The sequence below is a fragment of the Bartonella sp. AR 15-3 genome, from assembly GCF_002022445.1.
Classification (GTDB): Bacteria; Pseudomonadota; Alphaproteobacteria; order Rhizobiales; family Rhizobiaceae; genus Bartonella.
This window is the reverse complement of sequence record NZ_MUYE01000001.1, coordinates 115,343-346,028: the sequence shown is the minus strand read 5'-3', so window position 1 is coordinate 346,028 and position 230,686 is coordinate 115,343. Positions and strand designations below refer to the sequence as shown.

At 35.6% G+C, this 230,686-nt stretch carries 148 protein-coding genes, 2 tRNA genes, 1 other RNA gene and 9 pseudogenes (2 of these 160 cut by a window edge); 61 read left to right on the top strand and 99 right to left on the bottom strand.

Translation table 11 applies throughout. The features are described from left to right. Positions 1–1,747 carry the 3' portion of an ATP-dependent helicase gene (locus BAR153v2_RS01340; protein WP_143245201.1) on the top strand. 599 nt of this gene lie to the left of the window's left edge, so the window shows 1,747 of its 2,346 coding nt (coding positions 600–2,346); the start codon falls outside the window, past its left edge; its stop codon occupies positions 1,745–1,747. Between the two features lie 419 nt (positions 1,748–2,166). Here BAR153v2_RS01340 and BAR153v2_RS01335 read toward each other — a convergent pair whose 3' ends face one another. After that, positions 2,167–2,640 carry a hypothetical protein gene (locus BAR153v2_RS01335; protein ID WP_078679983.1) on the bottom strand — a complete coding sequence of 158 codons (474 nt, stop codon included), beginning with the start codon at positions 2,638–2,640 and terminating at the stop codon, positions 2,167–2,169. Positions 2,641–2,762: 122 nt separating this feature from the next. Continuing rightward, a complete protein-coding gene (locus BAR153v2_RS07365; protein ID WP_198934312.1) occupies positions 2,763–3,617 on the bottom strand; it encodes a hypothetical protein in 855 nt (284 codons plus the stop codon). 466 nt (positions 3,618–4,083) lie between these two features. On the opposite strand from BAR153v2_RS07365, the gene BAR153v2_RS01325 reads away from it, so the two are divergent. From BAR153v2_RS01325 to BAR153v2_RS01315, 3 genes are read left to right on the top strand one after another with little or no spacing between them, the layout of a single operon-like run. Further along, the gene (locus tag BAR153v2_RS01325) at positions 4,084–4,683 is read left to right on the top strand and encodes an SCO family protein (protein WP_078679982.1); all 600 of its coding nucleotides are present in this window, start codon (positions 4,084–4,086) and stop codon (positions 4,681–4,683) included. A gap of 1 nt (position 4,684) precedes the next feature. Further along, complete coding sequence (locus BAR153v2_RS01320; RefSeq protein WP_078679981.1) at positions 4,685–5,554, top strand: 50S ribosomal protein L11 methyltransferase; 870 nt, start codon at positions 4,685–4,687, stop codon at positions 5,552–5,554. Between the two features lie 16 nt (positions 5,555–5,570). Continuing rightward, positions 5,571–7,397 carry an aminopeptidase P family protein gene (locus tag BAR153v2_RS01315; RefSeq protein ID WP_078679980.1) on the top strand — a complete coding sequence of 609 codons (1,827 nt, stop codon included), beginning with the start codon at positions 5,571–5,573 and terminating at the stop codon, positions 7,395–7,397. Between the two features lie 199 nt (positions 7,398–7,596). On the opposite strand, the gene BAR153v2_RS07445 is transcribed toward BAR153v2_RS01315, so the two are convergent. Next, on the bottom strand, positions 7,597–12,396 hold the full coding sequence (locus tag BAR153v2_RS07445; protein ID WP_244548605.1) for an autotransporter outer membrane beta-barrel domain-containing protein: 4,800 nt from the start codon (positions 12,394–12,396) through the stop codon (positions 7,597–7,599). 384 nt (positions 12,397–12,780) lie between these two features. On the opposite strand from BAR153v2_RS07445, the gene BAR153v2_RS01305 reads away from it, so the two are divergent. From BAR153v2_RS01305 to BAR153v2_RS01300, 3 genes are read left to right on the top strand one after another with little or no spacing between them, the layout of a single operon-like run. Then, the gene (locus BAR153v2_RS01305; RefSeq protein WP_078679979.1) at positions 12,781–14,937 is read left to right on the top strand and encodes a hypothetical protein; all 2,157 of its coding nucleotides are present in this window, start codon (positions 12,781–12,783) and stop codon (positions 14,935–14,937) included. A gap of 8 nt (positions 14,938–14,945) precedes the next feature. After that, positions 14,946–15,101, top strand: coding sequence for a hypothetical protein (locus BAR153v2_RS07330; RefSeq protein WP_158078271.1), 156 nt, complete (start codon positions 14,946–14,948; stop codon positions 15,099–15,101). Positions 15,102–15,109: 8 nt separating this feature from the next. Further along, entirely contained in the window at positions 15,110–16,819 is a 1,710-nt protein-coding gene (locus tag BAR153v2_RS01300) for an autotransporter outer membrane beta-barrel domain-containing protein (RefSeq protein ID WP_244548604.1), read from the top strand. 212 nt (positions 16,820–17,031) lie between these two features. On the opposite strand, the gene ligA is transcribed toward BAR153v2_RS01300, so the two are convergent. From ligA to BAR153v2_RS01195, 21 genes are all read right to left on the bottom strand, one after another. Continuing rightward, entirely contained in the window at positions 17,032–19,188 is a 2,157-nt protein-coding gene (gene ligA / locus BAR153v2_RS01295) for an NAD-dependent DNA ligase LigA (RefSeq protein ID WP_078679977.1), read from the bottom strand. Positions 19,189–19,294: 106 nt separating this feature from the next. Continuing rightward, on the bottom strand, positions 19,295–20,962 hold the full coding sequence (gene recN, locus BAR153v2_RS01290) for a DNA repair protein RecN (RefSeq protein WP_078679976.1): 1,668 nt from the start codon (positions 20,960–20,962) through the stop codon (positions 19,295–19,297). Between the two features lie 6 nt (positions 20,963–20,968). Further along, on the bottom strand, positions 20,969–21,862 hold the full coding sequence (locus BAR153v2_RS01285; protein ID WP_078679975.1) for an outer membrane protein assembly factor BamD: 894 nt from the start codon (positions 21,860–21,862) through the stop codon (positions 20,969–20,971). A gap of 162 nt (positions 21,863–22,024) precedes the next feature. Then, positions 22,025–22,894 carry a UDP-3-O-acyl-N-acetylglucosamine deacetylase gene (gene lpxC, locus BAR153v2_RS01280; protein ID WP_078679974.1) on the bottom strand — a complete coding sequence of 290 codons (870 nt, stop codon included), beginning with the start codon at positions 22,892–22,894 and terminating at the stop codon, positions 22,025–22,027. Between the two features lie 206 nt (positions 22,895–23,100). Further along, positions 23,101–24,846, bottom strand: a complete 1,746-nt coding sequence (gene ftsZ, locus BAR153v2_RS01275; RefSeq protein WP_078679973.1) for a cell division protein FtsZ — start codon at positions 24,844–24,846, stop codon at positions 23,101–23,103. A 65-nt stretch (positions 24,847–24,911) separates the two neighbouring features. Next, positions 24,912–26,207 carry a cell division protein FtsA gene (ftsA, locus tag BAR153v2_RS01270; RefSeq protein WP_078679972.1) on the bottom strand — a complete coding sequence of 432 codons (1,296 nt, stop codon included), beginning with the start codon at positions 26,205–26,207 and terminating at the stop codon, positions 24,912–24,914. Further along, on the bottom strand, positions 26,204–27,112 hold the full coding sequence (locus BAR153v2_RS01265; protein WP_078679971.1) for a cell division protein FtsQ/DivIB: 909 nt from the start codon (positions 27,110–27,112) through the stop codon (positions 26,204–26,206). Before BAR153v2_RS01265 ends, ftsA begins: the two co-directional genes overlap by 4 nt. Next, the gene (locus BAR153v2_RS01260) at positions 27,100–28,020 is read right to left on the bottom strand and encodes a D-alanine--D-alanine ligase (RefSeq protein WP_078679970.1); all 921 of its coding nucleotides are present in this window, start codon (positions 28,018–28,020) and stop codon (positions 27,100–27,102) included. The genes BAR153v2_RS01265 and BAR153v2_RS01260 overlap by 13 nt, the downstream gene beginning before the upstream one ends. A 226-nt stretch (positions 28,021–28,246) precedes the next feature. Continuing rightward, the gene (gene murB, locus BAR153v2_RS01255; protein ID WP_078679969.1) at positions 28,247–29,224 is read right to left on the bottom strand and encodes a UDP-N-acetylmuramate dehydrogenase; all 978 of its coding nucleotides are present in this window, start codon (positions 29,222–29,224) and stop codon (positions 28,247–28,249) included. After that, on the bottom strand, positions 29,202–30,629 hold the full coding sequence (gene murC / locus BAR153v2_RS01250; protein WP_078679968.1) for a UDP-N-acetylmuramate--L-alanine ligase: 1,428 nt from the start codon (positions 30,627–30,629) through the stop codon (positions 29,202–29,204). The genes murB and murC overlap by 23 nt, the downstream gene beginning before the upstream one ends. Further along, positions 30,613–31,749 (bottom strand): undecaprenyldiphospho-muramoylpentapeptide beta-N-acetylglucosaminyltransferase, encoded by a 1,137-nt coding sequence (gene murG / locus BAR153v2_RS01245; protein ID WP_078679967.1) that lies wholly within the window; start codon positions 31,747–31,749, stop codon positions 30,613–30,615. Before murG ends, murC begins: the two co-directional genes overlap by 17 nt. Then, positions 31,739–32,896 carry an FtsW/RodA/SpoVE family cell cycle protein gene (locus tag BAR153v2_RS01240; protein WP_078680915.1) on the bottom strand — a complete coding sequence of 386 codons (1,158 nt, stop codon included), beginning with the start codon at positions 32,894–32,896 and terminating at the stop codon, positions 31,739–31,741. The genes murG and BAR153v2_RS01240 overlap by 11 nt, the downstream gene beginning before the upstream one ends. Before the next feature lie 128 nt (positions 32,897–33,024). After that, positions 33,025–34,431, bottom strand: coding sequence for a UDP-N-acetylmuramoyl-L-alanine--D-glutamate ligase (gene murD / locus BAR153v2_RS01235; RefSeq protein WP_078679966.1), 1,407 nt, complete (start codon positions 34,429–34,431; stop codon positions 33,025–33,027). Positions 34,432–34,436: 5 nt separating this feature from the next. Then, positions 34,437–35,507 (bottom strand): phospho-N-acetylmuramoyl-pentapeptide-transferase, encoded by a 1,071-nt coding sequence (mraY, locus tag BAR153v2_RS01230; protein ID WP_078679965.1) that lies wholly within the window; start codon positions 35,505–35,507, stop codon positions 34,437–34,439. Between the two features lie 20 nt (positions 35,508–35,527). Next, on the bottom strand, positions 35,528–36,949 hold the full coding sequence (gene murF, locus BAR153v2_RS01225) for a UDP-N-acetylmuramoyl-tripeptide--D-alanyl-D-alanine ligase (RefSeq protein ID WP_078679964.1): 1,422 nt from the start codon (positions 36,947–36,949) through the stop codon (positions 35,528–35,530). Next, positions 36,946–38,400, bottom strand: a complete 1,455-nt coding sequence (locus BAR153v2_RS01220; protein WP_078679963.1) for a UDP-N-acetylmuramoyl-L-alanyl-D-glutamate--2,6-diaminopimelate ligase — start codon at positions 38,398–38,400, stop codon at positions 36,946–36,948. Before BAR153v2_RS01220 ends, murF begins: the two co-directional genes overlap by 4 nt. 19 nt (positions 38,401–38,419) lie before the next feature. Further along, positions 38,420–40,171 (bottom strand): penicillin-binding protein 2, encoded by a 1,752-nt coding sequence (locus BAR153v2_RS01215; RefSeq protein ID WP_078679962.1) that lies wholly within the window; start codon positions 40,169–40,171, stop codon positions 38,420–38,422. Next, positions 40,171–40,578 (bottom strand): hypothetical protein, encoded by a 408-nt coding sequence (locus BAR153v2_RS01210; RefSeq protein WP_078679961.1) that lies wholly within the window; start codon positions 40,576–40,578, stop codon positions 40,171–40,173. The genes BAR153v2_RS01215 and BAR153v2_RS01210 overlap by 1 nt, the downstream gene beginning before the upstream one ends. After that, positions 40,575–41,573, bottom strand: a complete 999-nt coding sequence (rsmH, locus tag BAR153v2_RS01205) for a 16S rRNA (cytosine(1402)-N(4))-methyltransferase RsmH (protein ID WP_078679960.1) — start codon at positions 41,571–41,573, stop codon at positions 40,575–40,577. The genes BAR153v2_RS01210 and rsmH overlap by 4 nt, the downstream gene beginning before the upstream one ends. A gap of 261 nt (positions 41,574–41,834) precedes the next feature. Further along, an RNA gene (gene rnpB / locus BAR153v2_RS01200) (RNase P RNA component class A) lies at positions 41,835–42,214 on the bottom strand. 96 nt (positions 42,215–42,310) lie between these two features. Then, on the bottom strand, positions 42,311–42,829 hold the full coding sequence (locus BAR153v2_RS01195; RefSeq protein ID WP_078679959.1) for a lytic transglycosylase domain-containing protein: 519 nt from the start codon (positions 42,827–42,829) through the stop codon (positions 42,311–42,313). Positions 42,830–43,394: 565 nt separating this feature from the next. On the opposite strand from BAR153v2_RS01195, the gene BAR153v2_RS01190 reads away from it, so the two are divergent. Both BAR153v2_RS01190 and BAR153v2_RS01185 read left to right on the top strand, forming a co-directional pair. After that, entirely contained in the window at positions 43,395–43,742 is a 348-nt protein-coding gene (locus BAR153v2_RS01190; RefSeq protein ID WP_078679958.1) for a hypothetical protein, read from the top strand. 1,148 nt (positions 43,743–44,890) lie between these two features. Then, positions 44,891–45,229 (top strand): DUF2293 domain-containing protein, encoded by a 339-nt coding sequence (locus BAR153v2_RS01185; protein WP_078679957.1) that lies wholly within the window; start codon positions 44,891–44,893, stop codon positions 45,227–45,229. Positions 45,230–45,251: 22 nt separating this feature from the next. Here BAR153v2_RS01185 and ettA read toward each other — a convergent pair whose 3' ends face one another. Beyond that, a complete protein-coding gene (gene ettA / locus BAR153v2_RS01180; RefSeq protein ID WP_078679956.1) occupies positions 45,252–46,901 on the bottom strand; it encodes an energy-dependent translational throttle protein EttA in 1,650 nt (549 codons plus the stop codon). Positions 46,902–47,055: 154 nt separating this feature from the next. Between ettA and BAR153v2_RS01175 the strand changes: the two genes are divergently transcribed. Both BAR153v2_RS01175 and pncA read left to right on the top strand, forming a co-directional pair. Continuing rightward, positions 47,056–47,598 carry a hypothetical protein gene (locus tag BAR153v2_RS01175; RefSeq protein ID WP_078679955.1) on the top strand — a complete coding sequence of 181 codons (543 nt, stop codon included), beginning with the start codon at positions 47,056–47,058 and terminating at the stop codon, positions 47,596–47,598. A gap of 37 nt (positions 47,599–47,635) precedes the next feature. Next, positions 47,636–48,244: a bifunctional nicotinamidase/pyrazinamidase gene (gene pncA, locus BAR153v2_RS01170; protein ID WP_078679954.1), complete on the top strand. Its 609-nt coding sequence runs from the start codon at positions 47,636–47,638 to the stop codon at positions 48,242–48,244. Between the two features lie 45 nt (positions 48,245–48,289). Here the strand turns inward: pncA and BAR153v2_RS01165 are convergent, their stop codons facing one another. Further along, a complete protein-coding gene (locus BAR153v2_RS01165; RefSeq protein ID WP_078679953.1) occupies positions 48,290–49,342 on the bottom strand; it encodes a DUF475 domain-containing protein in 1,053 nt (350 codons plus the stop codon). A gap of 367 nt (positions 49,343–49,709) precedes the next feature. Here BAR153v2_RS01165 and BAR153v2_RS01160 point away from each other — a divergent pair, with 367 nt between their 5' ends. Next, entirely contained in the window at positions 49,710–50,249 is a 540-nt protein-coding gene (locus BAR153v2_RS01160) for a helix-turn-helix domain-containing protein (protein ID WP_078679952.1), read from the top strand. A gap of 1,242 nt (positions 50,250–51,491) precedes the next feature. Here the strand turns inward: BAR153v2_RS01160 and BAR153v2_RS01155 are convergent. Further along, positions 51,492–54,437: an autotransporter outer membrane beta-barrel domain-containing protein gene (locus BAR153v2_RS01155; protein ID WP_078679951.1), complete on the bottom strand. Its 2,946-nt coding sequence runs from the start codon at positions 54,435–54,437 to the stop codon at positions 51,492–51,494. Between the two features lie 1,741 nt (positions 54,438–56,178). On the opposite strand from BAR153v2_RS01155, the gene BAR153v2_RS01150 reads away from it, so the two are divergent. Genes BAR153v2_RS01150 through BAR153v2_RS01140 form a run of 3 tightly spaced genes read left to right on the top strand, consistent with a single transcriptional unit; the run spans position 56,179 to position 58,950 of the window. After that, entirely contained in the window at positions 56,179–56,919 is a 741-nt protein-coding gene (locus BAR153v2_RS01150) for a creatininase family protein (protein ID WP_078679950.1), read from the top strand. Positions 56,920–56,933: 14 nt separating this feature from the next. Continuing rightward, positions 56,934–57,968 (top strand): GTP-binding protein, encoded by a 1,035-nt coding sequence (locus tag BAR153v2_RS01145; RefSeq protein ID WP_078680914.1) that lies wholly within the window; start codon positions 56,934–56,936, stop codon positions 57,966–57,968. A 10-nt stretch (positions 57,969–57,978) separates the two neighbouring features. Next, on the top strand, positions 57,979–58,950 hold the full coding sequence (locus BAR153v2_RS01140) for a WD40 repeat domain-containing protein (RefSeq protein WP_078680913.1): 972 nt from the start codon (positions 57,979–57,981) through the stop codon (positions 58,948–58,950). Positions 58,951–59,198: 248 nt separating this feature from the next. Here the strand turns inward: BAR153v2_RS01140 and BAR153v2_RS01135 are convergent, their stop codons facing one another. The 5 genes from BAR153v2_RS01135 to BAR153v2_RS01110 form a co-directional block, all read right to left on the bottom strand. After that, positions 59,199–60,059: a phytoene/squalene synthase family protein gene (locus BAR153v2_RS01135; RefSeq protein ID WP_078679949.1), complete on the bottom strand. Its 861-nt coding sequence runs from the start codon at positions 60,057–60,059 to the stop codon at positions 59,199–59,201. 391 nt (positions 60,060–60,450) lie between these two features. Beyond that, the gene (locus BAR153v2_RS01125) at positions 60,451–60,660 is read right to left on the bottom strand and encodes a hypothetical protein (protein ID WP_371325858.1); all 210 of its coding nucleotides are present in this window, start codon (positions 60,658–60,660) and stop codon (positions 60,451–60,453) included. Positions 60,661–60,929: 269 nt separating this feature from the next. Next, the gene (locus BAR153v2_RS01115; RefSeq protein WP_078679948.1) at positions 60,930–61,121 is read right to left on the bottom strand and encodes a hypothetical protein; all 192 of its coding nucleotides are present in this window, start codon (positions 61,119–61,121) and stop codon (positions 60,930–60,932) included. 277 nt (positions 61,122–61,398) lie between these two features. Continuing rightward, entirely contained in the window at positions 61,399–61,581 is a 183-nt protein-coding gene (locus BAR153v2_RS07325) for a hypothetical protein (RefSeq protein ID WP_158078270.1), read from the bottom strand. A gap of 389 nt (positions 61,582–61,970) precedes the next feature. Further along, on the bottom strand, positions 61,971–62,174 hold the full coding sequence (locus tag BAR153v2_RS01110) for a hypothetical protein (protein WP_078679947.1): 204 nt from the start codon (positions 62,172–62,174) through the stop codon (positions 61,971–61,973). A gap of 877 nt (positions 62,175–63,051) precedes the next feature. Between BAR153v2_RS01110 and BAR153v2_RS01105 the strand changes: the two genes are divergently transcribed. The 6 genes and pseudogenes from BAR153v2_RS01105 to BAR153v2_RS01080 all read left to right on the top strand — a co-directional run bounded on the left by BAR153v2_RS01105 (position 63,052) and on the right by BAR153v2_RS01080 (position 69,555). Further along, a complete protein-coding gene (locus tag BAR153v2_RS01105; protein ID WP_078679946.1) occupies positions 63,052–64,242 on the top strand; it encodes a multidrug effflux MFS transporter in 1,191 nt (396 codons plus the stop codon). A 51-nt stretch (positions 64,243–64,293) separates the two neighbouring features. Further along, positions 64,294–65,214, top strand: a pseudogene (locus BAR153v2_RS01100) (hypothetical protein); the annotation flags it as partial. Positions 65,215–65,440: 226 nt separating this feature from the next. Continuing rightward, a complete protein-coding gene (locus BAR153v2_RS01095; protein ID WP_339373798.1) occupies positions 65,441–65,932 on the top strand; it encodes a hypothetical protein in 492 nt (163 codons plus the stop codon). Then, positions 65,929–68,102, top strand: a pseudogene (locus BAR153v2_RS01090) (isocitrate/isopropylmalate family dehydrogenase). Before BAR153v2_RS01095 ends, BAR153v2_RS01090 begins: the two are co-directional and overlap by 4 nt. After that, positions 68,099–68,776, top strand: coding sequence for an RraA family protein (locus BAR153v2_RS01085; RefSeq protein ID WP_078679944.1), 678 nt, complete (start codon positions 68,099–68,101; stop codon positions 68,774–68,776). Before BAR153v2_RS01090 ends, BAR153v2_RS01085 begins: the two are co-directional and overlap by 4 nt. Further along, on the top strand, positions 68,773–69,555 hold the full coding sequence (locus tag BAR153v2_RS01080) for a DUF6282 family protein (protein WP_198934311.1): 783 nt from the start codon (positions 68,773–68,775) through the stop codon (positions 69,553–69,555). Before BAR153v2_RS01085 ends, BAR153v2_RS01080 begins: the two co-directional genes overlap by 4 nt. A gap of 264 nt (positions 69,556–69,819) precedes the next feature. Here BAR153v2_RS01080 and BAR153v2_RS07435 read toward each other — a convergent pair. From BAR153v2_RS07435 to BAR153v2_RS01050, 5 genes and pseudogenes are all read right to left on the bottom strand, one after another. Beyond that, positions 69,820–70,436 (bottom strand): annotated as a pseudogene (locus BAR153v2_RS07435) (phage terminase large subunit); the annotation flags it as partial. 86 nt (positions 70,437–70,522) lie between these two features. After that, positions 70,523–70,909, bottom strand: coding sequence for an Mth938-like domain-containing protein (locus tag BAR153v2_RS01070; RefSeq protein ID WP_078679943.1), 387 nt, complete (start codon positions 70,907–70,909; stop codon positions 70,523–70,525). Between the two features lie 447 nt (positions 70,910–71,356). Beyond that, positions 71,357–71,815, bottom strand: coding sequence for a preprotein translocase subunit YajC (gene yajC, locus BAR153v2_RS01065; RefSeq protein WP_078679942.1), 459 nt, complete (start codon positions 71,813–71,815; stop codon positions 71,357–71,359). A 1,550-nt stretch (positions 71,816–73,365) separates the two neighbouring features. Then, positions 73,366–74,559: a M23 family metallopeptidase gene (locus tag BAR153v2_RS01055; RefSeq protein ID WP_078679940.1), complete on the bottom strand. Its 1,194-nt coding sequence runs from the start codon at positions 74,557–74,559 to the stop codon at positions 73,366–73,368. 164 nt (positions 74,560–74,723) lie between these two features. Beyond that, entirely contained in the window at positions 74,724–75,383 is a 660-nt protein-coding gene (locus BAR153v2_RS01050) for a protein-L-isoaspartate(D-aspartate) O-methyltransferase (RefSeq protein ID WP_078679939.1), read from the bottom strand. A 1,507-nt stretch (positions 75,384–76,890) separates the two neighbouring features. Here BAR153v2_RS01050 and BAR153v2_RS01045 point away from each other — a divergent pair. Further along, positions 76,891–78,555, top strand: coding sequence for a BID domain-containing T4SS effector (locus BAR153v2_RS01045; RefSeq protein ID WP_078679938.1), 1,665 nt, complete (start codon positions 76,891–76,893; stop codon positions 78,553–78,555). A gap of 287 nt (positions 78,556–78,842) precedes the next feature. Next, the gene (locus tag BAR153v2_RS01040; protein ID WP_078679937.1) at positions 78,843–81,113 is read left to right on the top strand and encodes a BID domain-containing T4SS effector; all 2,271 of its coding nucleotides are present in this window, start codon (positions 78,843–78,845) and stop codon (positions 81,111–81,113) included. Between the two features lie 343 nt (positions 81,114–81,456). Here the strand turns inward: BAR153v2_RS01040 and serS are convergent, their stop codons facing one another. The 8 genes and pseudogenes from serS to BAR153v2_RS01000 all read right to left on the bottom strand — a co-directional run bounded on the left by serS (position 81,457) and on the right by BAR153v2_RS01000 (position 89,661). Beyond that, the gene (serS, locus tag BAR153v2_RS01035; RefSeq protein ID WP_078679936.1) at positions 81,457–82,734 is read right to left on the bottom strand and encodes a serine--tRNA ligase; all 1,278 of its coding nucleotides are present in this window, start codon (positions 82,732–82,734) and stop codon (positions 81,457–81,459) included. A 56-nt stretch (positions 82,735–82,790) separates the two neighbouring features. Further along, a complete protein-coding gene (tatC, locus tag BAR153v2_RS01030; RefSeq protein WP_371325857.1) occupies positions 82,791–83,570 on the bottom strand; it encodes a twin-arginine translocase subunit TatC in 780 nt (259 codons plus the stop codon). Further along, positions 83,560–84,009: a Sec-independent protein translocase protein TatB gene (tatB, locus tag BAR153v2_RS01025; RefSeq protein ID WP_078679934.1), complete on the bottom strand. Its 450-nt coding sequence runs from the start codon at positions 84,007–84,009 to the stop codon at positions 83,560–83,562. Before tatB ends, tatC begins: the two co-directional genes overlap by 11 nt. Positions 84,010–84,089: 80 nt before the next feature. Further along, complete coding sequence (gene tatA, locus BAR153v2_RS01020) at positions 84,090–84,386, bottom strand: twin-arginine translocase TatA/TatE family subunit (RefSeq protein ID WP_078679933.1); 297 nt, start codon at positions 84,384–84,386, stop codon at positions 84,090–84,092. 217 nt (positions 84,387–84,603) lie between these two features. Continuing rightward, entirely contained in the window at positions 84,604–85,635 is a 1,032-nt protein-coding gene (gene nagZ, locus BAR153v2_RS01015; RefSeq protein WP_078679932.1) for a beta-N-acetylhexosaminidase, read from the bottom strand. Positions 85,636–86,761: 1,126 nt separating this feature from the next. Continuing rightward, positions 86,762–87,669 (bottom strand): annotated as a pseudogene (locus BAR153v2_RS01010) (4-(cytidine 5'-diphospho)-2-C-methyl-D-erythritol kinase). Between the two features lie 251 nt (positions 87,670–87,920). After that, positions 87,921–88,769 carry a S49 family peptidase gene (locus tag BAR153v2_RS01005; protein WP_078679931.1) on the bottom strand — a complete coding sequence of 283 codons (849 nt, stop codon included), beginning with the start codon at positions 88,767–88,769 and terminating at the stop codon, positions 87,921–87,923. Between the two features lie 103 nt (positions 88,770–88,872). Beyond that, positions 88,873–89,661 carry a tRNA1(Val) (adenine(37)-N6)-methyltransferase gene (locus BAR153v2_RS01000; RefSeq protein ID WP_078679930.1) on the bottom strand — a complete coding sequence of 263 codons (789 nt, stop codon included), beginning with the start codon at positions 89,659–89,661 and terminating at the stop codon, positions 88,873–88,875. Positions 89,662–89,874: 213 nt separating this feature from the next. Here BAR153v2_RS01000 and BAR153v2_RS00995 point away from each other — a divergent pair, with 213 nt between their 5' ends. From BAR153v2_RS00995 to glyS, 4 genes are all read left to right on the top strand, one after another. Further along, positions 89,875–90,888, top strand: a complete 1,014-nt coding sequence (locus BAR153v2_RS00995; protein ID WP_078679929.1) for a polyprenyl synthetase family protein — start codon at positions 89,875–89,877, stop codon at positions 90,886–90,888. A gap of 98 nt (positions 90,889–90,986) precedes the next feature. Continuing rightward, positions 90,987–92,669 carry a tetratricopeptide repeat protein gene (locus BAR153v2_RS00990; protein ID WP_078679928.1) on the top strand — a complete coding sequence of 561 codons (1,683 nt, stop codon included), beginning with the start codon at positions 90,987–90,989 and terminating at the stop codon, positions 92,667–92,669. A gap of 107 nt (positions 92,670–92,776) precedes the next feature. Next, entirely contained in the window at positions 92,777–93,721 is a 945-nt protein-coding gene (locus BAR153v2_RS00985) for a glycine--tRNA ligase subunit alpha (protein ID WP_078679927.1), read from the top strand. Continuing rightward, positions 93,721–95,949, top strand: a complete 2,229-nt coding sequence (glyS, locus tag BAR153v2_RS00980; protein ID WP_078679926.1) for a glycine--tRNA ligase subunit beta — start codon at positions 93,721–93,723, stop codon at positions 95,947–95,949. Before BAR153v2_RS00985 ends, glyS begins: the two co-directional genes overlap by 1 nt. 229 nt (positions 95,950–96,178) lie before the next feature. On the opposite strand, the gene BAR153v2_RS00975 is transcribed toward glyS, so the two are convergent. After that, complete coding sequence (locus tag BAR153v2_RS00975) at positions 96,179–97,048, bottom strand: methyltransferase domain-containing protein (protein WP_078679925.1); 870 nt, start codon at positions 97,046–97,048, stop codon at positions 96,179–96,181. 209 nt (positions 97,049–97,257) lie between these two features. Between BAR153v2_RS00975 and BAR153v2_RS00970 the strand changes: the two genes are divergently transcribed. Both BAR153v2_RS00970 and grxC read left to right on the top strand, forming a co-directional pair. After that, complete coding sequence (locus BAR153v2_RS00970; RefSeq protein WP_078679924.1) at positions 97,258–98,025, top strand: ComF family protein; 768 nt, start codon at positions 97,258–97,260, stop codon at positions 98,023–98,025. Between the two features lie 44 nt (positions 98,026–98,069). After that, positions 98,070–98,327 (top strand): glutaredoxin 3, encoded by a 258-nt coding sequence (grxC, locus tag BAR153v2_RS00965; protein WP_078679923.1) that lies wholly within the window; start codon positions 98,070–98,072, stop codon positions 98,325–98,327. A 21-nt stretch (positions 98,328–98,348) separates the two neighbouring features. On the opposite strand, the gene ubiG is transcribed toward grxC, so the two are convergent. Next, positions 98,349–99,092: a bifunctional 2-polyprenyl-6-hydroxyphenol methylase/3-demethylubiquinol 3-O-methyltransferase UbiG gene (gene ubiG, locus BAR153v2_RS00960; protein WP_078679922.1), complete on the bottom strand. Its 744-nt coding sequence runs from the start codon at positions 99,090–99,092 to the stop codon at positions 98,349–98,351. 186 nt (positions 99,093–99,278) lie between these two features. Between ubiG and BAR153v2_RS00955 the strand changes: the two genes are divergently transcribed. Beyond that, the gene (locus tag BAR153v2_RS00955) at positions 99,279–100,532 is read left to right on the top strand and encodes an aspartate kinase (RefSeq protein WP_078679921.1); all 1,254 of its coding nucleotides are present in this window, start codon (positions 99,279–99,281) and stop codon (positions 100,530–100,532) included. A gap of 695 nt (positions 100,533–101,227) precedes the next feature. Here BAR153v2_RS00955 and nhaA read toward each other — a convergent pair. Together nhaA and BAR153v2_RS00945 are read right to left on the bottom strand one after the other, a co-directional pair. Next, positions 101,228–102,577, bottom strand: coding sequence for a Na+/H+ antiporter NhaA (nhaA, locus tag BAR153v2_RS00950; protein WP_078679920.1), 1,350 nt, complete (start codon positions 102,575–102,577; stop codon positions 101,228–101,230). Between the two features lie 149 nt (positions 102,578–102,726). After that, positions 102,727–104,430 carry a hypothetical protein gene (locus tag BAR153v2_RS00945; RefSeq protein WP_078679919.1) on the bottom strand — a complete coding sequence of 568 codons (1,704 nt, stop codon included), beginning with the start codon at positions 104,428–104,430 and terminating at the stop codon, positions 102,727–102,729. A 359-nt stretch (positions 104,431–104,789) separates the two neighbouring features. Between BAR153v2_RS00945 and BAR153v2_RS00940 the strand changes: the two genes are divergently transcribed. The 8 genes from BAR153v2_RS00940 (at position 104,790) to BAR153v2_RS00905 (ending at position 112,284) form a co-directional block, all read left to right on the top strand. Continuing rightward, positions 104,790–106,556, top strand: coding sequence for an SLC13 family permease (locus tag BAR153v2_RS00940; protein WP_078679918.1), 1,767 nt, complete (start codon positions 104,790–104,792; stop codon positions 106,554–106,556). Between the two features lie 583 nt (positions 106,557–107,139). Next, positions 107,140–107,811, top strand: a complete 672-nt coding sequence (locus BAR153v2_RS00935; RefSeq protein WP_078679917.1) for a tetratricopeptide repeat protein — start codon at positions 107,140–107,142, stop codon at positions 107,809–107,811. A gap of 4 nt (positions 107,812–107,815) precedes the next feature. Next, positions 107,816–109,249 carry a ribosome biogenesis GTPase Der gene (gene der / locus BAR153v2_RS00930; protein ID WP_078679916.1) on the top strand — a complete coding sequence of 478 codons (1,434 nt, stop codon included), beginning with the start codon at positions 107,816–107,818 and terminating at the stop codon, positions 109,247–109,249. 277 nt (positions 109,250–109,526) lie between these two features. After that, the gene (locus BAR153v2_RS00925) at positions 109,527–109,952 is read left to right on the top strand and encodes an AtpZ/AtpI family protein (protein ID WP_078679915.1); all 426 of its coding nucleotides are present in this window, start codon (positions 109,527–109,529) and stop codon (positions 109,950–109,952) included. A 2-nt stretch (positions 109,953–109,954) separates the two neighbouring features. Beyond that, on the top strand, positions 109,955–110,713 hold the full coding sequence (locus BAR153v2_RS00920) for a F0F1 ATP synthase subunit A (protein ID WP_078679914.1): 759 nt from the start codon (positions 109,955–109,957) through the stop codon (positions 110,711–110,713). A gap of 54 nt (positions 110,714–110,767) precedes the next feature. Beyond that, entirely contained in the window at positions 110,768–110,998 is a 231-nt protein-coding gene (locus BAR153v2_RS00915) for a F0F1 ATP synthase subunit C (RefSeq protein WP_006589457.1), read from the top strand. A gap of 147 nt (positions 110,999–111,145) precedes the next feature. Then, positions 111,146–111,778, top strand: coding sequence for a F0F1 ATP synthase subunit B (locus BAR153v2_RS00910; protein ID WP_078679913.1), 633 nt, complete (start codon positions 111,146–111,148; stop codon positions 111,776–111,778). Between the two features lie 11 nt (positions 111,779–111,789). Continuing rightward, positions 111,790–112,284: a F0F1 ATP synthase subunit B gene (locus BAR153v2_RS00905; protein ID WP_078679912.1), complete on the top strand. Its 495-nt coding sequence runs from the start codon at positions 111,790–111,792 to the stop codon at positions 112,282–112,284. A gap of 1,166 nt (positions 112,285–113,450) precedes the next feature. Here BAR153v2_RS00905 and BAR153v2_RS00900 read toward each other — a convergent pair. From BAR153v2_RS00900 to BAR153v2_RS00880, 4 genes and pseudogenes are all read right to left on the bottom strand, one after another. Then, the gene (locus BAR153v2_RS00900; RefSeq protein ID WP_078679911.1) at positions 113,451–114,806 is read right to left on the bottom strand and encodes an L-cystine transporter; all 1,356 of its coding nucleotides are present in this window, start codon (positions 114,804–114,806) and stop codon (positions 113,451–113,453) included. 405 nt (positions 114,807–115,211) lie between these two features. Next, positions 115,212–115,625 (bottom strand): 8-oxo-dGTP diphosphatase MutT, encoded by a 414-nt coding sequence (gene mutT / locus BAR153v2_RS00890; protein ID WP_078679909.1) that lies wholly within the window; start codon positions 115,623–115,625, stop codon positions 115,212–115,214. Positions 115,626–115,758: 133 nt separating this feature from the next. Continuing rightward, a pseudogene (argJ, locus tag BAR153v2_RS00885) lies at positions 115,759–116,996 on the bottom strand (bifunctional glutamate N-acetyltransferase/amino-acid acetyltransferase ArgJ). Between the two features lie 81 nt (positions 116,997–117,077). Continuing rightward, positions 117,078–118,031 (bottom strand): peptidylprolyl isomerase, encoded by a 954-nt coding sequence (locus BAR153v2_RS00880; protein ID WP_078679908.1) that lies wholly within the window; start codon positions 118,029–118,031, stop codon positions 117,078–117,080. Between the two features lie 415 nt (positions 118,032–118,446). Between BAR153v2_RS00880 and secA the strand changes: the two genes are divergently transcribed. The 4 genes from secA to prmC all read left to right on the top strand — a co-directional run bounded on the left by secA (position 118,447) and on the right by prmC (position 123,717). After that, positions 118,447–121,161 carry a preprotein translocase subunit SecA gene (gene secA, locus BAR153v2_RS00875; RefSeq protein ID WP_078679907.1) on the top strand — a complete coding sequence of 905 codons (2,715 nt, stop codon included), beginning with the start codon at positions 118,447–118,449 and terminating at the stop codon, positions 121,159–121,161. A 16-nt stretch (positions 121,162–121,177) separates the two neighbouring features. After that, on the top strand, positions 121,178–121,591 hold the full coding sequence (locus BAR153v2_RS00870; RefSeq protein ID WP_078679906.1) for a Fur family transcriptional regulator: 414 nt from the start codon (positions 121,178–121,180) through the stop codon (positions 121,589–121,591). Positions 121,592–121,774: 183 nt separating this feature from the next. Next, positions 121,775–122,854: a peptide chain release factor 1 gene (prfA, locus tag BAR153v2_RS00865; protein WP_078679905.1), complete on the top strand. Its 1,080-nt coding sequence runs from the start codon at positions 121,775–121,777 to the stop codon at positions 122,852–122,854. Then, on the top strand, positions 122,851–123,717 hold the full coding sequence (gene prmC / locus BAR153v2_RS00860; RefSeq protein ID WP_078679904.1) for a peptide chain release factor N(5)-glutamine methyltransferase: 867 nt from the start codon (positions 122,851–122,853) through the stop codon (positions 123,715–123,717). The genes prfA and prmC overlap by 4 nt, the downstream gene beginning before the upstream one ends. Here prmC and nrdF read toward each other — a convergent pair. From nrdF to nrdH, 4 genes are read right to left on the bottom strand one after another with little or no spacing between them, the layout of a single operon-like run. Next, positions 123,714–124,688 (bottom strand): class 1b ribonucleoside-diphosphate reductase subunit beta, encoded by a 975-nt coding sequence (nrdF, locus tag BAR153v2_RS00855; protein WP_078679903.1) that lies wholly within the window; start codon positions 124,686–124,688, stop codon positions 123,714–123,716. The two genes, prmC and nrdF, sit on opposite strands and share 4 nt — an antisense overlap. An 11-nt stretch (positions 124,689–124,699) precedes the next feature. After that, a complete protein-coding gene (nrdE, locus tag BAR153v2_RS00850; RefSeq protein WP_078679902.1) occupies positions 124,700–126,850 on the bottom strand; it encodes a class 1b ribonucleoside-diphosphate reductase subunit alpha in 2,151 nt (716 codons plus the stop codon). Then, positions 126,838–127,230 carry a class Ib ribonucleoside-diphosphate reductase assembly flavoprotein NrdI gene (gene nrdI, locus BAR153v2_RS00845; protein WP_078679901.1) on the bottom strand — a complete coding sequence of 131 codons (393 nt, stop codon included), beginning with the start codon at positions 127,228–127,230 and terminating at the stop codon, positions 126,838–126,840. The genes nrdE and nrdI overlap by 13 nt, the downstream gene beginning before the upstream one ends. Beyond that, positions 127,230–127,451, bottom strand: coding sequence for a glutaredoxin-like protein NrdH (gene nrdH, locus BAR153v2_RS00840; protein WP_078679900.1), 222 nt, complete (start codon positions 127,449–127,451; stop codon positions 127,230–127,232). The genes nrdI and nrdH overlap by 1 nt, the downstream gene beginning before the upstream one ends. Before the next feature lie 696 nt (positions 127,452–128,147). On the opposite strand from nrdH, the gene BAR153v2_RS00835 reads away from it, so the two are divergent. From BAR153v2_RS00835 to BAR153v2_RS00805, 7 genes are all read left to right on the top strand, one after another. Next, entirely contained in the window at positions 128,148–128,888 is a 741-nt protein-coding gene (locus tag BAR153v2_RS00835) for an ABC transporter ATP-binding protein (protein ID WP_078679899.1), read from the top strand. 15 nt (positions 128,889–128,903) lie between these two features. After that, positions 128,904–129,776, top strand: coding sequence for a metal ABC transporter permease (locus BAR153v2_RS00830; RefSeq protein ID WP_078679898.1), 873 nt, complete (start codon positions 128,904–128,906; stop codon positions 129,774–129,776). 9 nt (positions 129,777–129,785) lie between these two features. Further along, entirely contained in the window at positions 129,786–130,697 is a 912-nt protein-coding gene (locus tag BAR153v2_RS00825; RefSeq protein ID WP_078679897.1) for a metal ABC transporter solute-binding protein, Zn/Mn family, read from the top strand. 324 nt (positions 130,698–131,021) lie between these two features. Continuing rightward, a complete protein-coding gene (ugpB, locus tag BAR153v2_RS00820; protein WP_078679896.1) occupies positions 131,022–132,347 on the top strand; it encodes a sn-glycerol-3-phosphate ABC transporter substrate-binding protein UgpB in 1,326 nt (441 codons plus the stop codon). Positions 132,348–132,445: 98 nt separating this feature from the next. Then, positions 132,446–133,330 (top strand): sn-glycerol-3-phosphate ABC transporter permease UgpA, encoded by an 885-nt coding sequence (ugpA, locus tag BAR153v2_RS00815; protein ID WP_078679895.1) that lies wholly within the window; start codon positions 132,446–132,448, stop codon positions 133,328–133,330. Positions 133,331–133,340: 10 nt separating this feature from the next. Continuing rightward, on the top strand, positions 133,341–134,192 hold the full coding sequence (ugpE, locus tag BAR153v2_RS00810; protein ID WP_078679894.1) for a sn-glycerol-3-phosphate ABC transporter permease UgpE: 852 nt from the start codon (positions 133,341–133,343) through the stop codon (positions 134,190–134,192). Positions 134,193–134,194: 2 nt separating this feature from the next. Further along, positions 134,195–135,232, top strand: coding sequence for a sn-glycerol-3-phosphate import ATP-binding protein UgpC (locus tag BAR153v2_RS00805; RefSeq protein WP_078679893.1), 1,038 nt, complete (start codon positions 134,195–134,197; stop codon positions 135,230–135,232). A 57-nt stretch (positions 135,233–135,289) separates the two neighbouring features. Here BAR153v2_RS00805 and BAR153v2_RS00800 read toward each other — a convergent pair whose 3' ends face one another. The 3 genes from BAR153v2_RS00800 to BAR153v2_RS00790 all read right to left on the bottom strand — a co-directional run bounded on the left by BAR153v2_RS00800 (position 135,290) and on the right by BAR153v2_RS00790 (position 139,146). Then, on the bottom strand, positions 135,290–136,012 hold the full coding sequence (locus BAR153v2_RS00800; protein ID WP_078679892.1) for a glycerophosphodiester phosphodiesterase: 723 nt from the start codon (positions 136,010–136,012) through the stop codon (positions 135,290–135,292). 163 nt (positions 136,013–136,175) lie between these two features. Continuing rightward, the gene (gene guaA / locus BAR153v2_RS00795; protein ID WP_078679891.1) at positions 136,176–137,732 is read right to left on the bottom strand and encodes a glutamine-hydrolyzing GMP synthase; all 1,557 of its coding nucleotides are present in this window, start codon (positions 137,730–137,732) and stop codon (positions 136,176–136,178) included. 127 nt (positions 137,733–137,859) lie between these two features. Further along, positions 137,860–139,146 carry an RsmB/NOP family class I SAM-dependent RNA methyltransferase gene (locus tag BAR153v2_RS00790; RefSeq protein ID WP_078679890.1) on the bottom strand — a complete coding sequence of 429 codons (1,287 nt, stop codon included), beginning with the start codon at positions 139,144–139,146 and terminating at the stop codon, positions 137,860–137,862. A 241-nt stretch (positions 139,147–139,387) separates the two neighbouring features. On the opposite strand from BAR153v2_RS00790, the gene BAR153v2_RS00785 reads away from it, so the two are divergent. After that, the gene (locus BAR153v2_RS00785) at positions 139,388–140,254 is read left to right on the top strand and encodes a universal stress protein (protein WP_078679889.1); all 867 of its coding nucleotides are present in this window, start codon (positions 139,388–139,390) and stop codon (positions 140,252–140,254) included. 257 nt (positions 140,255–140,511) lie between these two features. Then, positions 140,512–140,661 carry a hypothetical protein gene (locus BAR153v2_RS07360; protein WP_198934310.1) on the top strand — a complete coding sequence of 50 codons (150 nt, stop codon included), beginning with the start codon at positions 140,512–140,514 and terminating at the stop codon, positions 140,659–140,661. 172 nt (positions 140,662–140,833) lie between these two features. Here the strand turns inward: BAR153v2_RS07360 and guaB are convergent, their stop codons facing one another. From guaB to BAR153v2_RS00770, 3 genes are all read right to left on the bottom strand, one after another. Then, entirely contained in the window at positions 140,834–142,336 is a 1,503-nt protein-coding gene (guaB, locus tag BAR153v2_RS00780) for an IMP dehydrogenase (RefSeq protein ID WP_078679888.1), read from the bottom strand. Between the two features lie 147 nt (positions 142,337–142,483). Beyond that, positions 142,484–144,055, bottom strand: coding sequence for a phospholipase D family protein (locus BAR153v2_RS00775; RefSeq protein WP_078679887.1), 1,572 nt, complete (start codon positions 144,053–144,055; stop codon positions 142,484–142,486). 260 nt (positions 144,056–144,315) lie between these two features. After that, positions 144,316–145,698, bottom strand: coding sequence for a sigma-54 dependent transcriptional regulator (locus BAR153v2_RS00770; protein WP_078679886.1), 1,383 nt, complete (start codon positions 145,696–145,698; stop codon positions 144,316–144,318). A 206-nt stretch (positions 145,699–145,904) separates the two neighbouring features. Here BAR153v2_RS00770 and BAR153v2_RS00765 point away from each other — a divergent pair, with 206 nt between their 5' ends. Beyond that, the gene (locus tag BAR153v2_RS00765; protein ID WP_078679885.1) at positions 145,905–146,279 is read left to right on the top strand and encodes a hypothetical protein; all 375 of its coding nucleotides are present in this window, start codon (positions 145,905–145,907) and stop codon (positions 146,277–146,279) included. 252 nt (positions 146,280–146,531) lie between these two features. On the opposite strand, the gene BAR153v2_RS00760 is transcribed toward BAR153v2_RS00765, so the two are convergent. Further along, positions 146,532–147,527, bottom strand: coding sequence for an SIS domain-containing protein (locus tag BAR153v2_RS00760; RefSeq protein ID WP_078679884.1), 996 nt, complete (start codon positions 147,525–147,527; stop codon positions 146,532–146,534). A gap of 39 nt (positions 147,528–147,566) precedes the next feature. Beyond that, positions 147,567–148,457 (bottom strand): UTP--glucose-1-phosphate uridylyltransferase GalU, encoded by an 891-nt coding sequence (gene galU, locus BAR153v2_RS00755; protein ID WP_078680912.1) that lies wholly within the window; start codon positions 148,455–148,457, stop codon positions 147,567–147,569. 262 nt (positions 148,458–148,719) lie between these two features. On the opposite strand from galU, the gene BAR153v2_RS00750 reads away from it, so the two are divergent. Then, positions 148,720–149,976, top strand: coding sequence for a lytic murein transglycosylase (locus BAR153v2_RS00750; protein WP_078679883.1), 1,257 nt, complete (start codon positions 148,720–148,722; stop codon positions 149,974–149,976). Between the two features lie 437 nt (positions 149,977–150,413). Here BAR153v2_RS00750 and BAR153v2_RS00745 read toward each other — a convergent pair whose 3' ends face one another. Continuing rightward, positions 150,414–152,432 (bottom strand): M3 family metallopeptidase, encoded by a 2,019-nt coding sequence (locus BAR153v2_RS00745; protein WP_078679882.1) that lies wholly within the window; start codon positions 152,430–152,432, stop codon positions 150,414–150,416. A gap of 334 nt (positions 152,433–152,766) precedes the next feature. On the opposite strand from BAR153v2_RS00745, the pseudogene mgtE reads away from it, so the two are divergent. The 3 genes and pseudogenes from mgtE to ppa all read left to right on the top strand — a co-directional run bounded on the left by mgtE (position 152,767) and on the right by ppa (position 156,736). Beyond that, positions 152,767–154,151: pseudogene (gene mgtE, locus BAR153v2_RS00740) on the top strand (magnesium transporter). 151 nt (positions 154,152–154,302) lie between these two features. Beyond that, complete coding sequence (typA, locus tag BAR153v2_RS00735) at positions 154,303–156,126, top strand: translational GTPase TypA (RefSeq protein ID WP_078679881.1); 1,824 nt, start codon at positions 154,303–154,305, stop codon at positions 156,124–156,126. Between the two features lie 67 nt (positions 156,127–156,193). Continuing rightward, positions 156,194–156,736: an inorganic diphosphatase gene (gene ppa, locus BAR153v2_RS00730; protein WP_078679880.1), complete on the top strand. Its 543-nt coding sequence runs from the start codon at positions 156,194–156,196 to the stop codon at positions 156,734–156,736. Between the two features lie 40 nt (positions 156,737–156,776). Here ppa and BAR153v2_RS00725 read toward each other — a convergent pair whose 3' ends face one another. The 21 genes and pseudogenes from BAR153v2_RS00725 to BAR153v2_RS00620 form a co-directional block, all read right to left on the bottom strand. Continuing rightward, positions 156,777–157,100, bottom strand: a complete 324-nt coding sequence (locus tag BAR153v2_RS00725) for a DUF167 family protein (RefSeq protein ID WP_078679879.1) — start codon at positions 157,098–157,100, stop codon at positions 156,777–156,779. Positions 157,101–157,129: 29 nt separating this feature from the next. Further along, a complete protein-coding gene (locus tag BAR153v2_RS00720; protein WP_078679878.1) occupies positions 157,130–157,423 on the bottom strand; it encodes a YggT family protein in 294 nt (97 codons plus the stop codon). A gap of 309 nt (positions 157,424–157,732) precedes the next feature. After that, entirely contained in the window at positions 157,733–158,290 is a 558-nt protein-coding gene (locus tag BAR153v2_RS00715) for an invasion associated locus B family protein (protein WP_078679877.1), read from the bottom strand. Positions 158,291–158,397: 107 nt separating this feature from the next. Continuing rightward, the gene (locus BAR153v2_RS00710; protein ID WP_078679876.1) at positions 158,398–158,919 is read right to left on the bottom strand and encodes an RNA pyrophosphohydrolase; all 522 of its coding nucleotides are present in this window, start codon (positions 158,917–158,919) and stop codon (positions 158,398–158,400) included. A 60-nt stretch (positions 158,920–158,979) separates the two neighbouring features. Further along, positions 158,980–160,290 carry a S41 family peptidase gene (locus BAR153v2_RS00705; protein WP_078679875.1) on the bottom strand — a complete coding sequence of 437 codons (1,311 nt, stop codon included), beginning with the start codon at positions 160,288–160,290 and terminating at the stop codon, positions 158,980–158,982. Continuing rightward, positions 160,280–161,566, bottom strand: a complete 1,287-nt coding sequence (locus tag BAR153v2_RS00700; RefSeq protein WP_078679874.1) for a murein hydrolase activator EnvC — start codon at positions 161,564–161,566, stop codon at positions 160,280–160,282. Before BAR153v2_RS00700 ends, BAR153v2_RS00705 begins: the two co-directional genes overlap by 11 nt. Positions 161,567–161,658: 92 nt before the next feature. Continuing rightward, positions 161,659–162,141, bottom strand: a complete 483-nt coding sequence (rlmH, locus tag BAR153v2_RS00695; protein WP_078679873.1) for a 23S rRNA (pseudouridine(1915)-N(3))-methyltransferase RlmH — start codon at positions 162,139–162,141, stop codon at positions 161,659–161,661. 1 nt (position 162,142) lies between these two features. Further along, positions 162,143–162,595, bottom strand: a complete 453-nt coding sequence (gene rsfS / locus BAR153v2_RS00690) for a ribosome silencing factor (protein ID WP_198934309.1) — start codon at positions 162,593–162,595, stop codon at positions 162,143–162,145. Positions 162,596–162,651: 56 nt separating this feature from the next. Continuing rightward, positions 162,652–163,278 (bottom strand): nicotinate-nucleotide adenylyltransferase, encoded by a 627-nt coding sequence (locus BAR153v2_RS00685; RefSeq protein WP_244548602.1) that lies wholly within the window; start codon positions 163,276–163,278, stop codon positions 162,652–162,654. Beyond that, positions 163,275–164,518, bottom strand: a pseudogene (locus BAR153v2_RS00680) (glutamate-5-semialdehyde dehydrogenase). Before BAR153v2_RS00680 ends, BAR153v2_RS00685 begins: the two are co-directional and overlap by 4 nt. Before the next feature lie 62 nt (positions 164,519–164,580). Continuing rightward, a pseudogene (gene proB / locus BAR153v2_RS00675) lies at positions 164,581–165,690 on the bottom strand (glutamate 5-kinase). A 15-nt stretch (positions 165,691–165,705) separates the two neighbouring features. Continuing rightward, positions 165,706–166,719: a GTPase ObgE gene (gene obgE / locus BAR153v2_RS00670; protein ID WP_078679872.1), complete on the bottom strand. Its 1,014-nt coding sequence runs from the start codon at positions 166,717–166,719 to the stop codon at positions 165,706–165,708. 176 nt (positions 166,720–166,895) lie between these two features. After that, a complete protein-coding gene (locus BAR153v2_RS00665; protein ID WP_078679871.1) occupies positions 166,896–167,618 on the bottom strand; it encodes an RlmE family RNA methyltransferase in 723 nt (240 codons plus the stop codon). An 844-nt stretch (positions 167,619–168,462) separates the two neighbouring features. Beyond that, the gene (locus BAR153v2_RS00660; RefSeq protein ID WP_078679870.1) at positions 168,463–169,035 is read right to left on the bottom strand and encodes an invasion associated locus B family protein; all 573 of its coding nucleotides are present in this window, start codon (positions 169,033–169,035) and stop codon (positions 168,463–168,465) included. Continuing rightward, complete coding sequence (locus BAR153v2_RS07320) at positions 169,035–174,986, bottom strand: YadA-like family protein (RefSeq protein WP_244548652.1); 5,952 nt, start codon at positions 174,984–174,986, stop codon at positions 169,035–169,037. The genes BAR153v2_RS00660 and BAR153v2_RS07320 overlap by 1 nt, the downstream gene beginning before the upstream one ends. 281 nt (positions 174,987–175,267) lie before the next feature. After that, positions 175,268–176,653: a hypothetical protein gene (locus tag BAR153v2_RS00650; RefSeq protein ID WP_244548651.1), complete on the bottom strand. Its 1,386-nt coding sequence runs from the start codon at positions 176,651–176,653 to the stop codon at positions 175,268–175,270. Between the two features lie 281 nt (positions 176,654–176,934). Continuing rightward, positions 176,935–179,874, bottom strand: coding sequence for a hypothetical protein (locus BAR153v2_RS00645; protein WP_078679868.1), 2,940 nt, complete (start codon positions 179,872–179,874; stop codon positions 176,935–176,937). A gap of 568 nt (positions 179,875–180,442) precedes the next feature. Next, the gene (locus tag BAR153v2_RS00640) at positions 180,443–183,775 is read right to left on the bottom strand and encodes a YadA-like family protein (RefSeq protein WP_078679867.1); all 3,333 of its coding nucleotides are present in this window, start codon (positions 183,773–183,775) and stop codon (positions 180,443–180,445) included. Between the two features lie 402 nt (positions 183,776–184,177). Next, positions 184,178–190,075, bottom strand: coding sequence for a YadA-like family protein (locus BAR153v2_RS07315; protein ID WP_158078268.1), 5,898 nt, complete (start codon positions 190,073–190,075; stop codon positions 184,178–184,180). 125 nt (positions 190,076–190,200) lie between these two features. Then, on the bottom strand, positions 190,201–197,250 hold the full coding sequence (locus tag BAR153v2_RS00630) for a hypothetical protein (RefSeq protein WP_158078267.1): 7,050 nt from the start codon (positions 197,248–197,250) through the stop codon (positions 190,201–190,203). A 1,875-nt stretch (positions 197,251–199,125) separates the two neighbouring features. Next, on the bottom strand, positions 199,126–205,275 hold the full coding sequence (locus BAR153v2_RS00620; protein WP_078679864.1) for a Vomp family autotransporter: 6,150 nt from the start codon (positions 205,273–205,275) through the stop codon (positions 199,126–199,128). A gap of 1,164 nt (positions 205,276–206,439) precedes the next feature. Here BAR153v2_RS00620 and BAR153v2_RS00615 point away from each other — a divergent pair. Next, positions 206,440–207,645, top strand: coding sequence for a YopJ/AvrA family T3SS effector serine/threonine acetyltransferase (locus BAR153v2_RS00615; RefSeq protein ID WP_078679863.1), 1,206 nt, complete (start codon positions 206,440–206,442; stop codon positions 207,643–207,645). A 507-nt stretch (positions 207,646–208,152) separates the two neighbouring features. Beyond that, the gene (locus BAR153v2_RS00610) at positions 208,153–208,995 is read left to right on the top strand and encodes a YopJ/AvrA family T3SS effector serine/threonine acetyltransferase (RefSeq protein WP_078679862.1); all 843 of its coding nucleotides are present in this window, start codon (positions 208,153–208,155) and stop codon (positions 208,993–208,995) included. Between the two features lie 264 nt (positions 208,996–209,259). Here BAR153v2_RS00610 and pgi read toward each other — a convergent pair whose 3' ends face one another. The 3 genes from pgi to BAR153v2_RS00595 all read right to left on the bottom strand — a co-directional run bounded on the left by pgi (position 209,260) and on the right by BAR153v2_RS00595 (position 215,404). Next, positions 209,260–210,924: a glucose-6-phosphate isomerase gene (pgi, locus tag BAR153v2_RS00605; RefSeq protein ID WP_078679861.1), complete on the bottom strand. Its 1,665-nt coding sequence runs from the start codon at positions 210,922–210,924 to the stop codon at positions 209,260–209,262. A gap of 199 nt (positions 210,925–211,123) precedes the next feature. Further along, positions 211,124–214,258, bottom strand: coding sequence for an efflux RND transporter permease subunit (locus tag BAR153v2_RS00600; protein WP_078679860.1), 3,135 nt, complete (start codon positions 214,256–214,258; stop codon positions 211,124–211,126). Between the two features lie 33 nt (positions 214,259–214,291). Then, positions 214,292–215,404: an efflux RND transporter periplasmic adaptor subunit gene (locus BAR153v2_RS00595; protein WP_078679859.1), complete on the bottom strand. Its 1,113-nt coding sequence runs from the start codon at positions 215,402–215,404 to the stop codon at positions 214,292–214,294. A gap of 370 nt (positions 215,405–215,774) precedes the next feature. Here BAR153v2_RS00595 and BAR153v2_RS00590 point away from each other — a divergent pair. Next, positions 215,775–215,851 (top strand) — tRNA-Arg (locus BAR153v2_RS00590). A 228-nt stretch (positions 215,852–216,079) separates the two neighbouring features. Here BAR153v2_RS00590 and BAR153v2_RS00585 read toward each other — a convergent pair. Further along, positions 216,080–217,729 carry a BID domain-containing T4SS effector gene (locus BAR153v2_RS00585; RefSeq protein ID WP_143245198.1) on the bottom strand — a complete coding sequence of 550 codons (1,650 nt, stop codon included), beginning with the start codon at positions 217,727–217,729 and terminating at the stop codon, positions 216,080–216,082. 1,604 nt (positions 217,730–219,333) lie between these two features. Between BAR153v2_RS00585 and rpsU the strand changes: the two genes are divergently transcribed. Then, positions 219,334–219,567 (top strand): 30S ribosomal protein S21, encoded by a 234-nt coding sequence (gene rpsU / locus BAR153v2_RS00580; protein WP_078679857.1) that lies wholly within the window; start codon positions 219,334–219,336, stop codon positions 219,565–219,567. Positions 219,568–219,929: 362 nt separating this feature from the next. On the opposite strand, the gene BAR153v2_RS00575 is transcribed toward rpsU, so the two are convergent. From BAR153v2_RS00575 to BAR153v2_RS00565, 3 genes are all read right to left on the bottom strand, one after another. After that, positions 219,930–221,303 (bottom strand): glutamate--cysteine ligase, encoded by a 1,374-nt coding sequence (locus BAR153v2_RS00575; RefSeq protein WP_078679856.1) that lies wholly within the window; start codon positions 221,301–221,303, stop codon positions 219,930–219,932. A 66-nt stretch (positions 221,304–221,369) separates the two neighbouring features. Next, entirely contained in the window at positions 221,370–222,113 is a 744-nt protein-coding gene (locus BAR153v2_RS00570) for a 16S rRNA (uracil(1498)-N(3))-methyltransferase (protein ID WP_078679855.1), read from the bottom strand. A 484-nt stretch (positions 222,114–222,597) separates the two neighbouring features. Beyond that, a complete protein-coding gene (locus BAR153v2_RS00565) occupies positions 222,598–224,478 on the bottom strand; it encodes an AsmA family protein (RefSeq protein WP_078679854.1) in 1,881 nt (626 codons plus the stop codon). 322 nt (positions 224,479–224,800) lie between these two features. Here BAR153v2_RS00565 and folD point away from each other — a divergent pair, with 322 nt between their 5' ends. Continuing rightward, positions 224,801–225,700, top strand: a complete 900-nt coding sequence (gene folD, locus BAR153v2_RS00560) for a bifunctional methylenetetrahydrofolate dehydrogenase/methenyltetrahydrofolate cyclohydrolase FolD (RefSeq protein WP_078679853.1) — start codon at positions 224,801–224,803, stop codon at positions 225,698–225,700. 338 nt (positions 225,701–226,038) lie between these two features. Here folD and pgl read toward each other — a convergent pair whose 3' ends face one another. From pgl to BAR153v2_RS00535, 5 genes and pseudogenes are all read right to left on the bottom strand, one after another. Then, positions 226,039–226,776 carry a 6-phosphogluconolactonase gene (pgl, locus tag BAR153v2_RS00555; RefSeq protein ID WP_078679852.1) on the bottom strand — a complete coding sequence of 246 codons (738 nt, stop codon included), beginning with the start codon at positions 226,774–226,776 and terminating at the stop codon, positions 226,039–226,041. Between the two features lie 578 nt (positions 226,777–227,354). After that, a pseudogene (locus BAR153v2_RS00550) lies at positions 227,355–228,637 on the bottom strand (NAD(P)/FAD-dependent oxidoreductase). Positions 228,638–228,648: 11 nt separating this feature from the next. Next, on the bottom strand, positions 228,649–230,076 hold the full coding sequence (locus tag BAR153v2_RS00545) for a glutamine synthetase family protein (RefSeq protein ID WP_078680907.1): 1,428 nt from the start codon (positions 230,074–230,076) through the stop codon (positions 228,649–228,651). A gap of 175 nt (positions 230,077–230,251) precedes the next feature. Next, a tRNA-His gene (locus tag BAR153v2_RS00540) sits at positions 230,252–230,328 on the bottom strand. 102 nt (positions 230,329–230,430) lie between these two features. Further along, a protein-coding gene (locus tag BAR153v2_RS00535) for a quinone-dependent dihydroorotate dehydrogenase (protein ID WP_078679851.1) crosses the window boundary here: on the bottom strand, positions 230,431–230,686 show its 3' portion. Its footprint extends 833 nt past the window's final position; 256 of the gene's 1,089 nt are visible here — the last part of the coding sequence; its start codon lies off the right edge, out of view; its stop codon occupies positions 230,431–230,433.

Sequence of the window (230,686 nt, the reverse complement as noted above, 5' to 3'; positions counted from 1 at the left end):
CTCTATTTCCATCTTTCAAAATAACCCAGATATTCTTCGCGAATATCATAATAAATTTCGCTATATTCTTGTAGATGAATATCAAGATACAAATACAGCACAATATCTCTGGCTCCGTCTTTTGGCTCAACGCCATGAAAAGCAAATTAACCTTTGTTGTGTAGGGGATGATGATCAATCTATTTACGGGTGGCGTGGTGCAAAAGTCGATAATATATTACGCTTTGAAAAAGATTTCTTTCCTGCAAAAATCATCCGTTTAGAACGGAATTATCGCTCTACATCACATATTTTAAAAACTGCTTCTCATTTAATTTCTCATAATCGAGATAGGCTTGGAAAAACGCTTTTTTCTGATCAGATAAATAGCGATGATGAAAAAGTAAAAATTCATGCTGCATGGGATTCTGCAGAAGAAGCTCGTGCTATTGGACAAGAAATTGAACAAGCACAACGGGCTGGTCATTCATTAAATCATATAGCTATATTGGTGCGAGCATCATTCCAAATGCGTGAATTTGAAGATCGCTTTGTCACACTTGGTCTCAATTATCGCGTTATTGGTGGTCCGCGCTTTTATGAACGAAGAGAAATACGTGATGCCTTGGCTTACTTACGTGTCGTTGTTCAACCAGCTGATGATCTAGCCTTTGAACGTATTATCAATATACCCAAACGCGGCCTAGGAGATGCAACACTTCATCATCTTTATAATAGCGCGCGTGCACGCTCTATTCCCCTCTTTGTTGCTGCAGCTGAAATAATTGCAACTGATGAGCTAAAACCTAAAATACGCAATGCTTTGCGAGATGTTGTAGAAAATTTCTACCGCTGGCAAAACATGTTACAACACACACCACATACAGAGCTTGCTGAAATAATCCTTGATGATTCAGGCTATACAGCAATGTGGCAAGAAGATCGTTCATCAGAAGCACCAATACGACTAGAAAATCTTAAAGAAATGATCCGTTCTATGGAACAATTTGAAAGTCTTCTCAGTTTTTTAGAGCATGTTTCACTAGTAATGGATTCTGAAAGCAATGAAAAAATGAATGCAGTTAATATCATGACTCTTCATTCTGCTAAAGGCCTTGAATTTGAAACTGTCTTTCTTCCTGGTTGGGAAGAAGGCCTCTTTCCTCATCAACGCTCATTAGATGAAGGTGGCCGTTCAGGATTAGAAGAAGAACGACGTCTTGCTTATGTAGGAATAACAAGAGCAAAAAAATACTTGCATATATGGTGTGTGTCCAATCGGCGAATTCATGGACTTTGGCAATCTACAATCCCTTCTCGTTTTCTCAATGAATTACCAGAAGAGCATATAAAAGTAACAGAAATTGAAACATCTTATGGTAGTTATAGCCAAGCATGCTTCAAAAATCAAAGTTCTTTTTATAATAATTATTCAACACCAAAATGGCAACGCGCTCAAAAAAATCAAACAGAAACAACACGCGATAATTGGAGGAAACAACCTATCGCTCATGTTGAACGAATTTGCCACGGTGATATCGATTTAAACCTTGGAATTACCCGACACCGCCAACAAAAAAATATTGAAGGAAATATCGTTGCAAAATCAGTCTCTGATAAATCCTCAGCTTTTTCTATAAATGATCGGATTTTTCATATAAAATTTGGTTATGGTCAAATTAAAGCAATAGATGGCAATAAATTAACTATCTTCTTCGATAAAGCCGGAGAAAAACGCGTTATTGATAATTTTGTAACAAAAGTTTAGTGTAATCTACTACAAGTTATCTTTCCAAATAGAAGCTTAACCTTCAAATCATTTAATCGTATTGCAGTTATAAGTTGTTGATTTATAAAGATAGCCTATCATTTTTTATGTTGATCAGAACAGAAAGATATTACATGCTCTTTGCTCATACCCATTGCTTAAATTGCAAATTAAGTAAAACAAAAAAATCTTTGTTTTCTCTTAAATAATTTCGGATGAAAATCACTGCTCAATCAGAGATAATATCCGTTCTTTTTTAAGAAGAAATTTTTGACTCAATTTCTCACTAATTTTTGGCATAAAAAAATCCGAAAAACCCCCTTACGCTTTGTAAAACTCTAGCACCTCATTTGTAAAGCGAAAAGCGCCTTAAATCATAACATTATTGCAAACTGTAGCTTTTAGCAGCTTTAATATTATCACAACCTCAGAAAGCTCCTTTTAAACTCAGTTTTACGAATTCTGATATCGCTACAAATTTTCCTTTCGTTAATTTGATCGTTATTAAAAATATCCATTTTATCTAGAATCTCAATATTACCAGATATTTCAACGTTCCCGTGAACTCGGGCTTCATCATAAACTTTGACATTGTCATAAATTTTGGCATTCGCGTAAATCTTAGAATTGCCCGTAATCTGAGCTTTACCATAAACGCATGCATTATCATAAACATTAGTATTACCAAAAATCATCGCATCACCAGAAATCCTAGCATTACCAGAAATCATAGCATTTTCAAAAACTTTAGCATTATCAAAAATCTGAACATGATTATAGATCTTAGCATTACCGAAAACCATAGCATTTCCAAAAACCTTAGTATCTCCATAAACCTTGGCATTACCTCTAACTAAAGCTGTACCGCCAATTACAGCATTATCCCAAATCACAGCATTACCACAAACCTCAGCATCATCACAAACTTCAGCAGTCTTTGTAACACTAGCATAATCAGCAACACAAGCAGAACCATGAATCTTAGCATTGCCATAAACGTAAGCCTTATCACGAACTAAGGCATCATCATAAATCTCAGCATTTCCGAAAATATTAGCATTATCGCAAATCCGAGCTTGACCATAAATTTTAGCACTATGAAAAATCTGACAATGACCACGAACTTCAGCATCCCATAAACCCTTACATCATTACAAACCTCAGCACTCTCTATAACCGCAGCATTACCATAAATCTTAGCATTACCAGAAATTGTAGCATCATCAACTAAAGCATTTTCATAAACTCTGGCACTACCATAAACTCTCGCCCCACCAGAAACCTCAGCATTATCATAAACCCAGGCATTATCATAAACCGAGGCATTATCATAAACCCAGGTATCATCATAAACCCAGGCATCACCATAAACCTTGGCATTACCACAAACCCTGGCATTATCATAAACCGAAGCATTATCATAAACCCTAGCATTACCATAAACCCTGGCATTACCATAAACCCCGGCATTACCATAAATATGAGCCTTGTCGTAAACCCAAGCAAAATCACCAACCCAACAATCGCCTTCATGGGATAGATTAGATTCATCCGCAATAAAACCACCCAGATCACCCGCTTTTACAGATCCAAAATCCCTAAGAGCTATAATGCGATAAAGTTCATAAGAATCGAATTCTAACGTCTCGTCTGTAAGCTCATACTTCCTAAGTTTATCATGATCTTTAGTCTGATCTTTGTCGTATACTCGAGCCTGAGCAGTAGCAATCTGAAGATTGCTTTCATCCGACAAATTCCTGGTATCTTTAATAAAATCATCCGAATTGATACGTTTAGAGAGCTTAAAAGTCTTAGTAAGACCAAGCTCTTTATTGTTCACTATTATGTTTTTATCTATTTTTTTAGACATCAAAAAATTCTTTACTTAATCTCTAAACTCTAAAAAATTTTATTATACACTTTATTTTTTACACAATTCTTATTCAAAGTGTCAAGATGTTCTTTACGTAGTATAAATTTTTCAAAACTAAGTTTTAAAAGACATTACTGGAATTTATGATGATGTTAAAGCTAGAGTAAAAAAGCTTAAAGAAAGAGTAAAATTTTATAAATATTTACTTTATTTATATATAAAATATTTCCTCATAAGTACATGATTTATTATCTATAATAACAAAAAAATTTTCTTAACACATATTCACTTTTTATATAAAAGTATACGAAATGATAGTATGCAATCTTTTATCTAGATAAAATAGCTTTTATAGTATTCTGCATACTCATCAACATACATGCTTTTTATCCAAAACGGTGATTGCAAAATTAAGTTATAAGCATTATAATCCTTGTATACTTGTATATAAGAGAGCTAATCTATGAAAAATGTAATACGCATACTGGGGCTAACAGTTGTATTTCTTGCTAGTGTTTTTATCTATGATGCGTTTAGAAATAAGCCTTTGGGTGAGAATTTTACACTCACTGCTTCTAATGGTAAAATTATCACTGAAGCTGATATCCGAAGCAAACCTGCAGTAATCTTTTTTGGCTATACTATGTGCCCTGATACTTGCCCTACTACGCTTATGGATCTTAGTCGGTGGCTTACAGCGATTGGTTCAGATGCTGACAAACTAGGTGTATGGTTTGTCACTGTTGACCCTGAGCGCGATACACCAGAGGTGCTTCGTGAGTATTTAAGCAATTTTACTGATAAAATTATTGGTATAAGTGGAGATCCTAACGCAGTTCATAAAATGGTTGCTTCTTTTAATATTGTTTCTGAAAAAGTAGTCGGAACAAATGATGATAATTATACCTATAATCATACAGCCGCAATTTTCTTGCTTAAAAAAGGTGGGAAGTTAGCTGGAATTATTCCATATAATGTTGAAGAAAACGAGAATAAATTAAAAGACAATATCGCTATTACACGGCTAAAAAAACTCGTTTCAAATTCCACTAATTTTAAATAGCATGTCACAACAAATTCGTCTGTATTGGACAGCTCCTAAAAATGAGGTAGAAAAATTTTATGCTCTTATGGAAATAGCCTTTGAGGAGGAAGGTTATCCTCTTGCTCTTACAGAAATAGATGACAAAAATGCTATTTATGAAATTTCACTCTATGTTGATCAAAAAAATCAGAAAAGTGCTTCTGAATGCTTTTCACGTATTCTTGCAATAGATCCAAATAAAATTAACATAGAAATCTTACCCAATATCGATTGGGTAAAACAAAGTCTTGCAGAGTTAAAACCGGTATGTGCTGGTCCTTTTTTTCTTCACGGTAGCCATGAACGAAAAAACATTCCACCTAATGTTTTGCCTATTGAAATTGAAGCTAATCAGGCTTTTGGTACAGGTCATCATGGAACAACATTTAGCTGTTTAGAAATGATTACCAAAGTAATACAAGATGAGAACCCGCAAAATGCTCTTGATCTCGGCACAGGTAGTGGAGTATTAGCTATTGGTATCGTGATGCTCAAACCTATTCCTGTGCTTGCAGCTGATATAGATCCAATAGCCGTTCAAGTTGCAAAACATAATATTAGATTTAATGGTGTGACAGAGCATGTTACAGCTGTTACAATTACGGATTTTCGCGATGATAAAGTCGCATCATGCGCTCCCTTTGATCTTATTGTTGCTAATATTCTTGCTAACCCTCTAATCGAGCTTGCACACGATATGGTGAAAGCATTGCAAAAAGGTGGATCTATTATACTATCTGGAATTCTTGAAGAACAGCGCGATGATGTTTTAAAAGCTTATATAAAACAAGGTTTAAAACATATTGAAACATATTTCCGACAAGAATGGGTTACTTTGCATCTGAAATAAAAGAAAAAACGTCTTTATGTACCAATCTTTTGAAACAATAACAAACCCTACTTATGCTGCAAAGCGTGTTGCAGCTCTGCGTAAAAAATTTGATCACTTTGGACTAGATGGCTTTCTAGTTCCGCATACAGATGAACACCAAGGAGAATATGTTCCTAAACATGCTCAACGTCTTAGCTGGCTAACTGGATTTACTGGATCATCTGGTATAGCATTAATTTTAAAAGATAAAGCTATTATATTTACTGACGGACGTTATAAACTTCAGGTTCGTCAGCAAACAGATTCTTGTATCTTTGATTATGAAGATTTAGCAATCTGCTCACCAGCACAATGGCTCGAAAAAAATAGACAAAAACTTTCAATTGGCTTTGATCCGTGGCTTCATACTATTAATGCTACAGCCATATTAAGACAAGCATTAGAATTGAAAATAGGTGGCAAACTTATAGAAAGTCAACCCAATCTTATTGATCTTATTTGGAATGATCAACCTAAATGCCCACAAACCCCTGTATCAATTCATCCTCTCAAATATGCAGGATGCAGCACGAATGAAAAGCTGTCACAAATTCGCAAAAATATAAAGCAATCTGGTGCAAATGCTTTTATTTTTACAGATCCATCTTCTATTGCATGGACATTCAATATACGTGGCAATGATATTTCTAATTCACCCTTTTCCCTTTGTTTTGCCATCATTTCAATTAAAGAAAAACCAAGCTTATTTATTGATAGTAAAAAAATTGGTAGTGAGCAAAGACAATATCTGAAATGTTATGCAAAACTATATAAACCAGAAGAATTTATTTCAAATATCAAAGATCATGTTCAACAAGGTACTGTTTTTGCTTTAGATCCATTTTTAACGTGCGAAAAGTTACGCACCGTTATTGAAAAAACAGGAGGATCTTTTATTACACTAACGGATCCTGTTGTCTTACCACGTGCCATTAAAAATACTACAGAGCTCAATGGCTCACGCAGAGCACATTTATGTGATGGTATAGCACTTACTCGTTTTTTGTCCTGGCTTGATAGACAAATACCAGGTACAATTAATGAAATTTCAGCTGCTAAAAAATTAGAAAAATTTCGGATCATAACTGCACAAGAAATGGGAATAAAACTTGAAGATCTTTCCTTTGATACGATTTCAGCAGCAGGTAAAAATGGTGCAATTATTCATTATCATGTAACCACTAAAACAAATAAACTACTTAATGAAGGTGAGCTTTATCTTGTCGATTCAGGTGGACAATACCGAGATGGTACAACAGATGTCACCCGTACGGTAGCAATTGGCAGTATTGGAGAAGAAGAAAAACGCTGCTTTACCCTTGTCCTCAAAGGCATGATTGCTCTTTCAAGTGCAAAATTTCCTAAAGGTACACGTGGGCAAGATATTGATGTTTTAGCACGCAGTGCTTTATGGAAAGCTGGTTTTGATTATGCACATGGGACTGGCCATGGAGTTGGTTCTTATCTCTCTGTTCACGAAGGACCACAAAATTTTTCACGCTATGGAAACCAAGAGCTTATTCCCGGTATGATTATCTCTAACGAACCTGGGTATTACCGTGAAAAAGCTTTTGGTATTCGTATTGAAAATTTGATGATTGTCAAACAAGCGCAAAAAATTACTAACGGCGATATAGATATGCTATCATTTGAAACACTTACAAAGTGCCCTATTGATCGCCAATTAATTCTGATAAAACTTTTAACAGTAGAAGAAAAACAGTGGCTTAACGATTATCATGCCTGTGTTTATCAAGTTAATGCACCATATCTCGATAAAGAAGATAAAAAATGGCTAAAAAAAGCTACAATGCCTCTTTGAATGTAAATGCACTCTTAAATTAAATATCCCCCAAAAAGCTTAAAGGAAGTTAACTTTCATTCTAGAGATAGAGTACAAAACACAATGAAATACTCTAATTTCTGGAAATCAGAGATAAAGCCCTATCAGCCGATTTTTATAGGTTTTTAACGAAACTGACAAACAGTTATTCAAAACAAAACAGACTAATCTTAAAGGACTAAAATTGATAACGTAATCCACTAGAAACACTAATTCCAGAAAAACCAGCTTTGGTTAACTTATGCTTGTATAACAAATCGCCATGCAGTGCTATAGTATCAGATAATTGGGCATGAACACCCATACCTGTTTCAACTGTAGAACCAAATGCACCTAACTGAAAAGCATCTTTAAAATATACTATCCGCTTATTTTCATAACTATGTGCAAGATGAAGTTTGCTATAAAAGGAAATGACACGTGCCTTTTCAGAAGAAGTAACAGCTTTTGTTAAAGAACCACCAACGCGTGCTATCAATTGATCATGCTTCCCTAGCTCAATATCAAACCGATCAATATCACGAGCTTTATCAAACATGATAGACTGATAAATAACTTGAAGCTGCGGCTCAATAATAAAACCATTATAGCCTGTGATAATAGCCTGACCTCCCATCAAAGAGGTACTCAAAAGTCTACCTTTTAATGCGGCTGTTTTACCTCGAGCAAGAGTTACAACATCGCCCTTTAAAAAATCGTAAGAGAAAAATCCATTCACATAAAAACCTGCATCATGCTGTAAATTAGCATAAAGCTTGCCTGACCATTTATTAAAAACACTCTTTTGACTTTGTTTAACGGCAAGAGGCTGAAGAGAGAGCCTACCATAAGTCCCCATCATTCCAAAAGACAAAGCACTCTGTTTATTCTCTAATGTCTTTAAGACAACACCTGCTGTCATACTGTTATAGTCCAGATCGGCTCCATAACCATGTTCAAGAACAGACAAATTTGAAGTATAGCGATGATTACTCCCATAACCGCGTATAAAAAAGCTTGTCTTTCTATTGTCATCAGCTTCATTAGGAGCATTTTGTATGATTTCCAAAAGTTCGTGTTGATTACTCATATCTACCACACCTGCATGAAATAAAGCATGAGGTAAGAGCAAATAACTTGGGAGTTGTGGCACAACTGCTGGCACTCTTGGACCTAGTTCTGGCGTTGACCCCGGTGATGCTAGTACTAGCTGCAGACGATAATCCCAAAAATTACTTCCATCATCATTAACTAACTTTTGTTCAGGATTAGCTTGACCACGAGAAGAACTTGGACCATAAGCAAAAAGACCATATTTATAAGGTGATCCCCCGAATGTAATATAATCACCATTCAGTTTGAAGGAATTTTCTTGTGCTGTACCGGAAACCTGAATAAGCGAAACACCCTGAGTATTCCCATTCTCCCCTATATCACCTTCTGAACCTCCATTTTGAGCAGTAACATAAACAGTGGTTGTACCGGACACATTGCCATGGATCAAAACTCTATCAGTTTTATGACTATCAAGCGAACCATCAAGGTTCAAACTTGTGTTTAAATGGATCTGCGCATCATTCGTAGCACTATAAACAACACCCGATCCTTTTCCAACATTAAGTATTTGATAAACAACATTTTTTGGTGTATCAAACTGAACAATACTATGATCCAGTTTTAAAGATGCTATAGACCATGCGATGGTATTCAAATACCTTTGATTTATAAAATTGTTATTTTTTCTTGTGGTCAAAATCCAGGTTGAATTATTTTTCAAGTCGAAATTCACTTTAGCTGTACCGGTAATGAGAGTACCCCCTTTGAGCTGAGAATTATTAGCGTTAATGTCTATAGTTCCACTATCAGCTTCTAATAAAGAATCACCGGAGAGTGTTGAATTATTTTTCAAGTCGAAATTCACTTTAGCTGTACCGGTAATGCGAGTCCCCCCTTTAAGACGAGAACTATCAGCGTTAATGTTTATAGTTCCACTATCAGCTTCTAATAAAAGATCATCGGAGAGTCCTGTTTGTTCTAATACAAGATTACCGAAGAGTGTTGAATTATTTTTCAAGTCGAAATTCACTTTAGCTGTACCGGTAATGCGAGTCCCCCCTTTAAGATGAGAATTATCAGCGTTAATGTTTATAGTTCCGCTATCAGCTTCTAATAAAAGATCACCGGAGAGTCCTGTTTGTTCTAATAAAAGATCACCAAAGAGTTTTGAATTATTTTTCAAGTCGAAATTCACTGTAGCTGGACCGGTAATGAGAGTACTCCCTTTGAGCTGAGAATTATCAGCGTTAATGTTTATAATTCCACTATCAGCTTCTAATAAAAGATCATCGGAGAGTTTTGAATTATTTTTCAAGTCGAAATTCACTGTAGCTGTACCGGTAATGAGAGTACTCCCTTTGAGCTGAGAATTATCAGCATTAATGTTTATAGTTCCACTATCAGCTTCTAATACAAGATTACCGAAGAGTTTTGAATTATTTTTCAAGTCGAAATTCACTGTAGCTGTATCGATAATGATAGTATCCCCTTGGAGCTGAGAATTATTAGCCTTAACGTCTATAGTTCCACCAGCAACTTCTAATAAAAAATCACCAGAGAGTTTTGAATTATTTTTCAAGTCGAAATTCACTGTAGCTGCACCGGTAATGATAGTATCCCCTTGGAGCTGAGAAGTATCAGCCTTAATGTCTATTGTTCCACCAGCAGCTTTTAATAAATGATTACCAGAGAGTTTTGAATTATTTTTCAAGTCGAAATTCACTGTAGCTGCACCGGTAATGATAGTATCCCCTTTGAGCTGAGAACTATCAGCCTTAATGTTTATAGTTCCACCAGCAGCTTTTAATAAAAGATCACCAGAGAGCATTGAATTATTTTTCAAGTCGAAATTCACTGTAGCTGGACCGGTAATGAGAGCACCCCCTTTGAGCTGAGAATTATTAGCGTTAATGTCTATAGTTCCACTATCAGCTTCTAATAAAAGATCACCGGAGAGTGTTGAATTATTTTTCAAGTCGAAATTCACTTTAGCTGCACCGGTAATGAGAGTATCCCCTTTGAGCTGAGAGCTATCAGCGTTAATGTCTATAGTTCCACTATCAGCTTCTAATAAAAAATCACCGGAGAGTGTTGAATTATTTTTCAAGTCGAAATTCACTTTAGCTGCACCGGTAATGAAAGTACCCCCTTTAAGATGAGAACTATCAGCGTTAATGTCTATAGTTCCACTATCAGCTTCTAATAAAAAATCACCGGAGAGTGTTGAATTATTTTTCAAGTCGAAATTCACTTTAGCTGCACCGGTAATGAGAGTATCCCCTTTGAGCTGAGAGCTATCAGCGTTAATGTCTATAGTTCCACTATCAGCTTCTAATAAAAAATCACCGGAGAGTGTTGAATTATTTTTCAAGTCGAAATTCACTTTAGCTGCACCGGTAATGAAAGTACCCCCTTTAAGATGAGAACTATCAGCGTTAATGTCTATAGTTCCACTATCAGCTTCTAATAAAAAATCACCGGAGAGTGTTGAATTATTTTTCAAGTCGAAATTCACTTTAGCTGCACCGGTAATGATAGTATCCCCTTTGAGCTGAGAGCTATCAGCGTTAATGTCTATAGTTCCACTATCAGCTTCTAATAAAAAATCACCGGAGAGTGTTGAATTATTTTTCAAGTCGAAATTCACTTTAGCTGCACCGGTAATGAAAGTACCCCCTTTGAGCTGAGAATTATTAGCGTTAATGTTTATAATTCCACTATCAGCGTCTAATAAAAGATCACCGGAGAGTTCTGTTTGGTCTGATAAATTAAAGATAAGCTTCTGATTAGCTTTATTATAAATAACCGTATGTTCAGGAACAGTAAAATTTGTCTTCTTTAAAGAAACCACTATATCACTTGTACTTTTTTCAGTAGCAGAAGATATTCCATATACACCATAAAATTGTTTACCATTTACTTTAATACTTACACCTTCAATATCTACTTTTGTTTGAAGAGCATCTTTTCCCTCTTGCTTATCATCTTCGCTCTTTTTAATGTCGAATATCAATCCATGTGCATTATTTAAAACAATATTTCCCGTCTTCATATCCAAACTACTCTTTGGGTACATATAAATGGCTGCATTATCAACAACTTCTGTGCTACTATCCTCACTAATTAACTGTTTCTGCCCTTGATTATTAATGTTAACTTTTTCTAAAGAAATATTTCCTCCCTCTATACGAACCGCACTACCTTGCGTAAAATCAATGCTTTTACCCTCCATTTGAATTATGGAATCTTTTTGGCTGAAAAGACCTATCCCATTATTGCCTACTCTAATATCCACATCAAGTAGCTCAATTGTAGCAGCTTCACCATCAGCGTAAACAGCAATCTGGCTCTTTTCAATTGTGCTATCTAACACGTTTATCGAACTATTTGTTGAAGCATAAAGACCTATTGTTAGGTTCTGTAAGGACAATTTATCAGCATTAACTGATCCAGTCTGAGCTAATTCATTGTTATTAGTAATAACTGTTGCATAGTTATCATCATCATCAACTGTTTCATATTCTCGGGCATAGACACCAATATATTTAACAGTCTTATCGCTCTCGTTTTGAGGACCTATAATCTTTACATTTTCTACATCAAGCCAACCAACAGCATAGATGCCAACTATTCCATGATCGTTCTGAGAGATAGCAGTAGAGATATTAGACATTTTCTTTTGTTTCCGTTGAGCGAGAGTGTCTATAGTATAGGTTGTATTTTTTAGCGCTCTTTCTTCTCCTTGTTTAGGATCAATTTGAGCAAACAACGTAATGAAAACATCTTCATACGCTCCTATATCTACTACTAAGTTTGGTCGCACTTTCCCACTTGTTGTTAGTTCACTATTTTGCTTGAGATTCGCGTTAGCTTTAGCTAGAATAGAATCAGCTGAAATGGAAATGAGAAAAAAGATTAAAACAAAGAGCGAATTCTTTAACATAAAAAACATAAAAAAAATATAAAGTTCAATAAATAAGTTGCCAATACAAAATGGCTAAATTAAGTCAAGAAAAAAATACACCACAATTTACTTAGAAAGATTGTATTTGCAATACTAATAGAATTTTTACACGTTTTCTTTTGCAGATTTGTACTTAACCTATATTTTGATTATACAATCGATACAAAATCAATTTTTTATAGCATAACATACAACAAGGGTATGATTATAAAATAAATCATAGAAAATTTACTAACTTACATTCTAAAAGAAATGATAATATTACGATATTTTTGTGTTGAACTTAATTTCGCCGTATTTTTTCAATGATAATAGCAATCTTATGTTATCTTTATGCAATCATGTTTTAAATATTGGATAAGAATGCTTATAATTATTTTTTCCCTCTTTTTTTTCATTTATAATCTTTTAACAAGCTCTATTTTATTTGCTACCGCTTGCGTTGAAGAGCCGCAAAGAAAAACAATAGAATTACCGGAAGGTAATTTTATTATAAAGACTTTTCAATATAAAAACAAAGAAAAAGAAAGCAAACAAAATACAACCTATACTATAGAATTACCGGAAGGTAATTTTGTTATAAAGGCTTTCCAAGATAAAGACAAAGGAAAAAAAAGCATACAAAATCCAACCTATACTATGGCGAATAATGCTAAACGGAAAAAAACGTTTTCAAACTCTTCTTGTAATGACTTGAAGAATAAAGACTATGGAGTAATTGGCATCTATGCGGTTGGTTGGCTTGATGCAAAAAATGTAACGATTAAAGGTCCCCAAAAAGAGAGCAATACGGCTGTTAAATATATTGGTGTCTATACCCGAGAAAATGAAACAGTTCAGAATGGATCAGTTGAGGATGAATCAGATGAAAATGCATCAGCTCTGAATGCATCAGTTCAGGCTGATAAATTGTCCTTACAGAACCTAACAATAGGTCTTTATGCTTCAAAAAATAGTTCGATAAACGTGTTAGAGGGTACAATTAAAGAGAGCCAGATTGCTGTTCACGCTGAGGGTGAAGCTGCTACAATTGAGCTATTTGATGTAGGTATTGAAGTAGGCAATAATGGGATAGGTCTTTTCAGCCAAAAAGATTCCATAATTCAAATGGAGGGTAAAAACATTGATTTTGCGCAAGGTAGTGCGGTTCGTATAGAGGGAGGAAATATTTCTTTAGAAAAAGTTAACATTAATAATCAAGGGCAGCAACAGTCAATGAGTGAGGATAGTAGCGCAGAAGCTATTTATAATGCAGCCATTTATATGTACCCAAAGAGTAGTTTGGATATGAAGGGGGGAAATATTGATCTAAATAATGCCCATGGATTGATATTCGACATTAAAAAGAGCGAAGATGATAAGCAAGAGGGAAAAGATGCTCTTCAAACAAAAGTAGATATTGAAGGTGTAAGTATTAAAGTAAATGGTAAACAATTTTATGGTGTATATGGAATATCTTCTGCTACTGAAAAAAGTACAAGTGATATAGTGGTTTCTTTAAAGAAGACAAATTTTACTGTTCCTGAACATACGGTTATTTATAATAAAGCTAATCAGAAGCTTATCTTTAATTTATCAGACCAAACAAAACTCTCCGGTGATCTTTTATTAGAAGCTGATAGTGGAACTATAGACATTAACGCTAATAATTCTCAGCTCAAAGGGGGTGCTCTCATTACCGGTCCAGCTACAGTGAATTTCGACTTGAAAAATAATTCAATGCTCTCTGGTGATCTTTTATTAAAAGCTGCTGGTGGAACTATAAACATTAAGGCTGATAGTTCTCAGCTCAAAGGGGATACTATCATTACCGGTGCAGCTACAGTGAATTTCGACTTGAAAAATAATTCAAAACTCTCTGGTAATCATTTATTAAAAGCTGCTGGTGGAACAATAGACATTAAGGCTGATACTTCTCAGCTCCAAGGGGATACTATCATTACCGGTGCAGCTACAGTGAATTTCGACTTGAAAAATAATTCAAAACTCTCTGGTGATTTTTTATTAGAAGTTGCTGGTGGAACTATAGACGTTAAGGCTAATAATTCTCAGCTCCAAGGGGATACTATCATTATCGATACAGCTACAGTGAATTTCGACTTGAAAAATAATTCAAAACTCTTCGGTAATCTTGTATTAGAAGCTGATAGTGGAACTATAAACATTAATGCTGATAATTCTCAGCTCAAAGGGAGTACTCTCATTACCGGTACAGCTACAGTGAATTTCGACTTGAAAAATAATTCAAAACTCTCCGATGATCTTTTATTAGAAGCTGATAGTGGAATTATAAACATTAACGCTGATAATTCTCAGCTCAAAGGGAGTACTCTCATTACCGGTCCAGCTACAGTGAATTTCGACTTGAAAAATAATTCAAAACTCTTTGGTGATCTTTTATTAGAACAAACAGGACTCTCCGGTGATCTTTTATTAGAAGCTGATAGCGGAACTATAAACATTAACGCTGATAATTCTCATCTTAAAGGGGGACTCGCATTACCGGTACAGCTAAAGTGAATTTCGACTTGAAAAATAATTCAACACTCTTCGGTAATCTTGTATTAGAACAAACAGGACTCTCCGATGATCTTTTATTAGAAGCTGATAGTGGAACTATAAACATTAACGCTGATAGTTCTCGTCTTAAAGGGGGACTCGCATTACCGGTACAGCTAAAGTGAATTTCGACTTGAAAAATAATTCAACACTCTCCGGTGATTCTTTATTAGAAGCTGATAGTGGAACTATAGACATTAACGCTAATAATTCTCAGCTCAAAGGGGGTACTCTCATTACCGGTACAGCTAAAGTGAATTTCGACTTGAAAAATAATTCAACCTGGATTTTGACCACAAGAAAAAATAACAATTTTATAAATCAAAGGTATTTGAATACCATCGCATGGTCTATAGCATCTTTAAAACTGGATCATAGTATTGTTCAGTTTGATACACCAAAAAATGTTGTTTATCAAATACTTAATGTTGGAAAAGGATCGGGTGTTGTTTATAGTGCTACGAATGATGCGCAGATCCATTTAAACACAAGTTTGAACCTTGATGGTTCGCTTGATAGTCATAAAACTGATAGAGTTTTGATCCATGGCAATGTGTCCGGTACAACCACTGTTTATGTTACTGCTCAAAATGGAGGTTCAGAAGGTGATATAGGGGAGAATGGGAATACTCAGGGTGTTTCGCTTATTCAGGTTTCCGGTACAGCACAAGAAAATTCCTTCAAACTGAATGGTGATTATATTACATTCGGGGGATCACCTTATAAATATGGTCTTTTTGCTTATGGTCCAAGTTCTTCTCGTGGTCAAGCTAATCCTGAACAAAAGTTAGTTAATGATGATGGAAGTAATTTTTGGGATTATCGTCTGCAGCTAGTACTAGCATCACCGGGGTCAACGCCAGAACTAGGTCCAAGAGTGCCAGCAGTTGTGCCACAACTCCCAAGTTATTTGCTCTTACCTCATGCTTTATTTCATGCAGGTGTGGTAGATATGAGTAATCAACACGAACTTTTGGAAATCATACAAAATGCTCCTAATGAAGCTGATGACAATAGAAAGACAAGCTTTTTTATACGCGGTTATGGGAGTAATCATCGCTATACTTCAAATTTGTCTGTTCTTGAACATGGTTATGGAGCCGATCTGGACTATAACAGTATGACAGCAGGTGTTGTCTTAAAGACATTAGAGAATAAACAGAGTGCTTTGTCTTTTGGAATGATGGGGACTTATGGTAGGCTCTCTCTTCAGCCTCTTGCCGTTAAACAAAGTCAAAAGAGTGTTTTTAATAAATGGTCAGGCAAGCTTTATGCTAATTTACAGCATGATGCAGGTTTTTATGTGAATGGATTTTTCTCTTACGATTTTTTAAAGGGCGATGTTGTAACTCTTGCTCGAGGTAAAACAGCCGCATTAAAAGGTAGACTTTTGAGTACCTCTTTGATGGGAGGTCAGGCTATTATCACAGGCTATAATGGTTTTATTATTGAGCCGCAGCTTCAAGTTATTTATCAGTCTATCATGTTTGATAAAGCTCGTGATATTGATCGGTTTGATATTGAGCTAGGGAAGCATGATCAATTGATAGCACGCGTTGGTGGTTCTTTAACAAAAGCTGTTACTTCTTCTGAAAAGGCACGTGTCATTTCCTTTTATAGCAAACTTCATCTTGCACATAGTTATGAAAATAAGCGGATAGTATATTTTAAAGATGCTTTTCAGTTAGGTGCATTTGGTTCTACAGTTGAAACAGGTATGGGTGTTCATGCCCAATTATCTGATACTATAGCACTGCATGGCGATTTGTTATACAAGCATAAGTTAACCAAAGCTGGTTTTTCTGGAATTAGTGTTTCTAGTGGATTACGTTATCAATTTTAGTCCTTTAAGATTAGTCTGTTTTGTTTTGAATAACTGTTTGTCAGTTTCGTTAAAAACCTATAAAAATTGATTGAATCAAGATTGATTTTTTATCGAAATGTATACAAAATATAAGTTAAGTACAGATTTGCAAAAAGAAACGTGTAAAAATTCTATTAGTATTAGAAATATACTATTTCTACAGAGGAATTTATTGCTTGAAATGAAAAACCCTAAATATAATGCCCATCAATTAACTTGAGCCAGCTTTTTTCATCCAGAACCTCAATACCTAATTGTTGTGCTTTAATTAGTTTCGATCCTGCTCCAGAGCCTGCGACAAGAAGATCAGTCTTTTTAGAAATAGAATTGGATGTTTTAGCACCTAACCGTTCTGCCAAAGACTTTGCTTCATCTCTCGACATATGTTGCAAAGTTCCCGTAAAAACAATAGTTTTTCCTACTACTGGCGAATAATCTATTGCCACAGGCATTTCATGAAGAGGAGTTACTTCTTTAAGCAAAGCCAATAAAACATTGCGGTTATGCACCTCTTGATAAAAATCAATAATTGCTTCACCAACACGAGAACCGATTCCCTCAATATTAGTTAATTCCATCCAAATCTCATTACCTTCAATGTTTTTACCACTCGGCATAATGGCTGACATTGCCGCAGTTTCAAAAGCAGCATAATTTTGGTAAGCACGAGCAAGACGCTGTGCATTAACCTCACCAATATGACGAATACCTAATGCAAATAAAAAACGACTTAAAGAAATTTTACGGCGAGCATTAATAGCATTATAAAGTTTACGAACTGAAACAACTCCAAAACCTTCCATATTTTCCAAACGTCTCAAAGAATTTTCTTGACGTCGTTGTAAAGTGAAAATATCCGCTGGAGAATGAATACAAAGCGTTTTATCTTGAATATGAAAGAAAAATTCCACTTGTTTTCTACCAAATCCTTCAATATCGAAAGCATTGCGCGAAACAAAATGACAAATACGCTCAATTGCTTGCGCTGAACAAATAAGCCCACCCGTACATCGACGAATCGCTTCACCCTCTTCACGAACAGCATGACTTCCACAAACAGGACACACGCGAGGAAAAATAAAAGTAGGAGTACCTTTTGGACGCTTTTCAACAAGAACATCAACAATCTGAGGAATCACATCGCCAGCACGTTGTATAATAACAGTATCACCCACACGAATATCACGTCCTTCACGAATTAACTCACCCTTATGACCGATTCCTTTAATATAGTCTTCATTGTGTAAACTTGCATTTGTAACGACAACCCCACCTACAGTAATAGGTGTAAGACGAGCAACAGGAGTTAATGCTCCAGTTCGACCTACCTGGATATCAATATCTTCTAAAAGTGCTATAGCTTTTTCTGCTGGAAATTTATGCGCAATTGCCCAACGTGGCGAACGAGAGACAAATCCCAAACGCGTTTGGAGCATTAAATCATTAACTTTATAAACAATTCCATCAATATCATAATTTAATGATTGACGACATTTTTCAATAGAATGATAATATGAAATAAGATCTTCTACTTTTTCAAAAACTTTTGTTAACGGATTAATAATAAAGCCATATTCTTTAAGCTTTTCCATCATTTCTATTTGGCTTTCAGCAGGCATTTCACTCACTTCACCCCAAGCATAAGCAAAAAATTTAAGATTTCTGCTAGCGGTTATCTGTGAATCAAGCTGACGTAAAGAACCAGCTGCTGCATTTCTAGGATTTGCGAAAGCTAACTTCCCTTCTTTCTGTTGGCTAATATTGAGTAGCTGGAAATCTTTCTGTCCCATATAAACTTCACCACGAACCTCAATAATATCAGGAAATTTACCCTGTAAAATCTGTGGAATATCAGCAATTGTTCGTGCATTTGTAGTGACATTTTCACCTATGTATCCATTTCCACGCGTTATAGCACATACAAGTTTTCCTGCCTCATAGCGTAAAGATAAAGATAAACCATCAATTTTAGGTTCAGCTGTCATTTCTATTATCTGTGTTTCTGGAAATCGTAAAAAACGACGAATACGCTCAATAAATTCACTAACATCTTTAAAATTAAATGCGTTATCCAAAGACAGCATTGGCTGTGCATGAATAGACTTTTCAAACTTTTCAGAAATAGGTGCACCAATTTTAGATGAAGGAGAATCCACACGAACTAATTCAGGAAAGAGAGCTTCAATTTCCTCATTACGACGACGGAGAGCGTCATATTCTGCGTCAGAAATTTCAGGCTGATCATCACGATGATAAAGCACATCATGACGTGCAATTTCTTTTGCCAACCATTCCAACTCACCTTCTGCCTCAAGAGCGGTTAAGTTTTTAATCACATTTTTGTCCATAAATTCTATTCCAAATCTTGAGTGATAACCATACACAAATCCCACTGATTATTATAAAGAGAATCTAAATGAACATATGTGTGTTAGTATTTTCATTACTTCTTAATTATGCCTGTGTTAAAAGCTTTTGAGCTGCTGCACGTGCTTCTTCAGTAACTTGTTCTCCTGCTAGCATGCGTGCAATTTCTTCTGCGCGTTCATGATTTTCTATTTTATTAATACTTGTAAAAAAGCATCCTGTATCAGCGCTTTCAACCTTTGAAATAAGAAAATGATTATGAGCTTTAGATGCTACCTGGGGTGCATGTGTGACAGCAAAAACTTGAATATTTTTTGATAAACGCAGCAACCGTTGTCCAATTGCAGCAGCAACAGCTCCACCAACACCTGTATCAATTTCATCAAACACCAATGTTGGTGCTGATCCACGATCAGCTAATACAACTTTCAATGCCAACAAAAAACGAGACAATTCACCACCAGAAGCCACACTTAATATCGGCCCTGCTCGTGTTCCAGGGCTTGTGCGCACCCAATATTCAACACGATCTATACCATCTGGGCTATACTTTTCAGCATCACTCTGCATTTCAACGATAAATTCTGCTTTCTCCAATTTCAAAGCTGGTAACTCATCCATAACACTTGCAGATAAACGACGCGCTACTTCTTGACGTTTTATCGAAAGCGCTTGTGCTAATATGTCATAATCTTTTTGCGCTTTTTGAGCCTCAGTCTCTAAATGAACTAATGTTGCTTGAGAAGAATCAAAATCAGCAATTTCAGCACACATTTTATCGCGTAATTGAGCAAGTTCATCTCCAGAAACATGGTATTTACGAGAAAAACCTCGAAGTGCAAAAAGACGCTCTTCTATTCGTTCCAATTCGTTAGTATCAAAATCCAATGCTTGCATTGCAGATTCAATACCATCACGCGCCGTTGCAAGTGCATGCAATGCATCGTCAATAGACTTCACTACAGGTGTAAGCAAAGCCTGTGCCTCAGGAATTTTCCTCTCCAAACGTCTTACCAAATTGGCAAGAACAGGGATTGGTGATTTCGAACCTCCTAAGAGATCATCAGCCTCTCTAATATCCGTTGCTATCTTTTCTAATTTAAGCATATCAGCACGGCGAAGAGATAAACTATCTTCTTCATCAACTTTGAAATCAAATTTATCAAGTTCTTCTACACTTGCACGAAGATAATCAACTTCACGTGCAGCATTCTCGACTTTAACACGTTGTTGTTGCACACGTTCTTTTAATGTATGCCATATACGATAGCATTCACGCAAATTTTCTACTTCACTTTCAAGACCACCAAAAGCGTCTAATAATTGACGATGTGTACCAATATCAACAAACGCACGATCATCATGTTGCCCATGAATTTCAACCAACATACGGCCAATACTGCGCATCAATGCAACGCTAATCACTTGATCATTCAGAAAACCGCGACTACGACCATCACTCGACTGTACACGCCTTAAAATGATATCACCATCATCATCCAAACCATTCTCATATATTAGCTGGCGCACAGGATGTGAAACAGGGACATTAAAAATAGCTGTTACTTGCCCCTGTGTCATACCATGACGCACAAGAGAAGAATCTCCACGTCCACCAAGAGCTAATGATAAAGAATCAAGTAGAATAGATTTCCCTGTTCCAGTTTCTCCAGTTAAAACTGACAAGCCTTTTGTAAAATGAATATCAAGTTTTTCTATCAAAACAATATTATGAATTGAAAGCTGCACCAGCATATGAAATCAATTCACCTTGCTCTTATTACCACTCAAAGCACGAGAAATCCAAGAAGCTTTATGCTCTTTAGGCGATATACTATTTTTTTGCAGTAAATCATAAGAAAATTTATACCATTTACTTTCTGGATAATTTCGCCCTAAAATGGCTGCTGCCGTCTGCGCTTCCATAGTTAAACCAAGAGCAAAATTAACTTCTGTCAATCGGAAAAGAGCTTCTTCAATTTGATTTGTATCTGGATACTCTTCAATCACAGTACGAAATCTTTTACTTGCTGCTAAATATTGCCGTCCTTCTTCATAATAACGACCAATCTGCATTTCTTTACCAGCTAATTGCTCTCGACCAAAACGTATTTTAGCCTTAGCATCGCTGACATACTCTGATTGTGGATAGCGCTCTATCAAAATCTGCATAGCAGCGATAGCACGCTTAGTATCCTGCTGATCACGTGTAACATCAGGAATTCGACGAAAAGAAGAGAGACCAATAATATAGTAAGCATAAGCAGAATCATCCGCTAGCGGATAAAGAGAAATATAATGCTGTGCCATACTAATTGCATCATCATACTTAGCCAAGCGATAATTTGTAAAAGCACCCATTATTAAGGATTTACGACCCCATTCAGTGTAAGCATATTGTTTTTCAATAACAGCAAACTTTTTTGCTGCTTCACTAAGCCGCCCCACATCAAGATTAGCAAGCGCTTGATTATATAAAACATCTGGCGGATCTATTTTTAAAACATGCACAGATGGATCGAGGATATTTTTTCCTTTACCTAAACAGCCCGCTAAAAAACACACTCCTCCTAAAAGAATCCCAATAAAGACTTTGCGTACAATGGTCAATTTTCTATGCGCTATATTCCCAATATACGTATCAGGTTTTTTCATAGTTTCTCAGCCTCCAGAAAATGTCATTTTATAGAAAAATACTCTTTCAATTTTATACCATATCACTTTTAAACCAACTACCAGAATTTATATACTCTAGCTCTATCATCCGCTTTTAAATTATATCAAACTAAAGTAAAGTTTTTAAATTTTATTTTTATTCTATTTAAACATTACTTTTTCGTAACACGATTCATCCTGTAAAACAGCCTTAACTAATTTTGAATTAAGCGCATGTCCACTACAATAAGAATGGAATAATCCAATAAAAGGCGCACCAAGTAAAGCAGTATCACCAATAGCGTCAAGCATTTTATGTCGAACAAATTCATTGTCAAAATAAGTGCCAGTTGGATTAATAATTTGATCATTAAGACCAATAATAAGAGAGTTTTCTAAAGAAGAGCCTATCCCTTTTCCAGAAGACCATAATTTTTCCACATCCTTAACAAAACCAAAAGTGCGCGCACGAGATAAATCATCTTTAAACCCTTGTGCAGTAAGATCAAAATTCAAGTGTTGTTTGCCAATAACAGGAGTAGGAAAAGAAATTGTAACATCAAAACGACACCCATTAAATGGCAAAAATTCAGCCATACCATTTGCTGTTTCAACACGTACTGGTTTTTTTATAACAAAATAAGATCGCAATGCTGTCTGCCGGATGATACCTACTTTTTCAAAACCTTGACAATACTTCCATGAAGCACCATCCAAAATAGGCACTTCATTACTTGACACCGTAATGATGAGATTATCGAGATTATAAGCAGCAATTGCTGCCATCAAATGCTCAATTGTCTCAACTCTTATATCTCCATGTCCAAGCACTGTTGATAATTCAGTTGCCCCGATTTGTGATGCATGCGCTGGAAATATTTGCTCTTTCCCATCTATGCCATAACGCTTAAAAACAATACCACACTCAATATCAGCTGGATCAATCTTCATGACAGATAAACGTCCGCTATGAACACCACGTCCCTCAAATATTAACATATCTTTAAGAGTCGATTGATATTTTTTCTCCAATTAATCATACCACTTCATTAATAGTCTTAATAACTTTTTGGAATCTTCATAAAATTATCAAAAATTATCTTTACAATAAATGATAAGCTCATCTAATAAATGAGTTTATTATTTTCTATAAAAACTCCATAAGTTTCACTATAATAAAGCTTCCATTGTATTATGAATAGAAATATAGAGCTTTCTTCTTTAAGTTTTTCTATACATTAATTTGCTTGACGACGCAAAAATGCTGGTATTTCCAATTCATCCTCTTCATTGGCACAAATGTTTTGATCTTGCGGTGCATGTTGCTGTAACTCGGTAGAGTGACGCGGCACATAAACAGAAATATCTTGAGACAATTCCTGAGAATTTGCACTAGAAATATGAAAATTTTTATCCGAAGAAGAATTGACAGCAGGCTCTAATCGAGCTTCTGGTTCAGCTTCTTCACGATACGTCAAACTTTGTTTCAAACGCTGCCAAAGATTACGTGGTCCTTGATCAATACTAGGAAAATTTGCACTTTGAGTACGAACAGAAGATGGAAAATCTTTTAACTCAGGCATACGCACTGGCATTGAATAAGGTTGCGTTTGCACTTGTTTTTTCTTCTGTTCTCCAATTCCAGTCTTGTCATCAAGAACATGTGCTGTTGCTTCCATACTCATTGCTTTAGCCATAGGCTGTTGAGAAACACAACCAACTTGCATGCGTAATGCATTTGATGTCTTTCCATGTACATTTTGCCCATAAGGAGCGGCATTTACAGTTCGCGAAGTATATGCATCTGCAGTCTGCACAAAAAATTGACTTTTTGGGCAAAATGGCTCTTCAATTGGCTGTTTCATTTCTACTTCTAGCGCTTCTATAACTTCCACCATTGCTTCAGAACGCAATGATGATGACTGAGAAGTAGTCTGCGTTACTCCACCATCATTTTTACGTATTGAAGCCGCAGGCCGATGAAATTTAGGATGTGAAGGCTGTATTACATCATTAATTTCACGATCAATACCAGTAGCAACCACCGATACACGAATAACACCCTCAAGCGACTCATCGTCAATGGCACCAAAGATAACATTTGCATCAGCATCAACTTCTTCCCTAATACGATTAGCCGCTTCATCCACCTCAAACAAGGTCATATCACGACCACCCGTAATGGAAATCAAAAGGCCGCGAGCTCCACGCATAGAAGTATCATCTAACAATGGATTTGCAATAGCAGCCTCAGCAGCAGCTAAAGCACGTCCATCACCAGACGCTTCTCCAGTTCCCATCATTGCACGACCCATTTCATGCATAACAGAACGAACATCTGCAAAATCAAGGTTAATCAGTCCCTCTTTAATCATCAAATCCGTAATAGAAGCAACACCAGAATAAAGAACTTGATCAGCCATAGCAAAGGCATCAGAAAATGTTGTTTTCTCGTTCGCAATACGAAAAAGATTTTGATTCGGAATAACAATTAAGGTATCAACCGATTTTTGTAACTCTTCTATGCCAGCTTCTGCTGTCTTCATCCGACGTGCACCTTCAAATTGGAAAGGTTTTGTCACAACACCAACAGTCAAAATACCTTTTTCACGCGCAGCATTAGCAACAACAGGTGCAGCTCCGGTTCCCGTACCGCCTCCCATACCCGCTGTAATAAAAACCATATGAGAATCTGCAAGATGATCGATAATTTCATCGATACATTCATCGGCAGCAGCCTGACCAACTTCTGGTAAAGCACCAGCACCTAAACCTTCTGTTACTGCTGCACCAAGTTGGATCACACGTTCAGCTTTTGACATAGCTAAAGCCTGTGCATCTGTATTAGCAACAACAAAGTCAACCCCCTGAAGGCCAGCATTTATCATATTATTCACGGCATTTCCGCCACCACCACCAACACCAAAAACGGTAATACGTGGCTTTAATTCCGCGATATCTGGCCGGTGCAGATTAATTGTCATGTTCTTTTCCTTCTCATAAAACACCGCAAGCCAAAGCGATGAAAATTAATACCCAAATAGACTTACTAAAAACTCTCACGCAACCACTGACCAACACGTTGAAAATATCCACCTGTGCCGGTTGATAACTGTCTCACTGTCGTGTGAATTATTTTTTCTTCAAAACCCGCTAGTTGCGGATAGATTAACAATCCAACAGCAGATGAAAACGCCGCTCCCTTTGCAAGAGCAGGAAGCCTAGAAACACCTAAAGGCCGCCCTATACGAACATTTCTTCCTAATATATTACGAGCCATCTCTGGCAACCCAGTTAACTGGCTTGCTCCTCCAGTTAAAATAATACGCTTACCAACAATATGACTGAAACCAGAACAATTCAAACAATCACGAATCATTTCTAATATTTCTTCAACACGCGCCCGAATGATACGACCAAGAACTGCACATGGATATTGAGTTTGCTCATTCCCAATTTCAGCGACATTAATCATACGATGAGAATCTGTACTTTCTGAAAGTGTTGAACCATATTTAACTTTTAAACGCTCTGCTTCTTCAATAGACATAGATAATCCCCGTGCAACGTCAAGAGTTATATGGTGCCCACCAATTGCAAGTGTACCTGCGTGAACAAACTTTCCTTCAGAAAATATTGAAAATGTTGTTGTTCCAGCACCAAAATCAATACATGCAGCTCCTAAACGCGCCTCATCATTAATCAAAACTGCGATACCACTCGCAAAAGGTGTTGCGACCATTGCTTCAACGCTTAAATGAGCACGATTAATACAAACTTCCAAATTACGTAAAGATGCTATTTCTGCTGTCACAACATGCGCATCCACCCCAAATAATTCACCTACCATTCCAACAGGATCAGAGATTCCTTTATCTCCATCCAATACATAAGATACTGGAACTGAATGCATAATATGCCGTTCAGCATCAAAAGCTTTACGCGAAACATTTGCCAATGCCATACGCATATCACGTGCAGTAACTTCACGCCCACCCAAATGTACTGTGCCTTTAACAAAAGCACTTTTTAATCGGTTTGAGGAAAAATTTACAATAACTGAATCCACCACCAAACCAGCCATTTTCTCTGCAGCATTAACAGCTAAACGTATTGATTGCTCTGCTGCAAGCATATCCATAACAATACCAGATTTAATTCCACACGAGCGCTGTACACCAAAACCCAAGACTTCCATAAAATGTGTACGACCATGTAAATGTTGCGGATACTTCAAAGGACGTAAACAAACAACAAGACAAACAACCTTACTTGAACCCACATCAAGAACTGTTAGAAAACGCGGTTTGCGCCCCCTCCCATGATGTGATTTCAAAAACATCATATACTCCTTTCTCTTAATTCTTTTAAAATACGCTCTTTTTCCATTACCGTAGCACGATGCCGTGCTAACACTTCGTCTGATAAAGCAATCGTTATTCGATCAGAAAGACGTAAATCAATGCTTAAAGCGTCGCGAGAAAAAAGATCTTTTGCCGTATTCGTCTCAATAAGAGCAACAAGCCTTTCAATAGCGCCTTGTTCAGGCAACATAATACGCACCCCATTTTCTAAAAAAACATCCCAACGCCGATCACCTACACGCACATAAGCACGAATACGATTACGAAATTGCGAATATGTTGATAAAGATTGAATAAACGACTTAGCTGCATTTTGTGCTCCCTGCCCAACAACAAGTGGTAAATTCTGAACTAAACCTGCCTGAAATGGTAAAATAATACTCCCTGTATCATCAATCACATCCATCACACCATCATGTTGCCAAATTGCATATGGTTCACGCTCTACTATTGAAATACATATTCGGTTAGGATAAATTTTCCGAATATCAGCTGATTGGACCCAAATCTGTTGTTCTAAAGTAGAACGGGCTTTATCCACATCAAAGCTAATAATTGATGGATAAACATCAAGCCCTAAAAGCTTTAAAACATATTGTTCCGTTATATTTTTATTGCCACTCATATCAACATGAGTAATCACAAAACCAAAATTCAATGCCACAAGCCTTATAATTTTGTTCATATGCCCGCTAAAAACAATTCCATAAAATAAGGAAAACAAGAAAAAAGAAAAAACGGCAAAAGAGCCAAAATAACGCGGCACATGAATATCAACAAATAAAAATTGCAATATAAATCGGAAAAAACGACGATAAAAACGTGGGAAAATTGGCACGGATAGCACCCTAAAAATTCCTACTTTACCAACATTTAACGCATACATGACGCGTCCTCCACTATCCATTTAACAATGTCGCTATAAGTACGACCACTTGCTTTTGCAATATCCGGCACAAGAGAGGTTGGCGTCATACCAGGCTGCGTATTAATTTCAAGCCAAATCAACTCTTCCGTTTCTTCATTAAAACGAAAATCAGAACGACTAATACCTCGACAACCTATCGCTTGATGTGCCGCTAAAGATATTCTTTGCACTTTTTGGTAAATATTTAATGAAAGTTGTGCAGGACAAATGTGAATAGAACCACCAGACTTGTATTTTGAGTCATAATTATAAAACTGGAAATGTTGATCAGGTATAATTTCACAGACATCTAGAACTTCATTACCTAAAACAGCGCAAGTAAGTTCCCGACCAGGAATATATTTTTCAACCATTACCTCATCTTCATGCATCCACTCAGAGCTTGCAATATTACGAGGTGGAAATGCTTCATCGCCATTCACAATAATAATGCCAAAGCTTGATCCCTCATGCACAGGTTTAATTACATAAGGTGGCTCCAAAGGATGTTTTGATCCAATTGCAAAACGGCTCATCGTATAAGAAGGAGCAATAGGAATACCAACACTAGCGGCAATAATTTTTGCCCGTCCTTTATCCATTGCTAATGCTGACGCCATCACTCCAGAATGCGTATAAGGAATTTTCAAGTATTCAAGAATGCCTTGAATACATCCATCTTCACCAAATGAGCCATGCAATGCATTAAAAACGATATGTGGTTGTAATTTCTCAAGAATAGAAGCAATACGGCTATCAACATCTACACGAGTTACATAATAGCCATGAGCTTCAAGAACATCAGCACAAGCAGAACCAGAAGATAAACTTACAGACCGTTCTGATGAAAGCCCTCCCATCAACACAGCTATATGCTTACCTTTCATAACAACTTATCCTTCTTTATATACTAAATACAGAATATATAAAAATAAAAAATACTATATATAGGAAAGAACTAGATTTATCTTTGCGAATCAATAACCTAGCATTTTCCCTAATGAATCAGACTCAAGAGCTTGATGCAAGAGCTTCTCTGTTAATTTATTGATTTTTAATAGAAATTTTTTCTTATCTCTTTGAAATGACTCAATTTTTTAATTATATAAAAAATCAATTATCCTGATTTAAAGAAGAGACTATACGACCTTGTTCAAATTGGCCAATACGTTGTATTTCCCACTGTAATAAATGCCCTGAATGAGCAAAAACACGAGCACGTACTGTTTCACCTAATTTTTCAAGATCATAACCTGTTGCTTGATCAATATTAATCATAAAATTACAGTGCATTTCACTCATTTGAGCACCACCAATCTTTAAGCCACGGCACCCTGCCTCATCAATAACACGCCACGCGAACGTCCCTACAGGATTACGAAAAGTGGATCCCCCTGTTTTTTCACGAATAGGTTGCACCTTTTGCCGATGAAGAGCAACTTCATCCATAGCCGTACGAATATAATTTCTATTCCCTTGCTCTCCTTCCAATAAGGCAGCAATAAAAACAAAATCATCGGGAACATCGCAACAACGATAAGAGTAATGTATATCCTTCACACTCAATATATGGCGTTGTCCTTTACGATCAAGCGCATAAACTTCAACAACACGCTCAGCAGTTTCAATACCATTAGCTCCAGCATTCATTTTTAATGCTCCTCCACAACAACCAGGAATACCATGATAAAAATGAAAACCAGAAAGCTCCGCTTCTAAAGCTGCTGCTGCCAAATGTTTACCTGCTACCGCAGCACCAACCAAGAAGCGCTTCGATGACACTTGCTTCAACTGCCCGAAACCTTTTGCTGAAAGGCGAATAACAACACCAGGGATACCCCCATCACGTACCAAAAGATTAGAGCCGATCCCCACAATCGTTACAGGAATGGATTCAGGCAAAGATTGAAAAAATAAAACTAAATCTGCTTCATCAGAAGGTTGATAAAAAATCTCAGCGAGTCCACCAGTGCGAAACCATGTCACCTTACGCATATCGACATTGGGTGTTAATTTGCCCTGTATACCACGTAACGCTGGCTGTAATTTCTTTAACAGGCCTTCACCATCAATTGGCTGAAAATTTATCATTGTTATCAAGTACCACTAATTGATTGGGCAATGCATAAGCCCATTGTGTGATGCTACCAGCACCCAGAAAAACCACATAATCACCAGATTTAGCTAATGTAGATACAATAGAAATAACATCTTCCAAAGTATTAATCAGACGCACATCACGGTGGCCAGCCATCTGAATATGCTCGACTAATTCTTTAGAACCAAAACCAGCTATTGGCTCTTCACCAGCTGCATAAACCGGTGTAATCATCACTGTATCAGCATCATTAAAACAAGTAGAAAAATCATCGAACAAATGATATAAGCGCGTATAACGATGTGGTTGTATAACCGCAATGATATTTCTTTTTGCGCTCTCACGTGCTGCATGCAAAACTGCTTTTATTTCGACTGGATGATGCCCATAATCATCAAATATCTCAACTCCATTCCAATTCCCTGTTTTCGTAAAACGCCGTTTTACACCCTCAAACTCTGCTAATCCCTTTTTTATAGCTTCAGGTGAAATGCCGAGTTCATGTGCAATAGCAATCGCTGCAGTAGCATTAGAAACATTATGCTTTCCCGACATCGGTAAAATCAAATTGTTAATTTCAATTTTTTCGTCTGTTTTTCGTGATCGAATAAGAATATCGAAACACGCTTTTTGGCCTTCCATCGAAAGATTAAGAAAACGGACATCTGCTTGTGGATTTGCACCATACGTAATCACCCAACGATCATGAATACGACTAGCTAACGTCTGAACTTCTGGATGATCAAGACACATAACGGCAAAACCATAAAAAGGCACATTTTCTACAAACTGCCGAAAAGCCTCACGTACGGCATTAAAATTGCCATAATGATCTAAATGCTCAACATCGATATTCGTAACAACAGCTATATCAGCCGGCAATTTTAAAAATGACCCATCACTTTCATCAGCTTCAACCACCATCCAATCCCCGTCTCCCATACGTGCATTGGTCCCGTAAGCATTGATAATACCACCATTAATGACTATCGGATCAAAACGACCTGCATCAAGAAGCGCAGCTACCATTGAGGTAGTCGTTGTTTTTCCATGCGTACCACCAATAGCGATTGTCCGACGAAAACGCATTAATTCAGCAAGCATTTCTGCACGCTTAACAACGGGTAAGTGCTTTTTTTGGGCAGCAATATATTCAGGATTTGTTTTCTTAATGGCAGTAGAAATAATAACAACTTCTGCTGCTCCTAAATTCTCAGCACGATGCCCTATACAAATATTAATTCCCTTATTCTGTAAGCGCTCAATATTTGCATTATAAGTTTGATCGGATCCTTGAACTTTATAACCAAGATTATGAAGAACTTCAGCAATCCCGCTCATACCTATACCTCCAATTCCCACAAAGTGAATAAGGCCAATATTAAGCGGCATTTTCATCGAAAAACTCCTTTTTAATATCTAATAATGATCGTTCTAGAATCAATGCCTCAACCATATTTGCCAAAATAACGGTTGCGTAAGGTTGCCCAACTTTTTTCACAGATCGCGCTTGTTTTTCCAATAAGTGTGGTTCACAACAGACTTTTGTCAAGAGAGAAGCAAGTATTTGCGTATCTAAATTTTTTTCTACTATAATCTGCGCGCCTCCTACTTTAGAAAGTTTAGACGCATTCTCTGCTTGATCGTGATCTAGAGCGTAAGGGTATGGAATAAATAAAGCTGGCCGACCAATTACAGCTATTTCGCAAACTGTTGAAGCACCAGCACGTGACATAATAAAGTGGGATTGAGCGATATGTTCAGCCATATTATCAAAAAAACGTGCAATTTCTGCCTGTACTCCCATATCATGATAAATTTTCATGAGATCTATGGTTTCATCATAAACCTGCTGAACAATGCGTAAACGTTTCCGTATATTTTGATCAAGTAAGGCAACTGCTCCGGGAACAACTTGTGAAAAAAAAGCTGCTCCTTGACTCCCACCAAAAACCAAAAAATGAAATGGTTGTTCGCCTGTAGAAGGACAATAAGGAATCTTTGCAGCTTGAAGAATAGCCTTACGAACAGGATTACCTGTCATGAATGTTTTATGAGCATAAACACTGTTCGCTGATAATAAACCACCGGCAATAGCATTGACCCTAGATGCCAATAATCTATTAGCACGTCCCATAACAGCATTTTGCTCATGAATAAATGTTTTATATCCTATTAAGGTAGCAACTAAAACTGGTGGAAAGGTAGGATAACCACCAAACCCACCGACAAGAACAGGCCGTAATTTACAAAAAAGCATCCATGACTGAAACATTCCCTTCAGCAAATACCAAAATGTTTTTATAAATCCAAAAGGACAACGTCTTATAAAAGTTGCTGATGAAATAATATGAACGTGTTCCTCATCAAAATGACTTACAAAACGCTTAGCTCTTTTATCTGTCATCAAATGAACATCATATCCACGCTCTCTCAGTTCAATAGCAAGCGCTTCAGCAGGAAAAAGATGCCCACCTGTACCACCAGCAGATAAAACAATAACTTTCTTATGTGTCATCAGCAGCATCCGGAACAGAAGTTGAAAGAAAAGTTGAAATACGCGCCTCTGGCCAACGGCGTGTCAAACTCAGTAAAATGCCTATCGAAATTGCAATTGCTACCATAGATGAACCACCATAAGAAATAAATGGCAGCGTCATACCCTTTGGAGGCATGAGATGAAGATTAACTGCCATATTAATAGCTGATTGAAAGCCAATGATCATTGCTATGCCAATAATACCAAAACGTGTGAATATATCACGAGTGTTTAATGCTATATAAAAAGAACGGATAACAATAAAACCAAAAAGTGCTGTAATCAATAAACAAAAAATGATACCATATTCTTCAGCTGCAACAGAAAATACAAAATCTGTATGGCTATCAGGAATAATACGTTTCACCGTACCCTCACCAGGACCTCGACCAAACCATCCACCATTTAAAATAGCCTCACGCCCTACATCAACCTGGAATGTATTACCTTCCCCTGTTAAAAAACCATTGATACGTTCACGTACATGATGAACAAAAAAATAAGCTAAAAAGCCTCCTAAAATACTTAAAATAAGAAATAAGAAAACGACGATAAGAGGCACACCTGCAATAAAAAATAAGCCACCCCATGTTGCACTTATTAAAAGTGTTTGACCAATATCTGGTTGCAAAACAAGAAGCGTACAACAAATCACATACAGTGCAATAACCAATATATAAATAAGGACACCTTTACGCTGTACCTGTTCCGAGAAAAGCCAAGCAGATATAATAATAAAAGCCGGTTTCATAAACTCTGATGCTTGTAACGAAACACCAAACACTGAAATCCAACGCCGCGCCCCTTTTAACTCAAGACCAAATAATAAAGTTGCAATCATAAGAACAAGCGCTGCAATAAATAATAGAATACATAAACGACGAATATTACGAGGCGAAAAAAAAGAAACAGCGATCACAGTCACAAATGCAAGAATACTAAAAATAATATGCCAGCGAACAAAATAAAAACTATCAGAAATCCCAATTTTTTTTGCAACAGGGGGACTAGCTGCAAAAGATAGCATGATACCAATTCCCATAAGGATCAAACAAGCAGTAAAGATAGAGCGATCAATTGTCCACCACCAATTAGAGAGTGAGCCTCGGTCTGCACGAGTTATCATCATTTTCACTGTACCTTTTATAATCGCATCTAAAACAAAATAACATGCTTTTCCTAGTATCTTTGATAAGCACTTTAAAGTTTAAATTACATTCACAAAGATTCTCGATTGCTATGTAAAATAACTTTTTACAATTTTTGCTTCTTTAACTGCATAACAAGAGAAACAAAAGTCTCCCCACGTACCTCATAATTCTTAAATTGATCATAACTTGCACAAGCTGGAGAAAACAAAATCACAGATTCTTGATTTATATCGTGGGTTGCATCATTAACTGCTTCGCGGACTGCATTTTCTAAAGTAAAACTCATCGAAAAAGGAAAAGCAGAGCCAATAATACGTGCAAAATTTTCTACCGCATTACCAATTAAATATGCTTTACGAATCTTATAAAAGAATCCTTTAAGAGCATCAATCCCACCTTCTTTTGCCTGCCCTCCAACAATCCAAAAAATATTATTAAAAGTAGCCAATGCAGGAACAGACGCTTCTGCATTAGTAGCCTTACTATCATTAATAAACAAAACAGATCCAATTCTACACACCTGCTGCATTCGATGTGCAAGCCCTAAATAGCTTGCTAAATGCTCTTCTATATTTAAGGTAGTAATTTTTAATATCTGCAAAGTTGCTAAAGCCATAAGAGCATTTTCCGCATTATGACTTCCACGTAACGAAGTTATATTTGCCAAATCTGCGAGCAAATGATATTGCCCATGCCGAATAGAAAAAAGCTTTGTCCCTTCTACATAAAAACCATTTTTAACAAAATGCTCTTTAGAAACCGGATCGATTTGATGACCTTCATCAAAAAGCTTTTGATATAAAGCACGGCAAACCAAACTATCAATTGAAATAAGAGCACGAGAAGCTCGAGAAATGACATATTCTTTGACCTGCACATAACGTTCAAAGCTACCATGACGATCGATATGATCGGGTGTTAAATTCAACAAAAGACCAACAGTTGGCTGAAGAGAAGGAGCTAATTCTATTTGAAATGATGAACATTCAATAACATAGATACGCTTTTTTACAAATGGCTTAAGCGTTAATATTGCTGTTCCAATATTCCCTCCCATTTGCACATCATAACCCATTTTTTCTAAAAGATGAGCAAGTAAAGTGGTAGTTGTTGATTTACCATTTGTACCTGTAATAGCAATAAATGGAATATCCTGGTCATCAAAACCATGTTGCTGTAAAAAAAGATTACGTGCACGAACAAATAGCTCAATATCACCGATAATTTCGATATTCTCTTGACGTGCTTTTTCAACAACCCAATGCGGTCTTGGATAAATTAAAGGCACCCCAGGAGCTAAAACCAACGCAACAAATTCTGACCAATCCTCATTATACAGATTCTTTGTGGGAATATTTTCTTTACAAGCAGCTTCCACACTAGAATAATTATCATCCCAAGCAACTACTTCTGTGCCACAAGAAATCAAAACTTTTGCTGTAGCTATTCCTGATTTTCCTAATCCAAATACAGCTACTTTTTGGCCTTTATAACACTCAACGGAAATCAAGATTGTCACCTCAATTTAAGTGTTGAAAGACCAATCAATGCTAAAACAATCGTAATAATCCAAAAACGTATCACAATCTGACTTTCTGTCCAACCTTTTTTCTCAAAATGGTGATGAATTGGTGCCATAAGGAACACACGCGTTTTCGTTAGTTTGAACCAACCCACTTGAATAATAACTGACATCGCTTCTAAAACAAAAAGTCCACCAATAACAGCTAAAACAATTTCATGCTTCGTTGCGACAGCAATAACGCCTAACAACCCTCCAAGAGCCAAAGAACCAGTATCTCCCATAAAAATAGCCGCTGGAGGTGCATTATACCATAAAAAGCCTAGTCCAGAACCAAAAACTGCTCCGAGTAAAACAGCTAGCTCACCTGTACCCGCTATATAATGAATTTGTAAATAATCAGCAAAATTTATATTCCCAGACAGATAAGCAATCAATGCAAAAGATAAAGAGACAATCATCACAGGCACAATAGCAAGCCCATCAAGACCATCGGTCAAATTAACAGCATTACCAGTACCTACAACAACACAGGCGGTAAAAGGAATAAAAAACCAACTTAAGTTAATAAAATAATCCTTTACAAAAGGTAAAGCTAATTTTGGTGAGCCAATTTCTAAAATAATAAAACAAGCAATGATAGCAATTACAAATTCCAAACTTAACCGCGCTTTTCCAGAGAAACCTTTATGCGTTTGCTTTGTCACCTTAAGATAATCATCATAAAAACCAATCATCCCAAAAGAAAGCATAACAAACAACGATACCCAAAAATAAATATTTAATAAATCACACCATAAAAATGCGGATACCATAATACCAATTAAAATCATTAATCCACCCATAGTAGGTGTTCCAGCTTTTTTAAAGTGAGTTTGAGGGCCATCAGTTCGAATTGGTTGTCCTTTTCCCTGCCGACTTTTAAGAAAAGCAATAATACTTGGACCAAACAAGAAAACAATCAAACCTGATGTTAAGATAGCTGCAACAGTTCGGAAAGTAATATACCGAAAAACATTAACACCTGGAATCCAATCATTCAGCAAGGAAAAAAATAGCATCATGGTGAAAAAACCTAATAAAATTATAAAGAAATTACTTTATAGCGACTAAGAATTTCATTCACAATATTTGATAAATAAATACGATGAGATGATTTAATCATAATAAGATCTCCATTTGAAATTTCTGAAAAAACAAGTGGAAAAATTTCTTCAATATCTTGAGCGTGATAAACAGTAATATGAGGAGAAAGATCACTAGCTAAAACTCTCATTTCTTTACCAACCAAAAAAACCAAATCAGCACCAGAAACACGTATGGGCTCCAACAAATCACGATGCAATTTTTCACTATGATCTCCTAATTCAAGCATATCACCCAAAATAGCAATTCTTCTACCGTCTACACCTATTGGTCCTGTTGCAAGAAGATCAAGAGCGGCCCGCATAGAAGCAGGATTAGCATTATAACTTTCATCGATTAAATGAAACACACCACCATTCGATAAGGACAGCTTATAAAGAGCTCCACGACCTTTTTGAAGAGAAAAACGACCCAGAGCAAGCACAACACGTGCCAAATTAGCACCAACCGCATCACAAGCTGCAAGAACACTTAAACCATTTTGCACCATATGTTGACCAGGTGCACCGATTTTAATCATTACATCTTTCTGACCAAGATGCACAATCATACAAGAGCAATTTTCTAAAAGACAAACCTCTTTCGCTTGATAATTAGCATAATTAGACTGGCCAAAACTCCGAATTTCGTTCACCCCACATTGTTTTGCTTTTTTAAGCAAATAAGAAAAAAAATGATCATCTGCGTTTAAAAGAGCTATACCGTTTTTGTCTAATCCTTCAAAAATTTCAGCCTTAGCATCTGCAATTTCTTCAAGATTTTTGAAAAATTCCATATGCCCAGCTGCAATACGAGTGACTAATACTACATGCGGACAAACCAACTTCACTAAAGGACGAATTTCATCTTTATGATTCATACCAATTTCAAAGATACCGTAATCACTATCTATAGGCATTCGTGCCAAAGTCAGTGGAACGCCCCAACAATTATTCAAAGAAGAAAGATTAGCATGAACCTTTCCTGCAGTTTCAAGTGCTTGTTTAAGAGCTTCTTTTGTTGTTGTTTTCCCTACAGAGCCTGTAATAGCTATAATTTTAGCTTTTGAACGTTTACGTGCTGCTTGCGCAAGTTTTTCTAATGCCTGAAAAACATCAGGAACAACAATTAATGGAGCTGTTGTTTTTTTCATTTCGTCTAAACGATTTTGTGCAACCACCAAAACTCCAGCACCTTGTGCATAGGCATGCGTAGCAAAATCATGACCATCAAGATGGCGCCCTTTAATACAGAAAAAAACATCACCTTCTACAAGAGTTCGACTATCAATAGAAATTCCAGAAAAAACTTCTGGTAAACATCCAACTGTAAAACCATCCATTGCAGAAATGAGTGCCTGTTTATCCCATAAAGCTATCATTTATCTCGTTCCTTTAAAGCAGCAATCACTTTCAAACGATCTGAAAAAGGGTATGTCTCTCGCCCTATTATTTGTCCATTTTCATGACCTTTTCCTGCAACAATTAATGTATCTCCAGCTTTCAGTAATCGCACCGCATAATCAATTGCTTTACCACGATCTGCTATTTCTATTGCTTCGGGCACTACCTGTAAAATATCTTTTCGAATTTTTTCTGGTGCTTCTGTACGAGGGTTATCGTCAGTTACAATCACAACATCAGCTTTATTTTCTGCAATCTTTCCCATCAAAGCTCTTTTTCCTCGATCGCGATCACCACCGCAACCAAAAACAAGAATTAAACGTCCTTGTGTAAAAGGACGAACAGAAAGCAATACCTGCTCTAAAGCTTCTGGCTTATGCGCATAATCAACGTAAACAGGTGCACCATCTTTTGTTTTTCCAACCAATTCTAAACGGCCAGGCGGCCCTTGTAATTTTTCAAGAGAGCGAAAAACCATATCTGGAGGTGCATTTGTCGCAATGGCTAAACCTGCAGCCATAAGTGCATTAGCCACTTGAAAGTCGCCAGAAAATGGCAAATCAAATGTATAAATATTATTTCCCATCCGGCATTCAACACGTTGTTTTAATCGTTGATGTTCAACACGATTAAGTGTGATGAATTTCCCTGTGCGCCCAATTGTCAAAACTTTCCGGTGAGCTTGTCTAACAATATCAATAACTTTTTGTGAATAAACATCATCTGCAAAAATAAGAGCAGGCGCATCTTGCGGTAAAATCGTATTAAATAATCTCATCTTAGCATGGAAATAATCCTCTATGCACCCGTGATAATCCATATGATCACGCCCTAAATTGGTAAAAGCAGCTGCTGCTAAATGTACTCCATCAATCCGACATTGATCAATTCCATGTGAAGAAGCTTCAAAGGCTGCATGTGTAACACCTTCATCATTAGCAATTTCATATAATAAACGCTGTAACATTACTGGATCGGGTGTAGTTAGAAAACCAATATCATGACGTTTAGGTGATACAACACCTACTGTTCCTATACTCGCAGCACAAAAACCAACATATTCCCAAATCTGCCGAATAAAAGACACAACCGATGTCTTACCGCTTGTACCTGTAACAGCAACCATTATTTCAGGTTGAGAATTATAAAAACGGGCAGCTGCTATAGCTAATCTATGACGTACCTCCGAAACATGAATAACGGGAATAGATAAATTCTCAAAAACAAAATTATTGTCTGTAATAATTACCCGTGCACCACGCTTTATGGCATCATTTACATACTCTCTACCATCTCTTTGATTTCCCTTAAGTGCCACAAAAACATAACCTGGCAACACTTGACGAGAATCAGCACTTATCCCTGTAATTTCAATTGAGGCAAGATAATCATCTTTAATACACTCTATAAATAATTCTCCAAGCAACATGGGGCTATTCACCTTTATATTAATTTTTCACTGCTGTTTTCGGTAACCTCACATTGCTCTTTGTGCCTCTAATTGGTTCATATTCTTTTTTAAGATCCGGTTCTATTCCAAGAAAAATAGCTGAACGGCGAATAATGTTAGCAAGCATTGGAGCTGCATTCATCGCTGCTGTTGCTGAATGTTTTCCATCTTCAGGCTTAGGTTCGTCAATAACTGTTAAGACAATATAAGAAGGACTATCTATAGGAAAAGCAGCTAAAAAGCTATTAAAGTTTTTTACTTTAGAATATTTTCCATTTTCAACTTTTTCAGATGTTCCTGTCTTACCACCAATGCGATAACCTATTACCTTTGCATTACGACCTGAACCAATATCACTATTTAACTTATAAAGATAACGCATATCTTGACTTGTTTGAGGATGGAGAATCTGTTTGGCATATTTCAAAGCCTCTTTTTTAGAACGTTTTAAAAATGTAGGATCAATTAACAAACCACTATTCATTAAAGCAGCAGCAGCTACTGCTGTTTGCAATGGCGTTGTTGCCATACCATGTCCAAAAGAAATCGTCATAGAATTGATGTCCTTCCAATAATGGGGATAAATCGGTTGAGCAACTTCAGGCAATTCCGTTGATACACGATCAAGTAAACCAAGTCGTTTTAAAAAATCGCGGTGTCCATCTACTCCTATTGCCAATGCCTCTTTAGCAGAACCAATATTAGAAGAATAAATAAAAACTTCCCACAACGTTAAAAGGCGATTTTTTCCATGAAAATCACGAATAAAATGATTACGACTTGCTTGAATTGGTTGGGAAGCATCAATAATACTGTTTAAATGGAAAAGCCCTGAATCAAGTGCCATTGCTGTGGTGAAACTTTTAATAATTGACCCCATTTCAAAAGTTCCGGCAGTCATCCGATTAAAGCGATCACTTTTAAGAGCATCAACAGGATTTGCAGGAGAAAAATCTGGTACTGATGCCAACGCTAAAACCTCACCTGTATAAATATTTAGAATAATAGCCCCCGCAGCAATTGCTTTATAACGTTTCATGGCTTCCATCAATTCATCATGTACAATTGCCTGAACCCGTATATCAATCGAAAGTTGCACTGGCTTCAATGATTCCTCAGTAGCAAGACCGGTAGCACGAAGAATACTCAATCCATTATCATCAATATATTTTTCCATGCCAGCTAGGCCTTGATTATCAACATTAACCATACCAAGAATATGTGAAGCTATAGATCCTCCTGGATAAAAACGACGTATTTCAGTACGAAAACCAATGCCTGGAATGCCAAGTTCCATAATTTGCGCCTTTTGCGTTGGGGTTAACCCACGTTGGATCCAAGAAAAACCAGAATTCCTTTTTAAACGTTTATGTACTTCCTGCCAATTCAGTTTTGGCAAAACTGTTGAGATTAATTCGATCGTCTCATCTACATCAATAATACGGCGTGGTTCAGCAAAAAGTGAATAAGTTGTAATATCTTTTGCTAATAAACGCCCATTACGATCAACAATATCAGGTCGAGAAGCCAGTTGCACTATCAACGGTCCTTTTGCTTCTTCAATTTGACCACCTTTAATTCCATAGGAAATAAGACATTTCCCTATAAGTCCGTAAAGAAAAAGGAAACACAATAAAGCAAAAATCAAGCGTGGACGATTAGAAAACGGCTGACGCATAGAAGGCGGTAAAAGTTTCAACTGATTATTTGAATAATTCTTCTTTTGTGAAGATAAGAACGATAATTCCATCAACGCTCACCTTTTTGAGCAAAACTATTTCCATTAACACTATGATTCTCAGAGAAAAAAACTTTATCATCATCTTCCAAAGTATTCTGCTTAATCAATTCTTCAATTTTATCCTGTAAACGCATTGGAATATCTTTTAATTTTACAACTTGACGTGGCTGTATGACCTCTAAACTCAGTTCTTTTTTGTAACGTTCTGCAAGTTTTTTCATTCGTGAAGGATCAATCATTACAGCCCATTCAGTATGAAGCAAATTAACCATATTTTTTTCTGCTGCAATTTCTCGCTCAATACGATGCACTTCACCAATCTGTTTTTGGACGTCATATTTTACCTTATAAGTAAGACCCGCTATACAAATCATAATCACCACTAAAATCACATCGAATGTGCGAAAAATTATCATTTCTTACTGCCTTCAAAATGAGCAATTTCTGCTAAACCAAATAATTTCATATCTGCTGCAATAGCAGCTTCCTGAGTCCGTACACCAATACGCAACCTTGCAGAACGTGCACGAGGATTTTTCTGTAACTCTTCTTGAGTTGCAGTTTTCACACCTTTATACAAAGGAATAAAGGTCGCTGGAACTGATTTTATTTCAGGAAGATAACGTGACCCCTTTTTATGACCCGAACGAGCAGATAAAAATTTTTTTACCATGCGATCTTCAAGAGAATGAAAGCTAACGACCGCCAAGCGTCCTCCTGCTTTTAAAACGCGCTCAACAGCGAATAAAGCACATGCAAGCTCGTTAAGCTCATTATTAACATAAATGCGCAATGCTTGAAATACACGTGTTGCAGGATGAATATGATTACCTGGTTTTCTTCCTATTAAAGCTTCAATAGCATGAGCAAGATCAATTGTGCGCAAAAAAGGGCGAATACAACGACGTTTCTCAATCATCCGCGCAATTCGAACTGCGTAACGCTCTTCTCCTAATGTTTTAAACAATTGCGCCAAATCATCCACCTTTAAATAATTAACAACATCAGCTGCTGTAAAACCAGTCTGCGCCATTCGCATATCTAACGGACCATCTTTTTGAAAAGAAAAACCACGTTCGGCTTCATCAAGTTGCATGGAAGAAACACCAATATCAAGAATAACTGCGTCTACTAGGCCTTCCACTATATGATCCAATTGTGAAAACTCTGCTTGAACTAAACGGAGACGTGGAAAAAATTGATCGACAAGTGCTTGTCCTTCACGAACTGCCTGAGGATCACGATCAAGCGCGATAACTTCTGCACCCGCGTTCAATAGGGCACGTGAATAACCCCCAGCACCAAAAGTGCCATCAATCACTTTCGCTCCAGCTAATGGTGCAAGCCCAGCTAATACTGACTGCAACAATACTGGAATATGGCGCTCGGTTCCACTATCCTGCCTTCTCAAAATGCCTCATCTCGATCTATGTTTTTCCAAATCCAGTAGCCATCGATCGCATATGGCATCATTATATGGCAAAACTTTAACTCTCATTTTTACTACAAAAAGAAAATCAAATTAAAGCTGAATCACTCTACACACTGACTTATTAATACTTAACAAAATATTATAATTTTTTAAAAAATGCTTTATTTTTGAGCATAAAAATTCCAAAAACAAAAATACGCACTTTTATCAAAATATATGTAATCTTTTTTATTATTATCAAATATCAGTCGGCCTATAAGCCGGGTTCTGTTAGTAAAGTTTACGCTTTACATGGCAGCCATTCATCTAGGACGAATGTTACCATCCGCCTCATGCAACCTACCCAAATGACTCGCCTGGAAATTGGCTGCAAGTCATACCTTGCGCATCATTTCTATTTGGTCTTGCTCCCGATGGGGTTTACCTTGCCACACTCATTACTGAGTGCGCGGTGGGCTCTTACCCCACCCTTTCACCCTTACCTATTTAAATAGGCGGTTTACTTTCTGTGGCACTCTCCCTAGGGTCACCCCCGCCGGGCGTTACCCGGCATCGCTTTTCCACGGAGCCCGGACTTTCCTCACCTATCACTTTATAGGCGCGACTGCCCAGCCGACTGACTTCTTATTTATACAATATTTTTCATAAAGTGAAAATAGCGACAAAAAGATATTTTATAAGTCTTGTCAAAATAAGTAAACCACTTACAAAGCACATTACTGTTTTAATGAAGCTAAATATGTTTTAACTTTTGAGCAATATCTTGCTGAAATAGAATTCATTTTTTTTGCAGAATGACCTGCATTATATTTAAGAACTGTACGACACGTATCTCCTCCACTTAGTTTATGTGCCCGCGCCAAATAACGCATACCATATTCAAGATTGATTGCAGGTTCATAAAGATCTTTTACAGGACCATTAAAACCCAACCATCGCGCAGTAGACGGTTTAATTTGCATCAACCCTATTTCACCAGAAGAGCCTTTTGTATGAGCATTATAATTGCTCTCAACATTGATAACAGCATGTGCCAAATTTATAGGAACTTTATGTTTAATCGCAATTTTTTGTATAAGATCCTCATAAGGACGAATAGGCACCTTAGAATTAAAAGAAGTAAATTCTGAATTCTTACCTGTATCTACAATACTAATCACTGCAAGAGCTATTTTGATATTTAACACAAAAAATACAGCAAATGCTGTATTTAAAAATATTTTTAAAAATTGCATTCTTTCTCTCTTCACTAATATATTCGTAATTCTCACTATAATGATTTTAAAAATATATTTTATTGAGAAAAAAAGCTAAAAAACGTCATAAAAATGAAAATATTAAGATAGTTTCAAAATATCTCTAATATTAGGGAAGAATTTTTTAAAATTTCTATTATATTTTTTTTGTTTTATACAGTAAAAAATATAATGTATTGATCATTGATATTTTGTGATAAGAAATTTTAATTTCAAAAAAAAATAGCACTGAGAAAATTCAATTATTTATAACACAAAATTATCAAAGTTCCATTAATATTAACTTCATAATTCCATTGTGATAATATAAACTGAAATTTTGCATTCAATAACAAATACTAACTAAAAACTAGTGCTCAAAAGATTACACATTGCAATCAACATTTTTAAATATACATTCATATAAAAATATAATTGAATTTTATTTTAAAAGAATAATATATGCTTTTTATATATTACTTTCAAAGTAGTAGACATAGAATTATAATTTAAAAATTATGTGATTTAGATGCAATCTTATATGTGACAATCTTAGGTTTTAAAAATGATCAAATCCCGTGGGTATAATATTATTCTGATTTTTCTATTTATCTTCGCAGCTAGTTTATTAGCTTATCACCTTGTACTTAATAGGGTGATTTTTTCTCACCAAATGAATACAAGAAAGGATATGCAGTTAGAAGAAGCAATATCTTTCCCAAATGTTACAATGCGTCTTTTCAAAATGAATGATCAAGAAAAACGAAAAATTGTTTATCAAGCGCGTAAAGACGCGGTTGCTTCTGCTCTTGTAAGTGGACAAAATAATGAACAAGCGCAAAAATTTGCTGAAATCGTGATCAGAACTGTAGCAGAAGAAATTTTACGTCCTCCTGTTGTAAATTCTTATTAATCATTTTTTGTATAATTTTGAGACAATTATATGTTTGCAAATGGCTTTAAATCTATTTTGCCATATTCTTCGCTAATTCTAAAAATCATAGTGTAACAGTGGACATATGTTAAGAAAGTACAACCAGGATACGACATGTACTAAATACTCAAAACTCATTTTTATAATCCTCTTCTTTTCTTTCTAAAAATGAAGTTGATTAGTCCCATTTTTACTCTGTTTATCGTTTAAAGTTTTCTATACAGATTGAATACTATGTTCTATAAACCGATATATTAAAAGAAAAAAAATCTATCCATTACCAAATATCAAAGTCTTATATCATTTCAACTTCCTCTATTTTTTTTGTGAAATTAAAGACCAACTTTGTAAGGACACTTTAATACGAGGCTATACCTGTTGCGCTTAATTAATGTGATTATCTTGTTATACTCACCAAAATTCTCAGATATTCTATCTCTTCTATGAAAAATAAAGTTTAGAACAACCCATATAATTAAAAAAAAAAACCGACTGAAGAATTCTTCAGTCGGGTCAGACAATCTAAGGAAGCCACGCGGGGGGGGGGGGAGGTTCCCTGACCGTCTGCTTGCATCACCCATTAAGGTGAATGACACAATGCTTTTTATATGAAATAAAATATTTCAAACGGCAAGAAATTCTTATAAAAAAACATTAAAAAGATTAAATTTCGCATGAAAATGAAAAAATTAAGGAAAAAAATATTCAAAAAATGATCCAATTTGGAGCAAATCTATTTAAAAATTTGTCATCAGATTCTCTCTAATCATCTTAATTTCTAATAAAATTTCACCAAAATCTTTTTATAATTTAAAATTGTTATCAACAACTTCTAAACCAGTAATAAGCTATAATGAAATACTGATCAATATACAGTTACTTCCTCTCTATTCCTATAGAATTATAAAATGCCAAATGCCTACAGATAAGCTTAACGATAAACACGCTATAAAATTATCTTTATTTCTATATAAAAATACATTTGATTATGTACTCTCTGTTCTTAAGTGCTTAATTACTGATACCATATCATAAATAAAATGTGGTAATAAAAACGCTAACTATTCAATGATCAATTACAAACATCACTTTTGTGTTATCAAACAAAATGAAAATAACAAAGTAATATGAAAACGAGACTTGTGATAATTCGTAGAAAACAGATAATTTCTAAAAAACTAATAACTCTTATCCCACAGGTTCCATACCGTGATAGTCAATGTATTTGTACTGCTGCCACACACGCCTCTATGAAATATCTTCCTCCTTCCATTGCAGTTTGGCTCGCAACAATTGCTCATATACGCCACCAACATACAGAATATGATAATTTACTTTGTGAGGGTTATGATCGAGATTCAGCACTCTTTTTTGTTTTTGATGCAATTAATAAAACACTTATTGAATGGGGCGCAAATCGCCTTTTGAAACGTGAAGAAACATGGACGACATCAACATCCACTTAATACCAATTCAAAAAAAATAATTTTAACGTGTAAGAGGTTTGTAACTGAAACGTCTAAAATTCATAGTATCCGCGCCAAGACGACTAACCTTATCTGCTTCGTATTCAGAAAAATTACCTTCAAACCACTCCACATGACCGTTCCCCTCAAAAGCCAAAATATGTGTTGCCAACCGATCAAGAAACATACGATCATGGGATATAATAACTGCACAACCAGCAAAACTCTCCAACGCATCTTCTAAGGCACCCAATGTTTCTGTATCGAGATCATTTGTTGGCTCATCAAGAAGAAGAACATTTCCTCCTTCTTTCAAAAGCTTAGCTAAATGCACACGATTGCGCTGCCCTCCTGACAATTGTGCTACTTTCTGCTGTTGATCTGCACCTTTAAAGTTAAAGGCACCACAATAAGCACGACTATTTACTTCATGTTTGCCCAACTTAATAATGTCATTTCCACCGGAAATTTCTTCCCAAACAGTTTTATAACCAGCCAATGCATCACGGTTTTGGTCAACATAACTCATCTGAACTGTTTCTCCAATACGGATCTGTCCTGAATCAAGTTTCTCTTGCCCAGTCAACATCTTAAATAAGGTCGATTTTCCCATACCATTAGGACCAATAACACCAACAATACCACCTGCAGGTAACTTGAAAGAAAGAGAATCAATCAATACACGATTACCATATGCTTTTGACAGATTATCAACTTCAATAACAACCTGTCCTAATCTTTCACCAATAGGAATAATAATCTGTGCCTCCCCAGAACGACGTTCATGCGCTGCCTGAACTAATGCATCATAAGCTTTAATACGCGCTTTCGATTTTGCCTGACGCGCTTTTGGGCTAGAAGCTATCCACTCTTTCTCGCGTGATAATGCACGTTGACGAGCAACTTCTTCGCGATTTTCTTGCAGTATACGTTTAGCTTTAGCATCCAAATAAGCAGAATAATTACCTTCATAAGGAATTCCTTTACCGCGATCTAACTCTAAAATCCAACCTGTTACATTATCGAGAAAATAACGATCATGGGTAATTAAAAGCACCGCGCCTGAATATTCACGTAAATGCCTTTCAAGCCAAGCGGTCGTTTCAGCATCTAAATGATTTGTTGGTTCATCTAAAAGCAATAAATCAGGCTTTGACAAAAGCAATCTACAAAGTGCAACACGCCGTTTCTCACCTCCTGAAAGTTTTGTCACATCCTCATCCCCTGACGGACAACCAAGAGCAACCATAGCCATTTCTGCTTGGCTTTCTAAATCCCACAGATTCTGACTATCAATAATATCCTGAAGTCGAGCGCCCTCATCAACAGTCTCATCACTATAATTCATCATCAGTTCATTATAACGATCTACAATTGCTTGCTTATCAGCAAGCCCTTCCATCACATTTCCACGAACATCTTTATTTGTATTGAGAACAGGTTCTTGCGGAAGATAGCCACAACGCGCTCCCTCAGCAAGCCATGCTTCTCCTGTATATTCTTTATCTAATCCAGCCATAATACGTAAAATGGTCGATTTACCTGCACCATTTGGACCTAAGATACCGATTTTTGCATCTGGATAAAAAGACAAATGGATATTATCCAAAATTTTCTTATTGCCATAAGTTTTATTAAGCCCAGCCATATGATAGATAAATTGACGTGCCATAAATTTCTCTTTATATCGTGCAATATTATTAAAAGTTGTATTATGAAGCTTTTATTAAATTTTGTAACTTGTAATATTTAATTTTTGGCCTGCTAACCCTTAGCTCTATATTGGTATATTTTTTCTGATCTCACAAGCCCTACTGCGACTCTAAATGCAAAAAAACATTCCCTTGAAGAGAAAAAATCAAATACTCTTAGCTATACCTGATATGTATTATCAAAAATCATTTCTTTTTTCTATACCAAATCTAAAATTATGTTTTTACCGTATCAAACCAATCTATCAATGCCATACAGAATGCAAAAATAAACCCATCCTTTATGCCCCTTCTTTCCTTATCCTATGGGCTGTAAAACATGCTGCAAAAAATCCTCATCTCTTTTCGGCGCTTTTGTGTCATAGACCAAAATGGTATTCACCTTTTCTTTTAATGTTCTACAAACTATGTTTAAAAAATGAACGCCGTCTCATAGGATCTGATGTTCAAAGCCCTATGATAACTAAGGCTCTGCGCAAACATATAGCAATTGTTGACTATCACTCTCTGCCCATTGGTAAATGGCTACAATTAATGAAAAATTATTATAATTACTGTAAAGATTTATCTATTCCTCTTTTTTGGTTTGACGATGATAAAATGAGTACTGATATTCATCAGATTATTTCAAAACTTCAAAATGAAACAGCACCTTAAAAAAGCAAACCATCCACCAGATTACTGGAATAAATTCATGAAAAAGCAAGCTTTAATCGTTATTGATGTTCAAAATGATTTCTTACCAGGTGGAGCACTTGCAATACCACAAAGCGATGCCATTCTCCCTGCTGTCAATAACCTTATAACTCGTTTTGATCATGTCATTTTAACCCAAGATTGGCACCCCAAAAACCATTGCAGCTTTGCGTCTTCTCATCTAGAGAAAGCTCTTTATGATAGTGTAAGTCTTGACTATGGTCTCCAAATACTTTGGCCTGATCATTGTGTACAAGGAACACAAGGAGCGGAATTTCATCCATCTCTCAAAATTGAAAAAGCACAGCTTATCCTTCGGAAAGGTTACAATAAAGAAATTGATAGTTATTCCGCCTTCTTTGAAAATGACCAGGAAACACCAACAGGTTTACATGGTTATCTTAAAGAACATGATTTTACAACATTAGTCATGTGTGGCTTAGCAACTGATTTCTGTGTTGGATTTTCTGCAATGCATGCTGTAAAATGTGGTTTTAAAGTTAGTGTTTTGTTGAACGCTTGTGCTGGCATTGATCTGAATGGATCACTTAATACGATGCTCAAAGCTATGAATGATGTTGGTATAGAATTATTGATGGTCTCCTAAATCCCTTTTCTAGCTGCTATGATAAAAACCATAAAGTCTTCATAATTATTGCAATGTAATCTGTTCATCTGAATGATTAGATTTAAAACGAATAGAAGAATAAAATGCCATTCCAATAATACATACACCAATGAATCCTGTTAATACTTCTGGAATCGACATAATAATTTCTATATACATAATCATGGCCAAAATTAAAATTGCATAAAAAGCGCCATGCTCTAAATAACGATAATGCAATAACGTTCCTGTTTCAAACAACATAATCGTCATAGCTCGCACGTAAAATGCACCAATACCAAGACCAATAGCAATAATAAAAAGATTATGAGAAAAAGCAAAAGCACCCACCACACCATCAAAAGAAAAACTAGCATCTAGAACTTCTAAATAAAGAAATGAGCCTGCTCCTCCTTTAGCAACTGCAATCAAAGTGTTTTTTTGAGAATCTAAAAGTGAACAAATCGCTTCGACAAGCAAAAACGTCACAAGCCCATACAGCATTGAGAATAAAACAGTTAACTTATTTTCTGCTACGATCTGTTCTGAAATAAATAACATAAGCATCAAAATAATTATAATATCAATCTGCACAAATGAACCAAGCTTTTGAGCTGGTTTTTCTATAAAAACAAGCCAATGTATTTTTTTTTCAGAATCAAAAAAATATTTTAAACCAACCATCATAAGGAAAGTAGCACCAAAAGCTGCAATACCTTTATGAGCATCCATTAAAATTGCAGCATATCGATGAGGATCCCATATTGCCAATTTAATTGCAGCAATTGGATTAATCCAAGCAGCAATAGCAACTACTAACAATGGAAAAATAATTCGCATGCCAAACACTGCAATCAAAACGCCCCATGTCAAAAAACGACGACGCCATAGCTGATTCATTTCTTTGAGAAAACGAACATTGATAATAGAATTATCAAAAGATAACGAAATCTCTAAAATTCCCAAAATACAGCAAATAAAAAAATATTTAAGAGAACCAACAATAGTTCCTGTTTCGAGCCAACCAATGAAAGCACCCAAAAGCATACCAATAACTGTGAAAAAAAAAGCCCACTTAAAATAACCTAATAGGGCCATGATTGTTCCTCAAAATCCATTTCTTCAACCTACATTTGTATAATCGAAGTATTGCGTCAATCAAACTATTGCATCCATTAAGACGCAAAATAAAATGCATAATGCATATAGGAAAAGTTATATGAAATCTTTTTTTAAAAAAACAAGAGAAAATTTGAAAAATTTATTTTTTTCAAGATAAATTATAGAATATCAATAAAAATATACAGTTTTTTTAAATTTTTACTAAAAAAATTAAAAAAATAAGAGGACTAAAATTATAAATGTTGACTACAAATATTATTATAAAGTAATGATATTCTAGTCCATTGTGTGCCTTTATGGACAAAAACCCACACCATAATGATTTATTTGAGGGAGATAATTCATGGCGCGTCCTGAAACAGAAGCGAAAACTATATTTGGAAAACGTTTACGTCATATACGTAGTGCCTTAGGTGACCCGCCACGTGAAACATTAGCCAAACAGTTTAATATGACAAAAAACTCTATCGCTTTTTATGAGCGTGGGGAAAGAGAGCCTAATCTCAGCGTATTACAAACATATCGTATGTTGTACGGAGTCAATATCAATTGGCTTTTAACTGGGCGAGGTAAAATGTTCGATACGGAATACACTAAAGGAGAATTTGACTGGGAATATTTTATTAAAAAGATTGAAGGGCTTGAGAATATCCTCTTAAATAGTGCACATAATGATGAACCGAATCAAGAGAAAATTGAAAGCTCTTATGAGAAGTTACAACAATACTTACTATCACAAGGTATCACTAACGGTCTAAATCCTAAAGCAGCACTTTCCCTTGTTGATATGAAAGCAAAGCTAGCTAACTCTTATGCTCTTAGTTTATTTATCGATTTACTTATCCGAAGCATAGCACAAAAAGAAACACTTTCTCAGCAATAGCTTTTATATGATAAGAATACCTACACTTGCCTCATTATCAGATAATAAGATATTTATAACCTTTATTATCTGGTAAAATTAGTTTATTTTATGGCATCTGTTGATAATTATGTAAAAAAATTACGTGTGATATCTCTATCAAAAAACTGCAACCTTAAATTTATTAGCATAGAAATAAAGAACTTTATCTTGTGTATTAGATTTGTACTATACTTTGATTTTGAAGAAGAGCATTAACTCCCTCTCACAATGGAGTGGAAACAAGTGCTCTTTTTTGTAATTACCAAAGCAGCACATATAGCAGCTAAACGAATACTTTCTGCAAAGAATACCTATGTTAAACCAAAAACCAAACTATCATTACAGCCATCATCAGCTGCAACAGTATCAACTGTTTTCACTTGAAAAAGAGGAAAAAATCGGCTCCTTTTTCCCATAAAAAATATCCCTAATCCATGCTCTAAAAATACTTTACCGGTAAATACGCTGCTTTTACATCCACCGAATAAATACTTGTTAATTTCTCGGTGTTCGTTTCATCAGATATAATAATGTCATAATATGAACTAAATGACAAAGTTTTTGAGGAAGTCATATCCAGGTACTAGATCTAATAATATAATACCACCAATATCACACCCAACTTAGCTGCAGCCAATTTATATATCCATTAGAATTTCTAGATATATTCTAACTTATAGCCATATTAGATTCCTCTGCAATAATAATTGTATTTTCTCCATTTTCGGATTAATATGCGAGCTTCTCAAATCAAGAGAAGTTTTTTCAAGGGTACTAATAATCAAATGTTCCCAGAATATCATTACCAATCCAGCCAGCAAGCCTGATGACAAAATCTAGTTTATTCACCATAACTGGTTTTAATTGGCTACCGCCCCTCCTACTCCCACAGAAAAATTTTTACATGAAGTTTCTCTCTCTTTAAGAGAAAAGCAGAAAACTAGCATATAATATAAATGTTAACACTGCTAAAACAGTAATAGAAGGTGTGGGCACATACAATTTTCTTTGCATTATTTTTCTAGGAAACTCTCTATTAGAAGCAATATGCACCACGACTTTAGCTCCAAATAGAACGACAAAAAGTAATAATAGGAATTTTAGCATAATTAGCTACTGAAATTAAACTACGCATAGGATCAGAATCTCTGTGAGTTCCGCTAAAAAACTTAACGAAATTGACAAACAGTCATTAAAACAAAACAGACTAATCTTGAAGGACTAAAATTGATAACGTAATCCACTAGAAACACTAATTCCAGAAAAACCAGCTTTGGTTAACTTATGCTTGTATAACAAATCGCCATGCAGTGCTATAGTGTCAGATAATTGGGCATGAACACCCATACCTGTTTCAACTGTAGAACCAAATGCACCTAACTGAAAAGCATCTTTAAAATATACTATCCGCTTATTTTCATAACTATGTGCAAGATGAAGTTTGCTATAAAAGGAAATGACACGTGCCTTTTCAGAAGAAGTAACAGCTTTTGTTAAAGAACCACCAACGCGTGCTATCAATTGATCATGCTTCCCTAGCTCAATATCAAACCGATCAATATCACGAGCTTTATCAAACATGATAGACTGATAAATAACTTGAAGCTGCGGCTCAATAATAAAACCATTATAGCCTGTGATAATAGCCTGACCTCCCATCAAAGAGGTACTCAAAAGTCTACCTTTTAATGCGGCTGTTTTACCTCGAGCAAGAGTTACAACATCGCCCTTTAAAAAATCGTAAGAGAAAAATCCATTCACATAAAAACCTGCATCATGCTGTAAATTAGCATAAAGCTTGCCTGACCATTTATTAAAAACACTCTTTTGACTTTGTTTAACGGCAAGAGGCTGAAGAGAGAGCCTACCATAAGTCCCCATCATTCCAAAAGACAAAGCACTCTGTTTATTCTCTAATGTCTTTAAGACAACACCTGCTGTCATACTGTTATAGTCCAGATCGGCTCCATAACCATGTTCAAGAACAGACAAATTTGAAGTATAGCGATGATTACTCCCATAACCGCGTATAAAAAAGCTTGTCTTTCTATTGTCATCAGCTTCATTAGGAGCATTTTGTATGATTTCCAAAAGTTCGTGTTGATTACTCATATCTACCACACCTGCATGAAATAAAGCATGAGGTAAGAGCAAATAACTTGGGAGTTGTGGCACAACTGCTGGCACTCTTGGACCTAGTTCTGGCGTTGATGGTGGTAATGGTTTTGGTTCTGGCGCTGGTGGCGCTGATGGTGGTAACGGTTTGGGTTCTGGTTCTGGCGCTGGTGGCAGCGATGGTGGTACTGGTGCTGGTGGCAGTGACGGTGGTAATGGCTTGGGTTCTGGAGAAATATATTCACTCTGCAGACGATAGTCCCAAAAATTACTTCCATCACCATTAACTAACTTTTGCTCAGGATTAGCCTGACCACGGGAAGAACTTGGACCATAAGCAAAAAGACCATATTTATAAGGTGAACCTTCGATTGTAATATAATCGCCATTCAGTTTGAAGGAATTTTCTTGTGCTGTACCGGAAACCTGAATAAGCGAAATACCCTGAGTATTCCCATTCTTCCCTATATCACCTTTCGAACCTCCATTTTGAGCAGTAACATAAACAGTGGTCGTACCAGATACATTGCCATGGATCAAAACTCTATCAGTTTTCCGACTATCAAGCGAACCATCAAGGTTCAAACTTGTGTTTAAATGGATCTGCGCATTATCCTTTGCAATATAAACATTTCTTCCTCCTCTTCCAATGTGAAGTGTTTGATAATTATAGGCTTCATTAGACTTTAATCTTTTAAAATGAATGGAACTGTTGTCAAGACCGAGTACTGAAATATACAAATTGTTTGTATCTAAATCTCGAGAATTTTTCTGTTTTCTTTGTGTCAAAAACCATATAGAATTACCGCTTAAATAGAGTTCGGCAGTAGAACTACCATCAACATAGCTACCCCCTGTCAGTAAAGAATTATCAGCTAAGACAAGTACAGAGGATCTCTTTTCAGCCATTAATAATTGATCAGCGCTAATAGAACTATTGAATAAGCTAATATTACCTCCTGCCGTACCGGCACTATAAATAGCTGGACCTCCTGCAACAGTCAGTTTCGTATTTTTAAAATTAACAAGTCGCGCCACAAATTTAATGTCTGCAATAATATCTAAATTTTTCTTGCTCTCTTCGACTACACCTATTGCATTATTTTCTGCCTCTATTATATCGTCTGCTGCATTCTCTCCTTTAAAATATATACCATAGAATTCATCCCCTTTTATCTCAATAGTTGTTCCTTCTATATTGGCTTTCGTTATGTCAATATTACTTTTATCGCTTTGTAAATTTTCATCCAATGGATTCAAAGAAATGGAATTAGAAGTAGCAACTGTATTGTCCATTAATAGGCCATGAGCACCAATAACATTAATATTTCCATTTCTAAAATCAAGATTACCACCATGATCTATGTAAAAAACAGCATAATTTTTTTGTTCTTTTGTCGCACCTATTCCGGTAATATATGTACCATTGAAAGTAACTTTCCCTGCCAGCGCCGCATAAACCGCATTACTGTTTGTAAAGTTAATTACCCCACCATTTTTAACTTCAACACTCGCTCCTCCCATACTGACAAGACTTGCTTTCCCCTCTTTCGTCTCAATCTTTGGATTGACTAAAATAACATTCGTTGGTCTCCCCAACGCCTGAACAGCTATGTTGCTTTCTTTAATTGTACCATTATACATTCCAATTATTCCATTGCTCACATTAAGAGCTACATGTGTATTACTCACAACCGACTGCGTTAAAACGACTTTTCCTTCTTTTAATACATCGACACCATATATAATATTATTTCTAATCTTCTTAGCCTTCTCAGGCATTTTATCTACACCACCAAGCGTTTCTACACCACCAAGCGTTATATTTACCCCCTTAATATCTACACCTTTTCCCTCTGCTATTATTGTCTGAAAATTCTTATTGTTGATTATTTTTTCCTCACCATTACTACATTTATAAATTGACGTAGGACTTATCTTATTTTCATCACACTCAGTTGATTGATTGGGTTTTGATTTCACATTATCTTGAAGAAAACAAAAAATAGCTGCCGTAAAGAGATATAAATAACTATTAAATACTTTGCTCATAATTCATTTCACACTTTCTCCCCTGCATTTAAATATGAAAAGCACCTACTTCAAATGAGAAATACAAAACTAAGTAAATCTTACACAATTTAATACATTCTGTGTTTTATGTAAAGATAAAAACAAATCTACAATCAAGCAAGATTGCACAAAAGATTTATCAGATAGGTAAATTAGAATTAATAAAACACTCCACCAAAGTTCTCTCCTCAGAGAAGCCTACTTTAGTAAATTTATGTGATATATCAGCTTACTATGAAACATTATATTGATAGATCATTGGATCAAATATCTAAAAATATTTCTATTATTGAAGCAAAACCTCTCAGCTAGAACGCACCTTAAAATGCACAACCCATCTTATTTCGTCACTATGTGCATAATGAAAATTTTCTATAAAAAGAAACAGCAGCACCTCTTTGATCATTGTGAAAACTTTTGTCAAACAGTAACAAAGAAGCCAATATAACCTACAACTGCGTTTCAAAAATAAAACCATCACAGATCATCATAAAATTTGTTCTCATTAAAGAAGCACTCACAAAGTTACCTTTTAATATTGCTTTTTATCACTCCTTTGGACTTCATATTCCTCTTAAACAAATCATAGGAAAAAGTTCATTCATATAAAAGTGCATGCTACAGGATGGCATACATTATTCCTGATCACTTTTAAAAGTACTGTTTTGGCTTTTTTCGTATCCTAAGATTAAAGAAGTAATTTGACACAAGCTCCCAGCCTCGCAAAGGATATGATATACAAATTATGTGTCACTCTCTCACGTATTTAATACAATATCTGTTATTATAGCATTACAGTTAGAAACAGCTTCACCCCCATATTCAGAGATAAGATAGATTTGAAGCATAGCAATACTTTCAACCATAACTAAATATGAAAAACTTGTCTTCTCATTTTCTCATAATTACTAGTAATATGTAGAAAAATATATTCACTCTGAAAAAGATAATTCCAAACATCCTTATTAGATCTATTTTCTCCTTTCTCATTATTTCCCAACAATCTTTGTGCACCTTCTGTTTATTTTAGATAAATTTTAAACTATAAGAATAAAGTGTATATTTATAAGATGTTTTCTTGTTACCAAAATCCATGTTGAGCTATTTTCAAATGAAATTTTATCGTAACTCTATTAAAAATAGCAGCACTTTTAAACGTAAATTAATCAACCTCAACTTTCACAATACAAATCTCGTCTTTTAACAAAAATTATCAGATAAAATTTTATTATTCAATCTCTTATATAGTTTCTCTCATCTTAATCATAAATTGTAAATATAAACAATAACCACATTATTCAATAACTGCAAAAATTATCTTTTAAATTAACCAATTCCACTTGTGTTTCATTCTACTTTTTTAGCTTTTCTATCTCGATTATAAAGCCATCCTCATTATTTAAACAAAAATAATCAACTTTTGTAAGATACAAAGAGACTTCTGTCTTTCAAATATATAAATACGCATTACTTTTAGAAGCACAATTATATCCAGAACATTTGATATTCATTAGAATTAATTACTCTAAAAAATAATGAACTCACCTAAATAATTCATAACACCACTTCAAATAAAGTTTTGATTCTACTTCATACATATTTTGATACAAAAAACACTCTATATTTGCGTTTCTTGTATATATGGACTAAAGTTGAAGAAAATTACTCACATCATATTGTATCATGTGAACCTATTTACTTCTTTTTTGGCAATGAGTTTATGGTATCCGATATCCCTACCCTCGCCCTTTTACCTCTGGGTGCACATGAGTATCATGGCAACCACCTTCCCTTTGAAACAGACTGGATTATCGCTGAATCTTTTGCAAAAGCACTTACCTTAGCAACAAAAGAGCAATTTCAAATTACACTCTTACCAGTTGAAAAAATTGGTTATTCAGTAGAACATATGGATGTTATTGGAACACAAACATTGACCTTTTCTAAGGCTATAAAACGCTGGATTCACATTGGTGAAAATTGTTATCATAAAGGCATCAGACGTTTTCTTATTCTCAATGCTCATGGAGGTAATGGGCCTTTAATGAATATCGTTATTACAGAATTAAGAAGACGTTTTGCAATGCTTGCAGTGGCTACAAGTTGGAGTCGTTTCGGTTTACCAGAAGGCTTAATGGAACCATCTCAGGCACATCTTGACATCCATGGTGGATTTATTGAAACCTCTTTAATGCTATATTTAGCGCCAGAAAAAGTACATATGGAGAAAACAGAAAATTTTTATAATAAGCAAGCTGAGATGATTCAAAATTATCGATATTTACGAGCCTATGGACCTCATTCTTTTGGATGGATGATGCATGATCTTAATGAGAAAGGAGCAGCCGGAAATGCAAGCCAAGCAACAGCACAAGCAGGCGAAGCAATCTTTTCCCATGTTCTCCGAGAGCTTCGCGCTTTACTTAATGATATCAAGAAATTTAAAATAGATTCATTATAATGAAAGATATAATTATGGAAACAATACACAATTCTCCCCTCAAAATTCCTGTTACAGTCCTAACAGGATATCTTGGAGTGGGAAAAACTACTCTTCTCAATCGTATTTTAAATGAAAATCATAACAAACGTTATGCAATTATTGTCAATGAATTTGGTGAGATTGGTATCGATAATGATCTGATTGTTGAATCAGAAGAAGAAATTTATGAAATGAATAATGGTTGTATTTGCTGTACAGTACGTGGCGATCTTATCCGCGTTTTGGAAAGTCTAATGCAACGTTCTAACCGATTTGATGCTATTATTATAGAAACAACAGGAATTGCTGACCCCACTCCAGTAGCACAAACTTTTTTTATGGACGATACTATACGTGAGAAAACAGCCCTTGACAGTGTTATTACATTAATTGATGCAAAACATCTACCTCTTCAACTGAAAGAAAGCCCTGAAGCAGAAGATCAAATCGCCTTCGCCGATATAATTTTGCTCAATAAAATCGATCTTGTTAGTGCAGAAGAACGAGCACATATTGAATCGCTGATTTATACCATTAATTCTAATGCCATTATTTATGCAACGGAACGTGCAAACATTCCTCTTAATAAAATTCTTGATCGTGGTTCATTTGACTTACAACGAGTTCTAGAAAATGATCCTCATTTTCTTAATCATAAAAATCCCGATCATGTATGCAGTCCCGAATGTAATCATGAACATCATCATAGGCACAACCATAAATCTCTTATGCATAATGTTACGATAACCTCTATAAGTTTAAAAACAGGTGCTCTTCAACAAGAAAAATTTTTCTCATGGCTTCAAAAAATTACCCAAGAACAAGGTCCTAATATTTTACGCTTAAAAGGTATTATCGCGTTTCATGGAGATGATAATCGTTACGTTATCCAAGGTATACATATGCTTCTTGAAGGACAGCATCAACGCCCGTGGCATCAAAATGAAAAACGTGAAAGCCGACTTGTTCTTATTGGTCGCTCTCTCGATGCTGAAAAATTAAAAATTGATTTTGAAAATTGCATATAAGCGTGTTAAAATGCCAAGTGTTATCCCTTATAATCTCAAAAGTTATTGTTTATCTTGTGGTTTTATTAAAGATAAACCAGCTTTTGTTTCGGTAGAAGGTTTGATTGTTTTTCTTCAACAAAATCCACAAATCATTGAAGTGCATAAAGGCATAATTTCAAGCCACTTTTCTCCTGATAAGACAGCTATTATAACAGGTGGAGAAGATGGGAAAGTATGTAAAACAACAGCAGATGGTCGCGTAGAAATATTAGGTATACAAAAAGGCAAATGGATAAACAGTGTTTCTTTTGGCCCACATAATGTATTTGCTTTTGCATCTTCCCGTCTCATGCTAGCTAATATTGGTAAAGGTTTACAAGAGTTTTACCACAAATACAGTGTAGAAGGTTTAGCTTTCGCTCCAAAGGGATTACGACTTGCAGTTGCCCACTATAATGGTGTTACTCTTCATTGGTTGTTGACTCAAACATTACCAACCACATTAGAATGGAAGGGAGCACACTGTGATGTTATTTTCTCACCAGATAATCATTATGTAATTTCTACAATGCAAGAGAATGCCTTACATGGTTGGCGTCTCGCAGACAAACAACATTTACGTATGAGTGGCTATCCAAGCAAAGTTAAAAGCTGGTCTTGGAGCACAAAAGGAAAATGGTTAGCAACCTCAGGTGCATCAGCTGCAATCATTTGGCCCTTTCATACAAAAGATGGTCCAATAGGTAAAGCACCACTAGAGCTTGGTATACGAGCAAATGAGCTTGTTAGTGTAGTTTCATGTCATCCAAGCAAAGAAATTGTAGCTATAGGCTTTAATGATGGAATAATTTCGTGTGTACATTTTAGTGATGGAAAAGAAATATTTCTCAAGCCCTGTAGCAAGAGCGCTATTTCAACGCTCAGTTGGGATAAAACAGGTCATTACCTTGCCTTTGGCAGTGAAAATGGTGAATGCGGCATCATAAATATGATCACTTAAAAATATAACAATAAATTATTCTTATGCTTTAAAATTGATCATGTTCTCCCTCGCAAATTTGCTCTAGCCAAGATCACTGTAATCAACTGATTACTGATACACCAAATTACTATCAAAGGCTATATTAGAAAATAATTGAATATAAACAAAAGCCCCTCTTCCATTATTAATATAATCATGAATCAGCGATATTCATATGAAATTAGCTATAAAATATACTTAAAATGCTAAATAGCTCAAAATTATTATTAAAATAATTGCGGAAAATTACCACTAATTGCTGTTTTTGTTATCAACCAATAGCGATGAAGCAATAATGAAGTTGCATTTTCTCGAAAAACTTTTGCTCCCAACTGTGCTATTTTTTGCAAAGATGCCGGCGTAACTGCCAGTGGAAGAAATGCTGGTTTAAGTGTTTTAGGCAAAATAACAGAATGCCCATAAAACTTAAGATAGTAATCTCGCGATAACGCCACCATAGCTTCAATGATCCGCTGTTTTTGTTCATCATTAATGCAATCAGAATCTAGCTCTTCCCGACTCATCCCCAAAACCTTTAGCATATCATTAGGAAAATAACATTGATATCGTGATTGCATCAATGGTAAAAGACGTAATATGCCACTTAATGCTTGGGCTATTCCCCCATATTTACAAGCATCTGTAAAATTTGGTGCCACATCAAAATCTAATATCTGACAAGACAGGTGCAATATTGTACTTGCTGTTTTACTACAATAAGTTTCAAAATCGTGAATAGTTATTATTGGATTATTGTAAAGATCAAAAATACGCGCATCACAATACTGTAAAAAAGCTGTTTTGGATAACTTAAACAAAGTAATTGTTTTTAATAAATCATTTAAAATCGGATTACTCTCAATATTTTGTCTTTCATCATTAGCAATAGAATCGCGCCACCAACGTAATCGTATCTCACCAATAAGAGGATCACGTACACTTTCGCGAATACGAGCAACCTCTGCATTAAAAGCGTAAAGAGCAGCTAATGCTCGGCGTTTTTGTTTGGGCGCAAATAAAACTGATATATAACGATCACGATCTGTATTACGTAAAATATCAAGACAATAAGGAAGAAAATTTGTCATTCTACTGCACCTATTAATATTTTTTTTGTAGTGATTAAGATATTGTTTTTATTATATTTTAAAGTTAGGAATTCTAAAATAAATATGAAGAAATAGGATTTCACACTTTCCTTTATCAGGCACTAAAAATCAAAACTTATCTTCAAGGTGATTTTTGGTTTATGTCAAGTATCAAAAAACTTAGATTTTTCCTTTTGTAATTCGATCTTTTGTACACCTCTCCACCCACATACATGAGCGCTTTGTTTGTTGTGCTTTAAGATTTGCCTTGCCAAAGTTGGACTGATAACTGTAATATCGTTTCTCTCCAAATATATTGGAGACTAACCAATACAAGAAGTGTATTCATTTATCGTGCACCGACTGAGCAAGATCAACACGCACATTGGCATCACTTTATCTTATTAACTTCATTTTCTATTTCCAGCTGTGTTATTGCTCTCTTGACAATGGTCTCTCTTTGTTTGTGCCGTTCAGTCTTCTTGCCAAAACGAAAAGCCTTAACTAAGGCTACAAAAAAAGCGATTAAAACGCCATCACCACCACAAAATATCTTTTTCCCCAAAAGATCATAAACGTTGCTCTCGCAAGCATTTCGCAATAAACACTAACCCTAGACAGGATGCAAAAACCATAATCGTTGCTAAAGCCCATTGCACAGAACCACTCCCTACTAACAATTTCCCCAAGCCCCGAAAAAGAGGCTATCATAGGAGCAAGCATTTCTGCTTTTAAAATTCCTGTGGAATGCAGCTGTCAACCCTTCTACTTCTTCAAATAATTAAAACAATTTTCAGTGATTTTTCGTATCATTGTTCAATTCCATTCTATAAATAAACTTTGATCAATACAGCACCATCTCCACCACCCTCAGTTACTGCCAAGAAAACTATTATTACCATGACAAAGTTCAGTATTTTCACCGTCAAATCCACCTTTTTGATAAGGTTGAATTGAGGCTTCACAAAAAGCTATCATAAATTGGTCAACTTTCGTTTCTCTGCCACCATGATCACCATCTAGCTGTTTCTCCTTTTCCAATTTGTACTGAATTCTTGCCAAGAAATTTTGCTCTTGTTCTTACGTATGTACAACAACCACCAATAGCCACCCTTGTCAACAGAACTGCTTAACCCCAGCATTAGCACTACCCCAACCCATATCTCAAGTTCTGTCTCATCAATGATCGTCTAGCCAAGGGAGATCATCACTTTCTGTCATAAAATTGCAATCGGTTTTCTCTTTTCATTACAATGATAGCTTCCATTACTGTCACTGTTGCTGTTTCTTCTATTTGCTTGAAACGAAGTGAGAAGATTAATAAGTACATTCTCTGTTTTTATACCATTAATCCAATCTTGTTGTTCAAAAGCTTGAATGAAATAAACTTTTTCTTGCACTTATCAGCTATCTTTTGCGTTTGCATCGTCGATGCCCTTTGTATATCATCAATTTTTGCAATCTGTATGTGCTCTTCAACCGTTAATATAAAATGCTTGTCTCCCTCTCGCATATTGTCCATATCAAAAGCATCTCGTATAACTTTTAGGAAACATAGACTTGGCTTTGATAGCATAAGAAACTTAGATAACGAAAAGTAATGTATGGTATTTTCAGATCGACAGATGAAAGAGGATAATGAACGCCCTTATTATCCATATGCCATTTTTTTAGAATTACTTTGAAAAGGTTCAACCATTGTAACTTCAACCTTTCTTCTTCGCTCAGGATTTTTTTGTAGGACCTTCAATCATGTTTTCTATAGAAAATGCGTTTGACTGCAAATTATCAGAATCATACGTAGAAAGCTTCATATCACCAATCTCTAAAAGACAGTTTTAGCCAACTAACTCCCGATAAGAGAGGCTCTTCACTCGGAAGTTCATTTGTTTTATATTATAAATTGTGGCTTTAATCTTTGTAAGCAAGTGCACCAATGTCTCTCTTGGCAACAGCATCATCTGTCTTTTTTCTTGAACCACTGTTGCAAAATATTCCACCGAATTCCCCACTGAAATAGGAGAAAAGCGCCTTACTGTTTAAAAGGCCTTTTTTGAATTCTTCTTTTGTTGCTGCTTCAATCATAAATGCGTGCGTATAATGGGGAGTAGGCATGACATTCAATTCCTTAATAAATCATTGATAAGATTCTGTGGAAGGGAGACCTTACAAGTGCAATTCATCGATAATTTTTTCAGAGTTTCTAGGAGTTCATCTGGCGCTTTTAAGACTCTATCAAAGCACTTAAAAGGTCATGCTGAACACCATTTTGATAAGATCAGTGCTCTTATTAATGATGCATAAATCATTCTATTACTGGTATAAACGTATCGGTATAAACGCGGATTTGCTCCGCTTCAGCAATATCATCATAGCATATGGATTATTAAGCACTCAAAAACTTCATGATTTTATGGCATAAATAACAGCTGCATTAATAGGCAATGTTTCTGTCTCACCTTTTGAAGAAAAACTGACCTTATACGTATGGGAATCAGATGAGTTCATCTTTCCCGCTTTATAGAGTTGCTTCTGTTAAAATTACAATTTTTATTTTTGGGCATTTTCTTGTTAACATATTTATAAAAAACACAGTATTTTTGCCTCACTCGATTATCCTTAGCTGTTCGCGCTAAAGTTCTCACTCCATCCACTAATATTCGCATGGGTAGTGCTTTCCTGTGCCTAATCAGATTTCGGTTCTGTTACTGTAACTGCCCTTCTTATTGCTATGAAAAATATTTTAATTTTACTGCTTCTCTTCTAGGACCTCTACTCTTGCTCATTTTAATTAAATGCTGATATGCAATTTTTTACAAATATAAAAACCTAAAGCTCTAAAAAAATCTATATTTGTAAAAAATTGTAGTAAAAAAATAGAAGCTTATAAAATATACACATATTTTTTTGATAAAATATACTAAATATTATAATTATACTTGCATAATGTCTTATTATATTTATTATACCTATCGGGTTAAGGGGAGGAGATATGTATTATAAGCCTACACCATTGTTTATGGTAATTATAATATGTTTATCAGTAGGTGGCTTAATTTCTACTGATATTTTCTTGCCAGCGCTTGGAGATATGCGTCAATACTACCAAGTCACAGAATCTCGAATTCAACATGCGGTGGCAATTTTTTTATCTGCATTAGCTGTTGGACAACTCATTTATGGACCTCTTAGTGATAATTTTGGACGTAAAAAAACACTTCTGTTTGGCTTGTTTTTATGGCTGTTTGCGACATTGGGTATAATTTATACAGTCAATATTCAAGCCTTTTTAGCACTACGCTTTTTACAAGGTCTTGGAGCCTGTGCAGGGATTGTTTTAAGTCGCGCTATTATTAACGATTTAATGGACAAAGAAACCGCAGGAAAGTTTTATTTAGTTATTTTCCCTTTTGTCGGAACATCACCAGCACTTGCACCATTAATTGGCCAGCTTTTATTACAATTTTTTAATTGGCAATCGATTTTTATCTTTTTAAGCCTTTTTATACTTTTATCCATTTTCCTCTGTTACTTTGTATTAATAGAAACTCTTCCTCTTACAAAACGTCAATCTTTTACTCCTGTGGGAATTATTAAGAGCAGCATGGGAGTCTTTAGAAATAAACAATTTATTTTTTACGCATTGATTCCATGTTTTGCATATGCAACCTACTTTGCTTATATCGTAGAATCTCCTTTTTTCCTTACAAACTTAGGTTTATCAACTTTACACATTGGTTATAGCTACATTGGCGTTTCTTTAACCTATATCTTGGGTAATTTGGTAGCACGAAGCTTTCTTAAGCGAGAATCTATGGAACGCACTATTCGGCGTGGATATGTTACTTTTGTTATAGGCGGTATATTATTTGCTGTACAAATGTATGTAAGTCCGTGGCCGCTTCTAACAAGTTTAATAGCCATTTCTATTCTTACTTTTGGCAATGGTTTTTTGTTGCCATTAGGAACAGCATTGGCCATTTCATCACATCCACAAGCTGCTGGAGCAGCATCTGGAGTTATGGGAGCATTACAATTAGGGAGTGCTGCATTGAGTGCAGTAATTATCGGAACAATATCTGGACATAATCCATGGGGTTTTGCCATTTTATTGGCTACATGCTGCATAGTGGGTTTTGTAATTTATAGTCGAAAAGCAAATTATTTTATAACTTTGAAGTAAATTATATAATCAATTAGGAGGGGAATTATGGTTTAAAATCTTGATGTTACTTTACGAGATGGTGGTTATAGAAATCAATTTTCTTTTTCACTAGATTATATCATTAACCATGTTAAAAATCTAACAGAAGCTCAAATTGAATATATTGAAATTGGTTATCGTAAGGGTGCATTTAAGCCTATAGATAACATAGGCCAAACAGGATTGTGCTCTAATGATTATATTCAAGCATTACGCAATGCTGTTCCTGATGCTAAACTTGTTATTATCGCACATCCACATAATATCAATCAATCAGATATTCTTGAGTTAAAGACTTTTGGAATTACACTTTTACGATTATGTCTAAATAAAAATGACATTGAGTCTACATTTGCACTTTGCCGCTATGCTCGTTCTTTAGGGATATCTACCAGTATCAATATTACGAGAGTGAGCGAAGTAGATGAAAACTATTTACGTAATATAGCAATAGCAGCGGTTAATTGTGGAGCGAACATTTTATATTTGGCTGATTCTAATGGAAGCCTCTTACCCGAGAATGTCACCCAACTCGTACAAAAAATAAAAGATATTTCACCTTTAGAGATTGGTTTTCATGCGCACGATAATTTAGGTATGGCTATGACAAATAGCATAACAGCTGTAGAAGCAGGCGCAAGTTTTATTGATAGTTCATTAATGGGAATGGGTAAAGGAGCAGGAAATCTCACTTTAGAGTTATGGTTAGCACTTTTAAATTTTCATAAAAAGGAAGCATATTATAATATAGGTAAAGTTTTGCAACAGACAGAAAATCTAAAAAGCTATTCCTTTTTTTCACCTGTATATCGAAGCACTGTTGATTTTCTTTTAGCCCTTAGTAATTTAAACTTTGAATACCAATCTTTGCTAGAGACTAAAATTCCTTTAGGTATAGAAGAGGCGCTGGTTACTATTCAAGCCTTAAAACAAAAAGCTCAGGAGATCTAAATAATATGAGCTTACATAGTGTTATTCTTGCGCCTGTAATGCCAGTCTGGGACAAAGGAACTTTTTGTTCTCCACTTAAAAACCTATTTTTAGAAAAAAATTTAAGGTTACGCTATTAGATACGTTATCTCTTTTTTCTAGTAGTTCTACGACAGTAGTTATTCCTTCACTTACAGCAGAATTCAAGGATCGTTTTCAGGAGCCTTTTATACTTGTAGGATTTGCTATGGCTGGGACATTAGTACAAATGTTAGCTGCACAACTTCCAAATATACAAGCTGTGCTCGCTGTGAGTGCACCTGGTTATCCAGATGCTCTTTTGCAAAAACGACTTGGATATATTCTTACTGTACTGGAAGATGGTGATTTATCAAAAGCTTTGGAAATATTAGATGCTCTTGTTCAGCCTGTTGGATCAATAAAAAAAAGAATTCAGATAGAAATTCCTGCTCACCAAAAAGACATAGCTATTGAACGTATGAAAAGAGGATTTCGACTCCTTTTAGAAATGGATGCAAGGCATGAAATTGTTAAATATGGTGGAAAGTTTTTATCTTTAGTTGGTGAGAAATCACAACTTGCAACCATAGATAACCAAACACGAAGTTACAACCTCAATCATAAATATAAGGTTATCCCTGGTGCTGGTATGCGTCCATGGGATGATAATTTTTTTGTGACACATACAATCGTTAATCAATGGATCAATAAATTATAAAAAAGAAAGTTCTTGTATTACCTGGTGATGGGGTAGGTGCAGAAGTCTGTGATGCTGCAATGATAATTTTAGAGCAACTTCAGCTACCGATCGAATTAACCTATGGAGATATTGGTTGGGAATGCTGGAAACAAGAAGGAGATCCTGTTCCGAAAACAACTTGGGAAAAAATTGCTGAAAGTGATGCTGTTTTACTTGGAGCCATCACTAGTAAAGGAAAAGAAGCCGCCTTAAAAGAGCTTGCACCGCATTTAAAAGAGAAAAAACCTGTATACGTTTCACCTGTTATTCAGCTTCGTCAAAAGTTAGGTCTTTTTGCGAATATACGTCCTGTAAGATATATTGTTGGTCCGAGAAAGCCTTTTCATTTTTGTGTTATTAGAGAGAATAGTGAAGGTCTTTATGCAGGATTAGATTTTCGCGGAATAACTCCTGAGAAAACTGCATGGTTAAAACATCCTAATTTAGAAAGATATAGTCTTGATGAAGCAGCATGGACGGTACGTCTACAAACACGTTTTGGTTTAGAGCGGCTGTTTAAATATGCTTTTTCTTATGCACGGAAACATGGTTTTAAGCGAGTTACTTTTGCTGATAAGCCAAATGTTATGCGAGAAAGTGGCCAATTTGCTCAGGAAATTTTTGAAAACATTGCTCAAAATTATCCAGAAATCGAAGCAGACATTTACAATGTTGATGCGGTTGCTTTATGGATTGTAACAAAACCAGAATATTTTGGTGTGATTGTTGCTGAAAATATGTTTGGCGATATTCTCTCCGATCTTGCTGCTGGAGTGATGGGGGATTAGGGCTTGCTCCTAGCGCAAATGTAGGCAATAAGACTGCTTATTTTGAACCTGTTCATGGAAGCGCTCCACGTATTGCTGGACAGAATAAAGCCAATCCTTCTGCCATGCTTTATACTACAGCTTTACTTTTGGACCATTTAGGCTTTCAAGAGGTAGCACAACAACTGTCTGAAAGCATTGATCAAGTTATTCGTGCTGGAAAAACCGTCACCTATGATTTGGGAGGTTTAGCTACTACTCATCAGATGGCTAAAGCTGTTCTTAATTCTCTTGTAAATCCTATTTCTGTTTGTCATGCAGCAATTATTACTGTTGGTGATGAACTCCTTTCAGGACAATATTTGAATACGAATTTGCAGGATTTGAGTCAAAGTTTGGAAAGAAAAAATATTCAAGTAACCCGTCATTTTGTTTGTGCTGATCAATTACAGCAAATAAGTGAAACTGTAATTTCTTGTCTTGGACAAGAAGATCTCATAATTATCAGTGGAGGACTGGGACCAACCTCTGATGATAAAACACGTGATGCCATTGCTCAAGCTGTGAAGAAACCTTTAGTTCATCATGAAAATGTTTGGCAAAAAATAAAAGGTCAACTGCAACAACTAGGTATTGCTCCAGATACTAATAATGCGCGTCAAGCTTTGTTTCCTGAAACGGCAAAAGTGCTTGATAATCCTACTGGAACAGCACCTGGTTTTTACCTTTCCTGTGATGGAAGTTCTCTTGTTGTTTTGCCTGGTCCACCTACACAAGCTCTTATGCTTTTAGAAGATTATTTAAAGCATAATGAGAAGGAGTATTCTCCTGTATCGCGTCCTCAATATGTGTGGACTTTGATTGGAATTGATGAAAGTACAATTGCGAATTGGGTTGATTGTCATTTCGTCAATGAACCATTTGAACGACATTTCTTATGGAAAAGTCCTTATGTTCTGGTACAATTAGTTGGTCAGTCCTCAGTTCCTTTAGCGCAACATTTAATTGAAAAATTTGAAAATCATTTTTGTTCATATCTGGTTGGCGCAGAGATAACTACTGCTCGTGAACAGTTAGCGATGCATGTCAAAGTTCATTGGTCAGCAAATGATCCACTACTTTTAAAATATTTTCAGTCCATAGAAAAGAGTACAAGCAATGTTCCACAGATTGAGGCTGAAGTTAACTTATCACCTTCCTTAGAAACATTAAAAAAGCAAAAGGAAAGCCTCGGACATGCTACAATGACTGTACGAATAAAAGGCTATGGCGATGATTGTATAACTTTTCCCTATACACGACCGCTTTTAGAGATGGTTTTACCGGAATACGCAGCTTGGTTAGTTTTAAAAAGATATTTGTACAAGGAGAATGATAAATGATTCCTAATGAGAATACAGAAATACTCAAAAAACGATTATTAGCATTAGATACAGCAGCTGTTTCTGATGCTCTAGATAGTTTATATTTACAAGCGGCTTTACCTCACATTAAACCACGCCTAAACAATATAAAAATAGCTGGACCTGTTTTTACAGTACAATATGAAAAATTTACACCTCAAAATCAGCAATTTGCGAATGCTGGTAATTATATTGATGATGTACCTGCAGGATCTATTATAGTGATTGATAACAATGGCCGATGTGATTGTACCAGTTGGGGAAATATTTTGACACATAAGGCACTACAACAAAAAATTGTAGGAACTATTATTCATGGTTCTGCTCGTGATATTGCTGAAATTAGAGCTCTACATTATCCTCTCTTTACAACAAACATTTATATGGTTTCTGGGAAAAATCGTACACGCGTACGAGCTGTGCAAGCGCCTTTAATAATTGAGGGAATAAAAATTATTCCCGGAGATTGGGTTTTTGCTGACGATAATGGTGTATTAATTCTTCCTAGTTCAAAGTTATCTGAAATTATTAAACGTGCTGAAAATGTTGATAAAACAGAAGCGCGTATTTTGGCTGCCCTCAAGGATGGAAAACGTCTTGAAAATATAAGGGTGCAAGAAGGCTATGAAGCACCTTGGAAGGAAAAATTGTGAGTGAATGTTTTACACAGTTCTGGCGGAAACAATTAAAATTTTTAGATATCCATTATCATGCACGTCCAGATTTATTTAATAGAACCTATTCTGCTTATGAAGCAGCACAAATTTATGCTAAACACAAAGGTGGAGTTATTTTAAAAAATCATTTAGGCAGTACAGCCGCACTTGCCACAGCTTTACAAGAACAAAATTTACCTGTTTTTGGCTCTATTGTTCTTAATTACGCCTCAGGTGATTTAAATATACTTTCGGTTAAACGTGCTTTAGCGCACTATAAGTTTGCTTCGCAACCCAAATTACTTGTACATTTGCCTACCATTGTGCCAACATCTCATCGTAGCCGGCTCAAACGAAATTTTTCTAATGATTATGCCGCTTTTCTTGCTCAACAACCAACAGCGATCACCTGTGATAAAGGGCACCTAAGATTAGAGATTTATGAGCTCATAGCTTTTGCTGCTGACAATGAGATTGTTCTCTCTTCAGGACATGCTTCTAAAGATGCAACTTTACGTTTATTAGATGCAGTAGCGAAAAAAGACAACTGTACGCTCCTTTTAAATCAACCAGCTAATCCGATGACAGGTTTTTCTGCTGCACAATTACAAGCATTGGGAGAACATGATTGGCTTTATATAGAACAATGCGCTCTCACTTTTTATTTAGGATACCAAACAAAAGAGGACATGCTTTACGTGTTATCTAAAATTAATAATGTGATTTACAGTTCAGATCTTGGACAATTGGGGGAACTGATATTCCAACATGGCTAAAAGACAGTGCAAATTGGTTTCAGGAAGCAAATCTCTCTCTTTCCAAAGTGCAAACAATAACGCTTGATAATCCTTTAAAAATGCTGTCACCAACTGGTTAGTGGATCAAATCTATACTTTATGAGATTTAATTTAATAATTATAAAAATTTCAAAAAGATTATAATAATACAAATTTACAAAATGATGAAATGTAGTAAACTATAGCTAACATTTCCCTTTGATAATAGGCTCCCTGAATGGCTTTCAAATAGCCATCTTCTCAAATATACTTATAAAGCTCACAACAATTCCTAAGATCATCAAGCCTTGTCCCAATTCAATATCTGCGAAACTTCGAATTGTCTGACCAATTGATTTCAACACACTTAATGGCTTTATTGTCTGAAAAGCAAAAGCGCCTTTCAATCGGTGCATTGTCTCTTAAGGAAGTCTATGCTACCCATAACGCTGCATGCCATCCCTCGCTTTTTTCACGTAAAGTCGGTATAAGGGTCTGCTCAGCCATCTCAGTTCACCGATTCTGCCTCATCAACCCAACAGAAAAAATTCGACCCATCGATTTGATACTGGCTATATTCTTCGGTCTAGTCCTGAGAACTGAAAAGACTACACGACTATCTTTTAAGCTAATCGGAGTCTCTCCAACCTTATAATAACCCTTTAAAAAAAATCATGGGCTTCAATAGCGCGCTTAATTTTCTTCAAAAAACTCTCAGCAAGTAAATTTTGAAATTGACGCGTACAAAGGATAGTGCCTGATATTACCCCATGCCAAATTGATAACCTTTTAAAGCAACCATCGAAGCAGAGGACTTGTCTTGCCAAACCCCCATCCACCCTATGCTGCTCTCACTAAAGCATCCTCTGAAGAATCAGCATAAGCTTTGGCACAATCTTAAATAGAATCAATAACCACACAATTCTCTCATTTTTTAATTAAAATATTGATTTTATTAAACAATATATCAATCTATCGCAAATAATAACGCAGCGACTGAACGATCTTCAGCCAATAAAACATTAAATGTACGTACCGCAGCTCCCGTACTCATTGTATCTGTCGAAATATGCTTTTCCCATAAAAGACACCGCAATTTTTCGGGTAAACTCAACAACTCAAGTCCAGTACCTATCAATAAAATCTCAATCTCATTTGCTTCTTCTAAAATACGAGAAATATTATCCTGTGTAGGAAGAGGCTCTGCCATGTCAATACCATAAATACCTGATGGTAAACAAATAATAGAACCTTTATGAGACATATCTGCGAAACGAAATCCCCCATTCCCATAAGCATCAATAGGTGCTCGTCCTGGAAAATGTGCTTCACGCATTTGAATTGCATATGACATCATAGGTATCCTTCATTTTTGGAAACCCAACTGCATTTTCTCTCCTAGATTAGCTAGATTAGCTAGATTAGCAAGATGAAATAATAAAAACTAACCAGCGCAGATTATAACACATTACCAAAGATGCGTAAAATCTTTAATAACAAAATTATCACAATAAAAAAGAGGACTGTTTCCTAAGCAGGATTGCAAATAATATAAAAAGTTTGCAATAAAATGTAAAGAATACCCATATCATAGACAGAGAAAATCATCCCAATCTGTTTTCTTCAAAAAACTTGATTATACACAGTAAGCACATTGAGTAATAAAATAATTTTTATAAAAATAAATAGAAATCCAATGCGGTTTATCAATTATCAAGCTACTTAATAAAATATAATGGCCCTTATACAAAAAGCCATTACGCATCCATAAAAGTAAAGCTTCAAATAATCGTATAAAAAACTATGTTTTGGGTTTATTTTTCTTTTGTACTAATTTTTTTACTTTAGTAGCAGAAACACTTTTCTTCATTTCAGCCTTATTTTCAGAAGTTTTGGCTGCTTTTATCTTAGCGCTAGATTTTGATTTTTCTTCCGATAATGGTTCGCCTTTAACGCGAACATCAGCCAATGTTGAACGAATAACACGAATACGTATATCTTCGCTAATTTCGACTTCTAACTCACCACTTTCATCATAAACTTTTGTAACCTTACCAAGAACACCTCCACCCGTGACGACTGTATCCCCACGACGCACAGCATTAAGCATTTCCTGCCTCTTTTTCATTTGCGCACGCTGTGGGCGAATGATCAAAAAATACATAATTGCAAAAATTAAAATGAAAGGGACAAAGGTAATAAATGATATTCCATTCGAAGTATCACTTATAGCCTGAGCGTAAGCGTTAGTAACCAACATTTCTATCTCCTATAGATTAAACTTCAAGTATCTCTCATTTTATTAAAATAAATTTTTGCCTCAGAAGAAGAATCCAACGAACAAAAATTTAAAAAACAGATTTTATTTCGTTTTTCTATATATCATGTAAATATCAGCTTTTCCCTAAATTCAGTAGCAAAATACTTAAGAACTTATTATTTCAAATACAGAAATCATTTCATTTTTTGTATATTTTTACTGACTTTTGCAGTTTTTTTAAATAGAGTTCTTTAAGAAACATGTACTATTAATTTGTGTTCTCCTTAAACATTCCAACTAGACATTAGGAAGAATACTATTCATTCTATTAAAGAGTACAGAATTTGTATTCTCTTAGATAACAAGATCCTTATTTATCTCCCCTTTCCTCCCCCCAAAAAAAAACCCGAAAGCAGGAACTTTCGAGAACTATAAACCAGAATTTTATAATACAAACAGTAATGTGAGATTTTTAGACACGATTTTTGAAACAGTGTCAATATAAAAATACTATATGTTGATACAATCTATATGAATCATCTACAATTAAAGGATACACAAATTGGTCATCAACAAAAGGAACGCCATCTATATGAAAATGAAATTAGTGTTACTTTCAAAAACAATAACAATAAGTACTCCCTTAGCTTTCGTTATGTGTAGTATTGGAATATGGGCTACTTTTTCAATTGTTTTCAATTGTTTTCTCTTGAAACAAGCATTTATTATTCATTTTTTCATCATCTCTTGTATCATCTCTTTTATTGTCATATTTTTAAAATCATGGTTCACAGCTTTTTTTATAATCGGAATAGTAAGCTGCGGAGGTGTACTTATGAGTCATTTATTCAACCAGTTGCTCCTACTGTGGTTCACAGTAGAACTTTTAATGCAATAGTTTTTCATACTTTTATGAAAATTGATAATTTAAAAAATATTTATGAAAGATCTCACAATTGCATAAAGTAAATTAGTATTTTTTTTTCAATTGTAAAACTCGAACAGAATATTATTAAATATCTTCGCCATTTATTTAAAACAGAATCAATTAGATTAAGCCTATCCTATCAACGGCCAGCAATAATAAAACAACTCGAAATGTCTCTCTTATCTCACTATTAAATGAATAATTACCCTCGACAACCGATACCACTTGACAATTGAAACGCTATTTAAGCTAATCATATAAGAACTTAGAGAATATTACAAGAAAACTTATATTTGGAACTAAAGCAGATGAATTCACATAATTTTGAATTATTTAAATTGATCTCTTTCCTATTCTAAAAGACGAAAATTTTTACGAACGCCTATCTTAAAACAGATAAGCTTTTTCCGACATGTCCCTACTGATCGCTTATGCGATCACTTCATAGCCTTTGCGAACGAAACCTATCCTGAATATTTCTTATACTCAAACGAAGAACTTCCTCATGATAATATATTAAGCCTTTTAAGAGTATTTGTCTGATGAGTAAAGTAGTATAGGGCCTTATATCTCTAATCTAAAAAATGGGGTTTTATAGCAAAAAGGTAAAACGACAACCAGTTTAATTTTCTAAATATTCAGCAGGATCAACAGGAAGAGAATTCTTACGTACTTCAAAATAAACACGCGGTGTTTTAGCATCCCCTGAAAAACCGGACTTTGCAATTTCATCACCACGCCGTACCTTTTGCCCTCTATTAACAATAAGCTTACTATTATGCCCATAAATAGTAATAATATTGTTTTCGTGTCGAATCATAACAACGTTACCAAGCTCCTTCAACCCATCACTTGCATAAATAACAACACCATTTTCTGCAGCTTTAACTGATGATCCTTCAGGAACCATGATATCTATTCCTCGATTAACTGCAGTTCCCTTTTTTTGGCCAAAGTGACTCAACAAGCGTCCTCGCACAGGCCACCGCATCTTAGAAATACCCGTCAATTGTGGAGTTGTAATATCATTTGGATCAATCATTTGATCTGATGAATCATTTATTGTTACTTGTGTAGGAGAACTTTTCTTAATGTTTAACGTATCATTTTTGACCTCAGGCACAGTCTTTACGGAATTCTGATGCCCAGATGTAGGAGCTTTGCTCTGTTGAACAGAGGATACAATCTTAGACTGAGATGAAGATACCTTTTTTGATGCATCTGCCATACTATTTTGAACATTTGAAGCCATCTTTGTACTTTGATCTGGAATAATCAACGACTGACCAATATAAATAGAATTACCGTTTATACCATTAGCTAGCCTTAACGTATCAACACTGACACCCAACTGTTGCGCAATACTTAATAATGTATCCCCACTCTGCACAATATAAGAATTCCTCTTAGAAACAGGAAAAGTATTCGCCTGTGAATGAGGAAGAGTTCCAAGACTTTTAGGCGGGACCCCCATAACCTGCCCATTAGAAAAAAACTGCTTGTTCTTATCAGGAGAAAAAACCTCCTCTTGTCTTGAAGAATTATTATATGGAGAATTGTAACCGGCTTCTGAAATATCACTCGCTTCTACAGGCGGCAATTCACTGCTTTGTATTTTAACATTTTGTGATAACATTCGCGGGTCATCAGCCATAGTTACGAATGTAGTTGACTGGGTAGGAGTGATATCATTATAAGGACCACTCGAAAAACGCTGCGTACTGGAACTACAGCCAGCAGCCATTAATGTCACCATCAAAAGAGCAACTTTCAGAGAAATGCACTTTAAAATGCTACTCAAAACCCTTAAATGCATAGTTTCGCTCACTAGCTAATATTAAATTATTCTATTAAAGCGTCCTAATCTTACCTAAGAGTTAAAATTTTTAAAATATCCATAAATACTCCTATAATAAAATCAAAATACATTTGTCATTATGTAGAATAGATAAAATATTTAGCAATATCTTAAATTCACAATTACAAAACTTCTGCAATATTTTCAATGAAGGGTTGATAACGCACTTGAAATATTTCTGAGCGTTCAAACTGACTACCAATCTTTGTATAACGCATCACTTTTTGTACCCCTTCATCTGGTCCAATAGCTTGAATGAGAATTCCATTTCCCGCTAGAAGTTCTAAGCATTCTTTCGGTTCATTAGGACATGATGGCCAAATGAGAATACGATCAAATGATCCAAAGCCTGTAATGCCTCGACTTCCATCGATCTGCCTTATAGTAATGTTCTCAATCCCTAAATGCTGAAACCTTTGTCGTGCTAAATCAATAAGTGTTTTATAACGATCAACTGTTGTTACACGATCACTAAGACAAGCCATAAGGGCAGTACAAAAACCAGAGCCTGTACCAATTTCTAAAACACGGTGTTTCTTTTTCAACGATAATGCGGAAAGAATCAAAAGCTGTTCCTCTAGACGCTCAATATATTCGCCACATTCAATCGGAATAATTTTATTATCATAAGCACTATTAAGCCAAGAAACAGAAACAAATTGCTGGCGTGGAACTTTCTCTAATGCTGCAAAAAAGTTTATATCATCAATGCCTCTACTGCGCATTTTCAACACAAGACTTGCTAGCTCTTCACGAAATCGTAAAATGCCTTTTTGCTCCATAGTATCATTTGATCTCCAATAAAATGGCTATCTTAATTGTATATACGAGTTCTCCCCTTATAAACAATTAAACCTTACATACAAATACCATTAATTCATTAACAAGTTCTCATAAATAAGAACACAATAAAATCAATTAACTGTTTGCTTTTATTTTTTAATTCTCTCTCAGAACCCATGCTCGTGCATACTTCAATTCCCGGTTTTTCTAAAGACTACCTAAGTATGAAAGGAACAAATAATGACGTAGATAGCACGATGTATATGAATATTCAATTAAGAGCAAAATAGCTCTCATTATAATGTACTCTTATATCATATATCATAACACTATAAAAATTACTAAAGCTGCAGTAATTTGGACATGTTGATATAAGTTAAGTAATTTGAATTTTTGAAGATTTCACCTTAATTAAGAACCAGGTTTATTAATCACAACAAAGAATACGATTTAGAAAAACACAAAATTTTATAAAAATTAAAATTTGTGTCTCTTCAAATTCCTCCTTTATTTATACATAAAGCATTTAGATCTTTTGATTTTATACAATGCCTCTATTACATATATATTAATCATAATAAGTTTAAACATATGCATACTTCCACTTTTTGAGAAGGTCATTAAGATAAAAATTTAATAAAACTTTCGAGATACATTCTCTTATTGCCTTCAAATTGGGCATGCTCATGATAAGAACATATTTTCAGAAATCTCAAAATAAATTACACAAACACCTTTTTACTCTAAAACATTATTGATTAAACTTCCTTTCATTTTACAAACAAAATGAACTTTATTAATTTTAAAAATAGTAAAAAAATGAAACAAAAAGCTAAAAAATACAAATCGCTTATAAAAAAAAATATTATAAACTGCAATTTAAAAACTCTTGTGAAGAGTTTTGATAATTAAAAAATTTTACTTCTTCTGTTAAATAATTTTAGCTCCATTTATAAATATCTCATACTGCAAATCCAGTTAATTTATAGAATATTCCTTCATGATATCAATAATTTCTAGGTATTCTTATAGTTTCAATATTTTACTTATCACCCTTAAAATAACATCCATGATGACAAAAAATTATTGGACAACACTAGATCAATCAACAAGAGATAAAGAATAATTTTTAAATAAAAACAATTTTATTACTTGACAATATTTCCTTTATGAATGAAAAAAACAAAATGCTCATTATTAAGTTTTCAGTTTTAAATTATAATAATGGTATAGTAGTAAAGTGTGTTTCTTATTTTAAAGAAAGTTGATTGAAAAATAAGGAAAGCTGTATGGAGATAACTTCAAATATTAGTTTTATTTCTATCATGTTGAAGGAAACACAAAAATATAATGCAGTAGTTATTTCAGCTACTTGGTACTCATATAATTAAAAAGGAGGATTCTTTGTTGGTAAAACGTTGAGATTTTGAAAGATACGCGAAGGGGGATTATCCACTCTACAAAGTGATTTAATATTTTTAAACGTAACATTGTAAAGGAATAATCATGTCGATAAGAGACTCTGAAGCTTTTAAAAAAGTAGAACAATCGCTACTGCAACAAAGTTCTAATTACACCTATGCTAATTCTGGTTCTGGAAATAGCAATACATTAAAAAATAAATTTGGGATACAAGATTATAAGAACTTTCAGATAAAGTGTGCTCATGCAGTGGCAAAAGAGATTGTTAATGTGTATCAAGAACCAGCGCCAGAAAAGTTTGACCACTCTTATCTAAAACAGCTTCACAAACGTTTGTTTAAAAAAGTATTTGACTGGGCTGGAGAAACGCGCGACGCTTCAGTTAAGATGTCAGATGGTACAATTGCTAACATGGTAACGACTAGTCAAAATCCTCTTTTTGCATCTAATAATGACATCAAAAAATGCTTAGAGGAGTTCAATGAAAAGCTTGCTCAAAGAAAGAAATCTCAAGATACTTTACAAGAGAAACCAGAGGAAAAACTTACTGATTCTCTAACAACCGTCTATGCATTACTTAACCATGCACGTCCTTTCGTAGATGGCAATGGGGTTACACAACGGTTATTTATGAATAAACTCTCTCAAGCTGAAGATCAAAAGCTTGATTTTTCAGTTGTGACACAAAAACGTATGGAAGATGCTATTGTTAATGCAGCAAATGACAATTTAGCGCCTATGAAACATCTGTTTGAAGATGCTTCTGATCCACAAAAAATTCAAACTTTGAAAACAGCTCTAACTGGAATGAATTCTGGAGATATAGAAGATCTTACACAGGGTATTGTTACAACACCAATCCCAGGGAAAGTCTATACAGGTGTTTATGAAAGTCGTCAATTGGACACTATTGTGATAAAAACGCAGAATTCTGTGATTGTATGCAATAAATATGATATTCCAAGAGAGGAATTCCAGAAATTAAGGTTAGGTGATACAGTCAGCTTTAAAGCTCTTAACAACCTTGACGATGTTCTGATCCCAGGACGAGAATTGTCTGATTTAACAAACTTTAAAGTTATGGAAAAGACTTTCTACACTCCTTCTGTTCAACAGCAAAGGAAAGAAGTTGAGCGTTTAGCAAGACTTGTATTTGGAAACCGTGAGACATTATCTAATTACCTAGAGCGAGTTCATGAGAATCCAAGTTCAGCAACAATGCTTGCTAATAGAATTGTATACGCCCATAAATCTATCTCTAAGCTTGCGGGTTTTGGAGCATATGGGATAAACAGTCCAAAACGTAACAGAGCTGAAAAAAATCTTATAGCCCTTAGCGAGGCAGTTAGAAAATATGGAGATTGCCTAAAATCTTCTAAGGAGGAAGTTCTTCAAGAGCATAGACAAGAACAATACCGCATTGCAAAAGATGTACATTTACCTAGCAAAGATTTGGCGCGTTTTCTTAATATGTCACCAGATGAGCGTGGAAAGCTTCCTATTACTGAAGCTGCTACTCTCAGCAAAGAAGCTGCCCAATTTTTAAAACAAATTTATTCTCGTCTTTCAGCAGATGAGCAAAAAATGGTTAATAATAATGATCATAAATCATTTGCTAAAAGTATTGGTATTCCAGAAAACAAAGCACAACAGGTTATGGAGACCGTTAAACAGGTTAAAGCTATACAAGAGCCGACTAATGTAATTAAACCTTTAATGAAGCATTCCCCAAACAAGCAATGGCTATAGCTAATTAGGGCTGTTGTAAGCTTTTCTTTAATATTTGGAGGGGTATTTAAAAAATAAGGAAACATTAATAAAAAGTACTTCATCAGTATAAATGTGATAAAAAGTGTTTTTATATGCAAAGTTATATATACTTTGTTGAATATGGATAGTTTATAAATATAAAATGGACAAATATTACGCATATAAAATCGCTAAAGTCTATGATAGGTGTTTATAAAAAGTATTAGTTTAAATATTGTAATATCAAATAATTATCATTAGTTTTCTAATTTTAGGATTTCGATATAATGACACTTGCAAATAAAACAGAAGGATTTGGGCATTTTTTAATTCCTCCAAAACAATTATCTATTTCTGTGCCCGATACATCACAGGACAAAAACATAGATGGTTATTTTTCTGCAAAGAAGAGAGCTGTAGTTAAAACTTTGTCAGCGATTGTGTTTAGAGACGGGAGGGCTTTAGATAGGGCAATAGATCGGGTTACTGAACATCCAGGTTCTGTGTATGCATTGGCCAAAATGATAACAGAAAAACCTGAAACTTTCGGTAAACTTGCAGGTTCTATTAAATTGGGACTAAGAACTCCGAGCCGTATACGAGCTGAAAAAAATATTCAAATCCTGGCTGATGAAATTGTAGAATATGCGCAGATGATAAACGCATTATCAAATAATTATTTTGAACCAATGCAACGCTCAACACAAGCAGTCGAAATGTTGAGTGACGATGTGCTGCATCTGCTTAATCTACCAAATGACATACGGCGACATACTTTAGAACAGCAGGATACTTCTAAAGTTCAGAAAGAACTTTCGTATTTTTTAGATGAGATGGCTTTTCGTCTTTCAGAAAACGAGAATGGAATGCTTAGAAGCAATAATTATAAAATGCTTGCTAAGAGCCTGGATATATCAAAACATAAAGCACAGGAAATCATAAATATTGTACGGCAAGTGGAAAGCCTGCAACTAGAGATTCAAGAGATTAACAAAAACAGATTTTCTCAAGAAAAACATGCAGAGGTCATCGAAAACGATCAGAATATTTATGAGTCATATGACCCTCAAACGCAGAGTTCTGAAAGTCTTCTTAATCCTTCAAAAGAAATAAATCCTACAAAAGTAATCGATTCTATCTATGATAATCCTTCAAAAGAAGTAGATCCTGTCTATGCAAATTATACCCCAAACAAAACTCAAACGCAGAATTCTAGAAGTTTTCTTAATTCTGCAAAAAAAGTAGATCCTGTCTATGACGATCCTTCAAAAGAAATAAATCCTACAAAAGTAATCGATTCTATCTATGATAATCCTTCAAAAGAAGTAGATCCTGTCTATGCAAATTATACCCCAAACAAAACTCAAACGCAGAATTCTAGAAGTTTTCTTAATTCTGCAAAAAAAATAGATCCTGTCTATGACGATCCTTCAAAAGAAATAAATCCTACAAAAGTAATCGATTCTATCTATGATAATCCTTCAAAAGAAGTAGATCCTGTCTATGCAAATTATACCCCAAACAAAACTCAAACGCAGAATTCTAGAAGTTTTCTTAATTCTGCAAAAAAAGTAGATCCTGTCTATGACGATCCTTCAAAAGAAATAAATCCTACAAAAGTAATCGATTCTATCTATGATAATCCTTCAAAAGAAGTAGATCCTGTCTATGCAAATTATACCCCAAACAAAACTCAAACGCAGAATTCTAGAAGTTTTCTTAATTCTGCAAAAAAAATAGATCCTGTCTATGACGATCCTTCAAAAGAAATAGATTCTGTCTATGCAAATTATATCCCAAACAAAACTCAAACGCAGAATTCTAGAAGTTTTCTTATTCCTCCACAAGAATTAGGTCCTCTAACTCAGAATGAAATTATTAATAAAATTTTTGATAATATTATTGTTCAAAGGCATATAGGAGAAATTAAGCATCTTTCAGGAATTGTATTTGGGAATAAAGAAGTATTTAACAGCGTTCTAACAAACATCATTGAGACAAAAAAACCAGAAGAAATCGGAGAAGGGTATATCAAAGTACTAGAAGTTGCTCCTAAAAACTTTGCTAAACTTGCTGGTATTAAAATGTGGGGGCTAAAAAATCCGAGATATAAACAAGCTAAAGAAAATGTCCCAGAACTCTGTAAAGCAATTAAAGATTATACAAATGTTGTAAAAAAATATAAGGAACAAATTCTTTCCCATCATAAAGAAGAACAAAAACGTGTCAAACAAGCGGTATTAATGCCTAATAATGAAATACAGCGTTTTTTAAATATGCCAAGTGATATGTTGGAAAATATTTTAATAAAGCAAAATATTTCTCAACTTCATAAAGAATTTTCTAATTTTTTAAATCAAGTTCATTCTCGTCTTACAGCACAAGAACGTAAAGCGATTAAGCGTAATGATTATCATACGCTCGCTCGCAATATTAAGGTACCAGAAGTTAAAGCACGTGAGATTATAAATGTCGTAAAAAAAGCACAAGAATGCCAACAAAAAATTAAAGATATAATATCTCAGAAACAGAAACAAATGATAGCTGTAGCTCATTAAAAACATAAACTTCTTCTTTTGATATTCACAGAGAAGAAGTATTTTTTAAAATATTATCTCACTCTAGAATTAGTGAGAAATGTTTTGTAACTCAAATTCTATTAATTGTGAATAATATATAGAAATATCATAAACGTGAAAAAAGGTTCTATTTGTATTTTCATTTTACATTTTTTGATATCTAGATAAATAGTTTCTTCTGATGCAGGAGAAGAAAATTTAAATAAGATAATACAACCCTATTTCAAGAATTGATGCGTGATAAAAAAGTAATAAATTATTGTTAAATTAATTAGTTATCATTCATAAATAGCAAATGAATATTAGATTCTTTTTTATAAAACTAAGTTGTAATACAACTCATACCTTGCATATAAGGCTGCAAAACATCCGGAATAATAATTGAACCATCTGCTTGCTGATAATTCTCAAGAATAGCTATAAGACAACGACCAATAGCTGTACCTGAGCCGTTTAAACTATGTACAAAGTGCAATGTTTTTTTATCTTCTAAACGATATCTAGCATTCATGCGTCGCCCTTGAAAATCACCGCAAACTGAACAACTCGAAATTTCACGATAACATTCTTGGCCTGGAAGCCATACTTCAATATCATAAGTCTTACGCGCTGTGAAACCCATATCACCAGTAGAAAGAACTACAGTACGAAAAGGTAAACCAAGGCGCTTCAAAACGTTTTCTGCGCATTCCGTCATACGTTCTAATTCATCTAAGGATTGTTCCTCTGTGGTAATCGATACCAATTCTACTTTTCTAAACTGGTGTTGACGTAACATACCACGTGTATCACGCCCTGCAGCCCCTGCCTCTGAACGAAAACAAGGAGTAAGAGACGTAAATCGCAAAGGTAATTCTGTAATATCAAGAATTTCACTGTTGACTAAATTAACTAAAGGTACCTCTGCTGTAGAAATAAGCCATCGGCCATCCGTCGTTTGAAAGAGATCTTCAGAAAACTTGGGTAATTGGGCTGCTCCATAAACAATCTCACTACGAACAAGAAAAGGAACTGAAATCTCTTGATAGCCATGCTCATCCACATGCATATCAAGCATAAATTGGCCTAAAGCACGTTCTAAACGTGCTAATGAACTTGAAAGAACTGTAAAACGTGAGCCTGATAATCGGCTAGCTCGTTCAAAATCCATCTGCTTAAGATTTTGACCAAGATCAAAATGTTGCTTTGGTAAAAAATCAAACGTTGGTGGTGTACCAAAATAGCGCACTACAATGTTATCCCTTTCATCTTTCCCTTCTGGAACGTCATCTAATGGAATATTAGGTATTGCTGAAAGCGCTTCTTCTAATCTATCTGTTAACCGCTTTTCTTCTAAAACAGCAGCGGAAAGAAAAACCTTTATTTCTTCAACCTCAGCCTTAACACGATTAGCAGTTTTTTGATCACCAGCAGTTAAAGCTTGCCTTATCTTTTCTGAGGCTGAATTGCGCAACTCTTGAGCTTGCTGTACTTTAGAAACATACAAGCGACGCTCAAGATCAAATTTGAGCAAATTTTTAGCTTGCGGTTCAAGGCCTCTCTTTGCAAGTGCTGTATCTAATTCCTCAGGATGATCACGGATCCATTTAATATCAAGCATTTAATCTCTCTTTTGCATTATATTTCCACTCATTCCCTACTGTAAAAATAAGTTCACTATGAAGATTTTTTGTTTTTTTCTATACAGCGTGCAATAAAAATTGAGATCTCATAAAGAAACACAGTTGGTAAAGCCACTGCAAACATAGTAAAAAAATCTGATGGTGTTACCATAGCAGCAACTATAAAAGAAATTAAAATAGCCCACTTTCGTTTGGATATTAATATATGGCTTGTCAATAATCCGACTCTCGTTAAAAGACTTATGATGAGAGGCAATTGAAAAATTAAACCAAAAATCAAAATAAAAGATATCATAAAATTTAAATAATCTGAGATACGAGCTATAAACTCTATCTTTAAACGAAAATCCGGCAAAGCCTGCTGAGAAAGACTAAACCACAACATTAGTGGAGCCAAGAGGCTATAAACAAATGTTCCTCCCACAATAAATAAAATTGGTGCACTAATAAGAAATGGTAAAAAAGCTCGACGCTCATTTTTATAAAGTCCTGGAGCTATAAAACTATAAAGCTGAAAAGCCGTATAAGGAAATGATAAAATAACTGCACCAAACGCAGCAAGTTTCATCTTCGTTAAAAAAGTCTCCCACACTTGTGTTGATTGAAGACGAATATTTCCAGGATAACCACCTGATATCTTTATCGCCCACTGATAAGGCCATATCAAAAAATTCAAAATATAATCTTTGATAAGAAAACACAGAATAAAAGCTATAAAAAACACAACCAGAGTTGCAATAATTCTCTGACGAAGCTCAATCAAATGCTCTAGAAGAGTGATTTTGACATCAACTCCATCTTTTTTAGAAATCACGATCATTTTCCTTATCTTTATTTTTAAAATCTTTATAGATAATTTTATGATTGTGAGAAGTAGACACAGTTAAATCTGGATTAACTTCATCTGTACTAAATTCAAAGACTTCTATATCTTTTTCTAATTTATGGAGTGTAGCATCGACATCAAAATTATCTGAAACATCCCCTCTTTTATTATATATTGAATCAAAAGATTTTTTAAACTTTTTTCTAGAGTTGGGACCGCTAGTGTTTGAGGTTATCTTTTTCAAATCATCTAACTCAGCTTGTTTTATTACATCATCAAAATGATGACGAAATTCATTAGCTGTTGAACGCATATATGCAATCGCTCTTGCTATAACTTTGAGCGTTTTAGGTAAATCTTTTGGTCCAACCACGATGATGAAAATAAGTAAGATAACAAGAAACTCTGATCCATCAATTCCAAACATCGCTTATACTCAACTTCTCCATTTAAAAGACTAAAAAACTATTGCTAAAATTATGATTTCGTCTTTAACCACTCTGCACATTATCCTCTCGTAACAGGATCCTTCCTCGCCTTAGTTGAAGAAGTCCTGCTCTTTGGCTCTACCACACGCTCTTCTGATAATGGTTGAGAATATTGAGCAACATCTATTGTTTTAGAATAATCAGCTACTTCAAGCTCATTTTCAGTACTTTCTTCTTCTTCTTTCATATTATTTTTAAAAGCTTTTATACCTTTAGCAACATCCCCCATTAATTCAGAAACTTTACCACGCCCAAAAAGCACAAGGATGATCAACAGAATTACAATCAAATGCGTTGGTGAAAAAATATTACCCATAACTTCATCTATGCCCTTAAGACTGATTTAATTCATTTACACTCATTTTTTTGAAGGAGGATGTATGTCATATAAATATTATTATATCCTTACGTTCTAATTAATATTATATTCTCTGCATAAATTAAAGGCAACAAAACGACCATTTTAAAATAACATTTTCAATCCTACATATCATATTATCATGGATAAAAATATTAAAATTCTCTTCTTCCATTCAAACAAGAGCTAAAAGACTTGAAAATTCTTCCCTTAAAGCATTTTCATTCGAATGATCGGGTGTTGTAACCTTAGAGCAAATATTATATACACGCTCCAATGCTTTTCCCTCCAAAAATGGAGCAGCATCAGCAACAATATGCATCTCTTGTGGCTTACCATGACAATGAAGAACGATATCACAACCTGCTGCAAAAATTTTACTTGTTAAATCTGAAAGATTTTTTGATAATGAGCTCTCTGAAAGAGCTTTCATTGACAAATCATCCGACATTAAAAGTCCATCAAAGCCTATTTTTTGACGGATAACATTTTCAATCACTTTGTTAGATAACGTTGCTGGTAATTTATCATCAATCGCTTCATAAACGATATGAGCGGTCATTGCAGCTGGTAAATCAGCCAAATTTTTAAATGGAATAAAATCACTCTGCTCCAAAATATCGAGTGACACATCTACACGTGCCAGCTCTAAATGCGTATCAGAAAATGCTCGCCCATGTCCAGGTATATGTTTTATCACTGGTAAAACGCCACCATCTAAAAGCCCTTGAGCGGCAGCACGTCCTAACGCAGCAACAGTTTGTGGATCTTGAGAATAAGCGCGCGTTCCAATCACATCATGAGCTCCTGCCACTGGCACATCTAAAACAGGAAGACAATTCGCGTTAATACCATATCTCATCAAATCAAAAGCATGAAGCCGCGACATAATCCACGCAGCACGAAGCCCTTTATCCTGATCTTTTCTATAAATTTCCCCCAAGATTTTAGCTGCTGGATAATCCGGCGCCAAAGGCGGGCGTAGACGCTGCACCTTCCCACCTTCTTGATCAATAAAAATAAAAACATCGTCGTGTTTACTGAATTTACGTAAAGAAGTAATAAGCGCTTTCAGATCATCTGCTGTTCCTATATTCCGAGCAAATAAAATAAAAGCCCAAGGCTTATGTTCAATAATAAATTCTTTTTCATAATCTTCTAAAAAAATACCAGAAATACCAGAAATTATAGCCTTTATCCCTGACATCGTAATAACACCTCCCCAATATTGATTGTCTAATATTTTTATAAAATTTCTATTTTAGCTAAAATAATTTCATACCCCATACAAATTTTTAAAAGCTATATCTTAATATCATAATACTATGCACAAAAAAGCTGCTGCTTAATATAAAATTACCCTTTAACAATAACTCATTTCCCATAAAAAACTATCATCTGTCAAATTGTAAATTAGAAATATTATAAAATAACAAAAATAATGGATAACAATTCACTAAATTTTATAAAATAAAAAGTACAAAATCATTAACTAATGAGCCGTCATAATGGTAAATATAATACTTGATCTCAAACTCATAAAGACTGCTTCAGATAAACTGATTAAAACCAATAGCATACTTCACCTAAAAATTTATTCAAACAAAATCCAACTCTGCCAGTTTATGTTTATACACTAAACTATTATGGAGTGCTATATTAGAAAATAATTGGACATAGCTACCTCAATTACTTTCATCACTGGAAGCAAATGTTCTCAATTTAAATTCTCCAATTGATATGCTTCAGCGATATAATCGCAAACCTTCTACCGTCATATATTCAAAATAATCTTCCTCAGTTGTAGCAAAGCCTATAATGTTAGATATAAATACATCATGCAGAAAAGATTCATAATATCCTATATAAATCAATTAGCTTTCTCATAACTTCAGTTAATAACAAATTATATGATTTGATAACGTGATTAACGATATTTGGATACCTCTAAATACTCGCATTTAAACTACACAAGTATGTACTATTTTGAAATGTACTTGCAAAAATGACGATATCAGCTTTAATTGTATAAAACAAATAAAAGCAATAAAGCTATTTCATACAATGAGACATAAATGTAAAGCCATGATAAGTTATGATCATTTCACTAAAGAGTTTTTCCTTTCTTGATAGTTCTATCTCGTTATCACTTTTCTTTTCTGGTATTTTACCATTCCGATAATAAGCTACTATCTTGATTATACTTTTTTAAAACTCCCACTATAAATAAGTATGTTACACTAAAATTATGCAGATCTAGATCAATAAGCACTTAGCTAAAACATTACTTCTATACCCATAACAAAAGATAAAAATTATTTTTCTGATTACTGTTATCGTGTACCTAAAGTCATGATAGGTCTCACAAACCAATCGGGATACACTGATTTAATAAGAAAAGCTGCTTTTTGCGCCGCTTTCCTATCTTTAAAAATCCCAAAACACGTTGCTCCTGAACCAGACATACGAGAAAAAAGAGCCCCACTTTTATCTAATGTATATAAAACTTCGGCTAACTGAGGAGCGACTTTTAATGCAGAAACAAAAAGATCATTACGTGTTTCCTGCAAAAATTCAACCAATGAAAAAACTGTTTTGAAGGCAGATGTATCAATTTGCAAACGAGAATAATTACACTTTTCTAAAGTTTTAAAAATAGTCTCTGTAGCAATATATTGACCATGATTCACCAACACCATTGCAAGAGAACATGCTTCTTTTACAGGTGTTATATCATCACCAATTCCTTTAACAAAAAGTGGCTGCTGATCCTCCAATGCGAACAAACACATTGGAACATCAGCTCCAAGGACTAAACTCATTTTAGCCAACTTTTTATAAGAACAATCAAGCTTCCATTGCCTGCGCAACACATATAATACACTCGCAGCATCACCTGATCCCCCCCGATACCTGATGCAATGGGTAATGTTTTAACAAGCCGCAAAAAACTAGGCTGAGCACTGTTAGGAAATTTCTTACGCATAAAATCACGAGCACGGACAACTAAATTCTCTGTGTCAGAAGCAATTCTATTAGCAAAAGGGCCCGTTACAATAAAGTGATCACTCTCAAAAGACGCATAAGTTAAACAATCGCCACTAAAACTAAAACAAACCAAACTTTCTAACAAATGATAGCCATCAGAACGCTGCCCTACAACATGCAAAGCTAAGTTCAACTTAATGGGAGTAAATACATAAGAACGCTTTTTAAGCAAAGCATGTACATTTGATATCATTGAACGGAATATTCATCTGTACAAAGACCTTTTACCAATGCTCCTTTTACACTTGCGTATAATGCAACTTTTGAGTGAAAAATATATCGATATACCCATTTAAAATGACATTTCAAGACACAACAACTATAAAGAGCTATGGCACACATCAAACTAAATAAAATAAAACTCACCATTATTAATTTTTTCTCCTATTAGCACTTCTAAATAACGATCAATCTTTTTAAACATTGAATGAAGCGCTATTTTCATTACAAACCATAACGTTGCCAAAGTACTCGCTCTTCTGCCGCCATCATAACACCATCAACTGCAGTATAAATGGTATCAGTAGAAATACCTAAATGCACTTTAGAAGACAACAAACTTTTGGGAGGAGAAATTAAGCGCAACTTTGCATTATTACCAAACCGTTTTTTAATAACAGAACGAACATCACCTAATTCATCAATTAAGCCAAGCTCAACACCTTTTTTTCCGCTCCAAAACATTCCTGTAAAAATATTTGGATCATCTGATAATTTTGACATGCGCCTTTCCTTGACCAAATCAATAAAAGTTTGATGAACTTCAAGCTGCAAAGATTTCAAATGATCAACATCTGTTTTCTTTTCTGGTTGAAATGGATCTAATGTAACCTTGTTTTTTCCTGCCGTATAAACACGACGCTCCACACCAATTTTCTTCAAAAGTTCAGGAAAACCAAAAGAAGCTGAAACAACACCAATAGAACCAACAATAGAGGAAGGATCAGCAAAAATTTCATCTCCAGCACAAGCAATCATATAACCACCCGATGCTGCTACGTCCTCAACAAATGTAAAAACCTGTTTGTTTTTTTCATTTGCTAAATCGCGAATACGCTGAAAAATAAGACGTGATTGAACAGGAGAACCACCAGGAGAATTGATAATTAAAGCAACCGCTGGTGCTTTTTTATAAGAAAAAGCCTTATCCAAAAGGCTCGCAGATCTTGCTAATGACAATGTACGTGACATCAACGAATTTGATGATATAATCGCTCCCTGAAGCCTTACAACAGGGATTTGAACCGTATTAGAACGAAAACAGCATGACATTAAATTCTTTATACAACCCATAAAAACAAAAGCTCCCTAAGTAATAAATCAAAAAAGCGAAACAATTCTTATATAAATAAAAATTCTCATCTAAATTTAAGAAATAAATTTTAAAACGCAAGTATTAAAAACTCTCCCACAAACTGATATATCCATTATTAATAGCATTAATCCGTGGTAAAAAAACATGACTATCACTCTCATGCGTAACTAATGGTGGTAATATGGACAAACCCGCTCTACTCCCCCGTTTTGCATAAAACAAAATACGAATCGCTGCTGTTTCAGCATGAGAATGCACAGGAATTATACATACATTACCAAAGCGTCCTTTTAAAGCATATAATATATCATTCAATGATCGCGGACGTGCAATTAATCCTAAATATCCACCGGGTTTAACAATTGCTGACGCGCACCGAAACCAATTTTCAAACATTGCTTCAGGCATAACATGTGCTTCTAACTTTTCCTCATCAGGTGTTTTACGGTCTGCTGAGCTATTAAAGGGAGGATTCATAATTGCAAAATCAAACGCATTATCCATCAGTCCTGCTTTCAAACGTTCTTTACCTTTTAAGGTAATATCTACTTTTAATAAACAAACTCTTCTAGCTAATTTCTCATTCTGTTTTAGCATAAGTGTTTTCTGAGCATAAGATATCATAAAAGGAGATCGTTCAACCAATGTAATATGAGCTTCAACGCAACGTGAAGCAACTGCTAATCCTGCAGCACCTGCACCTGCACCTAAATCAACAACCTTCCCTTTAAAACCACTAGGAACCAAACCAGCAAGTAACATAGCATCCATACCAGATCGATGACCCTGTAAGCGTGGTTGTACTAAATAAAACTTACCACGATGGAACCCATCTATTGTTTCATTACTATGATTTTTTACCCTACGCATCTAAAAGCTTAATATGACCCTGATAATTTTATTTATACTTTTAAAAGTGCTATTTAAACTATCCTATTTAAATTAATATGATTAATATAAAAAAAAATATTTTTTCAAAATTATTAAAACTTTTATTTCAAATCAGTACCAAAACTTGAGTAAAAACTCATCCCTCTTTATGCTATAAAGATATTTATCTGAAATATTTTAGGAGTGAACAAATTGGGTGCCACCACACAATTAAATCATAAAAAAAAACAAGACTCCCTCTATCCTCTTTTCAGTCTTACTAAAGAAGATATGAAGCGTGTAAATCAATTGATCATTTCTATGGCTAAATCGAACGTTACAATGATTCCTGAAATTTCTAATTATCTTATTTCATCGGGTGGTAAACGAATACGCCCAATGATTACCTTAGCCACCGCTCATATGTTTGAATATCAAGGTGATGAACACATAAAACTCGCAACAGCAGTTGAATTTATGCATACAGCAACTCTCTTACACGACGATGTTGTTGATGAAAGCGAATTACGACGGGGAAAATCTACAGCACGAATACTTTGGGGAAATCAAGCAAGTATTCTTGTTGGTGATTTTTTATTAGGACAGGCTTTTAAAATGATGGTAGATGTTGGCTCTCTGGAAGCTCTCTCTGTTTTATCAAATGCTGCTGCTATAATTGCTGAAGGAGAAGTTATGCAACTTTCCGCCGCAAAAAATATAGAAACAAACGTCTCAGATTATCTCAAAATTATAAAGGCAAAAACAGCTGCCCTTTTCTCAGCAGCTGCTGAAATAGGACCAATTATTGCTGGTTACGGACATGAAGAACGCTCTGCATTACATCAATACGGTTTATCATTAGGATTAGCTTTCCAATTGATTGATGATGTCCTTGATTATAGTAGCAATACTCAATATTTAGGCAAAAATATTGGTGATGACTTTCGAGAAGGAAAAATTACAATGCCTGTTATTCTGTCATATACACGCGGAAATGATACAGAAAAAACATTTTGGAAACAAGCTCTTGAAAATAACCATAACAACGATGAATCCTTAAAGCATGCGCAACATTTAATAGAAAAATACAATGGTCTAATCGATACAATAGAGCAAGCTCGAATTTATGGAAAACGTGCAATTGATGCTCTTTCTTCAATAAAGGAAAATCCTGCTAAAAATGCATTAATTGATATTATCGATTTTTGTATCGAACGCGTAAACTAATTCTTTGCAAGAATCACAATACAGTATTTTAGTACAACAATTAAACATAGTTTATAAACTATAAAAATAATTAATTATCTTTAAGAGGGATTAACTTTATGCGCAAGGCAACAGTACCGTATTTTTTTATTCTCATAGGAATCATACTGATGCCACTACCCACTTATAGTGCAGATGAAAAAATTAATCCAAGTTCATTTACAGGTGCTTATCTAGCAGGACGAATTGCAAATTATGAAAACAAAATGAATCTTGCTGTCCATTATTTTAAACACGCGCTTACTTATGAACCTAATAATCTTGAGGCACAAAAAGAAATTTTTCAAGTAATGCTTAGTGTAGGTGCGTTCACAGAAGCTGCTCAACAAGCAAAAAAAATAAAAGAAAAAGGTATTGTTACACCACTCATTTCATTAACATTATTAATAGAAAATCTTATCAAAAAAAATTACAAAGAAGCTCAACTGCTTCTACAAGCTAAAAAATCTTATCCTGATAATAATCCAATATTTCAGTTAACCAATGCTTGGGCTGAATTTGGATCTGGTAATCACACTAAAGCAATCACTAATCTTGAAAAGCATTTGGGACCCTCTTGGTATAATCTTTTTATACATTATCATCTTGCACTTATGAGTGATTTAGCAAAACATCCACAAGATGCAAAAAAATATTTTATTCAAGCATTCAATAATCAACAAGGAGCTATTACAGCTACTGATACCTATGAACGTATTATTATAGCCTATGCCTCATTCCAATTACGTCAAAATATGCGCAGCGATGCTATAAAAACTCTCCAATATGGAGAGAAAATATTATTAGGTTCCAAAACACTCCAAAATATCCGTCAAAAAGTTGAAAAAGGGGCCAATATAGAAAATCCTATTACAACACCTCAACAAGGAGTTGGTGAAGTATTATATAACTTTGGAACGACTCTTAATAAAAAAGGTTCAGAACGGATTGCACGTATTTTTCAACAATTCTCTTTAGCTCTGTATCCTAAAAATGAAGCAACGCTGTTTCAATTAGCAAAAATTTCTGCGAGATTAGGTGATTCTAATCAAGCCATTAAAATTTATCGTTCTTTACCACTTAACTCCCCTTATTATAGAGATGGGCAATTCCAACTTGCATTGACTCTTGCTGAAAACGGCGATCACGATGAAGCTATTAAATTATTAACGTTATTAGAGAAAAAATTTCCCAATGATCACCATATCTTTATTGCTCTGGCTGCTATTTATATGCAGGCAAATAACTTTCTTGAAGCGATCAAAATCATGGATCATGCTATCGCACAAATAACAGATTTTCAACGAGATAATTGGAAACTTTTTTATCAACGTGGAATTGCATTTAATTATTTAAACCAATGGCCAAAAGCTGAAACTGATTTTCGCAAAGCGCTTACATTTGTTCCTGATCAACCGCAAGTACTCAATTATTTAGCTTACTCCCTTATCAATCGTGATCAAAAACTCGAAGAATCATTAAATATGCTTAAAAAAGCTGTTATGTTACACTCTCAAAATAGTTATATTCTTGATTCTTTAGGATGGGCTTATTACAAACTGAAACAATATCCTCAAGCTGTTACAACATTAGAAGCCGCTGTCAAATTGCAACCTAGTGACCCAATACTTAATGATCACTTGGGTAATGCTTACTGGCGAGTTGGACGTAAACGTGAGGCAGTATTTCAATGGAACCATGCAATTGATGGAGAACCAGATAATCCGGAAAGAATTAAAGAAAAAATAAAGTTTGGTCTATAAAAATCTGGATACTTGACCATAACAATATGAAGCAATAAACAGTAATAAAGTTCAATTTTTTTGATCTTTAAATTATAAGTTATAAACATTAAAATGGTATTCAAAGAGTGAATCTACCTTCAAACTTAAATCCCAGGTATTCTTTTCAAGGACTTATTCTAAGTCTGCAAAATTACTGGGCTCAACATGGGTGTGCAATTCTACAACCTTATGATATGGAAGTAGGAGCTGGAACCTTTCATCCAGCTACAACGCTACGTTCATTAGGTCCACGTCCTTGGAAAGCAGCTTATGTCCAACCTACCCGACGTCCAACAGATGGCCGATATGGTACAAATCCTAATCGTCTGCAACACTATTACCAATTTCAAGTGCTCCTCAAACCCTCTCCTCCAAATTTACAAGAGCTTTACATCGGCTCTTTACAAACTATCGGTCTTGACACAAAACTTCATGACATACGCTTTGTTGAGGATGATTGGGAAAGCCCAACACTTGGCGCTTGGGGACTTGGATGGGAATGCTGGTGCGATGGAATGGAAGTTTCTCAATTCACTTATTTCCAACAAATATGTGGTATTGAATGTGCACCAGTCTCAGGGGAAATTACCTATGGCCTTGAGCGCTTAGCAATGTATATTCAAGATGTCAGTAATGTTTATGATCTTAACTTTAACGGCTTAGATGGTACAGACCGAATAAGTTATGGTGATATTTTTTTACAGGCAGAACAAGAATACTCATATTATAATTTTGAATTTGCTAATAGTAATCTTTTACTACAACATTTCATTGATGCAGAATGTGAATGTATTGCACTTCTCGACGCTGGAAAACCCGATAAAAAGAATAGTTCCCATTTATGTGTTTTTCCAGCTTATGATCAATGTATTAAAGCAAGCCATATCTTTAATCTCTTGCAAGCACGTGGCGTCATTTCGGTCACTGAACGACAAAATTATATTCTTCGTGTTCGTAATCTTGCCCGCCGCTGCGGTGAAGCCTTCTTATTAACTGAAGCTGGAAATATAGCCATAAACGGAGATGTATAATGCCTGATCTCCTACTTGAACTTTTCAGCGAAGAAATTCCTGCTAGCATGCAACGCAGAGCTGCTTCTGATCTTAAAAAATGTGTTATAAATAAACTTGTTAATGCAGGATTAACTTATAAAGTAGCCTGTGAATATTGGACGCCTCGTCGGTTAACATTAAACATACGTGGTCTTTCCAAAAGTTCGCCAAATGTTCATGAAGAACGTAAAGGACCTAATGTACAATCACCACAACAAATTATTGATGCTTTTTTACGCACTACAGGTCTAAATGACATTTCCAAATTACACATTGCGCATGATGACAAAAAGGGCGACTTTTATATTGCTAAAACAACCCAAAAAGGTCGTTTAGCTGAAGAAATTATCGCAGATATTCTACCAGATATTATTCGTAATTTTCCATGGAAAAAATCGATGCGTTGGGGGAAAGAATCAGCTAAAAGTGGCGCCTTAAAATGGATACGGTCTTTACAAAACATTCTGTGTGTTTTTGGATCAGCAATGGATGAAACACACGTTATTCCATTTACAGTTGGTTCCCTCAAAAGTAATAATTTAACTTATGGTCATCGTTTCTTAAGTAATGGAGAGCCTATCCAGATACGCCGTTTTGATGATTATGTCACACAACTTGAAAACCATAAAGTTATTTTGGATGCAGAGAGACGAAAAGATATTATTTTAGCAGATGCTCAAAATCTTTGCTTTGCAAACGGCTTGGAATTAATTGAAGATAAGGCTCTTTTGGAAGAAGTTGCAGGACTCGTTGAATGGCCTGTTGTCCTCATGGGTAATTTCGACAAAACTTTTCTCAATATTCCTCCAGAAATTATTCGCTTGACCATTCAAACGCATCAAAAATGCTTTGTAACACACAAACGAGGTGAAAAGGGCAAACTCTCTAATCACTTCATTCTTGTTGCTAATATCCTTGCCAGTGACAAAGGAATAGAAATCTCTAAGGGAAATAGTAAAGTTGTACACGCCCGTCTTTCTGATGCACTCTATTTTTGGCAAACAGATCAGTGTAATTTACCTAACATTACGCGTTTAGAATCTTCGGCTAAAAAACTCGATCTTGATTTAAATAAACCTCTCGACCAGCGAATAGCACACCTTGATTATTTGAATGTTACTTTCCATACTAAATTAGGAACACAAGGTGCAAGAGTAGAAAGAATTGCTACTTTAACACAAACAATCGCACCCTTAGCACAAGCAGATTCTATATTGGCTAAACGTGCAGCAGTATTAGCAAAAGCTGATTTACAAACGGGAATTGTTAGTGAATTTCCTGAATTACAAGGACTGATAGGAAGAAAGTACGCATTACTTCAAGGAGAAGATCCTCGTGTAGCTGAAGCCATTGAAGACCACTATAAACCTCTAGGCCCTAAAGATCGCATCCCATTTGAGCCTATTGCGATAACAGTCGCATTAGCTGATAAAATTGATACACTCATTGGCTTTTGGTTCATTAATGAAAAACCAACGAGCTCAAAAGATCCCTATGCATTAAGAAGAGCAGCTTTGGGAGTTATCAAGCTTATACTTTTAAATGATTGGAAAATAAACCTTATACCACTGCTTCATCAGGCAATGAATTGTTTATTACAACAAAAAATTAAGTATGCAACATCTGAAATAGAATCTGTACAACTTCAAAACATGTCTATAGAAAAAAAAGAAAATATCATATTAGACCTGTTAGCATTTTTTCATGAACGACTAAAAGGTTATCTTAAAGATGAGGGAGCGCGCCATGATATTATTGAAGCCGTTTTAACAAAAAGTGACGATGATATTTTATTCATTACGCGCCGAGTTGAAGCACTTACCTTTTTTATCAATACCCATGATGGAGATAGTCTTTTAATTGCAGTAAAACGCGCCATCAATATTCTTGAAAATGAAATCAAAAAAGGAACAGCAATAATAAACAAAGTCAAACCTGAGCTTTTTATTGAAACAGAAGAAAAACAGCTTTATCAAGCAACGATTGAAACAGAAAAAAAGATTGCTGATCATATTCATGTAACAGAATTATCATCTGTACTGAATAGTTTATCACTCCTCAAAAAGCCTATTAATGCATTCTTTGAAAAAGTATTTGTAAATGATGACAATATAAATATTAGGGCCAATCGTTTTGCTCTTCTTGAACGTATTCGCATAGTTACACAACGTGTTGCAGATTTCTCAAAATTACAGTCTAAAATCTAATGTACTTCTTGATAAAAAAATCATAATGCATGTCTTTTATTTTCAGTACTTTCTGCACAAAATATCTTAAGAGAAAAGCTATAAAATAATTGCTCAAACAATTTTATTCTTCCATTAATTCCTTTAGTAACATGTGAAGAAGTGGCTTTTTATTTTAAAATAAAAAATATTACTTTTGTAGCTTTAACTCAATATAACAAATGATGGATTACTTTTATATATTAGCATGTTATTTCTTTAAAAAATCTACAAGAGATATTTGAGCTGATCCTGGAGGTATTGGCTTTTGTTGTTTTGGGTCAGGAGCCCAACCGGAGAGCCAAAGAAAAGAGAAATGTGCACGAATACGACCGTCGGGATCACTGAATTTTTTCGCATAAATTTCATTAGCGAGAAAGAAAAATCGTTTAGATACAGGACGGCGAGAGCGGCTAATAAGTGCATTTTGCATTCCCATAGCTTTAAGATCATACATGAGATCAAACATCGTATTATAACGTATGGTGATATCTTCAACATCCACCACAGGCATAGCAAAACCGGCACGCTGTAAGAGAGCTCCTGCATCACGAATATCTGCAAAAGGATAAATTCTTGGACTAACACCACCGTAAATTTTATTTTCAGCTTGTAGCAAACTTTCACGCAATTCTTTTAAAGTACCGGCTCCAGCCATAACAGCAAGAAATAAACCGTCTGGTTTAAGAATATTTTTTATTTGACTAAGAACACCAGGAATATCATTAGTTAGCTGTAAAGAAAGAAGAGAAACAATAAGGTCACAATAATGTTGAGGTAAATCAAGCAACTCTCGATGGCGTAAATGAAATGGATTGTCATCATTTTGGTAAAGAATATTGGTTTCAACACGTTCTATAGAAGCAATTTTACCGGATCTTTTTAAAGTTTGCACCGCAAGACCTGTATGACCGTGTAAATCTAAAGCTAATGTAAAATTACGATTAACAGCATTGAGACGTTTGTAGAGATCATCAACAACATAAGAAAGTAAAAAATCACATCCTTTTTTTGCTCTTTTGAAAGCACGTTGACGAAATTGCTCAATACAACTGTAATCAAAAATCAAAGGATGAGACATATCTTATAGCACTATTAATTTACGAGATTATATGATTTATCATAGGATTATTTTACCTATTATGCTATATCAATTTTATAACATAAAAAGAAAAGAGAAACGGTTTTACAAAAGAAACAAGCAGTTGGAAAATTAAATTTAACTCTTTTGAAATATGATTTTTTTTAATTACTACAGAAAACTGATAACTTAGTTAAAATACTTTAAAGATATTTTTTACTATTGGTGATATATTGTATAAACTTATTGAGCACTTACTAAAAGTTTTATATCCGCCAATCTGTCATGGATGTAAAAGAATGACTTCCGCTTATGGAACAGTTTGTTCTGATTGTTGGAAAGATCTTCAATTTATCACAAAGCCTTATTGTCCCGTTATGGGCACTCCTTTTGCGTATGATATAGGAGAAAAATTTCTTAGCGGCGAAGCCATTCAGAATCCTCCCCCCTTTTCATTTTTACGCTCTGCTGTCGTTCATAAAGGTTTAGCACGAACTTTAGCAACACAATTGAAATATGGTGATCGTTTGGAATTAGCATCTTTTATGGCAAATTGGATGATGCTTGCTGGGCGTGAAATTATTAATGATTGTGATTTTATTATCCCTATTCCTTTACATTCTCGTCGTTTTTTTGCGAGACGTTATAACCAATCTGCTGAGCTAGCTCGTTATATTGCGGCAAAACAGAAAAAACCTTTTAAGCCTGGTTGGCTTGTGCGTTATCGGTACACACGTCCACAGGTTGGTTTATCTGCTAAAGAACGAAAAATGAATGTGCAGAATGCTTTTAAAGTGCCTAAGGAAGTTAAAAAACATCTCAAGGGACGCTCTATTTTGCTTATTGATGATGTTTTGACAACAGGTGTAACAGTTACTGCAGCAGCTAAAACACTAAAACATGCAGGTACACGACAGGTGAATGTATTGACATTTTCGCGTGTCTTAAAAGATAATTTTGCTTTGCCTTATTTTTAAAAATTTATTTAACATGTATTATACAAAAAGCATTGGAAAATATTATGAAAGAAATTACAATTTATACACGCCCTAATTGTCCATATTGTATAAAAGCGCGTACTTTACTTGATCAAAAAGGAGTGAAATACACTGATATTGATGCATCAACTTCTCTTCGCCAACAAATGGTGCAACGAGCAAATGGACGTAATACATTTCCGCAAATTTTTATAGGAGATTATCATGTTGGTGGATGCGATGATCTTTATGCTTTAGATACTGAAGGCACGCTTGATTCTCTGTTGAAAGATTTTCAATAACTATTTATTCTGATGTACTTATTAAAACCGTTTTACAAGAAGTATATAATTAACATCCATATCGCATGAGTAGTTCCAACTATCAGTTAATGGATTATAAGTAAGACCAAGTTCATCAATGATAACTAAAGAATTTGTGCGCAATAATTTTTTAAGTTCTTGAGGTTTTAAAAATTTTTTATAGTCATGTGTCCCTTTAGGAAGCCATTTTAAGATATATTCAGCACCTACAATGGCAAGCCCCCATGCTTTCCATGTACGGTTTAGTGTTGAAATAAACATGAGTCCTTGCGGTTTAATCATTTTAGCCGTAGCCTCTATAAAAAGATCAACATTCGCAACATGCTCAACAACCTCCATATTAAGGATTACATCAAATTGTTCACCTTTATTTACAAGGACTTCTGCAGTAGCTGTGCGATAATCAATTGAAAGACCACTTTGAATTGCATGAATTTTTGCGACCTCAATATTCATTTGTGCAGCATCAACTCCTATGACAGTGGCTCCAAGGCGTGCCATTGGCTCACATAATAAACCACCTCCACAGCCGATATCAAGAATTCTCAAACCCTCGAAAGGCGTCAGTGAAATGGGATCACGATCAAATGTCAAACAGATTTTTTCCTTAATATATGCAAGGCGTGTTGGATTAAAATTGTGAAGTGGTCGAAACTTTCCTTGTGGATCCCACCACTCAGCAGCAATACGCGAAAAATGATCAATTTCACTCTGATCAATCGTTGTACGCGTTCCATTTATCATATATCGCTCTCCTTTTATTTGGCTTATCAAATCATATGAATTCTTTCTAAAGCCAAGCACAAATTAACACAAACATATCAGACTTGTGAAAATAATAGATATTAGTTATGTGAAAATAGAAACTTGATACAGTATAAAGCTTTATTCTCATTGTTAATTAAAATAAAAATCATAAGAGTGTCATAAATAATGCGTCTTGTAATGAAATTTGGTGGAACATCTGTAGCAAACATTAAATGTATTCGTAATGTTGCACAGCACGTTAAAAGGGAAGTAGATATAGGTAATAAAGTTGCAGTGGTCGTATCAGCAATGGCTGGTACAACTAATCAACTTGTACAATGGGCGCATGATATTGCACCGTTGCATGATACTTATGAATATGATGTAATCGTTGCTTCCGGTGAACAGATAACAGCTGGTTTATTGGCTATTACACTTCAGTCAATGGGAGTAAATGCACGTTCATGGCTTGGTTGGCAAATTCCTATTCATACTGACAGTGCTCATAGTAGTGCGCGAATTACAGATATTGATGGATCCTTTTTGATACAGCGTTTTCAGGAAGGCGAGGTAGCCGTTATAGCTGGTTTTCAGGGTTTAGCTCCAGGTAATCGAATTTCTACTTTAGGGCGTGGCGGCTCAGATACAAGTGCTGTTGCAATGGCAGCAGCTTTAAAAGCTGATCGTTGTGATATTTACACAGATGTTGATGGTGTCTATACAACCGACCCACGTGTTGAACCTAAAGCGCGCCGTTTACCAAAAATAACTTTTGAAGAAATGCTTGAAATGGCCTCTCTTGGAGCAAAAGTTTTACAGGTTCGTTCTGTTGAACTAGCTATGGTTCATAAAGTTCGTATTTTTGTGCGCTCAAGTTTTGAGGATCCTAATCCTATTGGCAGCAATAATCCAATTACTCCCCTTGGAACACTTATTTGTAATGAGAATGAAATTATGGAACAACAAACTGTTACTGGTATTGCCTTTGCTAAAGACGAAGCACAAATTTCGTTACGCCGACTTGCAGATCGTCCAGGTGTTTCTGCAGCGATTTTTTGCCCTTTAGCCGAAGAGCATATTAATGTTGATATGATTGTGCAAAATACTTCTGAAGATGGTTCGAAAACTGATATGACTTTTACAATACCATCAGCAGATGTAGAGAGGGCAGTTATACTTCTTAAAAAAAATCGTAAAAAAATTGGATTTGATGTTATCCAATCTGAAAGTGACCTAGCAAAAATTTCTATTATTGGGATTGGAATGCGTAGCCACGCAGGCGTTGCGGCTACAGCATTTAAGGCTTTGGCAAAAAAAGGTATTAATATTCAGGCAATCACTACTTCAGAGATTAAGATTTCTATTCTAATTGATAGCGCTTACACTGAACTTGCGGTTAGAACATTACATAGTGTTTATAGCCTTGATAAAGAATAATTATCTTTTCTCTTAAAAATCTTCAGAATACGTATGAGCTCTCTGCTTAATATACGTATTATTCTCTTCTTAAGACACCATAGATATATTCGATAATCTCTTCATACGTAAAAAATAGCAAAAAACGATTGTGCTAAACTTAAATGTGAAAGCTTTACTCTCTATCCTTAATATAATATGCAATATCTAATTTGGAATCATAACATCAGCTTCATTTTGCTAGATTTTTCGAATATAAGCTACTGCATTAATATTTTTAGATTTGAATAGTTAAATTCAATATTATCAGTTCACAACAAAGTTTTCTTTCAAAAACAAATAAGAAAAAGTATAAGAAAAACAATTTTTAGCTCTGCAGAAAAACAAAAAACTATTGCCCCTTTACTTTTATACATTTTTACATTGAAAATGCATACTTCTAAATATGTATCTTGCAATACAATCGACGTATTGTTCACCAAATAAAGAAAAATGTAGCTATTGAATTTTATTCCTGTTATGTCTTATATACTTGGAATCTTTAAAGTTTATGCACTTTATAAGTTTAATTGTTATCCTATGCAGTCGGATTACACTCTCACCTGCGAAAGTTAAGTATTATGTTTTTTGGTATTATGAGTAAATTATATATAAATTAAATAAACCACCCTCTCCCTTTAAAGGATTTGGTTAAAATTTAATCATTATTTTCTTTATTAAAATTTATCATGTACTTTTTTATGTTTTTTGATATAAAAGAGACCATATACAAGGCCGATAAAAGCAGATAAACTAGACCCGCAAAGTACGCCAATTTTCGCAGAATCAAGTTGAACAACATCTTTAAAAGCAAGCATTGAAACAAAAATAGACATTGTAAAACCAATGCCTGCTAAAAATCCAATCAGTAAAATTCCTCCCCACGTCATGTTAGGTGGAAAACGACAAAGACCTGCTTTTACAGCGAGATAACTAGCAGTAATAATACCAAGTGGTTTACCAACAAATAATCCAATAATAATACCGAAAACAATGAAAAATGATTTATTAGAAGAAAGATCGAAATTTGCAAAGCTAACGCCAGCATTTGCAAAAGCAAAAACTGGCATTATACCGTATGCTACCCACGGATGTAATGCTTTTTGAACGCGAATTACAGGTGCAATTATATCACGTTGTCCTTTACGTACTTTTTTTAATGTGTGGTGTAGATCTTTAACAGTATTTTTTTCTTGAAGAGATTTTACCGCATTACTGAGCATTGTAAGTGGAGCTACAAGATGACGAGTAGGAAAAACTGGAGTCATCATGCCCAAAACTACACCAGAAAGTGATGGATGCACCCCTGTTACCATTAATCCCCACCAAATAATCGCACCTGGTACAATATAAAGCCATGCTGCTGCAAATCCAATCCACTGAAAAAATAAAACCAATGCAATACCTGCTAATGCAATAGCTAAACCACTAGGATCAAGGTCGGTCGAATAAAAAAAGGCAATGATTAAAACAGCAATGATATCATCAATAATAGCTAATGATAAAAGAATAATATGAAGATTAGAAGGTATGGCTTTTCCAAAAAGAGCAAGAACCCCTAAAGCAAACGCAATATCAGTAGCAGTTGGTACAGCCCAACCATAAGTGTGTCCACCATTTAAATTAAAGCTAAGATAAATAATCGCAGGGAAACAAACACCTCCTATTGCTGCAACAATTGGCAAAACTGCTTGTTTGAAATTTGCAAGAGCTCCTTCGTGAATTTCTCGCCGAATTTCCATTCCTGCTACAAGAAAAAATACAGTCATAAGAACATCATTAACCCAAAAATGCAGATCCCATGAAAGATTAAAATGGCCAAAATTAAAACCAAGGGATGTATGCCAAAATGCTTCATAAAGAGAAATATATTTAGAATTGGCAAAAATAAGAGCTGCAGTTGCCGCAACTAACAGAATAATACCACTAAGAGCTTCTATATGGAGAAAACCTTCAATAGCAGAAAGTGCTCGCTTAGTTACAATAGAAGCACGATTAGGTAAGCGATTTGATGATAAATTAGGCATAAAATAACTCCAAATATCAACAATTTTCTAATATATATTTTTGTTTATAGATTACTTCTATGATATTTCTGATAATATCATATAAAGATGAAAAGAAAAACGATAGCTTTTTAATTTAGAACTCAAAGATTTGAAACTAGTTACGTTTTTCAAAAAGACACTTTATTTTTGACGGTTAAACTCATTTTATTTAAAATATTTGATAAATCATTTTGCAAAATATTTTTAAGATCCCCAGTTGTAATACCTTTATTGTCTTTCGCCCTCATTTTAATTATTAATGTTTTTGGATTTTTAGCAAAATCCCCAAAAGATTTCGAAATATTTTCAGCTTCATCGTGATTTTTTAATAACATTTTCAAACTTTTGGTTACAATTAAATAAAAATAATCATAAAGCTCTTCTTTAAGATTATGGTCATAATTATCGCTGAAATTTTGTGCAAGATAAGAGAAAAACTTATCAATGAATCCAGCATCTTTATAATACAGATCAATTTCAGGTATGCTAAAATCTTGAGTAGAAAAAATCATCGCATCTTTTTGACCTGAAAAAAATGCTTTATCAATATTCATTATTTTTGCTGATATATTTCCAGAACCGATATCTTTTATATTAAAAGACATCGCATTTAGCAAAAGTGTACGCTTTTCTTCATTATATGCAACATCAATCCTTCCTGAAAGATTAAAATCTTCAATATTCATTTTTTTAAGAAAATCTAAATCATTTTTTTCCATTTTTTTAGATAAAATCGAAAGGCCATTGAGAGAAAGCAAAAGTTTTTGAGGTATGGATTGCTGCCATTGACTTGGTTTTAATTTAAATGAATCAAGTTTTATTTTAAGCTGTGGCATATCAACTGTTGCTTTATCCATGATAACATTAATAGAGGTTATTGCTGAAAAACTATTTAAGAGAGCTGCGTTCCATACTGCTTTTATATCTTCATGATTATTTGTCTTTTTTGCATTAAGGTAGGCTTTGATAAGTTGCTCAGGGGAATGAGTCATTGGTTTCATTTTCAAACAAGATGCTTTAAACTTGCCAAGAGAAAAAGAAGTATTTTTATTGTTTTCTCGAAAGCGATCGACCACCATATTATCCAACATAATTGACCCAACAACAGTCGTGCTTTTCTTCGTTTTACTTGTACCAAAAATAATAGAGTGAGCATAATCAACATTGATATTATAGGCTTTAATTGCATCACTTTTAACGATTAAATGTATTTTTTGAGTATCATTTGCAATCGTTGATACAAGATTAATGTTCGTTATTATATTGTCTATACCAATAGAACGGATGTGACCATTTTTAAAATCTGAAATCTGAAAGTTCTTTATGCTTATTTTTTCAGTTGATTTATTACCACCGTTTATGAAAAAAAATAGATCTGGTACAGAAATTGATGCAATATTAAGGCGCATAAGTTGTTGAAAAATAGGAGATTTAATTGTTATATCTTTTTCCTTTAAAGATACACTACTAATAAACATTTTTGGTATTTTTAAATGAATATTATCGTATTTTAAATCGATATTATAAAGTGTGAAACTTCCTGGAATGAAAGCAATAGGAGGACGAGCTGAAATAGCCCCAATTTTCAGTGATATACCTGTAGGAGTTGGTAAAATAATATTTTTTAAATTAACTTTTCCTACAATACTAAGCTCCGATGTCTCAGCATAGATAGAATGACGAACCATTTCTTTTTTTATAAAGCTATCTAGATAGGGTTTTATTATATAAAATCCCCCAACAAATATGATAGCCAAAATAAAGATAAACCCAATGATATACTTAAACCAATTCTTTTGATCACTTTGACATTGACTACTAACATTAGCCATTCTTTTTTCTTTCAGTTTTATCATTCATAATTAAATGTAGATAAATTCTCCTACAATTCATATATGCTATAATATCTATTACACAACTGTCTATTTTTATCACTTTTGCATGTAGAGTTATTATTTTACTTTTTTCAATAAATTTTTATTAACTATCACCAATTTTCTTTAATTTAATTTTTGCAAAACTATAATAATTAACAAGAAAATATATGCTAAATATTATCTTTTGAGCATTTTTATCACCCATTTAATTAATTACAGTCATGTTTGGTTTGATCTTGTTTCTAGTGATAGGAACAGTTAAAAACGATATGTGCATTTGTAATAATGCTAATTAACAGGGAAAGATGAATCTCATGACAGAAGATCAAATAATGGCTTTTTCTATCATTTGTCTCATGATGATTGTTTTCATTTGGGACCGATTTCGTTATGATATTGTTGCTGTTTGTACGTTATTAATTGCCTGCACAGTAGGCCTTGTCAGTCCAAAGGAAGCATTTAGCGGTTTTAGTAATGATATTGTCATTATTGTCGGTAGCGTATTTGCAGTTAGTGCAGCTGTATCACGCTCTGGTGTAATGGAATTAATTATTCAACATATATGGCCTGATGTGAAATCAATAAGGCTTCAGCTAGCTTTTTTAGTTCTCTCTGTCATGCTTTTATCAACATTTGTTAAAAACATTGGTGCTTTGGCTATTATGCTACCAATAGCTTTTCAGTTTGCTCGCCGTTCTCAGGTTACACCATCAGTATTTTTAATGCCAATGGCATTTGGTTCTTTATTGGGTGGTCTTATGACACAAATAGGCACCTCTCCTAATATTGTTGTTTCAGCTATGCAAGAACGTTTGACAGGAGCTCCTTTTACTATGTTTGATTTCATGCCAGTTGGCATAGCAGTTGCTATTTCTGGAGTATTATATTTAGTGTTTTTTTCCTGGCGTTTACCTATCCGTGCACATCCGAGTGTATCATTTGATGATGCTATTGATATTCGTAACTATATTTCAGAAGTACATATTCCAGCTTGTTCTCCGATTATTGGTAAAACTATTATTGATCTTGTTAAACCATCAAGTGGCGAAGTTATGGTTCTGCAAATTATTAGAAATAAAATGTTTATTTCTCCTTTGCCGGATTTTGTTTTTTCTGAAGGAGATATTGTTCTATTAGAAGGATCACATAAGGGTTTAGATATTGTCATTAATTCTTCCCGTTTGGAATTTTTTACTGGCCATGCTGTATCTACAAACGATAAAGACAGTGAAATTATTGAAGCAGTTATCTCACATGATTCACCTCTTATCGGCATCAGTGCTAAAAATTTTTCAATTTTTGAGCGTTATGATGTGAATATCCTTGCATTAAGCCGTCAGCATGAAAGGGTTCGGAGAAGACTCAATGATATCGTCTTCCACCTTGGAGATGTAATTGTTTTACGAGGGCAAGATGTAGTCATTCCAAATTTGTTACGGGAATTGAAATGCCTGCCATTAGCAAAGCGTAATATTATGTTTGGTAATTTACGGCATAGTCTTGCAGCTTTGTCTATTTTATTTATAGCAATTGCTTTGACCGCTTTTCAGATTATTCCAGTTGCGTTATCTTTTTTTGCAGCCGCTGTCGCAATGGTTATTTTTCGCGTTCTTCCAGCACGTAATTTATATCAAACTCTAGACGGTCAAATATTGGTATTATTAGCAGCTCTCATTCCAGTAAGTGAAACACTAGAAAAAACAGGATGCACAAATTTAATCGGTCATTGGCTGAGTCAATTGGCCGTATTTTTACCACCATCTGGAGCATTGGCGCTTATTTTAATTACAGCAATGTTAGTGACACCATTTTTGAATAATGCGGCAACAGTAATGGTAATAGCACCAATTGCATCAAGCTTTGCTCATTCTCTCCATTATAAACCTGAAGCTTTTCTAATGGCTGTCGCGATAGGAGCTGGATGTGATTTTCTCACACCTATTGGACATCAATGTAATATGTTAGTAATGGGTCCAGGTGGTTATCGTTTTAGTGATTATCCACGTTTTGGTATTCCATTAGCTATATTAATAGCAGTCGTTGCTGTTCCCATGTTAATGTGGGTCTGGCCATTACAATAGAATACTTTTTAGATAATAGATGCGCGTCGTAGAAAAAAGTTTAGATAAAAAAGTGAGATTGAATGATATTATTGAAATTGTATAAAATTATATGAAACTAAACATTCAGAAAATGATTATTTTTTTCTACATGCGACATGCTATATTGAGGTATTTATTTATCCTCTAGAAAAATACCTGTATACAATTTTTACAAGTAGTAAAAAATTGATAATAAGATTAACTTGCGCTGTACCTGTGATTCATGCATTATCGTTATATGAACTATTATAAAAAATAATAATAATTAAATAACCTGCACTATATTTGAATGAGTTATCAGTTGAGTGTAATGAACAGAGCCACTGAAAATAGTTTTTCATGCTTTTATAAAGGTCAAGCACACCAAAGCCGTAGTATGAAACGATAAATTTTACAGAAATCTTAAGTAGTATAATGATTTAAAAAAAATCCAATTGATAAGAACAGACACTCATTCTAATTTTGCCAATTGAAATTATAGAGTTTTTTTGTTGATTAGGATTACTAAATTTTATTTATTTTATATAAAAGCGCAGAATAATGTTTTTTCAAGGTAGACTATATGACACATGATAATTTTATTTATGAAGTTAATGAAGAACTCCGTCAAGAAAAATTCTATACTTTTTGGAAACGTTATGGTTCTTTTGTTATTGGTGCAGTTATTATTTTTGTTTTGATGATAATTATCTATCAAATTTATCAGCAGCAGCAGATAAATAAAGCCAATAATGTTGGTGATACATTTATAACAGGTCTTGATTTAGCTGATGCACATCATTTCGATGAAGCGATTAAGAAATTTAAAAGTGTTAAAAAATCTGATTTTGGTGGATATCCTTTTCTTGCAGATTTGCGTGAAGCCTCTTTGTGGACGGAACGCGGTGATACTGCTAAATCAGTAAAAATGTTTGATATGATTGCAGCGGATGAAAAAGCACCACAGATTTTGCGGAAAATTGCAAAAATTCGAGCAGCTTATATTTTAGTTGATATAGGAACATTTGATGATGTAATGCAGCGTGTTAAAGAAATGGCTAATGATATTGATCCTATGCGCATGTCTGCAAGAGAAGTCTTAGGCTTAGCCGCTTATAAAGCGGATAAAATGGAAAATGCAGTTTATTATTTCCAAAAAATTGTTGAAGAGAATGCTTTAGGATTTAAAATAACGGATCGAGCAAAAATTATGCTTGAGCTTATTCAAGCGAGTGGAAAGGTAAATAAGGAATAAACTGATGAGCCTTACCATTGCTATAGTTGGTCGGCCTAATGTTGGTAAATCGACACTATTTAATCGTTTGGTTGGGCAAAAGCTGGCTCTAGTTGATGATCAACCAGGTGTAACCCGTGATCGACGTATCCATTCAGCTAAGTTTCAAGATCTTCATTTTAATGTAATTGATACAGCAGGATTGGAAAAATCAGATAACCATACACTTGAAGGACGTATGCGTTCTCAGACAAAAATTGCCATTGCTGAAGCAGATCTTATTTTATTTGTGCTTGATGCTAAAAGTGGGATCACACCCAGTGATCTAGATTTTTCTTCACTCATTCGTAAATCAGGAAAACCAATCGTACTCGTTGCTAACAAATCTGAGTCAAAAGCAGCGATAGGAGGAGAATATGAAGCATGGTCATTGGGATTGGGTGAGCCTTGCTTAATATCTGCTGAACATGGTCAAGGTCTCTCAGACCTTCGTGATGCTATTGTAGCGGCTATTGGTACAGATAAAATTTTTAATCTGAGGAGAGAAAAAGAAAAGGTTTATACTGCTGCACAGGTTTCATCCATTAAAGATAATGTTGGTGACATAGCAGAAGAGGATTCTGTTTATGATGAAAAAAAAACCATTCGGATAGCAATTGTTGGTCGCCCAAATACAGGTAAATCAACACTTATCAATAGCATGTTAGGGCAAGATCGTTTACTGACAGGCTCTGAAGCTGGTATTACGCGCGATTCTGTTTCTGTAGATTGGGAATGGAATAATCGTCGTATTAAACTTTTTGATACTGCAGGCTTGCGTCGAAAATCAAAAGTTCAAGAAAAGTTAGAAAGACTTTCTGTTATGGATTCCTTACGTGCAATCCGTTTCGCTGAAGTCGTTGTCATTGTTTTTGATGCAACAGCATCTTTTGAAAAGCAAGATTTACAAATCGCTGATCTTGTGATTCGTGAAGGACGCGTTCCCATCATTGCTTTCAACAAATGGGATCTTATTGAAAACCATCATGAAACATTAACTACTTTATATGAAAAATGTACTCGCCTTCTTCCTCAGGTACGTGGCTTGAGAGCTATCCCTTTATCAGGTCAATATGGTCAAGGAATTAATAAATTAATGGAAAACATTACGATGATACATCGTGTATGGAACCGTCGTATCTCTACAGGAAAACTGAACCGCTGGCTTGAAACGATGCTTGTTAATTATCCACCACCTGCTGTTTCTGGACATCGACTTAAAATTAAATACATAACACAAGTTAAGACACGTCCTCCTGGATTTGTTATTTCTTGTTCACGATCAAAAGAAATGCCTCAATCATATTTGCGTTATCTTTCTAATGGACTGCGAGATAAATTTGACATGCAAGGTGTACCAATTCGTCTATCTCTGCGGACATCTGATAATCCTTTTGCAAAACGCATAAAAAAGAAGTAATTTTCTTTTACATATTGTTAAATTTTATAAAATTAAAAATCGACATTTAATTACTTATTATAGAATAACAAGTATTTGCAAATCTGTTAAAATTTAAGATATGATATTCTTTTTATTGGATTTTTACGCAATAAAATAAATTTTAGGCGTTTTTATTTATCTATAAAAATCTTTGTGGTAGAGTGCTTTTGAGGACTTGACGAATAAATCTGACAGCAATATGCTAAATAAAGCTTGATGGAGTATATTGTAACCTTTTTTGATTAAGGAGCCACTTATGGCGAAGGGCGATGAACCCGATATGCCACAAAAGGATGTTGAGAGATATAAAGACAAACAAGTATCTTCTCTTTATTCAGAGGATTTAGAATTTCGTAATCGGAATTTAGAATTAGCTTTAATCGGTAAAAAAGTGTTAAAGAAAGAGAAATCTGAAGGTGGAGGAAAAGAGCAACAAAAAAAAATGGCATATGCCGTTAAGTTGTCGAGTGAATTTCTGGCAAATATTATTGTAGGAGCTGTTTTAGGATTTGGGTTTGACAAATTAGTAGGTTCATTACCATGGGGATTAGTGTTTTTTCTTTTTCTTGGATTCGTTGCTGGTATATTAAATATTCTTCGATCTATGAAATATATTGCTCCCAGCCAATTAGAACGACGTAGTGCTTTGCAACAAAATAAAGAAGATAATAAAGAGGTTTAAAAGTGACATCGCGCGCTCCAGATCCTATCCATCAATTTGAGGTTTCACGATTGATTAATATTTCCATTGGAAATGTGGATTTGTCATTTACAAATGTGTCTTTTTTTATCGTTTTAACAGTTGTCCTCTCTTCAGTGTTTCTTTTCATTTCATCATCAAGTCGTCGGTTAGTTCCAACACGGATACAATCTGTTTCCGAAATGCTTTATGAGTTTGTAGCGTCAACTTTGCGAGAATCGTCTGGTACACAGGGAATGCAATTTTTTCCTTTAGTTTTTTCGTTATTCATTTTTGTTCTTGTTGCTAATTTTATTGGTTTGTTTCCTTATTTTTATACAATTACTTCCCAAATTGTGATTACTTTTTCATTAGCAATATTAGTAATTTTAACGGTAATTGGATATGGTTTTTATAAACATGGACTCAATTTTCTAAAGCTTTTCGTTCCCAGTGGCGTTCCTGTGATCATACTACCTTTGGTTACAATGATTGAGGTTATTTCTTTTTTATCTCGCCCTATTAGCCTTTCATTTCGCCTATTTGCTAATATGCTTGCAGGCCATATCACGCTTAAAGTATTTTCTGGCTTTATTGTTTCAATGATTGGGATTGGAATCATAGGTTTTGGCGGTGCAATCTTATCACTTGCCATGACTGTGGCAATTACGGCTCTTGAATTTTTGGTTGCTTTTCTTCAAGCTTATGTTTTTACAGTTCTAACTTGTATGTATATTAATGATGCGGTCCATCCAGAACATTAATAAAACCGGCGGATTTCCGTCAAATTATGCAATTTCGCTTTAAAGGAGAATGATATGGAATTAGTACTTGCAGCAAAATATATTGGAGCTGGTCTTGCTTGCTTTGGTATGGCTGGAACCGCACTAGGTCTTGGAAATATTTTTGGAAGCTATCTTTCTGGTGCATTAAGGAATCCATCAGCAGCAGATAGTCAATTTGGTCGTTTAGTATTTGGTTTTGCTGTTACAGAAGCTTTAGGTATTTTTTCATTGCTTATTGCCCTTTTACTTCTTTTTGCTGTCTAATTACTTTCAAAAAGCATGTCTGTTTTATAAATTGTTTGAGAACAGACATAGCTTTTTAGCTCTTAATAAAAAGAAAGTTATTACTTACCAAAAGCTTTGATTTAATGATTTAATAGAGATAGAGCGATTATTTCGAAGGAAAATGAAATGTTGATTTCCAGCGATGATGTAGAAGATACTAAAATGCCGGATCCTTTTAATGATCAGGCAGAATTTGATCATGATGATCCTAAAGTGCTAGAGTGTCATGATGATAAAACAGAGTTTAATAGTATTACAGAGCATGCGAGTCGTGTCTTTCCACCTTTTGATTCCTTGTATTTTGCTTCACATTTTCTTTGGTTGGCTATTTCTTTTGGATTTTTTTATCTCTTCGTTTCTCGTATAATCGTACCACGTATTGGTGGTGTTATTGAAACACGTCGAGATCGGATTGTATCCGATTTAGATCAGGCAATGCGTATAAAACAGGAAACAGATATTGTAATTGAAATTTACGAGAAGAAATTAGCAGAGGCTCGTTTAGAAGCAAAGAATATGATACAGGCAGCGAATAATGAAATTAAATTAAAGGCTGAGCTCCAGCGAAAAAAAATTGAAGCAGTTTTAGAGAAAAAACTAGAAGATGCTGAAGATAAAATAAAAAAGATTCAAGATAAAGCAATGCAGAATATTAATTTAATCGCAGAAGAAATTACTTTCGAAATTATTAAGAAGTTAATTGATGTTGATATTAGTAAAAAATCTATTAGTTCAGCTGTTAAAGCTGTAAGTCATTAAGGATTGCAAAAATGACTGATACGTTTTGGGCTTTTATTGGATTAGTTCTTTTTTTAGCTCTTTTAATCTATTTTGAAGTTCCCAATGTGATAATACGCAAACTCGATACACGTGCAAAACATATTAAAGATGAACTTAATGAAGCTCTTCATCTTCGTGAAGAGGCACAGAAAGTGCTTGCTGAATATCAGCGTAAACATTTAGAAATAGAAAAAGAAACACAAGAGATTATTGCTGATGCTAAATGTAAAGTTGAAGCTATTATCGCTGAAACTCGCATAAAAACAGAGGAATATATAAAGGATCGCAGTCGGTTAGCGGAACAAAAAATTGCTCAAGCCGAAGCTAATGTAGTTCGGATGGTTTCTTCATCTGCTATTGATTTAGCAATTTCGGCTGCAAATAGGCTTCTTACAAAAGAATTAGGTGCTGAGCAAGCTAATAGCTTGATTAAAAAGTCTCTTGTTCAAGAAACCCTAAAAAATGTAGAAACATATTTTAATTAATATGTTTTTATTAGCATTTTTTAAAAATATTGAGAGTGAATATTGTGTTTGCTGATTATGAAGATTTTTCTTAGCTTTTTAGCTACATTATTGATGTAAAATCTTTCTTATCATAAACAGAATTTTAAGAGAAAAATTGTTTGGCGAAGCATTGGATTGAGATAATAAAAGAAGCAATTGATCATTTGCATTTTACTTATTTTAATTTTATCACAAACTTTACAATATTAAGTAGTGATTAATATAGACCTTTCTTTATGACTTGAAATTGCTGATTAAAATAACGAAGAGCTTTAATTTGATTAATAATAAAGCTTTATTTGTCAGAAGTGAGATACAAAAGCTCAACGTTAAGGGTTTCTCTTTTGAGGAAAAGAAATACTCTTAGTTCAGAAAATAATATTAAGTTAGAGTTTTAATCATAGCCTTATAAAAAGGCATTTTATAATGCACGTAAACTGTGTGAGCATTGAGAGTAAAATCCGTTTATATATTAGGTAAAAATCGTTTTAATAATACTCTTTTATTAATAACAAAATTTTATAATCGCAATTAATTTTTATTAAAATAGAAACTACTATCTCACAATAGCTATCAAAGTAAGCAACTTTACCATAGCCTTATAATTTATTATAATAAGAAAAAATAGCAATGTTTCTTAGTTTACAGATTATGAATAATTTGATGAATTAAATATAAAGTTACCATATACAAAATAAAAAGATATATTATATATAAAAACTTGCAATCCAAAAGATGAATTTCTAGAAGAATTAAAATAATACTGATAATTATAAACTTTATTGTATCGAGCTTCTAAAAACTTCAAAGATATAAAAGAAAGTAAGTAATTTTAGTGAAGTAAAAAACTATCACACAAAGGCAATTGCTTAATCTATTATAAACTAGTATCTATGAAAATGCAGAAATTTTCAATAGTAAAGAAATTTCTAGGAGAACTAAAATTGATAAAAGGTTTTAGATGATAACATCTAAGGTTATAAAAACTCAAATTTACAGCGTAATTATATTTGTGATAATGCTTAAGTTTATGAGATATTATATTTTATGGAAAGAGGCTGTTTTATAAGGAAGTAAAATTATCAATAAGTAACAAAGATTATATCAATAATAAATATAAAAAGCCGATAATCTTAATATGAAAATCATTCTTCAAAAATGCTTTTATCCATTGTATGCAATATCTGGCTTGTCATAGTTCCAGCTAACATTGAACCATTTACGTTAAGAGCCGTACGCCCCATATCAATTAAAGGTTCAACAGAGATGAGTACAGCTACCAAAGTAACAGGAAGCCCCATAATGGGCAAAACAATTAACGCAGCAAAAATAGCTCCTCCTCCAACACCAGCAACACCAATAGAACTTAATGTTACAACACAAACAAGAGTGGCTATCCAGAGAGGATCGAGAGGATTAATGCCAACAGAAGGAGCTATCATAGTCGCAAGCATTGCTGGATAAAGGCCTGCACAACCATTTTGACCAATTGTTGCACCAAAAGAAGCCGCAAAACTTGCAATTGAATGCGGAACACCAATCCATTGAGTTTGTGCTTCGATATTTAAAGGAATACTAGCAGCACTTGAACGACTACTAAAAGCGAATGTTAAAACAGGAAAAACTTTTTTGAAAAAACGGAATGGATTAATACCTGAAATACCAAGTAATATGCCATGAACTCCAAACATAAGGCTAATACCAATATAAGAAACAACAATAAAAACCAGTAATTTTAAAATATCTGCAACATTTGAAGTTGCTCCCACCTTAGTCATTAGAGCAAAAATACCGTAAGGTGTTAAAGAAATTATAATACGCACTAATCGCATAATCCAAGACTGTATAATTTGAATCAATAAAAGCGCTTTCTCCCCTTTATCTGGTTCATCCTTTTTTAAAAGAATAACCGCAGCTCCTAAAAAAGCTGAAAAAATAACAACACTAATAATTGACGTAGCCTTTGTTCCTATTAACTCAGCGAATAAATTTTGAGGAATAAATGATAAAATCAACTTCGGTATACTGATATCTTCAAGCTGAGAAGTATGACTTGCAAGAATAGTAGATATATCTTCTCCTCCATGTACTAAACTACTTGCAGTAAGTCCAAAAAAATTAACCATAAAGATACCAATCAACGCAGAAAAAGATGTTGTCAAAAGGAGTATTGAAATTGTTATTATGCCAATTCTGCCAAAAGCATAAACAGAATGCAAATGTGCTACTGCCGAAACGATAGAGATAAAAACCAGTGGCATAACAATCATTTTTAATAACGATATATATCCATCACCAACAATATTAAACCATTCAACAGATTCTAATAGAATAGGATTGCCTTCCTTATAAATAATCTGCAAAATACTACCAAAAATTAAACCAACGATAAGACCTAGTATAACATGCAATGTAAAATTTTTTTTAATTTTCTTGTAACGAGTAAGACATAACAAAAAAATAACAAATAAAAATAAATTAATAAAAAAACTAAATATCATTATTTATTCCTATTATTATTTTTAAAAATTAAAAAATAACTCACAAATAAAATGTAAATATTATAATAATAAATATAAAAATTATTATTCTTTTATAAGATTTAATATAATCTAAAAATATTTTTTATCTATAAATAATTTATTTCTAACAATTATTTTATCTAAAATAAGGTGTCTCAATAAAAATAAATGTACACATAATAAATCTCGCATTCCAACAAAAAACAATGCACAACCAAATGTGCAACAACAATCAAGCAATTTATCTAAAAAAATAGTTAAATCTCTTCTGATTATCTCAAAAACCTTATTTTTAAAATACAGTTGCCTAAGATTCTTTAACCGAAAAATATTTAGTGAAAGAAATTTCCCATTGTTTATCAATATTTTCCCTTTATAAACATATTAAAGAAGAAGATTTTTTAGAACTTGAATCAACGCCTTATCAGCGTCAGGCATAGAATATTCATCAAGACTGCTAATAAAAACCCATTCTAAATTTTGTCCTTCTCGTCCTTCTGGAACCCCCTCATAACGGCGACAAATATATAACGGCATTAACAGATGAAAAGTTTCATAATTATGGCTTGCAAATGTTAAGGGTAATAAATTATTAGGTTGAACATAAATGCCAAGCTCTTCTGCTAACTCACGAATTAATGATACCTCTGGCGTTTCACCATTTTCAATCTTTCCACCAGGAAATTCCCATAAACCAGCGAATGATTTTCCTTGAGGCCGTTGTGCAAGTAAAACCCGATTATTCGGGTCTAATAAAGCGCATGCAACAACAAGAAGGAGTGAATTTTTTATATGCATACTAATGGCCCAAAAAGTAATAAGTGACTATCATTTTTTCTATTGTAAAGCCCTATACCAGAATAAACAACTAAATATCCAGTCTTTTTCAGAATTATATAAATACTAAATATTCAAGTTTATGTTTTATTAATCAACTTCTATAATCACTATTGACCGCGACGTATTCCTTCGTTAAATCACAAGACCAAACTGTTGCTTTCCCACTCCCAAGACCGATATCAACACAAATTGTAATATGTTGATTTTTCATATAAGCACTCACTGCTTCTTCGCTATAATGAGGGTCACGTTCACCATTAAAAGCCAAACAATGTTCACCAAACCAAATTTTTAATCGATCACGGTCTGCTTCAACACCTGCTTTACCAATCGCCATAACGACTCTCCCCCAATTAGCATCTTCGCCCGCAATAGCTGTTTTTACAAGTGGTGAGTTTGCAATTGATAGAGCAATAGTCTTAGCAGCACTATTTGTTGTCGCACCAATAACAGATACCTCAATTAAATGACAGGCTCCTTCACCATCACAAACAACTTGTAATGCAAGTTCATGCAAAAGCTCACGCAAGTGCTTTGCAAATGTCCAATAACGAGGATCTGTTTCACTTGTCAAACAAGGGAGATAGCCCTTCGCTTTTCCTGTTGCAAAGATCATTAATGTATCAGACGTCGAAGTATCACTATCAACAGTAATCGAATTGAAAGTTTCCTGAACAGCCTCTGATAACATTATCTGGAGTATATCTGAAGAAATCTCTGCATCACTTACCACAAAAGAAAGCATTGTTGCCATATCTGGCGCAATCATACCAGCGCCTTTTGCAATTCCATTAATAGTAACAAGCTCTCCCCAAAATCAAACTGACGCGTTGCAAGTTTTGGAAACGTATCGGTTGTCATAATAGCTTTTGCAGCTTCTAACCAGCATCCTTCCTTTGCTTTAGAAGCCATATCAGGTAAAAGATTTAAAATACAAGCCTCATCCATTGGTTCACCAATAACACCCGTAGAAGCTATAAAAATTTCATTTTCTCTCGCCTTTAAAACACTCGATGCAGAACGTACTATTGCATTTGTTGTCTGCTTACCTTTGTACCCTGTAAAAGCATTTGCATTTCCAGAATTAACAACAAGACCCCTAGCAACCCCATACAAAAGCGATTCACGACAATGATCTACAGCAGAAGACCTACACTTTGAACGTGTAAAAACACCTGCCACATTAGCTGGCTCATCAAACACAATAAAAAGAAGATCTGTACGACCTTTATATTTAATGCCAGCTTCAGCTGTGGCTATCCGCACACCAGATAATAGTGGGAGCTCTTGTATTTTTTTAGGTGACAAAGGCGATATCTTTACAGCCATTACATGCTTTTCCATAAATGTAATTGAATACAATCATAAAGGTGCTGGACATTGTAAAAATGACCCAACAGAAGAAAAAGGCTATTCTCCCCCCTCTAAATTGGATGCTTCACCTAGAAATGGTGCTTCATTTTCATTAAGGGATTGCATACGTTTTGCAATATTAGAATCAGGGTATTCTACATTGACCTTACTCCGTAAGTCAGTGATAAGTGTTTGATAACGTTCTCTTATAAGCTGTGTACGCAATACCTCTTTGACATCATCAAAGACAGGAGGTTGTTTCAAACGACGATCCTCTATCTTAATAACATGCCAACCAAATGGACTTTCAATAGGCTTTTTAGTGTATTCCCCTACTTTCAAATTAAACGCAGCTTCTTCAAATGATTTAACCATTTGACCACGACTAAAATAACCAAGATCTCCACCAACAGCAGAAGAACCATCTGTTGAGTCTTTTTTTGCAATTTCCTCAAACTTTTCACCTTTATTCAAACGCTTAATAATTTTTTCTGCTTCTTCTTTTGTCTTAACTAAAATATGGCGTGCTTTAATTTCATCTTCTTTAGGTAAAGCAGCAATTTCTTTATTATAAAGAGCTTTCACATCAGCATCTGCAATCTTGTCAACAACCATCTCTTTAAAATAAAGTTGCTGAAGAATATTATCGCGCATTATTGCCATACGTTTATCATAAGCTTCTGTCTTATCTACGCCTTTTTGCAGTGCTGCTTTAGCAAGTGCCTGCATATCCAAATAAGCTTTTAAGACCGTTACACGACGTTGTTCATCCGGAACACGAACTAAATTAGGATTTATTTCGAGTGCTAGCTCATCTAATTGCCCCGCTGTAATATTTTTCCCATCAATCACTGCTATTACATGAGAAAGAGAAACTGGTTTTTCAGTAATGTTCTCTAAAGTACTTAAATCATTTTTCGCAGTCTTTACACTTTCTTGGGCTATCACGCCCGTATGTACACTAACTAATAAAGTTGAGGCAAAACATAGTGCGCTAAAATTGAATTTCATAAATATACTCCCTTTTAAAATAATGCATTTTCAAATTTAAATTTTTTTACCATAGCACTTTAAAATCTAAACATAGATAAATTTGATAATTTTATTTCACAAAAACAAAAAATGATCCTTCTATTCTATTACACTTTATTCTAGATAATACAAAACATGATAATATAGAAAAATGTCACATTATACCCTAAATTACTTCATACCTTAATTATTCAAATAATATCACTAAAGTTGACATGATGCTTTTAGGCCCTTAATCTCTATTTTTAGAAAAAAATGAAAAAAACATTATATATTACTTAAAATAAAGCGCTGCATACACCTAATTATATCGAGCGTTTTGGGTAATGCAGGGCGATAGGTGCAATTTATAAACACCCATTGCGGTGATAACAAATGAAAGAAAGGACCAGAAATGGTCAATTTAGGTGCTCTTGCCCATAAATTTTTTGGTTCGGCTCATGAACGCCGCATAAAAGCACTTCGCCAAAAAACAATACAAATTAATGCCTTAGAAGAACAATTGCAGAAATTAAGCGATAAGCAATTACACAAAAAAACCGCCGAATTTCGTAAAAGATTAACTGAAGGAGCAACGGTTGATTCGCTATTACCAGAAGCATTTGCAACTGTTCGTGAAGCAGCAAAGCGTGTTTACGGTATGCGCCCCTTTGATGTACAGCTTATTGGTGGAATGGTTCTTCATAACCGAGGAATTGCTGAAATGCGTACTGGTGAAGGTAAAACATTAATGGCAACCTTACCAGTGTATCTTAATGCCTTAGAAGGAAAAGGGGTCCATGTTGTCACGGTTAATGATTATCTTGCCGGTCGTGATGCTGAAACAATGGGGAAAATCTACGATTTTTTAGGTATGACAACTGGTGTTATTCTCAACCATCTTGATAATGACTCTCGTCGAGCAGCTTATGCGTGTGATATTACTTATGCAACAAATAATGAATTAGGATTTGATTATCTTCGCGATAATATGGCTTTTGACCGTAGCCAAATGGTACAACGTGGCCATCATTATGCAATTATTGATGAAGTTGACTCAATTCTCATTGATGAAGCACGAACCCCGCTTGTTATTTCTGGTCCCTTAGAAGATCGTACTGATTTTTATAATCTTATTGATGCATTTATTGCTTTCCTAACACCAGAGGATTACGAAATAGATGAAAAACAAAAAACAACAACGTTTACTGAAATTGGTACTGAAAAAATTGAGGAAATACTTAAAAAAGCTGGGCATCTCAAAAATGAAAGCCTCTACGACATAGAAAATGTTACGATTGTCCACCATATTAATAACGCTCTAAAAGCGCATAAATTGTTTATTCGTGATAAAGATTATATTGTCCGCAATGGTGAGATCGTTATCATTGATGAATTTACTGGTCGTATGATGCCAGGGCGGCGTTATTCTGAAGGATTACATCAAGCATTAGAAGCCAAAGAACATGTCACTATTCAACCAGAAAACCAAACCTTAGCTTCTATTACTTTCCAAAATTATTTTCGTATGTATAAAAAATTATCTGGTATGACTGGAACAGCTATAACGGAAGCTGAAGAATTTAATAATACATATGATCTTGAGGTTGTTGAAGTCCCTACAAATTTACCCGTTCAACGCCGTGATGAAGATGATGAAATTTATCGAACAGCAGAAGAAAAATATCGAGCCATTGTTCGCGATATTCGTCAAGCTCATGAAAAAGGACAACCTATTCTGGTTGGAACTACTTCTATTGAAAAGTCGGAACAATTAGCAGAACGCTTACGGAAAGAAGGTATTACTGATTTTCAAGTTTTGAACGCTCGTTATCATGAACAGGAAGCACATATTATAGCGCAAGCAGGTGTTCCTAAAGCGTTGACTATTGCAACCAATATGGCAGGTCGTGGTACCGATATACAACTTGGTGGGAATGTTGAAATACGTATTCGGCAAGAATTGCAGAATATACCTGAAGGCCCAGAACGAACCGCTAAAATTGAAGAAATCAAAAAAGATGTTCAACAACTTAAAGAGAAAGCGTTAGCTGCTGGAGGTCTTTATGTTATCGCTACTGAACGCCACGAAAGTCGTCGAATTGATAATCAACTTCGCGGTCGTTCTGGTCGCCAAGGTGATCCTGGGCGTTCAAAATTTTTTCTTTCTCTTCAAGATGATCTCATGCGGATCTTCGGTTCTGACCGTATGGATAGTATGCTGCAAAAGCTTGGACTAAAAGAAGATGAAGCCATTATCCATCCATGGATTAATAAAGCTCTTGAGAAAGCTCAAAAAAAGGTTGAAGCACGAAACTTCGAAATTCGTAAAAATCTTTTAAAATATGACGATGTGATGAATAATCAACGCCAAGTTATTTTTGAGCAACGCATGGAAGTTATGAATGCAGAAAATTTAACTGAAATGACCGTTGAAATGCGTAATGAAGTCATTGAAGATCTAGTAGAAACTCACATTCCATATGGAACATACGCAGAAAAATGGAATGTGAAAGGTTTACAAAAGGAACTATATCAGGTTTTCAATTTAAACCTTCCAATAGAAAAATGGGCAAGTGAAGAAGGAATTGCAGAAGAACAAATTGTAGAACACATAACAAAGGCTGTTGAAAAATTTGAGAAGGAACGCTCTGAACGCTATAATCCGGAAATAGTCGCTTACTTTCGTAAAGCTATACTACTTGAAACAATTGATATGTTATGGCGTGAGCATTTAGTTCATTTAGATCATTTACGTTCCGTTGTTGGCTTCCGTGGTTATGCACAACGAGATCCTCTCAATGAGTATAAAACAGAATCATTCGAACTCTTTCAAACTATGCTTATCAATCTCCGTAAAAATTTTATTTCTAAATTCATGCATTTTGAAATTATTCAACAACCCGTAGAATCAAAAATATCGGAAAGATCTCGCTCCCAATATTCTTCCAGTACTCAGAGCGAAAAAAATAACACTACAGCATGGACGCAGATAAACGAAAATCGCTTAGTTAATCCCCAAAAACGCAATCCTAATGATCCAAAAACATGGGGGAAAATTGGACGAAATGAATCTTGTCCTTGTGGTTCAGGAAAAAAATATAAGCATTGCCATGGGTCCTTCACTTAAAAAATCGAAGAATTAAATGAATAAACAAGGTTATGAAAAAGAATTGCGAATTGCTGGTCTAAGAGTAACGCGTCAAAGACGTATCATTCTTGACGTTTTAGCCGATACAGATGACCATCCGAATGCATTTGAAATTTTTCAGCGTGTTCATAAAATAGACTCTAGTATTTCGCTATCAACTGTTTATCGCACAATGAAAACATTAGAAGAAAATGGAACTATTCATCGCCATGCCTTCAATGGGGGACCTTCTCGTTTTGAACAAGCAAAAAGCGAACATCACGATCATCTTATTGATATAGACACAGGAGAAGCCATTGAATTTCAATCTGCTATCATTGAAAAGTTACAAGAAGAAATTGCTCATTCTCTTGGCTATAATATTGTTCATCATCGCCTTGAAATTTACGGAAAAAAACGCACTTCCTAAAATAATAAGCCTATGTGTGTAATGAAAGAGACTACTTATGCACATCAAGTCTTTACATAAATTTATTCTAAATTGCTATAATTTGGTTGGCAAGAGTATTTTTCTTCTTTATTACCCCTTACAATAATATAATGGTATAATATTATCAACTTCTAACATTCAATGAATTAGGCTGATATTGCTATGGTTTCTTTGCCACAAGACCGCATGAAGCAGCTTGAAAAACGCTTCAAAATAATTGAAAGCCAAATGGCTGAGAATCCAAATGCGGAAACATATGTAAAATTAGCTTCCGAATACGCAGAATTACAGCCAATTATAGTTTCTATACGGGCATTAAATTCTCTCTGTAAAGAAATAACAGATATCGAAACTATAATAAGTGATACACAAACAGACACAGAAATGCGTAATTTGGCCCAAGAAGAGCTATCATCATTATATCAAAAAATTCAGGAACTTGAGCAAGAACTCCAAATTCTTCTTTTGCCCAAAGATATTGCTGATGAAAAAAGCGTTATTATTGAAATTCGAGCAGGAACGGGAGGATCAGAAGCAGCACTTTTTGCAGGAGACCTTTTCCGTATGTATGAACGTTATGCTAATACTCATAACTGGAAAGTTGAAGTCATTTCTTTGAGTGATGGTGAAGTTGGTGGATATAAAGAAATTATAGCAACCATTTCAGGAAAAGGTGTATTTTCTAAACTTAAGTTTGAATCAGGTGTCCATCGCGTACAACGCATCCCTGAAACAGAAACAGGAGGACGCATCCATACATCAGCCGCCACTGTTGCAGTTTTACCAGAGGCGGAAGAAATTGATATTGAAATTTGCCCAGAAGATATCCGCATTGATACAATGCGTGCATCTGGTGCAGGTGGGCAGCATGTCAATACAACCGATTCAGCTGTCCGTATTACGCATATACCAACAGGAATTATGGTTGTTCAAGCAGAAAAATCACAACATCAAAATCGCGCACGTGCACTCCAAATTTTACGTGCGCGTTTATTCGATATTGAACGACAAAAAGCAGAGAGTGAACGTTCAGCATCCCGTAAAACTCAAGTTGGCTCTGGTGATCGATCAGAACGTATTCGCACCTATAATTTTCCACAAGGACGTGTAACTGACCACCGTATTAATATGACTCTATATAAACTTGACCGTATCATGGAAGGAGATTTAAATGAGCTGATTAATGCACTCATTTCTGATCATCAGACAACACTCCTTACTGAAATGGATCATAGTAGATGAACGATCACTCGCTCAGAAAAACCATTCAAAAAACACAAAAAAAATTGCAATATCAAGGAATCTCTGAAGCCGATCTTAACGCAAAAATACTCGTTGAATGGGTAACAGGAACTACTGCATCTGATAGAATTCTGCAACCAAATATGTGTCTATCTTCTGAACAACTCGTACAATTAGAACAAGCTATAAATCGACGTATTGCAGGTGAACCTGTCTACCGTATTATCGGGACACGAGAATTTTACGGTATACCATTCACCTTGTCTAAAGATACGTTAGAACCACGTCCGGATACAGAAACAGTTGTTGACCTTGTTTTACCAATTCTTAAAACATATCTAGAGAAATCAGAACAAGCTACACTGCTTGATATGGGAACAGGAAGTGGAGCTATCGCCATAGCAATTCTCAAGCAAATTCCTCAAACCTATGCTGTAGCCGTTGATATTTCCGAAGATGCTTTAAAGACAGCTACGAAAAATGCACAACATGCGAATGTTGCCCACCGTTTTACACCTCTTCTCAGCAACTGGTTTGATTCCGTCAAGGGACAATTTGATCTCATTATTTCCAATCCCCCTTATATTCCAGAAAAAGAAATCAAGAACCTTGCAAAAGAAGTGCGCCAACACGACCCTTTGCGTGCCCTAATTGGTGGAAAAGATGGCCTTGATTTTTATCGAAAATTGGCCCATGAATCAGCAAATTATTTAAAAGAGAAGAGCTATATCGCTGTTGAAATTGGCTATTCTCAAGAAAAAGAAGTTTGTGATTTATTTAAAAAGAATGGATTTAAATGTTTAAAAATACGTGAAGATTTAAATAGAATACCTCGTGCGCTTCTCTTTTCCTTCACGCATTAAAACGCCCAATCCTCATCCACAGTTGCAACTGCTTTACCAATAACATAAGAAGAACCTGACCCTGAAAAGAAGTCATGATTTTCATCAGAATTCGGCGATAAAGCTGCTAAAATAGCAGGGTTAACACGGCACACTTCAGGTGGAAAAAGAGCTTCAAAACCTAAATTCATTAATGCTTTATTTGCATTATAATGAAGAAAAACCTTAACATCCTCTGTTAACCCAATAGCATCATAAAGATCTTCAGTATATTTACACTCAATATTATAAAGATCAAAAAGTATATTAAAAGCAAAATCTTTTATTTCTTGTTTTTTAGCTTCATGAAGCTTCGCAAAACCTAATTGAAATTTATAACCGATATAATAGCCGTGAACAGCCTCATCACGAATAATAAGCCGAATTAAATCAGCGGTATTAGTCAGCTTAGCACGACTTGACCAATACATGGGTAAATAAAAACCAGAGTAAAATAAAAAGCTCTCAAGCAAAGTCGAAGCAATTTTTTTCTTTAGCGGTTCATTCGCTTCATAATGCTCAAGTATTAATCTCGCTTTCTTTTGCAAATAGGTATTTTCTTCTGACCATCTAAATGCATCATCAACCTCCACTGTCGAACATAAAGTTGAGAAAATAGAGGAATAAGAACGTGCATGAACCGCCTCCATAAATGCAATATTGGTTAATACTGCTTCCTCATGTTCTGTTACAGCGTCGGCTATAAGGGAAATAGCTCCCACAGTATTCTGAACCGTATCAAGAAGAGTAAGACCTGTGAAAACACGAATTGTCAGTTTTCGCTCTTCCTCCGTCAAACTAGCCCATGAAGGAATATCATTAGATAATGGTACTTTCTCAGGCAACCAAAAATTACCAGTTAAACGATTCCAAACTTCAAGATCTTTTTCGTCATGGAGTCTATTCCAATTTATAGCGCAAACAACAGGATTTTTGGTTGTAATTTTGGTCATATAATCATCTCCTATAAACTACATGAAACACAACCATCGACTTCTGTTCCACTCAATGCCATCTGCCGTAACCGTACATAATAAATGCTCTTTATGCCTTTTTTCCAGGCATAAATTTGTGCACGATTAATATCACGTGTAGTTGCTGTATCGGGAAAAAACAAAGTTAACGAAAGACCCTGATCGACATGCTGCGTAGCAGCAGCATAAGTATCAATAATTTTTTCAGGCCCAATTTCATAAGCATCCTGATAAAACTCTAAATTTGTATTATCCATATAAGGAGCAGGATAATAAACACGTCCTATTTTTCCCTCTTTGCGAATTTCAATCTTCGAAGCAATTGGATGGATAGAAGAAGTTGCATAGTTAATATAGGAAATAGATCCTGTAGGTGGTACAGCCTGAAGATAGCGATTATAAAGCCCATATTGAGCAACTAATTGTTTAAGCTCTTGCCAATCTCTTTGGTTCGGAATAACGATATTATTACGTGTAAAAAGCTCTTGTACTAGTTCAAATTGTGGTTTCCATTCTTTCTCAATATACTTTGTAAAAAAATGTCCATCTGCATAAGCTGATTTTTCAAATCCTACGAACATTTTTTTACGTTCACGCGCAATTAAATTAGAAGCACGCAATGCATGATATGTAACTGTGTAAAAGTAGATATTGGTAAAATCAATTGCTTCCAGCGTTCCATAATAGATTTTTTCACGCGCTAGAAAACCATGCAAATTCATTTGTCCCAAACCAATCGCATGACTCTCAGCATTGCCTTTTGCAATAGAAGGCACACAAGCAATATTACTCATATCAGAAACAGCTGTTAGAGCACGCACAGCTATTTCCACTGTTCTCCCAAAGTTATCACTCTCCATCGCTTTTGCAATATTCATTGAGCCAAGATTACAAGATATATCATTGCCAACAGCACGATAAGTTAAATCTGTATCCAGTTCACTCGCTTCACTCACCTGCAAAATTTCTGTACACAAATTGCTCATACTAATACGGCCTGCTATTGGATTTGCCCGATTGACCGTATCTTCAAATAAAATATATGGATATCCTGATTCAAACTGAATTTCCGCTAATGTTTGGAAGAAAACCCGCGCACTTATTTTCTTTTTGCGTATCTTTGAATTATCAACAAAAGAGCGATAATGCTCTGTCAAAGAGATGTCACTAAAAGGTTTTCCTGTAACCCGCTCAATATCGTAAGATGAGAAAAGATACATATCCTCATTATTGCGAGCAAGCTCAAAAGTGATATCAGGAATAATAACACCAAGAGAAAGTGTTTTAATTCTGATTTTTTCGTCAGCATTTTCTCGTTTTGTATCCAAAAACTTCATAATATCTAAATGATGTGCGTGTAAATAAACAGCACCAGCACCTTGTCGCGCACCAAGTTGATTAGCATAAGAAAATACATCTTCTAACATTTTCATCACAGGTAAAACACCCGATGCTTGATTTTCTATTTTCTTAATTGGTGCCCCTGCTTCTCGTAAATTTGTCAAACAAAGTGCCACACCTCCACCGCGTTTCGAAAGTTGTAAAGCTGAATTAATGGAACGACCTATCGATTCCATATTGTCTTCAACGCGTAACAAAAAGCATGATACTAATTCACCTCTTTGCTTCTTGCCCGCATTCAAAAATGTTGGTGTTGCTGGTTGAAACCGTCCTGTAATAATTTCATCAACCAACCCCTCAGCAAGGCCTTTAATCCCTTGTGCTAAATATAAAGCAACAAGACAAACACGATCCTCATAACGCTCAAGATAGCGCTTACCATCAAAAGTCTTTAATGTATAACTTGTGTAATATTTGAACGCACCTAGAAAAGTAGGAAAACGAAATTTAAATGCATAAGCGCGTTTAAAAAGCTTTTTAATAAAAGAAAAATCATAAAGTTCAAATAATTCTCTCTCATAATAATTTTCTTCTACCAAGTAATCTATTTTCTCCTTTAAATTATGAAAAAAAACCGTATTCTGATTAACATGTTGGAGAAAATACTGTCGGGCAGCAAGTCTATCCATATCAAATTGAATATGACCATTCTCATCATAAAGATTAAGCATCGCATTGAGTGCATGATAATCTGTAATTTTATCTGACGTTTCCAGTTTTTTTACACTTATTGTTTCCAAAACTTTTCCAATCCCTTTTTAACACAAATAACGTCTTCCTCAGTTCCTCGAAGCTCAAAACGATAAAGGCAAGGTATACAACATTTCTCTGCAATTATCTTGCTCGCTAAATTATAATAACAACCGAAATTGCGATTTCCACCACCAATGACACCACGAACCAATTCACGGTTTTCCACTTCATTAAGAAAATGAATCACTGCTTTTGGCACAGCCAATCTACCTTTACCATCTGCATAAGTAGGCACAGCTAACACATACGGCTCATTAACTAATATTGATGGATTTTTTTTATCAATTTTAAAAAGTCGTTGATCAAGCTGAGACACAAAATATTCAGTATTACCCGTTGCACTCGAATAATAAACAATAAGCCCCATTAGCCACAAAGACCATTAATCATATCTGGTCTAAAACCCGACCAATGATTATCATCGCAAACTACTACAGGCACTTGACGATATCCTAAAGATTGAACAAAATTATACGCTTGTTCATCACGAGAAATATCAATAACGTTATAATCAACACCCTTAGCATCAAAAGCACGATAGGTAGCATCACATTGAACACAAGATGGTTTACTATAAATAGTGATCATTCTTTTCAACTTTCATAATTCAAAAAATAACTTAGAAACAAATTAATTATGATAATTTCACAACATTTACACAATAATTACATACTAAAACACTTAGTCATGTCTCAATTAAAATGACTTACAAGCTGACGAACATAGCTTTAAATCACTACATTCCCTTAAAATAGAACATAGTACAAACGAAGAAATGACTTACAGTCGTAATAACTGCTCTCCGTTATACAATAACTACCTACTAGCATTTTTTTGTTTCACTGTTTTTTAATCAAAAGCATCATAAAGCCAACTACCTTTGTGGCCTTTACAGCCACTTTGTTAGTGCCTTCATTTGTTTTCCACCACAAAAAACTTTAATACATAGACAATGAACAAAAAAACTCCCCTAAGGTGACATTTCAATTGAACCGCTACTCTAAAAAATATGGCACTTCACTATGAAATAATCTGATTTCGATAAAATGAACAATGTATTCACATTTAGCATTTATTTTGAATCACAGATCATTCTAATACTATATATAGTATACATAGACATGATTTCGTCAAGAGAAATTCAAAGCTATTTTAAATTTTCTACGATATTCCCATTGCCATGAAAAGTCTCCTAAAACAAAGGATATAATATAACATTTTATTGACATATGTAATTATATAACATAACATATTCGAAAATATTAAAAAAAGAATGGTATCAATATGAGCTTACAGTTCAATAATGTGGTATTAGGTTACACAAACAGAATTGTTATAAAAAAATTTTCAGCAAAACTGACAAAAAATTCATTAATTGCCATAACCGGTGATAACGGTTCTGGGAAATCTACACTTCTTAAAGCTATTGCTGGATTAATTAAACCTATCAGTGGTAAAATTACAAAACTAACGAAAAGCCGTATTGCTTACCTTGGCCAATACTGTGACATTGATCGAACATTCCCAGTTGATGTAGAAACACTCGTTAAAATGGGACTATGGTCTTTCTGTGGATTATGGAAAAGCCAACATTCCTACCAATATAAAATTAAAAATGCACTAGAAATAGTTGGACTTACAGCACTTGCTCACCGTTCACTTAACACACTATCAAATGGGCAATTACAACGTGCTCTTTTTGCACGTATTATTGTCCAAGATTCCGATATTATACTGCTTGATGAGCCTTTCAACGGTGTGGATCTTAAAACCCAAAAGGAACTCCTAAAACTGATTACTCATTGGCAACAAAAAGGTCGCACAATTCTTATAGCGCTGCACAATCCTCTTATTGTGCAAGAATATTTTCCACAAATGATTCATATCAATAAAAAACACGCTTTTTATGGAGAAACAACACACTTATTAAGTGCTAATAATCACCCTATCACGTCACCTCTCATATCCAATTTTTCCATATCAATTCACAAGAACGAGCCTTTTCTATCAAGTAATTTTATCTAAACTGGATTATCACACGTGTACGCATTTTTTATAGCGCCTTTTATTGATTTCCAATTTATGCGAAACGCTTTAATTGGTTCCGTTTTATTAACGATCAGCGCCTGCCCTATTGGGGTATTTTTAATGTTACGTGGTATGAGCTTAACAGGTGATGCAATATCACACGCTATTCTTCCTGGTGTCGCCGTTGCTTTTCTTTTCTGTGGTTTTTCTCCCATATTCATGGCTCTTGGTGGAGTTGGAGCTGGTATTATTGTCGCATTAGCAGCTACCTTAATTTCGCGAAATAGTTTTCAAAAAGAAGATGCCTCAATGACTGTCTTCTATCTTTTTGCATTAGCAACAGGTGTCACGATTATTTCTCTCAAAGGATCAACAATTGACTTATTGCATCTTTTATTCGGTTCAGTGCTTTCTATTAATACACAGGCCATTTGTCTAATTACTGTTATAATGCTCATAACAATAAGTAATCTGTGTATTTTTTGGCGAGCTCTTGTAGTAGAAAGTTTTGATTCGCTATTTTTAAAATCACTCTCCCCACTAGGAAAATATGTTCACATTTTATTACTTGGACTCATGGTATTAAACCTAGTTGGCGGTTTTCAATCATTAGGAACGCTTATGTCCATCGGCATTATGATGATTCCAGCCATCACTGCCCGTTTTTGGCTTTCGCGTTTGGGCCCTATCTGTGTATTATCAATTATTTTAGGAATAATTTCCAGTGTATTTGGTCTCCTGCTCTCCTTTCATACATCCTTACCCTCTGGTGCATCTATCATTATAGTTGCAGGATCTATCTATCTTCTTACCTGTCTTATAAGCCCACTTGGACTCATTGCAACTTGGTTCCCTCGCCTTTTTTATACATCCTTTCCATCATAAGAAAACAACATGCATAAATTTGCTAAACAATTTGTTCTACTGAACTCTCTTTTATTATCTCTCTTCCCACTTTCTGCCACTGCACATCAAAAAATTAATGTTGTCACAAGCTTTTCCATTCTTACAGACTTAATAAAAAATGTAGGAAGCCATCATATCTCGATCACTACTCTTGTTGGCCCCAATACAAGCATCCACAGTTACGAACCTACACCTCGTGATGCAAAAACTATTAAAAATGCTCATATTATTTTCATCAACGGTCTGTATTTAGAAGATTTCATAAATCGGCTTACGATAGCAACTGGAACAAAAGCGCTTCTTGTGGAAGTCAGTGCTAATATTCCCGCATTAGAAATTAAATACGAAAAAAGCAATAGGACACATCACCACGGCAATATTGATCCACATGCTTGGCAAGCTATTCCCAATGTTGAAACTTACGTCAAAAATATTGCCACCGCTCTTTGTAAAATCGATCAACAATCATGTGAAAATTATAATAAAAATGCTCAGACTTATATTCAAAAACTAAAAGCACTGCATACAACCATTACAACACGAATTTCTACTATCCCGAAAGATAAGCGAACCATTATTACATCTCATGATGCCTTTGGTTATTTTGCTCATGAATATGGACTCACCATCATTTCTCCCGAAAGCGCTTCAAAAGAAGCTACTGCAGCAGATGTTGCTAAACTTATTAAACAAATTAAAAAGAATAAAGTATCCGCATTATTTGTTGAAAATATCTCTAATCCTCGTCTTATAGAACAAATTTCAAAAGAAACAGGTTTAAAAATTGGTGGCATACTTTATTCCGATGCCTTATCTGAAAAAGGAGGCCCTGCCGCAACTTATCTTGATATGATGGAATACAATGTTAACACCATCATTAACGCTATAACCGAACGTTAAAACATGTAATATTATTGGAATGTAAACAATCAACCTAAAGGTTATATCATCTCATATAAGAATCCTTGACTGTTTAACTTTCTGATTATCTTTGTTCATTTTTTTTGGCATCATTACCATTTTATAATGCCGGCCATTACAATCACATCCAGACAATCACAAAAGTTAAAAACTGGTCAATTTACACAAATTCGTTTGACCTTTGCATGGTTCATGTTTAAATGAATTGGCATCTTTCTGAAAGAGAACCATCATGATATATTTATGAATTACATTAACAGTCCTGAGAAAATCGTGCTCCATTAATTCAAAAAAGGATGAATCATGAACCGTCTTTATCTTTCCTTAGCAGCATTTATGATTGCTATAACTGCGGCAACAACGGGTTTCACACAAACAAAAATCAGCTTTTGGCACTCTATGAGTGGCGATTTAGGAAAACAAACAGAAAATCTTATCAATGATTTTAATAAAAGCCAATCTGATTATAAAATTGTTCCTTCATTTCGCGGTGAGTATGAAGAAAGCATGATATCACTTATCGCAGCATTTCGAGGAAAACAACAACCAGTTCTCGCTCAAATTTACGAAATTGGCACAGGTACTATGATGGCTGCAAAAGGTGCAGTCTATCCACTTTACCAGCTCATGGCTGATACAAAGCAAGAGTTTGATACCTTAGACTATTTACCTGCTATTAGTAGCTATTATTCTGATGCCCAGGGACGTATGCTCTCTATGCCATTTAATGTTTCAGCACCAATTCTTTTTTATAATAAGGATATTTTTAAAAAAGCTGGGCTTAATCCGGAACAACCACCTAAAACATGGAAAGATATAGAAGATTTTTCGAAAAAAATTCTTGATAACAAAGCTGCGAATTGTGGTTTCACAATGACTTACGCTGCACAATGGATTGGCATAGAAAATTTTTCAGCATTTCATAACATTCCTGTAGGAACAAAAAGAAATGGTCTTGATGGACTTGATGCAGAACTAACATTGAACAGCCCGTTGCAAATACGCATGTGGACAGATCTGAAAAGATGGTCAGATAAAGGTATCTTTCGTTACGGTGGTCCAGCTGGTGCACTCGATTCAGTACCAATGTTTATGGCACAAAGCTGTGCAATTTTAATACAATCATCAGGATCACGCGGTGGAATTATTTCAGAGGCCCAATTTAATGTTGGATTTGGTATGCTTCCCTATTATGATGATGTAAAAAATGCACCACAAAACTCAATTATTGGTGGCGCCTCTATTTGGACTTTGAAAGGTCATACATCTAAAGAATATGCAGGTGCAGCAGCTTTCCTTAAATTTCTCTCGCAAACAAATAATCAAGTTAAGTGGCATCAAAAAACAGGATACCTTCCTCTCACAAAAGCTGCTTACGAATTAAGTAGAGACCAAAATTTTTATGATAAGAATCCAGGTGTAGATATTGCTATTCAACAAATCAATTTAAATCCACAAACAGAAAATTCAAAAGGGATAAGATTTGGTAGCTTACCACAAATTCGTTCGATTCTTGATCAAGAATTGGAGGCTGTTTTGAATGGTTCTAAATCACCAAAAGAGGGATTAGATGAAGTAGTTAAACGTGGTAATAAGCTTTTACGTGAATTTGAAAAAGCCAATCATTAATGTTTCATGATCATTATTCAAAGTTGAAAAGTTAGATCTTGAAAATTGGTATATTTCAATTCTCTTTTCCCGATGACTCTTATTAAAGAGCCCTGCACATGCAAGAAAAACACGCATATTTCAAAAATAGCCTACTTCCTTATTGGCTACTCTTTCCTCAACTTGCGATAACTTTTTTATTTTTTCTTTGGCCCGGCGCTCAAGCAATAAAATCATCCTTTGAGCGTGAAGACCCTTTTGGTTTTTCAACAACCTTTATTGGTTTTGAAAACTATATAACTGTCTTTTCTGACACCACTTATATACAATCACTGCTTACAACGATCATATTTTCTATTTCTATCACACTTGTTTCAATGACAATATCACTTCTTCTAGCTGTTTCCGTTGACCGTGTTATACATGCAAAAAAAGCTTATACTACGCTTTTACTTTGGCCATATGCTGTTGCTCCTGTATTAGCAGGTATATTATGGTTATTTATTTTTCATCCAACTATCGGAACTTTTCCTTTTTTCCTCAAAAAAATAGGTATTATATGGAACCATCGTATTAGCAGTGTTCAAGCTATAATTCTCATTGTAATTGCTGCTAGTTGGCAACAAATTTCCTATAATTTTCTCTTTTTTCTTGCTGGTCTTCAATCGATCCCTCACTCGCAAATAGAAGCAGCTGCTATTGATGGTGCCGGTCCTTTTAAACGATTTTGGACGATAATCTTTCCACAAATTTCACCAACAACTTTCTTTCTACTGATTATCAATGTCAATTATGTCATGTTTGATACATTTGGCATCATTGATAACGTGACTTCTGGAGGACCTGCACGAGCAACGAGCACAATTGTCTATAAAGTGTACGAAGATGGCTTTAAAAATCAAATGATTGGTGCATCAGCTGCGCAATCAACCATATTAATGCTGATGGTTATTATTTTAACATTAATCCAATTCCGCTGGATTGAACGTCGCGTCCAATATTAGGAGAGAAGTTATGGTTGAAAACCGTCCTTTTTTGAAATTTTTAACTCATTTCATTCTCATTATTGGTATTCTTATCATCTGTTTTCCAGTCTATATTGCCATTATTGCATCAACACATAATTCAGCAACATTTAATGCAGGAACGCTTCCTCTTTTACCAGGACAATACGGCTTAGAAAATTATAAAACAATCTTTGGCGATGGCCTTGCACAACTTGGTCTTCCACGTCTCTGGCCACTTTTAATGAACTCATTTATTATAGCTATTGGTATTAGTATTGGAAAAATTACTATTTCACTCTTTTCTGCTTATGCAATCGTCTATATGCGTTTTCCTTTTCGTAAAACTGCCTTTGCTCTTATCTTTATTACATTAATGCTTCCTATTGAAGTCCGTATTATTCCAACATATACAATAGTTGCACAATTAGGAATGATAAACACTTATAGTGGAATGATTATTCCATTAATTGCATCAGCAACCGCTACATTTTTATTTCGTCAATTTTTTCTCACTGTCCCTGATGAACTCTTAGAAGCTGCACGTGTCGATGGGGCAGGACCATTGAAATTTTTTAAGGATATTCTTCTTCCCCTTAGCAAAAGTAATATTGCGGCTTTATTTATTATTATGTTCATTTATGGATGGATACAATATCTCTGGCCACTTATTGTTACAACAGATCAAGACCATCAAACTATTCTTGTTATATTAAAACAACTCATTGTTGAATCACTGCAACATGATCCTCAATGGAATATTCTTATGGCAGTATCGGTTGTTGCTATGGCTCCACCTGTTTTAGTCGTTATCTTCATGCAACGGCTTTTTGTCAAAGGTCTCATTGAAACGGAGAAATAATTGTGGCTACAATTCAACTATTAAATATAATAAAACAGTATGACAATGATAGTCTGGTTATTAATAACTTGAATTTAACTGTTTTTGATAAAGAACTTCTCGTTCTTGTTGGTCCATCCGGATGTGGGAAATCAACCCTATTACGTATTATTGCTGGACTTGAACAAGTTACCTCTGGTGAGCTTTATATTGACAATGAGTTTATTAATAATCGTGAGCCAGCAAATCGTGACATTGCTATGGTTTTTCAAAACTATGCACTTTATCCGCATATGACTGTACGTGGAAACTTGGAATATGGTCTCAAAAATCGAAAAACGCCTAAAGAGGAAATGAATAAACGTATTGCCCATGCTGCAAAGCTTTTGGAAATAGAACCATTTCTTGATCGTAAACCACGGCAATTATCAGGAGGACAACGTCAACGTGTTGCAATGGGGCGTGTTATTGTTCGCCAACCACGTGTTTTTCTCTTTGACGAACCACTTTCAAATCTTGACGCGAAATTACGCGCCCAAATGTGCATTGAAATTAAAACACTCCAACGTTCATTAGGAACAACCAGTCTTTATGTTACACATGATCAATTAGAAGCCATGACATTAGCTGACCGAATAGTCGTCATGAATAAAGGATGTATTGAACAAATTGGAAAGCCAATGGAAATCTATGATTACCCAGCCACAACCTTTGTTGCTGGGTTCATTGGTTCTCCACCTATTAATTTTCTTGATCGTCAGATCTTAGAGCAATATTTAGGCTTCTCATTTTCTTTTAACAAAGAAACCGATATTTTAGCATTTAGGCCAGAAGCAACTTTGTTAGGTGAATATCCGGAAAAAGGACCCGTTTTTCATGCACATATCGAACTCATAAAACCTGTAGGCACAGGATGTCACGTTTTAACACGCTGGAACAATATTATCTTCACTGTTGAAATCAAAGAACGTCTCACAAATGATTATGGACAAAAAATAAGCTTCACCGTTCCTAATCAGAATTTTCACACTTTTAATAAACAAACAGGAAAACGCACATAATCAATCTAGAAAATTTTTTCTTCCAGATTACTTAATCAGTCATAAAAGCTCCTTTTTTTATTTTTGTGAACGTAATCGTAAAGCAAGATCAGGTTGGTCTGTTGTAATATAATCCACCGGCATATCAAACCAATGAGACAAACGGGACACCCCATTAACTGTCCATACACCTACAGTGAAGCCAAAATCAAGAGCAGATACAATAAAGTCTCGTGATACAATAGAGCTATCCAAACTTAGATCAGAATACCCTAATTTTTTCCACTCCGAAAAACAGCAAGACATATCGCCTTTAAAACTATCAATACATGGCCCAGATGGTATCCCTGCCTCAATAAAAGGACGAAGACTCGTAGCATCAAAACTAATTGCTGAAACTCGTTTTTCTAAGTTTCTACTTTTGATTAATTCAAGCGCTCTTTTGGATAAAAGAGTTTCACGCTCAATTTCACCACATGTTTTGATTTCAAGATGAAGCGCTACATTGGTTGGCACCAAAAGATCAAGCAATTCTTCTAATAAAGGAGGTGCTTCAGTACTCCCTTTCACATGGAGTTGCTGACGTGTTTCATTATCAACCTCATGAATATATCCTTTTTTTCCAACCAATTGTTCAAGGGAAAAATCATGAAATATAACAACTTCACCGCTTTTAAGAAGATGAATATCGCATTCAATTTCATCCACTCCCAATGCAATCGCATAACGAAATGCTGAAAGCGTATTTTCAGAATAAAGACTAGCTCCACCACGATGAGCAATAATTTTTTGTTTCAGCATATTTTCTAACTTCTCTTAATTGCAAACGATATTCGCTAAAACGCCATTAATGACAATTAAAAATCATTAATACAAAGCTTCTAACAATTTTCTTTTTTTACTTTCTAACTTTCTAAAATGTTCAATCCTAAAAATGCTATATCTTTACTATTCTTGATTTCAATCATTCCCACTCAATAGTACCAGGAGGTTTAGAAGTTATATCATAGACAATACGATTAATACCCTGAACTTCATTAATAATACGTGTTGATACTTTACTCAAAAATTCCATATCATACGGATAAAAATCAGCGGTCATACCGTCTATAGATGTTACAGCACGAAGAGCGCAGACAAACTCATAAGTGCGTGCATCACCCATTACACCAACAGTTTGAACAGGAAGAAGAACAGCAAAAGCTTGCCAAATTTTATTATAAAGGCCAGCTTTTCTGATTTCATCAAGATAAATAGCATCTGCCTCACGTAAAATTTCTAATTTTTCGCGTGTAATTGCACCCGGACATCGAATTGCCAAACCAGGTCCTGGAAAAGGATGACGCTCAATAAATTGTTCAGGTAAACCTAATTCTCGTCCTAAAGAACGAACATCATCCTTAAAAAGCTCACGCAATGGTTCTATAAGTTGCATTTTCATTCGTTCTGGTAGCCCGCCTACATTATGATGACTTTTAATCGTTATAGGTTCACCAATCGCTGAAACACTTTCAATCACATCTGGATAAAGTGTCCCTTGTGCTAAGAACTCCGCGCCTTCTATTTTTTTTGTTTCTTCTTCAAAAACTTCAATAAAAAGGCGACCAATTATCTTCCGCTTTTTTTCTGGATCGGTTTCGCCTTCAAGGGTATTGATAAACATATCAGCAGCATTAACATGAACCAGCTTTATATTATAATACTCTCGAAAAAGTGTAAGAACTTCTTCTGCCTCATTTTTACGCATCAACCCATGATCGACAAAAACACATGTTAGCTGATCGCCTATAGCTTCGTGAAGTAATATAGCTACAACAGATGAATCAACACCACCTGAAAGACCACAAACCACATGACTTTTTCCAACCTTTTTGCGTATTGCAGCAACTGCTTGTTCACGATAAGCAGCCATTGACCAATTATTTTTAAGACCAGAAATTTTATAAACAAAATTTTTTAAGAGTTTTGCTCCATCTGTTGTATGAACAACTTCAGGATGGAATTGTACCGCATAAAAACGACGTTTTTCGTCAGCAATAGCAGCATAAGGAGCTCCTTGTGATGTTCCAATAACATGAAAGCCTTCTGGCAAAGCAACCACACGATCACCATGGCTCATCCAAACTTGATGACATGACCCTTTCTTCCAAACACCATCAAAAAGAGCACTTTCTTCTTTTATATCTAACAAAGCGCGTCCAAATTCACGTTCATGTCCTGCTTCAACTTTTCCACCAAGCTGAACACACATAATTTGTTCGCCATAACAAATACCAAGAACCGGAATATCAGCGTTAAAAATCTCCATTGGAACACGTGGTGCATCGTCGTCAACAGCGGAATAAGGACTGCCTGATAAAATAACAGCCTGAGGCTTGATTCGCTTAAATTCTTCTAAAGCAGACTGGAAAGGAACAATTGTGGAATAAACGCCTATTTCTCGCACCCGTCGTGCAATGAGTTGCGTAACTTGTGAACCAAAATCAATGATAAGGATAGTATCTGAACGCAATGTGCTCATAGAAAACCAATCAATAATTATCTAAAATAAAAAACGTATTATTCAATCTTTCTCTTTTTACAAATTTATTGACATAAGAAAAAGGTTATTCCTAATACAAATGTGAAATAAAAAAACAAAATACGCATTAGAATTCCTTTTGTAAAATAGATAAAAAGAAACCATCTGTTTTAGTTGCTGCTGGTGATAAAGTCAGTCCATAATTTGAAAATGTTGGTTGCATAATTAGAGAGCTAAAATGTCGATGCCAAAGTTTCTGCATATTGATTGGAAAAAAATTAGAATGTTTCTGAAGAAACTGGGAAATTTGTTCTTCATTTTCATCATTAAAGAGAGAACAGGTGATATAAACTAAACGCCCTCCTGGCTTTATATAAATTAAGACTTCATTCAAAATAGCAAACTGTTCTTCCTGACGTTGTTTCACCTTTTGTAAGGTCAAACGCCATTTCGCATCTGGACGACGGCGCCATGTTCCTGTCCCACTACATGGAGTATCTAATAAAACGATATCTATTTGACCTATTAATGATTTTAATTCTTCTTTATTCACTCGTGGTTGTACATTATAAATACCAGCACGTTGCAATCGATTAAAAATAGGAGCTAAGCGAATCTTGTTTGCATCATAAGCATAAATCTGGCCTCGATTCTCCATACTGGCAGCTAAAGCTAATGTTTTTCCCCCAGCTCCCGCACAATAATCTAATAACTGCATACCTGCTTTTGCTTCTATAAGATAAGAAACAAGTTGAGACCCCAAATCCTGTATCTCAAAATATCCTTTTTGAAAAGCAGGTTCAGCCTGAACATTAGGATGGCGCTCAAATTTTTCAATCGGTTCAATCCTTAACGCTTGTTGAAACCATGAAAAAGACTTAACCTTTGTTTTTTCTAAGGCTTTAATCACCTTCTTAGGCGTTGCTTTTAAACTGTTCACACGTAAATCTAAAGGAGGACGTGTCGCTAAAGCAGCTGCTTCCTTAATCCAATTAGCTGTAAATAAAGGATATAAATGAGCTTGACACCATTGAGGAATATCAGCGCGAATATAGTCTGGTGCATTTACTAACTGACGTTGTTGCCATGCTTTCCTCTGTTGAGGTGCCAATAACTGCGGTGCATATCGATCTCCCTCTAAAATTTTATCAACTTGCTCAATTGTCACCATACCAGAATCGAACAAAGTACCAAAAACTACATCTCGAATATTGTTACTATCCATACGCCATTGCAATGAATAACGCCGTCTTAAAACATCATACACAATTGTCCCAATTGCTGCGCGATCACTTACCCCAGCAAAACGATGAGAAAGCCCCCAATCTTTTAATGCTTCACTGGCAGGACGATAACGCGTTTCTATTTCTTGTAGAATATCTATTGCAGCCTGCAACCGCCCACCCAATCGCATTTATTTCTCCTACTCAATTTCTAAAAATCTAAATGATTTAACTGAAAAATAAAATTATTGTACCGATTTTTAGCATTAACCTTAAAACAATCAAAAATGGATATTGAAAACCGAATAGTGCTAGTACTATGATCTAGAATATTTTATTCTAAAGTGAAAGAGGGGCAATCATCTTATAATTTATAAACCTTAATGAAGCTAATAAAATATTCTATAACATGAAAACATTGAGAAACTAGCAATGACAAAACCAATACTCGCTCTTATTGATACCTCAATATATGCAAATCCTGTATGTGATTTAGCATTATGGGCTGCTAAATCTATGCAAACAACAATTCGATTGTTGTATGTATTGGATAAATCGGAAGAAGAAATTCATTTACCAGATACACAACAAATGGATATTAACAATAATATCCTTGATCCATTGCCCCCAGCACAACAAGATCCTACTCTTGCTAAAGCACTTTTTGCTCAAAAAATCGGACAAACCGCTTTAGATGAAGCCAAAAATTATCTCAGCTCTCATAGTGAAATTGAAGTTGAAACACGCTTACGTCATGGAACTCTTCTAGATGCATTAAACACTTATAGCAATAAATCATCAATGATTGTGATAGGAAAACGTGGTGAGCAAACAGCCCTTGATAAAAAGCGATTAGGACTCAACTTTGAAAATGTCGTACGCTCTTCTGAGCTTCCAATTCTCGTTGCCTCCCGTAACTTCCAGCCTATTCAACGAATTCTAATAGCCTTTGATGGTGGTCCATTAATTATGAAAGCTATTGATTTTATTTGCACACAAGAATTTTTTAAAAACGTAACCTTTATATTAGGGATGGCAGAACAACAAATACAAATCATACAAAATAGCTTTGACGAAACCTTAGCACGGTTACAATCTGCAGGATTTAATGCCGAACCACTCAGAACAGAAATTAATTTTGAGCAAATGGTTCTTCATAATATAGAACCACTTAATCTTAATATGCTCATTATGGGCGCTTTCCATCGTTCTAAGGTGCATAATTTTTTATTTGGCTCTAAAAGTCAGGCTATTATCCACAACACCCCTATTCCAGTTATGATTATGAGAAAATTATAAATTATTATCAAATCAGTAAAAACAAACATTTATTGCCCCAATAAGTCACTATAAATATCCAAAATGATAACCTGCAGAATTTTATTTTTCTGTGAAAAATGAAAATACATCCGAAAACACTATACAGATTTACCTTTTCTCCTCAAAAAGCATAAGAGAACCTTTTAGAAAATTATTGGAACTACTCTTTAATATAACCGTTTGTCTTATACCGATATATCATTGGTATATGCCAAATAATTAAAAAGGAGAAAATAATGAAGACTTCTAGTCATGGAAAAATAACTGCATCCAAAAGCAGCCAAAATAAAATGCCCTCAAACAGTAGCAAGAAATCCGTCCAAAGTGGTATGGGGAACAATCGCCAATATGCATCAAAAACAGGACGGAAGAACGTAAAAAATTAATTTTATTTATATAACTTCTACGTAACTACAACTTCCAGAAAGAATTGGATGTTAATACTCCAATTCTTTCCTTTTATTAAGTCTAAAATAATTAAATAGGAAAACTATTTACGAAGTGATCAATACCTTAAAAATATTTCTTTCTAAAACTTCTTCATACTGATAGTCTTCCCTAGCAAATAGGACCACGATAATTCGGACTTTCACGCGTAATAGCAACATCATGTGTATGGCTCTCATAAAGACCAGCATTGGTAATACGTACGAAAGTTGCTTTTTCACGAAACTCAGCTAAATTTTTCGCTCCCACATATCCCATAGAAGCACGCAAACCACCCGCCAGTTGATGTAAAACCGACGCGATAGGGCCTTTATATGCAACTTGTCCCTCAACACCTTCAGGGACTAATTTGAGTGTATCTCGAACTTCAGCTTGAAAATAACGATCTGCTGATCCCCTCGCCATAGCACCAACTGACCCCATACCACGATAAGCTTTAAAGGATCTGCCCTGATAGAGATAAACTTCTCCTGGGCTTTCTTCTGTACCAGCGAGAAGAGAACCAATCATAGCAGCACAAGCACCACCTGCTAAAGCTTTAGCAAAATCACCGGAAGCCTTGATACCCCCATCAGCAATAATAGGAATACCTGCTTTATCAGCAATTTCTGCAGCTCCCATAACAGCTGCAAGCTGAGGAACACCAACACCTGCAACAATTCGCGTTGTACAAATAGAACCAGGGCCAATACCAACCTTTACCGCATCAGCACCACTATCAATCAAAGCTTGTGTTGCTTGAGGAGTCGCTACATTACCAGCAATGACAACCGTAGAAAGCGCCATTTTTTTAATACGTTCAACCATATCCAATACACGTTGAGAATGACCATGAGCCGTGTCAATTACTAATAGATCAACACCCGCATCAATTAATTGTTCAGCACGCTCGATTCCTTCATCCCCCACACTACTCGCGGCAGCAACACGCAAACGACCCTGAGAATCTTTTGCAGCATTCGGGTTTAATCGTGCCTTTTCAATATCTTTAACTGTCACCAAACCAACACAGCGACCTTGTTCATCTACAACAAGTAACTTTTCAATACGATGATGATGTAAAAGATATTTTGCTTCATCTAGTTGAACATTTTCACGCACTGTAATTAAATTTTCATGCGTCATTAATTCATAGATTTTTTGTTTTGGATCTGATGCAAAACGCACATCTCTATTAGTCAAAATGCCAACAAGTCGACCAGAAATTCGGCTTTTAGCACCACTTTCAACAACTGGAATCCCTGAAATACTATGAGAACGCATCAAATTCTTGGCTTCTTCAAGTGTTGCATCGGGACCAATTGTTACTGGATTAACAACCATACCGGATTCAAATTTCTTTACTTGACGTACTTCTTCAGCTTGCTCCGCAGGAGACATATTCCGATGAATAACACCAAGACCACCAGCTTGAGCCATAGCAATTGCTAAACGAGACTCTGTCACCGTATCCATTGCAGCAGAAAGAAGTGGTAAATTCAACTCAATATCTGCTGCAATACGGGTTTTAAGATCCACTTGGCTAGGCATAACGAGAGAATGGCCTGGCTGCAAAAGCACGTCATCAAAGGTTAGTGCCAATGCACCTGTGCTTGTTTCAATAATTTTTGCCATAGCCAAGTTCCTCTAATACTAAAACACTGCGACAGTTATAGGGACAGCTTTAATTCTCTTAAGCCGCGAGTTGGCAGTCAATTATGCCATGTGACCGATAAAATGAAAAGAGAAAATAAATATTTTTCTAAAATAGAACTTGTATATCTACAATTGCGATTCAATGGGCAACCAACTCATTATTTTTGCAAATGCACGACGCTTCAAATTACTTTCTGGTTCATAGTCAACACTGTGTTTTTTTTCATTTTCAATAAAATCCCAGTAAATACGATCATTATCACCAAGACGTAAACAATAACTCATTTCACCGGTCGTTTCCTCAGAAAAAAGTAAATCTAATCTTGCTGCAATTGGCGCGCATTCAAAAAGAATTCCCATTTCTGTATTCAATGAAACCGAACGAGGATCAAAATTTAAAGATCCAATAAAAGCAGTTTTACAATCAATTAAAAAAGCTTTCGTATGCAAACTCGCTTTATTAGATCTAAACAACTGCAATCGGTGAGCTCCTCCATCCGGTTTTAATTCATAGAGTTGAATACCACTTTTTAATAACATTTTACGATAAGGTGCATAACCTCCATGCACAATGGCCACATCAGTAGCTGCTAAAGAATTAGTAAGAATTTTGACATTAATACCTTTTGATACCAAATTGCGGAAGCTCTGTGTCCCTTCTTTACCCGGCACAAAATAAGGCGATGTAATCTGAACTGTTTTTTTTGCGCTATCAATAACCTGTGAAAGGGCTTCCATCAGCCAATTTGCTGTATGCTTCCGTAATGCCTTTTCTGGAGGATCTGAAAGAACATCGACTTTATCTGCTACAAATAATCGTTTACCTATTTGAATAAAATATTCAAAATTGATACGCTTATTGACATAAGTTAAGTAAACTTTGGCAACTTTTGAGTTACGGAATCTACGTAATTTAGCTTTCCAAATATCGAGATCTCTTGCTCTGTCAGGAACAACCAAAGTATGAATTGGTAAAACCACAGCACTATTCCAAAAGTTATCAAAGATCGTTTCTATTTTTTTAACTGACGGACCAATTAACATGAGATCTAAATCTCGAAAACTTGACTGTTTACTTGCACCCAAATAAGAATCTGCAAGATTTCGTCCTCCTACAAAAGCTACACGCCCATCAACAATAAAGGCTTTATTGTGCATTCTGCGCGTGACCATAATCGCCCGCAATATAATCTCTAAACCACGGCGTAAACCACCTTTACGTACGCGCCCTGGATTAAATACTCTCACCTCAATATGAGGATGTTTATCAAGTGCAACATAAGCCGGATCACGCCCCTGAGCATTAATATCATCCAAAAGAAGACGCACTCGTACACCACGATCAGCAGCCTCAACCACTTCGCTAAGCAACAAACGTCCCGTTAAATCATCATCCCAAATGTAATACATCAGATCAAGACTGCGTCCAGCTTGTGCTGCTCCTATCGCACGAACACAAAATGCATCTAAATTGCTTACAATAAGTGAAAGAGCATCTTTATCAATCCCCACCCCATTTGTTTCTTTTGCTAATCGGCTGACTATACGATCAATTTCAGTCTCACTTTTCTCAACACTTAGCGCATAAGAAGACTCTCCTCTGGCACTTCTAGCGAAGCAACCATAAGTATAAATTGCTAACATAGAAGCAATAATGAAAAGTGCCGTGAGGCCAAGAATAATGTTTAATAGAGTCAAAGAGATAAACTTTCTTTCTAAAAAATATCATATACCCAATAAATACGTAAAAAAACATTGGAATCAATGGCTCTGTTCATATTCAAAAATTCTGAGCAATCTTACCTATTATTGTTTGAATAATATTTTACATGAGCAAATTATTACAATAAATAACATTTCATTTTTATAGCTAAAGGACTTCTCTTTTTTGCTGATAAGGCAATCATACCTTTTTGAATTATTCTGTTTCGTAAATATAGATTTTTGTTAAAGATTTTTTACTGCTTTTGATTATTTATTGTATTCAATTCCTCTATTCTACGATAAAGAGTAGAACGCCCAATCTGAAGACGCCGCGCAATTTCACTCATACGTCCTTTATAATGTACAACTGCCTTTTCAATAATATCAAGCTCCATCTCAGAAAAAGTGCGTACATGCCCATCAACATTTAAAAATCGTATAAATTTGCTCTCATAGCGTTCTTGAATATCATTATCAGTTATCTTTGAAATACTCATATATGGATTTTTTATCAATTGCGGAAAATCTTGCACAGTTAATAATGGTCCTTCGCTCATCAAAACCGCACGGAATAGCAAATTTTCCAGTTCTCTATAATTACCAGGCCAATCATACTGCATAAACATAGAAATAACCGTTCCTGCTAAACCATGCACATGCGATTGCCCCGTTTCAGTAATAATATGATCAATTAAACACTGAGAAATTTCTGGAAGTTCACTCCTCAACTCTCGCAAAGCGGGGATATTAATATATAATTGGGAAATTTGTTTAAAAAAATTATGTGCAAAAAAACCTATCTGAACTAAATCTGCAAGACGCGATGTTGAAAGCGCAATAATACGAAAAGGTAGATTTTTATCTTTTGTTGTTTCTGCTCTCTCTTGAAGGTAATGCGCAAAACGTTTTTGCTGGGTCGGCTCCAATCGATCAATATCACATAAGCAAAGCGTCCCATGTTCAAGAGAAGAAACCAGCGGTAAAAACTCTTTAAACCAAAAACGACTCTCTTCCTCTGAATCAAAAACCGGTAAACATTGGAAGCGGACAAAAGCCCCCTTTGAAAAAAAACTTTCATCGTGGATAATGCGAGCTAATTTCTCATGACCAGTCCCTACTTCACCCTCTATCAAAAGATTTTGAAAAGAAGTTGCTGCACTTTTTGATTGTTCTAAAATGGCTTGCATTACGCTGCTTTTTTTATAAATATTAGAAAATTGTAAATGATTTTCTTTTTGTCTACGAATATATTGAATTTCATTTTCTAATGCGGAAATGAACGCAAGATTATTCAAAGTAACTCTTAACCGCAGTGGTGTAACTGGATAAATCCAATAATCAATAGCTCCAGCTTTTAAAGCTTTTTGAATCAACTCTTGATTATCTTGTTTTGCTATAATAATGACGCGAATAGAGATTCGGGCTGTTCTAATCATTTTAATTAGATCACTTACGCTTAAATCACTCATAGCAACATCAAGCAACACAAGCGTAATATTTTTACGCCTATATAAAAGATCAATTGTACGTAAGCTATTTTCTGCTTCAATAACGTGATAACCAAATCCTCGAAGCATAATAGAAAGCTCTGCACGCTTTCCGTGATCTTCGCCCGCAACAAGAATAGAACCAGCCATAACTTTAATAATCTCCTTTGAGACTACTAAATATATTTATAATAAGATTCATTATAAACCACACAATACATTTTACCTTTTATAACCGGCATGCTAATTTTATCAAACTATTCATTAAGCACAATGTTTAAAAGTCTTTTCAATTTTTTTCTTTTACTTTAAACCTGTCGTAAAAAGTAATAAAGAAAACATATAGAGTAAAAAACATGAAACACATTTGCTGTATTTTATACCTAACAATAACTGCTTTGATATTAGTTGCTTGTAATCATTCGCATAATCACAAGAATTTCTTATTTATCAACAATATGCCAACCGGAATCGATGGAGAATGGATCGACACAAACGGTATTATTTCTTCTTTTCATAGTGGTATTTTTGAAACACGAGCAGCAGATACAAGAGAAAAACTTTCAGAAGGTAGCTACCATTATCTCAATACTCACCACGTAGAAATTGAAATATATTCTCTTCTTCGTGGAACTGTTTCTAGAGCAAGTTGCACAATATCTAATGATACAATGCAACTCCTCTGTACATCAAATACTGGTTCACAATTCTTCCTCAAGCGCAAAACCTAAATAAAATTTAAAACTTTTTATAAGAATATAAAAAGCACTTCTCACAGGAAAAAATTCTTTCTTCCTGTGAGTAAATTATTAGATAAACATATTATGATATCTCTAAATCTCTAAGCTTATATTATGTCATAAGCTTTAAAAATAACCACCCACAAATAGATACCTCAAATCTTCTTCCTCTTAAAGATACTACTGCTATTGTTCCATCATTTTTTATTGATAAATAATATTGGATTCTCAGTATTCATTAACTCATGCCACACCAATACGCAAAAGATCATGAAAATGAACGATTCCAATAGGCTTTTTATTTTCAATCACGAAAAATGCTCCAATATGATGATCATTAATAAACGCTGTCGCGGTACCAACGAGTGTGTCTGGACCAACAGTCTTCGGATTTTTGGTCATTACCTCATCAACATTGAACTGTGACAAATCATTGTGAATATTTCGTGCAAGATCACCATCTGTTATAATCCCAATTAATTCGCCTCTTGAATTTACAACACCAACACAACCAAAATGTTTTTTAACCAAAATCTCCATAGCTGCTGTCATGGAGGCTCCCTGCATAACTAAAGGAACACGATCACCTTGATGCATAATATCACGCACGTATTTAAGATTTGCACCAAGAGACCCCCCAGGATGATAAATTTTGAAATCAGTTGCAGTAAAACCTCGCATTTCCAAAAGAGCAATAGCTAATGCATCCCCTATCACTAATTGCATAGTTGTTGAAGCTGTCGGAGCAAGCCCGTGAGGACAAGCCTCCTCTACTTTTGGCAATAATAATACAATATCAGCTTGCCGCCCTAATATAGAGTGCTCACCAGATGTTATTGCAATTAGTGGGATGTGAAAACGTGCAGTATGACTTATAATACCACTTAACTCTGTAGTTTCTCCAGACCATGATAAAGCAAGAACAACATCATCAGAACCAATCATACCAAGATCACCATGATTAGCTTCCGCAGCATGAATAAAAAAAGCAGGTGTTCCAGTTGAAGCTAAAGTCGCAGCAATTTTCGTGCCTATATGACCGCTCTTGCCAAGACCAGTAATTACCACGTGACCATTCGCATTACTAATAGCTTGGACAGCTGCTTTAAAAGAATCCGCAAGCTTCTCATGAAAGGCCTTTTCAAGAGCTTCGAGCCCTCGTTTTTCAATAGAAATAGTCTTAAGCGCTAAGATAACCGCATTTTGTAGATTTAACGTATGAAGAGACTCTATCGTCATAATTAAATTCGATAAATGAAATCACACTCAAAGTCTATATCATTTTGCAACGTTAATTTTTGCAAGTAAGTTTTTTAATGACGTAAAAAGTTGCTGATGCATATCGGTACGTGAGAGAGCAAATGCGACATTAGCTTCAATAAAGCCAATTTTAGATCCACAATCAAAAGTACATCCATCTAATTGAAAACCAAAAAAAGCCTGTTCATTTAAAAGTTGCACCATAGCATCTGTTAATTGAATCTCATTTCCTGTTCCTTGTTTTTGATCAGTTAAAATATCAAAAATCTCTGGCTGCAAAATATAACGCCCATTAATATACAAATTAGATGGAGCTTTTTCTATGGCTGGTTTTTCTACCATTTGTGTAATTTCAAAACCATTTGCAACCTGCTTTCCTTTTCCTACGATACCATATTTACATACTTCTTCATGATCACACTCTTGAACAGCAATAATATTACCTCCTCCTGTTTTTTCATAAAGATGCATCATCTCAGAAAGACAATTTTCTTTAGTTTGCATGAGCATATCAGGCAATAATAAAGCAAAAGGCTCTTTTCCAACGAGTTCACGCGCACACCAAACAGCATGTCCTAATCCTAAAGGTTGCTGTTGCCGAGTGAAAGAAGTCATTCCTGGCTGTAATTGCAAATTTTTTAAATGCTCTAGCTCCTCTGTTCTTTCACATGCAGCAAGAGTTGTATATAATTCAACCTGAGCATCAAAATAATCTTCAATAACTGCCTTATTACGCCCAGTAACAAAAATGAAATGCTCAATACCTGCTTCACGTGCCTCATCTACCACGTATTGAATAACAGGCTTATCAACAATAGTGAGCATTTCTTTAGGAACTGTTTTTGTTGCTGGAAGAAAACGAGTACCAAGACCTGCTACAGGAAATACTGCCTTACGGATTTTATGCACACTCATCTTCCTATTTAATTTACTGGATAACTCTATTTAATGTATGATTTTCTGACATAATATATTTTAACTACAAACAAATAAAGATGTTCTATTCTCTAGATTTTCATATAATAAACATATAAAGGACACAATAATTAATAAATTACTTTACTAAAATAATTAATTTGAATAATTTACTTAAGCTGATATATAATTCACTAAATACAAAAATAAAACGATTGCATACTCAAATACTGCATAGAAAGATAAAAATTAGCAAATGAAAATAACAAAATTTAATACATTATTTTCTTCAGGAAAAAACATAAATCGAGTATTCCTTCTCATTGGTTTAGTTTCTATCTTTACTATTCTTCCAATAGCTTTTTCCTCGCTCACATATGCTGATAGTCGTTTTCAACATTGGATTAATGAATTTAAAAAAACGGCTTTAGCTAACAATATTTCGCCATCCACCTTTGATATAGCTTTTAAAACAATTAATACAATTGACCGAGAAGTCTTAGAAAAAGCAGCATATCAACCAGAATTTGTTGATATGCCATGGGAATATTTTGACAATCGTATTCATGATGATGCAATTATAGAAGGAAAACAGCAAGCTAAAAAATGGCAACAGTGGTTACAAAAAATTGAAAAGCGTTTTGGTGTTAACCGTAATCTCCTCCTCGCTATTTGGTCTATGGAAAGCAACTATGGAAAAATTTTAACAAATAAAGGCGTAATGCGTGATACTATCCGTTCACTTGCTACTTTAGCTTATGCTGACCAAAAACGTCAAAAATATGCGCGCACGCAACTTATTGCAGCAATGAAAATTCTACAAAGTGGTGAAATTCACCGCTCTCAACTCGTGGGATCTTGGGCGGGAGCATTAGGACATACGCAATTTATTCCAAGCAGTTATCTCATCTATGCTATTGATATGGATGGAAATGGGCGCTCTGATATTTGGAATTCGATTCCCGATTCACTTGCCACTGCTGCTAACCTTCTTCATAGGAATGGTTGGCAATCTAATCTCACCTGGGGAATTGAAGTTAAATTACCAAATAACAAAAAATTACCTGAAAATTGGTTATCCTTTAAACAATGGAAAGAATTAGGTGTTCAACATGCACATAAAAAGCCTTTTCCTTCTTTATCTGAACAAGCAATATTAAAATTTCCTGATGGCCCAAAAGGGCCTGCGTTTCTGGTAACAAAAAATTTCTTTGTGATTAAACGTTATAATAATGCAGATCGTTATGCTTTCGCTGTTGGCCTTCTTGCTGACCGTATCGCTGGACACCCTAAATTATCCCAAGATTGGAATCGACCATTTAGACCTATTACTTTCAAAGAGCGTATAGAACTACAATCTCGCTTAGAAAAACTTGGAGACTATCAAGGAGAGATTGATGGTAAAATTGGTACGGCCTCTAAGAAAGCGATTAAAGCTTTTCAGTTACGTCATGGTTTAGAAGCAAATGGATATCCAAGCTACGAAACTCTTTCTCATATCAGAAAACAATAACCTTAAAGTACAACGCTCCTCTCATGTTCATTTGATTTATTCAATTATTTACTTTCTTATTGATTATATGACATCTTAAAAGATGATTTTCTTGTTTATAAAAAATCCCTAAAATAAATTAAAATAAAATTTTTACTTTATGAAAAACATCATGCAATTAGAAAAAAGTGCTATAATTGCCAACTATGCGTTTTAAAATAAGGATTTTGTTACATTATTTAAATACAACTATATCTCAAAAAAATTGTAGTAAAATTATTCAAGACTATAGAATTATCATTTAATGATGTCATAAGAAATACAAACTTTGGTTGAAGCTAAAATTAAAATAGGTAACGTACAAAATTTTAGTTCTAGCTTTCAAAAGTCATAGTATTTTATTGGTACCTTAATTTATCCTCAACCAAAATCAGTATATCCCACACCCTATTTTATCTTTACAGTCCACGTTTCTTTATCATTGCTTCTGGTGAAGGTAATCGCCCTCGAAAAGATTCATAGAGTTTCTCGGGATCATAGCTCCCTCCAGCAGAATAGATAAAACGCTTTAATAGACTAGCAAGTTCTGGATTAAAAACATCACCTGTTTCTTCAAAAGCTTGAAAGGCATCAGCATCCAGTACTTCTGACCACATATAAGAATAATAGCTAGCCGCATAACCATCACCTGAAAATATGTGTGCAAAATGCGGAGGACGATGACGCATAATAATTGCGTCAGGCATTCCTAGCTTTTCTAGTTCCTTACGTTCAAAAAGTGTTGGATCCACCATTTTTTCTTCTTGGTGGAAAGCCATGTCTACTAAAGCAGATGAAAGAAACTCAACAGCACTAAAACCAGAATTAAATGTATGTGCTGACAAAATTTTATCCAACAAAGTTTGCGGCAAAGGAACCCCTGTTTCCATATGCGTAGCATACGATTGTAATACTTCTGGTACAATTAGCCAATGCTCATAAAGTTGAGAGGGAAGCTCAACAAAATCACGCACAACTGATGTTCCTGCAACAGATGGCCATGTGACATCAGAAAGCAAACCGTGCAATGCATGCCCAAATTCATGGAAAAGTGTGCGTGCATCATCAAGCGATAAAAGAGAAAACTTCCCTTTAGAAGACTTGGCAAAATTGCATACATTATAAACGATAGGCTTTTGTCCTCCATTCAATTTATGCTGTGATTGTAATCTACTCATCCATGCTCCAGATCGTTTTGAAGAACGTGCAAAATAATCACCAATGAAATGCCCAAGTAAACTTCCATCAGATTTTTTGACTTCCCATAAGCGTGCATCAGGATGCCAAAGCGCAACAGTAGTTTTTTCTTCAAATGAAATTCCAAAAAGTTTTTTTGCAACAAAAAAAGCTGCTTCAATCATGCGATCAAGCTGCAAATAATATTTTACTTCTGTTTCATCAAACAAAAATTTCTCACTACGCAATTTTTCAGCATAATAGCGCCAATCCCAAGCTTTTAAGGGCTCATTATTTCCTTGATCTTTTGCAAAATTTTGTAATTCAGCTTGTTCAGCAGCAGCTTTAACCTTTGCACGCTCCCATACAGGGGTAAGCAAACTCATAACTGCATCAACATTTTTAGCCATAGTATTGTCAAGTTTTAAATCCGCAAAAGATTTATACCCTAACAATTTCGCTTTTTCACCCCGAAGTGCAATCATCTCAACAATAATTGCTTTATTATCATGAGTATTTTCACCCCGTTGGGACCAAGCTTGAAAAGCTGTTTCGCGCAAATCACGACGATGAGAGAATTTTAAAAAAGGTTCAATAATCGAGCGCATTAAAATTAATGCATATTGTCCATTACGACCTCTTTCACAAGAAATTTCCTCCATGGAAGCAATAAGATCATCTGGCAAACCAGATAAATCTGTTTTTTCTAAAAACAAAATCCACTCAGCCTCATCTTTTAAGATATGCTGACCAAAAGTAGCACCTAAAAAGGCAAGTCTTTCATCAATTTCAACAAGACGTTTTTTGCCTTTTTCATCAAGTTTTGCACCATTATTAACAAATTTCTTCCACCATAATTCAATCACACGTTTAGTTTCATGATCATACAAACCTTGCTGTGATTGTTTATAGAGCATATCCATTTTCGCAAATATTCGTGTATCCATCATAATTCTTGAAGAATAACGCGAAAGCTTGACAACAAATTCTTGTTCTAATTTTTGTATCAATTCATTACTGTGTGCAGTCGCACGCAAGAAAAATATTGAGCATACACGATCAAGGTTCTTGCCAACAAGCTCAAAAGGCTGCAAAAAATTCTCAAGTGTTGGTAGCTCTTCCAAAGCAGCAATAACTTCTATTTCCTCTTCAGCTTCTTTCAGTACATGTTCAAAAGCAGGTTGAAAATCATCATCATTTATTGAAGCAAAATCAGGAAGCCCTGAAAATCCCATCCAGTCGAATATTGCTGCTTGTGTCATAATATTATATTGCCTCTATTAATATTAATAAGTTTAAAACAAAATAATCACTTACATAATATAAGCCATTAATAACAACTTTATGTTTCAAAATAACCTCTTAAATTGAACTTTTTACATAAAAATAAATATTATTTTGTCATTACGGAATACACAAAAAAGACCCCTTTTGTTGGTCACTTTTGCTTATCATATGACATTGTTTGCAGTTTTTACGATCGCAATCTATTCTTGACTTTGCTTTGAATATTAACAATTGAAAAACTTGTATTCTAAGTTGTCTATAATTTTGATTTATTATATCTATAAACCTCTATTTTAGAAGGCACTTCACATGACTGAGACTGAAATTAAACCAACTACCAGCTACCTCAAAGATTTACCTTCTGAAGCTCTTGCTGAAGAATTAAAAAATCTTCATTTTGCTGACTCGATCGATATCATTAATGATCTTGATATTATGGAGCGGGTAACTATCCTCAATCTTTTACCTCTTGATTATGCCATTGAACTTTTCGATAAACCAGAACTTGAAAAACCAGCCGCTATCCTTGAGCTTTTACCTGTGAATCTTGCTGTTGAAATTCTTGACGGTATGTCTGCAGATGCTGCTGCAGATGTCTTCCAAGAAATGAATAAAGAGACACGTACACGACTTTATGCCTTACTAAAACCTTTAACCCGAACTGAACTCAAGAAACTTACCAGTTATCCAGATCATACAGCTGGTGCATTAATGACAACAGAGTTTATAGCAGTACCAGCAAATTGGACTGTAAAAAAAACTTTAGATCATATTCGTGATGTTGAAAGAACACGTGAGACCGTATACACAAGTTATGTCATTGATCCCAAAACAAGCACGCTTCTCAAAGCTGTTTCTCTCCGTAACCTTATTCTTGCCTCACCTGATGATAAAATTTTAAACGTCTCCACACATGATACACCTATCACGATATCACCCTTTATGCATCACGAAGATATTGCTCGCCTTTTCCAACGTCATGATCTTCTTTCTGTACCAGTTATTGATGACAGTAATCATGTTATTGGTATTGTAACAGTTGATGATGTGCTTGACTCTATGGTCGATGAAATGAATGAGGATGCCTATAAATTTGGGGACTGGAAGCTCTAGATAAACCATACATGCAAATAAATTTTTTGGGGATGATGAAAAAACGCGGTGGCTGGCTGGCTTTACTCTTTATAGGTGAAATGTTGACAGCAAGCGCCATGCAATATTTCGAAACAGAACTTGAAAAAGTAATTGCCCTTACATTATTCATCCCTCTTATTATGAGTTCAGGAGGAAACTCTGGTTCACAAGCAACATCTCTTATTATTCGCGCATTAGCCTTAAGGGAACTCACACTTAAAGACTGGTGGAAGGTCATCATTCGTGAAATCCCAACAGGCATATCTCTTGGTATTTTACTCGGAATCATCGGTATCACGCGGATTACTGTCTGGCAACAACTCGGAATTTATAATTATGGTGAATATTGGTTTTTTATTGCTATAACTGTAGGAGCAGCCTTAGTTGGAATTGTTACATTCGGTTCTTTAGCTGGATCTATGTTGCCCTTTATTCTTAAACGTTTAAAATTTGACCCAGCAAGTGCTTCAGCTCCCTTTGTAGCAACTTTAGTAGATGTCACGGGTATTATAATTTACTTTTCTGTTGCTTCCTTTATTCTATCTGGAATCTTACTTTAATGTGGTGTGTACTAAAATCTTTTCTGTCATTTTTTTATAAAAAATGTTCTTTCTCTTCCCAAAGTCTAAAAAAAGCTGTAAAAGATCTGAAACTGTAAAGAGAGACGCTTTACCTCAAAGAAAATTTCATTAAACGAAAAGAAGAAAATTTATGCAATTGCGTAATATTGCTATCATCGCCCACGTTGACCACGGTAAAACAACACTTGTAGACGAACTCCTCAAACAATCAGGAAATTTTCGTGATAACCAGCGCACAAGCGAGCGCATGATGGATTCAAATGATATCGAAAAAGAACGCGGTATTACAATTCTAGCAAAAGTGACATCTGTTGTTTGGAAAAATACCCGAATTAATATTGTTGACACTCCTGGTCATGCCGATTTTGGTGGTGAAGTAGAACGTATCCTCAATATGGTAGACGGAGCTATTGTTCTTGTTGATGCCGCTGAAGGCCCCATGCCACAAACCAAATTTGTTGTTGGAAAAGCATTAAAAGTAGGATTACGTCCTATTGTTGCAATCAATAAAATTGATCGACCTGATGCTCGTGCCGATGAAGTTGTCAATGAAGTTTTTGACCTTTTCGCAGCTCTTGATGCAACCGATGAACAACTAGATTTCCCTATTCTTTATGGATCAGGTCGTGATGGATGGATGGCTGAATCTCCTAAAGGCCCCAAAGATCAAGGACTAAATGCCTTGTTTGATCTTGTAACCCGTCATGTACCTACACCAACCATTGCTGAAGGACCATTCCGCATGATCGGTACTATCCTTGAAGCTGATCCTTTTTTAGGACGAATCATTACAGGGCGCATTCATTCAGGCTCAATTAAATCCAATCAAAATATTAAGGTTCTGGGGCAAGATGGAAAACTTTTAGAAACTGGGCGTATTTCAAAAATTTTAGCATTCCGTGGACTAGAACGACAGCCTATTGAAGAAAGTGCTGCTGGAGATATTATAGCGATTGCAGGGCTCCAAAAAGGAACTGTTGCTGATACCTTCTGTGATCTTTCCGTTAATGAATCTCTTATTGCTCAACCAATTGATCCTCCCACTGTTACTATGAGCTTTCTTGTAAATGATAGTCCTCTTGCTGGTACAGAAGGAGATAAGGTAACAAGTCGTGTGATCCGTGATCGTTTGTTAAAAGAGGCAGAAGGAAATGTAGCTCTTAAAATTGAGGAATCAGCTGATAAAGACTCCTTTTATGTTTCAGGACGAGGAGAATTACAGCTTGCAGTTCTTATTGAAAATATGCGTCGTGAAGGATTTGAACTAAGTGTTTCACGACCACGTGTAGTTATGCAAAAAGATGAAAATGGAGTAACTTTAGAACCAATTGAAGAAGTTGTGATCGATGTTGATGAAGAATATTCCGGAACTATTGTTCAAAAAATGTCAGAACGCAAAGGAGAAATGGTTGAATTGCGTCCATCAGGTGGAAATCGTGTACGTCTTGTGTTTTACGCACCAACTCGCGGACTTATTGGCTATCAATCTGAACTTTTAACAGATACACGTGGTACAGCAATTATGAACCGTCTTTTCCATGCCTACGAGCCTTATAAGGGAGAAATTAGTGGCCGTACCAATGGTGTAATGATTTCAAATGATAATGGTGAAGCCGTTGCCTATGCACTTTTCAATCTTGAAGATCGTGGCCCTATGATGATCAATGCTGGCGTTAAAGTTTACCAAGGTATGATTATTGGCATACACTCACGCGATAATGACTTAGAAGTAAATGTTTTAAAAGGAAAGAAGCTAACTAACATGCGTGCTTCTGGTAAAGATGAAGCCGTAAAATTAAGCCCTCCAATCAAAATGACCTTAGAACGCGCACTATCATGGATACAAGATGATGAGCTGGTAGAAGTGACACCTAAAAATATTCGTCTACGTAAACTCTATCTAGATCCAAATGAACGTAAACGTTTCGAAAAAACACGCTCGTCACTTGCCTGATAGATAGTCTCTTCATATCAATGTACTATTCTATTTGATTTTACTTAATCCTAGAAAGGGTAATTACATGAATATTAATGAAATACCTGTTGGCAAAAATCCACCAGAAGATATTAATGTTATCATTGAAGTTGCTGTTGAGAGTCAACCAATAAAATATGAAATGGATAAAAAATCTGGATTATTATTTGTTGACCGTTTCCTCCATACACCAATGGCTTATCCTGGAAATTATGGCTTCACCCCGCACACACTTTCAGAAGATGGTGATCCTATTGATGTTCTCATCAGTAACACCCGTCCTCTTATCCCAGGCTGTGTTATTAATGTATACCCAATCGGTGTTCTTATGATGGAAGATGACGGTGGTAAAGATGAAAAAATTGTTGCTATTCCTTCTGAAAAATTAACAAAACGTTACATTAATGTCCATAATTATACAGATCTTCCCGAAATCACATTAAAACAAATTGAGCATTTTTTTAAACATTACAAAGATCTTGAACCTGGAAAATGGGTTAAAATTGAAGGTTGGCGTAATAAAGATTATGCACATGAGTTGATTAAAAAAGCAATTGAGCGCAATAAACAGTATAATTGTTCGCTCTAAACAAAAATATAGCCTGCATCTTAACAGGCTATTATCTTTCTTATTTTTCTATAGGATCACAATCTCTAAACAATTGTAATATTTGCTCTATCTCTTTTATATATTTTGAAAAGTAAAGTTGTTTATAGTGTGATGTTGCGCCACTTCCAAGAGAAATGCAAGATGACGGAATCTTCCACTGTTTTGCCAAAAATTTAATTAATGCCTTATTTGCCTTTCCATTTTCAGGAATAGCACGCAAACGTATAATCAAATGCTGTTTCCCATCACCTCTATTTTCAACCTTTATTATACTATCAACTGAAGCTTTTGGGATCAAACGGACAAATAAAATCAAACGATGAGGATCAACTCGATAAAACATCTTATTCAGCTAAGAAAGTCTCTTCACTTTTATAAAAACATTCCCGCATAAGCACGCCACATAAAGATACGAATAAAATAAATAATCATAAAAACCACAATAGGTGAAATATCGATTGTCCCAAGATTGGGTAAAAAACGTCGAATATAGTACAAAATTGGTTCTGTTGTACGATATAGAAAGTCGCCTATCATAGCGACAAAAGCATTTCGGGTATTGATAATATTAAATGTATAAAGCCAAGAAAAAATAGCTTGAGCTACTAAAATAGCAATGTAAATACTAAAAGCCAGATCCAGTACACTAAGAAAAGCATAGATCATTCCTATTTCCTTTACCAATCAATAGAATGGAAGCTCACATAGAAAACTTTATAAACTCTTTTTTATAATAGTCTCACCAATTATTCTTCTTTTTCATCGCTAAGAGAACAAGATAAAAATTAACATTTTTGCATATACCATTATGTTGCAATATAATAAAATATTAAAATGAAGCAATAATACACCAAAATAAAAAAAAGAATTTACAGAAACTCTTCATCTTTCATATAATTAGCCAATGAGCTAATTTAATTTTTGTTTTCCTTACAAACTATTCTAAATGAAATCGGCCTTAAAGGCCGATTTTAATTACATTTGCAAAGCAATAAAACGGTTAAGTGCATCGCTAAAACCAGTTAATTGAACGAATAAATCATTCAGAGCTGGCTCTCCTGGAGTAGAAACTGTCATTGCTAAATTCAACTTTTTTCCTGAACGTAAAGCAGCCACATAACTTTTGTCAAAAGCTATTGGAACAATACAACCTGCTGGTATGCAGGTTCGAATGCTCGTTTCAATAACATTCCTCCCACCATCTACTTGTAAACGAATAGGTTTAGAAACTAAAATACCGAAAGGGACTGTCAAATTTCCTGACAAAGAACCATCGGAATTGGAAGAAATGTTCATAGCTAATATGACACGATTTTGATCATTAACTTCTTGGCGATACATAAAGCAAACTTTTTTTCCTTCTTGTAAATTACAGTTAACATTCCACAAACCGTAAGTTTCAGTTAAAGAAGAAGCACCGTTTGGCAATGAAGCTTCAGAAAGCTTTGTTGTGGCTGGTTTTGTACTCTGTGCAAATACAATAGAAACACTCAAGAGTGTAAAAGTTATAACGAAACTAAATATTTTTTTCATCTCACATCCTAATTTTAAACACGCAATAGAATCACTTCTATTATTTCTGATAAAGAGGTATAATACAAAGCCTCTTAAGAAAAAAATAGCTTTTACAATTATAAGAGTTATAAACACCTAAAACTATTTCGGAATTCTTTTACAATTTGTGTATAAACATGCTTTTTAAAAGAAACAACAATTGACGGAAGCTTTTCCAAATCAATCCATTTCCACTGATCAAACTCTGCCTTATTGCCATCAGGCGGTGGATTAATCTTAATTTCAGCAATCTCTCCCGTGAACTGAAAAGAAAACCATTTTTGCATTTGACCACGATATTTATTGCTTAAAACATGTCCAATAAGTTCTTTTGGAAAATCATACTCAAACCAATTTTGAGCTTCCTTAATCAACTTAACGGATTGGATACCTGTTTCTTCATAAAGCTCACGCCGTGCTGCATCTATCGGTTTTTCTCCCTGATTAATTCCTCCCTGTGGTAACTGCCAAAGTTTAGACATATCAACTTGTGCATAAGAGACTGTCATCAAACGGCGTCCAACCCAAACCTTACCTTCATGATTAAACACAAGAATTCCCGCACATTTTCGATAAGGGAGAGCTCTAAAATCAACAATTCTATCCACTTCATTATCCCTTAATAAAAGTACAGCTCATATAAAAACATGAGCTGTCCACCTTTCTTCTTATTTTAAAGTATCTTGACGGGGATCTGGTGGAAACGCCTTATGCGTTATTTCACCCCGTAAAAGCTTATAAGCTTCATTCAATTGCATATCATCTTTAGGATCTTTAGGAACAAAAGCAGCCGAGCCAGAGCCTTTTTCACTTTCTTGTTTTCCTTTGATATGTCCTCTTAACTCAGATTCACCAAGCGTTACATCATAGCCCTTATATTTTTCAGGCAATGGCTGTTCAACAATAATATCAGGTGTAATCCCGGTTCCTTGAATTGATGTACCTGCCGGTGTGTAATAAAGCGCTGTCGTTAAACGTAAAGCTCCATTTTCACCTAAAGGAATAATCGTTTGCACAGATCCCTTCCCAAAAGATTGTGTTCCCAAAATTGTAGCACGGCGATGATCTTGTAAAGCTCCTGCGACAATTTCAGAAGCACTTGCTGAACCACCATTAATAAGAACAATGAGAGGCTTTCCATTAAGCAAATCTCCTGGTCTAGCATCAAATCTCGTCACATCTTTTTTTCTGCGACCACGAATCGATACAATTTCACCTTTATTAAGAAAAGCACCTGAAATACTAACAGCCTGTTCTAAAAGCCCTCCAGGATTAAGGCGTAAATCAAGCACATATCCTTTCAAACGATCTTGAGAAATTTTGGATTGAATATCTTTAACTGCAGCTTGAAGATCACCAAAAGTTTGTTCAGAAAATTGAATAAGTCTTAAATAACCAATATCATTTTCAACACGATACTTAACCGCTTTCACTTTGATAATATTACGAATAACTTTGATCTCAAGTGGTTTATCAACACCAGAACGAATAATTGTTAGCGTAACCGGTGTACCAACAGCACCTCTCATCTGATTCACAGCTTCATTCAAAGATTGACCGTTCACCTGTTTACCATCAATCTTTGAAATAACATCTCCTGCTAAAATACCAGCTTTTGAAGCTGGTGTATCCTCCATTGGGGAAACAACCTTAAGGAAGTTCTTCTCCATAGTCACTTCAATACCAAGACCACCAAACTCTCCCTTAGTAGTAGCCCTCATGTCTTTGGCTGCTTCAGCATCCAGATAAGAGGAATGCGGATCAAGCGAAGAAAGCATTCCATTAATAGCATTTTCAACAAGTTTTTTATCATTTGGAACCGTAACATAGTGTGTCCGCACTCGTTCAAAGATATCACCGAATATAGCCAACTGTTTATAGGTATTACTATCATTATTCGCAGAAACAGATTGCACCATAATCATTGAACTGGCGCTGAGCAATATCACAGCAACCGAAAGAATAACTTTACGAATCATTTTTGTTCCTTTTTAATTGTTCAGTCTGCCACCAAGGATTTGGATTCACAGGTTTTCCATGCTTTCTAAACTCAATGTAAAGCATTGGAGTACTTTTGCCTATATCCAATGCAATAGTATTCGCAATAAATTCCGTTCCCATTGTACCAATAGGTTCACCTGAAAGAACAAACTGCCCCTGAATTACATTGATTTTAGCCATCCCGATAAGAGTAATATAATAACCATTTCCAACATTAAGAATAATTAATTGTCCATAAGAACGGAATGATCCAGCAAAAGCAACAAGAGCATCAGCGGGAGCGACAACTACAGCTTCTGGTTCTGTTGCAATAATTTCACCAAAACGTGCAACATGCGAACTATTATTAAAATGTTGAATTTTTTTTCCTGAAACAGGTAAAAGCAAATGACCCTTTTTATTTTGAAAATCCATCTGCTCTAATAATTGTAAACTCTTCCGTACATTTTCTGATGAAACGGAAGCAGACTGTGATTGATAATCAAGCTCTAAAATTAATTCTTCTAAAGATTGAGCTTTCTTACTAAGAGTAATATTTTTCTGTCGTAACACCATAAGCTCTTTTTCTGATCTTTTCTGTAATTTCGCTTTTTGATCTAATAAAAACTCTAAATATTTAAGCTGCTCTGCTTGATTCTGCATTTTAGCTTTTAAATCTGAGCATTCCGTAGCAATTACATGACTTAAATTGGTCAACTTTTTTAGGTTCTCTGTTAAAATCTGTGTTTTTTCTTGCATATCAGGGATGATGGCTCCTAATAAAATAGAGCTGCGTATGGAAGCAAGAACATCTTCAGGTCGCGCTATAAGAGCAGGAGGTGGTTTTAATTCTGTCTGCACTAAAACGGCTAATATCTCTGCAAACTCAGCCTGACGATTTTTTAAGTTGTGATACACTTGCATCTTCTGCTCTAAAAGTTGCTTAAGCTTTTCCTCCCTTTCAATAATATCATTTGCTACATTCCGCTCTACTTTAGCAACTTTTATAAGTTCATTAGTTAAAGTACGCTGATCTTTTTTTAAGCGATCAACTTGTTGTATCAACGAAGTAATATGCTGACGCGATACAGAAATATTATTGCGAATGTCTGTTAATATTTTTTGTACTAACCCGCGACTGTCTATATCTTCAGCATACAAAATAGATGTCCCGATATCCATGCTTAATATTAGCATCAGAAATATCATCCATTTTTTGCATAAATACTGCATCTTTATCTTTTCATGAAGAAACCTCTTCATTTGTCCAACCATCAAACTCAATTATATAAACTAATGATGCTTTAAATGCTGTCACCTAAAACAATGTTAATAAGTGCATGAATAGGTATAAAAAATATATACTTTTAAAGACGATGATAAGGGTGATGACTGATTATTGTTATGGCTCTATACAACTGTTCTGTGAGTAATACACGTGCGATCTGGTGCGGCCATGTCATAAAACCAAAAGATAAAAGAAAATCAGAGCGGTTTTTAACCTTTTCGCTATGTCCATCAGGTCCTCCTAAAGCAAATATCAAATCACGAGCACCCTCATCACGATAAAATGCTAATTTTTCAGCGAAAACAGATGATGACATCAACTCTCCACGCTCATCCAATACGATTAATCGGCATTTTTCAGGCAAATATTCAAAAAGTTTTTTTCCTTCTTCTTCTATACGTTGACAAACTGTATGAGCACGACTTTCTGATATTTCTTGCATTTTTCCAAAACGAAAACCTACAGCCTCAGCACTTTTAGAAAAACGATCCAAATAACGGTGAACTAATATCTGTTCAACACCTTGTTTCAAACGACCAACAGCAAAAATAGAAACTTGCATTTTAGTTATCTCCAACAAGAATTGCTTCAATATTCTCGAAACCTGAATCAAGCCATATTTTTTCTAAATTATAAAAGGTACGAATTTCCGGACGAAAAAGATGGATAATGATATCGCCTGCATCAATCAGCACCCAATCCCCTCCAGCCATTCCCTCTACCCTTGCTCTACCGTATCCACTTTCTTTCCAAACAGATAAAAGACGATCAGTGATAGCCGAAATATGACGCTGCGAACAACCAGAAGCAATAACCATATAATCAGCCAAAGAAGACCTTCCCTGCAGATCAATAGAAACAATATCTTCTGCTTTTATATCTTCTAAACTGCTAAGAATAATTTTAAGGCCATTTATAACTGATAAGCATTTTTCTGCTGCCAAAGGAGCAATAATATTACAACGTTTTTGTACAAATTTTTCCAGACTAATATCCTTTCTTATTATTGGAAGCATAAGAGTTGAGAGTAAGAAAAGTTACTCTAAAATAGTTGCAGAATTCTATAGAATCTTCAAGAAGAATCATCCTCTTGTAAACGAAGCTTTGTTGAAGACTGAAAAGATAAAGGTCCATGTAAATAAATCCAAGCAGGTGGTTCCATAAAAGGTAATAGTGTGCTTGCTCTTTCATCCACACGAGAATAACAATAAGTTCTAGCCATAGGAGAAGAAAGTGCTGACATACGTGCTAAAGGACGATCAATGATTGCAATGGGAATCATAGACACGATATCCCGCCACCTACACCAATAATGAAATGTTGCTAAATTATCTGCTCCCATAACCCACACAAAATGCACTCCTCTATGGCGGGTAAGGATATAAGAAATCGTATCAACAGATATTTTGCTCCCTATATTCTTCTCAAAACCTGTTACGCGAATCTTTGGATGATTAAGAAGTTCCAAGCTTAATTGCATTCTCTCACGCAAAGATAGCAATTGTAAACAATCTTTTAAAGGATTTCCTGGAGTTATCATCCACCATAATTGGTTAAGACGTAAACGCACAATTGCAGTCTTTGCAACAAGAAGATGACCCGCATGTGGTGGATTAAATGACCCACCAAAAAGGCCAATAACATTGGATTTTTCAACATGTGGTATACGATTTTCCCATGGATAAAAAAGTTGTTTCAAGGCCTAACCTGCCCATTTCCGCTAATGTAATATTGAAATGATGTCAATTGTTCAACTCCTATTGGTCTGCGCACATGCATTTTCCCTGTTGCAATACCAATTTCTGCTTCAAAACCAAATTTACCTACATCAGCAAATTGTGTTGATGCATTATGAAGTAAAATAGCTGTATCTAAACAATTAAAAAACATTTTAACCACCCCCATATTCTCACTAATAATTGCTTCAATACGTCCTGATGAATAACGCTAAATGTATACAATAGCTCCCTCAATACCATCAGCCATTTTAACAGATAAAATTGCATCAAGATATTCACAAGACCCATCTTCTTCACAAGCTAATCTATCTCCTTGCATAAACGATATGATATCTTCTATCATACGAATTTCATATCCCTTCTCCTGTAAAACAATGAGAACAGGAAGAATTTTTTTAATGCCTGACAGTTAATCAAAACTGTCTCCAAAGCTCCACATATACCTGTACGCCTTAATTTTGCATTTAATACAATTTCACGTGCCATATCTAAATCCGCTGTTTTATCAAAATAAATATAACAAAGACCCTCTAAATGTGCAAAAATAGGAACACGAGTACCGAATTGAATGCGTGCTACAAGATTTTTCCCACTACGGAGTATAATAACATCAATTGCACCATCCAAACTTTAAGCATTTCTCCAATAGCATCGCAATCTTTTGTTTCCACTATTTAAATAGAACTCCTAGGTAAGCCGGCTTGTTCCAATCCTTTCACTAATGCCGAATGAAGCGTAAGTACAAAATGACAACTATTTGAACCACTACGCAAAATTGCAGCATTTCCATCTTTCAAACACAAAGCACTTGCATCAATTATAACATTTGATCGGCGTTCATAAATAATACCAATGACACCAAATGCTGTTCACACACGACAAATATGAGAAGCCCATTTGCAGACGTCCATGCACTGATTACTTCTCTAACAGGATCGGGCAAGAAAGCAATCTAACAAACACTATCGATCATTGCATGTAAACGCACTTCATCCAACTTCAGCCGATCAACCATTGCGGATGTTAAATTATTCCGAGTAGCATTTTCTAATCTAAATCTTGACGATTAGTACATAAAATTTCAACCGACTGATTTTCTAGGTTCAGAGCGATCTTTTCCAAAGCACTTTTTCTTTGGTCAGCAGAAGCACTTGCAAATATCGAAGCAATATCACGTGCTTTCTGCCCTATAACTCTCATCTGCTCTGCTAAAGTCATATGATCACGCATTCACAAAAAAAAGAGAACTTTTATATTCAATCCTATAAGCAACCTAAAACTATATCATTGCAATGCATTACAACGAAACATACTTCATTCCCAAGAATATATTCTATTTCTTCGTTCTTATAACTTATAATAATTTTCGCTTCATCTGCTCCATAATTTATAAGACCACGAGCAATCTCAATTCCACTTTCATCAATAATCGCAATCGTATCTTCACGATCAAACATTCCCTCAACCGCAACAACTCTGGTAGAAAATAATGATTTTCCAGCCTCAAGTGCTTTAATGGCACCCTGATCAATAGCCAAAACACCAAATGGATCTAAATGACCAGAAATCCATGTTTCCCAGGCATTTACTAGCTTCTCATTTGTAGTAAAAAACTACTGCGTTTTCCTTTGTCAATTGCTACAAGAGGATCCATGCTTTTTCCTGAATAATAACCACTGTTGTTGGAACAGCAGTAGATATTTTCTCGGCCTCAAATGTAGTTTCATTGTTCCCCGTTAAAACTCTGAAGCAGCAACACTCGCCATTTTCTCAATATCACTTGTAATTGATGCAATAAAAGAAACAAGTTCAGCTCCTGGTTTCAAATGAGAAGAACACGTATAAAGACCATCAATATCTGAAAAGGATTAAAAGACCTGACCTCATCATCGTTGCAACACATGCTGCTAAACGATCATTATCACCATAACGAATTTCACTTTTTTGCTACGATATCATTTTCATTGATAACAAGTATGACCCAAAAACGTAAAAGCATATCAATAGTAGCACGTACATTAAGAAAACGCCGACGCTCTTCCATATCAGATAATGTCAGAAAATCTGACCTGTTTTCAATCCATGTCGGGCCAATTCATCACTATAAGCTTTAGCCAACTCAATTTAACCTAAAGCAGCACATGCCTGACTTTCTTCTAATTTAAAGAAAGACGAAGTGAGGTACGCCTAAAAACAGCACCAAAAGAAACCAATAGAACCTCAGCGCTCTTTTAGCATAGGACAACAGCATCATTAATTAAACTTTTAAGCCATTCAATACGTAAACCTGTTTGAGGATTTACTAAAAGCACAGAAGCAATATTAATCTCAATATGTTTATATTGCAAAAGTTTTTGCATTCTAATGGTCATTATCATGAATCCTATTTATGTTTCATAAACATTATTTTTTCGTTCTTTTTCAATGATATGTGCAATAGCACGCAACACATGATCTAAACCTTCATGACTAACCGCAGAAAACATCATAACCGATTTACCAGATGCTCTTTGCAATATTTCTTGTTTGACAGCACGTTCTCTAATGGAAAGAGTATCGATCTGACTTAAAGCTACAATTTCAGTTTTATCACTTAAATCATGTCCATATGCTTCGAGCTCATGACGGATAGTATAATAAGCTTTTGCTATATCTTCTTCTTGAGCAGAAACCAAATGAAGTAAAACACGGCAACGTTCTATATGCCCTAAAAAACGGTCACCGATTCCCACGCCTTCATGAGCTCCTTCAATCAAACCTGGAATATCGGCCAAAATAAATTCGCGGGCATCAATAGAAGCAACACCAAGATGAGGATACAAAGTAGTAAAAGGATAATCCGCAATTTTGGGCTTTGCAGCTGTTACTGCCGCTAAAAAAGTTGATTTGCCAGCATTTGGCAAACCAACAAGTCCTCCATCAGCAATCAATTTCAAACGTAGCCAAAGTGTACGCTCTTCTCCACTCAAGCCTGGATTTGCATGCCGAGGTGCTCGATTCGTAGAAGTTGTAAAATGAAGATTACCAAAACCACCATTGCCTCCTTTGGCAAGACGATAACGTTGACCAACTTCTATCAAATCACAAATCAATGTTTTATTATCTTCTTCAAAAATCTGTGTTCCAACCGGCACTTTAAGAATGATATCATCACCCTTTACACCTGTCATATTGCGCCCCTTACCATGCCCTCCTGTTTTTGCTCTAAAATGTTGCTGATAACGATAATCAATTAGTGTATTGAGTCCATCAACAACAAGAGCCCATACATCGCCCCCACGTCCTCCATTACCTCCATCTGGACCTCCAAATTCTATAAATTTTTCACGACGGAATGATACTGCTCCTGCTCCACCATTACCAGAACGAATATAGACTTTAGCCTGATCAAGAAATTTCATAAAAAAGCCCACTGAAAAATTAATTTACTCTACTTTCACAAAATACATTCATTTTATGTGTTGTACTTTTTATAAAAAAACATGCCAAAACTATGTATAATTATTATAAATTGGTTAAAAAGTATTTGTATTGCAAATAGAATAAAATAATTTTTGTTTTTTTATACACGAAAAGACTATTCTTGTGCGTTAATTCTGCCCTTAAATTCAAGAGCTAAAAGATAAAGCTCTACCGATTCTGCTCGACTTGCAGGAGGTTTGACATGATGAACTATTTTAAAATTCTGTTTCAACGTAGTGAGAAGAGTGTTTTCTGCTCCTCCCTGAAAAGCTTTTGCTAAAAAATGCCCTCCAGTTTTAAGAACAGAGAGGGCAAAATCAGCAGCCATTTCACATAAATACATTGTTCTCAAATGATCAGTTTTACGATGTCCTGTTGTTGGTGCTGCCATATCAGAAAGAACTATATCCGGTTGTGTTTCTAACGCATTCATTAATTTCTGTGGTGCATCTTCACATAAAAAATCCATTTTAAGCACTATCACACCAGGAAGCGGATCCATTGCTAAATAATCAATACCAACAACACTAGGCTTTTGATCTGTTGACGCAACTTTACGTGATACTACTTGACACCATCCTCCAGGAGCAGCTCCTAGATCAATGACTTTCTGACCTTTCTTGAAAATCTTATAACGTTCATCAATTTCAATCAGTTTGTAAGCAGAACGAGAACGATAACCATCCACTTTTGATTTATGGACATAAGGATCATTCAAATGTCTTTCTAGCCATCGCCGTGATGATGATTTAATAGTTCCTGCTTTCTTTTTTATACGCTGATATAGTGCTTTTGATCCTGAACCACCTCTACCACCTATCGATGTTGTTTTTTTCATAAGTTTATCATTTCCATATTCTGATAATTTCTAATACACCGCTTCCCACATCAAAAAACATAATTCCTTCCTAGTATCTAACTTAGCTAACGAACTATATTTTATAACGAAAAGATATATTTCTAGTTTGAAATTGATCTTATCTATAAGATACTGAATAAATAACTATTTTTATCTAAATAGCAAATTTTCATCGTAACTAAATAATAGCGATTAATCTGCTTTTGATTTAATTTTAACACTTCAATTGTAGCATTGCAGCTTTGATATTAAACACTACTCATTTTACTTCTCCTAGTTCACTCTTACAATCCGTAAATCAGAATGTTGAAATAAAAAGATGATAGCTATTTTTCTAATTAAAGCTGCGTAAAGAAAAACGTTACTTATTGGTGTTTTTGTACACCTTAAGCTATTTTATTGTACAATTTTTTATTACATTCGACTAGATAATTACCTGTAAATAAAACGAATAGTAGTATTATCCCTTACGCGATATCAATATTAATACAATTTAACTTACCACATACACATGATAAAAAATCGAAAGATATATTTATATGTTTTAATCATGTACAAAATTTATTAAATAAAGAAAATCTGTATTCTCACAACACACACTTTTCTAATAAAGATTTTTATAGCTGAAAACTTATATGGAAAATATACTATTTAACAAAAATTTATATTTCATTGAATATTTTATAAATATTTACTGAAGATAGCTTTTAATATACTATGTATTTTAATTGCAGATCAATATGTATTTGTCTTATTTTAATTTTAAAAAAGCAAATACCTTCCAAAATAAGCGATTTTTTCGTATAATTACTATTTGCATTTCCTATTTTTGTAAAGAAAACAATGCTTCACTTAAACCGTTAAATGGTGCAATAAAAGAGAATGTTTTTCCTTCTTTAAGGCTATAAGAAATACGTACATTCTTTTTTTTCTCTATTTGACTACTTAAAACCGGCCCCAAAGGCGATTGAGCCAAACAAACTTCTTCGCCACACTGCGTATAATGAACAAGAATAGGTTCTTTAATATTCTCCATAAATATTCGAATAGGAACATTTGTATCAGCATTTGGCAATGTTCGGAAGAGTATAGCTGGTTGACCATTTTTCGTAGAAACAAGAGACCAACTAAAAATTGTATTATCTTCTTTATCATGAATAGCTTGTGTTACATTACATATACCCTGTTTAAGTATTTTATTTTCATCACAAATCAAAGTCCAATTATAAAATTGCATAATAAGCCTTTGTGTTTCGCCAGGTTTACCACCAGGAACAGATAGTTGAGGTGGATGCACCGTATATATATTATCTTGCCCATGAGAAAAACTTTCACTTTTTCCTAATAAGATAAAGAGGAACAAAAGATTTGAAAAAATACTTTGATATTTCATCATTATTTTAATCTCACACTTATTCCTGCACCTATTCCCCAATGACCACCAGCAGTAGTGACAGATAGATTAGAACGAATGTTGCCGCTCTCAGATGTATAACCAGCACCAAAAGCAATAGCAGATTGACTACGCCACGAACCGCTACTAAACGCAACACTTAATGCACCAGGAGCATCTTCATAACGCAGGTTAGCGGCAGCTAAACCAATGGCTGCTGCTTGTCTTGCTTCGCTTTTGACACCTTCAATATTATAATTTAAGCTATCAAATTTCATATCAGTATAATCTTTAGCTTCTGAAACAGCTTGCTTCATCTGTTCATCTGTGTGCTTCTTAGCCTCATCAAGAACAATACCCATCTTTTCATACAATTGTCCACCATTGATAGCTTCTTTCGAATCTTTCTCAACTTTACCATCTCCAACATTATCAATGATCACAGGTGCACTTGCATCACCACCTGCTAAAGTGATTTTATTCGTTTTTTTGCCTTCAGAGTCTTTATCATATTGAACAGCACCCTCTGCCATTTGGCCAACCGAATTCTCAAAATCATCAACCTTGTCTTTAAGATTATTTACGTCGTTTTTAAGATCATCTACTTTGTTGTTCGTTTCCCAAAGCTGATTTCCAGTAACAACATCGCTAGAGCCTTTTGATATTTCGCCATCTTTAACGCCGGTAATCCTACTGCTGTCAGAATTTCCTTCTTTATCCTTTCGGCTTGCGTCATAAGCACCCTTACTTTGATTCCACTGCAAACCATTCTGTTCTATCTGTTCTGTTTGTTCTTTAACCTTGTTCAGACGATCGTTCAGATCTTCCATATTGTCATTAACACCACCAAAAGCACCAGCTACAGTATCATACTTATTATAGTTCTTTTGACCGCTTTTACTACCAGAATTGAGTTGAACAACTTCAAACTTTGGAGCAGTCCATCCGTTAGCTCCATATTTTGCTCCACCACCGAAATATTCTGCAAGCTTAGTATTGGTCTCATAAAGCTGGCTCCCAGTAACCGCTTCTGTCGAACCCTCTGCTATATCTCCATCAATAAGAAACTTAAGTTTGCTCTTAACTTTCTCTTTCCCCTTTTCACCATGAAGTGCAACAAATGCACCCTCCTCTTCGTCCCATAACAAACTATTTTGAAGATTTTCACTATTTTCACTCGTGTCATTTAGAAGCTGTGTCAATGTTCTATCAATTCCAGCAAATGTAGATCCTACAGTATTATAGAACTCACCCTGAACCTGATAAGTTGGCGCTGTCCCATGAAAAACATCTGCTCCGCCCCCTAAATATTGAGAAGCATTCTCAGCAATCTTTGATACATCTCCTTGAACTGCCGTCATACTTGTAGACAATTCATCAACACTCGCTGTAAATTTGCTATCAACCTCATAAAGTTGTTTCCCTGTAACTGCTTCATTAGAAGTTGCTGAAAGGGCTCCATCCTTCAAGCCGGAAAGGATCCGACCTTCTCCATCTTTGTTCGCTAGACTAATTTCCGTACCACCTACTTTCGCACCTATCGTGATACGACCATCACCATTTTCACTGGCCTCTTGTTGTACAAGGCTCTTACTTCCAACTCCTGAAAGTTCCTGATAAATATCCGATAGTGAACCATCAACACTTGCAAAGGCTTCTCCTACATTCCTGTAATCTTCACCCTGAACCTGATAAGTTGGCGCTGTCCCATGAAAAACATCTGCTCCGCCCCCTAAATATTGAGAAGCATTCTCAGCAATCTTTGATACATCTCCTTGAACTGCCGTCATACTTGTAGACAATTCATCAACACTCGCTGTAAATTTGCTATCAACCTCATAAAGTTGTTTCCCTGTAACTGCTTCATTAGAAGTTGCTGAAAGGGCTCCATCCTTCAAGCCGGAAAGGATCCGACCTTCTCCATCTTTGTTCGCTAGACTAATTTCCGTACCACCTACTTTCGCACCTATCGTGATACGACCATCACCATTTTCACTGGCCTCTTGTTGTACAAGGCTCTTACTTCCAACTCCTGAAAGTTCCTGATAAATATCCGATAGTGAACCATCAACACTTGCAAAGGCTTCTCCTACATTCCTGTAATCTTCACCCTGAACCTGATAAGTTGGCGCTGTCCCATGAAAAACATCTGCTCCGCCCCCTAAATATTGAGAAGCATTCTCAGCAATCTTTGATACATCTCCTTGAACTGCCGTCATACTTGTAGACAATTCATCAACACTCGCTGTAAATTTGCTATCAACCTCATAAAGTTGTTTCCCTGTAACTGCTTCATTAGAAGTTGCTGAAAGGGCTCCATCCTTCAAGCCGGAAAGGGTTCGACCTTCTCCATCTTTGTTCGTTAGACTAATTTCCGTACCACCTACTTGCGCACCTATCGTGATACGACCATCACCATTTTCACTGGCCTCTTGTTGTACAAGGCTCTTACTTCCAACCCCTGAAAGTTCCTGATAAATATCCGATAGTGAATCATCAACACCTGCAAAGGCTGATCCGACATTCTGGTAATCTTTACCCTGAACCTGATAAATTGGCGCTGTTCCTTCAAAAATATCTGCTCCGCCCCCTAAATATTGAGAAGCATTCTCAGCAATCTTTGATACATCTCCTTGAACTGCCGTCATACTTGTAGACAATTCATCAACACTCGCTGTAAATTTGCTATCAACCTCATAAAGTTGTTTCCCTGTAACTGCTTCATTAGAAGTTGCTGAAAGGGCTCCATCCTTCAAGCCGGAAAGGGTTCGACCTTCTCCATCTTTGTTCGCTAGACTAATTTCCGTACCACCTACTTGCGCACCTATCGTGATACGACCATCACCATTTTCACTGGCCTCTTGTTGTACAAGGCTCTTACTTCCAACCCCTGAAAGTTCCTGATAAATATCCGATAGTGAATCATCAACACCTGCAAAGGCTGATCCGACATTCTGGTAATCTTTACCCTGAACCTGATAAGTCGGGGCTGTCCTATCAAGAATATTTGCTCCGCCCCCTAAATATTTAGACGTATTCTTCGCAATCTTTGATACATCTCCTTGAACTGCCGTCATACTTGTTGACAAACCATCAACAGTCGTACTGATTTCTGTAACCGTATCCTTTGTCGCCTTAAGATCACTATCAACCTTGAACAACTGACTACCAGTAACTGCCTCCGTAGAACCTTCAGAAAGATCTCCATCAGCTAAACCAGAAAGAACACGCCTACTGCCATCTTTATTCAAAAGACTGACTTCTGTTCCACCAGTCTGCAAGCCTATCGTGATACGACCACTCTCATCTTCACTTTCCTCTTGCTGCACTATACCATTCTCAAAGACATTCTCAATATTCGTGAAGGAAGTACTCACATCCTTCAATGCATCTGCTACATTCTTATATTCTTGCTCTTGCGTAGAACCATCTTCTTGGACAACATTAAGTGTGAAAGTAGGATCAATCCAAACGCCTTCTTTATATTCTGCTCCCCCTCCTAAATATGACGCAACTTTACTATTCGTTTCATATAATTGGGAACCCGTAACCGCTTCTCTCGAACCCGTGACTATTTTGCCATCTGACAATCCAGAAAGGATCCGTCCATCACCATCTTTGTTCGAAATATTAATTTCTGTTCCTTCTGCTTTCGATCCTATCGTGATATGTCCTGTCCCTGTATCTTGCTGGACAAGACCGACACCTTCCGAACCTCCTTCCCCTGAAAGTTCTTTGTAAATATCTGTAAGGGCGGCATCAATTCCTACAAAGGCAGAGCCTACATCATTATGTTGCGATCCTTGAACTTTATACGTCGGAGCTTGTCCTTCAAGGATATTTGCTCCGCCCCCTAAATAACGAGAGCTATTCTCTGTTATCTTACTCACATTAGCTGTTACACCTTTAAGATCTCCTTCAACTTGTGTAACATGAGTTTTTACTTCTGTTAAACCACTCGACAAACCATCAACAGTCGTACTGATTTCTGTAACCGTATCCTTTGTCGCCTTAAGATCACTATCAACCTTGAACAACTGACTACCAGTAACTGCCTCCGTAGAACCTTCAGAAAGATCTCCATCAGCTAAACCAGAAAGAACACGCCTACTGCCATCTTTATTCAAAAGACTGACTTCTGTTCCACCAGTCTGCAAGCCTATCGTGATACGACCATCACCATTTTCACTGGCCTCTTGTTGTACAAGGCTCTTACTTCCAACTCCTGAAAGTTCCTGATAAATATCCGATAGTGAACCATCAACACTTGCAAAGGCTTCTCCTACATTCCTGTAATCTTCACCCTGAACCTGATAAATTGGCGCTGTTCCTTCAAAAACATCTGCTCCGCCCCCTAAATATTGGGAAGCATTCTCAGCAATCTTTGATACATCTCCTTGAACTGCCGTCATACTTGTAGACAATTCATCAACACTCGCTGTAAATTTGCTATCAACCTCATAAAGTTGTTTCCCTGTAACTGCTTCATTAGAAGTTGCTGAAAGGGCTCCATCCTTCAAGCCGGAAAGGATCCGACCTTCTCCATCTTTGTTCGCTAGACTAATTTCCGTACCACCTACTTTCGCACCTATCGTGATACGACCACTCTCATCTTCACTTTCCTCTTGTTGCACTATACCATTCTCAAAGACATTCTCAACATTCGTGAAGGAAGTACTCACATCCTTCAATGCATCTGCTACATTCTTATATTCTTTCTCTTGCGTAGAACCATCTTCTTGGACAACATTAAGTGTGAAAGTAGGATCAATCCATTGACCATCTTCATAGCGCGCACCACCGCCTAAATATTGAGCAATCTGGCTATTCGTGGTATAAAGCTGGTTGCCGGTAACTGCCTGATTAGAACCTCTTGAAACTATGCCATCCTTGATACCGGAAAGGACCCGACCTTCATCATCTTTATTCGAAAAATTGATTTCCGCACCAGCTACTTTCGACCCTACCGTAATGCGACCACTGCCATCTTCACTTGCTTCTTGTTCAACAAGACTACCCCCTGCTACACTCGCAATTTTCGAATAAATGTCAGTAATCGAACCATCAACACCTGTAAAAGCTGTTCCTACGTTCTGGTAATCTTTACCCTGAACCTGATAAGTCGGAGCTGTCCCATCAAGAACATTTGCTCCGCCCCCTAAATACTCAGAAGCATTCTTCGCAATCTTTGATACATCTCCTTGAACTGCCGTCATACTTGTTGACAAACCTTCAACTTTTCCGCTGGTTTCTGTAACCTTGCTCTCAACTTCATAAAGTTGTTTTCCTGTAACTGCTTCATTAGAAGTTGCTGAAAGGGCTCCATCCTTCAAGCCGGAAAGGGTTCGACCTTCTCCATCTTTGTTCGCTAGACTAATTTCCGTACCACCTACTTGCGACCCTATCGTGATGCGACCATTCCCATCTTCACTGGCCTCTTGTTGTACAAGGCTCTTACTTCCAACTCCTGAAAGTTCCTGATAAATATCCGATAGTGAATCATCAACACCTGCAAAGGCTGATCCGACATTCTGGTAATCTTTACCCTGAACCTGATAAGTCGGGGCTGTCCTATCAAGAATATTTGCTCCGCCTCCTAAATATTTAGACGTATTCTTCGCAATCTTTGATACATCTCCTTGAACTGCCGTCATACTTGTTGACAAACCATCAACAGTCGTACTGATTTCTGTAACCGTATCCTTTGTCGCCTTAAGATCACTATCAACCTTGAACAACTGACTACCAGTAACTGCCTCCGTAGAACCTTCAGAAAGATCTCCATCAGCTAAACCAGAAAGAACACGCCTACTGCCATCTTTATTCAAAAGACTGACTTCTGTTCCACCAGTCTGCAAGCCTATCGTGATACGACCACTCTCATCTTCACTTTCCTCTTGCTGCACTATACCATTCTCAAAAACGTTCTCAACATTCGTGAAGGAAGTACTCACATCCTTCAATGCATCTGCTACATTCTTATATTCTTTCTCTTGCGTAGAACCATCTTCTTGGACAACATTAAGTGTGAAAGTAGGATCAATCCATTGACCATCTTCATAGCGCGCACCACCACCTAAATATTGAGCAATCTGGCTATTCGTGGTATAAAGCTGGTTGCCGGTAACTGCCTGATTAGAACCTCTTGAAACTATGCCATCCTTGATACCGGAAAGGACCCGACCTTCATCATCTTTGTTCGAAAAATTGATTTCCGCACCAGCTACTTTCGACCCTACCGTAATGCGGCCACTGCCATCTTCACTTGCTTCTTGTTCAACAAGACTACCCCTGCTACACTCGCAATTTTCGAATAAATGTCAGTAATCGAACCATCAACACCTGTAAAAGCTGTTCCTACGTTCTGGTAATCTTTACCCTGAACCCTATAAGTCGGAGCTGTCCCATCAAGAATATTTGCTCCGCCCCCTAAATATTTAGACGTATTCTTCGCAATCTTTGATACATCTCCTTGAACTGCCGTCATACTTGTTGACAAACCATCAACAGTCGTACTGATTTCTGTAACCGTATCCTTTGTCGCCTTAAGATCACTATCAACCTTGAACAACTGACTACCAGTAACTGCCTCCGTAGAACCTTCAGAAAGATCTCCATCAGCTAAACCAGAAAGAACACGCCTACTGCCATCTTTATTCAAAAGACTGACTTCTGTTCCACCAGTCTGCAAGCCTATCGTGATACGACCACTCTCATCTTCACTTTCCTCTTGCTGCACTATACCATTCTCAAAAACGTTCTCAACATTCGTGAAGGAAGTACTCACATCCTTCAATGCATCTGCTACATTCTTATATTCTTTCTCTTGCGTAGAACCATCTTCTTGGACAACATTAAGTGTGAAAGTAGGATCAATCCATTGACCATCTTCATAGCGCGCACCACCACCTAAATATTGAGCAATCTGGCTATTCGTGGTATAAAGCTGGTTGCCGGTAACTGCCTGATTAGAACCTCTTGAAACTATGCCATCCTTGATACCGGAAAGGACCCGACCTTCATCATCTTTGTTCGAAAAATTGATTTCCGCACCAGCTACTTTCGACCCTACCGTAATGCGGCCACTGCCATCTTCACTTGCTTCTTGTTCAACAAGACTACCCCCTGCTACACTCGCAATTTTCGAATAAATGTCAGTAATCGAACCATCAACACCTGTAAAAGCTGTTCCTACGTTCTGGTAATCTTTACCCTGAACCCTATAAGTCGGAGCTGTCCCATCAAGAATATTTGCTCCGCCCCCTAAATATTTAGACGTATTCTTCGCAATCTTTGATACATCTCCTTGAACTGCCGTCATACTTGTTGACAAACCATCAACAGTCGTACTGATTTCTGTAACCGTATCCTTTGTCGCCTTAAGATCACTATCAACCTTGAACAACTGACTACCAGTAACTGCCTCCGTAGAACCTTCAGAAAGATCTCCATCAGCTAAACCAGAAAGAACACGCCTACTGCCATCTTTATTCAAAAGACTGACTTCTGTTCCACCAGTCTGCAAGCCTATCGTGATACGACCACTCTCATCTTCACTTTCCTCTTGCTGCACTATACCATTCTCAAAAACGTTCTCAACATTCGTGAAGGAAGTACTCACATCCTTCAATGCATCTGCTACATTCTTATATTCTTTCTCTTGCGTAGAACCATCTTCTTGGACAACATTAAGTGTGAAAGTAGGATCAATCCATTGACCATCTTCATAGCGCGCACCACCACCTAAATATTGAGCAATCTGGCTATTCGTGGTATAAAGCTGGTTGCCGGTAACTGCCTGATTAGAACCTCTTGAAACTATGCCATCCTTGATACCGGAAAGGACCCGACCTTCATCATCTTTGTTCGAAAAATTGATTTCCGCACCAGCTACTTTCGACCCTACCGTAATGCGGCCACTGCCATCTTCACTTGCTTCTTGTTCAACAAGACTACCCCTGCTACACTCGCAATTTTCGAATAAATGTCAGTAATCGAACCATCAACACCTGTAAAAGCTGTTCCTACGTTCTGGTAATCTTTACCCTGAACCCTATAAGTCGGAGCTGTCCCATCAAGAATATTTGCTCCGCCCCCTAAATATTTAGACGTATTCTTCGCAATCTTTGATACATCTCCTTGAACTGCCGTCATACTTGTTGACAAACCATCAACAGTCGTACTGATTTCTGTAACCGTATCCTTTGTCGCCTTAAGATCACTATCAACCTTGAACAACTGACTACCAGTAACTGCCTCCGTAGAACCTTCAGAAAGATCTCCATCAGCTAAACCAGAAAGAACACGCCTACTGCCATCTTTATTCAAAAGACTGACTTCTGTTCCACCAGTCTGCAAGCCTATCGTGATACGACCACTCTCATCTTCACTTTCCTCTTGCTGCACTATACCATTCTCAAAGACATTCTCAACATTCGTGAAGGAAGTACTCACATCCTTCAATGCATCTGCTACATTCTTATATTCTTTCTCTTGCGTAGAACCATCTTCTTGGACAACATTAAGTGTGAAAGTAGGATCAATCCATTGACCATCTTCATAGCGCGCACCACCGCCTAAATATTGAGCAATCTGGCTATTCGTGGTATAAAGCTGGTTGCCGGTAACCGCTGCATTAGAAGTTTCTGAGACTGCTCCGTCCTTCAAACCGGAAAGGATGCGCCCTTCTCCATCTTTATTCGCAAAATCGATTGCTGTACCACCTACTTGCGCACCTATTGTAATAATACCCGTCGCAGAATCTTGCTGGATCCAATTGTTCTTTTCTAATTCATTTTTAACTGCATTCAATTGAGAAAAATTGACTGCATCAGTATCTTCAGTCCCAGCTAAAACGCCTGAAATCTTCTTACCACCAGCCGCAATACCATTAGTTGTTATACTTGTACCGTCTTCAAGAGTTAAGCCATCTTTATTTAAAATTTGCCTTCCTAAAATTACACTATTAACTGAAATGTCCTGTGCAAGATCAAACGTTATACTTCTAGCGTTATCCCCTAAAATTGAAAGATTTTGATCTCCATTAATGAAACTAATTTTATTTCCCGCTCCAACATATAGATCCTCTCCACCGTTAACTGATAAACGCCAACCTTTCTTCACTAATTCTTCTACTACATTCAGCTGTTTTTTATTAACGGCGTCATCATCTAAAAAACCATCTGCTACTCCGAGAATTCTCCTATGACCGGCATTTATACCATTAGCAGCTGTAACACTTGGACCACCTTTAATACTTAAGCCAGTTTGATCTAAGGTATGCCCTGCTACTGTTAGCTTATCAACAGTGATACTCTTCGCAAGATCAAATGTTACTTTATTATCTTGATCCTTTGAAATTTTAAGGTTGTCAGTAGATGAAAAATCAACTGTGCTCCCTGGAGCAACATCTGTTGCATTTGTTCCGCCAATAGACAGCTGCCAACTTTTCGTTGCCAATTTTTCTACTTCATTCAACTGTTTTTTATTAACAGCATCACTATCCGCAACGCCATCAGCAACTCCTGTGATCTTTTTGCTAGCCACATCGATTCCAGAAACCGTTATGCTTGGACCATCTTTAAAAACTAAGCCAGTTTGATCTAAGGTATGCTCTGCTACTGTTAGCTTATCAACAGTGATACTCTTCGCAAGATCAAATGTTACTTTATTATCTTGATCCTTTGAAATTTCAAGGTTGCCAGTAGATGAAAAATCAACTGTGCTCCCTGAAGAAATATTTGCAGAACCTTGTCCATTAACACTTAAATTCCAACCTCCCCCAACTTTAGCTATCTCATCTCCTGTCCATTGTCTCAAAGCCTTTAACTGAGCAATATTCACGGCATCAGTATCTTCAGTACCAGCGGCTAAATTTATAATTTGTCGTGTTTTATTTCTCTCTGGGTGGCTTGAGTTATTTGTGCTGCCGCCAATACTGAACGCACCTGTATTACTGACCCATATCCTATCTTCATTTGTTGTTGCTTTCCCTGTGACAGGATCATAACCCGCAACACCGCCCGCAACATCAGCTAAAGCAAAAGTACCTAAAGCAACACCTCCCACAACTGTTACTTCTGTCCGTGCACCTATAGCTATTGCCCCGTTCTCGTGCGTGCGAGCGTTCGCACCTATAGAGATTGTAGCTGAACCTATTGCCACAGTGGACTTATCACCTATTGCAATGGCGATGCTTGCGTCTGGCTTCTCATTCTTCCTACCGTTAGCGTGAGCGCCATGACCTATAGCAATAGATCCTTCATCTTTAGCTACCGCATTGTCACCCCATTCCAAACCACTAGCTTTATTTCTTTTAAACGCATATGACGGCACAAAATTCAATACATCAGACATAGTATTATTTAATACATCAGACGTAGTATTTCTACCATCAACAGTCCAAATTGCAGGTCTCTCAAGCTGACAAGAGGCAAATTGTCTGCTGGCTATGAATTTTTCATTATTTCCTTCAGTAATAGTTCTTCCTGTATCTATTTTCTTCGAATCAAAAGTGTTAGAAACGACAATATCATCTACACCACAAAACTGATTACTCGAGAAATGAACACTTCCGTTACGACCTTCTGAACCTTCACGTAAAATATTTGAAGAAAGTACACCTGAACCATCAGTGCTTTTAGAGCTGTTAAGATCTTTTTGCCTCTGAATCGTTGTTTGTTGTTCTGTTGGAGAAAAAGTAGATGCAATGACAGGAGAAACACTCGATAAAAGCGCTGTCATAACAGTACCTAATGAAGCGGCCTTCAACAAAGGTGAAAAACCAGAAAAAGAATGCCCCCTTAAATCACCGCGTTTTAAGATAAGGTCTGATCTTTTCATAACAAATGCTCCAAAAATAAATTTTAGACATCAAAAAGACACATTTAGAAGTTATTAGATGTCTAGAGGTGGAAACTGCAATCTTTGTGGTCATCGTAAAAGTTCAAATTGAAGGAATGATCACTAAAAGATTATTTGGGTTAGAGTGTTTGAATTTTTTTATATTTGCCTTCATAAAGAGGTTATGTGTGTTCGTAGATAAATTTCATAAAAAAGGCGTATTTTAACTGTATTAGATAAGTCATAGAGTCGTTTTTATTAAGATTTTTTTGAACAGCAGGGTTTGTTAATGCTGTATTGTGGATTACAGTATTAGCGTAATGAATGGGAAATATGGTGGAATTGTAGTTTTTGTTTCTTACTTTATTGCAATAGGTTTTTTGTTTCCTCCTTGGTTAAAAACAAAATGGTTTATTCTGTATAAAGTATAAGAGTCGTATTATCAAGTTTATTTTTACATTTATGGCAAAATTTTGTTAATTTTGTGGGAAAAGTTAGGCATCTGATGAATTTTCGCTCTTGAATCTTTTAAAACAAGGGCGATTTTTATAGTAGTGCAAATTATTTTTTAATTCAGTGTGAGCTGTATTCCTGCGCCTATGCCCCAATGACCACCAGCAGTGGTGATAGATAGATTAGAACGAATGTTGCCGCTCTCAGATGTATAACCAGCACCAAAAGCAATAGCAGATTGACTGCGCCATGAACCACTACTAAATGCAATGCTGATTTTTCCAGGGGCTTCGTTATAACGAAGGTTGGCGACAGCTATACCGACAGCTGCTGCTTGCCGTGCTTCTTGTTTTACACCCTCGATATTATAATTTAGGCTATCAAATTTCATATCAGTATATTCTTTAGCTTCAGAAACAGCACTCTTTATCTTTTCATCTGTATACTTTTTTGCATCATCGAGAACAATTGTCATTTTCTCATATAACTGCCCGCCATTAATAGCTTCTTTCGAACCTTTTTCAACTTTACCATCTCCAACATTATCAATCACAACAGGAGCACTCGCATCACCACCTGCTAAAGTGATTTTATTCGTTTTCTTCCCATCTTCACCTTTATCATATTGAACAGCACCCTCTACACCAACTGAACCCTCAAAACCATCAATCTTGTCTTCAAGCTCCTTTACTCTGCTGTTCGTTTCCCAAAGCTGATTTCCAGTAACAACATCGCTAGAGCCTTCTGATATAGTGCCATCTTTAACGCCAGTAATTCTACTGCTGTCAGAATCTTTTCGTCTTGCGTCATAAGCACCCTTACTTTCATTCCACTGCAAACCATTCTGGTCTGCTTGATTCTCAACACCATCAATACGATTATTTAGGCTTTCCATACTTTTGTTAACAGCATCAAAAGCATCAGCTACAGTATCATACTTATTATAGTTCTTTTGACCGCTTTTACTACCAGAATTGAGTTGAACAACTTCAAACTTTGGAGCAGTCCATCCGTTAGCTCCATATTTTGCTCCACCACCGAAATATTCTGCAAGCTTAGTATTGGTCTCATAAAGCTGGCTGCCAGTAATTGCTTCATTAGAAGTTTCTGAAACTGCTCCGTCCTTCAAGCCGGAAAGGATCCGACCCTCATCACCTTTGTTCGCAAGATTGATTTCCGTACCACCTACTTTTGCACCTATCGTGATGCGGCCACTGCCATCTTCACTTGCTTCTTGTTCAAGAAGGCTATCCCCTGCTACACCCGCAATTTTCGAATAGATGTCAGTAATCGAACCATCAACACCTGTAAAAGCTGTTCCTACGTTCTGGTAATCTTTACCCTGAACCCTATAAGTCGGAGCTCTCCCATCAAGAATATTTGCTCCGCCCCCTAAATACTCAGAAGTATTCTTCGCAATCTTTGATACATCTCCTTGAACTGCCGTCATACCTGTTGACAAACCTTCAACTTTTCCGCTGGTTTCTGTAACCTTACTCTCAACCTCATACAGTTGTTTGCCTGTAACCGCTTCATTAGAAGTTTTTGAGACTGCTCCATCCTTCAAGCCGGAAAGGATGCGCCCTTCTCCATCTTTATTCGCAAAATCGATTGCTGTACCACCTACTTGCGCACCTATTGTAATAATACCCGTCGCAGAATCTTGCTGGATCCAATTGTTCTTTTCTAATTCATTTTTAACTGCATTCAATTGAGAAAAATTGACTGCATCAGTATCTTCAGTCCCAGCTAAAACGCCTGAAATCTTCTTACCACCAGCCGCAATACCATTAGTTGTTATACTTGTACCATCTGCAAGAGTTAAGCCATCTTTATTTAAAATTTGCCTTCCTAAAATTACACTATTAACTGAAATGTCCTGTGCAAGACCAAACTTTATATTTCCAGAGTCACCCCATAAAATTGAAAGATTTTGATCTTCAGCCAAGAAACCAACTTGATAGTCCGCTCCAATATATAGATCCTCTCCACCGTTAACTGATAAACGCCAACCTTTCTTCACTAATTCTTCTACTACATTCAGCTGTTTTTTATTAACGGCGTCATCATCTAAAAAACCATCTGCTACTCTTTGAATTTTCATACGACCGGCATCTATACCATTAGCAGCTGTAACACTTGGACCACCTTTAAGAGTTAAGCCAGTTTGATCTAAGGTATGCCCTGCTACTGTTAGCTTATCAACAGTGATACTCTTCGCAAGATCAAATGTTACTTTATTATCTTGATCCTTTGAAATTTCAAGGTTGCCAGTAGATGAAAAATCAACTGTGCTCCCTGAAGAAACATTTGTAGAATCTTTTCCATTAACACTTAAATTCCAATCTCCTCCAGCTTTAGCTATCTCATCTCCCGCCCATTTTCTTAAAGCCTTCAACTGAGCAACATTCACAGCATCAGTATCTTCAGTACCAGCAGCTAAATTTATAATCTGCCGTGATGTTTCCACACCTGCTGAGTTTCGTTTGCCAATACTCACCGCACTAGAATTACTAACCCAGGCCATATCTTTATCTGTTGTTGCTTTCCCTGTGATAGGATCATAACCCGCAACACCGCCCGCAACATCAGCTAAAGAATGACTACCTAAAGCAATACCTGTATCAACAATCACCTCTGAAAAGGCACCAAGAGCTAATCCAGCATTCTTTGTAGTCTTAGCGCTATAACCTATAGCAACTGCATCAAGATTCGATGCCATAGCTGTTGTACCTATAGCAATTGCGCGCTCACCTCTTGCCTCGGTGATGATATAACTTACGACACCCTGCATGGTGGTTTTAACATAACCACCCATTGCAATGGCGCCAGCACCGTTTACTGCAGCCCTATTGCCTATAGCAATAGCACTAGCGCCTCGGCCCTGCGTTTCGGAACCCCATAACAATTGGCCTTCAGCTTGGCCTTCCTTTCTATGATCACTTTTTAATGCGTATGACGGCATAAAATTCGACATATCAGACATACTATTTCTACCATCAACAGTCCAAATTGCAGCCCTCTCAAGCTGACAAGAAGCAAATTTTCTGCTGGCTATAAGCGCTTCATAATTCCCTTCAGTAATAGTTCTTCCTGTATCTATTTGCTTTGAATCAAAAGTGTTAGAAACGACAATATCATCTACGCCACAAAACTGATTACTTGAGAAATGAACACTTCTGTTACGGCCTTCTGAACCTTCACGTAAAATATTTGAAGAAAGTACACCTGAACCATCAGTGCTTTTAGAGCTGTTAAGATCTTTTTGCCTCTGAATCGTTGTTTGTTGCTCTGTTGGAGAAAAAGTAGATGCAATAACAAGTGAAACACTTAATAAGAGTGCTGTCATAACAGTACCTAATGAAACAGCCTTCAACAAAGGTAAAAAACCAGAAAAAGAATACCCCCTTAAATCACCGCGTTTTAAGATAAAATCTGATCTTTTCATAACAAATTCTCCAATAAAGATAAAAAATAAACTTTAGACATCAAAAAGACACATTCAAAGGTTATCAAGAAGCTAAGAAGTAAGTTATTAGTCGTTATAAGAATTCTTTAATTAATCGTGTTTTGTTTTTTTGTGTTGTAATTTTTTCTGTTGTACTGAGGTTAATGGTTTTTATAAATTTTTTAATGGGAGTGTATCCCATGAGAAGAGGGTTAATTTTATTTGATTAGGTTGTATTGTAGTTTTAAGATTTGCTTTGTTGGAATTAGATAGTTTTGTGAAATAGAGAATATAAATATCTTAATAAAGGGTGTTTTGCAATTGTTATTAGGATTCTTAAGATTTTATATTAATAAAGCACCAGTAAAAGTTTTTTTTAGTTAAGTATTATTTAGTAGGCAATTAGTTAAGAGTAAAGTGTATACCTCCACCTACTCCGAAGTGTTTGCCAGCGGTTGTTACAGAAATACTAGAGCGAATATCTCCGCTTTCGGATGTATAACCAGCACCAAAAGCAAAGGCAGATTGATTGCGCCATAAACCACTACTGATTGCAACACTTAGCTTTCCAGGTGTTTCGTTATAACGGAGGTTAGCGGCCGCTATACCGATAGCTGCTGCTTGCCGTGCTTCTTGTTTTACACCCTCGATATTATAATTTAGGCTATCAAATTTCATATCAGTATATTCTTTAGCTTCTGAAACAGCTTGCTTCATCTGTTCATCTGTATATTTTTTTGCATCATTGAGAACAATTGTCATTTTCTCATATAACTGCCCGCCATTAACAGCTTCTTTCGAACCTTTTTCAACTTTACCATCGCCAATATTATCAATCACAACAGGTTTATCTGCATCACCACCTGCTAAAGTGATTTTATTCGTTTTTTTGCCTTCAGAGTCTTTATCATATTGAACAGCACCCTCTGCCATTTGGCCAACCGAATTCTCAAAATCATCAACCTTGTCTTCAAGCGCCTTTACTTTGTTGTTCGTTTCCCAAAGCTGATTTCCAGTAACAACATCGCTAGAGCCTTTTGATATTTCGCCATCTTTAACGCCGGTAATCCTACTGCTGTCAGAATTTCCTTCTTTATCCTTTCGGCTTGCGTCATAAGCACCCTTACTTTGATTCCACTGCAAACCATTCTGTTCTATCTGTTCTGTTTGTTCTTTAACCTTGTTCAGACGATCGTTCAGATCTTCCATATTGTCATTAACACCACCAAAAGCACCAGCTACAGTATCATACTTATTATAGTTCTTTTGACCGCTTTTACTACCAGAATTGAGTTGAACAACTTCAAACTTTGGAGCAGTCCATCCGTTAGCTCCATATTTTGCTCCACCACCGAAATATTCTGCAAGCTTAGTATTGGTCTCATAAAGCTGGCTCCCAGTAACCGCTTCTGTCGAACCCTCTGCTATATCTCCATCAATAAGAAACTTAAGTTTGCTCTTAACTTTCTCTTTCCCCTTTTCACCATGAAGTGCAACAAATGCACCCTCCTCTTCGTCCCATAACAAACTATTTTGAAGATTTTCACTATTTTCACTCGTGTCATTTAGAAGCTGTGTCAATGTTCTATCAATTCCAGCAAATGTAGATCCTACAGTATTATAGAACTCACCCTGAACCTGATAAGTTGGCGCTGTCCCATGAAAAACATCTGCTCCGCCCCCTAAATATTGAGAAGCATTCTCAGCAATCTTTGATACATCTCCTTGAACTGCCGTCATACTTGTAGACAATTCATCAACACTCGCTGTAAATTTGCTATCAACCTCATAAAGTTGTTTCCCTGTAACTGCTTCATTAGAAGTTGCTGAAAGGGCTCCATCCTTCAAGCCGGAAAGGATCCGACCTTCTCCATCTTTGTTCGCTAGACTAATTTCCGTACCACCTACTTTCGCACCTATCGTGATACGACCATCACCATTTTCACTGGCCTCTTGTTGTACAAGGCTCTTACTTCCAACTCCTGAAAGTTCCTGATAAATATCCGATAGTGAACCATCAACACTTGCAAAGGCTTCTCCTACATTCCTGTAATCTTCACCCTGAACCTGATAAGTTGGCGCTGTCCCATGAAAAACATCTGCTCCGCCCCCTAAATATTGAGAAGCATTCTCAGCAATCTTTGATACATCTCCTTGAACTGCCGTCATACTTGTAGACAATTCATCAACACTCGCTGTAAATTTGCTATCAACCTCATAAAGTTGTTTCCCTGTAACTGCTTCATTAGAAGTTGCTGAAAGGGCTCCATCCTTCAAGCCGGAAAGGGTTCGACCTTCTCCATCTTTGTTCGCTAGACTAATTTCCGTACCACCTACTTGCGCACCTATCGTGATACGACCATCACCATTTTCACTGGCCTCTTGTTGTACAAGGCTCTTACTTCCAACCCCTGAAAGTTCCTGATAAATATCCGATAGTGAACCATCAACACTTGCAAAGGCTTCTCCTACATTCCTGTAATCTTCACCCTGAACCTGATAAATTGGCGCTGTTCCTTCAAAAATATCTGCTCCGCCCCCTAAATATTGAGAAGCATTCTCAGCAATCTTTGATACATCTCCTTGAACTGCCGTCATACTTGTAGACAATTCATCAACACTCGCTGTAAATTTGCTATCAACCTCATAAAGTTGTTTCCCTGTAACTGCTTCATTAGAAGTTGCTGAAAGGGCTCCATCCTTCAAGCCGGAAAGGGTTCGACCTTCTCCATCTTTGTTCGCTAGACTAATTTCCGTACCACCTACTTGCGCACCTATCGTGATACGACCATCACCATTTTCACTGGCCTCTTGTTGTACAAGGCTCTTACTTCCAACCCCTGAAAGTTCCTGATAAATATCCGATAGTGAACCATCAACACTTGCAAAGGCTTCTCCTACATTCCTGTAATCTTCACCCTGAACCTGATAAATTGGCGCTGTTCCTTCAAAAATATCTGCTCCGCCCCCTAAATATTGAGAAGCATTCTCAGCAATCTTTGATACATCTCCTTGAACTGCCGTCATACTTGTAGACAATTCATCAACACTCGCTGTAAATTTGCTATCAACCTCATAAAGTTGTTTCCCTGTAACTGCTTCATTAGAAGTTGCTGAAAGGGCTCCATCCTTCAAGCCGGAAAGGGTTCGACCTTCTCCATCTTTGTTCGTTAGACTAATTTCCGTACCACCTACTTGCGCACCTATCGTGATACGACCATCACCATTTTCACTGGCCTCTTGTTGTACAAGGCTCTTACTTCCAACCCCTGAAAGTTCCTGATAAATATCCGATAGTGAATCATCAACACCTGCAAAGGCTGATCCGACATTCTGGTAATCTTTACCCTGAACCTGATAAGTCGGGGCTGTTCCTTCAAAAATATCTGCTCCGCCCCCTAAATATTGAGAAGCATTCTCAGCAATCTTTGATACATCTCCTTGAACTGCCGTCATACTTGTAGATAATTCATCAACACTCGCTGTAAATTTGCTATCAACCTCATAAAGTTGTTTCCCTGTAACTGCTTCATTAGAAGTTGCTGAAAGGGCTCCATCCTTCAAGCCGGAAAGGATCCGACCTTCTCCATCTTTGTTCGCTAGACTAATTTCCGTACCACCTACTTGCGCACCTATCGTGATACGACCATCACCATTTTCACTGGCCTCTTGTTGTACAAGGCTCTTACTTCCAACCCCTGAAAGTTCTTGATAAATATCCGATAGTGAATCATCAACACCTGCAAAGGCTGATCCGACATTCTGGTAATCTTTACCCTGAACCTGATAAGTCGGGGCTGTCCTATCAAGAATATTTGCTCCGCCCCCTAAATATTTAGACGTATTCTTCGCAATCTTTGATACATCTCCTTGAACTGCCGTCATACTTGTTGACAAACCATCAACAGTCGTACTGATTTCTGTAACCGTATCCTTTGTCGCCTTAAGATCACTATCAACCTTGAACAACTGACTACCAGTAACTGCCTCCGTAGAACCTTCAGAAAGATCTCCATCAGCTAAACCAGAAAGAACACGCCTACTGCCATCTTTATTCAAAAGACTGACTTCTGTTCCACCAGTCTGCAAGCCTATCGTGATACGACCATCACCATTTTCACTGGCCTCTTGTTGTACAAGGCTCTTACTTCCAACTCCTGAAAGTTCCTGATAAATATCCGATAGTGAACCATCAACACTTGCAAAGGCTTCTCCTACATTCCTGTAATCTTCACCCTGAACCTGATAAATTGGCGCTGTTCCTTCAAAAACATCTGCTCCGCCCCCTAAATATTGAGAAGCATTCTCAGCAATCTTTGATACATTTCCTTGAACTGCCGTCATACTTGTTGACAAACCATCAACAGTCGTACTGATTTCTGTAACCGTATCCTTTGTCGCCTTAAGATCACTATCAACCTTGAACAACTGACTACCAGTAACTGCCTCCGTAGAACCTTCAGAAAGATCTCCATCAGCTAAACCAGAAAGAACACGCCTACTGCCATCTTTATTCAAAAGACTGACTTCTGTTCCACCAGTCTGCAAGCCTATCGTGATACGACCACTCTCATCTTCACTTTCCTCTTGCTGCACTATACCATTCTCAAAGACATTCTCAATATTCGTGAAGGAAGTACTCACATCCTTCAATGCATCTGCTACATTCTTATATTCTTGCTCTTGCGTAGAACCATCTTCTTGGACAACATTAAGTGTGAAAGTAGGATCAATCCAAACGCCTTCTTTATATTCTGCTCCCCCTCCTAAATATGACGCAACTTTACTATTCGTTTCATATAATTGGGAACCCGTAACCGCTTCTCTCGAACCCGTGACTATTTTGCCATCTGACAATCCAGAAAGGATCCGTCCATCACCATCTTTGTTCGAAATATTAATTTCTGTTCCTTCTGCTTTCGATCCTATCGTGATATGTCCTGTCCCTGTATCTTGCTGGACAAGACCGACACCTTCCGAACCTCCTTCCCCTGAAAGTTCTTTGTAAATATCTGTAAGGGCGGCATCAATTCCTACAAAGGCAGAGCCTACATCATTATGTTGCGATCCTTGAACTTTATACGTCGGAGCTTGTCCTTCAAGGATATTTGCTCCGCCCCCTAAATAACGAGAGCTATTCTCTGTTATCTTACTCACATTAGCTGTTACACCTTTAAGATCTCCTTCAACTTGTGTAACATGAGTTTTTACTTCTGTTAAACCACTCGACAAACCATCAACAGTCGTACTGATTTCTGTAACCGTATCCTTTGTCGCCTTAAGATCACTATCAACCTTGAACAACTGACTACCAGTAACTGCCTCCGTAGAACCTTCAGAAAGATCTCCATCAGCTAAACCAGAAAGAACACGCCTACTGCCATCTTTATTCAAAAGACTGACTTCTGTTCCACCAGTCTGCAAGCCTATCGTGATACGACCACTCTCATCTTCACTTTCCTCTTGCTGCACTATACCATTCTCAAAGACATTCTCAATATTCGTGAAGGAAGTACTCACATCCTTCAATGCATCTGCTACATTCTTATATTCTTGCTCTTGCGTAGAACCATCTTCTTGGACAACATTAAGTGTGAAAGTAGGATCAATCCAAACGCCTTCTTTATATTCTGCTCCCCCTCCTAAATATGACGCAACTTTACTATTCGTTTCATATAATTGGGAACCCGTAACCGCTTCTCTCGAACCCGTGACTATTTTGCCATCTGACAATCCAGAAAGGATCCGTCCATCACCATCTTTGTTCGAAATATTAATTTCTGTTCCTTCTGCTTTCGATCCTATCGTGATATGTCCTGTCCCTGTATCTTGCTGGACAAGACCGACACCTTCCGAACCTCCTTCCCCTGAAAGTTCTTTGTAAATATCTGTAAGGGCGGCATCAATTCCTACAAAGGCAGAGCCTACATCATTATGTTGCGATCCTTGAACTTTATACGTCGGAGCTTGTCCTTCAAGGATATTTGCTCCGCCCCCTAAATAACGAGAGCTATTCTCTGTTATCTTACTCACATTAGCTGTTACACCTTTAAGATCTCCTTCAACTTGTGTAACATGAGTTTTTACTTCTGTTAAACCACTCGACAAACCATCAACAGTCGTACTGATTTCTGTAACCGTATCCTTTGTCGCCTTAAGATCACTATCAACCTTGAACAACTGACTACCAGTAACTGCCTCCGTAGAACCTTCAGAAAGATCTCCATCAGCTAAACCAGAAAGAACACGCCTACTGCCATCTTTATTCAAAAGACTGACTTCTGTTCCACCAGTCTGCAAGCCTATCGTGATACGACCATCACCATTTTCACTGGCCTCTTGTTGTACAAGGCTCTTACTTCCAACTCCTGAAAGTTCCTGATAAATATCCGATAGTGAACCATCAACACTTGCAAAGGCTTCTCCTACATTCCTGTAATCTTCACCCTGAACCTGATAAATTGGCGCTGTTCCTTCAAAAACATCTGCTCCGCCCCTAAATATTGGGAAGCATTCTCAGCAATCTTTGATACATCTCCTTGAACTGCCGTCATACTTGTAGACAATTCATCAACACTCGCTGTAAATTTGCTATCAACCTCATAAAGTTGTTTCCCTGTAACTGCTTCATTAGAAGTTGCTGAAAGGGCTCCATCCTTCAAGCCGGAAAGGATCCGACCTTCTCCATCTTTGTTCGCTAGACTAATTTCCGTACCACCTACTTTCGCACCTATCGTGATACGACCACTCTCATCTTCACTTTCCTCTTGTTGCACTATACCATTCTCAAAGACATTCTCAACATTCGTGAAGGAAGTACTCACATCCTTCAATGCATCTGCTACATTCTTATATTCTTTCTCTTGCGTAGAACCATCTTCTTGGACAACATTAAGTGTGAAAGTAGGATCAATCCATTGACCATCTTCATAGCGCGCACCACCGCCTAAATATTGAGCAATCTGGCTATTCGTGGTATAAAGCTGGTTGCCGGTAACTGCCTGATTAGAACCTCTTGAAACTATGCCATCCTTGATACCGGAAAGGACCCGACCTTCATCATCTTTATTCGAAAAATTGATTTCCGCACCAGCTACTTTCGACCCTACCGTAATGCGACCACTGCCATCTTCACTTGCTTCTTGTTCAACAAGACTACCCCCTGCTACACTCGCAATTTTCGAATAAATGTCAGTAATCGAACCATCAACACCTGTAAAAGCTGTTCCTACGTTCTGGTAATCTTTACCCTGAACCTGATAAGTCGGAGCTGTCCCATCAAGAATATTTGCTCCGCCCCCTAAATATTCAGAAGCATTCTTCGCAATCTTTGATACATCTCCTTGAACTGTCGTCATACTTGTTGACAAATCTTCAACTTTTCCGCTGGTTTCTGTAACCTTGCTCTCAACTTCATAAAGTTGTTTTCCTGTAATCGCTTCATTAGAAGTTGCTGAAAGGGCTCCATCCTTCAAGCCGGAAAGGGTTCGACCTTCTCCATCTTTGTTCGCTAGACTAATTTCCGTACCACCTACTTGCGACCCTATCGTGATGCGACCATTCCCATCTTCACTGGCCTCTTGTTGTACAAGGCTCTTACTTCCAACTCCTGAAAGTTCCTGATAAATATCCGATAGTGAATCATCAACACCTGCAAAGGCTGATCCGACATTCTGGTAATCTTTACCCTGAACCTGATAAGTCGGGGCTGTCCTATCAAGAATATTTGCTCCGCCTCCTAAATATTTAGACGTATTCTTCGCAATCTTTGATACATCTCCTTGAACTGCCGTCATACTTGTTGACAAACCATCAACAGTCGTACTGATTTCTGTAACCGTATCCTTTGTCGCCTTAAGATCACTATCAACCTTGAACAACTGACTACCAGTAACTGCCTCCGTAGAACCTTCAGAAAGATCTCCATCAGCTAAACCAGAAAGAACACGCCTACTGCCATCTTTATTCAAAAGACTGACTTCTGTTCCACCAGTCTGCAAGCCTATCGTGATGCGGCCATCACCATTCTCACTTTCCTCTTGCTGCACTATACCATTCTCAAAGACATTCTCAATATTCGTGAAGGAAGTACTCACATCCTTCAATGCATCTGCTACATTCTTATATTCTTGCTCTTGCGTAGAACCATCTTCTTGGACAACATTAATCTTAAAGACAGGATCTGTCCAAACGCCTTCTTTATATTCTGCACCACCCCCTAAATATGACGCAACTTTACTGTTCGTTTCATATAATTGGGAACCCGTAACCGCTTCTCTCGAACCAGTGACTATTTTGCCATCCTTAAGACCAGAAAGAACCCGTCCATCACCCTCTTTGTTCGAAAAATTGACCTCTGTACCAGCTACTTTCGATCCTACCGTAATACGGTTACCTGCTTCTTCACCTGTTTCTTGATGAACAAGGCTGTCTCCAGCTACATTTGTAATCTTCGTGTAAAGATCCGTTATAGAACTATCAACACCCGCAAAGGCAGAACCTACATCATTATGCTGCGATCCTTGGACTTTATATGTCGGAGCTTGTCCTGCAAGGATATTCGCTCCGCCTCCTAAATATTCAGAAGCATTCTTCGCAATAGCCGATACATCTCCTTCAACTTGACTCACGTTAGTTTTTACTTCTGTTAAACTACTCGATAAACCATCAACAGTCGTATTGATTTCTGTAACCGTATCCTTTGTCGCCTTAAGATCGCTATCAACTTTGAAAAGCTGACCTCCAGTAACTGCCTCCGTAGAACCTTCGGAAAGAGCTCCATCCTTAATGCCAGAAAGAACACGCCTACTGCCATCTTTGTTCACAAGACTGATTTCCGTGCCACCTACTTTCGCACCTATCGTGATGCGGCCATCACCATTCTCACTTTCCTCTTGCTGCACTATACCATTCTCAAAGACATTCTCAATATTCGTGAAGGAAGTACTCACATCCTTCAATGCATCTGCTACATTCTTATATTCTTGCTCTTGCGTAGAACCATCTTCTTGGACAACATTAATCTTAAAGACAGGATCTGTCCAAACGCCTTCTTTATATTCTGCACCACCCCCTAAATATGACGCAACTTTACTGTTCGTTTCATATAATTGGGAACCCGTAACCGCTTCTCTCGAACCAGTGACTATTTTGCCATCCTTAAGACCAGAAAGAACCCGTCCATCACCCTCTTTGTTCGAAAAATTGACCTCTGTACCAGCTACTTTCGATCCTACCGTAATACGGTTACCTGCTTCTTCACCTGTTTCTTGATGAACAAGGCTGTCTCCAGCTACATTTGTAATCTTCGTGTAAAGATCCGTTATAGAACTATCAACACCCGCAAAGGCAGAACCTACATCATTATGCTGCGATCCTTGGACTTTATATGTCGGAGCTTGTCCTGCAAGGATATTCGCTCCGCCTCCTAAATATTCAGAAGCATTCTTCGCAATAGCCGATACATCTCCTTCAACTTGACTCACGTTAGTTTTTACTTCTGTTAAACTACTCGATAAACCATCAACAGTCGTATTGATTTCTGTAACCGTATCCTTTGTCGCCTTAAGATCGCTATCAACTTTGAAAAGCTGACCTCCAGTAACTGCCTCCGTAGAACCTTCGGAAAGAGCTCCATCCTTAATGCCAGAAAGAACACGCCTACTGCCATCTTTGTTCACAAGACTGATTTCCGTGCCACCTACTTTCGCACCTATCGTGATGCGGCCATCACCATTCTCACTTTCCTCTTGCTGCACTATACCATTCTCAAAGACATTCTCAATATTCGTGAAGGAAGTACTCACATCCTTCAATGCATCTGCTACATTCTTATATTCTTGCTCTTGCGTAGAACCATCTTCTTGGACAACATTAATCTTAAAGACAGGATCTGTCCAAACGCCTTCTTTATATTCTGCACCACCCCCTAAATATGACGCAACTTTACTGTTCGTTTCATATAATTGGGAACCCGTAACCGCTTCTCTCGAACCAGTGACTATTTTGCCATCCTTAAGACCAGAAAGAACCCGTCCATCACCCTCTTTGTTCGAAAAATTGACCTCTGTACCAGCTACTTTCGATCCTACCGTAATACGGTTACCTGCTTCTTCACCTGTTTCTTGATGAACAAGGCTGTCTCCAGCTACATTTGTAATCTTCGTGTAAAGATCCGTTATAGAACTATCAACACCCGCAAAGGCAGAACCTACATCATTATGCTGCGATCCTTGGACTTTATATGTCGGAGCTTGTCCTGCAAGGATATTCGCTCCGCCTCCTAAATATTCAGAAGCATTCTTCGCAATAGCCGATACATCTCCTTCAACTTGACTCACGTTAGTTTTTACTTCTGTTAAACTACTCGATAAACCATCAACAGTCGTATTGATTTCTGTAACCGTATCCTTTGTCGCCTTAAGATCGCTATCAACTTTGAAAAGCTGACCTCCAGTAACTGCCTCCGTAGAACCTTCGGAAAGAGCTCCATCCTTAATGCCAGAAAGAACACGCCTACTGCCATCTTTGTTCACAAGACTGATTTCCGTGCCACCTACTTTCGCACCTATCGTGATGCGGCCATCACCATTCTCACTTTCCTCTTGCTGAACTAAACCATTCTCAAAGACATTCTCAACATTCGTGAAGGAAGTACTTACATCCTTCAATGCATCTGCTACATTCTTATATTCTTGCTCTTGCGTAGAACCATCTTCTTGGACAACATTAATCTTAAAGACAGGATCTGTCCAAACGCCTTCTTTATATTCTGCACCACCTCCTAAATATGACGCAACTTTACTGTTCGTTTCATATAATTGAGAACCCGTAACCGCTTCTCTCGAACCCGTGACTATTTTGCCATCTGACAATCCAGAAAGGATCCGTCCATCACCCTCTTTGTTCGAAAAATTGACCTCTGTACCAGCTACTTTCGATCCTACCGTAATACGGTTACCTGCTTCTTCACCTGTTTCTTGATGAACAAGGCTGTCTCCAGCTACATTTGTAATCTTCGTGTAAAGATCTGTTATAGAACTATCAACATCCGCAAAGGCAGAACCTACATCATTATGCTGCGATCCTTGAACTTTATATGTCGGGGCCTCACCTCCAAGGATATTCGCTCCGCCTCCTAAATATTTAGAAGCATGCTTCGCAATCTTCGATACATCACCTTCAACTTGGCTCACGTTAGTTTTTACTTCTGTTAAACTACTCGATAAACCATCAACAGTCGTATTGATTTCTGTAACCGTATCCTTTGTCGCCTTAAGATCACTATCAACCTTGAACAACTGGCCTCCAGTCACTGCCTCCGTAGAACCCTTGGAAAGATTGCCATCCTTAAGACCAGAAAGAACACGCGTACCACCGTCTTTGTTCACAAGACTGATTTCCGTACCACCTACTTTCGCACCTATCGTGATATGACCTGTCTCTGTATCTTGCTGTACAAGTCCTATACCTCCAGACCCTTCTAAACCTGAAAGTTCTTGATAAATATTACTAAGAACCGCATCAACGCCTGCAAAGGCAGAACCTACATCATTATGTTTCGATCCTTGGACTTTATATGTCGGAGCTCCTCCTGTAGCTATATTCGTTCCTCCTCCAAAATAACGCGAACTATTCTCTGCTATCTTGCCTACATTAGCTGTAACACCTTTAAGATTACTCTCAACTTTTGTAACATTAGTTTTCACTTCTGTTAAACTACTCGACAAACCATTAACATTCGTAGTAATTTGTGAAACCGTATTCTTCGTTGCTTGAAGATCGCTATCAACTTTGAAAAGCTGACTACCAGTAACTGCCTCTGTAGAACCCTTGGAAAGATTGCCATCCTTAAGACCAGAAAGAACACGACTACTGCCCTCTTTGTTCAAAAAACTGACTGCTGTTCCACCTGTCTTTGATCCTATCGTGATACGATTATTGGTTTCTTGCTCAACAAGGTCACTTCCTGCTACATTTGCAATCTTGGTATAAAGATCTGTTATAGAACCATTAACTCCTGCAAAGGCAGAGCCTACATTATTATGAGACTTCCCTTGAACATTATAAGTCGGGGCTTTACCATTCAGAATATCTGCCTGACCTCCTAAATAACTCGAGCTATTCTTAGCAATCTTCGATATATTACCTTCAACCTTGTTCATATTAGTTTGAACTTCAGCTAAACTACTCGACAAATCATTAACATTTGTATTTATTATTGAAACCGTTTTCTTGGTTGCTTGAAGATCACTATCAACTTTGAAAAGCTGACCTCCTGTAATTGCTTCCGTAGAATCTTTTGAAAGTGTTCCATCTTTAATACCAGATAGTACCCTACCCTTACCGTTTTTGTTTAAAAAACTAACTTCCGTGCCAGCCACTTTCGAGCCTATCGTGATACGACCATTGTCACCTTCATCCCCTTCTTGTATAACAAAATTACTATTTTTTACTACTAATTCCCTTAATGCTTTCAGCTGCGCAACATTCACAGCATCAGTATCTTCAGTACCAGCCGCTAATCCAGTAATTATTCGTGTTTTTTCTTGCGAATCATCACCAATAGCAACTAAGCCAATGTTAGCTTTCCATATATGACTTAAAGTATCTGTTAAATATTGACCTGACAAAGGATCATAACCAGCAAAAACACGTCTATTCTTGGCAACACTATAAGCACCTAAAGCAACATTGCCTTTTCCTTCAGATTGAGCACGATAACCTATAGCAATCCCTTCCTGGTTGTGTGCGTCTGCATATGCACCTAAAGCAATCCCTCCATACTCTCCCGCTTTTGCCTCTCTACCTAAAGCAATAGCTTCTGTTTTCTTAGCTTTAGCAGCAATACCTACAGCAATCGAACCCACTCTATCATCCCATGCCGTATTTTGATTCCCGGCATCTGCTTGTAAACCTATAGAAATATTATGACTCTTCTCAAGCAACTTACCACTATTAACTCCCTCAGCGGCCTCATCGCGTGGAAATTTTCTCAACACATCGTTCAAAACAGATATCTCAGATACATCAAGTATTGTATTTTGACCATCAACAGTCCAAATAGCTCGTTGAGCTCCAAAACCATGAGAGCTACAATTATCAAATTTGTGATGCATAAGAAGATTTACATAATTTTCCTCATTAATTATCTTCCTTGAATCAGAAAAAGTAGAAATAAGGATATTGTCCACACCACAGTAATGATCACTCGTAAAAGCAGAACCAGGAGAATTTTTTGAAGCTTCATCAGGAGCTTTTAGGGGAATCATACCTGCACCCTTAGGGCTTTTTGAACTTTGTATTGTTGTTTGTTGCTCTGTTGGAGAAAAAGTAGATGCAATGACAGGAGAAACACTCGATAAAAGCGCTGTCATAACAGTACCTAATGAAGCAGCCTTCAACAAAGGTGAACGACAAGGAAAAGGATGATCATTTAAAGCATTTCCTTTTGAGATAATACGTGATCTTTTCATAAGAGATCCCCCCAATAAAAAATAAATTTTAGCCATTAAAAAGATGCATTTACGCGTTACTCAGTATCTTGAAGTAGAGTTTTTTCATCATAGAAAGTTTTAAGCTCAACGAAAAATTTACCTGAAATTGGTATAGTTTTCTTGTAAGAAGTATTTGTGCTTTTCTTATTTGTTTCCGTTGAATTATTATTCATAGTTTGCATCATTTTCCCCAATATTATGATACTAAAAAGCATATTTTCGCTGTAATCAAAGTGTAAGAAAAGATATCCTTTATTTGATATTAGAAAAAAATATAATAGAGATTGCTTTGTGTTCTTACGTGATGGTTATTGTGTAAGATTTTATAGCAATTGTTGCATTTTTTAGGTTTTCCCCTTTAAATGTAGATGTTGTATGTTTTATTTTGTTGAAAAAATCAAATAAAATATACAATTTAACGTTTTATTAATAGCTTTGTGTATGCTTTGTCTCTTTGGGTAAAACACAAAGAATGAAATTGCAAGGAGTATTTTTGTTTTTATTCAGTTTAATTTTTTATTTAAGTGCGAACTGAATGTTTCTTTCTACGCGCCAGTATTGTATGGAAGTGGTTAAGAGGTATTGGAATAGATGACCCATCTTCAGAGGTGTATAATGAGCACCGAAAGCAAATGCAAATTGGTTTCTTTATAGGTTATTGTTGGTTAGTGTACTTAATTTTCCGAGTGCATTCGTTATAATGAAAGTTAAGTGCTTACTATACCGATAGTGGCTACTTATCTTACTTCTTTATTGTAATTCAGGCTATCAAGTTTCATATCAGTATAATCTTCAGAAATATCATTTTGCATCATCAAAGATAACTTTCATTTTCTTATACAATTACCTGCCATTAATAGCTTTAATAGCTTTCTTCGAACTTTTTTCGACTTTATCATCGCTAATATTATCAATGACAACAGAAGCACTTGCATCATCACCTGCTAAATGATGTTATTGTTTTTTTCTATCTGCATCTTTATTATATTGAATCGTGCCATCTAACCTAGCTGAATTATCAACATCATTAAACTTGTTTTCAAAATCATTCATTTTTTGATTTTTTTCCAAAGCTGTTTTTCAGTAACCGCATCACTAGAGCTCTTTTTTATTTTACTATCTGCCACATCGTAATTTGTCCTTCTTTATCATTATGAAATTACGTTTATAGGCATCTGCATCCCATTCTAGACTATCCTGTTCTATTTACTTTTCGAAATTATCGAGACGATTATTTAAGTTTTCACATATTTATCAACATCATCATTTGCCAACATACTCCCAGCATGGCTCCACAAGAATTGTATTTTTCAAAATGAGTTACCTTAAAATATATCTGAGATACCAGTATTATCTAAAATAAAACTGTTTTTATAATAAAATATGAGTTCAATTTTAAATCTATATTGTTTTATTTAAGAAGCCTATTGCTTCTTAACTAAAATTAAAAATTATTAGATTATTTTTCGATATATAAAATACATAATCTATTAAAAAATACCGAATAATCTCTTACATTTTTAAATATAGTCTGCTTTATCTTTAATAACCCATAATGAGAAAACCAATATAGCTCATAGAAAGCAAAAAATAAACAGGGATCAATTAATTCGAAAAATACATCCCAACAAATTGGGGCATATATTTATTGTCAATAAAATTACAAAACCTCTATGAAATGATGAAATAGAAGACAATAATTATCTCCTGATCTATATCATAAACAGTCTGCTATTTATAAAAAACTTACGCCCTTCCCTCATTTTTGAAGAAAAGGCGTAAATCTGTCTTAATCTTAATGGATTTTATTAATATTGCTGAGGAACAATCGTACCATGCACCTTTATATTACTATTAACGCACCGGCAAGGTAAAGCTGAATCCTGCACCAACACCCCAATGACCTCCCGCACCTGTCACAGAAACATTAGAACGGATATTTCCATTTATAGATGTATAACCAGCACCAAAAGCAAAGGCAGATTGGCTACGCCATAAACCAGTGCCAAATGCAACACTTAATGCACCAGGAGTAGTATTATACCGCAAGTTAGAGACTGCTAAACCAATTGCTGCAGCTTGTCTTGCTTCTTTTCGTACTCCTTCAATGTTATAATTTAAGGCACCAAACTTCTTATCCGTATAATCTTTTGCCTTCTCTACCGCATCATCAATAGCATCTACAACAATATTCTTGACCTTTTCATCTGTATATTTTTTTGCATCATCAAGAACAATCTCCATTTGTTGCTTAGTATAATCATGTAGCTGACCACCATTTACTGCTTCTTTTGAACCTTTTTCAATCTTACCATCTGCAATATTGTCAATGACAACAGGCTGCCCAGCATCACCTCCTGCTAAAGTGATTTTATTGTTTTTTTTGCCATTTGCATCTTTATCATATTGAACAGTATTCTCAGCTATACCATTAATCGTGTTTGACATATTGTCTACTTTATTTTCAACATTAGTAACGCGCTCGTTGGTATCCCAAAGTTGCCCACCATTAACTGCCTCTTTTGAGTCTTTTTCAACTTTACCATTTGCAACACCAGTAATTTTACTATCCTTTCCTTCTCGGTTTGCATCATAAGCGCCTTTTTCTTCACTCCATTTTAAAGCATCTGAATTAGAGCCACCTTGTCCACTTTGATTTTCAATCTTCTTAATCCGATCATTTAAAATAGACATCCCTCCATTCACACCAGCAAAAGCACTAGCAACATCCTTATAGACCTTTTCAGAAGTAGAACCATTAGCACCAAACCGATAAATCTTAAAAATAGGGTCTCTCCACTCTCCATTTTCATATTGAGCACCGCCACCAAAATATGAAGCAAGCTTGTTACTCATCTGAAAAAGCTGACCACCATTTATTGCATCTGTCGAGTTCGCATCAATTTCTCCATCTAAAAGAAATGTCAGTCTGCTATCTTGTTTTTCTTGCCCTTTAGACCCATGAAGTGCAACAAAGGCTCTTTCTTCTTCACTCCATAACAAAGCATCATTAGAAATATTGGAAATCTTTTCATCAAAGTTGTTAACCAAATATTTTATGTGCGCATTCATATTTTTAATATTCACATCAAGTCCTGCAAAAGCTGAGCCAACATCGTTATAGTTCTCGCTTGTTACAATTCCTTCTGTTGTCACATGTGATAAAGTGTAGACTGGCCGCGTAAAGCTACCATTGTTGAAGTCTGTACCACCACCGAATATGTCTGCAATATCCTGAGATAATTCATAAATCTGTTTTCCATTAACAGCATCACTCGATTCATTAGAAATCTTACCATCTTTAAGATTACGAATGGCAACTGGTCCTTCATTATTATTCTGTCCACCCAAAGTAATCTTGTTATAATCAATGCTGCCATCTGACTTCTTATCATAAAAAACTGCAGCAGCACTAACAGACTCAAAATCTTGAGTAATATCTTTCAAACGTTTATCAAGTTGATCTTTGTTAACAGCTTCGTTGCCTTGTACCGCTGCTTTCACACCAGAAAGAGTTCTATCTTGCCCTGGACTATCTGAAATATTAATGGTAGTGCCGCCTTTTCCCTTACCGATAGTAATAACTTTTGTATCTATATTTTGCTGAACGAGACTATTTTCCGTTATATCCAATATTTGATTACGAATATCCTTAATAGAACCATCAACACCCTTAAAAGCTGAACCAACATCATTATACTTAGAGCCATTAATTGTATAAGTTGGTGCTTTACCACCTAAAACATCTGCACCACCACCTAAATAGTTCGATGTATAAACTGCGACCTTTGATAAATCACCTTGAAGATTCGTTATATCTGTCTCTGCTTTTTCTACACTATTATTGAGTTCAAAAACTTCTTGATTCGTTTCCCAAAGCTGTCCACCATTCACTGCATCGGTTGATTTTTCAAAAATAAGCCCGCTCGCAATACCAGTAATTTTTCGTTGTTTCTTTGTATTGTTTAGGACGCTAATTTCAGTACCATTCACATTCTTACCGATCGTAATAAGACCATTACTCCTTTCTTGTTGGACAAGACTATTTGCCGTTATATTGGATATTTTATTATTAATTTCCGTAAAAGTCGTATCAACACCTTCAAATGCCGAGCCAACATCATTATACCTAGAGCCATTAATTATATAAGTTGGTGCTTTACCATCCAAAACATTCGCACCACCACCAAAATACTCCGATGTATTTGTCGCAACTTTTGTTAAATCAGTTTGAATATTGCTTATATTTGCATCTATGCCATTAATTTCTTTATTCAATTCTACAATTCTGTCATTAGTCTCCCAAAGCTGAGAACCATTTATAGCCTCGGTTGATTCTTCAGCGATAGCTCCATCCGAAACACCAGAAATCTTCCTCTGTTGGTTTTTATTATTTACAATATGAATTGTACCACCACCGCTTTCCTTACCAATAGTAATAATACTGTTTTCTTCATCTTGTTGAACAAGATTATTTTCCTTCATATTTAATATCTCTTTACGAATCTCCGTAAAATTAAGATCCACACCCTCAAATGCTGAACCAACATTATTATACAGAGAGCCATTAATTATATAAGTTGGCGCTTTACCACTCAAAACATCTGCACCACCACCTAAATACTTTGATGTATTGCTTGCAACCTGCCAAAGCTGATAACCATTTATTGCATCCGTTGATTGATTAGAAACATCTCCATCCTCAACACCAGTAATGAGCCTCGATTCACCCTCACTGTTCGCAATATCAATTAGAGTACCACCTGTTTTTGCTCCAATAGTAATATTCCGAGCTAAATCTTGCTGAACAAGGCTATTCTCCGTTATAGTGGTGATTTTATTATTAATTTCCATAAAAGTCGTATCAACACCTTCAAACGCTGAGCCAACATCATTATATTTAGAGCCATTAATTGTGTAAGTTGGCGCTGTGCCATGCAAAACATTCGCACCGCCTCCAAAATACTTTGATGTATTGCTTGCAACCTGCCAAAGCTGATAGCCATTTATCGCATCCGTTGATTGATTAGAAATATCCCCATCCTCAATACCAGTAATGAGCCTCGATTCACCCTCACTGTTCGTAATATCAATTAGAGTACCAGCTGTTTTTGCTCCAATAGTAATATCCTGAGTTAAATCTTGCTGAACAAGGCTATTTTCCGTTATAGTGGTGATTTTATTATTAATTTCCGTAAAAGTCGTATCAACACCTTCAAACGCTGAACCAACATCATTATACTGAGAGCCATTAATTGTATAAGTTGGTGCTTTATCAAGCAAAACATCTGCACCTCCTCCAAAATACTTTGATGTATTATAATCCAATTCTTCAATAACTCGTTCAGTCTCCCAGAGCTGTCCACCATTCACGACCTCAGAGGATTCTTTGGTAATCGCTCCTCCTAAAACACCAACGATCCTCCGTCTTTTACCTACATTGTTATGAACATGTATTTCAATGCCTTCTGTTTCTGCTCCAATTGTAATAATATTATCCTGAGCCGCATCTTGCTGAACAAGGCTATTTTCCGTTATATTAGATATTTTATTATTAATTTCCGTAAAAGTCGTATCAACACCTTTAAATGCTGAGCCAACATCATTATACTGAGAGCCATTAATTGTATAAGTTGGCGCTGTACCAGCCAAAACATCCGCATCACCCCCTAAATACTTTGATGTATTGCTTGCAACCTGCCAAAGCTGACCACCATTTATTGCATCTGTCGAGTTCACATCAATTTCTCCATCTAAAAGAAATGTCAGTCTGCTATCTTGTTTTTCTTGCCCTTTAGACCCATGAAGTGCAACAAAGGCTCTTTCTTCTTCACTCCATAACAAAGCATCATTAGAAATATTGGAAATCTTTTCATCAAAGTTGTTAACCAAATATTTTATGTGCGCATTCATATTTTTAATATTCACATCAAGTCCTGCAAAAGCTGAGCCAACATCGTTATAGCTCTCGCTTGTTATACTTCCTTCTGTTGTCACATGCGATAAAGTATAGACTGGCCGCGTAAAGCTACCATTGTTGAAGTCTGTACCACCACCAAATATGTCCGCAATATCCTGAGATAATTCATAAATCTGTTTTCCATTAACAGCATCGCTCGATTCATTAGAAATCTTACCATCTTTAAGATTACGAATGGCAACTGGTCCTTCATTATTATTCTGTCCACCCAAAGTAATCTTGTTATAATCAATGCTGCCATCTGACTTCTTATCATAAAGAACTGCAGCAGCACTAACAGACTCAAAATCTTGAGTAATATCTTTCAAACGTTTATCAAGTTGATCTTTGTTAACAGCTTCGTTGCCTTGTACCGCTGCTTTCACACCAGAAAGAGTTCTATCTTGCCCTGGACTATCTGAAATATCAATAGTAGTGCCGCCTCTTCCCTTACCGATAGTAATAACTTTTGTATCTATATTTTGCTGAACAAGGCTATTTTCCGTTATAGTGGATATTTTATTATTAATTTCCGTAAAAGTCGTATCAACACCTTCAAACGCTGAGCCAACATCATTATATTTAGAGCCATTAATTGTGTAAGTTGGCGCTGTACCATCTAAAACATTCGCACCACCTCCAAAATACTTTGATGTATTTGTGGCAATTTTTGTTACATCAGTCTGAATCTTAGTTATATTTGTCTCTATACTATTAATCTCATTATCTAATTCTGAAATTTTTCCATTAGTCTCCCAAAGCTGAGCACCATTTACTGCCTCGGTTGATTCTTCAGTGACAGCTCCACCCGAAACACCAGAAATCTTCCGAGATTGCTTGTCATTGTTTACAATATCGATTGTATCTCCATTAACATCAGAACCAATAGTAATAACACCTGTGCCTCCATCTTGTTGAACAAGGTTATTACCCCCTGTAAGGATCATATCTCTTAATGCTTGTAACTGTGCAACATTCACTGCATCTGACAAATCAGTACCAGCCGCTACTCCCACAATCTGTCTAGTCACTCCATGCTGAGGATTACCAACACTGACTACACCTTTAGTACTTTTCCATACAAAATCATCTATTGTCGAGTTACCGTTAACTCTAGGATCATACCCAGCAATACCATAAGGAGTAACTGCAACAGAATTTCCTCCTAACGCAACACCATTTTCAACAGTCACCTGTGCACCGCTACCAATAGCAACCGAAGATCTTGTTCCAGCTACAGAATCATGCCCTATAGCAACTGCCCCTTCAACATATGCATGTGCTTTGTACCCTAAAGCAACACTATTTAAACCGTCTGCTTCTGTATGCGCATCAAGACCTACAGCAACACTATTTATACCTTCTGCATGTGCTTTTGTACCTAAAGCAACACTATTTAAACCTTCTGCCTTTGCAAGGGAACCAAATGCAGCTGCAGATTTACCTGTCGCTTCAGTTCCAACTCCCATAGCAACACTTGCCTCACCAGTTGCAAGAGAAGAAACGCCAAAAGCTTGTGCTCCACCAGCCTTCGCAGTCGCACCTGCACCAAATGCTGTAGAATAATTCCCCGATGCATAAGATCCACAACCAGTTGCAAAAGAATAAACACCAAAAGCTTCAGGCATAGCATTGGCAACGCCACCTGTCGCTATCCCCATATAACCAACATTACCTTCCGTTGCGCCTTCACCAGTCCAATTAACTTTTTTTGTTGAAGAGCCATAGGGATTCCGGCCAGAAAATGTTTCATTATTGATAAACCTTTCATATTGCTCTTCTGCCGTTATGGCCGTACCAGGTTTTTGAGTACCACCGCGACCAGCAACATTATCAACACCACAATAATCATCATCACCGTTTAAAACAATACTACCATGACTCCCATTTAGATAAACAGAATTGATGCCATTTGAACTTTGATTAGTCGCTCCTGTTATTGCAAGATTAGCCGAAAAAACAAGAGAGGTACTAGACAAAAGAACAGATAATACTGCTCCTAACGAAACTGTTTTAATGATATTTGGTGTTGAATTTTTTTTCATAATAAACCCCTCAATAAAAAACACATCCAATGCTAAAAACAAAGTCCAGCCTCACAAAAGAGCGAAAGAAACTCCTCCGCAAAAGCACTTTCGCGTATTAAAAAACTTATAAAAATCTGGAAGCTACCCCGCCAATGCCGAAACCTATTGTGGTATTATTCTAAAACGCTGAGTTTCACAAAAGATCTAAAATCTTTCAAAGTTTTAAAACAAATCAACAAAAAATTTGAAATCACTGTGTCCTCTCCATCAGAGAGCAATGCAATCCTTCCTTTGATAAAAATCATTTTTAATAAAGAACAATTTGTCCTTTAGATGGAGCACATAAATAAAATGGCAAGTATATAAATGAATAATTTTTAATGAATAATTTTTTTGATCCTAAAAAACGCATTTCATATCAATCATAAAAAAATACTTTAATAATGCGTCACACCTGCAAATTTGCAGTAATAGATTTTTGCATTTCAGCAAAGTTTTCTTTACTGAAAACCGCTACAGAAGAGAAAACAATCTACCTTAATCCCAATTGAAAAAAACAACGATCCAAAATAGGTGTATAATAATACTACCTCGCCTTTATTAGTTGTTTTGATAATTTGAATTTCTTTATCATCCAAACCAATCATAAAGCTTACACGAAGATTTTTATTCTATGTACATGTCGCTAGCAACACACGTATATGTCATCTTGATATTTTTTGTTGAAAAAAATTCTGTAAAATCCACTAACAAAAACGAATTGCTTTCTACAATTTATTTTAAAAAAGCTGTAGCTTTGACTAGAACATAAAAGAATTGAATTTGCTAAACAAATCCCCCAAAATAATGCTTCCTTGTGTTTTTTTAGCTTCCAATACCTGACCGACTTTTTTCTTAAATCCATGATATCAAGCAACAAAAATACACACGTCAACACCATAAACTATCTAGTTTCAGGGTTTTAAATATTCTATGCGTCTTAGAATAAACCAAAGAACACAGGAAATATAAAGCCTCAATTTAAAATAAAATAAGTTTTGCAGAATCTATAATAAAAGCAATTTAAACTTAAAATATAGCTTTACTTATTGCACTCTTCAAAACCCAAAAGAAACTCAATATCAACATCTTTTAGCCCCAAAAAACCGCTATCTTCTATTAATTATTATAAGGAGATTAATTATGCCTAGATCAAAAAATTTAACAGACCAAGACAGTGGTCCAATTCAAACCAGTAGTCCATTAAATAGTAGTGCAACATTAGAAGAGCTTCTAACCCATTTAGAGACTTTGGAGACGCAAATCAGTGATCCAAGCCAAACCAACGATCCAAGCCAAGCCAGCGGTCTCAACCAAGCCAGTGGTTTCAACCAAGCCAGTGGTCCAATTCAAACCAGTAGTCCATTAAATAGTAGTGCAACATTAGAAGAGCTTCTAACGCGTTTAGGACCTTTGAAGGCTCAAGCCAGCGGTCTCAACCAAGACAGTGGTCCAATTCAAACCAGTAGTCCATTAAATAGTAGTGCAACATTAGAAGAGCTTCTATCGCGTTTAGAGGCTAATGAAACAACAGAAAAACCAAGTATCTTATTCAGTAAGAAAGCATTACAAAATGTTATTTCAGATTTAGAAAATGACATTACTAATAGTAGTTTCGTCGATGCTAATTATGCACATATAGACCTTACAATAATGCCTCACTTAGTCGAGCAGGAAAATAATAAATGTCCAGGGATAAATCTTCAATTTATTACAGACCCTGAACAGCTTGTGAAATCAATACAAAAAGTAATTAATCAGGGAATTCCATCTTCTAGATTTCTAATTAGTCTAGAAGGTAATGACCCTCATTTTGCGATAATTGATCAACAAACCATTGCTAATAAAACATCCTTAATATTGTTTGAAACTACAAAATTCACGCACATGAATGCAGAAGTACTGGGAGTGACCGTGAAATCAGCCATTGAAGCTGCACAACTACCTTATTGTTATTTTTCCATGGCGGAAATTAATCTTCAAGCAAACTCCTCTGAAAGTGGAATTATAAGTTTACTTTTTGCCAAAAAACTTCACCTCGAAGCTAATAAATTAAAAGTAATGCACCAAGATAATATTAGTGGGATTTTATGTAAACGAGGAATTCCTTTACCTTATCATAAAGTGGATGAGTATCTTCCAGGCGCTTTTTATAAACATGCACAAACTGGAAAACGTATTAGTCAATATGTCGACAAAAATCGGCAGTATTTTACTAAAACAATTAACAACAAAGATGAAATTTTGCATCATAGATTAGATAAACACTCAGTGTTATTAGACAATAAGGTTGTATCTTGTTCATCACAAAAGAAAAGAATTGAGAAATATAAAGCTCTGGTCAGATAAATATAAAGCTCTGATTAAAGTATCTACTATACCGTAAATATCGTCTTACGTGGCATGATATAGGGTGTATTGAGTTTTGTTAATCAGAGGTATTTAATGCTCGATCAATCGATAAATAACACTAAGTACGAGACCTTAACAGGTGCTAATAAATTAGGTATAGCAACGAAATTGCTGCATAATTCTTTGGAAAGGTGAGAAACTTTTCACATTCTATTAGAAATACAGCTTTTTATAATCGATACTATTATTTTTCGATAATGCACAAAAAACGTTTGTAATTTATAAAACAGATATGCTCACCCTCTTAGTTATAATCACATTATCAAAATTATTAAGCTAAGCTGATAATTTTTTTAAATAATCAAACATTTAGTATCTAATTATTTTACAAAGCTGTCTGATTATAATTATTTAGCAATGATAAAGGGCCAAAAATGCCAACGATATTTGAGAGCTGGTCTAGTTTTTAAATTTCTTTACAATTTTTATAAAGAAAGCAGTTTAATGCGAAAATTATTGAATACAATAAAAAATGCTGTTGGTTTATCTCAGACAGAAGATCTAGAAAATATTATCACAAATTTAGAGAATGACATTGCTAATGGTGATTGGCTTAACACTACTTACACAGAAGGAGATTTTCAAATAATGCCTGCCTTGATAAAGCAGGCGAATAATAAATATCCAGAGATGCACCTTACATTGATTAAAGAGCCTAGAGATTTCGTCGCATCAATTTTAAAAAAAATTAAAAACGGAATTAAATCTTCTAGGTATATAATTAACGTAGGAGGAAATGATGATCTCGTTCATTTTGCAGTAGTAGATCACCAAACTATCGATAACAAAACATCCCTGATATTATTTGAACCTGCAAGATTCTCTCTTCCAATTCCAGCGATTCTAGGAGCAAAAATGCAAACGGTCATAGAAACTCGGTTACCTCACTGTTATTTTTCTTTAGCGGAAATGGATATTCAGCGAAGTATGTCTGAATGTGGAATTTTTTGTTTATTTCTCGCTAAAAAATTTTATCGCCATTCTGATAAATTAGAAAAATTACATAGAGATAATATTAAAGGTGATCAGTGGGATAGAATAGCCCATTTATCTCATGATTTGTTGGATACATATCTTCCAATCAACTTTTATAAACACACGCAAGGCGTGAGACGCCTTCAGGAATATATAGATAAAAATCCAGGATCTGAAGACAAAATCATTAACAAAAAAAATGAAACTATTTCTGATAGAGTAAACAAAAATATAGTTGTACTAAAGGGTAAATGTATATCTATCTCAGCACACAAAAAAAGAGTTACTGAATATAAATCTCTGATGAGATAATAATAATATTATTTGTAATGTTTGGTCACTATAAGTAAAATAGAAAATAAATTCATTAAGTTTATTCACCTTTGAATTTTTTTAAGATTTATTGTATGCGAACATCATAAATTAAAAAATAAGTATATTTTTCTAACTGTTTTTTATGAATCAATTTTATAAATTCTACATCATAAGAGTTGTCTAATATTATGTAGTTTGAGGTGATACTTCCATACATTCGATAATTGACCTCTCAAAAACTTTGAGATTACACACACATTATTAATCAAGTGCAGACGTTTTTTTTATACGCCTGTCTTGAATATGCGCTAATAATCCTAATGTTGAACTATCATGATTGCTATTTTCGTCTTTTCCACAAATCATTGGCAATAATTCATTTGCTAACTCTTTGCCAAATTCCACACCCCATTGGTCAAATGAATTAATATTCATTAAAATGCCTTCAACAAAAATACGATGCTCATAAAGCGCAATTAAACGACCAAGGGTAAAAGGCGTCAATAAATCTTGAAGCAAGATAACACTAGGCCGATTTCCTTTACAACTTTTATGAAGAGCTAAATCATCCACATCAGTATTATCAACTCTACGAATAGGATGTGATGCATATTCAATATTACGACCCTGCATCAAAGCTTCTGACTGTGCCAAACAATTAGCCACCAGCATATCATGCATATGATGTAAATTTGGCTCATGCCCTTTTACAAATAGAATAAATTCTACAGGAACAATATCTGTTCCTTGATGTAAGAACTGAAAAAAAGCATGTTGTCCATTTGTTCCTGAAGCACCCCAAACAATCGGCCCACTTGGAAAATTCATTGGTTTACCATCCCAAAAGACTTGCTTACCATTTGATTCCATATCAAGCTGCTGTAAATAAGCAGGCAAACGCTCCAAACGCTGCGAATAAGGAACAACAACACGTGATGTATAACCACAAATGACACGATGCCAGAAACCCAAAAGAGCAAATCGAATAGGAATATTTTGATGTAAAGATGCGCTCTTAAAATGTTGATCCATCTGCTGAGCACCTTTGAGAAATTGACGAAAATTCTGACCACCTATTGCCAACATAATAACAAGGCCAATTGCTGACCAAACTGAATAACGCCCCCCTATCCAATCCCAAAATCTAAAAATTTTTGATGGAGCTATTCCAAATTCTATCACTTTATCGACTGCACTTGATACAGCAACAAAATGTGTTTTTATTGCTTCCTCCCCTAAATGCGCGCGGATCCATTGACGTGCAACACGAGCATTAACCATTGTTTCAATTGTAGTAAAAGTTTTAGAGGCAATAACAAATAACGTTGTTTCTGGATTTAAATTAGCAAGAGTGTCAGAAATATGTGCACTATCAACGTTAGAAACAAAATGACAACGTGGGCCATCATGATATGGCTTCAAAGCACTAGTAACCATTGCAGGGCCAAGATCAGAGCCCCCAATACCGATATTCACAATATCAAGTATCTTCTCACCACTGCTTCCTTTATATCTTCCATCGCGGACTATTTCAGAAAATGTTTCCATATGGGAAAAAACAGCTTGAATATCTTGAACAATATTGCATCCATCTAACATAAAAATTTCATCGACAGAAAAACGCAATGCAACATGAAGAGCTGAACGTTTTTCAGTTTTATTAATAATTTCACCAGAAAACATTGCTTTACACCAGCCTAATACATCTGTTGCAACAGCAAGATTATCCAAAAGTCGCAATGTATTAAATGTTACACCGCATTTCGAAAAATCAAAAAGAAGATCATCAAGTTTTAAGGAAAAATGAGTAAAACGTTGTGCATCTTCTGCAAAATGTTGACGGATATCACAAACTCCATCTTTTATAAGATGCTGTTTTAGCGCCTTCAAAGTCTGTTTAAAAGCTTTTTCATTACGAATTATCAATTATATCTCCCTAACCATTGATAATAGAGTTTTTAATATTAATGATAACAAGGTAGAGAACTATTCAACTTATTTTAAAATCATTTTCATTGCTCACTTACAAAATAAAGCTATGCAAAAATAAAAAAGATAAAGTATTAAAGTGATATCTTTTAAATAAAAAAATTTGAAAATCTATTAACCTTTTATTTTTAAAAAGTCATTCAATATGGTTGAGCTCCCTTTTTAAACGCAGAGCTTCCTCTGCTTTTGGTTGTACAAAACGTCCCAATAAGAGATAAACAACTGGCGTCACAAAAAGAGTAAAAATCGTCGCTAGACCTAAACCGCCAACAATAACCCATCCTAAAGCTATACGTGCTTCTGCACCAGCACCTTTTGCTAAAACTAAAGGAATTCCTCCTAAGATAGCGCAAATCATTGTCATACAAACTGGACGAAGACGAATATTTGCCGCATCCTCTATAGCTTCACGCACGCTTTTACCCTGATCACGTAACTGGTCTGCAAATTCAACAATTAGAATACCGTTTTTTGCCATAACTCCAACCAATAAAATCAAACCGATTTGACTATAAATATTCAGACTAACACCGCTAAAAAGCATAGCAATTACAGCACAACCAAGTCCTAATGGTACAGTAGCTATTATAATAAAACCTGAAACAAAACTCTCAAACTGAGCGGCTAAAACCAATAGAATAATCACAAAGGCAATACCAAAAACAATCATAAAACCAGAAGATGTCTCACTAAGTGTAGCAGCTTCACCCAAAGGAATAATATAATTTCCTTCCACTAACAAAGGAGAAGTAATATCTTCTATAGTTTTATACGCATTTCCTAAAGAAAAACCTGGAGCAAGATTTGCACTCATAACAACCGCACTCATACGTTTTTCTCGCTTTAATTGCGGCGCAATAGCTTTTTCATGCAAATTTGCAATAACCGATAAAGGAACATATTTATCATCTGTAGTTTTAAAAAAAACATTCTCCAAATCAGATGGATTAGTAATGGGTTTCTTACGCGATGTTAGTTTAACATCGTAAGAGTGATCATCTACATAAATAGAACCAATTTTTCTTCCATCTAACATTGCTTGTAACGTATTACCTACGTTAGTGATATCAATACCTAAATCAGAAGCTTTTTCTCGATCAATTTCAATAAAAAATTGTGGTTGTGTTGCATCTACCGTAAGCCGTGGACGAATAAAGCGCGTATCAGATTGCAAAAGCTTAATCAGTTCCCCAGCAATAGATTGTAATTTTGTATAATTATCTCCAAGAATTGCAAATTGTAATCCTTGGCCAGTTCCTCGAACTCCTAATGAATTTCCTTGTGCTGCGAATACAAATACTGCTGGAAATTCTTTAACCTTCACATTAATATCTTCCACAATTTCTTGCTGGCTCCGAGAACGCTGATCCCAAGATGAAAGCAACAAAACAAGAAAAGCACTATTAGGTGAACCACCAACTCCAGCAACAGAGTAACTATTAATAATCTCACCAGAATCACGCAAAGGCTCTAAGCTCGCTTCAAGTTGCTTCACCTGCTCATTCAAATATTGCACTGAAATCCCTTGTGGCCCATTAATAACCAAAAAAACAACGGCTCTATCTTCTGTTGGTGTTAGCTCCTGTTGCAACTTCATGTAGCCTCCAAGACAAAAGCTTGCAAAAACAAATGAAACCAGTACAACAGTCCAAGGACGTTCTAGGCATTTATGTAAACTATAAGCATAACTTCTGCTAAAAAAAGTACCTAATTTATCCAAAAGAGCAAAATAATGTGCTTTTTTTTCGCTGTCTCCAACATATTGTTTAAGAAAGCGTGAAGCAAGCATAGGACAAAGTGTCAAAGCAACAACTGAAGAAAGCAAAATGGAAATAGCTAAAACAAAACCGAATTCTTTAAAAAGCCCTCCGACCTGTCCAGGAAGAAAAGAAATAGGTACAAAAACAGCAACTAAAGTTAATGTCGTTGCTAAAACAGCAAAAAACACTTCTTGTGTTCCTACTACTGCGGCTGATCGAGATCCTAATCCCGTATTGCGCCATCGAACAATGTTTTCAAGCACAACAATTGCATCATCCACAACAAGTCCCGTCGCCAAAACAAGCCCTAAAAATGTCAGAATATTCAATGAAAATCCTACAACATAAATCGCTGCAATTGTCCCTATAAGAGTAACTGGAATAGACAAAATAGGAATAAGTGTTGCACGAATATCTCTAAGAAAAAGAAAAATAACCAAAATAACACTTAATACAGCGATGACTAATGCAATCTCAACTTCATGAAGAGCACTGTTAATAAAAATAGCATCATCACTAAGAATACTCATATGCACAGAAGGAGGCAAAACAATTTTAAGTTGTTCAAGAGCCGCGCGAATACCTTTAGAAATATTGAGAGTATTAGATTGCGCCTTACGCACAATTCCTATCCCAATCCCTGTTTTCCCATTAACACGAAGAATAACTGTTTCTACATCGGGGAATAAAGTAACATGTGCAACATCTCCAAGTCGTACATGAGGCTTTAAGATGACTTGTTCAAAAGCTTCAGGTGTTGTCAAACGAGCAGTTGCACGTACAATTAAGGTTTGTATAGAATTGCGCAACGACCCTACAGGAGCATCAGTTGTCATATCAGCAAGAACACGCGCAATATCTCCAACGGTCAATCCATAGCTAGCAAGCTTTGCTTGATCGACATCAATCTGAAAAATTTTCGTGCGAGCATTATCAACTTGCACATCACCAACACCATCAACAGCAGAAAGCTTATCAACAATTTGATCATTTACAATCGTTGCTAAATCATCAATATTCATCGTTGGTGAAGTCACAACTAAATACATCATCGCAGCAGCATTTGAATCTGCTTTAATGATTAAAGGTGCATCTGCATCTTTTGGTAGAGAATAAGTAACACGAGAAATGGCATCACGGATATCAGATGCTGCAACATTTAAATCAACACCAACATTAAAACTAATTTCTACACGAGAGCGACCAAAAGAAGAAGTTGAAGAAATTGTTTTAATCCCTGAAACACGAGCAACAGCATCTTCTATAACTTTCGTAATCTCACGATCAATTGTTTCTGCTGATGCACCAGAGAAAGTTGTCATAATCGTCGTTACTGGAGTATCAACGTCTGGCAATTCGCGCACATCAACATTCATCCATGCAGAAAATCCTGCAATTATGATCATGGCATTCACAACAAAAGTGAAAACTGGCCTCCGAATAAACAATGCAATCATACCGCCTTGTCCTGGCTGCGTTACAAATTGTTTTGTTTTAAGTTCTTGACTCATTATACATCCCGCTTACTTATCACCGATAACTATTTAATTACTATTGGAACCTTTTGAGTCTTCAATAATGACACTCCTACCTGGATAAAGCGTTTGTACCCCTTGTATAACAACTTGAGCATCATTTTCTAAAAAAGCTTTTACAAATATTTGATCTGTTTTATGCTTAATAATCGATATCGGAATACGTTCTACCTTATCTTCTCTTACACGCCATACAAATGATCCTTTACTATCCCATTGAACGGCTAGAGGATTAACAACAGGAAATAAACCGCTATCGAATTGCAATGTAACAGAAAAAGACATACCAGACATAAGTATATCTTTTTTATTTTCGATCTCAACTTGAACACGAAATGTGCGGCTTGTAACATCAACTATATTATCAATCGCATAGATATAACCAACGAAAGTCTCACTCGACTGTGTCGTTAAAGTTACAACTACTTCATCTCCTTTGTTAATGCGTGATGCATATTGTTCAGGTACCCATATATCGATTAAAATGCGCTCTCTATTTTCAATACGAGCTATTTCAGTATTAAGAGCAACAGCATTCCCTACATCAATAGGCAAAATACCAACAATTCCGCTAATTGGTGTACAAATCGTCCGTCGATCAAGTGCTAATTCAGCATCACGCAAAGCCAAATTTGCATTATCTAACTCTAAGCGCGCTGTAAGTTCTTGCACTTCTGTTGCTGTATTAGTAGCACGTAACTTAAGAATACGCGAAAGCGTTAAAGCACTATTATCACGTTGTACCTTCGCTCTTGCAACCGCTATTTCTTCTTTTTTAGAATCAAGTTTTGCAATCAAAGCACCAGCTTGCACTTTTTCTCCAGCTGATACAAAAAATTTATCAACGACACCTGCCGACCAGGGAGTTAATCCTACTGTTGCAATAGCTCTTCCATTGCCAATTAAATTGAGCTTTTCATTAAAATTTTCAATCTTAACAGAATCAACAATAACTTTCGCTGCCGACATATTTGTCGGTGATTTTAGTGTTTTATGCGGTACATTTTTTGCTTGATCCACTGCATAAATAGAATTCTCTAAACTATATTTAGACTTACAATAAGAAATAATCAAAACGAAAGCTAAAAGTACCAATGGAACAATCTTTTTCCACAATCTCATACCTCTATCCTTGATCTATAATGAATATACACATCTGTATGAAATAATTTTGTAATATTTAAATTTTATCAAAAACCAAATTACAGATAGTATCTCTTAAACTCTCATCACAAAAACGTATCTCATTTACACTTGACTATCTTTCGTAGATCAGACCGTCAAGTTAACTATCGTTCATATTGGAACTCTACTATGACACAATGATATAAGTACTATGCAGAGACTTTCTAGCAATCGAGAAATTACAACAGTATTTCGACAACAATATATAATGGACTAACAAATAAAAATCTTTATTGTACCAAGTTTCACTTGTAATTCACTAACGAAACAATTAAGAATCCAATATCCTAACTAAAAAACTGAGTGCGCACCCGTAGCTCAGCTGGATAGAGCACCAGACTACGAATCTGGGGGTCAGGAGTTCGAATCTCTTCGGGTGCGCCAATAGGTTTTGTAAATAATATGTTAATTTCGTTTATACTTTTTGAATAGTCAAGATAATATAATTAAAGGTAAAGGGATAGGACTTTACGTTTTCCTTTAATAACCATAAATCAAAGTTTCTGTAAAGAAACAATGCGCCTTAGATTATTATAATAGAGATAGATACGAACTCTTATATGGATACTTTATAAAAATAACTCATCCATGAATATAAAAAAGTAAAGGCTTTTAGAGTTCTATCAGGTTATAGTTCATCGCTTTCGGCTCATGCTCTCTGTTTGTTGTTAGCTGACATACTTTATGAGCGTTCTTAACAATTGCTGTAACTTCCCGCGCTCTACTTAGTGATATGCCTATACTATCAGCCAACTGAACACAACATTCTTCCTTAAGTACTTGACGCTCCCATGATGTAAGGCGATCTTTGACTTTATTCACAAGATCTTTAATCTCTTCGTGAAGGGAAGGATTGCCATTTAAAGCTTTGATCTGATCTTCTTCAGATAAAGAAAAAATATTTTGCACTGCTTGACTAGGCATTTTTACCATTCGCTCGCCACGTTCTTGTTGTTCTTTGTGCCCTTTCAGTACTATTTGTCTAGTATAAATTACAGCACTTATATAATCATCCAATGCTTGCTCGAGCTTAAAGTAATCTATCCTAGCTTGTTTGCGCGCTGGATTGTCGACACCTAATACTGTCACACCTACAAGCTGATATCTTAAAAGACTCACATGCTGCCTGATATGTTGTTCACCGAGACCTGAATCTACAAGTATCAGATTTATATCATTATCTAACATTTTCGAGCTTCCATAAACACATTTTGATAAAGCTCTGATTTTTCGTGTAATCCCTTGGATGGAGCCATATTTTTCAATTCTTGAAATAATTTCTTTTTCCGTCAAAGGGGCTATTCTTGCTTCTGGGATAAGAACATCTTCAGCAATTGCTTTGGACCTTGGAACTGTAAGAGTAATCCTATCACCAAGCTTCAATGTCTTTAGTGTTCCTGGTGCAATATCATCTTTTTTGCATAAAACATACTGATCATCTATCATAAGCATAACAGCATCTCCGCTATAACCTTTACAGAGACCCGTATAAGGAAAACCTGCTTTTGCTGCTACAACAAACTTATCTTTGATATCTATGGACATATTTTCATATCGTATGAATTCCTTTAAAATATTTACTTTTTCTGGATTAGAGATATCTTCAAAAAGATCGTGTATAATAGCTTTATCACCTCTAGTAGGTAATAATGCGGCATAGCGAGCATATTGCCAACGTTTCTTTGTTATAACTGAGAAGTCAAGTCTATGCCCTGCGGCCTCTGCCATTTTTTCAAAAAATATACGTTGTACACATCCATTTCCACTACAGAAAGGATATATACTATAAAAGTGAGAAAATATTGTTGATGCTTCACGAACAAATTCTTCACGTGATAAATCTTTCAAACTATTTTTTTCGGCAAGTATTCGATCAATTTCCTTTAAACCGTTTGTAATTTTATCATTGCCTATAGAGTAATCCAAGTCAGGTATTGTTATTGTTAAATCTTCCCTAACTGCACCATCCGAAAATGTAAATGGAAACTCCCGGGTATAACCAGCCCATTCAAATGTATTCTCAAACAAGCGCTTATGAAGATATTTTAGATAAGAAGAATCAAATTTTTCTGGCAGTGGCTCTTCTTTCAGATTAACACTCGCTTGTATTACATCATGCACACATCTTTTCTCAAAATCTATACCCTGCAAACCATATTTATTTCTTATCTTGGCAGAAGAATTATAATTCCATCCCTTTTTTTGATTGCTCAGCATTACTTTTTCTCTATCAGCATCCATTAAAGCATTAAATTGCGCCAATGTATAATGCCTGCATGCATATCCTGCCACAGTCGCGAATGTATGAGAAGAAACAAGCCATCATCAAGTATAGAAAGATTGAAAACTATATCAAACACTTCGAATCTTGGGGTTGTTTGGTAGCTTTAAGATACATATGATAACTTTTAAAAAGCTCAGAATAATTTGAAATATCTGGATAATTTAAGTTATTAGTTAATTTACTAGGCATTGCTTTTTATCTTAAAATCTATTAGTTATTTTTATAAATATATCTAATATAAATTTACACACTTTTAATTATTACCAATATGTATTTTATTTCCAATACAATATAAATTTGATACTGTAAACTTATATTTAAAGAAAATTTAATTTTGAATTTGCAATAGACCAAGTATTTTTTATTAATAAAATATCAATATATATTTTAAAATATTAATTTTCGTTGTTTCTAAATCAATTACGTAGAAATGAATTTTTAGATAGTGGATGCCTTAGCAAAAATAAAGTGTCGATTTTTTTAAAATACTTGTAGATGTTGTCGCATCATTTACTTGAAATACACTGATTGTAAAAACACTTGAATTGGAACGAAGCAAATATAACTTCTACGAACCGTATATATAAAGCTTAAAAAAATATCTAAAATACACGATCAGCAAGAAAGATATTATTACCTTTTTCAACAGTGTTACTAACGATTTTGCAAATATAGATTGAGTTAGGTTAATTGCTTCTTGTTAGAAACTTGATATCGCCTATTATTTGTGGATTCTCAAGATAATATCGATAACTACTTCTACTGTTAAAAAGGATTACCGATCGTTTGAAAAGTGATCATGCTGTCGCTTTTTCATATACTAAAATAACCACCTAAATGCACTATGACATCAAGAAACGTACAATTCTAAAAGAGTATGATGAGTTCTTTATCATGAACTTTCATGACAAAATTTTCCAATCAACACGTATTTTTAAACATCTGCTTCATTCATCGCATTGCATGATGAATTTCTATTTTTTCTTAAGTTTGTTGGAGCGAACCCCATCTGAAGTCCCTAACAAATTGAAATCCATTCTGACGCGCAGATTATCGTCTTCCGATATCCGCAAAATCATAATGCCGCTTAGACTACTATTACTCTTTTCAATATCACAATGACGGCTATTGCATGGAACAGAAAGCAAATAATAAATGACCTTTCAACAGCTTTTATACTCATAGAAAAATGTTTATCATTCTTGCTTGTTGCTCTTACATAAATAAAAAGACTAAAAAAATTGACCTTACTAACATTGGCCTATCGAAAAACAAGGATACAACTATATCGTCGATATGTAAGTTAATACAGAAAAGTATTGCCTCTATTATGATCATTTAAGCTAAAACGAGAGTATTACCAGTATAAAATGACATACATTGTATTGCAGACTTAGTCTTACTCCAGAAAGAGAAAGCATGTTAGCAATTGATAGCAAAAAGAATAGAGTTTTTGAAAAGCAATATAGACAAGCATCCTATTTATATGGTATGTGATCTAGTATTCTTTTTACTTAGTAGTTTTAAGAGATTTTATTTTTTGCTCATTTATTTTTAATATTGAAACAAAGCAGGATAAGTTGTGCAAGTACTCGTTCGTGATAATAATGTTGATCAAGCACTGCGTGCGTTGAAAAAAAAGATGCAACGTGAAGGTATCTTCCGTGAAATGAAGATGCGTGGATACTATGAAAAGCCATCAGAAAAGCGTGCCCGTGAAAAAGCAGAGGCTATTCGTCGCACACGTAAACTTGCTCGTAAACATGCACAAAGAGAAGGGTTAATCAGTGGCAATCGTGCTTTTTCTACGCGATAAATATATTATTTATTGCTGTAATACAGCAGTTTAATTAAAGCATAAACAGAAATAGAAGTCCGTGCGTGTTTTTTAATGTAAATTATCTTATTTTTATGGTTAAGTATTATAAAATAATTTGATTATCTTTTAGTTTTTTTCATTAAACTAGTAAAATAGCCTCATAAGATAAGGTAACTGTAAACAAAGCGCTCTTTATGATTCTTCGTGTTAATCAAGCTTTGTATTCTTGTTTTTATATAAACATTGTGCTTATAATTCTAAATCAGTCAAATGTGATGCTATACTAAATAAATATTAAAATAAACAATAATTAAAGTATGTAAAGTATTAACAAAAAGAGCTTTTTTATTTTAAATAATTTAGTAAGCATACTCTAAGAACACTGGTTCCACAGATTTACCCCAAATAGAATGATAGTTAGATAAAAATTTATCAGCATTTGTTCGCTCCATTGCTACTACTTCCTCCAAAGGAGCTAGAAAATCTGTCTCATCAAAACCATCAGTATCATACTGCTGACGATTTTTTAAACCTTTACGCGAAATAGCAAGAGCGTGACGTGCTAATTCTAAAATTATAGTTTGACGAAAAGGTGTTTTTAGTCCCTCTTTAGCAACGCGTGTATGCATTTCTACAACTTCTTCAAAGCACCAATCTTTTGTCAAAGCTTCTGCTTCATTCAGTGCCTCACTATCATAAAGAAGACCAACCCAAAAAGCAGATAATGCACAAATATGCTGTAAAGAACCACCATCAGCACCTCTCATTTCCAAAAAGCGTTTTAACCGTACCTCTGGAAATAAAGTCGACAAGTGATTAATCCAATCTCCTATAGTCGGTGCTAAATTCGCAATCTGCCCTCTTAAAGCTCCATTCATAAATTGACGAAAAGTTATATGCGTACAATCATAATAATGCCCATCACGCACAACGAAATACATTGGTACATCAAGTGCCCATTCAACGTAATCAGAAAAACCAAAACTCTCAGAAAATACGAAAGGGAGTATTCCTGTTCTCTGATTATCAGTATTATGCCAAACATGGGAACGCCAAGATAAAAAACCATTTGGATACCCCTTAGTAAAAGGGGAACTGGCAAATAATGCTGTTGCAATAGATTGTAACTTCATTGCTACTTGCATTTTTCGTCGCATATCAGTCTCAGATGAAAAATCAAGATTCACCTGAATAGTTGCGGTTCTATACATCATATCAAGGCCACCATGACCAACTTTTGGCATATAATTGGTCATAATTTGGTAACGCGACTTGGGCATTCTTGGTGTTTCATCTAATGTCCATTTTGGACTAGCGCCCATACCTAAAAAACCAATACCTAGTGGCTGTGAAATTTTTTTGAGAAGTTCTAAATGCTTCATAACTTCACAGTAAGTATGACCAATTGTTTTCAGCGGTGCTCCAGATAATTCGAACTGCCCCCCAGGTTCTAAAGAAATAGCACCTTGATCCACTGATCCTAGAAGTCCAATAATATTCCCTTCATCTAAAATAGCTTCCCATCCTAAAGCTCCTTGCATTCTTTCCAATAACACTCGGATTCCTCTTGCACCTTCATATGGAACAGGACGAAAACCATCTACGTAAAATGGAAACTTTTCGTGTTCTGTTCCGATACACCAATCATCTTCTGTTTTACAGCCTTCTTCAAAATAACTAACTAAAGAATCTAAGCTATTAATTTCACTTTTATCGGTTGTATCAAGTGCCATCAATTATTTTATCCTATTATTAAGTATGCTATTAAATGAATTGTTTTGGATGATATTGCAAGTGTCTTAACCAATTAACCAATCTCCCATCGTAGCATTAACAAGAGTTAATGCAGCAACAGCTGCAGTGTCAGCACGCAAAATGCGTGGGCCTAATGATACAGAAAACACAAAAGGATATTTCTTCAAAAAAACTCGCTCCTCTTCACTAAACCCACCTTCTGGACCAATAAGAACACCCAGCGGATTTGTTCCATGTTTTTTAAAAAGAGAAATTGGATTATAGGATTCGTTCAACTCATCACAAAAAAATAAAGCACGCGTTTTATCCCAATTTTCTAAAAATGTTTCTAATGATACCGCAGGTGCACATTTTGGCAAAGATAAAATACCACATTGTTCAGAGGCTTCTATAATATTAGCCTCTATACGCGCCATATTAATACGAGTAACTTGTGTATGCTGCGTTATAACAGGATATAAAACAGATACCCCCATTTCTACAGCTTTTTGTATCATATAATCCAAACGCATATGCTTAAGGGGGGCAAAACAATAAAAAAGATCCGAATGTGTCGTCTGTGGCCTTTCCTGATGAATAAGGCGAGCTACCACAATTTTTTTTTTAATAAAAATAAGCTTGGCAAGCCATTCACCATCCTGCCCGTTAAAAAGCAAAATCTCAGTGCCTTCTTTCATACGCAAAACATGTACAAGATAAGAAGCTTGTTGACCCTCTATTACTATTTCTTCGTTTAAAGCCAATAATTGTCGAACAAATAGCCTTTTTAATTTATAATTTGCACGCATAAAAAGCTTGTACCAGAGCTTTTTAGAATCGTCAAAAGAATGCAGCAACAAAGAACAATCAACAGAAAAATAAAATCTATAAAACTAAATTACGAAAGAAAGATAGAATTTTTTTTACTTTTATCAGATATAGCTGGAACAAATAGAATGTTAAACAACTTTTAATTTCATAAAAATTCATAATTAATAATACACAGTATTATACTTAATAGCTTACCTTATAATTGGAGAAAAATATGTCTATTCAAAAAGCTACAATTATCACTATTACCTCAATTCTAATCTTTATTCTAGTTACTATAGGAATTAGCTCAGTTGGAGCAGATGAGAATTGTGTAATTATCCAAGATGGCTACTGTATTTCTACTCACTTCAATAAACATACACCAGCATAAATACATACACATAAGCATATTCTTAGAACTTTATATAAGACAATATTTCCTAAAAATTCTCTACGTTACCACTAATAATGAAAAAAATACTAGTTTTCATTAATATTTTTCTTGACGAAAAAATTGCCGAAAATTTTCTCTGTAGGACTGAATGAAAAAATTAAAGGTCGTTCAAGACTATTAGTGAGACACTCGATATCTTTGCATATAGTCTCTGAACGATTATTTTTCTGTAATTTTGCCCGTAATATAACATCATTCTGTCCATTCTTAGTATCAAAAATTTCTATTGCTCTATGAATAAACAAATTCCAATCTGTAGTATGCATTAATGCTTCTGTTACAAATATTGTACCATCTGAAAATTTCGCTTTAATATCCAAACGATCAAAATCTGTTGAATGCTTCTGATTATGCATTAAAAGAAACTGTTCATTTTTTGACAATTTATTTTGTAAATCATTCAGATTATATCCTATCACTTGACCAGAGAACATATTCAATGTTAACTGCCCTTGCATCTGAGTAAGCATTTTTGACCAACAACTAGGAAACGTCTGTATTGTCATAATAAAATTGGTTTTTGCTTGTACAAATGGAGTAAGTCCTAAACCTAATAAAACGGTCTGTGCATCAACAGAAGTACCTGAAGCGCTTACCTTAATATGTGTTTTTTTATTATCTGGAATAATCTGGATATTGCTTTGAATAGAACCACCAAAAATGTTCACGTTTCCAAGATCAAAAATGCCATATCCGTTTTTAATTTGTATTGCAGCTGCCAAATCAGCAAGTGCAATACTACCTATTTTCGCTTGTGACGCTGAAAGCCGTATATCCAACCCTATCTGATTTAAAAAAGCTAGATTAAAAAATTCATTTTCCTGTTTAGAACAAAAAAATAATGATTTCATAATGTTAAAATCAAGCTTATCAAAACCTAAAGATCCAATAAGAATAGGTACACGATTTTTAAAATCAAATTCTAAAGCTCCACGCGCATTTGCTGTACCCATCATCAATATAACATTGTTCATTCGAATACGCGCTGGCTGTGCTAAAAAATGAGATTCCCACACAATAGGTATTTTCAATTCATGCCCCCAAAACTGATTGCCACCGATCCATGCTACTGTCTGATCCCAACCGGGGGAACGTAGTGAAACCTTTCCATCAAAAATATAATATTCAGATAACCTTGCCTGTCCTTCAAATGTTATACCACCACGCACAGAATTAAAACTTATCTTAAGTAAGCTTTTACCTCCTGCCAAAAGAAACAAAGCCTGATCAGCATTAATTAATAATTCCGTTAGTTCTCCATGCCAACGGGCTTTGGCATGAAACTGCAATGCCTGTGTTAATCCAGGCCAATCTATCGATGCATTTAACTCTGTTATTTGTTCCATTACACTAGAAACACCGTCACGATACATCAGCGTACCATTTTCAATAATAATACGCCCAAAAGGCTGATTTAAAAGGCTTGCTACATCTGGATTATCAGGATTATGCTTAATAACTTCACGAGCATTCTGTATTGCCAAGCCTAATGCACCTTGCGACCGCAAAAGTGTATCAAAAAAATCAGATACTGTTTTAACAGGTTTATCCATAACAAATTTGGGATACATAATTCGCGTTTCTGAAAAAGAAATATGTCCCCAAAGAAGAGAAACTAAAGAAAGATCAACTTCTATTGATTCTACTTCCATTAAAGGTGCAATATTTTCAATTTTTGGCGTTAAAGTAACTCCTGAAAGAAACGCTTTTGGATAAGGAAAAATTTTTAATCTTGGAGGATCGCGTAATTGAACATTATAGCCAGTCCATACACTTAAATCCTGTGCTAAACGGATACGAATCGCATCTGTTGATACAATATAGGGCAAAATAATAACAGCAGCCCCACCTAAAAAAACAATTGCGATAAAAATCCCACTTAAAAATTTTATTATTTTAATGCACACAATTTTCCTCTAAGCTCTCATTCTTAACACAAACTAAAATCAAATATAACGAAGTGCAGAAAGATTTTTATGCTCTTAAAGTCTATTATACATATTAACAGTTCAATTATTTCCACTTTTATCGAAATTTTATTGGAACAGCGATATCATTACCTTTTCAGCAAACAATTTATTTTTAAATATCTTCAAAGTATTTTTAAAATATATAAGAACCATTTCACTGCCTTTTTTTATCCTAACTTAAGTATTGTTATAAACTCTATTTCATTATCAGCAAATGCTTTATATAAAGCCAAACAGCCTTATCGAAAGGATTCCTTTTATGGATAATATTATTGACGGGAAAAAACTTGCCGAAGACATTCTGGTTAAAGTTAAAAATGAAACAAAAAAACTCTACGATAATCATAAAATACAACCTGGTATCGCTGTTATTATTGTAGGAGATGATCCTGCAAGCCAAATTTATGTATCATCAAAAAGTAAAAAAGCTGAAGAGTGTGGCTTCTTTTCAATCAAACATGTCTTTTCCAAAGAAACACAAGAAAAAGATCTCCTCCAACTTATCGAAACGTTAAATTCTGATCCTAAAATCCACGGCATTTTGGTGCAACTCCCTCTTCCTGCTCATATCCATACAAACAATGTAATGCAAAATATTGCTTTCCAGAAAGACGTTGATGGTTTCCACTATATAAATATAGGAAAACTCACAGCAAATGTCTTTGAAGATACAATAGTCCCTTGCACACCAGCTGGTATTATGATGATGATCCAACAAAAATGTGGCAAAGATTTATCTGGTCTGGATGCTGTCATCGTCGGACGCTCTAATATTGTTGGTAAACCCATGGCAGCCCTCTTAACAGCAGCCAATGCTACAGTAACGATTGCACATAGTCGTACCCGTGATCTTGATGAAATATGCCGTAGTGCTGATATTTTAGTAGTAGCTGTTGGTCACCCCAAGATGATTAAAAAAGAATGGGTCAAAAAAGGAGCTATTATTATCGATGTTGGTATTAATCGAATTGCAACATCAAAAACAGACAAAACAACGACCTATATTGTTGGCGATGTTGATTTTGAAGAAGTTAAGGAAAAAGCCGCGGCTATCACCCCTGTACCAGGAGGTGTTGGTCCTATGACTATTGCCATGCTTATGGTTAATACACTTAAAGCTGCCGCCCGAGCCCACAAATTACCTGTACCAGAATTCTAAAAATTGTACGTACCTTCATTACATGAATGATAAATTATTTCTTTTATATTTTAATAACATCATAATAGAAAATATTTCTTAAGCTGTGCAACGCGTTAATTAACATATAACAGCAGACATATTCGATATTATATTCATTATTAAAAGGTCTAGTAATATGTTTCATTCCGGTGCTCCATTATCTTTTATCTACAATCATTTATAATGAAACCCTCCTAATTCGCACATCTCTTAGCAATTTATTACCATAGCAATTGTCTCCAAAAAATTATCTCAATTTCTTATTAATTTGCCCATTTAATTATGAGAAAGAGCATTCCATTCCTAAAATACTTTCATTACTTTTTTGCTTCTTGTACTTCATTTTCTGCAGGAGACCAATAAACTTGAACGAGATGCTGTGCGTGATGTAAAACTGCTCTGATAGGCATTTCCATTTTAGATCCATTTCGACAAGCTTCTTCGAAACAAGCGTATTTTTGAAATCCTTCAAAATGAAGAGCAATAAAACGAGATTGAATTATAACCGGCAAAGTCAATGTCAATCTTGGCTCAGCAACACTCTTTGCATAAATAGGTAAAACAAGCGCTTGTGATTGTAAGTCAAGTGCTTGCTCCAAACGATCACTATTTGGAAAAAAAGAAGCAGTATGTCCATCAATACCCATTCCTAAAACAATAACGTCAAACGGCATAGGCAAGGTATTCACACGATTAGCAGCTGAAAAAGCAGCAAGCTCAGCAGTTACTGCTTTATGATAAAGCCCTACAAAACGCGCTTTAGAAGCAAAATTTTGTAATAAATGGTGCCTCACACAATATTCATTTGAACGCTCATCGCTAACAGATACAAAACGTTCATCAACCAAAGTTATAATGATATTTTGCCAATCAATATCAACTTTTGACAAATAATGAAAAAACAGTTCTGATGTCTTCCCACCAGAAACAGCTAAAACTGCTTGTTTACGCTCAAGAATAGAAACGCTAAGCTCTGCTGCAACCCTATCCGTTAATGCTAATGCTAAAGTAGAAGGTGTTTCAAAATTTAAACGGTTGATATTCATTTCATACATAATTATCGCCCCAAATAATTTATTCTATGCGCACCTATCACGTTCATTCAAAACAGTTAAAACAAACATCCTCTCAATAAACCAGAATTATGCTAATGCATAGAGGGTTTAATTGTCTTCCATTCTTTAAGAATTGGATCAATCCAACATCCAAAAATTTCATCACAATGCACAAACAATGCTTTATTTGCACATAGCGCCAACAAATAAGTATTCAAAAGTACTAAAAATTATTCTCAGAGAACACATCTGAAAATTCAAATCTCATGATATAAAAAAACTAAAGATTTGTTGAAACTGAAGCCTCCTTTATCAAATAATGGATAAGTAATTAACCAATTAGACTTTTTTCTACATTCATATTAAAAATATTATGAAAAATAAGTTTTAAAATCACAAAAAATTCAGGCATATTCTTATCCATCGATAAATAAAAAATTGTTCTCGTCGATGAAAAATTATCAATCATAATCTTACAAACTATAATATTTCTCTATCACCTACCTCTTTAACCTATGCTACAAAGCAAATAGATGCAAAATAATTCATTAACTTTCCTCATTTCAAATCATGACTAATTAAAAATGGTCCATCAACGAAAACCAATTCATGGCTAAAAGTATAAGTGGATAACGCAAAAATTTTCCACCTGGAAAAGAAGAAATTTTTAAATCTTGAAAATATGCAAAACGCTCATGCTTTCCAGATAACCATTCAGCATATAATTTCCCTATAAAGGGAGCTAGCATAACCCCATGTCCTGAATATCCACCACAATAAGTAACACCTGGCATAATTTGGCGAACATAGGGCATACGTTCAACTGTAATTGCTACTGTTGCTCCCCAACAATGTGTCAAATTTATAAACCGTAATTGAGGATAAATTTCAATAATTTGTCGATATATACGCTCATTTAGGTTAGTCGGATACTGATGATCATAACTTTCTACCCCCCAAATAATAAGCGATTATCAATACTTTTGCGAAAATAACGAACCATAAAACGAGAATCATCCACTGCTTCACCATTTGAAAGAATCGAACTATGCTTTGGTAACGGCTCAGTTGCTCCAATATATGAGCGAATAGAAACAATATTTTTCTCAACGAAATGCTGAAGTCCAAGTTTATAGGCATTGGTTGCTAATAAAACATTCTCAGCCTTAATATTCGCCCGCTCTGTTATTACTACATACTGATTTCCCTTTCGCTCTATTCCTGTTATTTGTGTTTTTTCATAAAGTTTAGCACCAGCCTTTTTTGCTTTTTTTGCTAACCAAACAACAAATTTCAAAGGATTGATATGACCAGTTTCTGCATCATAGAGACCAGCGTGATAAAAAGATGAGCCAAGTCGCTCAGCGGTTTCATTTTTATTCATAAAAGTAAGACCAGAGTAACCATAACGCTGCAATGTCTCAACATGTTGCTGATAAGCTATAATTTTACGTTTTTTATGAATAACTGAAAGCTGCCCTATCATAAAATCAATCTTACAGTCAGGTCTAATACACCAAGATAAAATATCTCTTTTAGCTTCTTCAGCTAAATCAAACAGTGCTTTACTTCGTTCAAAACCATATTTTTTCTCTAACGTTTCTACCCATTGCCGTTGCCCTGTTCCCAATTGCCCTCCATTGCGTCCAGAAGCTCCATCGCCAAAACGCAAAGCCTCACATAAAATAACACTAACTCCATTTTTAGCTAAGTGATAAGCAGCTGAAAGCCCCGTAAAGCCACCTCCAATAATAACCACATCACACTGTGCTTGTTCATCAACGAATGGATACGAAGGACGTTCTTCTAAAGTATCTTCATACCAAGAATCTCCAGGAGAAATGGAATTATAATCGCTCATAGTAGAAATACTTAAACATTCAGCAGAAGATATTCACGCTCCCACGAACTAATAACTTCCATAAAAATTTCAAATTCTTGTCGTTTAATAGCAGCGTAAGTGCTCACAAATGTATCTCCTAAAATAGCACGTAATTCTTTATCTTGTTCAAATAAATTAACAGCTTCAATGAGGCCACGTGGTAATTCAATATTATAAGAATTTACAGTTTTTGTTGTTGGTTTATCTGGCTCAAGTTTTTGTTGCAAACCAATGAGACCACAAGCCAAAGAAGCTGCAAGTGCCAAATAAGGATTAGTATCTGATGAAGGAATTCTATTCTCAACACGCCGTCCCTGTGGAACAGAACGTGGCACACGAAAAGCTGTTGTACGATTATCATATCCCCATCGCAAATTAACCGGTGCTGAGATTCCAGGCATGAGACGTCGGTAAGAATTAACATAAGGAGCAAGCATAACAAGAGCTGCTGCCATATGTCTTTGTAATCCACCAATAAAGTAGTGAAAATATATACTTTCTCCGCCATCTTTTTCTGTAAAAATATTCGCACCTGTTTCTTGATCTATAACAGATTGATGAATATGCATAGCAGACCCTGGCTGCCCCTGGATAGGCTTTGCCATAAACGTTGCATACATGTCATGTTTCAGTGCTGCCTCACGGATAGTTCTTTTAAACATAAAAACTTGATCAGCTAATTCAATAGGATCCCCATGACGTAAATTAATTTCAAATTGGCTTGCTCCTTCTTCATGAATAAGTGTATCAATTTCTAGTCCTTGCGCTCCTGAAAAATGATAAATATCATCAATTACCTCATCAAATTCATTCACACCAGCAATCGAATACCCCTGTCCTCCTCCAATTGCACGCCCAGAACGACCAACTGGAGATACCAAAGGATAATCAGGATCGGGATTCTTTTGCACAAAATAAAATTCAATTTCTGGTGCAACAACTGGCTTTAAACCCATCTGAGTATAAAAATCAACCACTATTTTCAAAACATTACGCGGTGTATACTCAACAGTCTGTCCATTTTGATAGATAATATCACAAATCACTTGTGCTGTAGGAGCCTCTTCCCACGGTACAATAGTCAATGTAGAAAGATCAGGCTCAAGGCGTAAATCACCATCTGCTTTTGGGTATTCAAAACCATTGCCATCTTCAGGATAATTTCCTGAAATTGTTGACATAAAAACAGATGAAGGTAACGCTAATGATGTATCTGATGTGAACTTTTTAGAAAGCATCATCTTGCCACGTGCTACCCCTGCCTGATCGGGTGTAATACACTCGATATCTTCTACGTTTCGGAATGCAAGCCATTGCGAAACTTGCTCCCAATCTTTTACACCACGTAAATTTTTGAGAAAATCAGAAATAGACTTACAATTTTTGTTCTTCATCTGTTTATCATTTTTCACAGTCATAACACGCCAATTCAAGAAAAATTAAGCTCTCTTTGTTATAACATCATTTTATATAATCTATTATGCAAAAATCGCTCAGCTTAATTTTTATTTAAAGAATGTAATAACGTTTATCAAGATAAACACACCTAACGGTTTTCCAAAATACCGTTTAATTTACTAAAATAGCGTGAGATGGTACGGTTGGTGGGATTTGAACCTACGACCTCTGGTGCCACAAACCAGCGCTCTAACCAGCTGAGCTACAACCGCATAAATACTTACTTTTTGTTTGTGTGACATACGGAAGATCAAAAGAGTTTGCAAGTCTCTTTAAAAAAAACTTACACTTTTTATTAAAAAACAACAATTTTATTATAAAGAAAGTGCGCATTTTGCCCAATTGTCAACATGATAATCACGATAAGCTTTTATATTATCAGTACCATCTTGCTGCATCAACTGCAAAATTTCTTTCATAATGGTCACAGCAATATTTGGTCCTTCATAAATCATTCCACTATAAATTTGTATCAAGTCTGCACCAGCTTTAACTTTTTCCAAAGCTGTTTGTGCATCTCTCACACCACCAACACCAATGATTGCAATATTTTTTCCTAATTTTTTACGC

What these genes read in the sequence shown, in the direction of transcription:
- BAR153v2_RS00785 (WP_078679889.1), top strand. Translation starts at nt 139,388, where the DNA reads ATGACAAAACCAATACTCGCTCTTATTGATACCTCAATATATGCAAAT.
- BAR153v2_RS00765 (WP_078679885.1), top strand. Translation starts at nt 145,905, where the DNA reads ATGAAACACATTTGCTGTATTTTATACCTAACAATAACTGCTTTGATA.
- BAR153v2_RS00610 (WP_078679862.1), top strand. Translation starts at nt 208,153, where the DNA reads ATGCGAAAATTATTGAATACAATAAAAAATGCTGTTGGTTTATCTCAG.
- prmC (WP_078679904.1), top strand. Translation starts at nt 122,851, where the DNA reads ATGAACGATCACTCGCTCAGAAAAACCATTCAAAAAACACAAAAAAAA.
- BAR153v2_RS00880 (WP_078679908.1), bottom strand. Translation starts at nt 118,031, where the DNA reads ATGAAATTCAATTTTAGCGCACTATGTTTTGCCTCAACTTTATTAGTT.
- BAR153v2_RS00925 (WP_078679915.1), top strand. Translation starts at nt 109,527, where the DNA reads ATGGCGAAGGGCGATGAACCCGATATGCCACAAAAGGATGTTGAGAGA.
- BAR153v2_RS01320 (WP_078679981.1), top strand. Translation starts at nt 4,685, where the DNA reads ATGTCACAACAAATTCGTCTGTATTGGACAGCTCCTAAAAATGAGGTA.
- BAR153v2_RS00665 (WP_078679871.1), bottom strand. Translation starts at nt 167,618, where the DNA reads ATGAAAAAAACAACATCGATAGGTGGTAGAGGTGGTTCAGGATCAAAA.
- folD (WP_078679853.1), top strand. Translation starts at nt 224,801, where the DNA reads ATGGATAATATTATTGACGGGAAAAAACTTGCCGAAGACATTCTGGTT.
- BAR153v2_RS00630 (WP_158078267.1), bottom strand. Translation starts at nt 197,250, where the DNA reads ATGAAAAGATCACGTATTATCTCAAAAGGAAATGCTTTAAATGATCAT.
- BAR153v2_RS01215 (WP_078679962.1), bottom strand. Translation starts at nt 40,171, where the DNA reads ATGGAATTATCGTTCTTATCTTCACAAAAGAAGAATTATTCAAATAAT.
- BAR153v2_RS01005 (WP_078679931.1), bottom strand. Translation starts at nt 88,769, where the DNA reads ATGGGTTGTATAAAGAATTTAATGTCATGCTGTTTTCGTTCTAATACG.
- tatB (WP_078679934.1), bottom strand. Translation starts at nt 84,009, where the DNA reads ATGTTTGGAATTGATGGATCAGAGTTTCTTGTTATCTTACTTATTTTC.
- BAR153v2_RS01160 (WP_078679952.1), top strand. Translation starts at nt 49,710, where the DNA reads ATGGCGCGTCCTGAAACAGAAGCGAAAACTATATTTGGAAAACGTTTA.
- obgE (WP_078679872.1), bottom strand. Translation starts at nt 166,719, where the DNA reads ATGAAATTTCTTGATCAGGCTAAAGTCTATATTCGTTCTGGTAATGGT.
- BAR153v2_RS00900 (WP_078679911.1), bottom strand. Translation starts at nt 114,806, where the DNA reads ATGATATTTAGTTTTTTTATTAATTTATTTTTATTTGTTATTTTTTTG.
- BAR153v2_RS01055 (WP_078679940.1), bottom strand. Translation starts at nt 74,559, where the DNA reads ATGCATTTAAGGGTTTTGAGTAGCATTTTAAAGTGCATTTCTCTGAAA.
- BAR153v2_RS00940 (WP_078679918.1), top strand. Translation starts at nt 104,790, where the DNA reads ATGACAGAAGATCAAATAATGGCTTTTTCTATCATTTGTCTCATGATG.
- BAR153v2_RS00990 (WP_078679928.1), top strand. Translation starts at nt 90,987, where the DNA reads ATGCGCAAGGCAACAGTACCGTATTTTTTTATTCTCATAGGAATCATA.
- ettA (WP_078679956.1), bottom strand. Translation starts at nt 46,901, where the DNA reads ATGGCACGTCAATTTATCTATCATATGGCTGGGCTTAATAAAACTTAT.
- BAR153v2_RS01220 (WP_078679963.1), bottom strand. Translation starts at nt 38,400, where the DNA reads ATGTTGCTTGGAGAATTATTTATAGAGTGTATTAAAGATGATTATCTT.
- BAR153v2_RS00615 (WP_078679863.1), top strand. Translation starts at nt 206,440, where the DNA reads ATGCCTAGATCAAAAAATTTAACAGACCAAGACAGTGGTCCAATTCAA.
- BAR153v2_RS01150 (WP_078679950.1), top strand. Translation starts at nt 56,179, where the DNA reads ATGGTATCCGATATCCCTACCCTCGCCCTTTTACCTCTGGGTGCACAT.
- serS (WP_078679936.1), bottom strand. Translation starts at nt 82,734, where the DNA reads ATGCTTGATATTAAATGGATCCGTGATCATCCTGAGGAATTAGATACA.
- BAR153v2_RS07360 (WP_198934310.1), top strand. Translation starts at nt 140,512, where the DNA reads ATGAAGACTTCTAGTCATGGAAAAATAACTGCATCCAAAAGCAGCCAA.
- typA (WP_078679881.1), top strand. Translation starts at nt 154,303, where the DNA reads ATGCAATTGCGTAATATTGCTATCATCGCCCACGTTGACCACGGTAAA.
- BAR153v2_RS01105 (WP_078679946.1), top strand. Translation starts at nt 63,052, where the DNA reads ATGTATTATAAGCCTACACCATTGTTTATGGTAATTATAATATGTTTA.
- BAR153v2_RS01315 (WP_078679980.1), top strand. Translation starts at nt 5,571, where the DNA reads ATGTACCAATCTTTTGAAACAATAACAAACCCTACTTATGCTGCAAAG.
- ligA (WP_078679977.1), bottom strand. Translation starts at nt 19,188, where the DNA reads ATGGACAAAAATGTGATTAAAAACTTAACCGCTCTTGAGGCAGAAGGT.
- pncA (WP_078679954.1), top strand. Translation starts at nt 47,636, where the DNA reads ATGAAAAAGCAAGCTTTAATCGTTATTGATGTTCAAAATGATTTCTTA.
- BAR153v2_RS00790 (WP_078679890.1), bottom strand. Translation starts at nt 139,146, where the DNA reads ATGCGATTGGGTGGGCGGTTGCAGGCTGCAATAGATATTCTACAAGAA.
- BAR153v2_RS00800 (WP_078679892.1), bottom strand. Translation starts at nt 136,012, where the DNA reads ATGCTGAAACAAAAAATTATTGCTCATCGTGGTGGAGCTAGTCTTTAT.
- BAR153v2_RS00905 (WP_078679912.1), top strand. Translation starts at nt 111,790, where the DNA reads ATGACTGATACGTTTTGGGCTTTTATTGGATTAGTTCTTTTTTTAGCT.
- BAR153v2_RS07365 (WP_198934312.1), bottom strand. Translation starts at nt 3,617, where the DNA reads ATGTCTAAAAAAATAGATAAAAACATAATAGTGAACAATAAAGAGCTT.
- BAR153v2_RS00825 (WP_078679897.1), top strand. Translation starts at nt 129,786, where the DNA reads ATGCATAAATTTGCTAAACAATTTGTTCTACTGAACTCTCTTTTATTA.
- mutT (WP_078679909.1), bottom strand. Translation starts at nt 115,625, where the DNA reads ATGCATATAAAAAATTCACTCCTTCTTGTTGTTGCATGCGCTTTATTA.
- BAR153v2_RS00720 (WP_078679878.1), bottom strand. Translation starts at nt 157,423, where the DNA reads ATGATCTATGCTTTTCTTAGTGTACTGGATCTGGCTTTTAGTATTTAC.
- BAR153v2_RS00595 (WP_078679859.1), bottom strand. Translation starts at nt 215,404, where the DNA reads ATGAGATTGTGGAAAAAGATTGTTCCATTGGTACTTTTAGCTTTCGTT.
- BAR153v2_RS01045 (WP_078679938.1), top strand. Translation starts at nt 76,891, where the DNA reads ATGTCGATAAGAGACTCTGAAGCTTTTAAAAAAGTAGAACAATCGCTA.
- nrdI (WP_078679901.1), bottom strand. Translation starts at nt 127,230, where the DNA reads ATGGGGCTTATTGTTTATTATTCGAGTGCAACGGGTAATACTGAATAT.
- BAR153v2_RS00750 (WP_078679883.1), top strand. Translation starts at nt 148,720, where the DNA reads ATGAAAATAACAAAATTTAATACATTATTTTCTTCAGGAAAAAACATA.
- BAR153v2_RS00835 (WP_078679899.1), top strand. Translation starts at nt 128,148, where the DNA reads ATGAGCTTACAGTTCAATAATGTGGTATTAGGTTACACAAACAGAATT.
- BAR153v2_RS00715 (WP_078679877.1), bottom strand. Translation starts at nt 158,290, where the DNA reads ATGAAAAAAATATTTAGTTTCGTTATAACTTTTACACTCTTGAGTGTT.
- BAR153v2_RS07325 (WP_158078270.1), bottom strand. Translation starts at nt 61,581, where the DNA reads ATGGACAATATGCGAGAGGGAGACAAGCATTTTATATTAACGGTTGAA.
- murF (WP_078679964.1), bottom strand. Translation starts at nt 36,949, where the DNA reads ATGATAGCTTTATGGGATAAACAGGCACTCATTTCTGCAATGGATGGT.
- BAR153v2_RS01135 (WP_078679949.1), bottom strand. Translation starts at nt 60,059, where the DNA reads ATGACAAATTTTCTTCCTTATTGTCTTGATATTTTACGTAATACAGAT.
- BAR153v2_RS00770 (WP_078679886.1), bottom strand. Translation starts at nt 145,698, where the DNA reads ATGGCTGGTTCTATTCTTGTTGCGGGCGAAGATCACGGAAAGCGTGCA.
- recN (WP_078679976.1), bottom strand. Translation starts at nt 20,962, where the DNA reads ATGCTGGTGCAGCTTTCAATTCATAATATTGTTTTGATAGAAAAACTT.
- BAR153v2_RS01085 (WP_078679944.1), top strand. Translation starts at nt 68,099, where the DNA reads ATGATTCCTAATGAGAATACAGAAATACTCAAAAAACGATTATTAGCA.
- BAR153v2_RS00600 (WP_078679860.1), bottom strand. Translation starts at nt 214,258, where the DNA reads ATGAGTCAAGAACTTAAAACAAAACAATTTGTAACGCAGCCAGGACAA.
- BAR153v2_RS01325 (WP_078679982.1), top strand. Translation starts at nt 4,084, where the DNA reads ATGAAAAATGTAATACGCATACTGGGGCTAACAGTTGTATTTCTTGCT.
- BAR153v2_RS01145 (WP_078680914.1), top strand. Translation starts at nt 56,934, where the DNA reads ATGGAAACAATACACAATTCTCCCCTCAAAATTCCTGTTACAGTCCTA.
- BAR153v2_RS01185 (WP_078679957.1), top strand. Translation starts at nt 44,891, where the DNA reads ATGAAAACGAGACTTGTGATAATTCGTAGAAAACAGATAATTTCTAAA.
- BAR153v2_RS01110 (WP_078679947.1), bottom strand. Translation starts at nt 62,174, where the DNA reads ATGCCTACTCCCCATTATACGCACGCATTTATGATTGAAGCAGCAACA.
- yajC (WP_078679942.1), bottom strand. Translation starts at nt 71,815, where the DNA reads ATGTTGGTTACTAACGCTTACGCTCAGGCTATAAGTGATACTTCGAAT.
- ugpB (WP_078679896.1), top strand. Translation starts at nt 131,022, where the DNA reads ATGAACCGTCTTTATCTTTCCTTAGCAGCATTTATGATTGCTATAACT.
- ftsA (WP_078679972.1), bottom strand. Translation starts at nt 26,207, where the DNA reads ATGATGTTTTTGAAATCACATCATGGGAGGGGGCGCAAACCGCGTTTT.
- murG (WP_078679967.1), bottom strand. Translation starts at nt 31,749, where the DNA reads ATGACACATAAGAAAGTTATTGTTTTATCTGCTGGTGGTACAGGTGGG.
- BAR153v2_RS00620 (WP_078679864.1), bottom strand. Translation starts at nt 205,275, where the DNA reads ATGAAAAAAAATTCAACACCAAATATCATTAAAACAGTTTCGTTAGGA.
- BAR153v2_RS01070 (WP_078679943.1), bottom strand. Translation starts at nt 70,909, where the DNA reads ATGTCATATGCAATTCAAATGCGTGAAGCACATTTTCCAGGACGAGCA.
- mraY (WP_078679965.1), bottom strand. Translation starts at nt 35,507, where the DNA reads ATGATGCTATTTTTTTCCTTGCTGAATGATTGGATTCCAGGTGTTAAT.
- BAR153v2_RS00660 (WP_078679870.1), bottom strand. Translation starts at nt 169,035, where the DNA reads ATGATGAAATATCAAAGTATTTTTTCAAATCTTTTGTTCCTCTTTATC.
- guaA (WP_078679891.1), bottom strand. Translation starts at nt 137,732, where the DNA reads ATGAGCACATTGCGTTCAGATACTATCCTTATCATTGATTTTGGTTCA.
- BAR153v2_RS00910 (WP_078679913.1), top strand. Translation starts at nt 111,146, where the DNA reads ATGTTGATTTCCAGCGATGATGTAGAAGATACTAAAATGCCGGATCCT.
- nagZ (WP_078679932.1), bottom strand. Translation starts at nt 85,635, where the DNA reads ATGTCAGGGATAAAGGCTATAATTTCTGGTATTTCTGGTATTTTTTTA.
- BAR153v2_RS00700 (WP_078679874.1), bottom strand. Translation starts at nt 161,566, where the DNA reads ATGGTTGGACAAATGAAGAGGTTTCTTCATGAAAAGATAAAGATGCAG.
- BAR153v2_RS00870 (WP_078679906.1), top strand. Translation starts at nt 121,178, where the DNA reads ATGAATAAACAAGGTTATGAAAAAGAATTGCGAATTGCTGGTCTAAGA.
- BAR153v2_RS01260 (WP_078679970.1), bottom strand. Translation starts at nt 28,020, where the DNA reads ATGAAAGGTAAGCATATAGCTGTGTTGATGGGAGGGCTTTCATCAGAA.
- BAR153v2_RS00935 (WP_078679917.1), top strand. Translation starts at nt 107,140, where the DNA reads ATGACACATGATAATTTTATTTATGAAGTTAATGAAGAACTCCGTCAA.
- ugpA (WP_078679895.1), top strand. Translation starts at nt 132,446, where the DNA reads ATGCAAGAAAAACACGCATATTTCAAAAATAGCCTACTTCCTTATTGG.
- rsfS (WP_198934309.1), bottom strand. Translation starts at nt 162,595, where the DNA reads ATGCTTCCAATAATAAGAAAGGATATTAGTCTGGAAAAATTTGTACAA.
- ugpE (WP_078679894.1), top strand. Translation starts at nt 133,341, where the DNA reads ATGGTTGAAAACCGTCCTTTTTTGAAATTTTTAACTCATTTCATTCTC.
- ppa (WP_078679880.1), top strand. Translation starts at nt 156,194, where the DNA reads ATGAATATTAATGAAATACCTGTTGGCAAAAATCCACCAGAAGATATT.
- BAR153v2_RS00575 (WP_078679856.1), bottom strand. Translation starts at nt 221,303, where the DNA reads ATGGCACTTGATACAACCGATAAAAGTGAAATTAATAGCTTAGATTCT.
- ubiG (WP_078679922.1), bottom strand. Translation starts at nt 99,092, where the DNA reads ATGATAAATGGAACGCGTACAACGATTGATCAGAGTGAAATTGATCAT.
- BAR153v2_RS01175 (WP_078679955.1), top strand. Translation starts at nt 47,056, where the DNA reads ATGCAAAAAAACATTCCCTTGAAGAGAAAAAATCAAATACTCTTAGCT.
- BAR153v2_RS01285 (WP_078679975.1), bottom strand. Translation starts at nt 21,862, where the DNA reads ATGAAAAAACCTGATACGTATATTGGGAATATAGCGCATAGAAAATTG.
- der (WP_078679916.1), top strand. Translation starts at nt 107,816, where the DNA reads ATGAGCCTTACCATTGCTATAGTTGGTCGGCCTAATGTTGGTAAATCG.
- BAR153v2_RS00570 (WP_078679855.1), bottom strand. Translation starts at nt 222,113, where the DNA reads ATGCGTGCAAATTATAAATTAAAAAGGCTATTTGTTCGACAATTATTG.
- prfA (WP_078679905.1), top strand. Translation starts at nt 121,775, where the DNA reads ATGGTTTCTTTGCCACAAGACCGCATGAAGCAGCTTGAAAAACGCTTC.
- BAR153v2_RS01095 (WP_339373798.1), top strand. Translation starts at nt 65,441, where the DNA reads ATGGCTGGGACATTAGTACAAATGTTAGCTGCACAACTTCCAAATATA.
- BAR153v2_RS00640 (WP_078679867.1), bottom strand. Translation starts at nt 183,775, where the DNA reads ATGAAAAGATCAGATTTTATCTTAAAACGCGGTGATTTAAGGGGGTAT.
- BAR153v2_RS01265 (WP_078679971.1), bottom strand. Translation starts at nt 27,112, where the DNA reads ATGTATGCGTTAAATGTTGGTAAAGTAGGAATTTTTAGGGTGCTATCC.
- murC (WP_078679968.1), bottom strand. Translation starts at nt 30,629, where the DNA reads ATGAAAATGCCGCTTAATATTGGCCTTATTCACTTTGTGGGAATTGGA.
- nrdF (WP_078679903.1), bottom strand. Translation starts at nt 124,688, where the DNA reads ATGACCAAAATTACAACCAAAAATCCTGTTGTTTGCGCTATAAATTGG.
- BAR153v2_RS01000 (WP_078679930.1), bottom strand. Translation starts at nt 89,661, where the DNA reads ATGCGTAGGGTAAAAAATCATAGTAATGAAACAATAGATGGGTTCCAT.
- BAR153v2_RS07445 (WP_244548605.1), bottom strand. Translation starts at nt 12,396, where the DNA reads ATGTTAAAGAATTCGCTCTTTGTTTTAATCTTTTTTCTCATTTCCATT.
- rlmH (WP_078679873.1), bottom strand. Translation starts at nt 162,141, where the DNA reads ATGCAAGTTTCTATTTTTGCTGTTGGTCGTTTGAAACAAGGTGTTGAA.
- BAR153v2_RS01140 (WP_078680913.1), top strand. Translation starts at nt 57,979, where the DNA reads ATGCCAAGTGTTATCCCTTATAATCTCAAAAGTTATTGTTTATCTTGT.
- murB (WP_078679969.1), bottom strand. Translation starts at nt 29,224, where the DNA reads ATGATAAATTTTCAGCCAATTGATGGTGAAGGCCTGTTAAAGAAATTA.
- BAR153v2_RS00545 (WP_078680907.1), bottom strand. Translation starts at nt 230,076, where the DNA reads ATGACTGTGAAAAATGATAAACAGATGAAGAACAAAAATTGTAAGTCT.
- BAR153v2_RS01240 (WP_078680915.1), bottom strand. Translation starts at nt 32,896, where the DNA reads ATGATAACTCGTGCAGACCGAGGCTCACTCTCTAATTGGTGGTGGACA.
- tatA (WP_078679933.1), bottom strand. Translation starts at nt 84,386, where the DNA reads ATGGGTAATATTTTTTCACCAACGCATTTGATTGTAATTCTGTTGATC.
- guaB (WP_078679888.1), bottom strand. Translation starts at nt 142,336, where the DNA reads ATGGCAAAAATTATTGAAACAAGCACAGGTGCATTGGCACTAACCTTT.
- BAR153v2_RS00945 (WP_078679919.1), bottom strand. Translation starts at nt 104,430, where the DNA reads ATGGCTAATGTTAGTAGTCAATGTCAAAGTGATCAAAAGAATTGGTTT.
- nhaA (WP_078679920.1), bottom strand. Translation starts at nt 102,577, where the DNA reads ATGCCTAATTTATCATCAAATCGCTTACCTAATCGTGCTTCTATTGTA.
- grxC (WP_078679923.1), top strand. Translation starts at nt 98,070, where the DNA reads ATGAAAGAAATTACAATTTATACACGCCCTAATTGTCCATATTGTATA.
- pgl (WP_078679852.1), bottom strand. Translation starts at nt 226,776, where the DNA reads ATGTATGAAATGAATATCAACCGTTTAAATTTTGAAACACCTTCTACT.
- nrdH (WP_078679900.1), bottom strand. Translation starts at nt 127,451, where the DNA reads ATGATCACTATTTATAGTAAACCATCTTGTGTTCAATGTGATGCTACC.
- BAR153v2_RS00745 (WP_078679882.1), bottom strand. Translation starts at nt 152,432, where the DNA reads ATGACACAAGCAGCAATATTCGACTGGATGGGATTTTCAGGGCTTCCT.
- BAR153v2_RS00725 (WP_078679879.1), bottom strand. Translation starts at nt 157,100, where the DNA reads ATGTTTTATCGAGTTGATCCTCATCGTTTGATTTTATTTGTCCGTTTG.
- BAR153v2_RS01050 (WP_078679939.1), bottom strand. Translation starts at nt 75,383, where the DNA reads ATGGAGCAAAAAGGCATTTTACGATTTCGTGAAGAGCTAGCAAGTCTT.
- glyS (WP_078679926.1), top strand. Translation starts at nt 93,721, where the DNA reads ATGCCTGATCTCCTACTTGAACTTTTCAGCGAAGAAATTCCTGCTAGC.
- BAR153v2_RS00645 (WP_078679868.1), bottom strand. Translation starts at nt 179,874, where the DNA reads ATGAAAAGATCAGACCTTATCTTAAAACGCGGTGATTTAAGGGGGCAT.
- BAR153v2_RS00915 (WP_006589457.1), top strand. Translation starts at nt 110,768, where the DNA reads ATGGAATTAGTACTTGCAGCAAAATATATTGGAGCTGGTCTTGCTTGC.
- secA (WP_078679907.1), top strand. Translation starts at nt 118,447, where the DNA reads ATGGTCAATTTAGGTGCTCTTGCCCATAAATTTTTTGGTTCGGCTCAT.
- BAR153v2_RS01210 (WP_078679961.1), bottom strand. Translation starts at nt 40,578, where the DNA reads ATGATAATTTTTCGCACATTCGATGTGATTTTAGTGGTGATTATGATT.
- BAR153v2_RS01040 (WP_078679937.1), top strand. Translation starts at nt 78,843, where the DNA reads ATGACACTTGCAAATAAAACAGAAGGATTTGGGCATTTTTTAATTCCT.
- BAR153v2_RS01155 (WP_078679951.1), bottom strand. Translation starts at nt 54,437, where the DNA reads ATGAGCAAAGTATTTAATAGTTATTTATATCTCTTTACGGCAGCTATT.
- BAR153v2_RS01305 (WP_078679979.1), top strand. Translation starts at nt 12,781, where the DNA reads ATGCTTATAATTATTTTTTCCCTCTTTTTTTTCATTTATAATCTTTTA.
- BAR153v2_RS01195 (WP_078679959.1), bottom strand. Translation starts at nt 42,829, where the DNA reads ATGCAATTTTTAAAAATATTTTTAAATACAGCATTTGCTGTATTTTTT.
- BAR153v2_RS00705 (WP_078679875.1), bottom strand. Translation starts at nt 160,290, where the DNA reads ATGATTCGTAAAGTTATTCTTTCGGTTGCTGTGATATTGCTCAGCGCC.
- ftsZ (WP_078679973.1), bottom strand. Translation starts at nt 24,846, where the DNA reads ATGACAATTAATCTGCACCGGCCAGATATCGCGGAATTAAAGCCACGT.
- BAR153v2_RS01165 (WP_078679953.1), bottom strand. Translation starts at nt 49,342, where the DNA reads ATGGCCCTATTAGGTTATTTTAAGTGGGCTTTTTTTTTCACAGTTATT.
- BAR153v2_RS00760 (WP_078679884.1), bottom strand. Translation starts at nt 147,527, where the DNA reads ATGACGATAGAGTCTCTTCATACGTTAAATCTACAAAATGCGGTTATC.
- BAR153v2_RS00975 (WP_078679925.1), bottom strand. Translation starts at nt 97,048, where the DNA reads ATGTCTCATCCTTTGATTTTTGATTACAGTTGTATTGAGCAATTTCGT.
- BAR153v2_RS01190 (WP_078679958.1), top strand. Translation starts at nt 43,395, where the DNA reads ATGATCAAATCCCGTGGGTATAATATTATTCTGATTTTTCTATTTATC.